The following is a 228,845-nucleotide window of genomic DNA, read 5'->3' as shown; positions in this document are numbered from 1 at the left end:
CGGCAGGCTGCTCGATTCCGCCGGCGACCCGGAGGCCGAACGGGCCGCGCTGGCCGCCCGCCAGCCGATGGGCAGGCTGGTGACCGCGGACGAGGTCGCGAACGCGATCGTGTACCTCGCCAGTCCGCTGTCGGCTTCGACCACCGGGACGGCGCTCGCCGTCGACGGCGGTATGTACGGGCTGCGTCCGCGCGGCCCGGTCCAGCAGTAGGTTTTCCGCTGTCATCAAGGAGGATGCGGTGCGTACGAGGGTGATCAAGGTGGCCGTCGCGGCCACCGCGCTCGGGCTGGCCCTGTCGGCCTGTGGGTCCACGAAGGACAACGCGCCGTCATCGGGTGGCGGTGGGGCGCAGGGCGGCAAGGTCGGCGCGACGATCCCGTTGCTGACCTCGCCGTTCTGGCAGGCCTACAACAACTACGTACCGCAGAAGGCGAAGGAGCAGGGCGTCGACGCGCTGCCGACGGTCAACGCGGACAGCGATTCGGCGAAGCAGATCACCGACATCAACACCCTGCTCAACCAGGGTGTCAAGGGTCTGGTCGTGACGCCGCTCGACTCGGCCGCCGTCGTGGCGGGCCTCAAGGCCGCGGAGAACAAGGGTGTCCCGGTGGTGGCCGTCGACGTCGCACCCGAGAGCGGCAAGGTCGCGATGGTGGTGCGCGCGGACAACAAGGCGTACGGCACCAAGGCCTGCGAGGCGATCGGCGCGAAGGTCACTTCGGGCAAGGTCGTACAGGTCATGGGCGACCTCGCCTCGGTCAACGGCCGCGACCGTTCCGAAGCCTTCCGGCAGTGCATGAAGGCGAAATTCCCCGGCGTCCAGGTGCTGGAGGTCGCCGCCGAGTGGAAGGCGGACAAGGCTTCGTCCGGTTTGGACAGTCTGCTGACCGCGAACCCGGACATCAAGGCCGTGTACATGCAGGCGGGCGGCGTCTACCTGGCGCCGACGCAGCAGGCGCTCAAACGCAAGAACCTCTACTTCCCGGTCGGCGACCCGAAGCATGTCGTGCTGGTCAGCAACGACGGCATCCCGCAGGAACTGGCCGCGATCCGCGCGGGCGAACTCGACGCGACCGTCTCCCAGCCCGCCGACGACTACGCCAAGTTCGGCATGTACTGGGTCAAGAAGGCGATGGCGGGGGAGACCTTCAAGGCCGGGCCGACCGACCACGGCAGCACGATCGTCGAGGTGCGGCCCGGAATCCTCGAAGACCAGCTCCCCGCGCCCGTGGTCACCAAGGACAACGTGGACGACAAGGCCCTCTGGGGGAACAACCTGTGAGCGCGCTGCCCGCCGGGTCCGCCGCCGTGCCGGTGGTCAGCGCACAGGGCGTCGGTAAACGCTACGGCCCGACCGTGGCGCTGTCCGACGTCAGCATCACCGTGCACCCCGGTGAGTCGCACGCTCTCGTCGGCCGCAACGGTGCGGGGAAGTCGACGCTCGTCTCCATCCTCACTGGACTGTCCAAAACGGACACCGGACACGTCGAGTTCGGCGGCGTCCCGGCGCCGCCCTTGTCCAAACAGGACGACTGGAAGCGTGCGGTCGCGTGTGTGTATCAGCACGCGATGGTCGTGCCGCAGCTGACCGTCGCGGAGAACCTGTTCCTCAACCGCCAGTCCGGCAAGGGCTTCGCGATCGGCTGGCAGCGCTTGCGCCGCCAGGCCAGGGAGCTGCTCGACTCGTGGGACGTGCGTGTCGACGTCGACACGCCGGCGGGCGAGCTTTCGGTCGAGGACCGGCAGTTCGTCGAGATCGCCAGGGCGCTTTCCTACGGTGCCCGGTTCATCGTGCTCGACGAGCCGACGGCGCAGCTGGACAGCCAAGCGATCGAGCGGCTTTTCGGCCGGATGCGCCAGATGCAGGCGAACGGGGTGACGTTCCTGTTCATCTCGCATCACCTCCACGAGGTGTACGAGGTTTGCCAGGCTGTCACCGTGCTGCGCGACGCCAAGCACATCCTCACCGCGCCGGTCTCGGAAGTCGGGCGCGCCGAGCTGATCGACGCGATGACCGGTGAGCAGGGCGGGCTTTCCGTCCGCGACGCCGCGACACGTGAGGCCCTGGCTTCGGACGCCGGTGAGGTGCTGGCCGTCGACGGGCTCTCCGGTGACGGCTTCGAAGACGTGACCTTCCGGATCCACCGCGGCGAGGTGATCGGGCTCGCGGGCAGCAACGCCAGCGGCAAGCACCAGGTCGCCGAAACGGTGTACGGACTGCGCTCGGCGACCTCCGGCACGATCCGGGTGGAGGGGAAACCGTTGAAGCCGGGCGACATCCCCGCCGCGATCCGCGCCGGAATCGGCTGTGTGCCGAGAGACCGGCATCACGAGGGCCTGGTGCTCGAACACTCCATCATGGACAACGCCACACTGTCCATTTTGGATCGGATGGGCAAGGGCGGCATCGCGTCACCGCGCGCCCGGTACGTACGGGCGTCGAAGGCGCTGCGGGAATACGACATCGTCGCGGCCGACGCCGACCAGCCGGTGTCCGACCTTTCCGGTGGCAACCAGCAGAAGGTCGTCCTCGCCCGTGCTCTTGCCGGGGATCCGCGCCTGGTCGTGCTGATCAACCCGACGGCGGGGGTGGACGTGAAATCGAAAGAGGCCCTGCTCGCGGTCGTCGACCGGGTGCGGGCCGAGGGCAAGGCGGTGCTGATCGTCAGCGACGAGCTGGACGATCTCCGTGTGAGCGACCGGGTGCTGGTGCTGCGCGCCGGTGCCGTGGTCGCCGAACACCGGGCGGGCTGGTCCGACGGCGAACTGGTGGCTGACATCGAAGGAGTCGAACGCGGGTGACCGAACTGATGACCGACCCGAAAACGGCGTCCTTCGTGGCCCCGCCGAAACGCCGGAAGTTCCGCTGGCTGCGCGAACTGGCCTTGGTGCCGGCGCTCATCGTGGTGCTGATCATCGGAGGACTGATCAGTGACACGTTCCTGACCTTCGGCAGCATCGTCGGGATCCTGTCCGCTTCGGCGGCGCTGTCGATGGTGGTGCTGGGCGAATCGCTGGTCCTGCTCACCGGGAAGTTCGACCTGTCGCTGGAATCCACCATGGGCATGGCGCCCGCGCTGGGCGCGATGCTGGTGATCCCGGTGGCGTCTTCGGGCTTCGGCACCGAATTCCCCGGTTTCGCGGGCATCCTCGCGGTGCTGGTGGCCGGTGCCGCGATCGGCTTCGTGAACGGGTTCCTGATCGTCAAGCTGAAGCTGAACGCCTTCATCGTCACGCTGGCGATGCTGACGGTGCTGCGCGGCACGCAGATCGGCTCCACCCAGGGCAAGACGCTGTTCGACCAGTTGGACGTGTTCACCGCGCTGGCGACGACCACGTTCATCGGGCTGCCGATGTCGGTGTGGCTGGCCGCGGCGCTGTTCACCGCTTTCGGGCTGGGACTGCGCTATCACCGGATCGGCCGGTCGCTGTACGCCATCGGCGGGAACCGGGAGGCCGCGCGGGCCGCGGGTATCCGCGTCGACCGGATCTCGTGGGGTGTCTTCGTGGTGGCCGGTGTGCTGGCCGCGCTCGGCGGGCTCGCGTACACGGGTTACGTCGGCGCGCTCGGCGCGGATCAGGGCGATGGGCTGATCCTGCAGGTCTTCGCCGCTGCGGTGATCGGCGGTGTCTCACTGGACGGTGGGAAGGGCACTCTGGTGGGAGCGCTCACCGGTGTCCTGCTCCTGCAGACGGTCACCAACCTCCTGCAGGTGGCGCAGGTGCCGCCCGAGTGGCTGAAGGCGATCTACGGCGTGATCATCCTGGTCGCGTTGATCATTTCCCGCTACGCGAGCGGGAAAGCGCAAACGTAGTCCGAAAGTCCGTGAAGGCCTCCTTCCCTACCTTGAGGGTAGGGAAGGAGGCCTTCACGGAGCATCCGTGGAGGAGTGCGGTGTCAGGAAAGTTCGGCGGCCGTGGTGGGATCGTCGGCGGTGCCGAGGGCGTTGCGGAGCCATTGCTCCACACCCGCCACGTGCACGGTGGCCCACGAACGCGCCAGTTCGGGTTCGCGGGCGGCGATGGCCTCGTAGATCGCCGAGTGCTGCTCGCGGGTCTTCGCGACAGCGCCCTCTTGCGTGAGCCCGCGCCAGATGCGGGCGCGCGCAGTGGGGCCGGACAGGCTGTCGAGCAGCGAGCACAGCACCGGATTGCCGGAGCCGTCGGCGATCTTGCGGTGGAATTGCAGATCGTTCGCGACCAGCGCCTCCACCGTCGGCGAGTCGGCCAGTTCGTCGAGCAGGCAGCCTAGTTCAGCGATGTCCTCGTCGCTCATGTGCAACGCGGCCATCGCCGTCGCCGCCGGCTCGAGGATCCGGCGGACGGCGAGGAAATCCAGCACGGTGTCGTCGCGGTGGAAGTCCACCACGAACGTCATCGCGTCGAGGAGGAGATTCGGTTCGAGGCTGGTGACGTACGTTCCGTCGCCCTGGCGGACGTCGAGCACGCGGATCAGGCACAACGCCTTCACCGCTTCGCGCAGCGAACTGCGGGACAGGCCGAGCCGCTGGGCCAGTTCGGCCTCCTTCGGCAGCCTGTCGCCCGGAGCAAGCTCGCCGGAGATGATCATGTCCTTGATCTTGTCGATCGCGACATCGGTGACCGGCATGTTCCACCGCCCTCCCCGAAGACCTCGGATGTTTGAGTGTTAGTTGACAGAGTGCCATGTTTCGAGCTGAGGAGGCGCGGTGACCCACGGTGTCGCACTACAAAGAGTGGCACTCCACACCCGGTTGAAGCCGGGCAAGGAGGCCGAATACGAGTCGGTCCACGCCGTCATCCCGCCTGACCTCGACGAAGCGCTGCGTGGCGCGGGTGTGCGTTCGTGGCGGATCTGGCGCGACGGCCTCGACCTGTTCCACGTGGTGGAGGTCGAGGACTACGCGAAGATGCGCGCGGTCCTGCGCGATCATCCGGCCAACATCCCGTGGCAGGCACGGATGTCGGAACTGCTCGACGTCGAAGACGACTACTCGGGCGGCGATTCGGGCCTCGGCCTGGTTTGGGAGCTCCCGTGAAGATCTCCCTGTCCCCACTGGGGCTCGGCTGCGCGCAGCTGGGCAACCTGTACCACGCCATCTCCGACGAGACGGCCGAAGCGACCGTCCGGCAGGCGTGGGACGAAGGCATCCGGTACTTCGACACCGCCCCGCACTACGGTCTCGGCCTGTCGGAACGACGGCTGGGCGAAGCACTTTCGGCGTACCCCCGCGCGGACTTCGTGGTGTCGACCAAGGTCGGCCGGGTACTGGAGCCGAATCCGGCGGGCGCTTCGCGCACCGACTCGCAGGGTTTCGTCGTCCCCGCGGCCTACAAAAGACGCTGGGACTTCAGTCGCGACGGGATCCTCCGGTCGCTTGAGGACAGTCTGACCCGGCTGGGGCTCGACCGCGTGGACGTCGTCTACGTGCACGATCCGGACCACCACTTCGAGGACACCGTCAACGGCGCGTTCCCCGCGCTGCTCGAACTGCGGGAGCAGGGTGTCATCGACGCCATCGGGGCCGGGATGAATCAGGCGCCGATGCTCGCGGAGTTCGTCCGCCGGTTCGATCTCGACGTGATCCTGCTGGCCGGGCGGTACACCCTGCTCGACCAGCCCGCCCTCGACGATCTCCTGCCGCTGTGCGAGGAACGCGGGGTGGACGTCGTGGTCGGGGGCGCGTTCAACGCCGGGATCCTCGCCACCGCGTCGCCGGGCACGATGTACGACTACGCCGAGGCCCCGGCCGAGCTCGTCGAGCGTGCCCAGCGGATCGCCGAGGTCTGCGAGCGCTACGGCGTCGAACTCCCGCAGGCCGCTTTGGGGCTGCCGGCCGCGCATCCGGCGGTGGTGTCCGTCGTCGTCGGCGCGCACGATCCCGGCCAGGTGCGGCTCAACGCCGAACGGTTCCGGCGCCCGGTGCCGCGCGAGTTGTGGACGGAGCTGATCCGTGCGGGACTGTTGCGTGAGGACACCGTGCTGCGACCGGAAGGACAGTCGTGATCGACGCGCACCACCACCTTTGGGATCTCTCGCGGCGGAACTACCCGTGGATGGCGGGAAGCGCGCTGGAACCGATCCGCCGTCCGTACACAGTGGACGATCTTCGGGCGGTGACCAAGGCGGCGGGGGTGAAGGGGACCGTGCTGGTGCAGACGGTCTCGTCGGCGGAGGAGACGCACGAGTTCCTTGACACCGCTCGCGCCGAACCGCTGATCGCGGGTGTGGTCGGCTGGACCGACCTGACCGCTCCCGACGTCGCCGAGCGCGTCGCCGCGTTTTCCGGTCCCCTGGTGGGAATCCGGCATCAGGTGGAGGACGAGCCGGATCCGGCTTGGCTGACGCGCCCGGACGTTTCGCGTGGTCTCGCCGCGCTCGGCGAGGCCGGGCTGGCGTACGACCTGCTGGTGAAGCCGCCCCAGCTCCCCGCGGCCCTCGCCGCGGCGAAAGCGTTGCCCGATCAGGTTTTCGTACTCGACCACGCGGCGAAGCCGCCGATCTCGTCGGGGGACTGGCAGCCCTGGGCGGACGGTGTCGCGGCCTTGGGAGAGCTCGACAACGTGTACTGCAAGCTTTCCGGGCTGGTGACCGAAGCGGACTGGGCGCGGTGGAAGGTCGGACAGCTGGCACGCTGGTCCGAGCACGTGCTGGAGTCCTTCGGCGCCTCACGGCTGATGTTCGGCTCCGACTGGCCGGTCTGCGAACTCGCGGCCGCGTACGAAGTCGTCGTCGACACGGCGTTTTCGCTGACGGGCTCGTTGAGCGACGCGGAACGGCTGGAGTTCTTCGACGGCACCGCTCGGCGTGCCTACGGCCTCTCGTGAGTGACCAGAGGCGGATCTCGCGTGATTGGAGGCGGATCTCGCGTGACTAGACGCCGCACACGCGAGATCCGTCTTCAATCACGCGAGTTCGGCGTCTGATCACGCGAGTTCGGGTATGACAAAGAACCGGCACGAAGCCGTTTCGAGGAAGAAAGTGGGCGGCGCGGGGTCCGGGCGCCTGGAAACCGCCGATCGACGACCTGCGGCAGGGGGAGGAAAGATCAGAATTCGTCCTGTTTGACCATCGTCCGCAGGCGGGCCAGTGCGCGGTGCTGCGTCACGCGCACGTTGCCGGCGGAGATTCCGAGAGCCTCGGCGGTTTCGGCGGCGGAAAGGCCGACGGCGATGCGGAGGGCGAGGATCTCCTGCTGCACTCGCGGAAGGGTGGAGAGCAGGCGGCTGAGCCGGGCACCGAGGTCCAGGTGCAGGGCGTGCGTCTCGGGCTCGTTGTCGCCGATGGGCCGTTCGGGCAGTTCCGGTACCGGCTCCGACCGGTCACGGGAGACCGCGCGGTAGGCGTCGGCGACCTTGTTGGCGGCGATCGCGTGCACGAGATAGAGGAACGAACCGCCGCGATCCTGGTAGCCGGGCAGTGCCTTCAGCACGGCCATGCACACTTCCTGCGCGACGTCGTCCGCCGACAGGTAGGACAGATCGCGGCCGCCCATCCGGGCGCGGCAGTACCGGACCACGACGGGGCCGATCATCCGCAGCAGTGACTGGATCGCGGCGGGATTCCCGTCGCCCGCGTCCTTGACGAGGGGGTCGAGATCCTCCTTCGTCAGCCGTCCGCCCGGTCGAGGCAGGTTCTCCGGAGTCGTGTATCCGGGGACCGCATCGGGGGTGACGGTTCTGGACGCGCTGGAAAGTGCTTGCATGGTCGTCCTCCCCGGCCGACCCTGCGACCGTCGCTGTCGAGGGGCCAACACTCCGTAACGATTTAAGGCGACAGATGCTCCGTAAGATCAGATTCACCTGTCGCCGATGCGACGCAGCGTAATCGTAGGCGTCGATCGGACGGCAGTAAAGATTTCAACTAGAGATAGCCCATTCGACGGAGTCGGCTTAATACAACCGAGACTCTGCGTCGCCGGAAAGGCCTCCGGGATCGCAGGATGTGCGCGGCCCTTAGCGCACCGCGATCAAGGCGACCGCTGTCGCTACGACGAGTGTCGACGTTGTGACGGCAAGGATCGGGTTAAGAGGTTTCGGGGTTTCGGCGCCGCGCAGTGCCCGTTCACGGATCGAGCCGATGACGACCAGGACGATCACCATCGCGCCCGCGACCGCGACCGGGATGACCGCCGTTCCCCAGCCTCGCCGGGCGGCCGTGTGCAAGAGCAGGAGTGTGCAGGCAGTAGCCGCGAGCGCGGTCCGGCGCCAGGCGAGGCCCGTCCGTTCCGCTTGCGCTCCGTGATCGCTCACTCGCTCGTCATGTTCACGAGAAGACCACCAGGGCCGCGGCGGTCAGGGTGATCACGAGGATTCCGGCCGTCAGCAGGACCAGCAGCCCGCTCTTCGGCAGCGGCCGTCCCGCTCGCATCGCGCTCTGGACCTGCCGCCAGCGCGGATACGCGGACGCCGCGAGGACGGCGGCCAGTACGACGCACAATCCCGCGAGGACGGTGCTCAGCGCGCTCGGGTCGGGGACCAGCTGGTGCACGGCGACGCCGCCGGCGAGCAGGCCCAGCGCCGTCCGGAGCCAGGCGAGGAAGGTCCGTTCGTTGGCGAGCGTGAATCGGTAGTCGGGTTCCGAGCCGCCGTCATGCGGTCCGTTGATCTCTGCCACGCGACGAACACTAGGCGCTGCGGCGTGCGAAGACCCACCAGCGAAGAACCGCGAAGCGCGCGATGCCGCCCACGACACTGGCCGCGAGCAGGGCGCCTGTCTGTTCCAGCGCGGTCGGCTCGGTGATCACCGCGTCGAGCGAAGCGAGCACGATCGAGCCGTACGCGGCGTAGAAGGCGAACGTCATCAGGTCCTGGAAGTGCCGTTTGCCCGCGTGACTCTTCCGGGTGGCGAAGGTGACCCGGCGGTGGAACTCGGTGTTCCCGACGGTCGTGACCGCGAGCGCGACGAGATTGGCCACCTGGGGGCCGAGGATCGGCTGCAGGACGAGGAACAGCACCGCTTGCAGGCCGGTGGCGACCACACCGGCGACGACGTACCACGCGGCATGGTGGCCGAGCTCGTGGTGTCGTTCCGGCGCGCGCCGGATGATCCGGTGCCCTGGCGCCCACCTGGTGGTGGTCATACCGACGACGCTACTCCTTGTTTCACAAACTTGTGAAGCTAATGAACCACCTGAGAAACTGTGATCCCCGCGACAGCGCCGCCGTTTGGCCTGCGAAGACGTCGGGTAAGCCATGGAGACCGGGTCGAGTACAGCACGCCCCGGTCAACGTCCGACGAGGAGGGAGCGGCCGATGAGCGACCGCGAGACGGCTGAGCCGGAAACGTTGAGCCCCAGCGAGGCTCTCGACGAGGACGAACTCCGTGTCGATCCACTCGAAGAAGGCGTCGAGCCGCCTGAACACTGGAGTGGGGCCGACCGTTTCGGGACCACGCCCGCGGAGATCCGCGAAGGGGAACCGCACGCCATGCGGCTGGCCGAAGAGGAGCCGGACGTCGGCGAGAAATGATCTTCGCTCAGACGGCAGGCCGTGCCGCGACCCCCTAGCGTGGTTCGTCAAGTGCAAGACCGCGACGAAGGAAGGGCAGAGATGCTGACAGTCACCGAAGCCGCCGCCGAGGCGATCACCGCACTGACCGGGCAGGAGAACGGGCAAGACGGAGGCGGGCTGCGTTTCGCGATGCATTCCCAGCAGGGGGACAGCCCCCAGCTAGCGGTTTCCGTCGCCCCCGAACCCGAAAGCGGCGACAGGGTGCTCGGCGCGGACGGCGGCCCGAAGGTGTTCCTGGAGCCCGAAGCGGCCGCGTTGCTCGACGACAAGGTCCTCGACGTCCAGCAGGACGAGACCGGCGAAGTCGCCTTCGCCGTACTCCCGCAGGCTCAGCCCCAGCCTGGCAGCTGAGCCCGGCGGGTTCAGGCTTTAAGTCCGGGCCCAGGCACGGACCAGCTCGCCGGCCCGCTCGCGCAGGAGCTCCGCCGCGTGCGCACGCGCGTGGTCGAGCGAAGGCGCGTGGTCGATCAGGGCGGCGCTGCCCACGACACCGAGGCCGGCGAGCTGGCTCTCGTCCAGCTGGATCCGTCCGGCCAGCACCATCAGGGGGACCGCGTGCTCTTGCGCGCGGGCCGCGATGCCCGCCGGGGCTTTGCCGTCGAGACTTTGCTCGTCCAGGGAGCCCTCGCCGGTGATGACGAGATCTGCGCGCTCGATGGCGCCGGCGACCCCGGTGAGCCCGGCGATGAGCTGGAAGCCGGATTCGACCGAGGCGCCGAGTCCCGCGATCGCGCCGGCCGCGACACCGCCGCCCGCGCCCGCTCCGGGAAGATCGGAGACGTCGGGGGTTCCCGCGTTCCGCAACGCCTGTGCCCAGCGGGCCAGTGACTCGTCCAGTTGCTCGACCTCGCGCGGACCAGCGCCCTTCTGCGGACCGAAGATCGCGGCCGCGCCCCGCGGTCCGAGCAGCGGGTTCGTCACGTCGGTGGCCACGGCGACCTCGACGGAGCCGAGCCTTTCGCGCACCGGGCCGAGTTCGGCCGAAGCGACGCGGCCCAGGGTGCCGCCGCCGAGTCCGACCGGTGCGCCGAACGCGTCGAACACCCCGGCGCCCAGCGCCGCCAGCATGCCGGCGCCGCCGTCGGTGCTCGCGGTTCCGCCGACGGTCAGCACCAGCCGCCGCGCGCCGTTGTCGAGCGCGTGCGCGAGGAGTTCGCCGACGCCCCAGGTGTGCGCGGTCAGTGCCACTTCCGGACTCGGCTCGACGAATTCGATCCCGCACGCGCGAGCCGACTCGATGTACGCCGTCCCGTCGAGCAGTACGTAGCTCGCCTCGACGGTGCCGTCGAGCGGCCCGCGGACCGGCAGTTCCACGAGACGGCCACCCGCCGCGACGAGGACGTCGAGCGTTCCCTCGCCGCCGTCGGCGACAGGGCAGGAGGAGACCTCGGCTTCGGGTAGCGCGTCGCGAACGCCGTGAGCGATCGCCTCCGCGGCCTCGACCGCTGTCAGGCTTCCCTTGAACTTGTCGGGCGCGATGACGACACGAGTCATGGACGAACCTCCGTCAGGGGGTTTCCGCCGGCGAGCACCGACGCGACGTTCTCGGCCGCGAGCACGGCCATGGCAGTACGGGTCTCGACCGTCGCCGATCCGAGGTGCGGCGTCAAGACGACGTTTTCGCGATCCAGCAGGCGCGGCTCGACCTCGGGTTCGGCTTCGAACACGTCGAGACCCGCTCCGGCGATCTCCCCCGCCTCGAGCGCGTCCGCCAGCGCCGCCTCGTGGACGACGGGCCCCCGGGTGGTGTTGATCAGGTACGCGCCCGGTTTCATCGACTTCAGCGCGTCCGCGTCGATGAGGTGCCGGGTCTCCGGCGTCAGAGGGCAGTGCAGCGAAACGACGTCGGAGCTTCGCAACAGTTCGCCGACGGACACGTACTTCGCGCCCAACGTCTTCTCGACGTCTTCGGCGGCCCGCGATCGTCCCGAGTAGACGATCCGCATGCCGAAAGCGAGTGCCCGCCGCGCGACCGCCTGCCCGATCTGGCCGAGTCCGACGATCCCCAGCGTCTTGTCCTGGAGCCCGGAGCCGAGCAGGAAACCCAGGTGGAACGACCACGGGGTGCGCGAGCGGATCAGCCGTTCGCCCTCGCCGATCCGTCGCGTGACCGCGAGGAGCAACCCGAATGCCAGATCCGCGGTCGCGTCGGTGAGCACGCCGGGGGTGTTGGTGACGGTGACGCCGCGTTCCGCCAGCGCGGGGACATCGAGGTTGTCGTAGCCGACGGCCACGTTCGCCACGACCTTCAGGCCGGGGCCCGCCGCGTCGGCGACCGCGCCGTCGATGCGGTCGTGCAGCATGCCGACGATCGCGGACGCGCCCCCGACGAACTCTCGCAGTTCGTCCGGTGTCAGCGGCCTCTCGGCGCGCGACAGTTTCACCTCCCCGGCTTCGGCGAGCACTTTCAGCGCTTCGTCGGGAATCCACCGGGTCACCGCGATCGTCGAGGTCACCCCCTCAGCCTAGTGTGCGGAGTTTGGTATCCCAAACCTGCGAATCCCCGGTATGAGGGAGGCGCTTCCCCTGCGCGGGGGAGTCGTCACCGCCGGTTGCCCCGGGATGGTTGTGAGCGCGGAAATGTTTCGCGACCAGGGGATTCCAGGGGTGGAAATGAAACGATCACGAGAGCTCGCGGCCATCGGAGCCGCGATGGTCCTCGCCACGACGCTCGTCGCCGCCGGTCCGGCGTCGGGAGCGGAGGAGGGCAAGGGGAAGCCGACCGAACCGAGTCTGGTCGGCAGCGCCAAGATGCTGCGCAAGGACGGCCAGGACGTCCGGTTCACCTTCGACGCGCACGGGCTCTTCCCGGACAGCAGGGGGACGTTCCGGGTGAGCCACTCGGGCGCGGGGTTCTCGGCCTACTTCCAGGGCAGGGTCGACTGCCTGGTGGTCGGCGGCCCGGTCGCCGTGGTCACCGGCATCGTCGAGGACACGAACGTCCCGGGGCTCGAGGACCGCCGTGTCGGGATGTCGGTGTACGACCACGGCAAACGGGACCGGGTCGGCTACAGCTGGGGGCCCGATCCCGACCACGAGTTCGTCGTGCCGCCCTGTATGAGCAGTGCGCCGTTCGAGACGGTCGAGACGGGGGACTTCAAGGCCGTCGAATGGTTCCCTCCCGGCAGCGGGATCAGCTGATCCGGGTGAGCCGGATCAGGGCGCTGGCGTAGTCCTTTTCGGACAGTGCCGGATCGATCCCGTGCGAAAGCAGGATCGCGCCATGGTGGATCTCGCCGGTGTCTTCGTCGTGGTAGCGCGCTTCCGGGTCGAGCCCGGCGAGGCGGGGAGGGACGAGCGGGCGGCCGTATTCCGTCGGCCGTTGCCAGATCAGCACGACCACGCGGTCCTCGAGCAGGTACTGGACCGCGGTCAAGGGGGAGCCGCCCGGTTCGCCCAGCCGGTACTGCGCGCCGTGCTGGACGACCGGGCGGATCTCCTTGTAGAGAGCCACGAGCTCGGCGGCCTCACGGCGCTCCTCGAACGTCCACAGTGGAAGGTCACCGCCGAGGCCGAGGACCCCCGCCATGGCGACGTGGAACCGGAACCGGAGCGGGATCGACCGCCCGGTCAGGGGATTCGGGCTGTCGGTCACCCAGGCGGCCATGGTGCCCGCGGGATAGAGCTGGCCGTAACCGTGCTGGATGCCGATCCGGTCGAAGGCGTCGGTGTTGTCCGACGTCCACACCTCGTCGGTGCGGGCGAGGATGCCGAGGTCCGCGCGTCCGCCACCGCCCGCGCAGGACTCGATCCGCAGCCGGGGGTGGTCCGCCCGCAGCCGGTCCATCACCGAGTACACCGCGCGGACGTGGTCGATCCACGCCCGGGACGCGTCTTCGCCGCGTTCCGGCCAGCCCGCCTCGGTGAACGCGCGGTTCATGTCCCATTTGAGGAAGTCGATCTCGTGGCGGCCCACGAGGTCGTCGAGCCATTTGTGGGCCCAGTCCGCGACTTCCGGCCGCGCGAAGTTGAGCACGAGCTGACCGCGCAACATCGTCCGCTCACGATTGTCCATACGCAGCACCCAGTCCGGATGCGCGCGGTAGAGATCGCTGTCCGGGTTCACCATCTCCGGTTCGACCCAGATCCCGAACCGCATGCCGAGGCGATGGACCTCGTCGATGAGCGGGTCGAGCCCGGCGGGGAAGCGTTCGGGGTTCGGTGTCCAGTCGCCGAGCCCGGCGGTGTCGTCGGAGCGGCCGCCGAACCAGCCGTCGTCCATGACGAACAGCTCCGCGCCCAATTCGGCGGCCGCGACGGCCAGTGCCTTCTGTTTCTCCTCGTCGACGTCCCAGCCGGTGGCCTCCCACGAGTTGTAGACGATCGGCCGCAGCTCCTCGGGATGTGGCAGGACGTGTCCGGAAACGTAAGCGTGCCAACGCCTGCTGGTGCCGCCGAAGCCGTCGGCCGCGTAGAGACCGGCGAACACCGGCGTCTCCAGGATCTCGCCGGGCCGCAGCGTCCTGGTCAGTCCTTCGTGACCGGCGCCGCCGGTCCAGCCGACACGATCGGTATGCGACCGCTCGGCGGTGATCCGCCAGCTGCCGCTCCACGCGAGCGCGGCGCTCCACACCTCGCCGTGTCCCTCGTCCGCGTCACCCGCGTCGAGCATCAGCCAGGGATTGGCCTGGTGACTGGAAACCCCGCGCCTGCTGGTCGACGTCGTCTCGCCGGTAGACAGCGGCTCGCGGCGGACCCCGAACTCCGAACTCCAGGCACCCGAAACGTGCGAAAGCCGGTAACCCGCCCGCCTCGGCACCGTCCAGGACGCGGAATCGTTGCGCAGCAGGGTGATCGGCGCGCCTTCGCCGAGGTGCCGCAGTGTGGTCCAGCGCTCGATGACGTCGGAGTCTTCGTGCACGCGGTAGTGGAGCCCGACTTCGAGCGGATAGTGCCGGTCTCGCAGCCGGATGGTCAGTTCGCCGTTTTCGCTTGTGTGGCCGAGGAACTGCCACTCGACCGCCTGCGTCCCGTCCGCGAACCGCACCTGCAAGGCCGGGACGCCGAACGCCGCCCCGCCTTCGACGGGGAGCTCCGGCCGGTCGTCGCCAGGCTCGTCGAAGCTGCTGTCCGCCGGGTTCCGCCGCGCGCCGATCGATTTCGCCTGCTCGAGGGTGAGCGGGGGACCCCAGTGCACGTGCGTCGGCCGGTCGGCGGCGTCGAGCCGCAGCGCGTACGACGTCTGCGGGGTGCCGAGCAGCCAGAGGCGCCGGTCTTGGTCGAACTCGATCCTCGACATGAGTCCGAGCGTAGAGCTGACCAGCGGAAAAATAAATTCTTGACGAAGTTAATTTATTCGTCGTACCGTACCGGCCATGCCACGCAGTGCACCGGCAAGGGCGCCGATCACCAGTCCCGCGGCGGCGACCGTGTTCACCACGGTCCTGACGCAGGGGCCGGTCAGCCGCGTGGACGTGGCCCGCCGGACGGGTCTGTCCTCGGCCGCGGTCACCAAGGCCGCGCGTCCGTTCATCGAGGCCGGTTACCTGGAGGAATTGGCGTCGGAGGAACGGACGGGGCCGGGGGCGGGCCGTCCGGCGAACCCCCTCGCGATCCGATCGGACCGCGAGTACTTCGTCGGTGTGAAGATCACCGCGGACGATCTGATCGGCGTCGTCACCGATCTCCGGGCCGGTATCCAGACCTCGCGCCACCATCCCTTGCGGGACCACGATGTCGAGCACGTCGTCGCCGCGCTGGCGGATCTGGTGGGCGAGCTGCTGGACGAGGGATACCGGGACCGCGCCTACAGTCTCGGTGTCGCGATCTCCGGGGACGTCGACCGGGAGACCGGACTCGTGCGTTACTCGCCTTTCCTCGGCTGGCGCGATGTCCCGCTGGCCGAACTCCTCGACGAGGCGACAGGCCTGAAGACGACGTTGGAGAACGACGTCAAGGCGCTCGCCGTCGCGGAGCAGTGGTTCGGTGAAGGCGTCGGCGCCTCGTCGTTCGCGCTGGTCACCGTCGGCACCGGGATCGGCAGCGCGCTGGTGGTCAACGGGCGGCTGGTCAGCGGCGCGCACGGGGTGGCGGGAGAGATCGGGCATGTGCCGATCTCCGCCGACGGTCCGGTCTGTCACTGCGGCGGAACCGGTTGCGTGGAGGCGATCGCGTCCACCGAAGCGATACTCGCCGCGGCGAAAGAAGCGGCGGGAGAACCCGGCCTGACCATGGACGACGCCGTCGCCAGGGCTCGCGGGGGAGACGAATCCCTGCGCGAGGTGTTCGCGGGAGCCGGGCACGCGATCGGGCTCGGGCTGGCCGCGCTGGTCAACCTGTTCGGCCCGGAACGCGTGGTCGTCTCCGGTGAAGGCGTCGCCACCTACGACTTGTTCGAAGATCAGATCCGCCGGACCTTCGCCGTGCAGGCGTTCGGCAGCGCGGGCCGGTGCGGTCTGGTGATCCGGCCGCTGCCGTTCGAGGAATGGGCACGGGGCGCTGCCGCCGTCGCCGTACAAGGTCTCTTCGTCCCCGACCGCCTTTAGGAGTTCGACATGCCAGCTCCGCTTTCCCGTCGCACCTTCCTCGTCGGCTCGATGCTCTTCGCCGGTGGAGCGGTCGTTTCCGCTTGTGGCACGGGTGATCCGCTCAACAAGGGCGGGAACTCTTCCGGCGCCAAAGTGACGCTCAACCAGTGGTATCACGCCTACGGTGAGGACGGCACGCAGGAAGCCGTCAAACGGTACGCGCAGGAGTTCACCAAGGCCAACCCCGACATCGCGGTCAACATCACCTGGATCGCGGGCGACTACGAGACCAAGCTGAACTCCGCGCTGCTCACCTCGCAGGCGCCGGATCTGTTCGAACTCGGCGACTTCCGGTACCAGAACGTCAAGAACGGCGTGCTCGCGCCGCTGGACGACATCCTCGCGCCGGTGCGCGGCGAGTTCAGCCAGGCCGCGCTCGACATGGTGACGGTGGACGGAAAACTCTACGGCGTCAAGATGATGGACGACGTCATGATGCTCTTCTACCGCAAGAGCGCGTTGCAGGCCGCGGGGATCGCGCCTCCGCGGACGTTCGCCGAACTGCTCGAAGCGATGAAGAAACTCAATGTCGGCAAGCAAAAGGGCCTTTACCTCGGCACCGACGGTGTCGGCGATTCCGCGTACCTGCTGCTCTGGTCCGCCGGTACCGATCTGTTCGACGCCAGTGGCAAGAAGGTCGCCTTCGACAGCCCGCAGGCGGTCGCCGCGATCGAGGGGCTCAAGCAGCTGCACGATTCCGGCGGGCTGCTCAAGGGCTACACCACCGACTGGTCGGATCCCGGCGCGTTCAAGGACAAGGCCGTCGCGATGCAGTGGTGCGGGCTCTGGGCGATGCCGCAGATCAAGAAGTCGCTGGGCGAAGACTTCGGCGTGGTGCCTTGGCCGAAATTCGGCGACGCAGGCCGTCCCGCCGCCAGGGTCGGCGGCTGGTCGCAGCTGGTCAACGCCAAGGGGGCCCAGGTGGACGCGGCCAAGAAGTACGTGAACTGGCTGTGGATCCAGCAGCGGGAACTCCAGAAGGACTGGTGCGTCAAGTACGGCTTCCACATCCCATCGCGCAAGCCGATCGCCGCGCAGACCACGGAGTTCGCCGAGGGTGCGGCCAAGGACGCCGTCACCATCTCGCAGCAGAACGGGCACACCTTCCCGGCGTTGTGGAACAAGGCGTCGCAGAACCTGCTGCTGCAGTCCGTCGTCAAGATCGCCAACGGTGAGGCCGCCGCGGGCCCCGAGCTCGCGGACGCGGCGAAGAAGGTCCAGGCCGAAGTCGACAAGCAGCTGGCATGACGTCGAAGAAGCGGCGGGACTGGCGGGCGATCGGCGCGTTCGCCGTGCTCACCGGGCCGACCGTACTGGGGCTCGGCCTGTTCAAATACGTGGCGATCGGCTGGAGCTTCCTGCTCAGCTTCAACGACGCTCGCGGCACGCTCGACCTCGGCAAATGGGTCGGGATCGACAACTACACCACGTTGCTCGCCGACGAGGCCTTCCTGTCGTCGCTGGGTTCCATCGGCCTGTTCACCCTGTTCATCGTGCCGGTGACGTTCGCGATGTCGCTGGGGCTGGCGGTCCTGCTCAACGGCATCACCAAGGGGCGCGCGTTCTTCCGGACCGCGTTCCTCATCCCGGCCGCGGTGTCCTATGTGGTCGCCGCGCTGATGTGGCGGATGGCGTTGTTCAACGGGCTCCCGACCGGCGTCGCGAACGCGCTCGGCGGGCTGTTCGGCATGGAACCGGTGGCGTGGCTTTCCGAAACGAGCCCGCCGCTGTACTGGATCGCCGTGGTGACCCTGCGTCTGTGGCTGCAGGTCGGGCTCTACATGATCCTGTTCCTCGCCGGGTTGCAAGCGATCCCGCGTTCGCTGTACGAAGCGGGGGAGCTGGACGGGACCTCGCGTCGGCAGGCCTTCCGGCACATCACGTTGCCGCAGTTGAGGAACACTTCCGTCGCGGTCCTGCTGCTGATCCTCATCGCCGCTTTCCAGGCTTTCGACGAGTTCTACAACCTGTTCAGCTCGGTGCAGACGGGCAACGCCACCGCGCCGGTGCGGCCGCCGCTGGTGTTCCTCTACGACTCCGCGCTCGGCGACCAGAACTACGGGCTCGGCTCGGCGGGGGCCTTCGTGCTGACGCTGATCATCATCGTGGTCACGTTGCTGCAGGGCCGGATCGTGGGCTTCGGGAAGAAGGACTGACATGGCCCTCCTGACCACGCGCCGCCCGCGGAACGTCGGTGGTTACGCGCTGGCCACCGTGCTCGCGGTGATCTTCCTCCTGCCGTTCTACCTGATGGTGCGCAACGCTTTGGTGACGCCGGATCAGGCGTCGTCGGCGGACTGGCACTGGCTGCCGGATCCGGTGAGCTGGGTCAACTTCGGCGACCTGTTCGCCGACGAATCGGTGCCGATGGCGAGCTCGCTGGGGAACTCGTTCCTCATCGCGATCGTCACCGCGCCGATCGCGACTTTGCTCGGTTCGATGGCGGGCTACGCGCTGGCCCGGATCGAGGTGCCCGGTCGGCGGGCGGTGTTCACCTTCATCCTGGTGACACTGATGATCCCGCAGTCGGTGACGTTCGTGCCGACGTTCGTCGTGGTCGGCGCGATGGGCGGGGTGAACACTCAATGGGGCATCATCGCGCCGAACCTGTTCAACGCCTTCGCGGTGATCCTGTTCCGCAACTTCTATCTCCGGTTCCCCGCCGAGATCGAGGAAGCGGGCCGTCTCGACGGGCTCGGCTATCTCGGCGTGTACGTGCGGCTCGTGCTGCCGAACTCCGGCGCGATGCTCGCGTCGCTCGGTTCCCTGCTGTTCATCGAGAGCTGGAACGCCTTCCTGTGGCCGCTGGTCATCGGGCAGGACCCGGCGTCGTGGACCGCGCAGATCGCGCTGTCGACGTTCCTCACCGCGCAAACGGTGAACCTGCCCGCGCTGTTCGCGGGCGCCCTGGTCACCATCGCCCCACTCGTCGCGATGTTCCTGGTCGCGCAGCGCTTCATCGTCCGCGGGATCACCGCCAGCGGGCTCAAGGAGTAGTTCTCTCAACGAGGAGACGACATGCGCTTTCTCCGCCGTCTTTCTTTGGTGTCCGTCCTGGTCGTCGCGCTCGGCGGTTTCCCCGTCGCCGAGGCGAAGACGGATTTCGTGAAACCGTTCATGGGCTGGAGCAGCTGGAGCGTCCAGTCGTCGAGCAGACCGGGCTACGGCACCGGCTGGCTCACCGAGACCCACATCCGCGACGCCGCCGACGCGATGGCGGGCAAACTGAAGTCCGCCGGGTACGAGTACGTCAACATCGACGCGGGCTGGAACGCCACCTCCGCGTGGGTCTTCCACACCGACGCGCAGGGTGTCCCGGATCCCGATCCGTCCCGGTTCCCCAGCGGGATCAAGGCTCTCGCCGATTACGTGCACGGCAAGGGTTTGAAACTGGGCCTGTACTCGGTGACGGGGCTGGAGAAAGAGGTCTACGACAAGAACGCGCCCATCGCGGGGACGTCGTGCCGCGCGCAGGACATCGCCTTCCGGCCGCTGACGCCCGCGAACATGTGGGGCGGCAACTGGAAGATCGACTACCGTAATCCCTGCGCGCAGAAGTACTACGACTCGATCGTCGCGAAGTTCGCTTCGTGGGGCGTGGACTTCATCAAAGTCGACGGCACGACCGCGGACAACGTCGCCGACATCGCGGCCTGGTCGAAGGCCATCGACCGCTCCGGCCGCGCGATGTGGCTGACAGCGAGCGCCTGGCCCGTCCCGCGCTCCATCGGCGAGCAACTCGCCCCGCACGCGAACGGTGTCCGCGTCGACACCGACATCGAGTGCTACTGCGAAACCGTGTCCTCCTGGGACAGCTCGGTGAAGGCCCGCTGGACCGAATTGCCGAACTGGCTGGGCGTCTTCGGCAAGAACTACCGGGCGGACCTGGACTCGATGCCGATCTCGAACAACGTCGGCAACGGGATCCAGGACGGCATCAACGATGTCGAACGGCAAAGCGTGATGACGTTCTGGTCGATGGCGTCGGCGCCGCTGTACGTCGGTGGTGACATCTACTTCCTGGACGACAAGGCCGTCTCGATCCTGACCAATCCCGAGGTGATCTCGGTCGACCGGTCGGGTACGTACCCGACGCGGGTGACCGGTGGGGACCTTCAGGTGTGGAAGAAGAAGCTGCGTGACGGCAGCTGGGCGCTGGCGGTCTACAACCTGGGGTCTTCGGCGGCCGACGTCACGGTGAAGTGGGGCGACGTCGGGTTGTCGGGGAAGAGGAAGGTGCGCGACCTGGTTTCGCGGAGCGATCTCGGGAAGTTCTCCGGTTCGTGGACGGCTTCGGCGGTTCCGGCGCACGGGTCGCGGCTGATCCAGGTGCGGTAGGACTTCGCGCCGGCCGGTGGCGGCTCGCCGGCGCGAGGCGGGGCCTTTCATCGCGGACTTTTCGCGGTGGAAGGCCCCTTGCCGCTGTTCTGGGTGAGGGTGTGTGGAAATAGGGACGTTGAGTGTCCCTATTTCCACACAGCCCCCTCTGTATCGGTCGCGATCGTGACCGGTCCGCTTACGTGCCGGCCCACTGCGGGCTGAAGGGGCCCTTCGCCGCGTCTCACGTGGTGAGGGGCGCTTTGCCCCCGTGTCATGCGGTGAAAGGCCCCTTCGGCCCACCCAAAGAAGGAGTGCCCCGACCGGCCCGGCTGTGCTATGTTCAGATACAGAACAAGTGTGCGCGATACGAACAACCGGGAGTGGGGATGGCGGAGCTGCTGTCGTTGAAGGAGGCCGTGGCGCGGCTGGTGCGCGATGGCGACATCGTCGCGCTCGAGGGCTTCACGCACCTCATTCCCGTCGCCGCCGGCCACGAGATCATCCGCCAGCGCCGCACCGGTCTGACGCTGGTCCGCATGACCCCGGACATCGTTTACGACCAGCTCATCGGCGCGGGCTGCGCGAGCAAGCTGATCTTCTCGTGGGGTGGCAATCCCGGCGTCGGCTCGCTGCACCGTTTCCGTGACGCGGTCCAGCATTCCTGGCCGGTGCCCCTGGAGATAGAGGAACACAGTCACGCGGGCATGGCGAATCGGTACGTCGCCGGCGCCTCGGGTCTGCCGTTCGCCGTGCTGCGCGGCTACACGGGCACCGATCTCCCCGCGCAGACCGACACGATCAAGCCCATCACCTGCCCGTTCACCGGTGAGCGGCTCGCCGCCGTCCCCGCCCTCAACCCGGACGTGACGATCGTGCACGCCCAGCGCGCCGATCGGGCGGGCAACGTCCAGATCTGGGGTATCACCGGCGTGCAGAAGGAGGCGGTGCTGGCGGCGAAACGATCGCTGATCACCGTCGAGGAGGTCGTGGACGAACTGGAGCCCCGTCCGGGTGCGATCGTGCTGCCGTCGTGGGCGGTGACAGCCGTCGCCGAGGTGCCTGGTGGCGCGAAGCCGTCGTACGCGGCGGGGTACTACGAGCGGGACAACGACGCGTACCAGGCATGGGACGCGATCGGCCGGGACAGGGAGAGCTTCACCCGCTGGCTCGACGAGCTGACGGGAGTGAAGGCATGACCGAGTACACCTCCGACGAGATGATGAGCGTCGCCGCCGCTCGCGCGCTCGGTGACTGGATGTCCTGTTTCGTGGGCATCGGCCTGCCCAGCACGGCCGCCAACCTGGCCCGCCGCGGGCACGCGCCGAACCTCACGCTGATCTACGAATCCGGGTGTCTCGGCGCCAAACCGAGCCGTCTCCCGCTGTCCATCGGCGACGGCGAACTCGCCGACACCGCGGACGCGGTGGTCAGTGTCCCCGAGGTCTTCAACTACTGGCTCCAGCCCGGCCGGATCGACGTCGGCTTCCTCGGTGCCGCCCAGCTGGACAAGTTCGGCAACATCAACACCACCGTCATCGGCCCGGACTACGCCAATCCCAAGGTGCGGCTCCCCGGGGCGGGCGGGGCGCCGGAGATCGCCGCTTCCTGTCGCGAGGTGTTCGTGGTGCTCCGGCAGAGCCCCCGCACGTTCGTCGAGAAGGTCGACTTCGTGACGTCGTTCGGTCACGGCACCGGCAAGGGCGACCGCGAGCGGCTCGGCCTCCCCGGCGCCGGGCCGACGCTGGTGGTCACCGACCTCGGCCTGATGCGGCCGGACCCGGAGACCGCCGAGCTCACGCTCACCGAACTGCACCCCGGGATCGAGGTCGATCAGGTCGTCGAGGCGACCGGGTGGAAACTGAAGGTGGCAGGCGACCTGGGAACCACCCCGGCACCGACCGAGGCAGAACTCCGCATCCTCCGAGACCTCAAAAGGGCGAGCGCATGACCGACGTCTTCCTGTTCGACGCCATCCGTACCCCGTTCGGCAAGTACGGCGGCGCCCTGTCCGGGGTCCGGCCGGACGACCTCGCCGCCACCGTGCTGCGGGCGCTGGCCGAGCGCAACGACCTCGACCCGGCCACGGTGGACGAGGTGGTGCTCGGCGACGCCAACGGCGCGGGCGAGGACAACCGCAACGTCGCGCGGATGGCGGCGCTGCTGGCGGGCTGGCCGACGACGGTGCCCGGCGCCACGGTCAACCGGCTGTGCGGCTCCGGTCTCGACGCGGTCATGCAGGCGAGCCGGTCGGTCCAGGTCGGCGACGCTTCGCTCGCCGTCGCGGGCGGGGTCGAGTCGATGAGCCGCTCCCCGCTGGTCATGCAGAAGCCGGAGAAGGCCTTCCCCGCCGGAAACCAGACGCTGTACTCCACCGCGCTGGGCTGGCGCATGGTCAACCCGAAGATGCCCGAGCAGTGGACGGTCTCGCTCGGCGAGTCCACCGAGCAGCTCGCCGAGCGTTACGGCATCGGCCGCGACGAGCAGGACGCGTTCGCCGTCCGCAGTCACGTCAACGCCGCCCGCGCCTGGGACGAGGGGTTCTACGACGATCACGTCGTACCCGTCGAGGGTGTCGAACTCACTCATGACGAGGGCATCCGGCCTGGCTCCAGCACGGAGAAGCTCGCGAAGCTCAAGCCCGTCTTCCGTCCACAAGGGACGGTCACCGCCGCGAACGCGTCGCCGCTGAACGACGGCGCCTCCGCCCTGCTGCTCGGCGACGAGGCCGCCGGGAAGCGGCTCGGCAAAGATCCGCTGGCGCGGATCGCGGGCCGGGGCGCCGCGGGCGTCGATCCCGACGTCTTCGGTATCGGGCCGGTCCGCGCGGCCGAGATCGCCTTGGAGCGGGCCGGGATCGGCTGGGAAGACCTGGCGGCCGTGGAACTGAACGAGGCCTTCGCCGCGCAGTCGCTGGCCTGCCTGCGGGACTGGTCGAAGCTCGACCCGGAGATCGTCAACGTCAACGGCGGCGCGATCGCGATCGGGCATCCGCTGGGCGCCTCCGGCGGCCGGATCCTCGGCACGCTGGCCCATCACCTGCGTCGCACCGGCGGCCGGTGGGGGCTGGCGGCGATCTGCATCGGTGTCGGCCAGGGGCTGGCCGTCGTCCTCGAAGCCCGCTAAAGCTCACTGACCGCGCCTGGAGGAGGCAGCATGTCCGCACCCGCAGAACTGAGGCTCCCGCGCTATCGGCGCGATCCGGAGGGGACGCATCCCCCGCTCGACTACGCCGGGTACCGGTCGACGGCGCTGCGCCATCCCCAAGAGCCGTTGATCGTCCTTCCGCATCTGCTGACCGAGGTCACCGGTCCGGCGCTGGGCCCGGGGCGGATCGGCGAATTCGACAACGACCTCACCCAAGGCCACGAGGGCGAGCCGCAGGGGCAGCGGATCATCGTCACCGGACGGCTGCTCGACGGTGACGGGCGGCCGGTCCGGGATTCACTCGTGGAGATCTGGCAGGCGAACGCGGGCGGCCGGTACCGGCACACCGGGGATCGCTGGCCGTCACCGATCGACCCCCATTTCGACGGCGCGGGCAGGACACTGACCGACAGCGAGGGCCGCTACACCTTCACCACCATCAAACCGGGCGCGTACCCGTGGAAGAACCACGACAACGCCTGGCGGCCGGCGCACATCCACTTCTCCGTCTTCGGCAGCGCGTTCACCCAGCGGCTGGTCACCCAGATGTACTTCCCGGAAGACCCGCTGTTCTCGCAGGACCCGATCTTCAACTCCATTCCGGACGAGAAGGCCCGGCAGCGGATGATCGCGCGGTTCGACCTCGACCGCACCGAAGCCGAATGGGCGCTGGCCTTCCAGTTCGACATCGTCGTGCGCGGTCGCGAGGCGTCGGTCTTCGAGGACGAGGAGGACGAGCACTGATGCCGGAGACGACGCCTTCCCAGACCGTCGGCCCGTACCTGTCCATCGGCCTGCCCTGGCCGGACGGGCCGGAGGTCGTCCCCGCGGACGAACCGGCCGCGATCCGCATCCACGGCCGGGTGCTCGACGGCGCGGGCGACCCCGTTCCGGACGCGATGATCGAGACCTGGCAGGCCGACGCCGACGGCCGGTTCGATCACCCCGACGATCCGCGCGGAGCGGTCGCGAGCGGGTTCCGGGGTTTCGGGCGCTGCCCGACCGATCCGGACGGCAACTACGAGATCCGGACGATCAAGCCCGGCCTGGTGCCCGGTCCGGCGGGCAGCACCCAGGCACCGCATATCGACGTCTCGGTGCTCGCCCGCGGTCTGCTGCACCGCGTCGTCACCCGGATCTACTTCGAGGACGACGACACTTCCCAGGACCCGGTGCTGGCCTCGGTGCCGGAGAGCCGCCGGAGCACGTTGATCGCCACCAAGACGGACGAGGGCTACCGGTTCGACGTCCGGTTGCAGGGCGCGGGGGAAACGGTGTTCTTCGATGTCTGAGTTTTCGATGTCTCAGCCGGTGAAGGTGCACAGCGTCGCGGAAGGGCCCGCGGACGGTCCTGCCGTGGTGTTCAGCGGATCGCTCGGCAGTGACCACCGTATGTGGGAACCGCAGGTGAAACCCTTGGTGGACAAAGGGTTCCGGGTGATCCGGTACGACACCCGCGGGCAGGGCGCGTCCCCGGTGCCGCCCGGGCCGTACACGCTCGAGGATCTCGGCGGTGACCTGCTCGCGCTGCTCGACGAGCACGGCGTCGAACGCGCCCATTTCGTCGGGCTCTCGCTCGGCGGGATGACCGGGATGTGGCTGGGCGTCAACGCGCCGGACCGGATCGAGAGTCTCACGCTGTGCTGCACGTCCGCGAAACTGGGGCCGCCGCGGATGTGGGCGGACAGGGCGAGGACGGTCCGGGAGAACGGCACCGGGTCGGTCGCCGAAGCCGGGGTCGGCCGCTGGGTGACGGCCGGGTACGGCGCCGCGTATCCCGGCAGCGTCGGCTACCTGCGCGAGATGATCGCGAGCGTCCCCGCCGAGGGCTACGCGGCGTCCTGCGAGGCCATCGAACGGATGGACCTGGTCGGCGATCTGCCCAAGATCGCGGCACGGACGCTGGTCATCGCCGGGGCCGAGGATCCGGCCACCCCGGTCGAGCACGCCGAGGTGATCGCGGGCGGCGTTCCGGACGCGCGGCTCGAGGTCGTCGAGGGCGCCGCGCATCTGGGGAGCTTCGAACAGCCGGAGCGGTTCACCGCGCTGATCCTCGAACATCTGGAGGTGGCCCGATGAGCGAAGACCCCTATGAGACCGGCATGCGGGTGCGCCGCGAAGTCCTCGGCGACGCGCACGTCGATCGCGCGGTCGCCCGCACCACCGAGTTCAGCCGCCCGTTCCAGGACTACATCACCCGGGGCGCGTGGGGTTCGGTCTGGTCGCGCGACGGGCTCGACCGCAAGACCCGCAGCTGTGTCACCCTGGCCGCGCTCACCGCGCTGCACGCTCACGACGAGCTCGCCATGCACGTCCGAGCCGCCGTCCACAATGGACTCACCGCCCAGGAGATCTCCGAGGTCCTGCTGCACACCGCCGTCTACGCGGGCGCCCCGGCCGCCAACGCGGCGTTCGCCGTCGCCCAGCGGGTGCTGGCCGAACTCGGTGAGCCTGCGGCTCAGGAAGGGGGTGACGGTTAGGGTTCCGGTATGGACGAAGGCGAGGTGACCGAGCGCGGAGCGCACCATGTCCAGTCGCTGGAACGCGGGCTGGCGGTGATCAAGGCGTTCAACGCGGACGCGGCGGAACTCACGCTGAGCGACGTCGCCCGCTCGACAGGGCTGACCAGGGCGGCAGCCCGCCGGTTCCTGCTCACCCTCGTCGACCTGGGGTACGTGCGCACGGACGGCAAGTACTTCTCGCTCACCGCGCGGGTCCTCGAACTCGGCTACTCGTACCTGTCGAGCCTGTCGCTGCCCGAGGTCGCCCAGCCGCATCTGGAACGGCTGTCCGCCGAGGTGCGCGAGTCGAGTTCGGTCTCGGTGCTCGAAGGCCTGGACATCGTCTACGTCGCGCGCGTGGCCGTTTCGCGGATCATGACCGTCAGCATCAACGTCGGCACCCGCTTCCCGGCCCACGCGACATCGATGGGGCACGTCCTGCTGGCCGGGCTCGAAGGCGAAGACCTGCACGGCTACTTCGACGCGGCCAAACTCGAGAAACTGACCGCGCACACGCTGACCAGGCAGCAGGACCTGATCGCCGAGCTGGAGCGGGTCTACCGGCAGGGTTACGCGATGGTCGACCAGGAACTCGAAGAGGGTCTCCGCTCGATCGCCGCGCCGATCCGGGACAGGCGGGGCAGGGTCGTGGCCGCGGTCAACCTCTCCACCCACGCCAGCCGCACGACACCGGAGTCGGTCGAGCGTGAACTGCTGCCGTCGCTGCTCGCGGCGGCACGGGCCATCGAGACCGATCTGGCCTCGGCGCCGCCGACCAGGGCGAGCCATGGCTGAGGTCGCCGGGCTGCTGCTCGCGGCCGGGGCCGGACGCCGGTTCGGCGGGCCGAAAGCGCTGGCCGTTCTCGACGGGGAGCCGTTCGTCGTCCGGGCGCTGAGGGTGCTCACCGACGCCGGCTGCGCACCTGTCCGGGTGGTACTGGGCGCTTCGGCCGAGGAAGTTCGCGGCCTCCTGCCCGGGCAAGAGGCCGCCGTCGTGGCCGAAGACTGGGAGTCCGGCATGGGCGCGTCCCTGCGCGCGGGTTTGAGGGCCTTGGAACCGACCAGCGCCGAGGCCGCCGTCGTGCACCTCGTGGATCTGCCCGGAGTCGGTGCCGAAGTGGTGCGCCGAGTCGCCGCCGGAGCCGACGAGAACACCGTCGCGCGCGCCGCCTATGAAGGCGTTCCCGGTCATCCCGTCGTACTCGGCCGTCGCTGGTGGCCGGAGATCGTGGCGGGCGCGTCCGGGGACAAGGGCGCGCGCGACTGGCTCAAGGGGCGTCCGGACCTGCGGCTCGTCGAATGCGGCGACCTCGGCACCGGGCACGACGTGGATCGCCGCGAGGATCTTCCAGGCTGATCTCCGGCTCACCGAGGCCTACGATCGGGACGTGACCGTCGAATCGCCCGAGAAACTGGCCGAAGCCCTCGAATCGGTCGGCTACCTCGCCGACGACGGCATCGCCACGGCCGGGTTCCTCGCGTTGCGGCTCGGCCGCCCGCTGTTCTGCGAGGGTGAGCCGGGTACCGGCAAGACCTCACTCGCCTTGGGGCTGGCCGAGGCGCTCGGCATGCCGCTCATCCGGCTCCAGTGCCACGAAGGGATCGACGCGGCGCAGGCACTGTACGAATGGGACTTCCCCCGCCAGTTGCTGCATTTGCGCGCCCTCGAAGCCGCGGGTGACGGCGGCCTCGACGTCGAGGCCGCCGAGCAGTCCCTTTACACCGAACGATTCCTGCTCTCCCGGCCGCTGCTGAAGGCGTTGCAGACCGCGCCGTGTGTCCTGCTGGTCGACGAGATCGACAGGGCCGACGACGAGTTCGAAGCCTTCCTGCTGCAACTCCTCGACGAGAACGCGGTGACGATCCCCGAGTTCGGCGAGGTGCGCGCCGAACATCCGCCGCTCGTGGTGCTCACCTCCAACCGGACGCGGGAGGTGCACGACGCGCTGAAGCGCCGCTGTCTCTATCACTGGCTCGAACACCCGGACCTCGGCCGCGAGATCGAGATCCTGCGCCGCAAGATCCCGGATCTGGGCGAAGGGCTCGCGGCCCAGGTCGCGACGGCGGTGCAGCGGCTCCGGACGATGGAGTTGCTGAAGCCGCCCGGAGTGGCGGAATCCCTGGACTGGGCTCAGGCGCTCCTCGCACTCGGGATGTCCGAATTGGACGCCGCGACGGGCGCGCGGACACTCGGCTCGGTGCTCAAGTACAGCGAGGATCTCGACAGGGTCCGCGCCAAACTGGACAAACTGCTCGCCTGAACAGGGTCAGCGACGCCGCAGCGCCGGGTCGAGCAGCGACGGCGGGGTGTCCATCTTCTCTTCCGGGGCGAGATCGGTGCCCGGCGCGACGATCTCGTCGATCGCGTCGAGGACGTCGGCCGGAAGCACCGTGTCCGCGGCGGCGAGTTGCGACTCCAGGTGCGCCAGGGTGCGCGGCCCGATGATCGCGCTGGTCACGCCCGGATGTGCGACGACGAAACCGAGCGCGAGCTGGATCAGGCTCAGGCCCGCCTGTTCGGCGACCTTGACCAGCCGCTCGACGGCCTCGAGCCGAGCCCGGTTGACGGGCAGGGTCAGGTCGAAGCGTCGCGGGAGGACGGCCGATCGGTTCGTGGCGATCTCGCGGCCTTCGCGGACGGCGCCCGAAAGCCAGCCCGAAGCGAGCGGGCTCCACGCCAGCACGCCGAGCCCGTATTCCTCGGTCACGGGCAGCACGTGTGTTTCGATACCGCGCTGCAGGATCGAATAGCTGGGCTGCTCGGTGACGTACCGGCTCAGGTGGTGTTCGCGGGCGGCCCACTGCGCCTGCACGACGCGGTACGCGGGGAAGGTCGACGAGCCGAAGTAGCGGATCTTCCCCGCGCGCTGCAGATCGGTCAGCGCCGAGAGGGTCTCCTCGTCGCTGGTCTTCGGATCCCAGCGGTGGATCTGGTAGAGGTCGACATGGTCGACGCCGAGGCGGCGCAGGCTGTTGTCCAACTCGGTGACCAGCCAGCGGCGTGAAGCGCCCTGGTGGTTGCGCTCGTCGCCCATCGGCATGGTCGCCTTCGTGGCCAGCACGATGTCTTCACGACGGCCGGCGATGGCCTTGCCGACCATCCTCTCCGACTCGCCGGCGCTGTACATGTCGGCGGTGTCGACGAAGTTGATCCCGCCCTCCAGCGCGGCGTCGACGATGGCGGTGGCCTCGTCCTGATCCGTGCGCCCGATCGCGCCGAAATTCATCGCGCCGAGCGCGAGGGTGCTGACCTGCACACCGGTCCTGCCCAAGGTGCGGTACTGCATGACGGTGTCCTCCATGGCAAGATGAGCAAGCGGAACGTTGCTCCGCTAACGATACGGAGCATTGTTCCGTTTGGCAACCCGAAGGAGTGGTGTGATGAGCGAAGAGGGCACCAAGGCCAAGCGCGCGGACGCCCGGCGCAACGAGAAAACCCTGCTCGACGCGGCCGCCGCCGTCTTCGTCACCTCGGGTGTCGAGGCGCCGGTCCGTGACATCGCGGCGAAAGCGGGCGTCGGGATGGGCACGATCTACCGGCACTTCCCGACCAGGGCCGACCTCATCATCGCCGTCTATCGGCATCAGGTCGACGCCTGCGCCGAAGCCGGGCCGGAACTGCTGGCGTCGAGCGCTTCGCCGTACGAGGCGCTACGGCGCTGGATCGACCTCTTCGTCGACTTCCTGGTCACCAAACACGGCCTCGCCGGCGCTTTCCAGGCGGACAACACCGGTTTCGAGACGTTGCACGCCTACTTCCTCGACCGTCTGCTGCCCGTCTGCGCGCAGTTGCTCGACGCCTCGGCGAAGGCCGGTGAGATCCGCTCCGATCTGCAGGCGATCGAGGTCATGCGCGGCGTCGGGAACCTCTGCATCGGCGCCGACAGCGACCCCCGCTACAACGCGCGCCGGATGGTCGAGGTCTTCATCGCGGGACTGCGGACCTAGCCGTTCAGCATCTTCAGGAAGCCGTTCTCCCACGCGACGGGATCGGCGTCGTAGCCGATGTACTGCGAAGTTCCCCTCGGCGTCACGTAAGTACGGCCCGCCGCGGCGCCGTCCTGCCGCACGTCGACCTTCGCCTTCCGCAGCTTCACCGGGCTCACGGTGTCGAGCACCTCGGACGAGGCGAGCGTGTCCCACCAGAACGCCGTCCCGTCCTGGACGTACGGCGCGAGGTCGGGCTGCGTGACGATCGCGTGCACCAGTTTCGCTTCCGCGGTCCGGCCTTCCCGGCCCAGACGCTCCACATAGGACGGTGTGATCGGGACGTCGTTCGTGGCGTCCAACGGAACGATGTCGACGCGGCGCAGCCCGGCGAAGACCTTGTCCGCCGAAGCGGGGTCCAGCCACATGTTGACCTCTTGGGTGCCGTCGAACTTCCCGGCGTCCGGGCCGAACACGTTGCCGGGGACGTCGAAGGCGCCGCCCATCACCGAGAGCCGCGAAATCCGCTGCGCCACCCCGGGAACGTCCATGGCCTTCGCGACATTCGTGAGCGGGCCGGTCGCGATCACGACGACCGGCTTGGCCGATTCGAGCACCGTCGCGGCGAGCAGTGCCGACGCCCGGATCTTGGACGGCCTGTCCGGCACACCCGCGTCGCCGAGCGCGCCGTTGAGGATGCTTTCGGTCCAGGCGCGGCCATCGGCGGGCATCGGGTTCACGCCGGTTTCGGAACCGTCGGCGACCGGGATGCCGGAGAGACCGCATTTCCCGAGCGCCGTCCGCACGTGGGTCAGCGCACGCCCGGGGATCCCGGCGCCGTTGTTGGTGACGGTGACCGCGCGCAGGTCGATGCGGCGCTGTTCGTGCGCTCGGCACAGGTACGCGAGGGTCGCGATGTCCGCGAAATCGGAGTCGCCGTCGTACACGACCGGGACCGGGGAAGACGCGGGAGCCGCCGAGGCGGCCGGGGCCGCGGCCGCCCCGAGGGCCAGTGCGAGCAGGGCGGCGAGTACGGCACGGGACGAGAACATGGCGTCACCGTAGCGAGAATTCCCGGCGGGACCTAGGTCCTCTTCGGAGCCGATCACGTGGCAACGGCTCGCCGGGCGCGCTACAACTCGATTATGGAACGGACACAGTGCTGTGTGGTGGGGGGCGGTCCGGCGGGGATGGTGCTCGGACTCTTGCTGGCGCGAGCCGGGGTCGAGGTCACCGTTCTCGAAAAGCACAAGGACTTCTTTCGCGATTTCCGTGGTGACACGGTGCATCCGCCGACGTTGATGTTGCTCGACGAACTCGGGCTCGGCGGCCGGTTCGCGGAATTGCCGTCGCGGCGGCTGGAGAAGATGCGGATGGTGATCGGCGGCACGACGATCGTCGCCGCCGATTTCCGCCGGATCCCCGGGCCGTACAAGTACATCGCGATGGTCCCGCAGTGGGATTTCCTGAACCTGCTCGCCGAAGCCGCGGCGGAGGAACCGACGTTCACCCTGCGGATGGGCGCCGAGGTCACCGGTCTGCGCCAGGGCGGCGGGGTGCGCTACCGCGATTCCGACGGCGTGGAACGGGAACTGGCGGCGTCGCTCGTGGTCGGCTGCGACGGCCGGGACTCCTTGGTGCGCGCGGAAGCGGGGCTCGTGCCGAACGAGTACGACGTGCCGATGGACGTGTGGTGGGTCCGCGTGCCCAAGCTCGAAGACACGGGCAAGGAGGCCCAGGTGTTCGGCTGTTTCGCGAACGGCCTCGCCGGTATGACGATGGATCGCGGCGACTACTACCAGACGTCGTACCTGATCCGGAAGGGCCAGGACGAGGCACAGCGAGCCGAGGGCATCGAGAAGTTCCGCGAACGGATCGGCGGCCTGTTCGGCTGGGGAGAGGGCGAACTCGCCGCGATCCGCGACTGGGACGACGTCAAACTGCTGAAGGTGCGGATGTCCAAGCTTCCGCACTGGTACTCCGAGCGGGTGCTCTGCATCGGCGACGCCGCGCACGCGATGTCACCGGCGGGCGGGATGGGCGTCAACATCGCGGTGCAGGACGCCGTGGCGGCCGCGCGGATCCTCGCCGGCCCGCTGCGGCGCGGCTCGCTGACCGCGCGCGACCTGGGCCGTGTACAGCGCCGCCGGAACTTTGTCGTCACGCTCACCCAGAAGATGCAACTGGGTGAGCACAAGATGCTCGTCGAGCCCGCGCTCGACGGGACGCTCACCGAGCGGACCATCCCCCTGCCCCTCCGGATTTCGGACCGGTTTCCGCTGCTCACGGGCCTGAGCGCGTTCATGGGTGGTATCGGTCCTCTCCGTGAGAAGACCCCGGTCTTCGCGCGGCGAGGTTCATAATGGAGAGGTGACCGACCCACTCGCGGGTTTCGTCGGCTTCGCGGAGGCTTTGCGCGAAGCCGGTTTGCCGTGCGACGCGCACCGAGTGCAGGCGTACCTCGAGGCCGTCGGCGAGGTCGATCTGGCCGATCCCGAGCAGCTGTACTGGGCCGGACGGCTGACATTGTGCGCAGACCCCGACGACCTTCCTCGCTACGACGTCGCTTTCGACAGCTGGTTCACCGACGCGGAAACCGGACCACGGCGGCGCGGCAAGGAAGCGGCTCCGAAACGCGCCAGGATCGCCACGCTCGCGCAGTCGCCGAGCCAGGGCGAGTCCGGCGCTGAGCCCGATCAGCTCCGGGTGGCCGCGAGTGCGGACGAGGTCCTGCGCCATCGCGACCTCGCCGAACTGACCGTCGCCGAACGCGCTCACCTGCGGGAACTCCTCGCGAAACTGCGCCCGGCCCTCCCGTCGCGGACCTCGCCGCGCCGCCGCGCCGCCCGGCGGGGAACCCTCGATCCGTCGCGCACGCTCCGGGCGATGCTGGCCGGAGGCGGTGAGCCGGTGCGCCTGGCGTACCGGAAGAGGGGCACCAAACCACGCCGTCTGGTCCTCCTGATTGACGTCTCCGGCTCGATGGGGCCGTACGCGGACGCGCTGCTGCGGTTCGCGCACGTCGTCGCCCGGCGCGCCCACGGCCGGGTCGAGGTGTTCACGCTCGGCACCAGGCTCACCAGGGTGTCCCGTCAGTTGCGGTCACGCGATCCCGAGCACGCGATGCTCACCGCGGCCGCCGCGGTCCCCGATTTCGCGGGCGGGACCAGACTCGGCGAGACCCTGCGGGCCTTCCTCGACCGCTGGGGACAACGCGGTGTGGCCAGGCGTTCCGTGGTCACCGTGTTCTCCGACGGCTGGGAACGGGGCGACCCCGGCCTGCTCGGCGAGCAGCTCGCCAGGCTGCGGCGGCTCGCGCACGCCGTATTCTGGGTGAATCCGCACGCGGGGCGCGCGGGTTACGCTCCCGTGCAGTCCGGCATCGTGGCCGCGCTCCCGTACCTCGATCGGCTGCTCGCCGGACACAGCTTGGCCACTTTGGAACGACTGCTCGTGGAGATCGCCGATGCGTGACGTACTGGACGAACTTCACCGCCGCTGGGCGGCCGGTGAGACCGTGGGGGTCGGCACGGTGGTGGCGACGTTCTCGTCGGCACCACGGAGCCCGGGCGCGGCGATGCTCGTCGCGCCGGACGGCACGGTCACCGGCAGTGTCTCCGGTGGCTGCGTCGAGGGCGCCGTCTACGAACTCGCGCAGCAGGTGGTCGCCGAGCGCGCCCCCGTGCTGCAGCGCTACGGCGTCAGCGACGACGACGCGTTCGCGGTCGGGCTGACCTGCGGCGGGATCATCGACATCTACGTCCAGCACGTCGACCGCGACTCGATGCCGGAACTCGGCGACGTCGTCGAGTCCGTCCACAGTGGACAGCCAGTCGCCGTCGTGACGGTGATCGAACACGAAGCCGAAGGCCTGGTCGGCGAGCATCTGATCGTCTGGCCGGATCGTGTCGCCGGTTCGCTCGGCTCCTCGCGGATGGACGACGCCGTCATCGACGACGCGCGCGGCATGCTCGTGGCGGGCCGCACCGGCACGCTGCACTACGGACCGGACGGACAGCGCCGCGGCGAGGGGATGACGGTCTTCGTCAACTCTTTCGAGCCGCCCGCGCGCCTGCTGGTCTTCGGCGCGATCGACTTCGCGGCCGCGATGGCGAAAATGGGCGCGTATCTCGGCTACCAGGTCACCGTCTGCGACGCGCGGCCCGTGTTCGCGACGAAGAGCCGGTTCCCCGACGCGCACGAGGTCGTCGTCGACTGGCCGCACCGCTACCTCCGCGCCGAAGCCGACGCGGGCCGGATCGACGGCCGGACCGCGATCGCCGTGCTCACCCACGACCCGAAGTTCGACGTGCCGCTGCTGGAGGTCGCGTTGCGTCTCGACGTCGGCTACATCGGCGCGATGGGCTCGCGCAAGACCCACGACGACCGGTTCGCGCGGCTGCGCGAGGCCGGGGTCACCGAGGCGGAACTCGAACGGCTGTCCTCGCCGATCGGCCTCGATCTCGGCGCGCGGACACCCGAAGAGACCGCCGTGTCGATCGCGGCGGAGATCATCGCGCTGCGGTGGAACGGGTCGGGTTCGAGGCTCGCCGAGCTCACCGGCCGGATCCACGGCTGACGCCGGGAACCGGGACAGCCTGACTCGACTTGACGACGTCGAAGGCGGGCAGCGTCTCGAACCGTTTGACGTGCTCGGTGAACAGGTCCCGGGACAGGTACCGGCTCGCCTTGAGATCCGGCGTGAGCAGGACGACGACGTAATCCCACTGCCCGACGATGCTGTAGCAGTGCTGGACGCCGGGTTCGGCCAGCATGCGCTCGCGGAACGCCGTGTGGTGCTCGATGTCGTCGTCGGTCAGCGCGACCAGGATGACCGACGTCATCCCGGCGCCCAGCGCCTCCGGATCGAGCACGGCGACCTGGGCGCGGATCACGCCCTCGGCGCGTAACCGGGTCAACCGTCGCTGGACCGCGCTCGGGGAAAGGCCGACGGCGTCACCCAGATCATGCAGCGGACGCGAGGCGTCGACCTGGACGAGGTCGAGCAGCAGGTGGTCGATCTCGTCGAGAGTCACGCAAGATTTTTGCACGCGGGCGGGAAAATTTACAATCGCGGTGATCGTCTTCCCGCCTAGTTTGAGCTTCATGACCGACATCGACCTGCAGCTGGACCACGTCGCCGAGGCGGCGAAGGTGATCGATCCCGTTTTCCTGAACTCCCCGCAGTACAGCGACGGACAGCTGAACGAGCGGCTCGGCCGTCGCGTGCTGGTGAAGATCGAGACGCTGAATCCGTTGCGCAGCTTCAAAGGCCGCGGCGCGGACTACTTCGCCGCCGGGTTGGCGCCGGGGACGACCATGGTGTGCGGGACCAGCGGCAACTTCGGGCAGGCCGTCGCGTTCGCCGCCGGGAAGCACGGCCTGCGGGCCGAAGTGTTCGTCCCCGCCACCATCGCCCCGGTCAAACTCCGGCGGATGAAGGCGCTGGGCGCTCGCGTGCGCCGGGTCGACGGGGAGGCGAAGGTCGCCGCGGCGACCTTCGCCGCCGAGGCCCCGGATCGCGTCTTCGTGGTCGACGGCCGTGAGCCCGCGATCTCCGAAGGGGCGGGCACGATCGGCCTGGAACTGGCGCGGGAGAGCGGGATCGACACGGTCGTGCTCCCGGTCGGCGACGGCGCGCTGATCGCCGGGGTCGCGCTCTGGCTCAAGGCGCATACGCCGGACGTCCGGATCGTCGGCGTCGGCACCACGTCCGCGCCCGCCATGGCGAAGAGCTGGGAGGCGGGGGAGCCGGTCACCGCGGACCGGGCGAACTGGTTCGCCGGCGGGATCTCGATCCGGACCCCGGAACCGGAATCCGTGCGGCGGCTGCGGTCCCTGGTCGACGACTTCGTCCTGGTCACCGACGACGATCTGCGCGCGGCCATGCGACTGGGCGCGGAGACCCTCGGCGTCGTCCCGGAACCCGCCGGCGCCGCCGGACTGGCCGCGCTGACCGTGCACGGCATCCCCGGCGAGTTGGCCGCCACCGTGGTCACCGGGGCGAACGCCGATCTCTCGGTGCTGGGTATGACGGGCTGAGCTTGCGCCTCGGCTTCGGGTGTCGCGAAAGCCACTTTCGGGACATCAGATGTCCCGAAAGTGGCTTTCGCGACATCGGGGTGGGGGATTCCAGTACCGAGTGGACGGTGCGTTGCCGCCCGGCTTTCCCGAGCGTTTGAAATAGTCCTCACGGAACCGCACTTGCGGAGAAAATCGCTAAGTGGCAACGCCTTTGCGGGTCCGCTCGGGAGTCACCCCCTGGTGGGGGTTGTCCCGGCCGGGCAGAAGTAGCACGCTCGACTGTGAGTCCGATCACGGTCCTCCCGGGGTCGGTCCGTGACAACTTCAATGACCGGCCGCTCCCGAACGACCCCGGACCAGCGCGGGGTTTCTCTTGCTTTTGGAGGCCTGATGCGCATCACCGTCACCGTCGACGGCACCAGCTACACAGACGACGTCGAACCCCGCACCCTGCTCGTGCACCATCTGCGCGAACGGGTCGGGAAGGTGGGCACCGTGGTCGGTTGCGACACCAGCAACTGCGGAGCCTGCACCGTCCATCTCGACGGGCACAGCGTGAAATCCTGTTCGGTCCTCGCGGTCCAGGCCGACGGCTGCGAGGTCACCACGATCGAGGGGCTCGCCCGCGACGGCGAACTGCATCCGGTGCAGAAGGCCTTCCACGAGAATCACGCGCTCCAGTGCGGTTTCTGCACGCCCGGCATGATCATGCAGTCGATCGACCTGCTCGCCGACAATCCCGATCCGGACGAGAAGGCCGTCCGAGAAGGACTCGAAGGCAACCTGTGCCGCTGCACGGGTTACCAGAACATCGTCCGCGCGGTGCGCGACGCCGCCCATCAGATGCGGCCCGGTGCGGGTCCCGAAGCCGAGCGGCTCGCCTCGGACACCGCCTCCCGCGTCGGCGCCGGTGGTGAGTGATGACCTCCACGATCGAACCGGAGGTCGGCAAGTCGCGTCGCCGCAAGGAGGACGAGCGCCTCATCACCGGCAGGACGCGCTGGACCGACAACCTGACCCTGCCCGGCATGCTGCACCTCGCGGTGCTCCGCAGCCCGTTCGCGCACGCCAAGATCGTCTCGATCGACGTCACCGAGGCCAAGTCGGCACCGGGCGTCGTCGCGGTCTACACCGGGAAGGACCTCGACCCCGAGAGTGCCATCGGCATGCCGTGCGCGTGGCCGATCACGCCGGACATGAAGTCCCCAAGGCGGCCCATCCTCGCTTCGGACACGGTGAACTTCGCCGGTGAAGGGGTCGCGGTGGTCGTCGCCAGGACGGCGGCCGAAGCGCAGGACGCGCTCGAAGCGATCGACGTCGACTACGACGAGCTGCCGGTGGTCCTCGGGCTCGAGAACGCGCTCGCCGAGGGCGCGCCGTTGGTGCACGAGGAGCTCGGCACCAACCAGAACGCGGTGTGGGTCTTCGATTCCGCGGGCGCGGGAACGGGATCCGACGTCGAGGACGCGATCGCGAACTCCGAGGTCGTGCTCAAGCGGCGCTTCCGTCAGCAGCGCCTGGTGCCGGCGTTCATGGAGCCGCGGGCGTGCGTCGTCGATCCGACGGGCAGTCAGCTGGTCATGTGGTCGGCCACCCAGGTCCCGCACATCCTCAAGACGATGACCGCGGCCACGCTCGGCCTGCCCGAGCACAAGGTGCGGGTGATCGCGCCGGACGTCGGCGGCGGGTTCGGCGGCAAGATCGCCGTGCTGCCCGAAGAGATGATGTCGACGCTGATCGCGCAACGGCTCGGCAAACCGGTCAAATGGACCGAGTCCCGTTCGGAGACGATGGTCGCCGCGCATCACGGCCGCGACCAGATCCAGGATCTCACCATCACCGCGAACCGCGACGGAACGGTGACCGGCCTCAAGGTCGAACTGCTCGCCGACATGGGCGCGTACCTCGGCCTCGTCGGCCCCGGTGTGCCGATCCTCGGCGCCTTCATGTTCAACGCCATCTACAAGTTCCCGGCGTACCACTTCGCCTGCACCAACGTGTTCACCAACACCACGCTCACCGACGCGTATCGCGGCGCCGGGCGGCCGGAGGCCACGTTCGGGATCGAGCGGATCATGGACGAACTCGCCGTCGAACTGGGCATGGACCCGATGGAGCTCCGCGAGAAGAACTGGATCAAGCACGAGGAGTTCCCGTTCACCACGGTGGCCGGGCTGACCTACGACTCGGGCAACTACGAGGCCGCCACCGCGAAGGCCAAGGAACTCTTCGATTACGACGGTCTCCGCCGGGAACAGAAGGAGCGGCGGGAATCCGGCGACTCCGTCCAGCTCGGCATCGGCATCTCGACGTTCACCGAGATGTGCGGCCTCGCGCCGTCGCGGGTGCTCGGCTCGCTCGACTACGCGGCGGGCGGCTGGGAGCACGCGGAGATCCGGGTGCTGCCCACCGGCAAGATCGAGGTGATCACCGGCGCCTCCGCGCACGGCCAGGGCCATGAGACGGCCTGGAGCCAGATCGTCGCCGACAAACTCGGCGTCCCGTTCGAGGACATCGAGGTCATCCACGGCGACACCCAGTCCTCGCACAAGGGGATGGACACCTACGGCTCGCGGTCGCTGGTGGTCGGCGGGATCGCGGTGGTCAAGGCGGCGGACAAGGTGCTCGCCAAGGCCAAACCGATCGCGGCGCATCTGATGGAATGCGCCGAGGACGACCTCGAATTCGAGGCGGGCAAGTTCTCCGTCAAGGGCACGGATTCCGCGACGTCCATCCAGGACATCGCGTGGGCCGTGTTCTCGGCGCACAATCTGCCGGACGGCGTCGAACCCTCGCTGGATTCGGCGGACACGTTCGATCCGGAGAACTTCTCCTTTCCGCACGGCACGCATCTGTGCGCGGCCGAGGTCGACACCGAGACCGGACGCGTGCGGTTGCGCTCCTACGTCTGCGTCGACGACGTCGGCGTGGCCGTCAATCCGCTGATCGTCGAAGGCCAGGTGCACGGCGGACTCGCGCAGGGCATCGCGCAGGCGCTGTTCGAGGAGGCCGTCCACGACGAAGGAGGGACGCTGACCACCGGGACCTTCGCCGACTACCTGCTCCCGTCGGCGGCGGATCTGCCCAGTTTCACCACCGACCGCACCGAAACACCGTCGACGACGAACCCGTTGGGCGCCAAGGGAGTCGGCGAGGCGGGCACGATCGCCTCGACACCGGCGGTGGTCAACGCCGTGATCGACGCCGTCCGGCACTTCGGGGTGGACGACATCGAAATGCCGTTGACCCCGATGCGGGTCTGGCACGCCATCCAGCACCAGACGGCCGCCGAGGGCGGGCTGGGCTCCGAAGCCGGAGGCGGTCTCGGTTCGATCGACGCAACCGGAGGTGCCCAGTGATCCCGGCTCCGTTCGACTACGTCGCCCCGTCCACAGTGGACGAAGCGGTGAGCGCGCTCGCCGAAGCGGGCGAGGACGCCAAAGTGCTGGCAGGCGGGCAAAGCCTGCTTCCGGTGCTGCGGATGCGGCTCGCCACGCCGACCACGCTGATCGACCTCGGGAAGGTCGGCGAGCTGCGTGGCGTCCGCGAGGAGGGCGACGCGCTGGTCATCGGTTCGATGACGACGCACTACGACGTCCAGCGGGACGCGCTGGTCGCCGAACACGCCGAACTGCTCAAGGCCGCCACCGACACGGTGGCCGATCCGCAGATCCGCCATCGCGGCACGTTCGGCGGCGCCATCGCGCACGCCGATCCCGCCGGTGACCTGCTGGCGCCCGTCCTCGCACTCGGCTGCGAGCTCGTCGTCGCCGGGCCGGACGGGCGGCGGACGGTCGCCGCGGCGGACTTCTTCCAGGACATGTTCACCACCGCGCTCGCCGCGGACGAGATCCTGGTCGAGGTCCGCGTGCCGAAGCACACCGGCTGGCACGCCCACTACGAGAAGTTCAACCGGGTCGCGCAGGCGTGGTCGATGGTCGCGGTCGCGGCCTGCGTCCGCACCGAGGCGGGCACCATCGAGGAGGCACGTGTCGCGCTCACCAACATGGGCTCGACGCCGGTGCGGGCGGCCGGGGTCGAGGCGGCGCTGGTCGGCTGCGCGGCCACCGCCGAGGCGATCCGCGGCGCGGCCGAACACGCGGCCGAAGGCACCGACCCGACGGCGGACGGCAACTCCGACGTCGAATACCGGCGGCATCTCGCCAGGGTGCTGACCGGCCGGGCGGTCCTCGCCGCGGCAGGCTCCTGAGAGAAGGGAGGTCGGCCCGTGCGGCTCGACCACGCATTCACCGTTCCCGCCCCGGTCGACGAGGTCTGGAAGGCCGTCGTCGACCCGGAACGGGTGGCGCCGTGCATGCCGGGCGCCACCGTCACCGAAGTCGACGGGGACGCCTTCAAAGGCACGGTGAAGGTCAAGCTCGGGCCGATCTCCCTGCTCTACAAGGGTGGCGGCCATTTCGTCGAGAAAGACCTCGACGCGAGGAAAGTGGTGATCAAGGCGTCCGGCAAGGACGCCCGAGGGGCGGGCACGGCCTCGGCGACGGTGACGCTCACCCTGACCGAGAAGGACGGCGTCACCCACGGCGCCGTCGCCACGGAACTGGCGGTCACCGGCAAACCGGCGCAGTTCGGACGCGGGATGATCTCCGAAGTCGGCGGCAAGATCCTCGACTCGTTCGCGGACTGCCTGTCCGGCAAGCTCGGTACGGCCGAACCCGAGAAGCCCGAAACCCCGCAGCGCCCGCCGTTGAAAGCGGTGAAACCGGTGGAGGAGGGCGAACCCATCGACCTGATGGAGTACGCGGGCGAGTCCGTGGTCAAACGGGTGGCACCGGTGCTGGTGATCCTCGCCGGGGTCCTCCTGATCGTCGCGATCGTGCGGGCTGTGACGCGGCGGACACCGTGACAGAGAAGGAAATAGCTGCGTCCGCCAGCCGTTGAACCCGGTATGAAGGCGGATCACGAAGTCGACGTGGCGGTGATCGGGGCGGGCCAAGCCGGTCTGTCGGCGGCGTATCACCTGCGCCGCGCGGGATTCGCCAACGAGGCGGGTTTCGTCGTGCTCGACCACGGCAAGCGGCCCGGCGGCGCGTGGCAGTACCGCTGGCCTTCGCTGATCGTGGAGAAGGTCCACGGCATCTACGACCTCCCCGGGATGGGCTTCGGCACCCCGGATCCGAAACTGCCCGCCGCCGACGTGGTTTCCGAGTACTTCGGCCGCTTCGAGCGCACCTACGACCTCCCGGTCCACCGGCCCGTCGACGTCCTGTCGGTCAGCGCCGAGGAAGACCGGCTGGTCGTCGCGAGCGCGGCGGAGACCTGGGCCGCCCGCGCGGTGATCAGCGCGACAGGCACCTGGGACAGGCCGTTCTGGCCGTACTACCCGGGGCAGGAGACCTTCCGCGGCCGCCAGGTGCACACCGCCGACTACACCGGTGCCGGCGAGTTCCGCGGCAAACGGGTCGTCGTGGTCGGCGGTGGCGCGTCGGCCGTCCAGTTGCTGCTGGAGATCGCGCCTTTCGCGCACTCGACGCGCTGGGTGACCCGGCGCCCGCCGGTCTGGCGTGATGAGCCGTTCAGCGAGGACTGGGGCCGTGAGGCCGTCGCGAAGGTCGACAGGCGGGTCCGGGAGGGCCTGCCGCCGAAAAGCGTCGTCAGCGTGACGGATCTGGCCGTGACGCCCGAGGTGCCGGCGGGGCTGGACGCGGGGATCCTCGACCGTCACCCGATGTTCGAGCGGATCACCCCGGACGGCGTGAGGTGGGCGGACGGGACCTTCGAGCCCGCCGACATCATCCTGTGGGCCACCGGTTTCCGCGCCGCCATCGACCATCTCGCGCCGCTGCGCCTGCGCGGATCCGGTGGCGGTATCCGGATGGACGGCACCCGGGTCGTCGCCGAACCGCGTCTGCACCTGGTCGGTTACGGCCCGTCCGCCAGCACCGTCGGCGCGAACAGGGCGGGCCGCTCCGCCGTCACCGAGATCCGGCGCTTGCTCGGACGCTGAGGTCGTCGAGGATCTCGGCCAGCCCCGCGGGCTTGCGGAAGAAGCCGGCGTGACTGCTCTCGAGGTCGCGGACGTCGTAGGGGTTGTCCGGGGTGAGCGCGTCGCCCTCGGCGATGTAGAGGTCCTGGGCGGTCAACGGCATCGAACGATCCTCGAGCAGCCGCACGAACGTGCGCGGGATCCTGCCCCAGGAGTCCTTGTCGGCGCGGTGGTCCCACGAGGGGTCGGCCAGCCAGAACACCTCGTCCGGCTGGCTCGTGACGACGACCTGGAGGAACTCCTCCTCGGTGAGTTCGCCGGAGATGGCGTCCCGCAGCGCGGCGCGCCGCACGCGGTCGGCGCCGCGCCAGTTGACCCGGATGAAGCCCTGGCGCGTCGGATCGCCGACCATGAGCGGCGCCGTCGCGGTGAACAAAGCGGAGGACGACCATTCGGGCAGCGCCGGGTATTCGCCGGGGGCGCGCTCGACCGGGCACTGTGCGGCGATGTAGACGACGTGGTCGATCAATTCCGGGATCGCGTTGGCGGCGGCGGTGACCGGGAGCCCGCCGAAACTGTGCGCGACCAGGACGACCGGACCGTGATGGCGGGCCAGCTGGACCGCGTCGACGACCTGCCCGGTGAAGTCGTCGGCGGTCAGGCCGCTCACCGCCGACGGTTCGGCCGCGAAGGTCTCGAGGTCCTGTTCGTAATAGGCCTGGGTGAAACCCGCGCCCCGGCCCGGGAGATCGAGTGCGAGTGTCCGATGCCCGCGTGACGCCATCTCTCGCTGGGTGACCGTCCAAGCGTGTGCGGAACTTCCCGAACCGTGCACGAAGACGAAAGTGGGAATCATGCTGCCGAGTGTGGCGGATACCGGGGGCCGGCGGGAACCGTCGCCCCAAAGGGTGGAAAAGAATGATCGGCGGGGCGTGCACGGTTCTCGTTATCGGCATGCGAGAAACGGGATTCCCGTTCTTTGGGGCGGTTGTCCCCCGGACCGTATCTCGCGACGACCGGACCACTCCTTTGACCGGTGGAACAAAGAACACGGAATTCGCACTGGGGGATGACCATGACGTCGACCGACAACGTCACACCGCTTCATCGCGTCCGATCCGGTATTTGCCTCCCGGATCTGCTCGGAGACTGGTCCAGGAGGCAGCCGGAGGAGATCGCCGTCGTCGACGGTGACCGGGAAGTGACTTTTCGCGGACTCGAAGAAGCGAGCGGGGAACTCGCCGGGCACCTCGCGAGCCTGGGGATCGGCGCGAATGACCCCGTCGGCCTTTACGTCGAGCCTTCCGCGGACCTGATGATCGGTGTGTGGGGCATTCTCTCGGCCGGCGCCGCTTATCTGCCGTTGTCCCCGGAGTACCCGGAAGACCGGCTGCGGTACATGCTCGAAGACAGCGGCACCGGCGTCGTCGTCACGCAGCCGCATCTCGCCGCGCGGCTCGCCGGGCTGGTCCCCGCCGGGACGACGATCGTTTCCCTGGCCGACGTCCGCGGAGAGACCGGCGAGGCCCCGCGTGGGCCCCGGCCGGACTCGCTCGCCTACGTCATCTACACCTCCGGCAGCACCGGAAAGCCGAAGGGCGTGATGATCGAGCACCACAGTGTCGTTTCCCAGATACGCTGGCTGCAGGCCTGCGGTCACCTGGACACGGGGGTCACGGTGCTGCAGAAGACGCCGATGAGCTTCGACGCCGCGCAGTGGGAGATCCTGGCGCCCGCCGCGGGTGCCCGCGTGGTGATGAGCGCTCCCGGCGGTTTCCGGGATCCCGAAGCCCTGATCGACACGGTGGTCGAGCACGACGTCACCACTCTGCAGTGTGTTCCGACGCTGCTGCAGGCGTTGCTCGACACGGAACGCTTCGCGACCTGCACCACGCTGCGGAAGCTGTTCTCCGGCGGTGAGGCGCTTTCGCGTCAGCTGGCCAAGGAAATCGCCCGCGAGGTGCCCTGGGCGAGGCTGGTGAACCTCTACGGGCCGACCGAGTGCACGATCAACGCGACAGCCCATCTCGTCGACCCGGACACCATCGACGAGAGCGCCGGGATGATCTCGATCGGTGTGCCTGTCGACAACACGCAGTGCTACGTGCTCGACGCCGACCTCGCCCCGGTCGACATCGGGGAGACGGGCGAGCTGTACATCGGCGGTGTCCAGCTGGCCCGCGGCTACCTGAACCGGCCGGAGCAGACGCGCGAGCGGTTCGTGCCGAATCCGTTCGTGCCGACCGAGCGGCTGTACCGCACCGGAGATCTGGCCTACTGGAACCCGGACGGCACCATCCAGTTCGTCGGCCGCGCCGACAACCAGGTCAAGCTGCGCGGCTACCGCGTCGAGCTGGACGAGATCACGGTGGCGATCGAGGAACACACGTGGGTGCGCCGGGCCGCCGCGGTGGTGACCGACGACGCGCGCACCGGCTCGAAGGCGCTCGTCGCCTGTGTGGAGCTGAATCCACGCGAAGCCGCGCTGATGGACCAGGGCAACCACGGCGGGCACCACCAGTCCAAGGCCAGCAAGCTGCAGGTCAAGGCGCAGCTGTCCGATCCGGGTGTGCGCGCCGCCGCCGATCTCGCCGATCGCCCTGTCGTCACGTTGGAGGGCAAGCAGGAGACCGCCCATCAGCGGCGGGAGGTGTTCGCCCGCAAGACCTATCGCTACTACGAGGGCGGCGCCGTCAGCCGCGACGACCTCGCCGCGCTCCTGACGCCGGGCCCGGTCAGCACGTATTCCCGGGAACCCGGCGAGCTCGCGTTCGCCGAACTGGGTGAGCTGCTGCGGTGGTTCGGCCGATTCCGAAGCGACGAACGGCTGTTGCCGAAGTACTCCTACGCCTCGCCGGGCGCGTTGTACGCGACGCAGTTGTACCTGGAGACAAGCGGTCTCGACGGGCTCGATGCCGGGATGTACTACTACCACCCGATCGACCACACGCTGATCCGGATCGCCGCGAGCACGGGAACCGGGCACTCGGTGCACTTCATCGGGCGCACCGGGGCCATCGAACCGGTCTACAAGAACAACATCCGCGAGGTCCTCGAGTTCGAAGCGGGCCACATGGTCGGGGTGTTCGAGGAGATCCTGCCCGGGTACGGCCTCACGATCAGCCCCTCGGCGTTCGAGCCGGCGGTGGCCGTCCGTCTAGGTGCCGCCGCCGAGGACCACTACCTCGGCACGTTCTCCTTGCACGCCAACGACGGTGAGCCTCGGCGTGACGACACGGAGCTGTTCGTGCAAGCCCATCCGGACCGGGTCGAGGGCCTGCCCGCCGGCACTTACCGCTGGCGGGACGGGGACTTCGAGCGGCTTTCCGGCAACCTGATCGAGGCCAAACACGTGATCGCGATCAACCAGCAGGTGTACGACCGCGCGGGCTTCGGCATCACCGCGGTCAGCCGCACCGCCGATGAGTGGCTCGAGTACATCGGTCTCGGCACGAAGCTGCATCACCTGCAGCGCAACGGTTCGGCGTTCGGTTTCATGTCCTCGGGCTACAGCTCGAAGAGCGGCAATCCGTTGCCCGCCGCCCGGCGGATCGACGACATCCTCATCGGGCAGGGGATCGCCCCCGGTCCGTCGTACTTCTTCGTCGGCGGAAAGGTGAGCCCGGAGCAGGCGAGCAGCGAGGGAATGCGCGAAGACGCCGTGCACATGAAGGGGCCCGCGGAGATCATCCGGGACGAGCTCGCGAACACCCTGCCCGATTACATGATCCCCAACCGGGTGCTGGTGCTGGACGAGTTGCCGTTGACCGCCAACGGAAAGGTCGACGGCCGGGCGCTCGCGGAGACCGACGCCGTCCGCTCCGCGAGCGGCGACACGCCGTACGTCGCGCCCTCGACGAGTCACGAACGGTGGCTGGCCGAGGTGTGGGGCAAGGCGCTGAAGTACGACGACGTCTCGGCACGGGACGACTTCTTCGCCGCCGGCGGCAACTCGCTGACCGCGGTTTCCTTGGTGAACCGGATCAATCGCGAGTTCGGGACCCGGTTGCCGCTGCAGGTCGTCTTCGAATGCCCGAAGCTGGCCGATCTGGCCGCCCGCATCGGCGAGGACTCCATCCGGCCGTCATCGCGGCTGGTCCCCTTGGCGACCGGTGGTGGCAGCCCGGTGTTCTGCTGGCCGGGACTCGGCGGGTATCCGATGAACCTGCGGACGCTGGCTTCGGAAAGCGGCCTGGGGCGGTCTTTCTACGGTGTGCAGGCCCACGGCATCAACGCGTCGGAAACGCCGTACTCCACCGTCGAGGAGATGGCGAAGGCCGACGTCGCCGAGATCCGGCAGGTCCAGCCGGAGGGTCCGTACACGCTGTGGGGCTACTCGTTCGGCGCGCGGGTTGCCTTCGAAACGGCGTGGCAGCTGGAGCAACAGGGACAGCGAGTGGACGAACTGCTGCTGATCTGCCCGGGCAACCCCGAAGTCGGCGGCGGGGAACGGGTGGCCGTTTACACGAATCCGGCGTACCTGACGATCCTGCTGTCGGTTTTCATCGGGTCGATCTCCGGGCCGGAACCGCTGGCCTGCCGGGAAACCGTCCGCGACGAAGACGGATTCGTGACCTTCGTGGCAAACCTGCTGCCCGCGCTCGGTGAGCAGCTGATCCGGCGGATCGTCCGCATCGTCGAGGAGACCTACGAGTTCGACTACAGCTTCCGTGAACTCGCGCGGCGGCGGATCATGGCTCCGGTGACCCTCTTCAAGGCCGCCGGTGACGACTACTCGTTCGTCGAGAACAGTTCCGGGTATTCGGCCACACCGCCGGAAGTGGTCACACTCCAAGGCGATCACTACAGCGTCCTCAAGGAAGGCGGGGTCGCTGAACTGGCATCGGCGATCCGTGCCAGGAAGGGGCGCTGACCGGCGAAAGGAGAAAGCTGCCCGTGACTGACTCTCTCGGTCCCCGCCTCAAGGTCGGCGTCGTCGTCCCGTCCACGAACACCTCGGCCCAGCCGGAACTGGACGCGATGCGGCCCGACGGCGTCACCAACCACACCGGCCGGATGGTCATCGACGACGACTCGATGGTCGACGCGCCCGGCTTCGATCGCGTGATGCGCGGTATCCGCACGTCGACCCACCCGGCGATCGAGAGTGTCACCGGCTGCGACCCCGATTGCGTGATCATCGGGGTCTCACCGGAGAGCTACTGGCAGGGGCCGGGGTCGCACGGCCGGGTCCTCGACGCGATGCGGAAGGCCGCGGGCGGGCGGCCGGTGGCGATGAGCCCGGACGCGATCAACGCCGCGCTCTCGGCGTACGACGCCCGCAGGATCGCGGTCATCACGCCGTATCTGCCGGTCGGCGACGACTCGGTGAGCAGCTTCTTCTCCGGCAGCGGCTACGACCTGCTGAGGCTCCAGGGCCTCGGCAGGCCGAGCCCGGCCAAGATCTCCCACGTGTCCGAGACCGAACTCCGGGACGCGGTCAAGGCGATCGACAGCGCCGACGTCGAGGCCATCGTCCAGGTCGGCACCAACGTCGCCATGGCCCGCGTCGCCGCGGCCGCCGAGTTCTGGCTCGGCAAACCCGTCATCGCGAACAACACCGTGCTGTATTGGTACGCCCTGCGCCAAAACGGGATCGCCGACCCCGTGCGCGGCTTCGGCTCCCTGCTGGCGGCGCACTGACCGGTATTTGACTGTTCGTTACAGAACGTGCGATGCTGGCCGGCATGCCCCGTCCGAAGGGATTCGATCCCACCGAGGTGCTCGACGCAGCCGTCGGCACTTTCTGGCGCAAGGGGTACGCGGCCACGTCGGCCCAGGACCTGGTCGAGAGCACCGGCCTCGGCCGGGGAAGCCTCTACAACACGTTCTCGAGCAAGCAGCAGCTGTTCAAGGAGGCTCTGCGCCGTTACGAGGAAACGTCCGCCACGCGCGTCGAGGAGATGCTGGCCGCCCCGGGAACCATCCGGCAGCGGATCAGGCGTGTCCTGACGGACGTGGTCGACGACGAGATGGACTCCTCGGCAGGGCACCGAGGCTGCCTCGCCGTCAACGCCGCCCTGGAACTCGGCGGGATCGACGACGAGATCACCGCCCGCGTCCGTCACAACTTCGAACGGGTGGAGAACGCGTTCCACGTCGAGTTCGCCGCCGCGAGGCAGGAGGGCGAGATCGGCGAGAACAAGGATCCGCGTGCCCTGGCCCAGTTCACCCTCGCGGCGATGTACGGCCTGCGGGTGCTGGGCAAGACCGCGGACCGGCAGGCGCTCACCCAAGTCGTCGAAACCACCATCCAGGCGTTCTGATGTTCCAGGTTTCGTAAACCAGCCCCCGCGCCCGCGCGGATTTCCTTTGTCCTCGTTCTTGAACGAGGATTCCACTACCGAGGGCAAGGAGTGAAGGACAAGTCATGACGGAGACCGTCGCGGTACTCGGCACCGGAATCATCGGTGCCCCGGTGGCCCGCAACCTGAGCAAGGCCGGATTCACGGTCCGGGCCTGGAATCGCACCGCGGCCAAGGCCGAAGCCCTGGCGGGCGACGGTGTCCAGGTCGCGGCGAGCGCCGCGGAGGCGGCCGAGGGTGCGCCGGTCGTGATCACGGTCCTCACCGACGGTCCGGCGGTCCTGGAGGCGATCCGTGCCGCCGCCCCCGCCGCGGGCACGATCTGGGTGCAGCTCAGCACCGTCGGCGACGCTGTCGACGATCTGATCGCCTATGCCGACGAGCAGGGCCTCGTCTTCGTCGACGCGCCGGTGCAGGGCACCCGCCAGCCCGCCGAACAGGGCCAGTTGATCGTGCTGGCGGCCGGCGCGGTCGAGGCGCGCGAGATCGTCCAGCCGCTGTTCGACGCGATCGGCAAGCGCACTCGGTGGGTCGGCGAGGACGGCCGCTCCGGTGCGGCGAGCCGGCTCAAACTGGTACTGAACACCTGGGTGATCGCGCTGACCCACGGTGTCGGCGAGGCGCTGGCGCTGGCCGAAGGCCTGGGTGTCGACCCGCGGCATTTCGTCGACGTCGTCACCGGCGGCCCGATGGACAACGGCTACTTCCAGGGCAAATCCGCCGCGATCCTCAAGAACGACTACACCACCGCGTTCTCGGTCGACAACGCCGAGAAGGACGCCAGGCTGGTACTCGAGGCCGCGGGTCGCGCGGGTGTCCGGATGGACGTCGTCGAGGCCGGGCGGGCCCGCTTCGCCCGCGCGTCCGAGGCCGGGCACGGTGACGAGGACATGGCGGCGGGGTACTTCGCCAGCTTCGACAAATAGGCGGGGGTCGGGCGCGACCGCGTTCAGTCAGTTGGACGCGGTCGTGCCCCGTCTACTTGTTTCAGGAGCAAGGCGAACGTGCCGTGCTCGTGCCGTTCTTCGGAGTCGGTCGCTGATGGGTGTTGCGAAAGCCACGTTCGCAACCTTCAACGTTGCGAACGTGGCTTTCGCAACACCGTCGTCCCGGGCGGCCCGCGTCCGAACACGGGCGGGGGCGTCCTTCGTGGCATCGGACGCGGCGAAGGGAGCCTTCAAGCCTGAGCCGCGTGGGTCGGGTTGGTCGTGAGAGGCGATCCGGGCCGCCGCTGTGAGGGCCACGTCAGCCGTTCCGGGTGTCGCGAAAGCCACTTTCGCGACGTCTGATGTCCTGAAAGTGGCTTTCGCGACACGGCCGCGCCTAGCTCTTCAGATACCGCACCTGCCCCGACTTGCCGTCGTCGAGGCCTTCCCGCCCGGAAAGATGCTCGGGGACGCCGACCTCCCACCAGGCACCGGCCTCGGTCCACGAGTTCGGCTGAGTCCGGACCACGACGACCGCGGGCCGCTTCTCCGCCACCGCGGCTTCCCGAGCCTTCGCGTAAGCCGCCCGCACATCGTCCGAAGAGGACGCGGTGAAGACCGAGCAGCCCAGTGACTCCGCATGTCGCGCGAAGTCGACCCGAGGCGGCGACGCGTGCGCGCTCCGGCAGTCGGCGAGGAAGTTGTTGAACGGCTTGCCGCCTTGGCCCTCTTGCAGCCGGGCGATGACCGCGTAGCCGTCGTTGTCGCAGACCACCGCCACGAACGGATGCCCGGCGAAGGCGGCGGAGAACAGTTCCGAGTTCAGCATCAGATACGAGCCGTCGCCGAGCATCGTGGTGACCAGGCCACCGGTATGCGCCATCGCGGCGCCCCACGCGCCCGCGAGTTCGTAACCCATGCACGAGAACCCGTACTCGACGTCCATGCTGACCGATCCCGACCCGCGCCAGCCGCCGATCAGTTCCCCCGGCATCCCGCCGGACGCGGTCATCACGTAGTCCTGCGGCTCGGAGAGTTCGTTGACCGCGCCGACGACCTGGGCGTACGTCGGCACTTCGCCGGAAACGGCGCGCAGCGAGTCGATGTGCTCGTCCCACCGGCCGCGTTCCGCCGCCGCGCGTTCCGTCCACAAAGGATCTACCCGCCAGCTTTCCAGCTGCGCGGCCAGATCCGCGAGACCCGCGTCGGCGTCGCCCACGACGGCCAGCGCACCGTGCTTGACCGCGTCGAACCGGGCGGCGTTCAGGGTGATCAGCCGGACGTCGGAAGAGAACACCGTCCAGGAAGCCGTGGTGAAGTCCTGCAAACGGGTGCCGACGGCCAGTACGACGTCGGCCTCGGCGGCCAGGACGTTCGCGGAGGCCGAGCCGGTGACACCGAGCGGTCCGGCGTGCAGCGGATGCCCGTGGGGGACCAGCGTGCGTCCGGCCGTGGTCTCGGCGACCGGGATGCCGTGCCGTTCCGCGAAGGCCAGCGCGCGCTCACCGGCGCCGGAGTACCGGACGCCACCTCCGAGCACCAGCAACGGTTTCCGCGCCGCCCGTAGCGCGCCCGCCGCCTCGGTGAGGGTCCGGCGATCGGGACGCGGGCGCGGTGGGCGATGGGTCACCGGCGCGAACAGCTCGTCCGGGAAGTCGTAGGTCTCGACCTGGACGTCCTGGGGCAGCGCCAGTGTCACCGGGCCCGCGTCCGCCGGATCGGTCAGCACCCTGGCGACCTGCGGCAGCGTCGCCAGCAGCTGTTCCGGTCTGGTGATCCGATCGAAGTACCGGCTCACCGCGCGGAAGGCGTCGTTGACCGTGGCCGTCGGATCGCCGAAATGCTCCACCTGCTGCAGCACCGGATCCGGCGCGCGGCTGGTGAAGGTGTCGCCGGGGAGCAGCAGCACCGGCAGCCGGTTGGCGTGCGCGACCCCGGCCGCGGTGACCATGTTCAGCGCGCCCGGCCCGATCGACGACGTCACCACGCCGACCTGGCGCCGGTGTGTCGCTTTGGCGTAGCCGACCGCCGCGAGCGCCATGCCCTGTTCGGTCTGCCCGCGCCACAGGGGAAGCTCGTTGCGGTACTCCTCGAGCGCGGTGCCGAGGCCGAGGACGTTGCCGTGCCCGAAGATCGCGAACACCCCGGGGAACAACGGGACCTCCCGTCCGTCCAGGGTTTCCGACCGCTGCGCGAGCAGCCAGCGCACCAGGGCCTGTGCCGTGGTCAGTTTCATGACACTCGCCCTTCGTGACTCGTGACCGGGCAGCGCGGATCGAGTTCCTGGTCTTCCCACGTCTCGCGGACCCAGCCGTGCGCGGGGTCGTCGCAGAAGGCCATCGACCGCTCTTCGGCCGGACCGGCCAGGACGTTCAGGTAGTACATCGGGTAGCCCGGCGCCGCGACACAGGGACCGTGATAGCCGCGCGGGATCAGGAAGACGTCGCCGTCGCGGACCGCGACGTCCTCGTCCAGCTCGCCGTCCGAGGTGTACGTCCGATGAAGGCCGAACCCTTCGCGCGACGGTGTCACGCCATCGCGTCCGGCGACGCGGAAGTAGTAGATCTCCTCGTTGACGACCTCGCAGTCGGACGCCTCGTCGTGTTTGTGCGGCGGATAGGACGACCAGTTGCCGCCGGGGGTGATCAGCTCGCAAGCGTTCAGCTTGTCCGCGTGGTCCCACACGCCGGGTACCCCGAAGTTGGTGACCTGCCTCGTCGCCTGCCCCGCCCCGCGTACCTCGACGGGCACGTTCTCGGCAGGCCCGTAGCGCGGTTCGAGGCGACGGGTGCAGCGCGCCATCGGCAACGCGACCTCGATACCGCCGGCTGTCGACAACTCGACTTCCGCGTCGCGCGGCACGTAGGCGAAGTCCGTGACCCGGGTGAACACGGAGTCCCGCCCCGCGAGCTCGAAGACCTGCCCGTCGACCCGGACCGTGCACGCCCCCGCCAAGGGCAGCACGAAAGCCTCGTACTCGCCGGTGCGCACGATCCTGGTCTCCCCGGCGGCCAGCGAAAGCACCCGCAGCCCGCTGTAGGTCCAGCCCGCCGAGTCCGGGGTGAGCCGGACCGGATCCCGCTCGTCCGAAAGCGTCCCGAGTGGACGGTGCAGCTTGCTCACAGCAACTCCTCGATCTCGTCGGCGGTGGGCATGGCGTCGGCGCAGGCCAGCCGGGAGGCGACGAGCGCGCCCGCGGCGTTGGCGTACGCGGCGATGCGCACCGGATCCCAGCCGGACAGCAGCCCGTGGATCAGCGCGCCGCCGAACCCGTCCCCGGCGCCGAGCCCGCAGACGACCTCGACCCGCTGGGGAGGAACCGTCCAGCGGCCCTCGGCGGTGGCCACCAGAACACCTTCGGCGCCCTTCTTGATCACCGCCAGTTCGACACCTCTGGCCAGCATCCGCGACGCGGCCTCGTCGGGATCCGCCGTCCCCACGGCGACCTCCGCCTCGGTGCGGTTGCCGACCGCGACCGTGACGTGGTCGAGCATCCAGCCGATCTCTTCCCGCGCGGTTTCGGTGTCCGGCCAGAACATCGGCCGGAAGTCGAGGTCCAGCACGGTATGCGACCGGCGTCCGCGCCGCTCCAGCATCTTGCGCTGGGTGCCTCGTGCGGGCTCGACGGACACGCCGGTCCCGGTGACCCACAGGAGCGGCACCGTCTCCACGACGTCCCAGGGAACGTCGGTTTCGGTGAGCGTCAGATCCGGGGCGATGGGGGAGCGGTAGAACAGCAGCGGAGGATCCGCGGGCGGGTTCAGCGCGCAGAAGACCACCGGTGTCTGCAGCCCCGCCGACGTCCCGACGTGATCGGGTGTCACGCCGAACTCCCGCAGCGCCTGACGGACGTAGTCGCCGAATCCGTCCGGGCCGACCTTCGTCAGTACCGAGGTCGAGCGGCCGAGCCGCGCGGCGGCGACCGCGACGTTGGTCGCGGTGCCGCCGAGCGATTTGGCGAAGGTGCTGACCCCGGCCAGCGGCACGCCGCTCTGCTCGGGGTAGAGGTCCACCCCGACCCTGCCGACGGTCAGTGCTTCGAGAGCGGTCATGAAGGGGACTCCACAGCTCGCAATTCGTGTTCGAGGGCTTCCAGTTCCGCGCCGCCCGCCATCTGCCGGGTCAGTTCGGGAAGGTCGATCTCGGACTTTTCGTAGGTGCCGAGCGGCGCGCCCCGCTTGAGCAGCAGGAAGCGATCGGCCACCGGATACGCGTGATGCGGGTTGTGCGTGATCAGGACGACGCCGAGCCCGCGATCACGGGCCTGCGCGACGTACTTGAGCACGACACCGGCCTGCTTGACGCCCAGCGCGGCCGTCGGCTCGTCGAGGATCAGCACCTTCGCGCCGAAGTGCACCGCCCGCGCGATGGCGACGCACTGCCGCTCACCACCGGACAGCGTGCCGACCGGCTGCTCGACGTCGCGCAGGTCGATGCCCATGTCGGACAACGCCTTCTTGGTCGTCTCGCGGCCCTTCTTCCGGTCCAGCGCCCGGAACGGGCCGAAGCCGACCGTCGGTTCGGAGCCGAGGAAGAAGTTCCGCCACACGCTCATCAGCGGGACGACCGCCAGGTCCTGGTACACCGTCGCGATACCGCGATCGAGCGCCTCACGCGGCGAGGCGAACTTGACCGGCGCGCCCTCGACCAGGAACTCGCCCCTGTCATGCTGGTGCACCCCGGCGAGGATCTTGATCAGGGTGGACTTGCCGGCGCCGTTGTCGCCGAGGACGCAGGTCACCTCGCCCGCGTTGACCACGGTGGACACGTCGCGCAGCGCGATCACGCTGCCGTAGGTCTTGCCGACACCCTGTACGGAGAGCAGCTCTTTGGCTTGGCTGTGACTCATCGCCGGACCCTTTCCGCGCGCCGCCGGAAGGCGTTGTTGACCAGGACCGCGGACAGCAGCATCACGCCGAGGAACAGCATGAACCAGTCGCTGTCCCAGCGGGCGAACACGATGCCCTGCCGTGCCATGCCGAAGATCAGCGCGCCGATCGCGGCGCCGATCGCCGAACCGAAGCCGCCGGTCAGCAGGCAGCCGCCGATCACGGCCGCGATGATGTACTGGAACTCCAGTCCGATGCCCTGGTTCGCCTGGACACTGGCGAACCGCAGGATGTTGATCGAGCCGACCAGCCACGCGGCGAGCGCGGTGGTCATGAACAGCATGATCTTGGTGCGCACCACCGGGACCCCGACCGCGCGGGAACTCTGCGCGTTGCCGCCGACGGCGAAGATCCAGTTGCCGAACCTGGTCCGGACCAGCAGCCAGGCCGCCAGTACCGCGAACCCGATCCACCAGACGATGGAGATCTGGAACGCCGTCCCGCCGACGTCCACTGTGGACGCGAACACGAAACCGGCGGACTCGTAACCGTCGGTCGACCGCATCCCGGAGACCTGGACGGTGCCGGTGACCAACCGCGTGATGCCGAGGTTGAGCCCTTGCAGTGCCAGGAACGTGCCCAGGGTGACGATGAAGCTGGGCAGTCCGGTGCGCATCACCAGCCAGCCGTTGAACGCGCCGACCGCGAGCGCGAAGACCAGCGACGCGAACAGCGCCAGCCAGACGTTCCAGCCCGCCTGCGTCGCCAGTGTCGCGGTGACGAGCGCGGTGGACGCCGTCATCACGCCCGCCGAGAGGTCGAACTCCCCGCCGATCATCAGCAGGGAGACGGCGACCGCCATGATGCCGAGCGTCGAGGCGTCGTCCAGCCAGGTCGCCACGCCGCTGCCGCTGAAGAACTGGTCGGTGACGAGGGTGAAGAACAGGAAGACGACGACCGCGCCGAGCAGCGCGCCGATCTCGGGCCGGACGACCAGCCTGTCGAGCAGGCGCGGTTTCGCGATCCGTTCGTCGAGGGTGGTGGTTGTCATCGCGTGCCCCTTTGCACGTACTTGCCGACGGTGTCCACAGTGGATTTGTCGACCAGATCGGGCCCGGTGAGCACCGGCTTCCCGCCGCCGACGACGTTCGCGTTGTCCCGGTAGAGCTTGAGGAACTGCACGGGCAGGTAGCCCTGCTCGTACTGCTGCTGATCGACCGCGAAGACCACGTCGCCCGCCTTGATCGCGCCGACCACGTCGGTGTTGAGGTCGAACGTGCCGACCTGCGCCTGCGAGCCGACCGCCTTGATCGCGCTCACCGCTCGCGCGGCGACCTGCGAATTCAGGGTCAGGACGGCGTCGAGGGAGGTGTCGGTCTGCACCGCGCCCCGGATCCGGGATTCGGCGTCGGTGGGGTTGCTGATGTCGACCTGCAGGGTCTGCACGTCACCCGCGAAGCCGGTCTTGGCGCCGTCACAGCGCTGGGCCTGCCCGACGTTGCCCGCCTCGTGGACCACGCAGAGCAGCTTCTTCTTGCCGAGTTCCTTGAACTTCTTCCCGGCCTCTTCGCCCGCGATGGTCTCGTTCTGCCCGACGTGGGTGAGCGCGCCGTAGCCCGCGCTCTTGTCCTCACCGGAGTTGATCGTGATGACCGGGATCCCCGCGCGGACCGCGTTCTCGATCGAGGTCTTGAGCGCCTCCGGATTCGCCATGGACACCACCAGCCCGCCGACCCGCTGCGCGACCGCGTTGTCGACCAGCTTGGCCTGGTTGCCGGGATCCCCGTCGGAGTTGTACTCGACCTGGACGCCGAGCTGCTTGCCCGCCTCTTCGGCGCCGTTCTTGACCACGTTCCAGAACGCGTCACCCGCCGTGCCGTGCGAGATGACCGCGACCCGCAGCGGCCCGCTGGGCTCGCTCGTCGCCGGACCCGTGGCCGCCGTGGGTTTCTCCTCGGCTTTCGGCCCGGTGCACGCGGACAGGAGCAAAAGTCCCGCCGCGGCCACCAGAACCGCCTTCAAGCGATGGGACATCGTCGTCTCTCCTCGCTTCTTCCGTTACCTGGCAGCCGGGAGCCGGCTGACGATTCCGTCGAGATGCGCCAGGCTCCTGGTCACATCCCGCTTCGGCAGATCTTCCGGGCTCCCCTCGCTCAGCGCGGTGTCCTGTTCGAGTACGTACCACCCGTCATAGCCCGCCTCGTCGACGAACCTGACCATCGCTTCGATGTCGACGTCCCCGTCACCGAGAGGGACGTACAAACCCTTGCCGACGGCTTCGGCGTAGGGAAGCCTTCCGGCGCGGACGTCTTCGGCGAGTTCGCCGCGGACGTCCTTGAGGTGCAGGTGACCGATCCGCTCGGGGTACCGTTTGGCCAAGGCGACCGGATCGGTACCGCCGATCAGGAGGTGCCCGGTGTCCAGGCACAGCGGGAGCTCGGAATCGGCGAGGAAGCGCTCGACCTCTTCCTCGGTTTCCGCATGCGTCCCGACGTGGGGATGCAGCACGGTGCGAAGCCCGTGGCGCGCGGCGATTTCCCTGATCTCACCAGAGGTTTCGATCAGCGTCGCCCATTCGGTTTCGCTCAGCTTCGGCCGGTCGTCGTAGCCGTCGAGGCCGGTCGCGGCGGCGAGAACGAGCATGTCGCCACCGCACGCGGCGAACAGCTTGGCGGATTCCTCGGCCTCCGCCAGCGCGGCGCCGGGATTCTCGTGCAGTGCCACGGCGAGGAAGCCGCCGACCAGGTCGAGCCCGAACCCGCCGAGCAGCGCGCGCAGCTCCGCAGGGTCTCGCGGCAGGTAACCGGGAGGGCCGAGTTCGGTGGCGCGGACCCCCAGCTCCGCCATTTCGCCCAGCACGGTCCCCGCGTCGAGTACGCGGCCCCAGCCGGGGACTTCGCATACGCCCCAGGAGATCGGGGCGGCGGCGATTCGGATCCGGGATGTCATCGGCGGCCTCCAGAGCGGGGAACGGGGATCGGGTTGGAGCGCTCTATTGATTAGAGCGCTCTAATCTTGTAGCGTCCATCACAGTAAAGTCAAGGGCTGGGAAAGTCTGGGGGTAACCGGGAATGGCGCGACCGACGATGGAGGATGTCGCCGCGAGAGCGGGGGTGTCCCGCGCGCTCGTGTCACTGGTGATGCGGAACGCGCCGAACGTCTCCGACGAACGGCGGACGCGGGTGCTGTGCGCGGCGCACGACCTGGGCTACGAGCCGCACGCGATGGCCAGGTCGCTGGCCAGCCGGACGTCGACCGTCCTCGGCGTGATGGTCTCCGATCTCCGCAACGCCTTCTTCGCCGACGTCGTCGAGGGGCTCGACGCGGCGGCCGAAGCGGCCGGATTCCACTTGATCCTCAACACCGGCGGCCGCAGTCCCGCCCGCGAGCGAGCCGCGTTGAAGAGCCTGTTGTCCTTCCGGCCCGCCGGGGTGATCCTGCTGTCGCCGGTGGTCCCGGCGTCGGCGATCGAGGAAGCGGCCGCGCAAGGCCCCGTCGTCCTGGTGTCGCGCACCTCGCGCGTACCGGGGGTCGACACGGTGAACGACGACGGCGAGGCGGGCGCCGCGCTCGCCGTCGAGCATCTGGTTTCGCTGGGGCACCGGCGGATCGCCCATCTGGACGGTGGGGTCGCCGCCGGTGCGGCCGCCCGGCGCCGGGGTTACCAGCAGGCCATGCGGCGTCATCTGCTGCATCCGCTCATCGTGCGCAGCGAGCACACCGACACCGCCGGGGAGAAGGCCGTGCACGATTTGCTCGGTGACCACCCGCGAGAGAAGTTGCCGACGGCTTTGCTGGCGGGCAACGACTTCAACGCCGTCGGCGCGATCTCCGCGTTGGAAGAGGCCGGCCTGCGGGTGCCCGAAGACGTCTCCGTGGTCGGCTATGACAACACCTCACTGGCCGCGCTGCGTCACCTCTCACTGACCACAGTGGACCAGCCGCGCACGGAAATGGGCCGGCTGGCCGTCGAAGCACTGCTCGAACGGGTCCGGGGCGAACGTACCGAACCGGTCCGGCATCTGCTGCACCCGTCGCTGGTGGTCCGCTCGACCACCGCCGCGCTCTAGAAAGGTTGCGAGAATGAGGTTGGGACTTGCCGGCACCGGCCGGATCGGCACTTCGCACGCCGAAACCTTGAAGAGCTTCGACGAGGTCTCGTCCGTGGTGGTCGCCGACGTCGACGCCGGCCGCGCCCAGGCCGCGGCGGCCGAACTCGGCGTCGAAGCGGTGGCGGACATCCCCTCGCTCTTCGCGTCCTCTTTGGACGGACTGGTGGTCACGGCGGCGACGGACGCCCATCCGGAGCTGATCCTCAAAGCCGTCGACGCGGGGATCCCGGTGTTCTGCGAGAAACCGGTCGCCGCCGACATCCCCGGCACCCTCGCGGTGATCGACAAGATCTCCGGTTCGGACGTGCCGGTGCAGATCGGTTTCCAGCGCCGGTTCGACGCGGGCTACGCGGCCGCCCAAGCCGCCGTGGCTTCGGGCGAACTCGGCTGGCTGCACACCTTGCGCGCCACCACGCTGGACCCTGCGCCGCCGCCCGCGGAGTATGTCGCGCATTCCGGTGGCCTGTTCCGGGACTGCGGAGTGCACGACTTCGACGTCGTGCGGTTCGTCAGCGGCCGTGAGGTCGTCGAGGTCTACGCCGTCGGGGCGAACAAGGGCGAGCGGTTCTTCGTCGACGCCGGTGACGTCGACACCGCGGCCGCGACCCTGACCCTGGACGACGGAACACTGGCCGCGGTCTCGTTGACGCGCTACAACGGCGCGGGCTACGACGTCCGGCTGGAAGTCCTCGGCTCGGCGGGGAACGCCGTGGTGGGCCTGGATGACCGTGCACCGCTGACCTCGGTGGAACCCGGCGTCCAGCCCTTGCCGGGACCGGCCTATCCCGGGTTCATGGAACGCTTCCGGCCCGCGTACATCAGTGAGCTGAAGACGTTCCTCGACGTCGCCGCCCGTCGTGTGCCGAGCCCGTGCGGAGCGGCGGACGCGCTTGAGGCGTTCTACATCGCCGAGGCTTGCGAAGTCTCGCGTCGCGAACGCCGCCCGGTCCGCGTGGACGAGGTACGCGTCTGAGCCACGCGTGACTCGCGTGATCAGACCCGGAACTCACGTGTCCGGGGACGGAACTCACGTGTCTGGAGGCCGCATTCGAATGTGGGGCTGCACCACGACGGCAGGTTGCTGCCAAGACCGGCCGACGCCGACGTCCTCTCGCTACCGTGATCGCGGGTCTCGAGGGGCGGCAAGTGCCGCCGGAAGCGTGAGGAGTGCGGATGCAGCCGTACGGCAAGCCGAGGGCGAACGCCACGGCGGCGGTGATCACCGGCTCCCTGGCGCTGCTCACCGCGGCCATGCTCGTCTGGTTCGCGCTCTACAACGTCGTCTACGCAGGCGGATCCGAAGGGGGCTGGTCCGGCCCGGTGCTGCAGAACGTGGTCGGCGGCATCGTCACCGCGGGGTTGCTGGTGGTCGCGGCGGGATTCACTTTCGCCCGCAGGATCGCCGGCGCGTGGACGCTGTTCGGGCTCTGCGCGTTTTATGTGGTGGCGGTCTTCCTGGCGGCTCCGCTGGTGTGGGGCACGCCCTTCGGCACGCAGGTCCAGTGGATCTTCGGCTTCGACAAGAGCAATGGCGTCGCGACGGCGTTGGCGAGCGTTTTCGGCTTCCTGACGGCGGTCATGGCGGCGATCGCGGGCAGCGTGAGGTCGTACGAGAAGCCGCGCGTCTAGAGCTTGTCGAGAATGAGCTTCGCGCGTTCCTCGACGAGCCGGTAGCCGGAGCGAGCGGCGAGTTCCTGCGCCAGCTCGCCGTGTGTCCGGGCTTCTTCAAGTTTTCCGAGTTCCAGCAGGGTTTCCGCGAGTCCGGTGCGCGCGGCGGCCTCGCACCAGAAGAAACTGGTCGTCCGCGCGATCGACAAGGCGAGCCGGTGGTGTTCGGCGGCCTCCTCTGGCAGGCCGAGCCGTAGGCAGACCTCGCCGAGCCCGACGAGCGTCCAGGCCTCGGTGCCCCGGTCGCCGATCTTGCGGGTGAGTTCGACCGCTGCGAGGGCGTCCGCGCGGTTCTGCTCGCCCGGGTCTCGCCTGCTTTCGAGTACGGCCCGGCCGGACAGGGCCGTGGCCTCGCCGTAGGTGTAGCCGAGTTCGCGGTTGGCCGCGAGCGCGCGGGTGTAGAAGTCGTAGGCGTCGTCGAGCAGGCCGAGGTCGCGGTGCACGTTGCCGAGATCGACCAGCAGGACAGCGACGCTGAACCGGGCGCCGTCCCGCTCGGCGACGGAGAGGGCGCGGGTGAAGTTGGCGAGCGCTTCGTCGAGCTGACCCGTCTGCCAGTACGGGAAACCGAGGTTCGCCAACGCCATCGAGATACCCGGCATGCTCAGCTCTTCGCACAGCCGCAGGGATTCCAGCCCGCAGCGGATCGCCTCCTGCGGGTCGCCGAGGCGCTGGTGCACGGCGCTCAGGTTGTTGAGCACGGCCGCGCGACCGGCGTCCCAGCCCTCGAGGAGGTCTCCGCGCAGGGCGCTGGTGAGGTGTTCGCGCGCCTCGTCGTAGCGGCCGCTGTTGACGCAGGCGAGCGCGATGCTCAGGTGCATCGCCGCTTGCGCTTGTCCGGCGCCGCTGCGGCGGGCGGCCTTGAGCGCCGTCGAGGCCGTGTCGATCCATTCCGCGTGATGGCCGCGCTGGTGGAAGAAGGCGCGGAGCGCGTCGGCGAGATGCCAGGAGAACTCGGGCGGTCCGTTTTCGGCGCTGTGCTCGACAGCGGCGGCGAGGTTCGGCCACTCGGCGTCGAGCCAGGCCAGCGCCTCGTCGGTGTCGGCGAAGGGTTTGTCCTCCGGTTCTTCACGCGGCAGGCGCAGGAAGTGCGGGATGAGGACGCGGCCCGCGGCGTCGGCGGTGGTCAGGTAGCTCTCGAAGAGCCGCCTCTCCGCGGCGTCGCGATCGGGCTTCGTGTCCTCCGACAGCGTGCGGCCCGCCGCGAAACTGCGGAGAAGGTCGTGGAACCGATAGCGCCCCGGGGTGTAGCGCTCGATCAGATGTGCCGCCGCGAGCGCTTTGAGCTGCTGGTTGCCCCGGGTCGCGCCGGTCAAGGCCTGGGCCGCGGAGGCGGTGAACGTCTGGCCGGGGACGAGTGCGAGACGGCGGAACAGCCGCCGGTGCTCCTCGGGAAGGGCCCGGTACGAGACGCCGAACGCCGTGGTCACGGCGCTTTCCTCGGCGCCGTCGACGGTCAGTTCCGCCAGCGGGTCGCCGCCGGCCAGCTCGCGGGCGAGTTCGGCGATCTCGGGTTCGCCGCTCGCCCCGAGGTTGGCCGCCGCGATCCGGAGGGCGAGCGGGAGATGCCCGCACAGCCGGGCCAGTTCCGCGGCCGCGCCCGCCTCGGCGGCGACTGTCTCGCTGCCGAGCACGGCTTCCAGCAGATGCCTCGCGTCTTCGGCGGGCAGGACGGACAACGGGAGCGCGCGGGCGCCGGTGCGGGCGATGAGATCGCCGAGCCGCTGGCGGCTGGTGACCAGGACGGTGCCCGACGGCGGCAGCAGTGGCAGCACCTGGCCGGTGTCCCGCACGTTGTCGAGGACCAGCAGGACCTTGTTGTCGGCGAGGAGGGAACGCAGCAGCGCGGCCCGCGTGTCGGTGTCCGGCGGGATGGCCTTGGGCGCGGTGCCGAGCGCTTGCAAGAGCTGGGTGAGCGCGACAGCCGGGGTCAGCGGTTCGTGGTCGGGGTCGAAACCGCGCAGGTCGAGGTAGAGCTGGCCGTCGGGAAACGCGTCGCGGACGCGGTGCGCCCAGCGGATCGCGAGCGCGGTCTTGCCGACCCCCGCGGTCCCGCTGATCACCCAGATGTCGGTGCCCTCGCCCGCGTGACGGGTCGCCTCGTCGAGCCGCTCCAACTCGGCCGCCCGCCCCGCGAACCCCCGGACGTCGTGCGGCAACTGCGCCGGGCGGACCGGCTCGGGTTTGGTCGTGGCCGCCGCGGGCTCGAGGGCGGGATCGGCGGCGAGGATGGCGGTTTCGAGTTTCCGCAGCTCCGGAGACGGGTCGAGGCCGAGCTCGGCGCCCAGCCTGTCCCTCAACGCGCGGAAAGCCTCGAGGGCGTCGTCGGTGCGGCCTTCGCGGTGCAGCGCGAGCATGAGCTGCCCGACGAACCGCTGCCGCAGGGGATGCGCGGCGACCAGTTCGGTCAGCTCCGCGAGGACCTGGCGGCCGCGGCCGAGCCGCAGCTGCGCTTCGGCGCGATCTTCCAGGGCCGTCCAGCGTGCCTCGTTCATGCCGCCGCGGAGCCGCTGGGCGATCTCACCGCTCACGACGTCGGACAACGCTTCGCCGCGCCACAGCCCGAGAGCCTCGTCGAAGAGTTCGACGGCGGTCTCGTCGTCGGCTTTGCGCGCTTGTGTGGTCAGCTCGGTGAAACGGTGCACGTCGACCTGGCGCGGTTCGACCCTGAGCAGGTAGCGGGTGCCCTCGGAGACGATCTCCGGCCCGCCCGCGCCGCGGAACACCGCCCGCAGCCGGGACACCAGCGCTTGAACGGTGTTCCGGGCACTCGCCGGTGGTTCCTCGGGCCAGAGCAGGTCGATGATCCGGTCTCGCGGTACCGGTTTGCCCGCCTCCAGCAGCAGAACCGCCAGCACGAGGCGTTGTTTGGGCGAGCCGAGATCGACCTGACCTTCACCGGCCCACGCCTCGACGGCGCCGAGGACGCGGAACTCCACCCGGCCACCTCCGCCCACCGTCGTCAGAGCCTGCAAGCGTAGTGCAAGCGCCCTGCATCCGGACGCCGTGATCCTTGCTGGGTGTCCACCGAGGACCCGTCGCCGGAACCGTGCCCAACCAACAAGACGGGCAGGACCCCCCATTCGGTTCCGGTACGACGGTGGACACCTACACCTTGCACAGGCACCGCCTTCTGACGGCGGTGGGGGTTGGGGGTAGTGCCAGCTCGACGTCTTCCCCCGTGTCGTCGAACTGGCACTTCTTCTTGACTGGGGCTGGGGTTTTCTCGTCGCCGTCTTCCGGCGACGTCCTGGGGATGGGTGGGCGGGCCGGTCGCGGCCCGCCCATGCCAGGACTTTCCGTGAGCAGAGGACTACTTGCGACGCGCGGGGCCGGTGGTCAACGCGGGATCGATCAGGCCGAGCCAGGCGTCCTGGTCGTCGGCCAGTGGACGCGGCAACGGGAGCGCGCGGAAGCGGCAGTCGAACGTCATGCCGGTGTCGCCGCCGGTCCCTTCGACACGATGTATCCAGTCATCGGCCGTGCCGATGGGCGCCGCCAGGTGGAAGTAGGTGGTGCGGCGTGGTTGTCCGGTCCCGGGGTGGGGTTTGTCCTCGGCCGTCAACGCCCGGACGATCGTGACGCCGGTCAGCCCCGTTTCCTCCGTGACTTCTCGCAGCACCGCCTCCGAGAGGCTTTCGCCGGCCTCGACTCCTCCGGCTGGGACTTGCCGTCCGGCTTCTGGGGCGCCGACGTGCTCGAAGATCAGGAGCTCAGGCCGCGTTCGCGGGCGGATGATGTAGGCCGCGACGCGGATCCTCGGCGGAGAGGTGATCACGAGGTTCTCCTGTCTTCTCCCGGTTCCTGCTTGACAAGCATGCCCGCCTGCCTGCACCCTTTCACTACTTAATTAGTGAAAGGGTGTTGCCAGTGGTCACCTTCCACCTGGACAAGGGCTCGGGCGTCGCGACGTACGTCCAGCTCGTCCAGCAGGTCAAGAACGCGCTCCGGCTGGGGTTGCTGGAGCCGGGGGACCGGCTGCCGACGGCGAAGGAAGTGGTCGCCGAGCTGGCGATCAACCCCAACACCGTCCTCAAGGCCTACCGCGAGCTGGAGCGGGAAGGGCTCGTCGAGGGGAAGCCGGGTCTCGGCACCTTCGTCCAGAAGACGCTTGGAGGCGCTTCGTTCGCGGAGCACACGCGGTTGCGGAAGAGCCTGGGGGTCTGGGTCCGCGACGCCAGGGAATCAGGGCTGGACCAGGAAGACGTCGAGGCGTTGTTCACCTCGGTGATGGTCGATGGCTTTCGAGGAGAGCGGACCGCATGACCGATAAACCCGTCATCGAAGCGACCGGCCTCGGCAAGCGCTACCGTCGCAAGTGGGCGCTGCGCGACTGCTCCCTTTCCGTCCCGAAAGGACGCGTCGTCGCCCTCGTCGGGCCGAACGGCGCCGGCAAGACGACCTTCCTGCATCTGGCCGTGGGGTTGCTCGACGCGACCCTCGGCTCGGTCTCGATCCAAGGAACCTCCGCGTTCCTCGCCCAGGACAAGCCGCTGTACCCCGGTTTCAGCATCGCCGAGATGCTCAAGTTCGGCAGGCGTCTCAACCCCGGCTGGGACGACGAGTTCGCGCTCAAACGCATCGATTCGCTGCGGCTTCCCTTGAAACACAAGGTCGGCAAGCTGTCCGGCGGTCAGCGCGCGCAGGTCGCGCTCACTCTCGCGCTCGCGAAACGCCCGGACCTCCTGGTGCTCGACGAGCCGCTCGCGAACCTCGACCCGCTGGCCCGCCACGAGGTCATGCGCGGGCTGATGGAGGCGGTCGCCGAAACCGGCATGACCGTCCTGCTCTCCTCGCACGTCGTCTCCGATCTGGAGAACACGTGTGACTGGCTGATCGTCCTCAACGGCGGCCGCGTCCAGGTCAGCGGCGACATCGACGAACTCGTCGCCGGGCACCGGATCCTTTCCGGACCCGCGGAGGAGGCCGACGCGCTGGCCAAACGCGTCGCGGTCGTGGACGAGGCACGGGCGGGCAGACAGGCGACCGTCTTCGCCCGCACCGAACCGGTCCCGCTCGGTCCACAGTGGACCGAAAGGCCGGCGAACCTGGAGGAGCTCGTCCTCGCCTACCTCCGGCGACCCGAATCCGCGAGCCTGCCTCGCCCGACACTGGCTTCGGCGTAAGGGGCGACGATGTTCTGGCTCACCTACCGTCAGCACCGCATGCAACTGCTGGTCACGGCCGGTCTGCTGGTCGTCGTCGGGATCCTGTTGCTGATCAACGGGAACGCCGCGGCGGACAGTCTCGATCCGGCGAAGCTCTTCAAAGACCTGTACACCTACCTTTCCTGGCTCCAGGTCGTGCCGGTGGCGATCGGGGTCTTCTGGGGTGCGCCGCTCGTCGCGGCCGAGTTCGAACGCGGTACCACGAAACTCGCCTGGACCCAGTCGATTTCGCGATTCCGCTGGCTCGGCGTGAAACTGGGGTTCCTCGCCGTTCTCGCCACACTGGGCGGTCTCGCGTTCGGCACGATGATGCAACGCTGGCTGGAGGTCTTCCCGACCGATCGCGGCGACACGGCTTTCACCAGCCGCTTCGACAACCCGGTCCTGTTCGCGATGACCGGCGTCGCGCCCGGCGCGTGGTGGCTCTTCGGTTTCGTGCTCGGCACCGCCGCGGGCGCGATCATCCGCAAGACCCTGCCCGCCATCGCCGTCACCATCGCGGTGACCGTCGGCCTGATGATCGGCGTGACCAACATCCGTGACCTCTACGCCGAGCCGCAGCTTGTCGCGCTGGGCAAGGAACCCGTGGGCCGGGTGCTGGAAATGGTCACGGACGCCGCCGGCGAGGTCACCGCGCTCAAGGTCCTGCCGCAGGACTGGTACTGGCGTTTCCAATGGACGGAAACCGCGATCCTGACGGGCGTCTCGCTCCTGCTCGCCGTCGCCGCGACCTTCGCCATCCGGCGCCGCTCCTAGAAAGGGATATTTCTTGCTCTGGCTCACCTGGCGGCAGCACCGCACCCAGCTGCTCGTCACCTTGGGGTTCCTCGCCGTGCTCGGTGGCGTCCTGTTCCTGTCCGGACAGATCGCCGTCGGCGCCGCGAACGGCGAGACCTCCCTGTACTGCTACGGAGGCGGCGTTCCCTGCCGCGAGTACGACGCGGGGCTGGAGGATCTCTACCAGGAGATCTACCCGCTGATCGTGCTGCTGCCGTTCGTTCCGTTGCTGGCAGGCGTCTTTTGGGGTGCTCCGCTGCTCGCCAGAGAGTACGAGCGCAATACCCATCAGCTCGCGTGGACGCAGTCGGTCGGGCGCGGGCACTGGCTGGCCGTCAAGTTCGGCGTCCTCGCCGGATGCGCGATGCTGGCCGGGCTCGTGTCGGGGCAGATGTTCGGCAGGTGGCTGGAGATGTTCCCCGGCAAGGCCGAGACCTTCGCCGAGACGTCCTACTTCGGCGCGGTCGGGATCGCGCCCGCCGCCTGGTGGCTGTTCGCCTTCACCCTGGGCGCGGCCGCCGGGGTGCTGGTGCGCAAGACCTTGCCCGCCATCGCGATCACGGTCGCGGTGTTCCTCGCGGCTTCGATCGCTTTGCTCCTGATGAGGCCGCATTACGCCGAGCCGGTGCGCACAATCGGTCCCGATGCGGCCGCGAAGGGGGCACTGATCGTCAAGGTGGGCAGGGTCGCGCCGGACGGCCGCGAGCTGAATTCGCTGGACGACGTGCCCGGCTGCCCGCGGGGGCTGGGGAAGAACGCGTGCGCTCAGGCGGCCGGGTATCAGGACTTCACCGTCTACCAGCCCACCAGCCGGTTCTGGCGGTTCCAGTGGACCGAGGCAGGCATCCTGTTCGCCGCGACCGCGGTCCTCGGGGGGATCGCGGTAGGGGGAACGGTCCGCCGCCGTCGCTGAGACGGCGGCGGACCCGGGGTTCAGTCCAGCTGCAGTTCGGGCCGGTACAGGTCGAACCAGTGGTAGAGGTCCAGCGCCCGGTCGATCCCGGCGCGCTGGACCGAGGGCATCGTCGCCGGGTCCACTTCGGACGCCCGGTGCAGCCAGTCTCGGTCCACCAGCGAGAACACCGGGTTGTCCCGCTCGGTCAGGGCCTCCTTGGCCTGCTGCTGCAAGGCCGCCGCGTAACCGGGGTCCTGTGTGGACGGATACGGGCTCTTGACCCGATCGCGAACCGACGCGGGCAGGACGTGCTTCGTGGCGTGACGCAGCAGGCTCTTTTCCCTGCTGTCGAACGTCTTCAGCGACCAAGGTGTGTTGTAGACGTACTCGACGAGGCGGTGGTCGCAGAACGGCACCCGCACCTCGAGTCCGACGGCCATCGACGCCCGGTCCTTGCGGTCCAGCAGCATCCGCACGAACCGGGAGAGGTGGAGGTTGCAGACCGTCCGCATCTTCCGGTCCTGCTCGCTCTCGCCGTCGAGGTGCTCGACCTGGGCGACGGCGGTGCCGTACTGGTCGGCGATGTAGCCGGTCAGGTCCAGCTTCTCTCGGACATCTTCCCGCAGGAGGGCACCTCGTTCGCTGGTGAGCCCCGTCCGGAAGGCGAGCCAGGGGAAGGTCCCCGAGTTCACCGCGGCTTCGTCGTGGAACCAGCGGTAACCGCCGAAGACCTCGTCGGCCGACTCGCCGGACAGTGCCACCGTGGACTCCGCGCGGATCGCCTTGAACAGCAGGTACAGCGACGTGTCCATGTCGCCGAGCCCGGCCGGGATGTCCCTCGCGGTCAGCACCTTGCGGCGGATCTCGGGATCACTGAGCTCGGCCGGGTTCAGCACGACGTCCTTGTGGTCGGAACCGACCAGTTCCGCGACGTCGCGGATGAAGGGCGAGTCCGGGGTGTCCCGCATCTCGTCCGGCTGGAAGTTGTCCTCCTGGCCCTGGAAATCGACCGAGAACGTGCGCAGCCGTTCGCCTTGTTCGGCCAGCCGTGCCGCGGCGAGACCGGTGACGGCGCTGGAGTCGAGCCCGCCGGACAGCAGGACACAGCGGGGCACGTCGGCGATCAGCTGGCGGTGCACGATGTCGGTCATCAGCTCGCGGACCCGCTCGACCGTGGTCTCCTGGTCGTCCGTGTGCTGCTTCGCGTCGAGCTTCCAGTACGTCCGCGTGCGGATCCCCGAGCGGTCGACGGTGACGATCGTGCCCGGCCCGACCTCGTGCATGCCCTTCCACAGCGACCAGCCCGGCGTCTTGGTCATGGACATCAGCTCGCGCAGGCCGTCGGTGTCGACCACCTTGCGCGCCAACGGGTTCGCCAGGATCGCCTTCGGCTCGGAACCGAACAGGACGCCGTCCGGGGTCGGGTAGTAGTAGAACGGCTTGATGCCCATGCGGTCGCGGATCATCACGAGCTTCTCGTCGCGCTCGTCCCAGATCGCGAAGGCGTACATGCCGTTGAGGTGATCGACGACCTCGTCGCCCCACTCAAGATAGCCGTGGAGCACGACCTCGGTGTCGCTGTCGGTCTCGAATTTGTGGCCCCGCTGGGAAAGTTCCGCGCGCAACTCGGTGAAGTTGTACGCCTCACCGCTGTAGACCATGGCCGCCAGTCCGGCTTCGGCCATCGGCTGCCTGCCGCCCGGCAGATCGATGATCGCCAGACGGCGATGCCCCAAGGCCACCTGGCGCCGCACCCAGGTACCCGAGTCGTCAGGCCCGCGGCACGCCATGGTCGCGGTCATCGCGTCGACGACCTCCCGGCGCTGTGTCAGATCCGTGTCGAAGGAGACCCACCCTGCGATTCCGCACATCGCTACCTCCTGGTGATTAGTTAGCACATACAACTATCTGTAACACAGGTGTAACACGCATCGGCGGGCTTGTCTGCCCGAATTGCACGCTCCGTCCCCGCTGCGTCACCGTCTGTGGGGCACGTCACCGGGCATCAAGAAGTCGTAAAGGCACCCGATCGGGGCATCAAGAGGCCGTCAGGCAGAGGTCGGAATGGTCTGTACCCAGCGCACTGTTGCGGAGTCCTGGTCACCGATGGGGTGACCTGTCCTGAGAGGTGCCTAGTGGCCGACTTGCTCTACGCCGTGCTCCTGATCGGCGTATTCGTGGTTCTCGCCCTGACCCTGCGCGGTCTGGAAAAGCTGTGACCGGCACGGGAACCGTGGCCAATGTCGTCGGCGGACTGCTGGCGCTGGGGCTGATCGTCTATTTGTTCATCGCACTGGTCAGGCCGGAGAAATTCTGATGTCAGACACGACGGCCGGCCTCTTGCAGGCCGGCCTCCTCCTCGTCGCGCTCGCGGTGGTCTACCGGCCACTCGGCGATTACATGGCGCGCGTCTTCTCGACGGAGAAGCACACCAAGGCCGAACGCGGCCTGTACCGCCTGTTCCGGGTGAACCCCGGATCGGAACAGCACTGGAAGACCTACGCGTCCGCCGTGATCGGCTTCTCGTTCGTCTCCGTCGTTTTCCTGTACCTGCTTCAACGGCTCCAGGCGATCCTGCCGTGGAGCCTCGGCAAGGAACCGGTGTCACCGGCGGTCGCCTTCAACACCGCCGTCAGCTTCGTGACCAACACGAACTGGCAGTCCTACAGCCCCGAAGCGACCATGGGTCACTTCGTGCAGATGGCCGGACTGACCGTGCAGAACTTCCTGTCCGCCGCCGTGGGCCTTTCGGTCGCCGTCGCTGTCGTCCGCGGTTTCGTCCGCGCGAAGACAGACCGCCTCGGCAACTTCTGGGTGGACCTGACCCGAGGCACGATCCGGATCCTGCTGCCGATCGCGTTCGTGGCCGCGATCGCGCTGATCGCGCTCGGTGTCGTCCAGAGCCTCAAGAGCGGTGTCGACGTCCTCAATCCCGACGGTAGCACCAGCAAGATCGCGCTGGCGCCCGCCGCGAGTCAGGAAGCCATCAAGGAACTCGGCACCAACGGCGGCGGCATCTTCAACGCCAACTCCGCGCATCCGTTCGAGAACCCGAACGCCTGGACCAACCTGATCGAGATCTTCCTGATCCTGGTCATTCCCGTCTCGCTGACCCGGACGTTCGGCAAGTTCGTCGGCAACACCAAACAGGGTTACGTCCTGCTCTCGGTGATGGCCACGCTGTTCACCGCGATGCTCACGGTGACCTGGCTGTCCGAAGCCCACGCGAGCGGTCCCGCGTCCTTGGCCGCCGGGGCGAACCTGGAAGGCAAGGAGCAGCGGTTCGGCATCGGCTTGAGTTCGCTGTTCGCCACCGCGACCACCGGCACGTCGACCGGCGCGGTCAACGGCGCGCACGACAGCTACAGCGGGCTCGGCGGTGGCGGGGTCCTGCTCAACATGCTGCTGGGCGAGATCTCGCCGGGCGGGGTGGGCACCGGTCTCTACGGCATCCTGGTGATGGCCGTGATCGCGATGTTCCTCGCCGGGCTGATGGTCGGCCGGACACCGGAGTACCTGGGCAAGAAGCTCGGCAAACGCGAGGTCACCTGCGCCGCGGTCTCCATGCTGGCGATGCCGACCGTGGTCCTGCTCGGCTCCGGTATCGCGTTGATGCTGGCCGACACCCCGGACGCCATGACGAACTCGGGCGCGCACGGCCTCTCGGAGGTCCTGTACGCCTACGCCTCGACGGGCAACAACAACGGCAGCGCGTTCGGCGGGCTCACCGTGACGAACGACTGGTTCCAGTCCTCGCTGTCGGTGGCCATGCTGCTCGGCAGGTTCATCCCGATCATCGCCGTGCTGTGCCTGGCCGGATCCCTTGCCTCGCAACGGAAGGTCCCGGAGACCGCGGGCACGCTGCCCACCACCGGACCGCTCTTCGGCACGATGCTCGCGGGCACGATCGTGCTCGTCGCGGCCCTCACCTTCATCCCGGCGCTCGCGCTCGGGCCCATAGCAGAGGCACTCGCATGACCGTCACACAAGAACGCACGCCGGAAGAAACGGCACAGCACCACAGTGAGAACACCGGCCGGGTCGGCGCGGGGATCTTCAGTCCCCGGCAACTCCTGACCTCGCTTCCGGAGGCGCTGCGCAAGCTGAACCCCAAGCACCAGCTGGCCAACCCGGTCATGTTCGTGGTGTGGGTCGGCTCGGCGCTGACCACGGTCTTCGCCGTCACAGACCCGAGCGTGTTCACCATCCTCATCACGATCTGGCTGTGGTTCACCGTCCTGTTCGCGAACCTCGCCGAGGCCGTCGCGGAAGGCCGGGGCAAGGCCCAGGCGGAATCCCTGCGGCGCAGCAAGAAGGAGACCATCGCGCGCCGTCTCACCGAGGACGGCGACGAGGAGAACGTGCCGGGCGCGGACCTGCGTGTCGGCGACCTCGTGGTGGTCGAGGCCGGACAGGTCATCCCGGGCGACGGTGACGTCGTCGAGGGCATCGCGACCGTCGACGAATCGGCCATCACCGGCGAGTCGGCCCCGGTCATCCGCGAATCGGGCGGAGACCGATGCGCGGTCACCGGCGGCACCACGGTGCTCTCGGACCGCGTCGTCGTGAAGATCACCACCAAACCCGGCGAGTCCTTTGTGGACCGCATGATCGCTTTGGTGGAGGGCGCTTCCCGGCAGAAGACGCCGAACGAGATCGCGCTGACCATCCTGCTCTCGACGCTCACGATCATCTTCCTGCTCGCCGTCGTGGCGCTGCAGCCGATGGCGGGTTACTCCGGCAGCCAGCAGTCCGTGATCGTGCTGACCGCGTTGCTGGTGTGCCTGATCCCGACCACGATCGGCGCGCTGCTGTCCGCGATCGGTATCGCGGGGATGGACCGGCTGGTGCAGCGCAACGTGCTCGCGACGAGTGGCCGCGCGGTCGAGGCCGCGGGCGACGTCTCGACGCTGCTGCTGGACAAGACCGGCACGATCACCTTCGGCAACCGCAAGGCCACCGAGCTGATCCCGGTCGGATCGTCCACTTCGGACGACATCGCCAAGGCCGCCCGGCTGTCCAGCCTGGCCGACGGCACGCCGGAAGGCCGCAGCATCGTCGAACTCGTCGCGAGGGAGCACGGTCTCGAGGAGACGGCGTCCGGGGACGAGAAGCTCGCGGACTTCGTCGAGTTCACCGCGCAGACCCGGATGAGCGGTATCGACATCGGGGAACGCCAGGTCCGCAAGGGCGCCACCGCCTCGGTGCGGGCGTGGGTCCGCGAACGCGGCGGCGACATGCCGGACGAGACCGAGCGTGTCGTGGACGAGATCAGCCAGCAGGGCGGGACCCCGCTGGTGGTCGCGGAGTACGACGGCGCGAAAGCGTTCGTGCGCGGCGTGATCCGGCTGTCCGATGTGGTGAAACCCGGGATGAAGGAGCGGTTCGTCCAGCTCCGCGCGATGGGCATCAAGACCGTGATGATCACCGGGGACAACCCGCTGACCGCCAAGGCGATCGCCGCGGACGCGGGTGTCGACGACTATCTCGCCGAGGCCAAGCCCGAAGACAAGATGGCGCTGATCAAGAAGGAGCAGGAGGGCGGGAGGCTGGTCGCGATGACCGGCGACGGCACCAACGACGCCCCCGCGCTCGCGCAGTCCGACGTCGGCGTCGCGATGAACACCGGGACCTCCGCCGCCAAGGAGGCGGGGAACATGGTGGACCTCGACTCCGACCCGACGAAGCTGATCGAGATCGTGGAGATCGGCAAGCAGCTGCTGATCACCCGCGGCGCGCTGACCACCTTCAGCGTCGCCAACGACCTCGCGAAGTACTTCGCCATCCTGCCCGCGATGTTCACCGGCATCTTCGCCCAGCTCGGCGCGCTCAACATCATGCAGCTCGCGACGCCGAAGTCGGCGATCCTTTCGGCGGTCATCTTCAACGCCCTGATCATCGTCGGGCTGATCCCGCTCGCCCTGCGCGGCGTCCGGTACAAGCCGTCGTCGGCCTCGGCGCTGCTGCGCCGGAACCTGCTGGTCTACGGCCTCGGCGGCATCGTCAGCCCGTTCCTCGGGATCTGGCTGATCGACCTGCTCGTCCGTCTCATCCCTGGAATCGGGTGACACCATGAACGCACTGTTGAAGCAGACCCTCGCCGGGCTGCGTGTCCTGCTCGTCTTCACGGTCCTGCTGGGAGTCGTCTATCCGTTGGGCGTGTGGGCGGTTTCCCGGATCCCCGGCCTCCAAGGCAACGCCGAAGGCTCGATCATCACCCGAGACGGGCAGGCCGTCGGCTCGTCCCTGATCGGCGTCGACCCGGTCGCGGCCGACCCGGCCAAGGACCCGTGGTTCCACCACCGCCCGTCCGCGGGATCGAAAGACGTCCTCGGCCCCGGTGACCCGTCTTCGTCCGGCGCGTCGAACAAGGGCCCGTACAACGAGGACCTGGTCGCCGCGATCGGCGAGCGCAAGAAGCTCATCGCCGCCCGCGAGGGCGTCCAGGAGTCGCAGGTGCCCGCCGACGCGGTGACGACGTCGGGATCGGGGATGGATCCGGCGATCAGCGTCGCCTACGCCGACCTGCAGATCCCGCGGGTGGCGCGGAACACCGGCCTGTCGGAGGAGAAGGTCCGGCAGCTCGTGGCGGAGAACACGGGCGGCGCCGGGATCGGTGCGCCGGGCGTCACTGTGCTGAAGGTCAACTTGGCCGTGCGCGACGCGGCCGGAGGAGCACACTGACAGACGTGGACGAGAACACGACCAAGCCGCGCCGGGGCGAGCTGAGGATCTACCTCGGCGCCGCCCCGGGCGTCGGCAAGACCTTCGCGATGCTCGGCGAGGCGCGACGCCGCCTCGACCGGGGCACCGACGTGGTCGTGGGCCTGGTCGAGACCCACGGGCGCAAGAAGACCGCGGAGCTCGTCGAGGGGCTCGAGACCGTGCCACGCCGCCGGTCCGAGCACCGGGACCACGAGTTCGAGGAAATGGACCTCGACGCGTTGCTCGCCCGCGCGCCCGAGGTCGCCGTGGTCGACGAACTCGCGCACACCAACGTGCCGGGTTCGCGCAACGAGAAGCGCTGGCAGGACATCGACGAACTGCTCGCCGCCGGGATCGACGTCCTGTCCACGGTCAACGTCCAGCACCTGCAGAGCCTCAACGACGTCGTCGAGCGGATCACCGGCGTCACCCAGCAGGAGACGGTGCCCGACGAGGTCGTGCGGCGGGCCGAGCAGCTGGAGCTCGTCGACATCACGCCCGAGGCGCTGCGGCGGCGCCTCGCGCACGGCAACGTCTACCCGGCCGAGCGGATCGACGCGGCGTTGGGCAACTACTTCCGGCCAGGAAACCTCACCGCGCTGCGGGAGCTCGCACTGCTGTGGGTGGCCGACCAGGTCGACGTCGCCCTCCAGCGCTACCGGGCCGAGCAGAAGATCACCGACACGTGGGAAGCACGCGAACGGGTGGTCGTGTCCGTCACCGGGGGCCCGGAGAGCGAGACGCTGATCCGCCGCGCGAGCCGGATCGCGAACCGGGCGGGCGCCGAACTGCAGGTGCTGCACATCCTGCGCGGCGACGGGCTGGCCGGGATGGGGCCGACGGCGGTCGGCAAGTACCGGAAGCTGACCGAAGAGGTCGGCGCGACCTTCCACACCGTCGTCGGGGACGACGTGCCGACCGCGCTGCTCGACTTCGCGCAGGGGGTGAACGCGACCCAGCTGGTCGTGGGCACTTCGCGGCGTTCGCGGGTCGCGCGGCTGTTCGACGAAGGCATCGGCGCGGCCGTGGTCCAGCGGTCCGGTCCGATCGACGTCCACATGGTCACGCACGCCCAGGCGGGCGGACGGCTGCGAGCCCGGTTCACCCGGAGTCCTCTGACACCGTCGCGGCGGCTTTCGGGCTGGGCGCTCGCGCTGGTGCTGCCTGCCCTGGCGACGTTGCTCGGCGTGCTGCTGCGGGACCAGCTGGACTTCTCCACCGACGTGGTCGACTACGTGCTCGCGACGGTGCTCGTCGCGCTCGTGGGCGGGCTCGGGCCCGCGCTGCTCGCGGCGGTGCTCTCGGCCGGGCTGCTGAACTTCTTCTTCACTCCGCCGCTGTACAACCTGACCGTCCACGAACCGCGCAACGTGATCACCCTGGTCGCGATGGTGCTGGTGGCGGTCCTCGTCGCGGCGGTCGTCGACACGGCCGCCCGGCGGGCCACCCAGGCCGCGCGGGCGCGGACCGAGGCGGCGCTGCTCGCCTCCTACGCGCGCACCGTGCTCACCCACACCAATCCGATCGAGCGGCTGCTGGAGAAGGTCCGAGAGAACTTCGGGATGACTTCGGTGACCCTGCTGGAAAAGCGGGACGGGAAGTGGAAACGGGTGGCGAGCGCCGGCACGGATCCCTGCGCCGACCCGGATCAGGCCGACGCCGACATCGCGGTCACCGCCGACGTCCACCTGACGCTGCGAGGCCGCGCGCTGCCCGCGTCGGACCGGGGAGTGCTGGAAGCCGTCGCCGGGCAGGCTCTGCTGGCCCTGCGGCAGCAACGGACGGCGAAGGCGGCCGTCCGCGCCGAACGCAAGGCCGAGGCGACCGAACTGCGCACGGCGCTGTTGTCGGCCGTGGGACACGACCTCCGCACCCCGCTGACGTCCATCAAGGCGTCCATCGGGAGCCTGCGCGCGACCGACATCTCACTGTCCGAAGAGGACACCGAAGAGCTGCTGGAGGCGATCGAGGAATCGGCCGACCGGCTCGCCGGGCTGATCGACAACCTGCTCGACTCCTCCCGGCTGGCGACCGGCGCGGTCCGCCCGCATCTGCGCCCGGTCGGCTACGACGAGGTCGTCTCGCACGCGTTGTCCAATGTGGACAATTCGGATTCGGTCGTGGTCGCGATCGACGCGCGGCTGCCGTCGGTCTGCGCCGATCCCGGCCTGCTGGAACGGGTCGTGGCGAACGTGATCGACAACGCGCTGCGGCACGGGGTTTCCGGCGAACCGGTCGCGGCGCGCGCCAGCACGCATTCCGAGCACGTCGAACTGCGCATCATCGACCACGGCAAGGGGCTCAAGAAGGGCACCGCGGACTCGGCCTTCGCGCCGTTCCAGCGGCTCGGGGGAGACCGGGACACCGTGCCCGGCGTGGGACTGGGGCTGTCGGTCGCCAAGGGGTTCACCGAGGCGATGGGCGGGCGGATCCGGGCGGAGGACACGCCCGGCGGCGGGCTCACCGTCGTCATCTCGCTGCCCGCATATGTTGGTCAGGATCCCGAGAAGAACCTCCTCGCTTTCGACGACGAGGCTCTCGACAACGAGGAGGGGGAACGGGTGCGATGAGCGCAGAAACCGCGTCGGCGACCGTTCTGGTCGTCGACGACGAACCGCAGATCGTGCGAGCCCTGCGGATCAACCTGTCCGCGCGCGGCTACAAGGTGATCACCGCGCACGACGGCACGGCCGCGCTGAAGGCCGTCGCCGAAACCAAACCCGACGTCGTCGTGCTCGACCTCGGCCTGCCCGATCTCGACGGCACCGAGGTGATCGCCGGGCTCCGCGGCTGGACGACGGTGCCGATCATCGTGCTGTCCGCGCGCGGCGACTCGGCCGACAAGGTGCAGGCCCTCGACGCCGGCGCCGACGACTACGTCACCAAACCCTTCGGCATGGACGAACTCCTGGCGCGGCTCCGCGCGGCGGTGCGGCGTTCGGCGGCGTCCAGTGTGGACGGTGCGGACGCGGTCGTCGACACGGGATCGTTCCGCATCGACCTGGCGGCCAAGAAGGTGCGCCGCGACGGCAAGGAAGTGCACCTCACCAAAACCGAATGGGGAGTGCTGGAACTGCTGGTGCGCAACCGGGGACGGCTGGTGGCGCAGAAGCAGCTGCTGCACGAGGTGTGGGGGCCGACCTACGAGACCGAGTCGCACTACCTGCGGGTGTACCTGGCGCAGCTGCGGCGGAAGCTGGAACCGGAACCCTCGCGGCCGCGGCACCTGCTGACGGAACCGGGGATGGGCTACCGCTTCGAGATGTGAGCGCGATTCCTCGAAGTACGTGAAGGCCTCCTTCCCTACTCTCAAAGTAGGCAAGGAGGCCTTCACGGACCAATGCTTCTACTGGGCCGCGCTCGTGGACGTGTCGGTACCGGAGACACTGGACCGGCTCGAGGTCGACTCGCTCGGGGCGCCGCTCGTGCTGGAACCGCCGCCGGGCGGGCTTTCGCCCGTGGTGGTCGTGGTGGGCGGCGTTGTCGGCGGGGTGGTCGACGTATTCGGAGTCGTCCCCGGCGTCGTCGGCTTCGTCGTCGGCGGCTTGGTGGGGGGCGTCGTCGGCGGCAGCACGGTGTGCGGCGGCGTCCCGCCACCCGGCGGGGGCACCACGGGCGGCGGGACGACGACGCTGGTCGTCTCCTTGCCGTCCGGGCCGACCGACGTCACCGTGGTCGGCGGCGCGGTGGAGCTGGAGGACGCGCCGGGGATCGGCGAACCGCTGACGGTCATCGGGCCGCCGGGGACGGCGTTGCCCGGGACCAGCTGGACACCGGCGGGGGAGGTGTTCTGCCCACCGGGGACACCGGTACCGCCCGCCGTGGCCGAGACACCGGGCCCCGCCAGTTCGGCGATCGCGGCGAAGGCCGTCGCCACCACGAGGCCGCTGACGCCCAGTACGGCGTAGCCGGCGCGGTTGAGCTTGCCGGTGGCGCCGCGCGGGGGTGCCACGGACACGCGTGCGCTCGAATCAGGCCCGTCGGGACGGGGCATGTGCTGGCTCCTCGGATGGGGGACTTCGGGGAGGTGAGACGGCTACCCGGGTGAGGTAGCCCAAAGCGGGGACCCGGCGCGGAGATTATCACCGCCGCTTCACCGTCTGCGAACACCGGCGAACGTTGTGTTCACCCTCCGCGTTCATTCGGATGGTGCACGATAGGGGTCGTGAGTGAGGAAGAAACGCACATCAGGTTGACCGCGTGGGTGCACGGCCGGGTTCAGGGTGTCGGTTTCCGCTGGTGGACCCGCAGCCGGGCGCTCGAGCTGGGGTTGGTCGGCAGCGCGGGAAATCTGGCCGACGGACGTGTCGAGGTGATAGCGGAGGGTGTTCGGGACCACTGTGAGCGGCTTTTGGCGGCTTTGAGATCCGGCGAATCACCCGGAAGTGTGGATCACGTCGTCGAACGCTGGTCGCCCCCGAAAGGCGGGATCCGCGGGTTCGTGGAGCGCTGACGCCCCCGCGTCCCACGATCACCCTGGGCGCACGGGTAGCCTGGCCCGATTGAACGACCGGTTCCCGCAGCCTAGAGGGGTCAGCACGCCGTGCATCTGAAGAGCCTGACGCTCAAGGGCTTCAAGTCCTTCGCCTCGGCGACGACGTTGCGGTTCGAGCCGGGCATCACCTGTGTGGTCGGGCCGAACGGCTCCGGCAAGTCGAACGTCCTCGACGCGCTCCGCTGGGTCATGGGCACCCAGGGCGCGAAGGACCTGCGCGGCGGCAAGATGGAAGACGTCATCTTCGCCGGGACAGCCGGCCGCGCCCCGCTCGGGCGCGCCGAGGTCACCCTCACCATCGACAACGCCGACGGCGCGCTGCCCATCGAGTACGCCGAGGTCTCGATCACCCGCCGGATGTTCCGCGACGGCGCGAGCGAGTACGAGATCAACGGCGACCGCTGCCGCCTGATGGACGTGCAGGAACTGCTGTCGGACTCCGGTATCGGCCGCGAGATGCACGTCATCGTCGGGCAGGGGCAGCTTTCGGCGATCCTCGAATCCAAGCCCGAAGAGCGCCGCGCCTTCATCGAAGAGGCCGCCGGCGTCCTCAAGCACCGCAAGCGCAAGGAACAGACCCTGCGCAAGCTCGCGAACATGCAGGGCAACCTCGACCGGCTCGGCGACCTCACCACCGAGCTCCGCCGCCAGCTCAAACCGCTGGGCAAACAGGCCGAGATCGCCCGCAAGGCGCAGTGGGTGCAGTCCGAACTGCGCGACGCCCGGCTGCGGCTGTTCGCCCACGACCTGGTCACCCAGCGCGAGGGCATCGCCAAGGAAGAGGCCGACGAGCGCGTCGCCCGTCAGCGTCGCGGTGAGGTCGAGCAGGCCCTGGAGATCGTCGCCGCCGAGGAAGCCGAGCTCGAGGCCTCGCTCGCCGAGGACGCGCCGCGCCTGGCCGCGGCCCAGGAGACCTGGTACAAGCTTTCCGCGTTGACGGAGCGGTTGCGCGGCACCGTCCGGCTCGCGCTGGAGCGTCAGCGGCACCTGTCGTCCGACGTGCAGCAGGCGAGCACCGGCCGCGACCCCGACGAGCTGCTCGCCGAGGCCGAGCACGTCGCCGAGCAGGAGCAGGAGCTCAACGAGGCCGTCGCCGAGGCACGCATGGTGCTTTCGGAGACCGTCCAGAAGCGTGAGCAGCTCGAACACCTCGTCCAGGCCGCCGAGCGCGCGCATATGGCCGCCGTCCGCGCCATCGCCGATCGCCGGGAGGGGCTGGCGAAGCTCGCCGGGCAGGTCGAGGCGCTGCGCAGCAAGAACGGCGCGACCTCCGACGAGATCGACAGGCTCACCGTGTCGCTCGAAGAGGCCGCCGAGCGCGCGGAAATCGCCGTCGAGGAGCTCGAAGAGGCCAAGGCCGAGGGCGGCGTCGAAGAATCCGACGACGTCGACCTGCAAGCCCACCACGACCGCACGGTGGAGGCCAACAACGCCGCCAAGGCGCGGGTCGAGGAGCTGGTCAAGGCCGAGCGGACGGCCGAGCGCGAGATCGCTTCGGAGAAGGCACGCGTCGAGGCGCTGTCGATGGGCTTGCGCCGTAAGGACGGCGCCGGCGCGCTGCTCGGCGCGCAGCACGAGCTGCCGGGCCTGCTCGGTTCGGTGGCCGCGCTGCTCACCGTCGAAGCGGGCCACGAGGTCGCGCTGGCCGCGGCGCTCGGCCCGGTCGCCGACGCGGTCGCGGTCAACGGCGGTGCCGACGCGCTCGCCGCGCTGAAGTTCTTGAAGGACAACGACTCCGGCCGCGCGGGCATCCTGCTCGGCGGCCTGGAGTCCGTTGTGGACACCGGTTCCTGGCCGTCGCTGCCCCAGGGCGCGCGCTGGGCGCGCGAAGTGGTCACGGCGCCGCCCGCGCTGCGCTCCGCCGTCGAGCACGCGCTCGACAGGGTGGCCATTGTGGACGGTCTGGAGTCCGCGCGCCGTCTCGTCGAGGTGTATCCCGAGGTCAGCACGGTCACGCCCGAAGGCGACGTCTTCGGTGCCCGCTGGGCTGTCGGCGGTTCCGCCCGCAGTGAGAGCGTCATCGAAGTCCAGGCCGCGGTCGACGAGGCGGGCGACCGGCTGCACGCCGCCGAGCGCGCGCTGGAACGCGCCGCCGCGGAACTCGAAGGCGCCCGCGCCGGACAGCAGGCCCGTCGCGAAGAGGTCGGCAGGGCCAAGGACTCGCTCGGCGACGCGAAGGTCCGCAAGGCCCGCTCGTCCGAGCGGCTGAACCGGCTGCAGCAGGCCGCACGCGGCGCCCAGGCCGAGATGGACAGGCTGAGCACTCAGCGCGCCAAGGTCGAGCAGAGCCGCGAACAGGCGTTGCAGCAGCTCGCCGAGCTCGAAGAGCGGCTCGCCGCCGTCGCCGACCAGGAGATCGACGAGGATCCGGACACCGCCGAGCGCGACCAGGCCGCCGAGGACCTCGGCACGGTCCGCCAGGAGGAGATGGAGTCCCGGCTCGCGCTGCGCACCGCCGAGGAACGCGCGCGGAGCATCCAGGGCAAGGCCGAGTCGCTGCGCCGTGCCGCGCACGCCGAGAGGCAGGCCCGTGAACGTGCCGAAAAGTCCAGGGCCGCGAGGAAACGCGGCGCCGAGATCGCCAACGCGGTGGTCAACGGCGGCGAGATCGCGCTGGAGCGCATCGAGGTCTCCGTGCAGCGCGCCGCCCACGAGCGGGACGAGGCGCAGGCGCAGCGGCAGTCGCGGGAGACCGCGCTGACCCAGGTCCGCAGCAAGGTCCGCGAGCTGACCGGCGAACTGGAGAAGCTCACAGACGCCGTCCACCGCGACGAGGTGCTGCGAGCCGAGCAGCGGCTGCGCCTGGAACAGCTCGAAACCAAGATCGCCGAGGACTTCGGCATCGGGCTCGAGGATCTCGTCTCCGAGTACGGTCCGGACATTCCCGTGCCGCCGAGCGCGGGGGAGATGGCCGAGTACGAGGCCGCCAAGGAACGCGGCGAGGACGTCACTCAGCCGCCGCCCATGCCGTTCGACCGTGACACCCAGGCCCGCCGGGCGAAGCGCGCGGAGAAGGACCTGAGCCTGCTGGGCAAGGTCAACCCGCTGGCGCTGGAGGAGTTCGCGGCGCTGGAAGAGCGGTACAAGTTCCTCTCGACGCAGCTCGAAGACCTCAAGGACACCCGCAAGGACCTCGAAGCCGTCATCAAGCAGGTCGACGAGAAGATCCTCGAGGTCTTCGCGTCGGCGTACGAGGACGTCGCGCGCGAGTTCGAGACAGTGTTCAGCGTGCTGTTCCCGGGCGGCGAGGGGCGCATGGTGCTCACGCAGCCCAACGACCTGCTCTCCACCGGTGTCGACGTCGAAGCGCGCCCGCCGGGCAAGAAGGTCAAGCGGCTCTCGCTGCTCTCCGGCGGTGAGAAGTCGCTCGTCGCCGTCGGCATGTTGGTGGCGATCTTCCGCGCCCGGCCTTCGCCCTTCTACGTCATGGACGAGGTCGAGGCCGCGCTCGACGACACCAACATGCGACGGCTGATCGGGCTGCTGGAGCAGCTGCGGGATTCTTCGCAGCTGATCATCATCACCCACCAGAAGCCGACCATGGAGATCGCCGACGCCCTGTACGGCGTTTCGATGCAGGGCGACGGCATCACCAAGGTGATCTCGCAGCGGCTCCGGACCTCAGAAGAGGACCCGGTCCCCGCCTAGGGTTTACTTGCGGGGTAAGGCAAAGGTGTCATGCTCACTCGTGCTCATCGCGCTGGCCGGTCGGAGTGGTCGTGAGTGGCAAGGCGTCGAAGTCGACGATGAAGGAATTGGGACGTTCAGTGTCCCCAATCCTTCATCGTCGTGGGGCATGCTGGTCACGCCAGCCCGAGCTCGACGATCTCTAGCCTCCATCACCTCCGACGGATCGTAAGACCCGAGGTGAAGGGGACCTTTCGCTCTTCGCCGCGCTCGTTACTACTTCGCGACCCAGAAGGCGTAGTCGGCCGAGTACCGGACGGCCGTCTGCGTACCAGTCGCGCACGTGCCCGCCGGAGCGAGTCCGCCGCGAGTGTCGAGCCGCTGGACGTAGGTGACCTTGCCGAAGATCCCGTCACCGCTGTTCAGGTTCGCCTTCAGCAGCAGTTCCGGCACCGCGTTCGGGCGCGGGCTGGACGCGCCGGGCACGGCCGCGGCCCCGACCGTACTGCCGTCCACAGTGGACGTCCACACCGGACCCTTGCTGTGCAGCGCGATCGTCCGCCCGCGGTGGCTCAGCGTCGCGGCGGGCTGGATCAGCGCCCACGCCCCGTTGGCGCAGCCGTAGATCTGTACGCCTTCGCCCAGGTAGGTGGCGATGCGCTTGTTCCCCTCCGGCACTTTGATCGCGTCCGGCACTCGGGTGCTCGTCGCGGCGTACGCGGTCGTGCCACCGCCGATCAGCAAGGCGCCGACGGCGATGGCCACGGTCGTTCGCTTCATGATTTCGCCTCTCCTCATCCCGCCGTGTGCCGGCGGGTCCCGCCGCCGACACGGGGATGACCAGAGACTTGTTCATGACTGTGACGCGAGTCACATTCGCGTGGGAAACCGTTGTGATCAAACGGATTCCGGTTCTTTGCTCACCTCTTCGGTGAGCGGGTCCGCGCTGCTGTGCCGCAGCGAAAGCAGTCCGCCCACCAGAAGCGTGATCACCACACCGCACAACGTGTACCAGGGCCAGGCCAGCGCCACCGTGTTCCCCGACGCCTTGCCGAAGTCGATCCCGATCAGGCTGCCGTCCGGTTTGTTGAACTTGACGCCGAGGATGATGAACGCCATCACGACCACCGTCGACACGAACGCCACGATCGCGTCCGCCTGCCTCGCCCGCTTGAACAACAGGCCCAAGAGGAACGCGCCGAGCAGTGCGCCGTAGGTGTAGCCGGTGATGCCGAGCGCCTGCACCACGATCGGATCGGCCGAGGTCTTGTTGGAGGAGGCGAAGAAACCCGCGCACAGGATCAGCGCACCCGCCCAGACGATCGTCCAGATCCGGCCGTGCCTCAACCGGTCGGCTTCGGGCAGCTGCCTGCCGATCACCCGTTCGTAGACGTCGGTCACCGTGGACGAGGCCAGCGCGCCGAGCGACGAACTCAGTGCGGCGGCGAGGATCCCGGCGATCACGAAGCCCGAAAGCCCGCTCGGCAGATCGTTCACGATGAAGTTCGCGAACAGCTCGTCCTTGTTGGCCAGCCCGAGGCCTTCCGGCTTCGGCTTGGTCGGGGCCAGGCCGTTGTACAGCGCCCACAGCAGGACACCGATGAACAGGAACAGCGCGAACTGGATGAACACCACGAAACCACTGGCCACCAAGGCCTTCCGCGCGGCGCGCAGATCGTTGGTGGATTGCAGGCGCTGCACGATCAGCTGGTCTGAGCCGTGCGACGCCATCGAGAGCACCGCGCCGCCGATCACCGCGGTGAAGAACGCGAACTGCCCGGTGAGCATGTTCGACGAGAAGTCGAAGATCTGGAACTTGTTCGCGTCGACGGCCTTGCCGAACCAGCCGTCGGGGAGCCTGCTGGAGATCGCCCAGATCACCACGACCGCGCCGAGGATGTACCAGAGCATCTGGATCGCGTCGACCCAGACGACCGCGCGGACGCCGCCGAAGAAGCTGTAGAGCACCATCGCGATACCGAGCCCGATGACGATGGTCCAGTACGAGACGTTCAGGCCGTAGGCCGCCATCACCACCTTGATCGGGATCGCGGTGGCGAACAGCCGGATACCGTCGGCCAGCGTCCGGGTGAGCAGGAACGTCACCGACGCGGTGCCCTGCAGCCCGCTGCCGAACCGCTTGCCGAGGAAGGCGTACGCGGTGACCAGGTTGCCCGCCACATAACGCGGCAACAGCACCATCGACACCACGATGCGGCCTGCGATGTACCCGATCGCCAAGGCCAGATACGTCATCCCGCCGTCGCCGGGGGTGGCGATGTAGGCCACCGTCGGCACGGAGAGCACGGTGAGGGTGGAGGTCTCCGCGGAGACGACCGAGAGGCAGGCCACCCACCAGGAGATCTTGCCTTCGCCGACGAAGTAGTCGGAGCCGGATTTCTGTTTGCCACCGATCCAGACACCCAGCAGGGGCATGCCGACCAGAAAAAGCCCGATGATCGCGAGGTCAAGTGCGCGCATCCGTATCTCCTATCGCTCACCGGTCGTCGCCGCCACCCGTAGCCGGGTCACGGTTGAGGTGTACGGGGCGGGAAGTCGCAGGGGACCCGCACCCGGGGTGATGCTGCCGAGCAGCCGCTCGCCCCGGGCACCGGTCGCCGACGGGAGGTTCCCCGGGACGCCGGACCAGGTGAGCCAGCCGAGCAGAATGGTCAGGTATGCCTCTTTGCCCGCGCGCGGCAACCCGTGGTCGTCGCTGGTCTTCAGCGCGGTATCGGGCAGGTTCCTGGCGAGCGAGGCCATCAGCGCCGGGTTGTCGGCGCCGCCGCCGGACACGAACAGCGTGATGATGGTGTGGCGACGGCATTCCGCGGCGATCGTCACCGCGGTCAGTTCGGTCAGCGTCGCCAAGAGATCTTCCGCGCCGACCGGCGGGAGCCCGTCGAGCGCCGTGTCGAGGTACTCGCCGTGGAACAGTTCCTTGCCGGTGGATTTCGGCGGCGCGGCCGCGTAATACGGATCCAGCAGCAGTTTCGCCAGCAGATCGGGCCGGACGGCGCCGCGGATCGCCAGCGCGCCGTCGATGTCGGCACGCTTGCCGGTGACGCGGTGCGCGGCGATGTCCATCAAGGCGTTGCCGGGGCCGGTGTCGTAGGCGAGGACGTCCCCGCCGGTGTTGCCGGCGGGGACGACGGTGATGTTCGCGATACCGCCGATGTTGAGCGCCGCGACCGGTCCGGAGGTCGCCGTTTCCCGTAGCCACAAGGCGTCCAGGGTGCTGGCGAGCGGTGCGCCGTGCCCGCCCGCGGCGACGTCGCGTACGCGCAGGTCGGCCACCACCGGCAGTCCGGTGCGCTCGGCGATCCACGCCGCGTTCCCCAGTTGCAGCGTGCCGAGCGCGGTGCCGTCCTCGACCCAGTGGAACACCGTCTGGCCGAGTGAGGCGACGACGTCGGCCTTGCCACCGGCGAGTTCTTCGATGCCGCGCGCGGCCGCCTCGCCGAAGGCTTGGCCGACCAGGGTGTCGAGTTTCGTCAGCTGTGCGGCGGTGCAGGGATTCGGCGGGAGGGCGTCGAGCAGGGCTTCACGGAGCGCTTCGGGATAAGGGATCTCCAGTTGGCCGAGCGGGGAAAGCTCCACGGTGTCCCCGTGGGCGCGCAGTTCGGCGGCCGCCACGTCGATCCCGTCGATCGATGTGCCGGAGATGAGCCCGATCACCCGGACCCCAGCGCCGGAGAAAACCGTCATTCGAAGTGGTCTAGCCCTCGTTCCGGAGGCCGCGCAAGCGAGTCGGTTTCTTCTTGTCCGAAATGAGTCCTATCCAGTGGGTGTCTGACAAGATCCGCTTCCTTCCCGTGGGGCGTCTACGTCGGGCCGTACGCGGATGCGAGGATTGGCGCCGTGTCGAGCACCCCCTGGTTCTGGATCGTTGTCGTTGCCGTCGTGGTACTGGTCGCCGTTCTGGTGGCCGGGCTGCTCATCGCGCGCCGCCGCCGGATCAGCCTGGACGAGTCCAAGGCTGCCGAGGCCGTCGAGCGCGAGAAGCCGAAGGGTGGCGGCTACACCGCGACCGGCGGGATCGCGCTCGCTCCCGGTGGTGAGAAGACCGAAGAGGCCGAGGAACCCGAGCATCCGGTCGAGGAACGCCCCGAGACCGACGGCCAGCCCGCCGTCGGGGACGACGCGTCGGTGCCGAGGGATTCCGCGCAGCGGACGGTGCGCGACGTCGAACTCCCCGAACCCGTCGAGGAAGCCGCGCCCGCTCCCGTCGAGGAGATCGCGCCCGCGGCCGGCCGCCTGGAGCGGCTGCGCGGCAGGCTGGGCAAGTCCCGTTCGGTGTTCGGGCAGAGCCTGCTCGGCCTGCTGGGTGCCGGAGACCTGGACGAGGACTCCTGGCAGGACGTCGAAGACACCCTGCTCATGGCGGACCTGGGCGCCGCGACGACCACCGAGATCGTCGAGCGTCTTCGTGACGAACTGAAGCGCCGCGCCGTGCGCACCTCCGAGGAGGCGCGCACGGTACTGCAGGAAGTGCTGACGGCCGCCCTCTCGACCGACGCGGTCCGCGCCGTCCGAGCGTTGCCGCACATCGTCGACGGCGTGAAGCAGCCCGCCGTCGTCCTGGTCGCCGGGGTCAACGGCACCGGCAAGACGACCACCACCGGCAAACTCGCGCGGGTGCTCGTCGCGCAGGGGAGCACCGTCGTACTCGGCGCTGCCGACACCTTCCGCGCCGCCGCCGCGGACCAGCTGCAGACCTGGGCCGAGCGGGTGGGCGCGGAGGTCGTACGCGGCAAGGAAGGCGCGGACCCGGCCGCGGTCGCCTTCGACGCCGTCAAACGCGGCGCCGAAGCGGGCGTGGACGCGGTCCTGATCGACACCGCCGGCCGCCTGCACACCAAGACCGGCCTGATGGACGAGCTGGGCAAGGTCAAGCGAGTCGTCGAGAAGCAGGCGAAGGTCGATGAGGTGCTGCTGGTGCTCGACGCCACCACCGGGCAGAACGGGCTGATGCAGGCCCGCGTGTTCTCGGAGGTCATCGACGTCACCGGCATCGTCCTGACCAAACTGGACGGCACCGCCAAGGGTGGCATCGTCTTCCAGGTGCAGCGCGAACTCGGGGTGCCGGTGAAGCTGGTCGGCCTCGGCGAGGGGCCGGACGATCTGGCGCCGTTCGAGCCGGGCGCTTTCGTGGAGGCCCTGCTCAGCAGCTGACGAGCACATCGGCTGCCTTCTTGTCCCGCATGACCAGGAAGGCGACCACGGCCGCGGCCAGCACGCCCACGGCGCTCACGAGGAACGTCGTCGACATCGCCGAGGTGAACGACTCGCGGGCCGCGGTGATCAGGCCGCCGTCACCGGTGGCGAAGGCGTCGCCGATCGAAAGCCGTGCCTGCGCCGGAGCGGATTCGGGCATCTGCGAGGTGAACAGGCTGGACACGACGCTGCCCAGGATCGCGATGCCGAGCGCGGCGCCCAACTGCTGGATGGTGTCGTTGAGCGCGGAGCCGACACCGGCCTGCTCTTCCGGGACCTCGCCCATCAGCGCCGCGATCGCCGACGGCATCGCCAGTCCGCCGCCGGCGCCCAGCAGGAACAGCGCGATGGCGGGCAGCAGGAAGCCTTCGTTCGTCGACAGCGTCGCGAGCAGGCCGAATCCGGCGGCCATCACGGTCATCCCGGCCGCGGCCAACACGCGGTTGCCGACCTTCTGGCCCAGCGTGGCGCCGAGGGTGTTGCAGAGCAGCGACGCGATGGCCATCGGGATGAACGCGAGGCCCGCCTGGGTCGGGGTGTAGCCGAGGACGTACTGCAGGTACTGGGTCAGGAGCAGCAGCAGACCGCCGTTGCCGATCTGCACCAGCGTAAGCGAAAGGCTCCCGCCGCTGAAGTTGCGCTTGCGGAACAGCTCGAGCGGGACCATCGGCGAAGGCGTGTGCCGCTCCCAGAACACGAACCCGGTCAGGCTCGCCACCGCGATCGCCAGCGGGACGAAGGTGCCGGCCTCGGTGATGCCGTGCTTGGGCAGTTCGATGATCGTCCAGACCAGCGCGACCATCCCGGTCGCGGACAGGATCGCGCCGAGCGGGTCGGGCTTCTGCCACGGGCCCCGGGATTCGGGCATCAGGGTGAGCGCGGCGATCACGGCGATGACGACGATCGGCACGTTGATCAGGAACACCGCGCCCCACCAGAACCAGGCGATAAGCACGCCACCCAGCACCGGGCCGCCGATCAGGCCGAGCATCGCGACCGCGCTCCACGCCGCCATCGCCTTGCGGCGCTCGGCGTCGTCGAAGACGGTGATCAGGATGGACAGGGTGCTCGGCATGATCAGCGCGCCGCCGACCCCCATCACCGCACGGGACACGATCAGTTCGAGCGGGTTCCCGACGAACGCGGCGACGAGCGAGGCCACCCCGAACAGGAGGAGGCCGATGATCATCACCTTCCGGCGGCCGAACCGGTCGCCGAGGCTTCCCGACGTGAGCAGCAGGCCGGCGAACACCAGGATGTAGGAGTCGAGGATCCACTGCGTGTCCTGCGCGCTCGCCCCGAGGTCGTCGGCCAGCGGCGGTACGGCGACCGTCAGCACCATGTTGTCCACGACCAGCACGAGCGTGCTCAGGCACAGCACGATCAGGATCCACCAGCGGCGTGGATCGCGTGTCGGTGTCTCGTTCATCGGGTTCCCCCAGAGGTGGTTGCGTACGTTGTTCGGTTGATGCGCACACTGTACGCAGAACGCGACAGCGTTCGCAAGAGGGCACGTCGTGCGCTAGAGTGGCGGCATGACAACCGAGGAGCAGCCGATCCAGTCGGTGTGGACCCGTCCCCGTCGCAAGCGCGACCAGCCCGCGTTGAGTCAGGCGCAGATCGTCGCCGAGGCCGTCCGGATCCTGGATGTCGAAGGTGTCGACGCGCTGAGCATGCGCAGGCTCGGCACCGCGTTGAACGCGGGCGCCACCTCGCTCTACCGGCATGTGGCCAACCGCGACGAGCTGATCGAGCTGGTCGTCGACGAGGTCTACGGCGAGATCACCGTGCCGGACGGCGACGATCCGGAGCGGTGGCGCGAAGCGGCCATCGTCGGGGCGCAGAGCGTCCGCGCGATGATCCTGCGGCACCCGTGGGTGGCTTCACTGCTCGGCTCGGTCGGCCTGTCGTACCTCGGGCCGAACGTCATGCGGCTCAACGAGCGGCTGCTGGCCGTCTTCGTGACCGCGGGATTCCCCGGTGACGAGGCCGGCCAGGCGATCAGCGCGGTCGTTTCCTACGTCATCGGCATGGGGACGACCGAAGCGGCTTGGCTGACGACGGTCGCGAAGAGCGGCAAAACCGAACGCGAGTGGGCGGAGCAGCTGCGTCCCGCTGTCGAGGAGGCGGCGCGGGAGCATCCGCACCAGCGGGAACGGATCGTCCACGACGAAGGTGGGGCCGACCCGGAGCGGCTCCGCGACGAGAAGTTCCGCTACGGGCTGGACAGGATGCTCGACGGTCTGGAGACCAGGCTCAAACGGTGACCCCGTCACGCGAAAGGGTCGAACCGAGCGAGGTCGCGATCCGCTGGACGACGGGTGCGATCCGCTCGACGGCCTCCATCGTGAGCCGTCCCGACGGTCCGGACACCGAGACGGCCGCCGGCACCGGCGCGCCGGGGACCGCGACGGCCACGCAGCGGACGCCCAGTTCCTGCTCGGCCTCGTCGAGCGCGTAACCCTGCTGGGCGATCTTCGCCAGCTCGCGCAGAAGCGCGTCCTGTTCGGTGAAGGTGTGCTCGGTGTACGAGGGCATGCCGGTCCGCGAGAGCAACGCGAGGACGTCTTCGGACGGCAGGTGCGCGAGCATCGCCTTGCCCACGCCGGTGCCGTGCGGCAGAAGACGCCGTCCGACCTCGGTGAACATCCGCATCGAGTGCTTCGAGGGCACCTGGGCGACGTACACGACCTCGTCCCGCTCCAGTACGGCGAGGTTCGCGGTCTCGCCGACCTCGTCGACCAGTTCGGCGAGCAGTGGCCGTGCCCACGAGCCGAACTGCATGCTGGCGTTCTCACCCAGCCGGATGAGCCGGGCGCCCAGCGCGTACCGGCGGTTGGTGTTCTGCCGGACGTAACCCAGGTCCACCAGCGTCCTGATCAGCCGGTGGATGGTCGGCATCGGCAGCCCGGACAGCGTCGCCAGCTCGGAAAGGCTGGCTTCGCCCCCGGTGTCCGCGAGATGCTCGAGGAGCTCGAAGGCCCGCTGAAGTGACTGGACGCCGCCATCGCGCCCGTTCTTCTCCGCTGCCACCGTGGTACTCCTTACGTCGGCGTTGATGTTCCGCTATGCAGAAACTATAGTCCGTCATGTAAAACCGTAGGGACGTTATTTATCCGAACTCGGGGTGTTACTCATGTCTGAAGCTCAGGTGCTCGGCGATCCGGTCGAGCGCGGGGACGAAATCCTCACGCCGGAGGCGATCGCCTTCCTCGCGGGTCTGCACGAGGCCTTCGCCGCTCGCCGCGATGAGCTGCTGCAGGCCAGGAGCAAGCGCCGCGAGGAGGCCCGGACCACCGGCAAGCTCGACTTCCTTCCCGAGACGAAGGAGGTCCGCGAGGGCGACTGGAAGGTGGCCGAGGCCCCGCCCGCGCTGCGCGACCGTCGTGTCGAGATCACCGGCCCGACCGACCGCAAGATGACCATCAACGCGCTGAACTCCGGCGCGAAGGTCTGGCTCGCCGACCTCGAGGACGCCAACACGCCGCACTGGGCGAACGTCGTCTCCGGCCAGGTCAACCTGTACGACGCCGTCCGCGAGACCATCACGCTGGAAAGCGGCGGCAAGAGCTACGCGCTGAAGGACGACGTCGAGCACGCGACCATCGTCGTCCGCCCGCGCGGCTGGCACCTCGACGAGCGCGGTCTGTCCTTCGGCGGACGCCAGGCCGTCGGCGCGCTGGTCGACTTCGGCCTCTACTTCTTCCACAACGCGAAGGAGCTGCTCAACCGCGGCAAGGGCCCGTACTTCTACCTCCCGAAGATGGAGAGCCACCTCGAAGCCCGGCTCTGGAACGACGTCTTCACCCACTCGGAGAAGACGCTCGGCGTCGAGCACGGCACCGTCCGCGCGACCGTGCTGATCGAGACCATCCCGGCCGCGTTCGAGATGGACGAGATCCTCTACGAACTGCGTGAGCACGCCTCCGGCCTGAACGCGGGCCGCTGGGATTACCTGTTCAGCGTCATCAAGTACTTCCGCGACGCGGGCGAGAAGTTCGTGCTGCCGGACCGCAACTCGGTCACCATGACCGCGCCGTTCATGCGCGCGTACACCGAACTGCTGGTGCGCACCTGCCACAAGCGCGGCGCGTTCGCGATCGGCGGGATGGCCGCGTTCATCCCGAACCGCAAGGACCCCGAAGTCACCGCCGCGGCGCTCGACAAGGTCCGCGCGGACAAGAGCCGTGAGGCCGGCGACGGCTTCGACGGTTCGTGGGTCGCGCACCCGGGCATGGTCGAGATCTGCCGTGAGGAGTTCGACAAGGTCCTCGGCGACAAGCCGAACCAGCTCGACCGGACCCGCGACGAGGTGTCCGTCACCGCCGACCAGCTGCTCGACGCGGCTTCGACGCCGGGTGGCGCCACCGCGGCCGGTCTGCGCGCCGCCGTCGACGTCGGCATCCGCTACATCGCCTCCTGGCTGAGCGGGAACGGCGCGGCGGCGATCCACAACCTGATGGAAGACGCCGCCACCGCGGAGATCTCGCGTTCGCAGGTGTGGCAGTGGGTGCGCAACGGCACTCAGCTCGACACGGGTGACAAGGTGACCGAGGAACTCGTGCGTGGCGTGCTGGCCGAGGTTCGCGGCGAACTCGCCGCCGAGATCAAGCCGGAGCTGCTGGAACCCGCCGTCGAGCTGTTCGAGCAGGTCGCGCTCGCCGACGAGTTCCCGGACTTCCTGACCCTGCCCGCCTACGAACGGATCAAGTAGACAGATGGGGAACGGGCGGCTCACCGAGGACGTCTACACCGCCGCCGACGCGCGCCTGGCCGAAGCCGATGCGCGCGTCGCGGCCAAGTATCCCGGCGAGCCGCCCGGCCGCCAGCCCGTGCACACCGTGTACGTGCCCGCGTCGCAGTTCAAGACGCGGCTCGTGGCGGATTGGGGCAAGCAGGCCCTGCGGGTCTTCGGCGAACACGCCGATCAGCTGGCTCTGGACGCGGACATCGCCGACAGGGTCAGGACCAAACTCCTGACCGAGCCGATCGAGGATCTGCGGATCGACTTCGAGGACGGCTACGGCAACCAGGGTGACGACGAGGAGGACGCCACCGCGCTCGCCGCGGGGCGGACCCTCGCCGTCACAGGCGGGACGCCGTTCGTCGGCATCCGGTTCAAGAGCTTCGAGCAGGCGACCCGGCGCCGCGGCATCCGTACTCTGGATCTCTTCTTGGCGGGATTGCTGGAAAGCGGTCCGCTGCCGGAAGGTTTCGTCGTCACGCTGCCGAAGGTGACCGCCGTCGAGCAGGTCGAAGTGGCGGCGGACGTCCTGGAACGCCTCGAATCCGCGTATGGCCTGCCTGGAAACGCGCTGCGGTTCGAAGTCCAGATCGAGACGGCGCAGTCCATTGTGGACATCGACGGGACGGTGGCGGTACCGCGGATCATCGAGGCCGCGCGTGGCCGTTGCTCGGGCCTGCACTACGGAACCTACGACTACAGCGCCGGTCTCGGGATCAGCGCCGAGTACCAGAGCATGGAACACCCGGCCGCCGATTTCGCCAAGCAGCTCATGCAGGTCTCGGCCGCGGGGACCGGCGTCCGGCTCTCGGACGGCTCGACGAACAAGCTGCCCGTCGGCGACGCGATCCTCCCGGCCTGGCGCGAACATCTCCGGCTGGTGCGCCGTTCCCTGGAGAACGGCTTCTACCAGGGCTGGGATCTGCACCCACACCAGCTGCCGACCCGGTTCGCCGCGACGTACGCGTTCTTCCGCGAGGGTTTCCCGGCGGCGCTGGGGCGGTTGCGGGACTACGCGGACAAGACCGGACGAGGTGTGCTGGACGAGCCGGCGACCGCGCAGGCTTTGGCGGGATTCCTGGTGCGGGGGCTTGATTGCGGCGCCGTGGACTTGGCGGAGCTTTCGTTCTCCAGGTCCGAATTGGACGGATACGCGCGGCGGACCGGGTGAACTGGGCGCCGAGGCCTTCGTCGAGGAGCCTTGAGGGGTTCGCCGGTTCGTGGGCAAGAGCCAACTGAAGGAAACTGCCGAGATGGCGCTTGCGGAGCCGGGTTCGGCGTGGGTCGCGAGTGTCCCCGATCTTCCGTTGCGGGCATGCCGAGGTGCCCGTCGCCGGTGGGGTGGCGGGCTCCTCGGGGTCATGCGTGGGCGCCGGGGTCTTCGTAACGGGTCCAGATACTGCGGCGGGATGAACTCCGGTAACCCGTCGGCTGTCATGCGGACTTGCCAGTCCCCGTGGTGGATCAGTCGGTGGTGGAACCCGCAGTGCTGTACGAGGTTGCGGAGGTCGGTGGGGCCGCCGTCTGCCCAGTGATCAATGTGGTGGGCGTTGAACTTGCCCCGGTCAGACGGACAGGTGGGCGTGTGCTGTCTCGTAGGCTACCGGGGTTTGGTAGCCGCGTGAAGAGTGCAGTCTCGTGTTGTTGTAGAAATTGATGTATCGGAGCAGTATTTGCCGTGCTTCGTTGTTTGTTTTCGGTTGCGGATATGGGTGTAGGGCCTCATTTTGAACGATCCGAACCAGGATTCCATGGCAGCGTTGTCGAGTGCGCTGTGGTTTTGCCCGATGGATGCCATCATCCCGGCTTCTCGTGAGGTCGGTGAACCACAGCATGTTCGGACGTGGGCGATCGAAGATCCGGCGGACCAGATCCTTGACCTCGGGCCGTCTTACTGGCGGTGCCGCGCGAGGCCTGGCCTTACGTTTCCCTCGAACAGCACGAATGTTGTGCTCTCGCATCAACCTCGCGACCCTTCGCCGGCCCACGCGAACGTCGGCCCGGACGAGCTCTTGATGGATGCGCGGTGCACCGTAGGAACCGAGCTTGTCGTGCAGGGCTGTGATGCGCTCGAGCAATGCGCGGTCCTCGACCAGGCGCGGCGAAGGCGGCCCCGCCAGCCGACGTCGCCAGTCGTAGAAACCGGAGCGGGAAACGCCGAGAACCCGGCACATCATGCTGACCGAGCGTGACGGATTGCGGGCCTTCTCCGCGTGAATCCAGCCGTAGATGGCTACTGCTCCTTGCGGCGTGCGAAGAAGGCCAATGCTTTTCCCAGGATCTCCAGCTCTTCCTCTTTCTGCTGCAATTGCCGTTTCAGGGCCACGATTTCTGCTTTGTCGTTCTTGTCGTCACCCTTGGAGCTAACCTCGGACAACAGCTTCCCTCGTGAATTGGCATCCTCGCGTACCCAGTTCGACACAGTCGTCGCCGACAGATCGAACTCCTCGGCAATGTCCTTGAACGTCCGGCCTCCTTGTCGAAACAACTCCACAATCTGTGATTTGAACTCCCGAGAGAACGTGCTGGCCATCCGAACAACCTCCCGTGGTCACCCAGACCACTCTGACGGTGTCCGCCACCCCGGGGCAAGCTCACGTGGCAGTTCCGCGGCCGTCGATGACAGCCTGGGAACGCGCAGCCTCGGTCGCGGATGTTGAGGGCTCGGCGTTGGGCGGGGGTGACGAACTGCCGTCCAGTGGCTCACCCGCCGCGTTCAGCACGATGGGGAGTATGAGGCGGTCGCAGGCGGCCATGGTTCGGACGAAGTCCTGGTCGCGATCGGGTGTGCTTCTGTCGGAGGATCGGTTTTCGCGGCATCTGGGTGGTCTTAGTCTTCCGTTGATCAAGAGCTGGTCGGCTCTTGGGTGGTGTGGGCATGCCGAGGGGCCCGTCGCCGGTGGGGGCGGCGGGCTCCTCGGGTCAGGCGGTGGCGCGGTGGAGGGTGTTGCGCCGGGCTCGTCGTAACGGGTCCAGATACTGGGGCGGAATGAACTCCGGCAACCCATCCGCCGCCATCCGAACCTGCCAGTCCCCGTGATGGATCAGCCGGTGATGGAAACCGCAGAGCAACACCAGGTTCCGAAGATCCGTGGGCCCGCCGTCTGCCCAGTGATCAATATGATGAGCGTGACAGTTCCGCGGCCGCCGATGACAGCCGGGGAAGGCGCAGCCTCCGTCGCGGAGGTTGAGGGCTCGGCGTTGGGCTGGGGTGACGAACCGCTTCAACCGTCCCACATCCAGCGGCTCACCCGACGCACTGAGCACGACCGGCAACATCAGGCAATCGCAGGCGGCCATCCTGGCTTCGCGGGCGGTCATGGTGCCGATGAAGTCCACGCAGGCGGTGCCGAGCCCGGTCTTCAACTCCTCCAGGCCGATCGTGACGTGCACGAGAGTCCGGTAGCCGTTGGTTCCGGGCTGGTCGGGGCAGGCGACCGCTAAGTCCAGGAGTTCGGCCCAGGCGTCGCCTTGGCGTTCGGCTTTGGTGCGTATATCGGCTTGGCCGGATTCGTCCACCGGGCGTGGTGTCGCGTAGGCCTCGAGGGCTGCGGCGGTGCGGGCACCGAGTTCGTCGTCGAGGAGGCCGTTCAGTGTCCAGAACCCGTCCTTGCGCCGTTCCAGCGTGACTTCACGGCAGGGCTGCTTGGGTTCGGGGTCTTTGGGTTCGTTGCCGTCGGGGTTGAGCCAGGCGAGCAGGTTGTCCCCGAGCTTCGACACCTGCCGGGGCCCGGCGTCGCGAGCCAGATCGGCGAGGGTCTTCTCCGCGCACTCTCGATCCTCCACCGACACATCCGACGGGATCCGGGCCAGGATCTCCAGGATCTGCTTGATCCGCTGCTCTCCGATCGCGCCCTCAGCAGCGGCCACGCCGGTAGCGGGCGCGATGGCGGGAACTTCGGTGCCGTCCAACGAACGCGTCGGGTTCAGCGCGATCGCTTGAGTCACGATCGGGCTGGCCTCACCCCGCGACAGTCCGGCCACGTCAGCGAACCATGCCGCCGTACTGCCGTAGCCGTAGAGGTCTTTCGCGCCCCGGGACTCGACCTCCGCCAGATACCGCCCCAACCCGGCGGAGGCGATCCGCATCATCTGCAGGAACTGCAGCACGCCATGAGCAAGCTCCAGCTTGCCAGCACGCCACAGCTCCTGCGGCAACTCGGGAAGAAAGGTCTCGGACACCCCACAACAATACCGCACATCTGTCGAACAGGTGTTCGTAATTTTAAGCAACAACGCAACCGGCGGATTCACCACTGACGGGTGAATCTGCCAAAAAGCCGCTGCTACCCGACGTGACATCGAACGCCGACGCTTGGGCCTGTCACCTCGGGATACGCAATCAGGCGTATCACTCCGCCGATCCCGCATTCTTCCGTTGATTGGCGATGAACCGCGCCTTCTTCTGGCGATTCCCGCAAGTGTTCATGTCACACCATTTCCGGCTTCGACTCTGACTGGTGTCGAAGAAAGCGGCACGACAGGTGGGCGATGCGCACAAGGCCAATTTCCCGTCACGTTCGCCCGAGATGATGCTGATCGCGTCGGCGGCTATCACGCTGAGGGCGTCTTCCACGCGGGAAGTCGAGCTGAGCCTCCATCGTCGATTGCCCTCGGGGGTCAGGACGGCCGCGGCCCGGCCCTGGATGCTGCGGTCGTTGATGACCTGGACGACGGAAGCGGGAAGGGGCTCTTGTGTCGCGGCCGCTGTCGCGGCGGCGTGGATCGACTCCCTCAGTTCTCGGGCGAGGTCGAGTTGGTCGGTGGTGCACGAGTCGACGGCGAGGCCGTTTATCGCCAGCCAGTCGACGAGCCGGTGAGGTGCGGGGATGCGCTCGACGGCCTCGCCCTGACGCTCCGTCAGGGTCGCCGTGAAGCTGGTCGCCAACACGCTACCGAGGCGGAAGTCGGGGAACTCTGCGGGCATGGAACCACCTTAGCCGGTTGCGCTTCGTCGGGAAGACCTGTTAGAACCGTCTTAGCCGGTTCCGCGACATTCAGGAGGTCTCATGCCCCGATCAACCAGCGACGTGCAGGCATTCGAAGCCCGTGCGACTGACGCTGACCTCGAGGATCTGCACGCGCGATTGGCCGCGGCGCGGCTACCGGAGGTCGAGACGGTCTATCGCGCCGCGCCCGACCCTCGCCGGTGGGACCAGGGGGTTCCTCTGGCCGACCTCGTCGATGTCGTGGACTACTGGCGCACCGGGTACGACTGGCGGTCGTTCGAAGCGTGCTTGGACCGGATCGGTCAGTTCCGCACGACCATCGATGGTCTCGGAATCCACTTCCTGCATCGCCGATCCGCGCGCGCGGACGCCACTCCGCTGGTCTTGACGCACGGCTGGCCGGGCAGTGTCGCCGAGTTCGTCGATGTGGTGGACGAGCTGGCGGACCCTGGAGACGCGGACGCGCCGGCGTTCCACGTCGTGGTCCCGTCGTTGCCGGGCTTCGGGTACAGCGACAAGCCGGCCACCACCGGGTGGGGGACCGAAAAGATCGCGGCCGCGTGGGTGGAACTGATGGGAAGGCTCGGTTACGACAGGTTCTTGGCCCACGGCGGCGACTGGGGAGGCAATATCACCACGGTTCTCGGCGGAAGGTTCCCTGCGCACGTCCTCGGCATCCACACGACGTTCGCGCAAGGGCTGCCCGGGTCGACGACGGACGGACTGACGGCGGTCGAGCGAGGCTGGGCCGAGGAAACCCATCATTTTTGGCGCCACCGCGCGGCGTACGCGAAGCAGCAGGCGACCCGGCCGCAGACCATCGGCTACTCGCTCGTCGACTCGCCGGTCGGGCTCCTCGCCTGGATCCTCGACAAGTTCGCCGAGTGGTCGGACACCGGGGACAGCCCGTTCGAGACGATTTCCAGGGACCGCGTCCTCGACGACGTCACCCTGTATTGGCTGACGCGGACAGGCGCGTCCTCCGCCCGCATCTACTACGAAAGCCACAACTCGCTCGACCCCGAACTCAGGGTCGACGTCCCGTCGGCGGTCACGATCTATCCCCGCGACATCGAGAAGTATCCGCGTGCCTGGTCACAGGAGCGGTACCGGCAGATCGTCCGGTGGAGGTCGCCCGAAACCGGGGGACATTTCCCTTCGCTGGAGGTCCCCGAGTATTTCGTCAAAGACCTTCGAGAGGGCCTCGCGGCGGTGCTGGCCGCTAGCCGGTGAGCGTCTTCACGTAACGCCTGCAGGGAACCGAAATCGGCCCATCCGGACCGGACGCCTGATTGTCGAACTCGCCCTCGTCCGCCCAGCCGCGACGCTCGTAGAACCGCCGCGCCCGCGCGTTTCCCGGCGCCACGGCGAGCCAGGCGCGGGAATGCCCGCCCTCGGCCGCCAGACGTTCGGCTTCCGTGAGCAGGGTTCCGGCCACACCGCTTCCACGATGACCCGAAGAAACGTAGACCTGCTCGACCTCGTCGCCGACGACCATCACGAATCCGGCCACCTCGCCGTCGATCAGCGCGACGGTCGTGTCGCCGACACGGTTCCCCGCCCGGTCCCAGAACGAATCGCGAGTGCGGGCCCGGACGAGTTCGTCGGGCACGTTGCCGAGATGGGCGTCCTGCCAACCCTGGTACCAGATTCGCGCGACGGCGTCGGCATCCGCGGGCGTGGCTGGTCGCAGTACGGCAGAGATGGGCATGAGTCGAAGTTTAGGGAACCAGCGCGCCGATCCGCCGCTCCACTTCGTCCGCGCTCGCGTTCCCGGCGACGAGGGTCACGACCTGCTCCCCGTCGTCGGCCAGCAACGTCGGATACCCGGTGACCCCCAACTCCCGCGCCCGCTGGAAATCGGCCGCCGCGGGCACCCCGTCCAGCGCGGCCTCGACGGCGTCCTCGTCCAGACCCGCTCGCCGCGCGACCATCCGATACGTCGAGACTTCGGAAAGGCTCAGTCCATCGAGGTAGAAAGCTTCCTGCAGCAAGGCCGCGAGCCGCACCGCGCGGTCCGGCGCGACTTCGCGCAACGCCGCCATCCCGCGAGCGGCGGCCTCGGAGTCCATGACGAACTCGCCGTCCGCGATGAGCCGCTCGTAGCTCTCCCCGAACGGCGCCCCGGTCTGGCGGGTGATCTCGGCGTTGGCCCCTTGGACGTAGCCGAACTGCCGGATCGGCACCCGGCGCCCGCCGAGGAACAGACCGCCGGAAACCACTTCGACCGGCAGGTCCGGATGCCGGTGCGCGACGTCGGCCATGGTCCTGGCGAAGCCGTAGGACCAGCCGCAATACGCGTCGAAGACATAGATGAGCCTCATGACGGGATCCAACGACGCCTGACCAGTCAGATATTCCTACCGGAGCCTGGGAAGTGCGTCACGGGCGGAATGGCTCAGGGTCCGCAGGTCCAGCGCGAACTGTTCGCGATGGCCGGCGGGCAGCGGGTCGAGGAAGAGCCGCTGGATGTTCTCGACGTGCACCCGCGCGGCGCGGACGGTCGTCTCCTCGCCCTTCTCGGTCAGCCGCACGAGTTGCACGCGCCGGTCTTCGGCGTCGGAGGCGCGCACGACCAGCCCGAGTGTTGTCATCCGGTCGACCAGCCTGGTCGCGCCGCCCGTGGTCAGCACCTGCTCCTGCGCGATCGCGCGCATGCTCATCCCGGCCTCGCCCGCCCTGCCGACGATCAGCAGGACCTCGAACATCAGATGCGAGATCCCGCATTCGGCCTCCAGCGCGCGGCCGAGCAGGTATTCGAGCCGGTTCGCGGCGCCCATCATCCGTCCGAAGGCGACCACACGCGGGTCGTAGGCGGCTTCTTTCGCCGAGGTGATGCCCATTTCAGCTCCCTGCCGACAAGGCCAAATAGACGTCGAGCTGTTCGGTGAACTCGGTCAGATCGGCGCCGAGCAGTTCGCTCGCCCGCCCGATCCGGTACCGCAACGTGTTGACGTGGACGTGCAGCGCCCGCGCGGCCCGCGTCGGCGAGCCGGAGCATTCGAGGAAGACGCGCAGGGTGTGCACCAGATCGGTGCCCTGCTCGGCGTCGTAGCTCAGCAGCGGGCCCAGCACCCGCCGCCGCAGCGCCGCCCGCAGTTCGTCGGGCGCGCCCGCCAGCAGCAGCCGGTGCATGCCGATCTCGCCGCCGGGGACGACCTCGATCGTGCCCGGCCGTTCCGCCGCCGCGGCCAGCGCGTAGCGCGCGACCTCTTTCGCGCCCCGCAGTACCGAAACCGGGGAACGGTCGCTGATCCCGATCAGCACCCGGCGGCAAGGCAGCAGCGACTCCACTGTGGACAGTGAGGCGGTCACCGTGGCTGGCCAGTCCTCCGGCCATTCGCCGTCGTCCTCGGCCACCGCCCAGGTCGTTTCCCCGGCCGGCCCGACGAGAGCGCCGGGCGGCAGCAGTTCGGTCAGGATGCCGCGTGCCGCCTCGGAACCTTCGGTGCGGGCGACGACGACGCGCAGATCACCGCGCAGCCCGGTCGCGGTCAGCGCCGCGTGCGGATCGCTCCCCTCGTCGAGCGCGGTCAGCAACGGTTCGAGCACCCTGTCGGTGACCGCGCGGACCTCGTCCGCCCGCGTGCGCGCTAGTCCGATCAGTCCGGCGAGTTCCTCCGCGATCTCCGCTTGGGCCGAGGTCAGCGCGCCGCCGATCGCCAGCAGCCATGGCAACGCCTGCCTGCCGCCGACCGGCCGGACGGAGACGTCGCCGGACTCCAGGGTGCGCCCGCCCGCGGCGACGAAGCGCCGCACCAGATCGGCCGGGGCGACGGCGGGCACCACCCAGCAGGGGAGGCCGATCTCGGCGCGGGCCCTGTCCAGCAGCGTTTCCACCGACGCGTCCTCGGTCGCGGCTGAAAGCAAACGTTTGCGAGCGCCTTCGCCCGCCGCCGCCAACGCCAGCACGACCCGTTCGGTGACGACCGAGAACGACAGGTCCGTCGGCACTTCCAGCAACGGGATCCCGTGTCGTGTGCAGGCTTCGACGAGGTCTTCGGGGATCCCGTCGGAATCCGCTCCGGAAGCCGCCAGTGCCACGGCCCCGGCCTTCGCCAGCGCGGCGACGAAGGCCTCGGAATCACCCGGCCCGCGCCACCACAGCAACCCGCTCAGGACGAGCTCGCCCGCCGACACGTACCGCCCGGGATCGGGCAGTTCCGTGACGAAGATCCGGGACACCGGACGGTCGAGCAGCGCCGTCCCGGCACGCACACGCAAGCGCAACCCGGGAAGCGCGAGCAGAGTTTTCACGGTCGTCATCAGGTTTGTAGGAAAGCACAAAACGACCGGCGCGTGCAGGGGAGATTTCATGCTTCGGCACCGTTGCCGCCATACGGGCGCAGGGCGTCTACTGAGTCAGCCGTCACAGAACACCGCCGAACCGAGGAGCCCGAGAGTGGATTTCCTGCGCCCCAGCTCGCTGACCGAGGCGCTCGCCGTCAAGGCCGAGCGGCCCGACGCGGTGCCCATCGCGGGTGGCACGGATGTCATGGTGGAGCTCAACTTCGACCACCGCCGTCCCGGCGCGCTGCTCGATCTCAACCGCGTCACCGAACTCGCCGAGTGGACCGAGACCGACGGCGAGATCCGGCTCGGCGCGTCCGTGCCCTACGTCCGGGTGATCGCTGAGCTGGGTGAAGTTCTGCCCGCGTTGGCGATGGCCTCACGCACCGTCGGCTCGCCGCAGATCCGCAACCGCGGCACCGTCGGCGGCAATCTGGGCGCCGCTTCGCCCGCCGGCGACACCCATCCGGTTCTGCTCGTGCTCGGCGCCGAGGTCGAGGCCGCGTCGGTGCGCGGGACGCGGAGGATCCCGGCCGAGGAGTTCTACCTCGGCGTCAAACGCCACGCCCTCGAGCCCGACGAGCTGATCACCGCGGTGTATCTGCCCGCCGCGGTCGGCCCGCAGCAGTTCGCCAAGGTCGGGACGCGCAACGCGATGGTGATCGCGGTCTGCTCGTTCGCGCTGGCCCTGCACCTGGACACCCGCGAGATCCGCGCGGCCGTCGGCTCGGCGGCCCCGACCCCGCGCCGGGCCACCGCCGCCGAAGAATTCCTCTCCGCCGAACTTCCCTGGGCCACCAAGGCGGCGATCGCGGACTCGGTCAAACGCCGGTTCGGCGAGCTGGTCTCGCAGGCGTCGTCGCCGATCGACGACGTCCGCGGCAGCGCCGACTACCGCAAGCACGCGTTGTCCGTCCTGGCGCGGCGGACGCTGACGTGGGCGTGGAACGACTTCCAGAAGGGTGAACGCGAGTGCGCGTGAACGTGACGATCAACGGCGAGTCCCGCCAGGCCGACGACGTCTGGGAGGGTGAGAGCCTGCTCTACGTGCTCCGCGAGAGGCTCGGTCTCCCCGGCTCCAAGAACGCCTGTGAACAGGGCGAATGCGGTTCCTGCACGGTGTATCTCGACGAGGTCCCGGTGTGTTCGTGCCTGGTCGCGGCCGGTCAGGTCGAGGGTCGTGAGGTCCGCACGGTCGAAGGGCTCGCCGACGGCGACAAGCTCGACCGAGTCCAGCAGTCCTTTGTGGACGCGGGCGCCGTCCAATGTGGCTTCTGCACCCCTGGCCTCGTGGTGGCCGCGCACGATCTGCTCAACCGGGTCGAAAACCCGGCCGACGAGGAGATCCGCGAGGCGCTGGCGGGGAACCTGTGCCGGTGCACCGGGTACGAGAAGATCCTCGACGCCGTCCGGCTGGCCGCGACCAGGGGGGAGACCGCGTGAAGACCGTCATCGAGAACGCCGCGATCGCCACTGTCGATCACGCGGGTACGGAGCATGCTTCGGGCCACGTCGTCATCGAGAACGACCGCATCGCGGCTGTCGGCGCGGGGAAGGCACCCGAAGGCGAGTACGACGAACGCGTCGACGGTTCCGGATACCTGGTCACACCCGGGCTGATCAACACCCACCACCACCTCTACCAGTGGGCCACGCGCGGTCTTGCCGCCGACCACACGCTCTTCGAGTGGCTCGTCGCGCTGTACCCGATTTGGGGAAGGCTCGACGCCGAAATCACGCACGCGGCGGCCACGGCAGGCCTCACGCGGCTCGCGACCACCGGGTGCACCACGGTCGCCGACCATCACTACGTCTTCCCGCGCGATGGCGGCGACCAGGTCGAAGCCCTCGCCGCGGCAAGGATCCGCGTCGGTGTGCGGCTGCACGTCGTCCGCGGCTCGATGGACCGCGGCGAGTCGCAGGGCGGACTCCCGCCGGACAACCTCGTCGAGGAGACCGAGGCCGCGCTGCTCGGCACCGAGGCCGCGATCGACCGGTTCCACGACGACTCCGCGGGCGCGCATCTGCAGATCGCGGCCGGGCCGTGCTCGCCGTTCTCGGTGAGCGAGCGGCTGATGACCGGCGCCGCGGAACTCGCGCGGCGCAAGGGAGTCCGTCTCCATACCCACCTCGCCGAGACTGTCGACGAGGAGAAGCAGTGCCTCGCCGAAGTCGGCTGCACCCCGGCCGAGTACGCCGACAAGCTCGGCTGGCTGGCCGACGACGTCTGGCTCGCGCACTCGATCCACCTCGCCCCGGACGCGATCCGGCGGATGGGCGCCACCGGAACCGGCGCGGCGCACTGCCCGACGTCGAACGGGCGGATCGGCGCCGGGATCGCCCCGGTCCGGCAACTGCTCGACGCCGGGGTCGCGGTCGGGCTGGGCGTCGACGGCGCCGCGTCCAACGAATCCGGTGGCCTCGGGGAGGAACTGCACCAGTCGCTGCTGCAGGCGCGGCAGCGTGGTGGGCCGCGTGCGCTGACCACGCGCGAAGCACTGTGGATGGGCACGATGGGCGGCGCGCGCTGCCTGGGCCGGGAGAAGGATCTGGGCTCGATCGAAACCGGCAAGCTCGCCGACCTCGCGGTTTGGGATCTGAACGGCCTGAACTACGCGGGGATCACCGACCCGGTCGCCGCGCTGGTACTCGGCGCCACCCCGCCGATCGCGCGCCTGTTCGTCGGCGGCGCGACCGTGGTGACCGGCGGGACACTGCGCGAGGAATCCGAAGACGAGATCGCCCGTGAACTGGCCGTGGCCAGTGCCCGGCTGAGGGAGACGGTATGACCACCACTGAAGTCTCCAAGCAGACCACCGGCAACGGGGTGGGGACGAGCCCGCGGCGGCCCGACGGCACGGTCAAGGTGCGCGGCGAGTTCGCCTATTCCTCGGATCTGTGGCACGAGGACATGCTGTGGGGCGCCACGCTGCGCAGCCCGCATCCGTACGCGCGGATCACCGATGTCGACATCACCGACGCCCTTGCCGTGCAAGGGGTCTACGCGGTGCTGACCCACGAAGACGTGCCGGGCGTGAACAAGTACGGCCTGGAGCATTCCGATCAGCCGGTGCTCGCTGTCGACGTCGTGCGCTACCAGGGCGAGCCCGTCGCGCTCGTCGCGGCGGATCACCCCGAGACCGCGCGCCGCGCGATGAAGCGGATCAAGGTCTCCTACGAAGTCCTCGAACCGGTGACGGATTCCGAGAAGGCCGCCGCCGGTGAGGGTGCCGAGCTGCATCCCGGCGGGAACGTGGTGCGGTACGCCAAGATCCGCCACGGCGACCAGTCGGTGAAGGCCGACGTCGTGGTGTCCGGCGTCTACGAGGTCGGCATGCAGGACCAGGCCTTCCTCGGGCCCGAGTCGGGTATGGCGATCCCGGACACCGAAGGCGGTGTCGACCTTTACGTCGCCACGCAATGGCTTCACGTCGACCAGCAGCAGATCGTCGCCGCGCTGGGCCTGCCCAAGGACAAGGTGCGGCTGACGCTCGGCGGGGTCGGCGGCGCGTTCGGCGGCCGTGAGGACCTTTCGATCCAGGTCCACGCGTGTTTGCTGGCGCTGCACACCGGCAAGCCGGTCAAGATGGTCTACAACCGCGAGGAATCCTTCTACGGGCACGTGCACCGTCACCCCGCGAAGATGTACTACGAGCACGGCGCGGACAAGGACGGCCGGCTCGTTTACGTGAAGGCGAAGCTGTACCTCGACGGTGGCGCGTACGCCTCGTCCACCGGCGCGGTGGTCGCGAACGCGGCCACGCTCGGCGTCGGACCGTACAATGTGGACAGTGCTTCGGTCGACTGCTGGGGCGTGTACACCAACAACCCGACCTGTGGTGCGATGCGCGGTTTCGGCGCGGTGCAGGCGGGGTTCGCGTACGAGTCCCAAATGGACAAGCTCGCCGAGGCCTGTGGCGTCGATCCGGTCGACATCCGGATCCGCAACGCCATGGAGGAGGGCAGCCTCATGCCGACCGGTCAGGTGGTCGACTCGGCCGCCCCGGTCGCCGAACTGCTGGAACGCCTGCGCGCCAAGCCGTTGCCGGTGAAGCACGAAGACCTGGACCTGCGCCGGATGCCCGGCGGCGTCTCCAACACCACGCACGGTGAAGGCGTCGTCCGCGGAATCGGGTACGCGGTCGGCATCAAGAACATCTGCTTCTCCGAGGGTTTCGACGACTACTCGACGGCCCGCGTGCGGCTGCAACTCGTCGGCGGCGAACCCGCGGCGACAGTGCACACCGCCGCCTGCGAGGTCGGCCAAGGCCTGGTCACGATCATGCAGCAGATCGTCCGGACCGAACTCGGCATCGAGCAGGTGACCATCCTGCCGATGGACACCAACATCGGCAACGGCGGTTCGACGTCGGCGTCGCGGCAGAGCTACGTCACCGGTGGCGCGGTCCAGGCCGCGTGCGTCGCGGTGCGATCCGGGCTGCACAAGCACCTGGCGGGCAAACTCGCGTCGGACGGGAAGCTGACCGTCGTCGGGAACAAGGTCTTCTCGGTGGACGGCAGTGTGCTGGCGGACCTCGCCGACGTCCTCGGCGACGAGGTCTTCGACGAGACCGTCGAATGGCGCCACCGCCCGACGACCCCCATCGATCCCGAGACAGGGCAAGGGAACGCGCACGTCCAGTACGGTTTCGCGGCACACCGCGCGGTCGTGGACGTCGACACCGAACTCGGGCTGATCAAGGTCGTCGCGCTCGATTGCGCGCAGGACGTCGGCAAGGCGCTCAATCCACAAGCGGTGCTCGGCCAGATCCAGGGCGGCTCCGCGCAGGGCCTCGGGCTCGCGGTGATGGAGGAGATCCAGACCGTGGACGGGAAGATCCGCAACCCGTCGTTCACCGACTACCTGATCCCGACCGTGCTGGACATGCCACCGATGGATATCGACGTCCTGGAGCGGCCCGACCCGAACGCGCCGTATGGTCTGCGCGGGGTCGGCGAACCGCCGACGATCTCGGCCACCCCGGCGATCGTCGCGGCCATCCGGGCGGCCACCGGGCTGGCCTTGCCTCGTGTCCCGGTGCGTCCCGAACATCTCACCGGCACCTGATATCCGTACTTTTTCGAGCTAGGAGCACATCCGTGAGTACCCGTCTGTCCATTTCGGAATCCGGCGAGCAGAAATGGCTCGCCGAAGCCGTCCAGCTGGCCACCACGAACGTCGAACGCGGCGGTGGCCCGTTCGGCGCGATGATCGTCCGGGACGGTTCGGTACTGGCCACCGGGACCAACCAGGTGACGCCGACACTCGACCCGACGGCGCACGCCGAGGTGGTCGCGATCCGCGCGGCCTGCCAGGCGATCGGTGACTACAAACTCGACGGCTGCGTCCTCGTGACCTCCTGCGAACCTTGCCCGCTCTGCCTTTCCGCCGCGCTCTGGGCACGCGTCGGCAAGGTCGTCTACGCCGCGGACCGCCACGACGCGGCCGAGGCCGGTTTCGACGACCGTGAGTTCTACGACCTCTTTTCCCGCCCGCGCGAGACCTGGTCACTACCCGTCGGCCAACTGTCCCTTCCGGATTCTTTCGCGCCTTTCCAGGCCTGGCTGTCGAAACCCGACAAGAAGGCTTACTGAGTTTCTTCCCGCCCCACAACGTTGTGGAGTAGGCATGACCCAATTAGGTACAGAGCGTCCCCACCTGCCCTCGTCCGAGCCGAGGCGGCTGTCCGGGCTCGACCGCTGGTTCAAGATCTCCCATCGCGGCAGCACGGTCGGCCGCGAGGTGCGCGGCGGGATCACCACGTTCGTCGCGATGTGCTACATCGTGTTGCTCAACCCGCTCATCCTCGGCGCGTCGGCGGACATCACCGGCGCGCGGCTGAGCACCGAGGCGATCACCACCGCGACGGCGCTGGCGGCGGGCGTCACCACGATCCTGATGGGACTCGTGGGCAACGCGCCGCTGGCGCTCGCGGCGGGCCTCGGCGTCAACGGTGTCGTCGCCTTCCAGATGGCGCCGACCATGACGTGGGCGCAGGCCTTCGGGCTCGTCGTCCTCGAAGGCGTCTGCATCGTGTTCATGGCCGTTTCCGGTGTCCGGGAACGGATCATCAACGCGATCCCGATGCCGCTCAAGGTCGCGATCACCGTCGGCATCGGGCTCTACATCGCGCTGGTCGGCCTGGTCAGCGCCGGTTTCGTCACGCGGACACCCGACTCCGCGCAGTCGACCGTGCCGGTGCGGATGGGGATCGCCGGCCATCTCGAAGGCTGGCCGATCGCGATCTTCTGCCTCGGCCTGCTGCTGATGATCGTGCTCGTGAGCCGCGGCGTACCCGGTGCGGTGCTGATCAGCATCGCCGTCGCGACCGGGCTCGCGGTGCTGGTCAACAGCGTGTTCCGTGTCGAGGGCTGGGGGCTGGTCGAACCCAAGGTGCCCGACCAGGTCGTCGCCCATCCCGACTTCAGCCTGCTGGGGGACATCGACCTCTTCGGCGGCTTCGCGTCGGCGGGCGCGGTGACGGCGGCGGTGTTCCTGTTCACGCTGGTGCTTTCCGGGTTCTTCGACGCGATGGGCACGATCACCTCCGTCTCCGAAGAGGCCGGGCTGGTCAAGGACGGCAAGGTCGAAGGCATGGGCCGGATCCTGCTGGTCGACGGCGCGGGCGCGCTCGCGGGCGGTGTCACCGGATCGGCGCCGAACACGGTCTTCCTGGAGTCGGCGGCGGGCGTCGGTGAAGGCGCGCGGACCGGGCTGGCGAGCATCGTCACCGGCGGACTGTTCACCGCGACCCTGTTCCTGACCCCGCTCGCGGCGGTCGTCCCGGCGCAAGCCGCGGCACCCGCGCTGGTGGTCATCGGCGGGATGATGATGGCCCAGTGCGCGCGGATTCCCTGGCGGGACCTGGACTTCGCGATCCCGGTGTTCCTGACCATCGCGCTGATCCCGTTCACCTATTCGATCACCAACGGCATCGGCGCCGGGCTGGTCGCCTACGTGCTGATCAAGATCTGCAAGGGCAAGATCCGCGAGATCGGCTGGATCCTCGGGGTGCTGGCCGCGGTGTTCGGGGTGTACTTCGGAATCGAAGGGATCATGTCGTGGTTCTGATGTTCCTCAACGGCGGCGGGATGCGCGGCGGCCCGCTGCACGAACAGCTGCAGGGTGCGCCGTTGTGCTGCGTCGCCCGATCCGCGCCGAAGTATCACTACTTCTCGGTGGGGGACCGGTTCCCGGCGATGCACGCGGGCGGTTCCGGCTCCGTGGTCGGAGAGGTCTACGACCTGCCGCTCGTGGTCCTGCGGGAGCATCTCGTCCCCGCGGAGCCACCGGAACTGGAGCTGGGGGTCATCGAACTGGAGGACGGCGCGGCCTGCCTCGCGACCGTCCTGCGTTCGTCCTTTGTGGACTCCGAAGACCTGACGGACATCACGGCCGTCGGCGACTGGCGGGCGTATCTCGCGTCCCGCTAGCTGTCCGTGAAGGCCTCCTTCCCTACCTTGAGAGTAGGGAAGGAGGCCTTCACGGAACGAGTCAGAGCACGAAGACGAGGTCGCTCGCCGCCGCGTGGAACATCTCGGGCGTGCCCGCGTAGAAGGCCCGCCAGGCGCCGGGCTTGCGGTGTTCGGCCGAAGCCGCGTAGGCCCAGGTGGTGCCGTTCCAGGTGGCTTCCACCGTCGCCGCCGTGGTCCAGCGATAGGTGCTGAACGAGAAGTACTGGAGCTCGACCGGGATCGGGTTCGCGGTGTACTGGCCGGGGAAGTCGATCGTGCCGGAGCCGGTCACGGCCTTGGCCGCGCCGCGGCCCGCCGCGAACGACGTGATCTTCGCCGGGTGGAGCACGACGATCTTCGCGGTGTCGGCGCGCGAGTCCGCGATCGCCGGGTCGGCGGAGAAGAAGTCGGCGTGGAAGTTGCCGGTGCGGATCGGGGTGAGGGTCGCGCTGTACGCGCCCGTGGCGTCGGTGACCGGCTTGGCCTGGGCCTCGCCGCAGAAGCCGTTGAAGCAGAAGGAAATGCCCACCTCGGCGCCCGCGATCGGGGTGGCGTCGGGTTTCGTGAGCTTCCCGGAGATCGTGACGGTCTTGCCGGCGTCGATCTTGGTGCTGCTGGTGGTCGTGGTGAGGGTGGACGGCTGGACCTCGACCGCGGACGCGGGCACTGCGCCCGCGGTCAGCAGGGCGGCGGCCGCGATGGTGCCGATCACGAGCTTCCTGATGATCATGTGCTCCCCAAACGGAATTCGGCTCTGGCGAACGCTAGGTCGGCCGGAAGTCGTTGTCCGTTGCGGGGAAACCCCGGTGTTCAGCAACCGGCCGTCGGTGCTTCACGCATCGGGGAGCAACGTGCGTGCCAGCGCGACCGACGACAGCCCCGCGACCTCGAGCGCTTCGGTGTTACGCAGCGATCGGCTCAACACGAACGCCCCTTCGAGGCTGTTCACCAACGCGATCGTGAGCTGCCGCGCGGCCGCGGGTCCGAGGCCGTACTTGCCCAGCTTCTCGGTACCGGTCTCGATCCAGGCGGTGAAGACGTCGGCCGTCGCGATCCGCAGCTTCTCGTTGGTGCTCGCGACCTCGAGCGCGACCGTCGCGATGGGGCACGCGTCGGCGTAGTCGGTCGCTTGCAGCGTCTCGGCGGCGCTCGCGAAGCACGCTTCGATACCGTGGATCAGGTCCGGCTCTTCGGCGAAGAAGATCTCGAACAGCGCGAGGTACATCATCCCGGAGGTACGGATGATCTCCTCGCCGAGCTGCTCCTTGCCACCGGGGAAGAAGTGGTAGAGCGAACCGAACGGCGCTTTCGCGGCCTCGACGATCTGCTTGACCCCGGTGCCGGTGTATCCGTTGCGCCTGAGCAGCTCGGCGCCGGCGTTCACGATGCGTTCCCGCGTTCCTGTCACGCCCACATGATAGAGCGTTCTATCAAGTCGCGTTCTCACCCCTGAAACGTGAAAGATGCTCACTTCTATTGTGGACGGAGGTGGGAACTTGTCAGGATCGGTCGGTAGTCCAACGACGGATCACGAGGTCGCCATGCGCCGTACCGCCCGACTTGTCCTCGCCACGCTTCTGGCGGTGGTCTCCCTGGTGAGTTTGGGGACACCGGCGAGCGCCGCCGAGCCCCCGTCCTTCCGCAAGTACGTCGCGCTCGGCGACTCGTACACCGCGGGTCCGCTGATCCCGTGGCAGCAGGCGAGCTGGTGCTTCCGGTCGAACAACAACTACCCGGCCTGGCTCGCCACCAAGCTCGGGCTCTACTACCAGTCGGGCGCCTTCACCGACGTCAGCTGTTCGTCGGCGGACACCACGAACATGACCACTCCGCAGACGGTGCCTTCGCCGAGCCTCGCGCTCGGGTCGGTGCCCGCGCAGTTCGACGCGCTGACCCTGGACACCGATCTGGTGACCATCGGCATCGGCGGCAACGACTACGGAGTCTTCGGCAGCCTGATCGGCACCTGCCCCGAGCTGCGCGACGAAGACCCGACCGGCTCGCCGTGCAAGGACCACTTCACGATCAACGGCAAGGACACGCTGCTCGCCGCGCTCAAGAACACCGAGAAGAACCTCGAACGCGTGATCAAGGGTGTCCGGGAACGTTCGCCCGCCGCCACCATCGTGCTGGTCGGGTACCCGAGGATCGTGCCGTCGAAGGGTTACTGCCCCAGCGTGGTCCCGTTCGCCGACGGCGACTACGCCTGGGCCGACGAGGTCGAGCGCGCGCTCAACAAGGCCGTCTCCACCGCCGCCCGCAAACAGGGCGCCCGCTACATCGACACCTACGGGCCGAGCCGCGGTCACGACGCCTGTTCCGGTGACGCGGCGTGGGTCAGCGGCAAGGACACCAACCTCTTCCGCGCTGTCGCGTATCACCCGTACGCGGCGGGGATGAAGGCCGAAGCCGACCTGATCTTCAAGGCGCTGGGCGGGACAGCCGCGGCGTCCACGAAGGCGCCGGACGCGCGGAACGCGACCACTTCGGACGAACTCCAGCGCAAAGCCGCCGCGGCGGGCCTTGTGCCGCGGTCCTAACCGTCCCTCAACCCTTGGTTCACCTTCCGGCGCTACCTGCGGTCGATGTTCGCGTGGTGTGCCCGGCCCTAGCGTCGGGAGCCGTTGGGAAACCGAGGAAAAAGGGGGCAGCAGATGAAACGGCTACTGACCGCCGGGGTGATCCCGGTGGTCGTGGGCGGGCTGCTCGCCGGAGCCTTGCCGGCTTCGGCGAGCACGCTGAACACGACGAACATCCCGGGCCGCTACACCGGCCAGACACTGGATTGGCATCCCTGCGCGGCGGAGGAGCTGGTCACGTTGCCGCCGGGCACCGACATCGGCGGACTCGAATGCGCGTCTTATCGCACCCCTCGCGACTGGGACCGCGCGAACGAGCGGCAGGACCTGACCATCGCGGTCAGCAGGATGAAGTCGACCGGACCGTCGACGGCGTCGGTGCTCACCAATCCTGGTGGGCCGGGCGCCCCCGGCCGCTGGTTCCCGGTGACGTTCCGCGGGCAGGACAAGCTGCGCGAACACCAGGACGTCATCGGCATCGACGTCCGCGGGACGGGCAAGAGCACCAACGTCACCTGCCGGGGCACCGCCGACCTCGTCCGGCAGCTGGACCCGCGTGACCGGGATCCGCGCAACCTGAACCAGATCCTGGCCAACGCGGAGCACGTGGCGAAGTCCTGTCAGTCCGCCGGTGGCGAACTCGGGCCGCTGATCACCACCTACCAGACGATCAAGGATTTCGACCTGCTCCGGGTGCTGCTCGGCCGGGAGAAGATCAACTGGGTGGGGTACTCGGGCGGCACCTGGCTGGGGGCGCACTACGCGCAGCAGTTCCCCCAGCGGACCGGGCGGTTCGTGCTGGACTCCTCGACGGAGTTCACCACGACGTGGCAGAACTCGTTCAACCGGCAGCCGGTCAGCTTCGAGCGGCGCTGGCGGCAGGACTTCCTGCCGTGGATGGCGCGCTACGACGCCAAGTACCACTTCGGCACCAGCGGCGAAGAGGTTCGGCAGACCTATGAACGAGTCCGCTACGCCTTGTCCCGCAACCCGATGGACGGGAAGGGACCGATGCAGCTCGAGTCGGTCATGGTCTACCTGCTGTACAAGAAGGCGAGTTTCCCGGCACTGGCCGACCTGATGGTCAAGGTCCGGGACGCGATGGAAAACCCGCAAGCGAAGGCCGGCGCCAAGGCAGCTTTCGACGCCGCGGGTGACTTCTCCGACGCGGGGGACGCCACCTTCTGGAACACCCTCTGCGGCGAAGGGCGCTTCGTCGGCACCCGCGAGTCGCTGATCCGCGATTCCCAGCGGAACCTCGACCGCGGTCTGCTCATGGCGGGCGGTGGCACTTTGAACGCGTCGGTCTGCCTGTTCTGGGACAAGCAACCGCGTCCGCTGCCGAAACTGGACGGCAAGGGAGTGCCGCCGGTGCTGATCGTCCAGTCCGAGCACGATCCGGGCACGGCGATCGAGGGCGCCCGGCGGGCACACGCCGGGTTCGCGAATTCGCGGATGCTGACCGTGACGGGTGAGGGTGACCACGGGCTCTACGCCGACGGTAACCCGGCCGTGGACAAGATCGTGGACGCCTACCTGGTCGACGGGGTCGTTCCCGCCGACCAGAGCGTCCCCGGGATGCCGCTGCCGGTTCCTGCTCCGTAGCGAGGGCCTCGGCTCAGTTCGGTGCTGTCTGCGGGCAGGCGGTGTCGCGAAAGCCACTTTCGCAACGTTGAAGGTTGCGAAAGTGGCTTTCGCAACGTGTTGTGCGGCGGGGTCGCGTGGCTGGTGGGGAAGGTGCAGGCGGGCGGCCTCGCACGCAGTCAGGCAGTCTGGCCGGGTTGTGCGGCGGTGTCGCGAAAGCCACTTTCGGGACATCAGACGTCTCGAAAGTGGCTTTCGCGACACCCGAAGCCGGCACGCGGGCGAGCGAAGTTCCGCGGTTAGAAGGCGGCGAGGGTGTGCCAGGCCAGACCGGCGTCCTCCGCGTCATCGCGGAGGACCACACCCTCGATCAGGCCGTACGGACGGTCGGCGGCGTAGAAGACCTCGTTGTCGTTCTTCAGCCCGAACGGCGACAGATCCACCAGGAAGTGGTGCTTGTTCGGCAGCGAGAGCCGGACTTCGGCGACCTCTTCCCGTTCGTTGAGCACAGCCTCTCCCATCGCGTACAGCGTTTGCTGCAGGGAGAGGCTGTGCTTGTCCGCGAAGGTCTCCAGCAGGATCCGCCGGACTTCGGCGTGGCTCGTGGCCCAGTCGATCCCGTCGCCCTGGTAGCGCCAGCGCGCGGTCACGGCGGTCGCCAGGATCCGGTCGTTCGTCTCGGCCAGCGTCGTGTACTCGTCGCGCGGGAAGCCGTGGAATTCCGAACCGGTCGACTTGAGCACGACGAGATCGTCCAAACCGGACACAACCCAGGCTTGACCGTCCTGAATGGTCACCGCGGTCGTGCGCTTTTCGCTGCCCGCCTGGGAGAACGCGTGGTCGTGCCCGGAGATGCGGTTCCAGCCGTGCTCGTCGATCAGGACCCGGGCGCCGGAGATGTGTTCGAACGAGTCGACGAAATGCCGTCCGAGACGCAGGGCGAAGTCCTCGATCTCGCCGACCGGGGCCTCTTTGGCGAAGGCGTAGACGGTGTTCTTCTGGGTGTCGGTCGCGACGACGTCGGCGTTGTCGCCGGTGAGGTGTGTGGCCGCGAGGTCGCCGCGCAGCGACGTCGAAACGGTGAGGTCCTTGAGGTGGTGGACGGTGCCTTCGCGCCGCACGGTGACGAGCCGGACTTCGGCCTTGCCGTACTGGTTGGGGCCCAGGGTGATGGCCACGGGCGATCAGCTCCCTCGATAGGTGGAATAGGCGAACGGGCTCAGCAGCAACGGCACGTGGTGGTGCTCGGTCCCGTCGGCGATGCGGAAGGTCAGGGTGACTTCGGGGAAGAAGGAGTCCGGGCCGAGGTGGGCGCCGGTGTCGAAGACCAGCCGGTACACCCCGGGGTCCAGGGTTTCCGGGCCGAGGTCGCGGATCCGGCCGTCGGCGTCGGTCCGCCCTTCGGCGACGGGGTCGCCCGCGCCGGTTTCGAGCCGGACTCCGACGCCGGCCGCCGGTCGTCCCGCGGCGGTGTCGAGGATGTGCGTGGTCACCAGGCTCATGACGTCACCGCCTTTTCCAGCCGCAGCGCGGCGATCGCGGCCAGCTCTTGGCCTGCCACTTCGAGTTCCTTCTCCGGATCGTTCGAGAGCCTCGAACGCAGGTTCTCCAGCAGTTCGGCGCCGCTCCGGCCGCTCGCGCAGACCAGGAACACGTGCCCGAACATCGCTTCGTACTCGGCGTTGGCCGCGGCGAACTCGCGCGCCGCGGCACCGTCCACACCGGACTGTTCCGAGCGCGACCAGCCGGCTTCGGTGCTTTCGCCGCCTGTTTTCTCCCCGATCCGGGGATGGGCGGCCATCGCTCGCCGGACCTCGTCGGGGCGCAGTGGGGTGAGCGCCTCGGATGCGGCGAGCAAGGCGGCCAGATCGCCGTAAGGGCGCCTGGCCAGCAGGGTTTCCACCCAGCGTGGGACGTCGAGGCAGGCTGTCAGCACCGGCCGGACGTCCTGTGCGGGTGCCTGGTCGAACTCTCGAATGGTGAGCGGCACGGGAACTGACGGTACGGCGACGCTTCCGTCTCCGTCAACATTTTGTTGAAAAGGGCCTTCAGTCTTGGTCGCGGTTGAGGTAGTTGTAGACCGTGAACCTCGTGACCCCCAGTGCCTCGGCGACGGTCGACACCGATTTGCGGAGGCCGAAAGCGCCGCGTTCCTTGAGCAGCCGCACCGCGCGCTGCTTGGCGGCGCGGTCGAGGGTGTCGAGTTTGCCGCCCAGTTCGCGTTCGACGTCGCCGATGAGCCGGGCGAGCGCGCTGTGCAGTTCGACGGCGGGCTCGCTCGAGCCTTCGCCGATCTGGCGGAGCTGGAGGGTCACGCGGGTCGCGCCGCCGTCGAGTGCCGCCCTGGCGATGGCGGGGAGCGCGTCGAGCAGGGTGTCGGCGTCGCCGCGGACGAGGGTGCCGAGCGGGCCGAATTCGGTGGACAGGCCCGCGTCTTCCGCCATGTCGCGGGCTTTGACGGCATGCTCGGGTGGCGGACCCTCGCCGTGGAACGGTTCGCTGGTGAACTCGGCTTCTAACTGCACCAAGCGAAGGTAGCGCCGCTGACGCTCATTGACGAGCACGGTGGCCAGAGTTAATGTCGGAGTGCGAAACCTCGATTCCACTCAGTGGAAATTGGGAGTATCTATGGACTTGGTGATCAAGGCTGCTCGAGCTGTGACGGCCGCCGGAGAGGTACCCGCGACGGTCGGCGTCGAAGGCGGCCGCATCGTCGCGGTGGAGCCGGCCGGAGCCGTGCTGGACGGCGATCGGGTGCTCGAACTCGGCGGAGACGTCGTCCTGCTGCCGGGTCTCGTGGACACCCACGTGCACGTCAACGATCCGGGCCGCAGTGAGTGGGAGGGTTTCGCCTCGGCGACCCGCGCGGCCGCGGCGGGCGGGGTCACCACGATCGTGGACATGCCGCTGAACAGCCTGCCGCCGACGGTCGACGTCGCGGCGCTGGAGGTGAAGCGCAAGGCCGCCGAGGGCCGCGTGCACGTCGACGTCGGGTTCTGGGGCGGCGCGATCCCGGGCAATCTGGCGGATCTGCGGGGTCTGTACGAGGCCGGGGTGTTCGGCTTCAAATCGTTCCTGCTGCATTCCGGCGTCGACGAGTTCCCGCCGCTCGACGCGCGCGGGCTCGAAGAGGCGATGACCGAACTGCGGACCTTCGACGGCATGATCATCGTGCACGCGGAGGACTCCGACGCGATCGATCACGCGCCCGACCCGCACGGCGAGAAATACGAAGACTTCCTGCACTCGCGCCCGCGCGGCGCGGAGAACGTCGCGATCGCGCAGGTCATCGAGCTCGCCAGGAAGACCGGGGTGCGCGCGCACATCCTGCACCTGTCCTCTTCGGACGCGCTGCCCATGGTGGAGAGCGCGCGGCGCGACGGCGTCCGGCTGACCGCCGAGACCTGCCCGCACTACCTGAGTTTCACCGCGGAGGAGATCGGCGACGGGGCGACGCAGTTCAAATGCTGCCCGCCGATCCGCGAGGCCGGGAACCGCGAACTGCTGTGGCAGGGCCTCGCGGACGGCGTCATCGACTGCGTCGTGACCGACCATTCGCCGTGCACACCGGAGCTGAAACGCTTCGACAGCGGCGATTTCGGGCTCGCCTGGGGCGGGATCGCCGGGCTGCAACTCGGTCTGCCCGCGGTCTGGACGCAGGCGCGCCAGCGCGGATTCGGGCTCGCCGACGTCGTCCGCTGGATGGCCGAACATCCGGCCGCGCAGGCGGGGATGCGCCGCAAGGGCCACCTCGCGCCGGGCTACGACGCCGACTTCAGCGTGTTCGCGCCCGACGAGGCTTTCGTCGTCGACGTCGCGAAATTGAAGCACCGCAACCCGGTCAGCGCCTATCACGGACGCCCGCTCGCCGGCGTCGTGCGGAGCACGTGGTTGCGGGGCGAGGAGATCACCGGTGACGACCCGGCAGGCGTCCTGCTGACCCGGGGAGACTGCTGAGATGGAGGAGACCGTGAACGACCGTCCTGAGTGGACAGCACTGCCCGATCTGGCCTCGCGCAAGTTCGGGGGGACCGTGATGTGGGCGACGGACGAGTTGTTCGCCGAGAAGGAGAACCTGGTCAATCCCTGGACACCCGCGCACCGGGCGGAGACCTTCGGCCCCAAGGGCCAGGTCTACGACGGCTGGGAGACCAGGCGGCACCGCGAGCCCGGCGACGACCAGGCCGTCGTCCGGCTCGGCCTCGGGGGAGCGATCACCGGCGTCGTCGTCGACACCGCGTTCTTCAAGGGGAACTACCCGCCGTTCGTCTCCGTCGAGGCTTGCGCCGTCGAGGGGTATCCCAGCGCGGCCGAACTGTCCGAAATGGACTGGGACGTGCTCGTGAAGCGCGGCGCCGCGGCGGGGCATACGGAGAACTTCTTCGAGATCGGCGGGAGCAAGCGCTACACGCATGTCCGGCTGACCATGCATCCGGACGGCGGCGTCGCCCGGCTGCGGGTGCACGGCACGCCGATCCCGGACCCGGGTCTGCTGGATCCCGGCGCGCTCGACCTCGCGGCACTGGAGAACGGCGCGATCGTCACCGGATGCAGCAACATGTTCTATTCCTCGCCCAACAACCTCTTCTCGCCAGGGCTCGCCGCGCATCAGGCCGAGGGCTGGGAGACGGCGCGGCGCCGGGACGACGGGAACGACTGGGTCACCGTCCGGCTCGCCGGCGCGGGTGTCGTCCGGTTCGCCGAGTTCGACAACAGCAACCTGAAGGGCAACGCGCCCGGCTGGGCGGCGTTGAGCGGGCGAGACGGCGACGGCGAGTGGGTCGAGTTGCTGCCGAAGACGCGGTTGCAGCCGGACACGCGGCACCGGTTCGCGCTCGCTTCGGGACCTGAGGTGACCGAAGTCCGTCTCGACGTCTACCCCGACGGTGGCATGGCGCGTCTACGCCTCTTCGGCGCCCTGACCGATCGAGGTCACGCAGACCTCGCTTCGCGCTTTGAGAGTGCTCAGGGCTGAGCGCCGGGCCGGTTCAGGTACGCGGAGAACAACGAGAGGACGATCCCGACCGAGAAGATCGCGGTGAGCCACCAAGCCCCGCTGATGGACAGGTTCCATACCAGGGCACCCGCCATGAGCAGTGCCATGACGATGTTCCTGAGCTGCAGCGGAGTCGGTTTGGCCATACCGCCACCCTCTCACGCGTCCGGATTTTTTCGAGCGGCGGGCAACCCCGTGGGTGTGACATGCGTAAGCGGTGTGTCAACTTGTCACCCACGACTGGGGAGATCGAAGTGTCAGTCGAAACCCGAAGAATCCCGCGGCGGGGCCTCGCGCTTGTCGCCGCGTGCCTGGCCGGGAGCGCCGTGTTCGCCGCTCCCGCGCAAGCGACGTCGCCCGAAACCGTGGCGCGATCGCAGAACAAGCCTGTCGAGATCCTCTCCGAGCGTACGGAGAACTCGGCCACCTTCGCCAATCCCGACGGCTCCCGCACCACGCAGGTGCACGGCGGCCCGGTCCACGTCCGTCGCGGCGGTGACTGGGTCCCCGTGGACCTGACGCTGGTGAAGGGCGCCGACGGTCTCGTCCGGCCGAAGGCGCATCCGCGTGATCTCGTGCTGGCGGGCGCGAGCGGCAAGAGCGGGGACCTCGCCACCGTCCAGAGCCGGGACGGGAAGGTCGCCCTGCAGTACCCGGGCGCGCTGCCCGAGCCGGTGCTGGCCGGTGAGGTCGCGACCTATCCGGAGGTCCAGCCCGGCGTCGACCTGCAGGTCAAGGCCACGCGGACCGGTTTCGAGCAGTTCTTCGTCGTCAAGCGCCGTCCCGAGGGCGCGCTGAGTTTCGCCCTCCCGCTGCGGGCCACCGGGCTCACACCGCGCACCGACGCGGACGGGAACACGGAACTCGTCACGGCGTCCGGCGCGGTGGTGGGCAGCGTGCCCGCCGCCGAGATGTGGGACTCGCGGATCGACCAGCGCAGCGGCGACCCGGCCGAGAAGGTGAAGGTCGGGAAGGTGATGTCGGCCAAGGAGCGGGGGACCCTCGGGCTGAACGTGACGCCGGACGCGGGGTACTTCGCCGACCCGGCGCGGTCGTATCCGGTCATCGTCGATCCCGGTGTCTCGGTGTGGACGAACTTCGACACCTTCACGCAGTCCAACATCGCCACCACCGACCAGTCGGGTGCCACCGAACTCCGCATCGGCACCTACGACGGCGGAGCGACGAAGGCGCGCTCGTATCTCCACTTCGACGTGTCCCGGTTCCGGGGCGCGGAGATCGAGTCGGCCACTTTGGCCTTGTGGGGCAACCACTCCTACTCGTGCTCGGCGCGCAACTGGGAGATCTGGGACACCGACCAGGTCGGCACCGGCACCCGGTGGGCGAACCAGCCGGCGCCCCTCACCCGCTGGGCGACGACGAACGCGACCCGCGGCTACAGCGCGGCCTGTGCGGCCGATTGGGTCCGGACGCCGATCGGGAATCTGATCGGCGCCTGGGCGGGCGCGGGGGTCACGACCGGTTCGATGGTGCTGAAGGCGGAGGACGAGGCGGATTCGTTCGGCTGGAAGAAGTTCTCGTCCAGTGAGGGTGGCAAGTCGCCGTTCATCGAGGTGACGTACCGGAACCAGCGGCCGAACCCCGCCGCCGGGCACGACATCTCGGACCGCGTCGACTCCGGTGGCGTCACCTACACGAAGTCCCTGACTCCGACGCTGCGCTTCACGCCGACGGACCCCGACGGCGGCAACGTCACCGCCGTCTTCTACGTCTACGAAGGCGAAACGATGATCGGGGACTTCTGGCAGTGGGACGTCCCGTCCGGCACCACGGCGACGTGGACGGCACCTCCGGGACTGCTGCAGGAAGGCCACAGCTATCGGTTCCGGGCCACCACCTTCGACCCGGGCGGGGAGTTCGGCGACGACGCGTGGGTCTCGCTGCAGGCGGTGTCGAGCGGGCTCTACGCCGACGTCGCCGCGTGCGGCTGGAACAACGGGACCAAGGTGCAGCAGTGGCCGTCGAACGGCGCGGACTGCCAGAAGTTCTTCCCGTGGGGCACCGGTGACGGCTACTACCAGTTCCGCGCCAAGCATTCCGGGCAGGTGCTGGACAACACCGGCTGCAGTACGGCCAGCGGCAACCCGGTGACCACCTACGACCGCGTCGCGGGCGCGTGCCAGAAGTGGACGATCGAACCGCAGGGCGTCGGCACCGGGGTGTACCGGTACGCCGTCCAGAACGCGGGCAAACTACTCGACCAGGGCTGCACCGCGGGCCAGGGATCGCCGCTGTTCATCTGGGACCGCGTCCCGGGGCGCGGCTGCCAGAACTGGCGGATGCCGGTGTCCCCGGCGAACGGCGTCACCGTGCAGTGGCTGCCGTTCACGGTGAACACCGCGGCGGCGTAGCGGTCAGGGGGCGGACTGGCGGCGGGAGCTGATCACGCCGGTGTTGAAACCGGCGAGGTGGAGCCCACCGGCGAACCGGGCGTGCTCGATCTTGACGCAGCGGTTCATCACCACGTCCAGTCCGGCCTCCTTGGCCTGGTCGGCGACGGCTTCGTGCCAGAGCCCCAGCTGGAGCCAGAGCGTGCGCGCTCCGCCCTTGACGACCTCCTCGGCGACGCCGGGGAGGTCGTCGTGCTTGCGGAACACGCTGACCAGGTCGACCTCGCCGGGCACGTCGGCCAGCGACGGGTACACCGGTCGCCCGAGGAGTTCGTCCAGCCGCGGGTTCACGAAGTTGACCTGGTACTCGCTGGAGGAGAGCAGGTACGTCGCGACGAAGAAGCTCGGCCTCGCCGGATTGTTCGAGGCTCCGACGATGGTCACCGACCTCGTCCGCGAGAGGAGGCGGCGGCGTTCGACCGCGCCGACGTCGTAGCTCATCCGGCCACCGCCTTGCCGAGTGCCTGATCGAGATCCCACAGGATGTCCTCGACGTCCTCCAGGCCGATCGACAGGCGGATCAAGTCCGCCCCGACGCCGGCCGCGCGCAACCGGTCTTCCGAAAGCTGCTGGTGCGTGGTGGACGCCGGGTGGATGACCAGCGTCCGCGCGTCCCCGACGTTCGCCAGATGCGACAGCAGTTCGACGGAGTTCACGAACGTCTCCCCGGCCGCGCGGCCGCCTTCGACACCGAACGAGAACACGGCGCCCGGCCCGGCGGGCAGGTACTTCTTCGCCCGGTCGTGATGCGGGTGATCCGGCAGGCCCGCGTAGTTCACCCAGGCCACCCGCGGATCCGCGGCGAGGTACTCCGCGACGGCTCGCGCGTTGGCGACGTGGGCGTCCATCCGCTGCGGCAGGGTCTCGACGCCCTGCAACAGCAGGAAGGCCGAGTGCGGGGAGAGGACGGCGCCGATATCGCGCAGCTGCTCGGCGCGGAGCCGGGTGCAGAAGGCGTACTCGCCGAAGTTCTCCCAGTACTTCAGGCCGCCGTAGCTCTCGACGGCCTCGGTCATCCGCGGGAACTTCCCGTTCCCCCAGTCGAACTTCCCGGATTCGACGACCACCCCGCCGAGCGTGGTGCCGTGCCCGCCGAGGAACTTCGTCGCGGAATGCAGAACGATGTCCGCGCCGTGTTCGATCGGACGGCACAGGTACGGCGTCGCGAGGGTGGCGTCTACGACCAGCGGGATGTCGTGCGAGTGCGCGAGCGCGGCCAGCCCGGCGAGGTCGGCGATCCCGCCACCGGGGTTGCCGATGACCTCGGTGAAGATCAGCTTCGTCCGGTCGGTGATCGCGGCGGCGTAGTCCTCGATGCGGTCTCCGCTGACGAAGGTGGTCTCGATGCCGAAGCGCCGCAGCGTCCCGGTGAGTTGCGTGACCGTCCCGCCGTAGAGTCCGCCCGCCGAGACGATGTGGTCGCCCGCCTCGGCGAGTGCGGAGAAGGTCAAGAACTCGGCCGCCTGACCGCTGCTGGTGGCGACACCGCCGATCGCGCCTTCGAGGCTGGCCAAGCGTTCCTCGAAGGCCGCGACCGTCGGATTGCCGATGCGGCTGTAGACGTTGCCGTACTTCTGCAGCGCGAACAGGTTCGCCGCGTCGGCCGCGTCCTCGAAGACGAAGCTCGTGGTCTGGTAGATGGGCACGGCGCGGGCGCCGGTCGCCGAGTCGGGCGTCCCGCCCGCGTGCAGGGCGCGGGTGCGGAAGCCCCAGGTGCGTTCACTCATCGCGCCCGACGCTACCTCGCGTCCCACCCCGTGACCATCGTTCCCAGCACGTGGCTATGTGCGGTCCAGGGTGATCACGGTGCCCGGACGGTGGCCGTTCCGGCGCGGGGTGACCGGACGTTGTTCGGAGCGGGCCACCGCGACCCCGGCAGGCCGGTGCCTGTCGATCGGCAGCACCTCCCGCGAGTTCGTCCTGTCGGCCAGCCGCAGGGACTGTGCCGAGGTCAGCCACTCTTCGGCGGGCTCCGCGATCTCGAGCAGCAACGCCTCGAACTCCGACCTGGTGGTCTCGAGGATGTGCGGCGCAGCGAGCCAGCGCAGCACCTGCCGCCCGGTGACCGCCATCCGCTGCCGCGGTGAGGACACCAGCCGCTGGTCGAAGTAGCGGATCAGCACCTCGTCCACGGTGTCCCAAGCGTTGGAGGCGCCGAACAGGTCCAGCACGTCCTCCGAGCCGAGGATCTTGAACGCCTCCGTCAGCAGCTGCATGACCTCCACTCGCAGTACGTTCAGGTGGCCGTACGAGGTGAACTTGAGGTTGTTCCGCAGGTCCAGCCCACTGCGCCGGACGACCGCGACACTGCCGAAGCTCGGGTCGTACGCGCGTTCCCTGACGACGTCGGAGATGCGCTTGTCCCGCCAGAACAACGCGACCTGGTTGGAGAACTGCGTGAACAGCTGGTGGAAATCGGTGTTCGGCCGCGAGTTCGCCGAGCCGAGGCCCTTGCCGTAGCCGAGCACGCGCCGATACGCGCTCACGCGGTCCCGGCGGGTGTAGCGCAGGACATCCCGCCTGTCGAACCGGTACAGGCCGAACGCGCCGGGGCCGTCCGAAAGCCGGATGGCGCCGCCCTGGAACAGCTCCTGCAGTTTCTGCACCACACGGAACACGCCGATCCGTTCGTGCTGATACAGGTAGTACAGATCGCCGACCGCGATGACCCGTTCCGAGGCGACGGTCTCGTCGTAGGCGTCGATACCCGGCGGCATGGCCGTCGCGCCGAGGTCCGCGGCCGAACCTTCGCCGAGACCGACGAGCTGTGCGATCCCGCCGTCCGCCGGCCCCGGTTTGGCCCGCTGTTCGGCCTCGACGGCGGTGAGCATGTCGTCCAGCTGCTTGAGGACCGCGTCGCCGAGTTTCGGATCGCTGCCCAATTCGTTGGCGAGCTTCCCGGCGACCTGGCCGCGCAGTGCCGCGACCCGGTCGAAGAGTTCCCGGTATTCCTTTTCCGTGCCCATCGTGTTCCTCCCGTACGGGTCCGGCTACTGCCCGGTCCGTTTGCGCGTGGTCCGGGGTTTCGGCGGTTCCTCCGCCTCGGGTGGTGACTGCTCTTCCTGGAAGCCGAGTCCTTCACGGAGCTCGGCGACGGACGGCACCGTCGGTGTCCGCCCGGACGGCTGCGTGAGCTGCGGGGTGGGCGGCGCGGGCAGACCCGGCCCGGACGACGACGGCGAGCCGTTCCGCCCGATCGGTTCGGCGATCCGGACGACCTCCTGCAGATGGTCGTCGAGTTCGTCGATGGCCCGTTGCACACGGGAGCTGAAGAAGCCCGGGGGAAGGGAGGCGCGGAAGTTGCCGGGCACGTCCCCGTTGGGACCGCCGGGGTTCTGCCGGGGAAGGTTCGTCACGATCCGCTGCAGCCGTTTCGCGATCTGGATGAACGACGTGCTGACACCCTCCTTGCCCGCCGATTCGATCAGCTTGCCGCCCTCGAAGGCGGCGAACTCGCGGACCCAGCGCAGCAGCCCGCCGAGCGACATGGTCCCGCCCACCGGATCGGGGACTCGGAGCACTTCGAGGTCCTCCTGCTGGATGAAGACCGACCGCAGCATCGCGACGACCTCGTCGACCTGGGCCGCCGTCGCGGACAACAGCTGCGAGAGCGCGACCACGGCGGGACCGAAGAACGGCTGGCCGCCCGCCGGCTGCGAGTACGGATCGATCTTGTCGCGTGCGTCCTGCCAGCCCCTGAACAACGAGACCACCCAATCCGCCAGTGTGATGAAGGAGGTCTGGATCCGCTCCTCCTCGATCGTGTTGACCTTGCCCGAGACCAGACCGAGCTCGTCCCTCAGCTGGCCGAGGTGCCCTTGCACCGGGTTGCCGCCGTTCCCGAGCAGCAGCAGGAAGAGCTGATCGACCCGCGCCACGCGGATCAGCGGGCTCTCCAGCTCCTGCCGGATCTGTTCGAGGTCGTGCCGGACCAGGGCCCGGTAGCTGTCGGCGTTCTCGGGATCCGTGTCCGTCCTCAGTGGACGGAGCGAGTCGAGCAGTGCCAGCGAGTCCTTGACCGCGCTCCGGGCACGGGCCGCGAGCGAGGCCTGGCCGCCGGTGACGGCGCCGAGGTCGGCTTGGATCGCGTACCCGCGTGGAGTCCACTTGGCCTCGGTGCGCCCCTGGACTTCTTTCAGCTCGAAACTCCCGGTCAGCGCCGCCACGAAGCCCTTGGTGTCGCCCTCGCGCCACTTCCAGCCGAGCGCGTCGCTGATCGTCTGTTCGGCGAGTTTGCCGGGTGCCGCCGCCTGCGGTGGGTACTGCCCGGTCGACAGCGGATACGCGCTGTCGATGTCGTGTGCACGCGGCAACGTCGCGCCGCGGTCGTCGTCGATGGTCATCGGGTCGCCCCACATCCCTTGAATTCGGCCAGTTCCACTGCTTCACGCCAGCACCGCACCATCGCGTCCTCCGCCGCGGACAAGGCGGTGGCGCACTGGTCCGCTCCGGCGCGGAAGCTCTTCGCCCAGCCCCGCCATTCCTGTTCCCGTCCGTGCACCGCGCGCAGCAGTCCGGAAACCGCGTGGTGCGAACGGCACTGCCCATCCACCCGTCGCCGCAGCTTCAGCAGCGACGACGCCGTGGTGTACAACGATTCCGCGCTCACCGGACGCTGTGTGGCGCGTGTGGCCTCCTCGACCTCGCCGGTGCCGTCGAGGACCACTTCGGCGAGATGATCCGCCGCGGCGAGCCCGACGCCGGCGGGCCTGTCCTCGGCGACGCTGATCTCCAACGCCCGCCAGCAAGCGGCCACCAGGTTCACTTCCTTGCCCAGCCGGGAGAATTCGGTGTGGAGCGTCATCTCGCCCTCCTGCCGAGTTCTTCCATGAAGAAACCGAACAGTCTTCTCGGCGGCGCCATCCGTTCTTCGAGAGCGAACCGGACGGCGCCGATCAGGAATCGTTCCGGCACCACACCGGGGGAAACGCCGTCCGCCAGTCTTCCCGCGGCTTCTTCGATCATCGCCTGTTCCTTGGCTTCGAACCGCAGCACCTTCGCCAGGGGACGGTGGCCCAGCGAGGGGAACGAGGTGAAACACATCGCGTCCACCACCGCGGGGATCGCCTTGTCCGCCGTCTTCAGCAGCGCGGGTGGCGCGTTGATCAGCTTCGCCCTCGGGTACAGCCTGTGCCACATCGCCGCATAGGACTCCGCGTGCCGGGTGAACCCCATGCGGCGCAACAACTCCACCGAGATCTTCGCGCGGAGATACGGCACCGGATGCACCGCACGCGGGGTGAACCCCGTCGTTTCGAGTTCGGTCCGCCCGATGACGTCGAACAGCGAACCGACCACCGCCGGCCCGCCCAGCAACAGAGCGGACAGGTCGGCGAACGTCTCCCGGTTCCACCTGACCCAGACACCGGTGATCGCCCGCGGCACGCCGGCTTCGACGAGCCGCGCCCCCACCTGTAGCGGGATCGCCCTGGCCAGTCCCAGGTCGTTCTGCAGGTTGTGGCTCACCTCGTGCAGCACGGCGCCGAGCGTCCACGGATTCACCAGCCGGTGGTACGGGAGCTGGATCAGCGGAAAGGGGTTGAGCCGGTTTCCCAAGCGCCGCAAGGGGATCCCGCGTCGCGAGGTGGCCGGACCGGATCCGGTGCGCAGGTAGCAGAACGGTGGCGGGGTCGGGATCGACCGCCAGCTCCCGATCCCGAGGTAGGCGTACTGGTAGCAGTCGAGCGCCACCCTGTCGCAGGCCACCAGCCACGGGGCGAACGCGCCCTGCCGCTGGTTGAACAGATCGAGGTAGAAGTCCCAGACCCGTTCGGTGGTCCTGACCCAGTGCTGTGCCCTGGACTTCGCCCGCAACAGCCGTGCCAGCTCGGCCTGCCCCGGCCGTGCCACCGCCTCGTCCGCGGCGCGGCGGGCAGCGCGGGTGGCGGAGAACAACGGCTCCCGCAAGGTCGCCATCGTCCGGTTGACCGCCGCCAGATGGGCCCGGCTCGGACCGGTGGCCGGATCGCCGAACTCCGACCAGCGGAACGGCCGCAGCGCGTCCAGATGCCGTTCCACGTTGGTGGCCTGGGACAGGACCCAAGCCGTCAGCTCGTCTCCGGATGGCCTCGCCCGCCGGGATCCGGTGGACGAGGCCGCTTCACCGGATGTCGCGGGCCGCGTCTCAGCGGCGGCGCGCACGGCCGCGCGCCTTGCCGCGGCGGGCGGCACCCGAACCCGCCCGGGACCGCGTCTTGCGCCCTCCTCGGGCGGCGGGACGGCGGCGGCGCTGCTGAGGACGGCCGCGACGGCGCTGCTGGTTCCGCCGGTTCGCGGGCGCGTTCTGCGCGCTGTCCACGGTGTGGCCGACCAGCCTGCGCGTGATGTAGCGGGCGTTGATCGGGCGGCCGTCGGCGTACCGGCGCCCGACGTCGCGCGCGGTGCGCCCGATGATCTTCGGGATGTGCCGGACGGCGCGGCGTGTCGCGGGGTTGCGCCACAGCTTGCGGCCGAGGTTGACCGCGCCGCGGATCAGCTGCGGACCGTGCTTGATGATCTTCGGCGCCGCCCATTTCGCCGCCTGGAAGGCCAGGGGCGCGAGCGCGCCGAGGAAGGCTTCCGCCTCGTCCTCGGTCTCCGCGTTCTCGGCCTGGAAGGCCAGCTGAGCCATCATCTCGGCGTCGGGATAGACCCGCCGTCCCGGATGTGTGAAGTCCTCGTCCTCGGTTTCCAGTTCGAACTCGTCCTCGAGTTCGCGGACGACGGCTTCGAACTCGGACTCGAATTCGTCCTCGTACTCGCCGTAGACCTCGTCCTCCAGCTCGTCTTCGAGCTCCCGGGCCAGCCCGCCGACCTCGTCCTCGAACTCGTCCTCGTCTTCGAATTCGCCTTCCAGTTCGTCTTCGAGTTCGTTTTCGAACTCGGCTTCGAGTTCACGGCTCAGCTCGTCTTCCAGCTCGCCGTCCACTGCCGCATAGCCACGGCTCATAACCGTTCTCCTCTGCTCCGGTGAAAATCCGCGATCGCCGGCGCGGTGCGTCGGTGAGCACTGAACCGACACTGCCCGCGCACCGGGGGATACCGGTAGTCACACGTTCTTGTGTGACATGAACCGACTAGTTCGTACTTGTCACACAAATCGACGATGCGCTTTTCCTGTCGGAGGGGTTTGCTAGAGAGGGAGGGAGACCAAGAGGGGGGAGGCCGGTCTATGTCCATGGGCCCGGCAGTCGGATTTCCTGCGTCGGCGATACATGATCTCGCGCGACAGCGGACGAAGAGCGTTTCAGAAGACGAAGCCGTGCGAAATCTGGCGAGATCACTCGTACGGCTTGTCCTGGAACTGAATGACGGTGCCGCGGTACAGCGGAAACCGTTGCTCGACGTCACCGAGTACGGCGTCAGATGCCTGCTCGTACCGGTGACGCCGGAGCCGCACGACCTGCTCAGCCCGCGCGAGCACGAAGTGGCGCGCATGGTGGGCCGGGGTTACACGAACAAGCAGATCGCGGGCGTGCTGGAAATCAGCTTGAACACGGTTTCCGCGCATATGCGCCGGATCTTCACCAAACTGGGGGTCGGTTCCCGCGCGGCGATGGTGGCCGCGCTGACCGGGGAGAGTCTTGCCGCGGTGTGATCGGTACAGATGGTCGTGAGTGCGGTTGTGCGGTCGTCGGGTTGACGGTGAAGGATTTGGGACGTTCAACGTCCAGATTCCTTCATCGTCGGGAGGGACTCCAGTCTTCGACCTTGATCAAGGTCATGCCGGCCGACGATCGAGCGTGGAGGATTCGGGACGTTCAACGTCCCAAATCCTCCACCGTCGCGCAGACCCATCAGCCCCGGTTGATCAAGCCCTCTCGAAAAGCGTCGCCACTAGCCGAGAGCGGCCCGAAGACGCCGGTCCCGTTCCTCCGGCGTCTGCCGCGGACAGCTGGTGCACTTCGGATTCCCCGCTTCGTAGATCAGGCAGCACGACGCCCGGCGCACCACCGTGTTCCGCCCGACGCGGGAGAACCGCGGCTCCGGCATCCCGAGTCCGATCGCGGCCACGAGCGGCGCCGCCAGCGCGACGGCTCGTTCGGTGTCGCCGGTCCACAGCAGGCGGTTGCCGATCGAATCCGTCGCGATCGCGCCCAGCGCGCGCGGATTCGCCCCCGTGACGTCCGAGATCGTGCCGATCGCGGTGCTCAGTGTCCCGGCGAACGCGGCGCCGAGTTCGGCCAGGCCGCCGGGGAGGACCCGTGACGATCGCGCGCCCGTGAAGCGGCCGTCCGGGACGAGGTCGATGGTGACGGCGTCGAGCGACGGATCCAACGGCTCACCCCGCACGAGCGACTCGACTGACGGCGCGACGAGGACCGAGGAGAGCGAGTACCACCAGATCGTGCCGAGCACTTCGGGCTTGGAACAGCCGTAGAGCTTGGCGGCGCCGCCGATGCGGGCGCTGACCCAGGCGGTGTCGGCGAGCAAGGTCGCGGGTGCTTCCATCAGGGCACCGGCCGGTACAGCGTGACGCTGAACGACGTGGTGACGTCCACCGGCTCGGTGATCGCGTCGAGCCGCTCGCGGCGTCCGCCGCGGTGGAGGTGGTGCGCGCTCGGACCCATCTCGACGACCTGGCGGATCTGCGCGGGCGACAGCGTCACCCGTTCGGTGACCTCGCGGCGGTCCACCCGGTCGAAGCGCTCACCGAGGGTTTCCTCCAGCCGTGCGTCCTTGCCGCCGTCGACGGAGATCACCAGGTCGCCCAGCTCCCGGAGGTGGCCGGGATTCGGCGTCGCGACGGCCAGCAGCCCGTCGGCGGCCAGGACGCGGTGGAACTCCGGTGCGTTGCGGGGTGCGAAGACGTTGAGGATCAGCGACGAGCTCGAGTCCGCGACAGGCCAGGGTTCCCACAGATTCCACACGGCCGCGCTCGCGCGCGTGTGCGCGCGAGCGGCCCGGCGCAGGGCGACGGCGGAGACGTCGAGCGCCAGTCCGTGCGCGGCGGGGACGGCGTCGAGGACGTGCGCGAGGTAGTACCCCGTGCCCGCGCCGGCGTCGATGATCAGCCCGTCCTTCACCTGCTCCGAGGCCACCTTCGCGAGGGCGTCGGCGAGAGGCAGATAGACGCCCGAAGAGAGGAGGTCGACGCGAGCCGTGACCATCGGCGCGGTGTCCGCCGTGCCCGCCGGGATGCGCGCGTGCAGAAGGTTGACGTAACCCTGCTTCGCTACGTCGAACGAGTGGCCCCGTTCACAACGCACCGTGCGCTCGCTCGACCCGACCGGGTCACCGCAGACCGAACACCGCAGCGACCGGACGATCTCCGGTGGCAGTGGGTGATTGCCGGATGCACGCGCGTTCATGGGGCTATTCGACCACGAGGTTTCGCAACCGGACAGAACGCACCAGGTCTCCGGAAACCTGGACGTAACAACGCCGCACCGACAGTTCACGCGGGTGAAACCTGAATCGCCGCCCGAGGAAACACCCCGGTCCAAAGATTCCTGCGCAGTACACCCCAGGCACGGGAGGAAGATTGTGCTGAACGCAGGAGACACGGCATGGGTACTGATCAGCGCCGCGCTGGTCATGCTCATGACACCGGGATTGGCGTTCTTCTACGGCGGCATGGTCCGCGCGAAGAGCGTCTTGAACATGCTGATGATGAACTTCATCGCGCTCGCCGTCGTCGGTGTCCTCTGGACGCTGTACGGCTTCACGATGGCTTTCGGCAACGATATCGGCGGCGGATTGCTCGGTAACTTCGACTTCGCCGGACTCTCGAACATCTCCGGCAAACTCGCCGGGTTCGCGACCGCCGCGACCGACACCGCGCCCGAGGTCGCCTGGCCCGGCGCGGACGGGCTGCCGCTGTTCGCCTTCGTGATGTTCCAGCTGATGTTCGCGATCATCACGCCCGCGCTGATCTCCGGTGCCATCGCCGACCGCGCCAAGTTCTGGGGCTGGACGCTGTTCGTCGCGGTGTGGGTGACCATCGTGTACTTCCCGGTGGCGCACTGGGTGTTCTCGTTCAACGGCTTCATCGGCGCGGACTCGGTCGGCGGCTGGATCGCCAACCAGCTCAAGGCACTCGACTTCGCGGGCGGTACGGCGGTCCACATCAACGCCGGTGCGGCCGGTCTGGCGCTCGCGATCGTGCTCGGCAAGCGCAAGGGCTGGCCGAAGGGCACCGGACGTCCGCACAACGTGCCGTTCGTGCTGCTGGGCGCCGCGTTGCTGTGGTTCGGCTGGTACGGCTTCAACGCCGGTTCGTCGCTGGCCGCCAACGACCTCGCCGCCGTCGCGTTCACCAACACCACCGTCGCCACCGCGGCCGCGATCCTCGGCTGGCTGATCATCGAGCAGATCAAGGTCGGCAAGCCGACCACCCTCGGCGCCGCTTCCGGTGCCGTCGCGGGTCTCGTCGCGATCACCCCGGCCGCCGGATTCGTCAGCCCGCTGGGTGCCATCGCCATCGGCCTCATCGCCGGTGCCCTGTGCGCACTGGCGATCAGCCTCAAGTTCCGCTTCGGTTTCGACGACTCCCTCGACGTCGTCGGCGTCCACCTCGTGGGTGGTCTCGTCGGTACGCTGCTCATCGGCTTCTTCGGCACCACCAGCGTCAACTCGCTCGGCGTCGACGGCCTGTTCTACGGCGGCGGTCTCGGCCAGCTCGGCAAGCAGGCCCTCGCGGCCGCCGTGGTCCTCGGCTACTCGTTCGTGCTCACCTTCGTCATCGGCTGGGTGATCAAGAAGCTCGGCGGGTTCCGCGTCAGCGCGGAGGACGAGGTCAGTGGTATCGATGAGGCCCAGCACGCGGAGAGCGCGTACGACTTCACCGGTTCGGGCGGCGGCCTCGGCCAGCCGACCAGCATCCCGGTCAAGGCGCCCACCGGCAACGCGGCCACGAAACTCGAGGAGAGCAAGGCATGAAGCTGATCACCGCGATCGTCAAGCCGTTCACGCTCGACGACGTCCGCTCCGCGCTGGAACAGCTGGGCGTGCTCGGCATGACGGTCAGCGAGGTGCAGGGCTACGGCAGGCAGAAGGGCCACACGGAGGTCTACCGGGGCGCGGAGTACTCCGTGGACTTCGTGGCGAAGCTGAGGGTGGAGGTCGTCACTGACGACGCCAATGTCGAGAAGGTCCTCGACGCGATCACCACGGCCGCCCACACCGGCAAGATCGGCGACGGGAAGATCTGGGTGACGCCGGTGGAGACGGTGATCCGGGTACGGACCGGTGAACGCGGCTCGGACGCCCTATAGGCGTCACGGATGGCCGACGGGGGTGAACTGGTCAAGGCCACCGAGCGACTGCTCGAGGGCAGGCACGGGAGGCTAGGGGCGGCCGCTTTGCGGGCGGCCCTGGTCGACCTCTACGAATTCTGGTTGGGCAAGGGCGCCGCGGCGGCCGGCGTCGACACCGCTGAACCCGGTGTCGCGCTGGCCGCGGTGGGCGGCCTGGGGCGCGGTGAACTGGTGCCCTTCTCCGACCTCGATCTGCTGTTGCTGCACAACGGCAACTCCCAAGTCGGTGAGATCGCCGACGCGATCTGGTACCCGTTGTGGGACGCCAAGATCGGCCTCGACCACTCGGTCCGCACACCGGGCGAGGCGCTGAAGGTGGCGTCCGAGGACTTGCGGACCGCGATGGGACTGCTCGACATCCGTCCCATCGCCGGAGACGTCGAGATCACCGCGAGGCTGGCCGCGGCTGCCAGGGAAGAGTGGCGGCGCACGGCCAGGAAGCGGATCGGCGAACTGTCGGACGCCGTGCGTCAGCGCTGGGCCCGAAGCGGTGAGATCGCGCAGTCCGCCGAGCCGGATCTCAAACACGGCCGAGGCGGGCTTCGTGACTTCGCCGTCTTGGAGGCACTGGCGGCGGCACAGCTGACGGCGAGGCCCGGCGAGGAACTGCTGGCGGCCAAGAGCCTGCTGCTCGACGTCCGGACGGAACTACGCCGGGAATTGCGCCGCGAGCGCGACATCCTCAGCGCGCCGGAGGCCGAGACGGTCGCGGGCGAACTCGGGTTCGGCGACAGGTTCACCTTGGCGCGCAAGCTTTCCGGTGTCGGGCGGACGATCGCTTACGCTGTCGATGTCGCCCTTCGGTCCACTGTGGAACAGCCCAAGGCGCGCTTCGGTCGCCGGCCGGTGCGGACGCCGCTCGACGAAGGTGTCGTCCTGCACGGCAACGAGGTCGCGCTGGCGCGGGACGCGGTGCCCGCCAAGGATCCGGCGCTGCTGCTGCGGGTCGCCGCGGCGTCGGCCCGGATCCGGAAACCGATCTCGCACGGGACCCTGCGGGCACTCGCCGAAACCGCGCCGGAACTACGCGCGCCTTGGCCCGCCGACGCCCTCAAGGCGTTGGTGGAACTGCTCGGCGCGGGCGAAGGCCTCGTCGACGCCGTCGAAGCGCTCGACCGGACAGGCCTTTGGGCGCGGCTGTTCCCCGAATGGGGGGCGGTGCGGGATCTCCCGCCGAGGTCGCCGGTGCATTCGTGGACCGTCGACAGGCATCTCGTGCGTGCCGCGGTGGAGGCGTCGAAACTGACGACCACCGTTTCACGGCCGGATCTGTTGCTGATCGGCGCGCTCCTGCACGACATCGGCAAAGGCCGGGACGCCGACCATTCCGAACTCGGCGCGAAGATCAGCGCACAGGTGGCGGCCCGGCTCGGGCTGCCGGAGTCCGATGTGGCGCTGGTGTCGGCGATGGTGCGGCATCACCTGCTGCTCCCGCATACCGCGACGCGGCGCGACATCAGCGATCCGGCCACGATCCAGCGGGTGACGAAGACGCTCGAGGAGAACCTGGTCCTTCTGGAGTTGCTGCACGCGCTGACGACGGCCGACTCACTGGCCACCGGACCGGGCGTGTGGACCGATTGGAAGGCCCGCCTGCTCGCCGAACTCGTGTCCGGTTGTGAAGAAGCGTTGCACGGCAAGGGGTTCATCCCGCCGGAGCCGATGGGCGCCGAACAACGGGAACTCGTCGCCGAAGCCGTCGCCTCCGGCCGCGGCGAGGTGCGGATCACCGCCGCGGGCAAGGTGGTGACGGTGGTGCTCGCGGTCCCGGCCCGCGCGGAACTGCTCGCTCCCGCCGCCGGGGTGCTCGCGCTGAACTCCCTGGAGGTCCACGCGGCGGTGCTGCGCGGGCACGACGGGGGACGGGCGGGGGTGTTCACCGCGTCGCCGAAGTTCGGCTCGTTGCCCGACGTCACGTTGCTGCGTGAGCAGTTCGCGCGGGCGGTGGCCGGGACGCTGCCGCTCACCCAGCGGCTCGCGGCGAAGGAACGGGACTACGGCGGCGGTGAGACGCCGTCGGCGGGCGCGAAGGTGATCTGGTTCGACGACGAGACCAGCGGTCAGGACACGGTCGTGGTCGAACTCCGGGCCGCGAACCGGATCGGACTGCTGTACCGGGTCGCGGGCGCGCTGCGGCGGTGCGAGGCCGAGGTGCGCTGGGCGAAGGTGGCCACACTCGGCGGCGCCGTCGTCGATTCGTTCGCCGTCGCGCCGCGGACCGGCCGGGTCGACCAGGTATGGCGGTCGAAGATCGAAGCCGCGTTGCTGGCGGCCGCTTCCTGACGGCTCCCGGGGGCGGGAGCAAAGGTCCCTTGCTCCCCGCCCCGGGGTGTCGCGCGAGTGGCGGAGGGTAGCGGTGGCAGGATGTGCGCGGTCGAGACCCGAAGGATCCGGAGGGTGGTGAGCGCGTGCTGGGTCACGAGCAGAACCCGCCCGGGCCGCAGCGGCTCACGCTGCCCCCGACGGTCGTCGCCTCACACTTCCGGGCCTGCGCGGATGATCTGGCCACGTCCTTGACCGCGTCCGGGACCGCCGCGACCGTGCCCGAACTGCTCAAGGTGGTCCGGCATCTCGTCGCTGGTCAGCAAGCGCTGGCCATCGCGCTCGAAGGCATGGCCGGCCGCGTCGAGGTGGGCGGGGAGGGCGCGCTGGCCACCGCGCCGACGGTCGACGTCGAAGTCGTCGCGGAAGTACTCCGAGCGGCCGCCACCGCTGTCGACTGTTCGGCCGAGGCGCTCGCCGAATCACGTCCGTCATTCGAATGTGTGAGCGAATCAGTCGCCCCTGACACCCGTTTGTAGCTGTCCCGCCGCTTCGGCGCGTGGATACGCTGACCAGGCGGAGGTGGGCCATGCGCGCGGTGTGGAAAGGCACGATCGGATTCGGGACCTACGCCATTCCGGTGAGGGCGTACAGCGCGACCGAGGAGCACAACGTCCCCCTCCACCAGGTGCACGAGCCGGACGGCGGCAGGGTGCGGGTGAAGTGGGTCTGCGAGGTCGACGGCGCCGAGGTGCCCGCGGCCGAGATCGCGAAGGGGCACCCCCTCGCCAACGGTGACGTCGTCCTGCTGACCGGCCAGGACTTCGCGTCGCTGCTCGCGCCGACCACCCAGTCGATGGACGTCGTCGGCTTCACCCCGGCCGAACAGGTCGACTCGATGTACTTCGCGCGCAGCTACTACCTCGAACCGGAGCCCGCGGGCACCAAACCGTACGTGCTGTTGAGCGAGGCGCTGCAGCAGTCCGGGCGGATCGCGATCGTGAAGGTGACGCTGCGGCAGCGCGAAACGCTGGGCGCGCTGCGCGTGCGGGACCAGGTGATCCTGCTCGAGACGATGCTGTGGCCCGACGAGATCCGGCGGCCCGACTTCCCGTTCCTCCACGAGGACGTCGATCTGCGCCGCGGGGAGCTGCGGAACGCGGTTTCGCTGATCGAAGACCTCACGCAGGACTTCGACCCCGGCCGGTACACCGATCGCTACCGCGAGGCGCTCGAAGCGCTCATCCAGGCCAAGCTGGACGGCGACGACGTCCTCCAGCCGACCGCCGCCGAACAGGCGGAAGGCGTGACACGGCTGCTGGCGGCCCTCCAGCGGAGCGCGATCGAAGCGGATCGCGCCCCTGTCGAGAAGGCCAAGGAAGCGGCGGACAAGGCACGCCAGGCGCGGACGCGGGCGAAGCGGGCCTCGTCGGCCACCAAGACCAGTTGAGTAGTACTACCCAGGGGTAGTTGAGGGTCTTCACGCTGCCGTGACCCCACGGTGACCGGGCATGGTTATGCCATCGCGCGGCGAGAGCGCGGACGGGGAATCGCCTGCCACTGGGGGTCCGGCGATACAGGGTCCGCGATTCGCCAAGTGTGCTTACGGTCGGCTCGCGGGGAGGCGAGCCTTCCGTAGGGGCTCCGGTACCGGTCAGCGAGGGGCGGCCGGTCCCGGAGCCCTGTTTTCGCGTCGAGCCCGGAACGCCGAGGCGTTGTCCGAGACCCAGTCCGCGTAGCTCCGCGGTGGGTGCCCGAGCACTTCCGCCACTCCGTCGGTGACGAGGCCGGGCTGTCCGGCGAGCCGCCGATATCTGTTCATCAACGCCCCGACGAAGGCTTCGGGAAAGCCTCGCGCGATCATGTTCTTCGCGGCCACGTCAGCCGGAATCTCTTGGTATCGCAGGGTTCTGCCGAGAACGGTGCCGATCACCTCGACCATTTCCGCGTGGGTGAGCGAACGTTCGCCGGTCACCTCGAGCTTCCGGCCGTTGAACTCGTCGGTCAGCAGGGCGCGGGCCACCACGTCGGCCAGGTCGCGCTCGTGCAGCGGCGCCTCGGCGAAGTTCGAGAACGGACCGAAGACGACATCGCCGGCGCTGATCTGGCCCGCCCAGGTTAGCCGGGTGTTGGCCGCGAAGAAGGATGCCCGCACGCTCACCCAGTCCAGTCCGCTGTCCACGGCGGCCTGCTCGGCCTCCTTGTTCCGGTCGCCCTGGAACCGCGACGGCTGGTGCTCGTCCGGTTCGTCGACGTTGGTGGCGGACAACGCGACCACTCGCCGCACGCCGTGGTCCTTCGCCAGCGCGAGCAGGCCCGCGGGTGCGGCGGCCGCGGCTCGCGAATGCAGGAAGACGCCGGTGACGCCCGTCATGAAAGGCGCGACGGTCTCGGGAATCGACGGATCCCCTTCGACGACCTCGACTCCGGAAGGCCATTCGGCCGAGGTCTTGGCGTCGCGTGTCAGGGCGCGGACGCGGGCACCCGCCTCGACGAGACTGTCGATCAGCGGCCGCCCGACGGTGCCGCTCGCTCCAGTGATCAGGTACATGACCCACTCCTTGATGAGTGCCATACAATATGGAAACCGTATCACTTTGGAGCATGGAAACGAGATGATATGACTTCCGTAACATCTGGCGGCAGGCCCCGGCGCCGGAAGGTCGCGGTGATCAAAGAGGCGTTGCGGGAGCTGAACAACCAGCTCTCGCTCTTCAGCTACCAGGTCAGCGCCAAGGTCGCGCTCAAGCCGGTGGATTTCGACTGTCTCGAACTGCTCAACCTGCACGGCCCGCTGAGCCCGAGCGCGCTGGCGAAGCACGCCGGCCTGCATCCCGCGACGATGACCGGTGTGCTGGACAGGCTGCAGCGCGCGGGGTGGATCACGCGGGACCGTCCGGCGGACGCGGCCGACCGTCGCGCTGTCGTCGTCTCGGCGACCGGCGACCGTGACGGCGAGGTGTACCGGCACCTGGCCGGGATGAATTCGAGGGTGGACGACCTCTGCGCCGGTTACACCGAAGCCGAACTCGACCTGATCACCGACTTCCTCCGGCGCACCACCGAGGCGGGGAAGGGCGCGGCCGGGGACCTCGCCGGGGAATCCGGATAGGCGGGCTCGTCCGCAACCGCGTCAAACGCCGACCTCGGACACCGACTACCCTGGGAAGCCGCCGGTTCGTACCGGCACGCCACAACGACCCAGCTGGAGCGTGCACACCCGTGTTCGACACCCTCTCCGATCGGCTCACGTCCGCCCTGCAGACGCTGTCTCGCAAGGGCAGGCTCTCGGACGCCGACATCGACGCCACCGCGCGCGAGATCCGTATCGCGTTGCTTGAGGCGGATGTCGCGCTCTCCGTGGTCAAGGACTTCATCGCCCGGATCAAGGAACGCGCCAAGGGTGCCGAGGTGCACGGCGCGCTGAACCCGGCGCAGCAGGTCATCAAGATCGTCAACGAGGAACTCGTCACCATCCTCGGCGGCGAGACCAGGCGGCTCACGTTCGCGAAGAACCCGCCGACGGTCATCATGCTCGCGGGTCTGCAGGGTGCCGGTAAGACCACCCTCGCCGGCAAGCTCGCGCTGTGGCTGAAGAAACAGGGCCACGCGCCGCTGCTGGTCGCCTGTGACCTCCAGCGCCCCAACGCGGTCACGCAGCTGCAGGTCGTCGGCGAGCGGGCCGGGGTCACCACGTTCGCGCCCGAGCCCGGCAACGGGGTCGGCGACCCGGTCGACGTCGCCCGCCGCGCCATCGACGAGGCCAAGCGCGCCCAGCACGACATCGTCCTCGTCGACACCGCCGGCCGTCTCGGCGTCGACGAAGAGCTGATGAAGCAGGCCGCGGACATCCGCGACGCCGTTTCGCCGGACGAGACGCTGTTCGTCGTCGACGCCATGATCGGTCAGGACGCGGTCACCACGGCCGAGGCGTTCCGCGACGGCGTCGGCTTCACCGGCGTCGTGCTCACCAAGCTCGACGGTGACGCCCGCGGTGGTGCCGCGCTGTCGGTCCGCCAGGTCACCGGCCAGCCGATCCTGTTCGCGTCCAACGGTGAGAAGCTCGAAGACTTCGATCTCTTCCACCCGGACCGGATGGCCAGCCGGATCCTCGGCATGGGCGACGTGCTCAGCCTCATCGAGCAGGCCGAGCAGCATTTCGACCAGGAGAAGGCCGAGCAGACGGCGGCCAAGCTCGGCAGCGGCCAGCTCACCCTCGAAGACTTCCTCGAGCAGATGCTCGCGGTCCGCAAGATGGGCCCAATCGGCAACCTGCTCGGCATGCTGCCCGGCGCCGGGCAGATGAAGGACCAGCTCGCGCAGGTCGACGACAAGCACCTCGACAAGCTCCAGGCGATCATCCGCGGCATGACCCCCGCCGAGCGCGACGACCCGAAGATGATCAACGCCTCGCGCCGCCTGCGGATCGCGAAGGGCTCCGGCGTCGCCGTCCGCGACGTCAACGAGCTGGTCAACCGGTTCTTCGAGGCGCGCAAGATGATGGCGCAGATGGCGGGCCGCTTCGGCTTCGGTGGCGGAGGCGGCGGCAGCAAGAACCGCAAGGGCAAGAAGGGGAAGAAGGGCAAGGGGCGCGGCCCGACGCAGCCCAAGGTCCGCGGTGGCTTCCCCGGCGGCATGCCGATGCTGCCCCCGGGCGGGATGCCCGGCGGCCCTGGTGGCGGCATGCCCGACCTCTCCCAGCTCGGCGGGATGAACGACGTACCCGGCTTCGACCCCAAGAAGTTCAAGTTCCCGAAGGACAAGTAGCCGTGGAGGCTCTGCACCTGGCGGGTGTCGTCCTGCCGGACGGCGAGCATCGCGAGCTGTGGATCACCGGCGGCCGGATCACCGGCGAGCCGGTCGCCGGTGCGGAAACCGTTGTCCGGGAAGGCTTTCTCGTTCCCGGACTGGTCGACGCGCATTGCCACCCGGGGATCGGGGTCAGCGGCGCGACAACCCTCGAAGAGGCAGCCGGGCAAGCGATCGTCGACCGTGACGCCGGGACGCTGCTGATCCGCGACTGTGGGCTGCCGATCGACGTCCGGCCGCTGCAGGCGCGCGCCGATCTGCCGCGGATCATCCGCGCCGGACGGCATCTCGCCCTGCGCAAGCGCTACATCCCCGGCCTCGGTATCGAGCTCGAAGACCCTTCCGAGTTGCCGAAGGCGGTCGCCGAGCAGGCCCGTGACGGCGACGGCTGGGTCAAGCTCGTCGGCGACTGGATCGACCGTGGTGTCGGCGATCTCGCCCCGCTGTGGCCCGAAGACGTCCTCACCGAAGCCATCGCGGTCGCGCACGCCGAGGGCGCCAAGGTGACGGCGCACGTCTTCGGCCAGGCCGCGCTGCCGGGATTGATCGCCGCCGGCATCGACTGTCTCGAACACGGCACGGAACTCTCGCCGGACCAGCTGGGCGTCCTCGCCGAACGCGGGATCGCGCTCGTGCCGACGCTGATCAACATCGAGAACTTCCCCGGTATCGCCGACAAGGCGGGCAAGTACCCGGTGTACGCCGACCACATGCGGGCGCTGCACGCGGGCGTCGGCGACATGGTCTCGACGGCGATCGAGGCGGGCGTCCAGGTGTACGCCGGAAGCGACGCGGGCGGGATGGTCGAGCACGGCAGGCTCGTCGACGAGATCGAGGCGCTGCACAAGGCGGGCATGTCCGCGGAACAAGCGCTGGCTTCGGCTTCGTGGGCGGCTCGCGAGTGGCTCGGCGTGCCCGGGATCGTCGACGGCGCCTCGGCCGATCTGCTCGTCTACCCGTCCGACCCGCGTGAGGATCTCGCGGTGCTGCGGCATCCGAGCCACATCGTGCTGCGTGGCAAGATCTACGCCTGACCCGACTCCATCCGTGACCGGAGCGGCACTTAGCGTGGAGGCGTGGTGGACGACGGGCAGGCTCGTGAGCGTCTGGTGCTCGGAGCGCACTGGGGGTTCGTAGCGTTCTTCGCGGGCATCGCCGGGTATCACCTCGTCACGCTCGTCATGAGCTTCGTGATGTCAGGTCGCTTCGGCGGTTACGACCCTCTCGAACTCCGTGACGTCGGTCCGCTGCTGATCCTCGCGTTCCTGCCGACCCTCGTACTCGGCCTCGGCCCCGTGATCGGCTCCCGGCACTGGGGACGGGGGCTCCGCGAGGACTTCGGGCTCAAACCCACCTGGCGAGACGTCCGGATCGGGCTCGCCTGCGGAGCGGCCGCGCTCGCCGCCGGCTACCTCCTCAACCTGCTCCTGCTCGCCGTCTACGGAACCGATGGCGACGACAGGACTTTCTCCGACGTCTCGCCGGGTCCGATCACCGAACTGTCCGGCACCACCGAAGGCGACACCGTCTGGCTGGTGCTGGCCGCGGTCATCGTCGTCCTCGCCGCCCCGGTCACCGAAGAACTGCTCTTCCGCGGCACGCTCTGGAACGCGATGGGCTTCCACCGGCTGCCCTCGTGGGTGATCCTGCTGGTCACGGCGCTGGTGTTCGCCCAACTGCACGGTGAGGCCGCGCGCACGATCGCGTTGTTCGGCCAGGGCATCGCCATCGGCCTCGCCCGCTATCTGTCCGGCCGGGTGAGCGCGGCGGTCATCGCGCACGCGGCCAACAACCTCCCACCGGCTGTATTGCTCTTCGCGGCGAGGTGATCGCCGGTCCTGGCGGTTAGAGTCTTTGAGTAACCGAACGATCACCGGAGGATCGGCGTGACCGTATCTCAGCCCAGGGAGCCGATCCCCGAGGCCGCGCCTCCGGACGAGCTCGTTGCCGGAGGTGAGGTGGCCGCGCCCGACACGCCACCGCCGCATCGCTGGGGATTCGGGGCCTTCCTCCTGGTGGAGGCCGTCCTCCTCGCGTCGGCGGCGTTCATCAGCGTCCTGCTCGGCGACGTCCAGCCCGGCCAGCCCTTGCCGATGCGCATGGTGCTGCTGGGCACGATGGTGCCGACGATGGTCGCCGCCGGGGTCGCGCTGCTGATCACCCGGCTCCGCGGCAACGGCCCGTTCGCCGACCTCCGGATCGGCTGGAGCTGGGCCGACGTCAAGGTCGGCCTCAAACTCGGGGTGCTCGGGCTCGGGTTCACCTCGCTCGCCGCCTGGGCCTGGACGCAGGTCGTGGGCAACGAGAACGCGACTTCGGCGATCAGCGCGCTCGTCGAGGACCGCCGGATGTCGGTCTCGGCGGCCGTCGTGATGTTCATCTACCTGTGGCTGGTCGGGCCGATCTGCGAGGAGATCATCTACCGCGGTCTCCTGTGGGGTGCCGTCGAACGGTTGCAGTGGCGCACCGAACGCTGGGGGAGGATCGCGGCGTTCCTGGTCTCCACGGCCGTTTTCGCGGCGAGCCATCTCGAACCGCTGCGCACCACGCTGCTGCTGGTGATCGCGATCCCGATCGGGCTCGCCAGGGTGTTCACCGGACGCTTGCTCGGCAGCGTGGTCGCCCACCAGGTGAACAACTTCCTCCCGGCCGTGACGATCCTGCTCGCCTCGCTCGGGATAGCCGCGTTCTGACGCCTCCCCGGCGTCTGGCAGAATGTACGCTTGCCTGCTTTGGCCGGACCCTCTCACCGCGCCCGAGCTTCGGACCTTCGGGTGTGCGTAGCCGTTCCCCACTCGGCTCTCGTACGCCTTCCACATGCAGCAGAGAGAACTGAGGAGTACCCACACCCGTGGCCGTCAAGATCAAGCTTCAGCGTCTCGGCAAGATCCGTGCGCCGTACTACCGCATCATCGTCGCCGACGCGCGCACCCGCCGTGATGGCAAGGCCATCGAGACGATCGGCAAGTACCACCCGAAGGAAGAGCCGAGCTTCATCGAGGTCGACACCGAGCGGGCCCAGCACTGGCTGTCCGTCGGTGCCCAGCCGACCGAGCCGGTCCAGCGCATCCTCGAGATCACCGGTGACTGGCAGAAGTTCAAGGGCCTGCCGGGCGCCGAGGGCACCCTGAAGGTCGCCGAGCCGAAGCCGTCGAAGCAGGACCTGTTCAACGCCGCGCTCGCCGCCGCCGGTGACTCGGCTTCGGCCGAGGCCACCACGCCGAAGAAGAAGTCCGCCCCGAAGAAGGCCGAAGCCGACAAGGCCGAGGCCGCCGAGGGTGACAAGGCCGAGGCGTGAGCTTCCTCGCTGATTCCCTCGAGCACCTGGTGCGCGGGATCGTCGACAACCCGGACGAGGTCCGGGTCGAGCTGCTGACCACGCGTCGTGGTCGCACGCTCGAGGTGCACGTGCACCCCGACGATCTCGGCAAGGTGATCGGCCGGGGCGGTCGTACCGCGACAGCCCTGCGCACCGTCATGGGCGGCATCGGTGGCCGCGGCGTCCGTGTGGACGTCGTCGACACCGATCGCTGACCAAGGACACAGGAACATTTCGGGATGGACGTCGTAGTCGGCCGTATCGCCAAGGCGCACGGAATCCGCGGGGAACTCGCGGTGGACGTGCGCACGGACTCGCCGGAACAGCGGTTCGCCGTCGGTTCGGCCGTCATGACGAAGCTGCGTGACGGCAGCAGCAGGAATCTCACCATCGCAGCCGCCCGCGAACACAGCGGGCGGCTGCTGGTGCGTTTCGAAGAGGTGCTGACCAGGGACGTCGCGGAGACCCTCCGCGGCGCGCTCCTGATCGCCGACACCTCGACGCTGCCGCCGACCGAAGACCCCGACGAGTTCTACGACCACGAACTCGAGGGACTGCGAGCCGAACTCGCCGACGGCACACTCGTCGGCAAGGTGCTCGAAATCGTGCATTCGCCGGCGGGGGAACTGCTGTCGATCGAGCACGACGGACGCGAGGTGCTGGTGCCGTTCGTGAAGGCGATCGTCCCGGCGGTCGACGTCGCGGGCGGCCGTGTGGTCCTCGACCCGCCGGAAGGCCTGCTGGACGCCTGATGCGCCTCGACGTCGTCACGATCTTCCCCGAGTACCTCGACCCGCTCCGCGCCGCGCTGCTCGGGCGGGCGATCGACCGCGGCCTCATCGAGGTCGGCGTGCACGACCTGCGGGACTGGACGCACGACGTCCACCGCGCGGTCGACGACGCCCCGTACGGCGGCGGGCCCGGCATGGTGATGAAACCGCAGATCTGGGGCCCCGCCCTGGACGACGTCTGCGGCGAGAACACCCGCCTCGTGGTCCCCACCCCCGCCGGGCGGCCGTTCACCCAGGCCATGGCCCACCAGTACGCCGCCGAGGAGCACCTGGTGTTCGCGTGCGGCCGTTACGAGGGCATCGACCAGCGGGTGATCGACGACGCCGCGAAGCGGATGACCGTCGACGAGGTCTCGATCGGCGACTACGTGCTGGTCGGCGGCGAGGCCGCGGTGCTGGTGATGGTCGAGGCCGTCGTCCGGCTGCTCCCGGGCGTGCTCGGGAACGCCCGCTCCGCCGAGGAGGACTCGTTCTCCGACGGGCTGCTCGAAGGCCCCAGCTACACGCGGCCGGAGGTCTGGCGGGACCTGGCCGTGCCGGACGTCCTGCGTTCGGGCAACCACGCGCTGATCGACCGCTGGCGCCGCGACCAGGCGCTGGAACGCACCTCGCGGCGCAGGCCGGAGCTGATCGGCAGGCTGCCGGAAGGTAGTCTCGACAAGCACGATCTCAAGGTCCTCGAGCGGTTGGACGAGGGCACCGGCCAGGCCGGGTCAAGCACCTGAGTCCTGGTCTGCAATACTTGACAGGTTGGCGTGAGTGGACGCGCGGCTTCGCAGCCGGCGCCGTACACCGGAACGCCATCAGCCCCCGGGTAGGTCGCAGTTCCGAAACTGCGCGCCCAAGCTGCACGTAAGCCATACGAAGACGAGGACGGACCACCGATGAACACCCTGGACGCGCTGGACGCGCAGTCACTGCGTTCCGACATCCCGGACTTCCGACCGGGCGACACGCTCAAGGTTCACGTCCGCGTCATCGAGGGCAACCGCGAGCGTAACCAGATCTTCCAGGGCGTCGTGCTGCGTCGCCAGGGCGGCGGCATCCGCGAGACCTTCACGGTCCGCAAGGTGTCGTTCGGCATCGGCGTGGAGCGCACCTTCCCGGTGCACTCGCCGAACATCGCCGAGGTCGAGGTCTTCAAGCGCGGCGACGTCCGCCGGGCGAAGCTGTACTACCTCCGTGAGCTTCGCGGCAAGGCCGCCAAGATCAAGGAACGCCGCGAAAACCGCGAGACGACCTCCGCCAAGTAGGTAGCCGCACGGTTACAGGTAACCTGGCGTCGTGGTCGAACCCGTGTCCCAGAACACCTCCGAAGACGAGCCCGATCGCCCCGATGAGGAGCGCCCTACCAGGGCCTCCCGACGGGGCCGATCCGGCTCCAAGAAATTCGGCAAGGTCAACAAGAAGCGGTCGTTCTGGAAGGAACTGCCGATCCTGATCGTCGTCGCACTCGTGCTGACGATCTTGATCCAGCAGTTCTTGGCCAAGGTCTACATGATCCCCTCGGGATCGATGGAGACCACTCTGCACGGCTGCTCCGGGTGCACGGGTGACCGGATCCTGGTCGACCGGATCACGTACGACTTCACCGATCCCGGCCCTGGCGACGTGGTGGTCTTCAAGGGACCGCCCGCCTGGGTCGGCGAGATCGAGACGCCGGAGTCCAGCAACATCTTCGTCAGCGGCTTCCGCGCGCTGGGTTCCTTGATCGGGTTCGCGCCTCCGGACGAGCGTGACTTCGTCAAGCGGATCATCGCTGTCGGCGGTCAGACGGTGCAGTGTTGCGACAACAACCGCGTCGTCGTGGACGGCAAGGCGCTCGACGAGCCGTATGTCCACTGGGAAGAGGGCTTGCCGCCCACCCAGAAGACGTTCGAGCCGGTCAAGGTGCCCGCCGGATACGTCTGGATGATGGGCGACAACCGCAACAACTCGAGCGACTCCCGGTTCCAGGGCAACGGCGGGGTGAACGGCGCCGTCCCGGTGGACAACATCATCGGCAAGGCGCGCGTCATCGTGCTCCCGCCGGGCCGCTGGGGTGGCGTTTCGGACCACAATCCGCAGGCGAACGCGCAGCCGCTGGCTCTCGGCGCGCCCGCCTGGCAGCAGGGGCTTCCCCTGGGTGTCGGCGTCGCCGCGGCGTGGCCCGTGGTCTTCTTCGGCAGGCGGATGTCATCCGGAGTGCGCAAGGCGGTCGACCGGAGGCGGTAAGGCCTTGAGAGTTCCTGTACCGCTCACACCGGCCGAGCCGCTTCGGCCGCCGCGGGCAGTGGTGCGTGGCGACCTCTTCTGGGGGTTGCAGGGTGCGCTGGACCGGCGGGGCCTCGGGCCCGTCGCCGGTGTCGACGAGGCAGGGCGCGGTGCTTGCGCCGGCCCGCTCGTCGTGGCCGCCTGCGTCTTGCGCTCAGGCGACGCGGCCCGGCTTCCCGAGCTCACCGATTCCAAGGTCCTCACGGCCAAAGCCCGCGATCGGGTCTACGACCGGGTGGTCCAGCGCGCGGTGGACTACGCGGTCATCGTCATCCCGGCGGCCGAGGTCGACCTGTTCGGCATCCACGTCATGAACCTCGAAGGCATGCGGCGTGCCGTTTCGGCGCTGCGGAACACGCCGGGCTACGTCCTGACCGACGGATTCCGCGTCTCCGGGCTGCCGGCCCCGAGTGTGCCGGTGATCAAGGGGGACAAGGCCGTCGCTTGTGTGGCGGCGGCGTCCGTGCTGGCCAAGGTCACGCGGGACAGGATCATGGGCGACCTGCACGACGTCCACCCGCACTACGGCTTCGACGTGCACAAGGGCTACAGCACCAGTGAGCACAGCGCGGCGCTGAACACGCACGGTCCGAGTCCGGTGCATCGCTGGTCGTACGCGAATGTGGCCACCGCGGCCGCCGCGCACCGGGCGAGCCCGCCTCACCCGGTCGTGCTGACCGTCGCCGCACTGGAAAACCCAAGCGTGCCGATACGTGCCCTCGGCCCTTACGTGGGTAACAATGAACGCTCCGCCGCTGGAGTATCAGCAGAATCGCGAGGAGGGGCGCGGATTTCATGAGCGCAGAGGATCTCGAGAAGTACGAGACCGAGATGGAGCTCTCGCTTTACCGCGAGTATCGCGACATAGTCGGCCAGTTCTCGTACGTGGTGGAGACCGAGCGGCGGTTCTATCTGGCCAACGCCGTCGACGTGCAGGTGCGCGACGGTGGCGGTGAGGTGTACTTCGAGGTCCGCATGTCCGACGCGTGGGTTTGGGACATGTACCGGCCCGCCAGGTTCGTCAAGCACGTCCGGGTCATCACGTTCAAGGACGTCAACGTCGAGGAACTCGACAAGCCGGATCTCCGGCTACCGGAGGACGGTCCGTTCTCCGGCTGATCTTCGGAAGTACGTGAAGGCCCCCTTCATTGCGTCTAGCGTGGTGAAGGGGGCCTTCACGTACTTCCGGGGCGTCTAGCACAGGTCGCCGACGATTCCCGGCCCGCGCGGGTCGGCCGTGCCCGAGTTATCCACAACACCCCGGTTATCCACAGGCGGGCAAATCGAGCCTTCTCGTCGCTCGATCACCCTGGCAGCGTTGATCGCACACGAACCGTGATGATCGCTGAGGGGGATCGAGATGATGAACACGGCCGAACAGCCGTCCGCCGGGGCACCGCATATCGAGGTGGGTCGCTGGGGAGAAGAACTCGCGGTCCGGCATCTGGAGAAGGCGGGCTACGTCGTCCTGAGCCGCAACTGGCGTTGTCGCGAGGGCGAGCTGGACCTCGTGGCGACGGACAAGAAGCGCCTCGTCTTCTGCGAGGTGAAGACGAGGACGGGGCTGGGCTTCGGCAGCCCGGCCGAGGCCGTGACCCCGGACAAGGCGGATCGCATCCGCCGTCTCGCGCATCAGTGGCAGCGCACGTTCATGCTCCGCTGGTGCCCGGTCCGCTACGACATCATCGCGATCGTCGCCCGGCCCGGTGCCCAGCCGCAGGTCCGGCATATCAAGGCGGCGTTCTGAATGGCGTTGGCGAAGGCCTGGTCCGTCGCGCTCCTCGGGGTCGACGGCAAGATGATCGAGATCGAGGCCGACATCGGCGGCGGGTCGCCGAAGGTGACGATGGTCGGCCTGCCCGACACCGGGCTGAAAGAGGCTAAGGACAGGGTCCGTTCCGCCGTCCGCAATTCGCGGCAGACGTGGCCGGACGAAAGGGTGATCCTCGGCCTGTCGCCCGCCAACCTGCCGAAGGTGGGGTCCGGTTACGACCTGGGCATCGCGGCGGCGGTCCTGGCGGCGACGGGGTCGGTCCCGGCCACGAAACTGCTGAACACCGTGCTGCTCGGCGAACTCGCCCTCGACGGCCGGGTCCGGGCCGTCCGAGGGGTGCTGCCGGGACTGCTGGCGGCGCGCAACGCCGGGTACCGGCGGGCGGTCGTACCCGCCGAGTCGTTGTTCGAAGCCGCTCTCGTGGACGGTCTTGAGGTCGGTGGGGTAGCCCGGCTGAGCGATTTCGTGGACTGGCTCAAGGGAGAAGGGGAACTCGCCCGGCCAGAGCCGTTCGTCGAGCAGGAACCACCGGAGGTCCCCGACCTCGCCGACGTCGTGGGACAGCCGGAAGCGCGGTGGGCACTGGAGGTGGCCGCGGCGGGCGGACATCACCTGCTGATGACCGGCCCTCCCGGGGTGGGCAAGACGATGCTGGCGAAACGCTTGCCCGGCCTTCTCCCGCGACTGACCGCCGAAGAGTCGTTGCAGGTCACCGCGGTGCATTCGATCGACGGTTCACTTTCACGCTCGGCACCGCTGGTCACCGTTCCGCCGTTCGTCGCCCCGCATCATTCGATCAGCGTGCCCGCCCTGATCGGCGGCGGCAGCGGCCTGGCCGTGCCAGGGGCGATCAGCAGGGCGCATCGGGGCATCCTGTTCCTCGACGAGGTCTGCGAGTTCGGTCCGGAACGGCTGGAGTCGCTGCGCACGGTGCTCGAAGAGGGCGAAGTGCGGATCGCGAGGGTCAAAGGCGCCGTCCGGTATCCGGCACGCTTCCAACTGGTGCTGGCGACCAACCCTTGTCCTTGCGCCCCGACGAAGGACGCTGATTGCACCTGTTCGGCTTCAGCGCGAAGACGGTACTTGGGCCGCTTGTCCGGCCCGTTACTCGATCGGGTGGATCTGCGCGTCCGGCTGCGCCCGCTTTCCGCGCTCGGCGCACATCTGAGCGAGCCGCCGGAATCGTCGGCGACCGTCCGGGAACGAGTGCTGGAAGCTCGTGAACGAGCGGGGAAACGCTGGGCGGAGCATGGCTGGCCGACGAACGCGGAAGTGCCCGGCCCGGCGCTGCGCCGCGAGTTCGCGCTGCCGCCGCAGGTCACGGCGTTGCTGGACAGGGCGCTGGAGCGGGGTTCGATCACCGCGCGCGGCGCGGACCGCTGCCTTCGCATCGCGTGGACGCTCGCCGATCTGAAGGGCGCAGACAAGCCGGAGGCGGACGAGGTCGCGGCGGCCCTGAACTTCCGGGAGAGGTCATCCGGATGAGTGAAATCGAAGCCCAGCGGATCGCGCGGTCGTATCTGCTGCGCGTAGCCGAGCCCCCGGCACCCGCCTTGGCCGATTTCGTCGGCGAACACGGCCCGGTCGTCGCCGCGGAACGGGTACGGCTGATCGATTGCCCGCCGAAGGTGCGCGACGAGACGGCCGCGCGCCGAGCGCACGACTACGCCGAGCGAGATCTGGAGCGGTCGGCCGGCACCGAGACCAGGCTCGTCATCCCGGAAGACGACGAATGGCCGGCATGGCCGTTGCTTTCGCTGGCCGTCGCCCAGAACAGGGGTGTCCCCGGGACAGCGCCTCCGCTGGGTCTGTGGGTGCGTGGCCCGGCGAGGCTCGACGAGGCTGTCGATCAGGCGATCGCGATCGTCGGCGCCCGCGCGGCGACCGAATACGGTGAGCACAACGCCGCCGAAGTGGGCTATCACCTGGCGAGCCGGGGGATCCCGGTGTTCTCCGGCGCGGCCTACGGCATCGACGGCGCGGCGCACCGGGGCGCGCTGAGCGCGGACGGCACGACGGTCGCCGTACTCGGCTGCGGGGTCGACGCCGGCTACCCGGCCCAGCACACGACCTTGTTGCGCACCATCGGGAAAACCGGCGCGGTGGTCAGCGAGTACCCGCCGGGAACCTCGCCCGCGAGGCACCGTTTCCTCGTCCGGAACAGGCTCATCGCGGCGCTCACGGAAGGGACCGTCGTGGTCGAGGCGGGCAGGCGCAGCGGTGCGCGGAACACCGCCGGTACCGCCGGGGCCCTGGGCAAGGTCGTGATGGCGATGCCGGGACCGGTGTCGTCGGGGATGTCCGCCGGCTGTCACGCGCTGATCCGCGAGGGCGAGGCCACGCTGGTGACCTCGGTCGACGAGATCCTCGAGACCGCCGGACGGCTGGGACGGCAGAGCGCGGATCCGTCGAAACCGCGCCGCCGCACCGATCGGCTCGGCCCGGAGGCGCTGCGGGTGCACGACGCGCTGTCCGAGCGGTCGGCGAGACCGGAAGAACGGATCGCCGCCGAGTCCGGTATCCCGGTCGAGCGGATCCGTGTGCTGCTTCCCGGACTGGAGCTCGACGGTTTCGCGGAAAGAGGTGACGCAGGGTGGCGAAGACGGACCGCCAAGACCTGACTGGCCTACACCTGAGACGCCATCCCGGCACGATCCGACCACGGACACCACAACAGGGTGCGGCGATACTTGACCATCCGCCGTACATCGCGCAGCGTGATCGGCATGCCGTCGACCGAAGGTCCCCACGGCACGGGAAAACGCGCCCGCAGACCCGATCTGCGCGCCGCCCGTGCCGCGCTGCCGGAGCCTGTCCGGAAGCTGATCGACGACTACGAGCGGCACCTTTCCCTGGAACGCGGGCTGTCCGTGCATACGGTGCGCGCCTATCTCGGCGACGTGGTGTCGCTGGCCGGTTTCGTGGACGTGAACGGCGGCCGGTTCGAGGATCTCGACATCGGGACGCTGCGCGGCTGGCTCGCCCGGCAACGCGAGGAAGGGGCCAGCCGGACGACGCTGGCCAGGCGAGCGGCGGCCGCCCGCACCTTCACCGCGTGGGCTCATCGAGGCGGGGCGCTCGCGTCCGATCCCGGCGGGCGGCTGGTGGCGCCGCGTGCGCACCGCAAACTCCCCGGGGTCCTCCGGGCGGAGCAGGCGAGCGAGGTCATGCGCTCCTCAGCCGCCGGTGCCGAACAGCGAGACCCGGTGGCCTTGAGGGACAGTGCCATCGTGGAACTGCTCTACGCGACCGGTGTACGGGTCTCGGAACTATGCGGACTGGATACGGGCGACGTCGACTTCTCCCGCCGCGTCGTGCTCGTACTGGGCAAGGGCGGCAAGGAACGCGTCGTGCCGTTCGGCGTTCCCGCCGAAGCGGCCTTGCGGGTGTGGCTGGACGAGGGCAGGGGAAAGCTCGCCGTCGAAAAGAACGGCCAGACGGAAGCCGCGCTCTTCCTGGGAGCGCGCGGAGGCAGGCTCGACCCGCGGGCGGCCCGCCGGGTCGTCCACGACGCCGTCGGCTCGGTCCCGGGCGCGAACGACATGGGGCCGCACGGCCTGAGGCATTCCGCGGCCACCCATCTGCTCGAAGGCGGCGCCGATCTTCGGAGCGTTCAGGAACTGCTTGGTCACGCTACGCTGGCCACAACGCAGCTCTACACTCATGTGACCGTCGATCGGCTGAAGGCGATCCACGACCGCGCACACCCCCGGGCCCGATGATGCCGGGGAGGACTCGGCAGGTGACCCGGCGGCCCGGACCGGCGGCGCACGCGCATCCGCACGAGCACGAGCACGGAGACCACCCTGAGTCGCATGCTGAGAACGGCGGTCCGATGACCGCCGACCCACATGTCACCGAAGCCGCCGGGAAACACCGTCCCGGCGGAGACGGTTCTGCCGTCGCGTCCGAAACGCGGTCGGGCTACGAGGTGGACGCCGGGATCCAGGCGCTGTGGCGGGAGTTCACCGAGTCGCCGGACCAGCTAGTACGCGACAGGCTCGTGCTGCACTACGCCCCGCTCGTCAAATACGTCGCGGGCCGGGTCGGCACCGGCCTGCCGACCCACGTCGACGTCGGCGACCTCATCCAGTCCGGGATCTTCGGCCTCGTCGACGCGATCGAGAAATTCGAGCCCGCCAGGGGCCTGCGGTTCGAGACCTACGCCATGCAGCGCATCCGGGGCGCGATCCTCGACGACCTCCGCTCCCAGGACTGGGTCCCCCGGGCGGTGCGCAGCAAGGCCCGCGAGGCCGAACGCGCGCTGGAACGCCTCGGCGCCCGGCTGAACCGCACGCCCACCGACGCCGAACTGGCGGCCGAACTCGAAATCAGCGTCGACGACCTGCGCGAGTTCTACGGCCAGATGCAGCTGACCAGCGTCATCGCGCTCGAAGACCTGGTCGCCGCCGGCAAGGACAGCGGCTCGCTGGTCGACACCCTGCCCGACGACGGCGCCGTCGACCCGGTGGCCGTCCTGGTCGACCAGGACAACCGTCGCCAGCTGGCGCAGGCGATCGCCCAGCTCACCGAACGCGACCGGATCGTGGTCGGCCTCTACTACTTCGAGAGCCTGACCCTCGCCGAGATCGGCAAGGTCCTCGGCGTCACCGAGTCGCGGGTCAGCCAGCTCCACACCCGCGCCGTCATGCGGTTGCGCGCGAAACTGGTCGAGCAGGCCTGACTCGCAGGCTGGCGCCTCACTGCAGCGGGGTGATGGGGCCCTTCGTCCCGTCTGATGTAGCGAAGGGCGCCTTCGGCCCGGGCTGACTCGGTCAGGTCTGTGTGATCGGTCCGTTCGTGTCGGGTTGTGGAAGTAGGGACGTTGGATGTCTCTATTTCCACACGGCTTCGCCTGCGGTGACCCTTCACGCACTGGTCAGCCTCATCCGGCGGCCGGGATGATGGGGCCCTTCGCCTAGTCCCACGTGGCGAAGGGAGCCTTCGGCCCAGACCGGCAGCTGGCTCAAGCCTGTGTGACTGGTCCGTTCGTGCCGGGCTGTGTGGGAATAGGGACGTTAGATGTCCCTATTTCCACACGGCTTCGCCTGCGATAACCCTCCACCCGCTGGTCAGCCTCATCCAGCGGCCGGATGGTGGGGCCCTTCGCCTAGTCCCACGTGCCGAAGGACGTCTTCGGCCCAGGCCTCCGTCGCCACGCCTAGCTTCCTTCCCAAGGTTTGAGGCGGATCTCCGACGGTTCGCCGATCAACGCCAGCGGATCGACGTACTCCTCACCCCGCCGGACGCCGAAATGCAGGCAAGCCGGTTCCGGGCAGCCCGGATGCCCCGCGGCGAGCGTCCCGAGCACTTGACCTCGGTAGACCTGATCACCCGCGGTGACTGTGAGGGCGAGAGGTTGGTAAGTGGCGCGCAGCCCTCCTTCGTGATCTATCGAAACCACCCCGCGGCCCGCCACCTGCCCGGCGAACATCACCACTCCTTCGGCGGCCGCGAGCACGTTCGTGCCCGGTGCGGCGGCGAGGTCGACGCCGCGGTGACCGGGGCCGTAGGGCGTCGCCGGTGGCTCGAAGTACCTGGTGACGCTCGGTGCCGGGGACAGCGGCCAAGACAGGCGCCCTTGCGGCGAAGGGGCGCCTCTGGCCGTTCCCGGCATCGTCGACGAAGCCAAGAGAGCGAGCGCTGTCGCGAGGACCGCGAGGCGGGGGAGGCGCCGGGGGTGCCCCGGGCGGCGGTGCCTGCCGCCGGTGCGGTCGATCGCGAAGGAATGCCTGGTGACAGGGCGGGAACAGGTCGTCGTCGTCATGTGTTCCAGCTTGGGGGCACGGCGTGGCGAGCGGGACGCGCCGGTGGAATCTGTGGATAACCGAGGCGGTTGTGGACAACCGCTCTCATCAGGGGCTGCCGGTGCGGTAGGTGGTCACGACAGGGAGTAGACTTCTTTGCGCGGTCCGCGTCAGCGGGCTGACTTCGCGTGTACGTGCGCGCCCCCGATGGCCGATCTCCTCACGGAGGGTCAGGACAGACGGGGGCACACGGCCCGGCGGTCTCTGGGATCACTTCACCCCCGGGTCCGGGCCCGAGGCATCTGCACCAGGGCGATCGGCCACCCGGCCGTGAGCGACGAACCGAAAAGCGCGGTCCCGGCGGAGCCGGGCGCGCACGACACAGAAGAGGTTGATTCCGGCAATGGCCGTCGTCACCATGAAGCAGCTGCTCGACAGCGGCGTGCACTTCGGGCACCAGACCCGTCGGTGGAACCCGAAGATGAAGCGCTACATCTTCACCGAGCGCAATGGCATCTACATCATCGACCTTCAGCAGACGCTGACCTACATCGACCGTGCGTTCGAGTTCATCAAGGAAACCGTCGCGCACGGCGGCACCATCATGTTCGTCGGCACCAAGAAGCAGGCCCAGGAAGCCATCGCTTCCGAGGCCGCTCGCGTGGGCATGCCCTACGTGAACCAGCGCTGGCTGGGCGGCATGCTGACCAACTTCCAGACGGTGCACAAGCGTCTCCTCCGCCTGAAGGAGCTCGAGTCGCAGGAGCAGACCGGCGGCTTCGCCGGCCTCACCAAGCGAGAGATCCTCACGCTCACCCGTGAGAAGGACAAGCTCGAGAAGACTCTCGGCGGTATCCGCGACATGGCCAAGGTGCCGAGCATCGTGTGGATCGTCGACACGAAGAAGGAGCACATCGCCGTCGGCGAGGCTCGCAAGCTGAACATCCCGGTCGTCGCGATCCTCGACACCAACTGCGACCCGGACGAGGTCGACTACCCGATTCCGGGTAACGACGACGCGATCCGTTCGGCCGCGCTGCTGACCAAGGTCGTGGCCGAGGCCGCCGCCGCCGGTCTGATGGCCCGTTCCAGCCGCAACGGTTCCGCTTCGGCCGACACCAAGCCCGAAGCGGGCGTCGCCACCGACGAGCCGCTGGCCGAGTGGGAGAAGGAGCTGCTCGCCGGTTCCGAGACCGCCGCCGCGGACGCCAAGGAAGCCGCCGTCGCGACCGGCGCGGCCGCCGAGGCCCCGGCTGAGGCTCCGGCCGAGCAGGCCACCGCCTCCTCCTGATCCACCCAGCCCTCGGGGCCGCCTCCGGGCGGCCCCGAGGGTCACCTCTTCCCAAAAGACTTTCTCGTACCTGAAAAGGACGGACAACGCACGATGGCGAACTACACCGCCGCAGACGTGAAGCGCCTCCGCGAGCTGACCGGCTCCGGCATGATGAACTGCAAGAAGGCGCTGGAGGAGAACGACGGCGACTTCGACAAGGCCGTCGAGTTCCTGCGCATCAAGGGCGCCAAGGACGTCGGCAAGCGCGCCGAGCGCGCCACCGCCGAGGGCCTCGTCGCCGGCCAGGACGGCGTGCTGATCGAGCTCGACTCCGAGACCGACTTCGTCGCGAAGAACGAGGACTTCCAGGCCCTCGCCGCGAAGATCGTCGAGGTCGCCAAGGCCGAGAAGACCAGCGATGTCGAGAAGCTGAAGGCCGCCTCGCTCGACGGCAAGACCGTCGAAGAGACCGTCCAGGAGATGGCCGCCCGCATCGGCGAGAAGCTCGAGCTTCGCCGCGTCGCCGCCTACGAAGGCACCACCGCCACGTACCTGCACCGTCGCGGTGCGGACCTCCCGCCCGCCGTCGGCGTGCTCATCGAGTACACCGGTGAGGGCGAGGCCGCCGCCGAGGCCGCTCGTGGTGCCGCCATGCAGGTCGCCGCGCTCAAGGCCAAGTTCCTCACGCGCGAAGAGGTTCCGGCCGACGTCGTCGAGAACGAGCGTCGCGTCGCCGAGGCCACCGCCCGCGAAGAGGGCAAGCCGGAGCAGGCCATGCCCAAGATCATCGAGGGCAAGGTCAACGCCTACTACAAGGACAACGTCCTGCTCGAGCAGCCGTCGGTCAAGGACAACAAGAAGACCGTCAAGGCCCTGCTCGACGAGGCCGGCGTGACCGTGAGCCGGTTCGCCCGGTTCGAGGTCGGCCAGGCCTGATCCAGGCGCGGAACACAAGAATCACCACTGTGCCCCGTCTCCGTCCATCGGGGACGGGGCACAGTCGGGTTCAGAGCATTAGGGAGGGCGACATGGGTGTCCGGGTCGAAGGCGGATACCGGCGAGTGCTGCTGAAGCTGGGCGGCGAGATGTTCGGCGGCGGTTCCATCGGGGTTGATCCGGATGTGGTGCACTCGGTCGCTCAGCAGATCGCCGACGTCGCGCGGACGGGCGTGCAGATCGCCGTCGTGATCGGCGGCGGCAACTACTTCCGCGGCGCGGAACTGTCGCAGCGCGGCATGGACCGTGACCGCGCGGACTACATGGCGATGCTCGGCACCGTCATGAACTGCTTGGCACTGCAGGACTTCCTGGAGAAGGAGGGCCTGCCCACCCGCGTGCAGACCGCCATCACCATGGGACAGGTCGCCGAGCCGTACATCCCGCGCCGCGCCGAGCGTCACCTGGAGAAGGGCCGCGTCGTCATCTTCGGCGCCGGGGTCGGCATGCCCTACTTCTCGACGGACACCGCCGCCGCGCAGCGCGCGCTCGAGCTCGGCTGCGAGGCCGTCTTGATGGCGAAGGCCGTCGACGGCGTCTACACCGCGGACCCGAAGAGCGACCCGACAGCCGAGATGTTCCACGAGATCAGCCACCGCGAGGTGCTGGAACGGGACCTCAAGGTCGCCGACGCCACCGCGTTCAGCCTGTGCATGGACAACAACATGCCGATCATCGTGTTCAATCTGCTCACCGAGGGGAACATCGCTCGCGCGGTCAGTGGTGAGAGGATCGGCACACTGGTCGACACCCCCGCCGACGGGGTGCCCGCGTAGTCCTGCTCTGTTCTTCGCAACCGGTACGAATACACAACAACGGGAGTTGCCGTGATCGACGAGACCCTCCTCGACGCCGAGGAGAAGATGGAAAAAGCGGTGTCCGTCGCCAAGGAGGACCTGTCGTCGGTGCGCACCGGCCGGGCCCACCCTGGGATGTTCTCGCGCGTTGTCGTCGACTACTACGGCGCGCCGACCCCGCTGAACCAGCTGGCGGGCGTCAACATCCCCGAAGCCCGGATGGCGTTGATCAAGCCTTACGACCAGAGCGCGCTCAACGCCATCGAGAAGGCGATCCGCGAGTCGGACCTCGGCGTCAACCCGAGCAACGACGGCAACGTGATCCGCATCGTCATCCCGCAGCTCACCGAAGAGCGCCGCAAGGAGATGGTGAAGGTCGCCAAGTCCAAGGGTGAGGACGCCCGCGTCTCGATCCGCAGCGTCCGCCGCAAGGCCAAGGAAGAGCTGGACCGGATCAAGAAGGACGGCGAGGCGGGCGAGGACGAGGTCGTCCACGCCGAGAAGGAACTCCAGAACCTCACCGACTCGTACACGCACAAGGTCGACGAGCTGGTGAAACACAAGGAAGCCGAGCTACTCGAGGTCTGATGAGCCAGGTGAGCGAGGAACGCGAGGACCGGGTGGAGAACCCGGAACCGGTTCCGGCGGAGAAGCCGGAACCGGCGCAAAAGGTTTCCCGTGCCGGCCGCAACCTGCCCGCCGCGATCGGGGTCGGGCTGCTGCTGGGGGCGGCGATCGTCACGTCCCTGCTCACCGTGCGCTTTTTGTTCATCGGCATCATCGCGATCGCCATCGCGGTCGGCACGATCGAGCTCGCCGGGGCGCTGAAGCGGGCGGCGGGTATCCAGATCGCGCTGGTCCCGGTGCTCGTCGGCGGCCAGGCGATGATCTGGCTGGCGTGGCCGTACGGTCGCGAGGGCGCGCTGACGGCGTTCGTGCTGACGGTGCTCGTCTGCCTGCTGTGGCGGTTGCCCGGCGGCGCGGAAGGCTATCTGCGCGACATCAGCGCGTCGGTCTTCGCCGCCGCATACATCCCGCTTTTCGGTGCGTTCGCCGCGATGCTCGTCCCGCCCGAGGACGGCGTCGGCCGCGTCCTGGCGTTCATGATCGGCGTCGTCGCCTCGGACACCGGCGGCTACATCGCCGGTGTGCTGGGCGGCAAGCATCCGATGGCGCCCAGCATCAGCCCGAAGAAGACCTGGGAGGGCTTCGCGGGCTCGCTCGTGGCCGGTGTGGTCGCGGGCGCGCTGACACTGAGCCTGCTGCTCGACGGCCACGCCTGGCAGGGCGTGCTGTTCGGCGCGGCGATCGTCTGCACCGCGACGCTGGGCGATCTCGTCGAGTCGCTGATCAAACGCGACCTCGGGGTCAAGGACATGGGGAACATGCTGCCGGGGCACGGCGGGCTGATGGACAGGCTCGATTCGCTGCTTCCGTCGGCCGTCGTCTCCTGGCTGCTGCTCTCGGCGTTCGTCCCCGTCTAGGCGAAACTCGTGTGACAAGCCCGCTGCCCTGGGCCAAGGTCGGAGTATGCGAACTCGACGGATGAGTAAGCGACTTCTGACCTTGGCCCTGAGCATGCTGACGTTCGGCGCCCTGACGACAGCCGTGGCGGAAGCGGGCGGAAACCCGGTCGTCCGCACGGATTCCGGTCCCGTGCGCGGGGTGAGCACGGGCGGATACCGGAGTTTCCAAGGCATTCCGTTCGCCGCGCCACCGGTCGGCGCCCTGCGCTGGGCGCCGCCGGCCAGACCCGAGCCGTGGACCGCCGTGCGGGACGCGAGCAAACCCGGACCTCGATGTTCGCAGGGGGCGGGGATCGGTTCGGCGCCGAGCGACAACGAGGATTGCCTGTATCTCAACGTGGTCAGCCCGGCCGGACCAGCGCACAAGCCGCGTCCGGTGATGGTCTGGGTGCACGGCGGCGGCTTCACCTCCGGCGCGGGCAGTGACTACGACTTCAAGCGGACGGCCCTCGGCGGAGACGTCGTCGTGGTGACCGTGAACTACCGGCTGGGTGTGTTCGGCTTCTTCGGCCACCCCGAACTCGGACGCGACTCCGGTTCCTTCGGCCTGCAAGACCAGCAGGCCGCCCTTCGCTGGGTGCAGCGCAACGCGCGCGCCTTCGGGGGAGACCCCCGGAACGTCACGCTGTTCGGTGAGTCCGCCGGCGCGATGAGCACCTGCGCCCAGCTGGCCTCGCCGTCGGCCGCGGGACTGTTCCACCGCGCGATCCTCCAGAGCGGGCCGTGCACCCTGACCTGGCCCGACGGTGGGTTCTTCCCGGGAGTGCCCGCGGGGTCGCCGTACCTTCCCCGCGCCGAGGCCGAGGCGGTGGGCGCCGACGTCGCGAAGAACCTGGGATGCGCCGACGTCGCCTGCCTTCGCCGTATCCCGGCCAAGGATCTGCTGAGCCAGCCGCCCGGGGCGCCCGCGTTCGGCACCGATCTGCTGCCGGAGCATCCGGTCGCGGCGCTGAAGACGGGGCGGTTCGCGCGCGTCCCGGTGCTGACCGGGGTCACGAGGAACGAGTCGAGGCTGCTCGTCGCGCTGTACCCCGGGCAGCCGTTCACCGAAGAGCACTACCAAGAACTCCTGCGGACAGCGTTCAAGGACAAGGCGCCGCTCGTCGCCGCCGAGTACCCGTCGGCGGAGCACGGCGGCCCGGCGATGGCGTTCGCGGACGCCATGACCGACCGGAGCTGGGGTTGCCCCCAGACGGGGACCGAGCGGTTGCTGCGCGAGCGCACCCGGACCTTCAGCTATGAGTTCGCCGATCAGGACGCTCCGCCGCTCGTTCCGATGCCGCCCGGAATGCGCGCCGGCGCTTCTCATGGATCCGAATTGGCCTATTTGTCTGATATGACCCCGTCCCCGGGGAAATTGACGTCCGCGCAACAGAAGCTCGCGGCACAAATGATTCGGTATTGGACCCGATTCGCGCGGTCCGGAAATCCGAACACCGGCGAACTGCCGAAGTGGCGTCCCACGCCTGAGACGCAGTCGCTGGCGCCGGGCGAGATCGGCCCCGTCGACCTCGCGACCGTGCACAATTGCGGGTTCTGGGCGGGTCTCTGACGCCAGAGCCGGGGTGACACGGTCACCCCGGCTCTCCCGTTTTCAGTCGTCGTAAGGATCGTCGACTTCGGCGCTGCCCCAGCCTTCGACGGCCCGGGAGTGGTCGATCACGGCGAACACCGAACCGTCCGGATCGGCGAGGATCGCCATCCGGCCGTACGGGGTGTCGTAGGGCTGGACGACGACGGCGCCGCCGAGCATCAGGGCCTGCCCCGCCGCGGCGTCCGCGCCGCGAGCCGGGTCGAGTTCGAGGTAGACCATCCAGTGCGGGGGAGTGTCCGGCCGGTACTCCGTGCCCATCACGTACCGGTACAGCACCGGTTCGTGCTCGATGAGCCATTCGGCGTAGTCGAGCGACGTGCCGTCGCCGATCTGGTGGCTGGTGTAGTTGAAGAGGCGGCAGTAGAAGTGATCCGCCGCGGCCCCGTCGTGGGTGTTGAGATCCGCGCCGCTGAAGGTGTTGGGCACCCCCGTCGCGAACTCCCAGGTGGCGGGCGGTTCCCAGAAGACGACGTGCGCGCCGCACGCGTCGACGGCGTGGACGATGTTGCCGCGATGGGGAATCGCCATCGGCCCGAGGGTGACCCGGCCACCGAGACTGTCCACCCACTCCGCGGCCGCGGCCGCCTGCGGCACCGAGATGTGCACGCTCCAGCCGAACGGGCCGTCCGTGCCCGAGCGGTACAGGCCACCGGTCGGGACGCCGTTCAGTGTCGCGATCGAGTATCTGCCGTTCGGCGTCGCCGGATCACGCTGAACGGTGTACTCCCAGTCGAAAAGGCCGCTGTAGAAGGCTTGTGTGGCCGCTTCGTCTCTGCACGCGAGCTCTATCCAGCACGGGATTCCTGAAGGGATGACGGAAGTGTGGGCGGCCGAGCCAAGCGACATGCGGTTCTCCCTTACCGGTGGGAGTAAAGTCTAGTCGCTATCCGCATTGTTTCCGTGAAAGATTTCGACCCGGATGGCCCGGAACCCGGCCCGGTGTCCCGACGTTGGAGCTACCGTGCGCTGGTTTCCCCGAACTGTCTCCTCCTTCCGTCGCGGCGGCGACGAAGTGCTGCCGAGCCCGAATATCTGGTACTACCAAAAGGCCTACGAGGTCGAGAACCGCGCACAGGACGTCGACGACGAGATCTGGCGGGTGCTCGCCGGACAGCGGGACTGGTCCGGGGCGGACGTGCTCGACATCGGCTGTGGAGACGGGTTCCATCTGCCCCGGTTCGCCGCGACGGCGCGGTCGGTGCTCGGGGTCGAACCCCATGAGCCGCTCGTCCGCGACGCGTCGCGACGCGTCGCGGAACTGCCGAACGTCGAAGTGCGGCAGGGTCGTGCGCAGCGGCTTCCCGTGCCGGACGCGGCTTTCGACGTCGTCCACGCGCGGACAGCGTACTTCTTCGGCCCCGGCTGCGAACCCGGCCTTCGCGAGGCGGAACGGGTGCTGCGGCCCGGCGGCACGCTGGTGATCGTGGATCTCGATGTGACGAGTGAGCCTTACGGCCGCTGGATGCGCCTGGATCTGCCGCATTACGACCCGCCCGGGGTCGAGAAGTTCTTCGCCCGTCAGGGATTCGACTGCCGCAAGGTGATGACGCGGTGGGAGTTCGGGGACGCCGCCGCGATGGAAGCGGTGCTGAAGATCGAGTTCAGCGCTCCGGTCGCGGCGAAGGCGATCGCGGAGGTCCGGCGCCTCAACGAGGTTTCGTCAAGCGCCGGTGAAGAGCGGGTGACGCTGCCGGTGGGCTATCGCGTGCATACGCGCACCAAGCCCACCGGCCTCGTCGTGCCAGGTCACTCCGCGTCCTCGGCGGAAGCCTCGGCTCCGGCGGTGTCGTCGTCGGCCTCGCCGAGGATGCCGTAGATCGTCCGGCGTGCCTCGTTGAGCACGTCGACGGCGCGGGACTGCTGTGCCTCGCTGCCGGCGTGCATGACCTGCATGACCGCGGCGGCCAGGGTCGCCCCCGCCTTGCGCAGGTTCACCTCGACCGGGTCGACGTCGTGGGCGATCTGCTCCCACGGCGGGACGGCGTCCTGCTGTTCGGCCGCGGCGCGACCGGACTCGGTGAGTTCGAACAGCTTCTTGCCGCCCTCGTCCTTGCTGATCACCAGGCCTTCGTCGGCCAGCATCTGCAGGGTCGGGTAGACCGAGCCGGGGCTCGGCTTCCAGAAGCCGCCGCTGCGCTCGCCGATCTCGCGGATGATCTCGTAACCGTGCCTCGGCTGCTCGGAAAGCAGCGCGAGGATCGCGGCGCGGACGTCACCGCGCTTGCCGCGCCGTCCACCGGGTCCACCGCGACGGCCGTGCCGATGCCGGTGGCCGGGTCCGCCGGGGCCCCATCCCGGAGGCGGGGGGAATTCGCCGAAGCCGCCGCGAGCCCAGGGCCCGAAGGCGGGTCGGCCGTGTTCTGGAGGAAAAGGTCGTCCTCGCATGATGTGAATCCTCTCTACGTAATGTTCCGACACGTTCACGATATATCGGAAACAGTCGTCTGGCAACTTCCTTCCGCGAATCGGGTCGTCACGTGACCTGGGGAACAGTGGTCCGGGGCGGCCAGGGCGCGCCAAAGGTGGACATGGGAGACTGGTTGGGCTATGACTGCCCTCCCTCTCGTCTTCGACGCGCCCAAGCGCGGCCTCCCGCCGCGCCATCTCGCCGACCTCACCGCCGCCGAGCGGGCCGAGGCCGTCGCCGAGCTGGGTGAGAAGCCGTTCCGCGCGAAGCAGCTGTCGAACCACTACTTCTCGCGGCTCACGGTGAACCCGGAGGAGATGACGGACATCCCGGCGGCCTCGCGGGAGAAGCTCGTCGGCGATCTCATGCCGACGCTGCTCACCGAAATCAAGGCTCTCGCCTGCGACGACGGCACCACCCGCAAGACCCTGTGGCGCGCGCACGACGGGACGCTGCTGGAGAGCGTGCTCATGCGCTACCCGGACCGAGCGACCCTGTGCATCTCGAGCCAGGCAGGCTGCGGCATGGCGTGCCCGTTCTGCGCGACCGGCCAGGGCGGCCTCGACCGGAATCTCTCGACCGCGGAGATCGTCGACCAGGTCCGTTCCGCCGCCGCGGTGATGCGCGACGGCCAGATGACCGGCGGCCCCGGCCGTCTGTCGAACATCGTCTTCATGGGCATGGGTGAGCCGCTGGCGAACTACAAGCGCGTGGTGGCCGCTGTCCGGCGGATCACCGATCCCTCACCCGACGGGCTCGGTATCGGTCAGCGTTCGGTGACGGTGTCGACGGTGGGGCTCGCGCCGGCGATCCGCAAGCTGGCGGACGAGAAGATGCAGGTGCGGCTGGCCGTTTCCCTGCACACGCCGGACGACGAGTTGCGGGACACTCTGGTGCCGGTGAACGAGCGCTGGTCGGTGGACGAGGTCCTGTCCGCCGCCCGGTACTACGCGGACACCTCCGGCCGGCGGGTGTCGATCGAGTACGCGTTGATCCGGGACATCAACGACCAGCCTTGGCGGGCGGAACTGCTCGCGAAGCGGCTGCGTCAGCACCTGGGACAGTTGGTGCACGTCAACGTGATCCCGTTGAACCCGACCCCGGGCAGCAAATGGGACGCGTCGCCGAAGCCGGTGGAGCGGGAGTTCGTCCGGCTGGTGAACGCCGGCGGGGTCGCTTGCACGGTACGCGACACGCGTGGCCAGGAAATCGCGGCGGCCTGCGGGCAGCTCGCCGCCGAGAACTGATTTTTCCTTTCAGTGATGGAGAGTTTGTCGTGATGTATGCCCCCAGCCTGTTGGATCCGGCTGCGGAGGAGCTGAAGCTCGCGGACGTGATCGGCCATGGCGCGACCGGTGTCGCGCGCGAGGCTCGGACGTTGCTCGGCGAGCGGTTCAGCTCGGTGACCTTCATGTACGTCTTGATGCGCGCTTTCGAGGTGGAGTACACGGCGGCGCGGGACGCTTCGCGGTGGCACGAGTTCCACGGCGGGCCGTACGCGTTGTCGGACGCGGACCTGGAGAAGTTGCTGGCCCCGTGGCTTTCGCGATGACCTTCTGCGGTCGTCTGCGACGGGGAGTGCGCCACGCGACGTGGGATCAAGTGCTCGCTTCAAGCGAATATGAGCTGTATCTCGGCCGCTGAGCGCACGGAGTCGGGCAGGTGCGACCAGGCAGCACTACAGTTCACCGGTATTCCGGGTCTCCGGGGGCTGTTCGAGGTTCTGCTGGCGCTTCCGCTGCTCGGATTTGAGCCGATGTACCTCTTCCACGAACTCTTTGAGCGCGATTTCTTCTGTCTTGCAGTACTTGTAGCGTCCGACGCCGACTTCGAAGGCTTCCCATTCGTGTTCGATTGCGTCGGCTGTCTGCTGTAGATAGAAGCTTCGCTCTTTGTACTTGTAGTAGCCCATGAAGCCGCTCGAGATGCCGACAGCCAACGTTACGCCAAGAACAACCCAGCGCACCGGTCCGCCTGAAGATGAGACGCCAGAAGCTGCGGTGGCAGAGATCGAGCCGATGATGAGAACACCCTGGAGGATGTTGTTCACGTGGCGATACCTCTTGCTGTCCCCGCGGAGTCGCTCGATCTCGTTGTAGGCCTCATCTTTGTAGATGAGTCGACGGGTCTTCTGGTCGAACGTTCCATCCGCGACCTGAAGCTTCCGAGCGTCACGCTTCTTCGCGATTTGGAGCTCGATTTCTCCCTCTGACCTTCGGCGTAAGGATGCCTTACCTTCTCGATGTTTTGCTTCGGATTTGACTTCTTTGGGGCCGCCCCCCGGATTGCGTGACAACTGATAGGCGGATATGCAGAACGCGATTGCGATGATAAAACCCGGAATGCCAACGGCGATCAGTGTGCGGCGATCGAACCCGGGTAGCCAAATCAGGGCATACAGCACCAGGAAGAGTGCCGGCCCTAGCGCGTAGGACGCGATCGAGAGCCTTCGTCGGCGTTTGGCAACAACTGCCCAGTGCTCATATTCCCGGATCTTGGCGTTGAGGTTTAACAAACTTGCGTTTGCCGCTAGTGCGGCGTCTTTTTCCTTCTGCGCCTGGATAGTGGCTGTCATGGGAGCGGGTTTACGACTCGTCGACGGCCGTCGTCCGCCAGGCATGCCCGTCCCTGCCATCGATGTCCGATCCTTTCGTTGCGATTCAGTTCGCTGCGCCAGCTGGCGGTGTCAGGACGATGACGGTGCTCGTCAGTTGCTGCATCAAGCCGCGGGTGGCGAGCGTGAACGCACTACAGAAGTCGATGAGACGTGCGGCTGTCTCGTGTTCGGATGCGGCCAGGTCGAGAATGACGACGCGTCCGGCCTGCAGATTGTCCACGACCTGTCGCGTCGACTCCCTATAAACAGACGGGGTGATGCGAACTGCCTGCTGCAGGTGGACGGCGGGGTTCGGGGGTGGGCTTCCGCCGAGATTCGCCAGCCACTCCGAGTCTTCTAGCGCTGCTGTGAGAGGCGTGCTGCCGTCGTGTCCCACCCAAGCGATGTCCGCCCGAAGAGCCGGCCGCTCAGTTCGCTTGCGAGTGTTTTCCCTGATGAGCCGCGTGCAAACCAGCAGCACGATCACTGCCAGGGCTGGCCAAATCAGGATCTGAACGTACTCGAGTACGACTCTTTCTCCCGCCACAAGCCCATTCTATCGGCTTGTACCGGCCATCTGGTGATCTGGATTCGAGTAGTGCCTGCTACGGGCAGGTCGCGCACACAAAGCAGGTGTGGCAAGGGATAGCTGCCAGCCACCTTGCCGTCTGGCGCGACCACGACATCGGGCCGTTGACTGTTGACTTCGATCGTGGAGTCCTCGGGAACGATCAGTCATGAGGGCCGGCGTCGAGTGCGGGAGTTCGCGGTGACCTGGTTGACGCCGAACATTCCGGCGCTGAGCATTCCAGTGCCAGAGCTGGCCGCCAGTCATTCGCCTCTGCTGGGCAAGATCTTGGAAAAGGTTCGCGAAGGGCGCTGCTGCTCAAAAGGCCGGTCACTCCGGCCGGTGCGGGACGGGCCGGTAGACGAGCTCCTGGGTGTGCCCGTCGAGCGTCCGGCTCTCGAGCAGTTCGAGGTCGAAATCCTCGGCGCCCTGGAAGATCGGGGCCGCTCCGGTCCGCCCGGTGATCACCGGGAAGAGCGTCACCTGGACGCGGTCCACCAGACCGGCGGCCAGCAGTGCCCGGTTCATCGCCAGGCTGCCGTGCGAACGCAACGGGACCTCGGACTCCTCCTTGAGCCGGGCGACGACAGCGACGGCGTCGCCGCTCACGATGGTCGCGTCCGGCCAGTCGAGCGGTTCTCGCACCGTGGTCGACACCACCGTCGCCGGCAGGCTCCTCATCCGAGTGACCCACGGGTCCAGCGCTGCGCTTTCCACGATGCCCGAGGACAGCATGTCCACGTTCGCCCGGAACGTGGTGGCGCCGAAGACCATCCGCTGCTTTTCGCTGTACGACGCGAGGCGTCGATCGAGCAGTTCGGGCCCTTGTTTGCCCCAGTAGCCACCCCAGTCGCCGATGTGCGCGCCGAAGCCGTCGAGGCTGGAAAAGACGTCGAAGGTGTAGGTCGCGGTCATGCTGTCTCCTCGGTGAGTGCGGCCAGGTGACGCAGCGAGTTGATGAGGTGGTCGGGGCCGAACGGCGGGAAGTGGAGGTACTCCCGGACGTACGGCGGCACGGCCGACCAGTCGTAGGTCAGCGTGATCTCGGTCCCGGACGGGCCGAGCGGTGTCAGGTCGTAACGCCAGATCCAGCCGCCGAACTCCAACCGGCCGTCGGCCTTCTCCGTCCCTGTCAGCCAGCCGATGGCGTGCGGCGGTTCCAGTACCTCGACCTTGTTGACCACCCGGTAGTCACCGTCCGGGTGCTTGTCGTGGTACATCTCCATCCGGAAGAGCTGCCCTGTCTCGGTCAGTGGTGCCCGGTCCGCGGCTTCCTGGACCCAGCCGGTGCCGTCGATCGCGGCATGGGTCGTCGGATCCGCCAGTACCGCGAACACCCTGGTGACGGGCACGTCGACGGTCAGGGTGGCATTCACGTTCTCGTCCGTCATGGCGGGTGTGCTCCTTGTCCTCTCGGCTTGCCTTTCACCATGACTACGAACGGACCCGGCGCCATCCGACACCGGCCGAGAAAAAGTCTTGGACCCGCCGCGCGCTGGGCCGGATGGACCAGTCACGCGGCGGTCCCGGCCCCCGCCCGCGACACTCGGAGGATGTCGACGGAGGAGGCGCGCCGGATGTCCGGAACGAAGGCGAGACAGGTTCGCCACAGCACCACTGTCCAGGTGCTCGGGCGGATCGGGATGGGTTGCTACGGGCTGGTGTACCTGCTCATCGGGTACCTGGCGGCGCGTATCGCCTTCGGTGGCGGTGGTCAGGAGGCCGACGGCCGTGGCGCGGTCGCCGAGGTCGGCTCGACCCCGGTGGGCGGCGTGCTTTTGTGGGTGCTGGCTGCCGGATTGGTGGCGTACGGGCTGTGGCAGGCGCTGCTGGCCGCGGTCGGATACACCTGGATCGACAAGCAAAAGCACCGTGTCGTCAAGCGGGTGACGTCCGGAGTCCGTTGCGTGGTGGGGATTTCCCTGGGCGTGTACGCGGCCAAGCTCGCCGTGGGCGCGGGAGAGCAGGGCAGCGGTGACCAGAAACAGCAGGAGCTCACCGCACGATTGCTCGGGTTGCCCGCGGGGCCGTTCCTGGTGATCGTGGCGGCCGTCATCGTGTTCGGGGTCGCGGTGGCTTCGGTGGTGAACGGTGTGCGCCGGAACTTCGTGCGGGATCTCGACCTGTCGTCGTTACCGTCCGGAACCCAGCGGTGGGTCGAGCGGCTTGGACGGATCGGCTATGTCGCAAGGGGTCTCGTCTTCGGCGTGGTTGCGGTACTCCTAGGCTACGCGGCCCTGACGCACGACCCGTCCCGCTCCGGCGGGCTCGACGCCGCCCTTCGCACCTTGGCCGCTCAGCCTTTCGGCACGGTGCTGCTCATCGTGGTGGCCGTCGGGGTCGCCTCGTTCGGCGCGTACTGCGTCGGCGCGGCGCGGGCGCAGCGCGGTTGAGTCACCTCAGGATGGCCGGGTCGAACTCGTGCAGCGCGGTTTGGACGGCGAGTTCCAGAATCGGGGTGGGTTCGCCGAGTACCTTGATGGCCTCGGCGTGTTCCTCGGCCGCCCTGCGGAGATTGAGGATGGTCTTCCCGTCTTCGAGCCAGTAGTCCGGCAGCGAAGTCGCGATGCCCGCGATCCGCAACAGCGACAGGCCTATACGAGCCTTGGCCAGTAGCGCTTGGAGGGCGGGTTCTTTGAGACTCATGTCGGAGATGTCTTCTTGAGCCTGGTGGGGTGTGACGTCGCCGCGCCGCGCGGTCGAGAGGCACTGATGTAGCAGCCACAAGCCGTCGAGTTGCTCATCGCCGGCGGGCAGACCGCGCATGGACGCGCGAACGGCGCCCTCGAGGTCGTCGAAGACCAGGTTCCTGATGATCCTGTCCACGCTGAGGGGTTCGTTCGGTGTCCGTCTCTGGAGTTCCACCGCTCCGCGTGCCGCACGGAGAAGGTCGCGGGCCAGTCCGCCGGACCAGGCGTGGCAGAGCATCGCGACGATGGGCGGAAATCCGGTGCAGCGCGAGTTCGTGACGTCGAGTGACTCGTCGAGTGTCAGCCAGTTGGTGTGTACGACGGTGTCGAAGGACGAGTCGAAGGCGTCGCGGCCCGCCAGCCCTCGCTGTTCGAACGAATCCAGCGCGTCCGTGGACACGGTGACCAGGAAGTGCACTTTCTGGATGTGGAACAGGTCTTTGAGTTCGTTGACGATGGCGACGAGATGATCGGGATCGTTGATCTTGTCGAGTTCGTCGATGCAGATGACCATGCGAGTCGCGTTCGTGTGCCTCGCGAAGCACTTCAGCAGATCACGGAGCGCGCTGACCAGCTCGGACCGGGTCATCGCCCGGCTTTTGAGCTTGATGCTGCTTTCCCCGCTCGTTTCGAAGAAGGACCGGACCTTCAAAGTGCTCTTCGTCGTGGTCCCTTGTTCCGTTTCCCATCTCAGCTCTCGCAGCAATTCGCGGGCCTGCCTGATGTCCGGTGGCAAGGTTTCGGCGTCGAGGCGGAGGGCGACCTTCGCCAGCTGGATGATCGCCACGAAGGTGAGCAGGAGTATCGACGTCACATTGGCGATCAGCCCGCCGAAGGAATTGCTCGACAGCCAGGAAACGGACATCCCTTGCGAGGACGGTGTGGTGAAGGCGTCCGGCAAGACTCCGGCCAGTACGCCGACGCCGACCAGGGTGAGCAGTCTTCTCGCGCTGGTCCGCTCCACCGCGCCGCGCAGCCTGCTGCCCACGGGCCGGCTGTGGCCTTGCGAAATCGCGGCGGCGATCTCACCGAGCAGAACCCTGATGAATTCCCCGGCGTCGTAGCGGACGGGTGAGGGAACGATGATCACCGGGCCGTCGATCTCGGGGTCGGCCACGAGCGAGCGCATCACGGTGGACTTACCCGATCCTCGGGTTCCCGCGAGGCCCACGGCGGATGCCTCGTGTTCGAGGATGAATTCCTTGATGTAGGCGGTGGTCCGCGATTGGCGGAAATGCGCCACATCGAGTTCCACCAACCGGGGAGCGTGGGTGGGGAACGCGATGATCCCCCGAGGTCCCAGTTCCGAGTTGATGGCCGCGGACAGGGCTTCTTGGACCGACGACGCCAGCGATCGTTCCAGTACGTCGGCCGCGGTCTTCACGGGCCGGACGATCGCGCGGCGTGTGGCCCGGCCTCTGAGCCATTCCCCCAGGAGCGCGAGTGTGCACATCGCCGTGACAGCCCAGCTCAGGAAGATCAGTGTGTTGGGGTCCCTGGCGATCCAGCTCTCCTTGGAGCCTGCGGCCAAGACCTTGATGAGTGTCGCGTTGGAGGCGATCGAGAAGAACAGGGAGCCGGCGATCAAGCTGATCAGGACGGTGCTCAGCGCGAGCATTCTGATCATCATCCGCCGCGAATGCGTTTTCGACTCGCGTGCCACGCGAGACGCGGCGCGGTGGAGCGCGATGGCGTCCGCTTCCGTAGCCGCCTTGATCTTTTCGGTTCCGTCGGCCAGCAGACGACTCAGGATTTCGTCTTGACAGGACTTGTAGTGCTTGAACTCCTGGCGTTCGAACAACCGGCAGGCGATGGCCTTGATCTCGGCGGCGATGGTGGGGTCGACCATGGACACAGAGTCGGCGTGGTCGCCTGAACGTTACGCGGTCTTCCCGCCTCGGTCCGGTGAAAGAACCGAGGCGGGGAGCGGAAGCTACTCGACGGCCAGTTCGCCCAGTTCCGACCAGCCGTCCTGCTCGATCTTCGCGTTGACGATCCGCGGCGTCTCGGCGAGGTACTGCGGCAGTTCGCGCTGAGCCGTGCGGAAATGTTCCGAACCGACGTGGGCCGCGCCCGCGTCGTCGTCCCGGAAAGCCTCGACGAGAACGTACTCGTTCGGGTCTTCGAGGCTGCGGGACCAGTCGTACCAGAGACAACCGGGTTCGGCGCGCGTCGCCTCGGTGAAGTCGCGCGCGATTTCCGGCCAACGGTCCGCGTGTTCGGGACGGACCCGGAACTTCGCCGTGATGAAGATCATGATCGTCCTGCTTCCTGCTCGAGAGAAGGGGATTGCGGTCCCGACGATACCCGGGCGTTCAGAGCGCGGACGCCGCCCGGTAATCCCTCGGCGAGGTGCCGAGAAGGCGGGTGAACATGGTGGAAAACGCGGCGGGGCTCTCGTAGCCGAGCGAGGCGGCGATCCCGGCGATGGGCCGGTCGTCCGAAAGCAGGGAAAGGGAATGCAGGACACAGGCCCGTTGCCGCCAGCGGGCGAAACTCAGTCCCGTCTCGGCGGTGAAGATCCGGTTCAGCGTCCGCTCGCTCACGTGCAGCCTGGACGCCCAGTCGCCCACCGGATCGTGGATGTCCGGAGCGTCCAAAAAGGACTCGCACAGCGCGCGCAGCCGCTCGTGCTTCGGCAGCGGGAGATCGAGCCGGACCGGGGCGGACCGCCGGATCTCGTGCAGGATCAGGCCGATGACGGCGGCGTCCCGTCCGCGCGGCGGGTACAGCTCCGGCACGCCGACGGCCTCGTTCAGCAGTTCCCGGAGCAGCGCGGAGACCTCGACGACCTGGCAGTGCCGCGGGAACCACGGCACCGCTTTCGGCTCGATGTACAGGCTTCGGGTGCTCACGGTCGTCGTGAAGACCTGGTGACCGGTCTCCGGCGGGACGAGGACCGCGCGCCGGGTCGGGATGGTCCACGTGCCGTCGGCCGTTTCGACGCGCATCGACCCCGTCGCGCTGTAGAGGAACTGCGCCCGCCGATGCCGATGTGGGGGAATCCGGTGCCCCGGCGGGTAATCGGTGCGGATCGCCACCACCGCGCGGTCGAGGTGGTCGACCTCGTCGATGGGGATGTCACGCACCTCATCGAGGCTACCCGCCCTGTCCGACGCGCGAAAGAAAGTGGCGTGCTTTCGAATGCCCGCCGCGTCGGAAGCACCTACCGTCGAAGGAGTGTTGATCGAGATCTCGGTACTCCTCGGGTTCGGTTGCCTGAGCGGCGTCACCACCGTCCTTTTCGGATTCGGCGGTGGATTCATCACCGTTCCCGTCGTTTACGCCTTCGCGCTCGCCGAGCCGGACCACGCCCTCGGGGCGATGCACGTGGCCGTCGCCACCTCGACCGCGGTGATGGTGGTCAACGCCGGGAGCGCGACCCTCGCCCAACTGCGGACCGGACGGCTCCGTCGCGACTATCTGTGGCCGATCATCGCCTTCATCGGGTTGGGCGCCGTGCTCGGTTCCTTCGCCGCCACCGCGGCCGACGAAAGCGTCCTGCGCTGGCTCTTCGTCGCGTACCTCGCGCTGACCATCGCCGACAGCGTGGTCCGGAAAGGGTTCGTGAGCAGGCGGGACGACATGCGGCCCCGTGCGCTCGGCGGGCTCACCGCCACCGCGGGCGGGACCGGGATCGGTGCCGTGGCGAGCTTCCTCGGGGTCGGGGGCAGTGTGCTCACCGTCCCCCTCATGCGGCGCAAGGGCCTCCCGATGGCCGACGCGACCGCGTTGGCGAACCCCTTGAGCCTGCCGGTGGCGGTGATCGGCACCGCCGTCTACGCCTTCGCCGCGACAGGCGCGTCCTCGAGCGCCTCGCATCTCGGCTACATCGATCTGGTGGCCGCGGGTGCGCTGTTGTGCGGGTCGCTGCCGACCATCGCGGTGACGCGCCGGGTGGTCGGCCGGATCCCGGACCGCGCCCACGCGATCGCGTACCTCGTCCTGCTCGGCGCCGCGCTGATCGCGATCGTCGTCCGCTAGTGATCGGATGAGTCTGGCCGAAGTCAAGTCTTGACAAGAGGGATGAGCGGGATGACACGCCGACTTGTCCGGTAAAGATCCGACGAATCCTCTATACCTTTGTCGGATCTTGCGCCAAGATCTCCCGCATGAAACTGAGATCGATCACCAAACGCATGTTCGTTCTCGGGCTGCTGACGGTTCTCGGGACCACCGGGGCGACATCAGTGGCCACCGCCGAACCCCAGACCCCGCGCTCGGACGTCGACGCGACCGGGCTGCCGCGCGGCGGCTGGGACCCCGTCGGCCCGAACAGCATCGGCGGACTGCTGGCCGTTTCGCCCGCCGGACTCGCGATGATGCAGCCCGGACCGCCCGCGTTGTGGCTCTCCGGCGACCGCGGCGCCACGTGGACCGTGCGCCGGGGATTGCCGGACGACACCGTCATCCAGGGATTCTTCGTCGATCCGGTGAATCCCGACCGGATGCTCGCCCTCGGCAACAAACCCGCGGACATGGTCGGCAAGTGGTACGGCATGTTGCTGAGCACCACCGACCGCGGCCAGACCTGGGAGACCCTGCGCCAGTGGTACCCCGATGGCGCGTTCGGCATGGCCACGGATCCGACCGGCACCGTCATCGTGGTGCAGAACCTCGATTCGCTGAGCGTCAGCATCGACGGCGGCGGGCACTGGAACGACGTGCCGCGGACCTGGCCCCGGGAAGGGATCGCCGCCCCGGTCGGCAGGCTCAAGCTCACCATGGTCGGCGACGACGCCTACTTCACGACGGTCTACCCGGAGTACGCGCTGTGGGTCGTCCGCGGGGTCAGCGGCAAAGAGCGGCCTGCCGAGCTCGTCTACCGGGCCAACGGCGAGATCGGGCAGGTCGCGTCCGACGGCAAGCGATTCGTGGTCACGGTCGGCGCCGAGCTGCACGGCTCCAGCGACGGCGGGAAGACCTGGACGGTGCTGCGTCGCGAACCCGGCGGTCAGCCGCTGCGCGAGCCGCACTTCGTCGGCGGGCGCCTGTACGTCGCGACGTATAACGACATAGACGTCAGCTCGGACTTCGGCCGCACCTGGACCCGCAAACCGGCGCCCGCGCCGGGCGAGGGCGTCACCGACATGGTCGAACTCCCGGCCTCGGGAGGCAAGCCCGCCACCACGTTGATCTCCTCGGTGTACCGGGGTGTGTACGCCGACGGCGGCAAGAGCGGTTACCGGCAGGTCGGCGTTCCCGGTGAGACCATCCGCGATCTCGTGACGACCGGGAATCTCCTGCGCGAGAGCGTCGTCGCGGCCGGTGTCCAGGAGATCTACAGCTCCCCGCTGCCGCGCGGCAAGGTCACCCCGGAGACCAGGGCCTGGCTGTCGCGCCCGGAGGACCGGCTGCACGAAGACGCGCGCCTGTCCGTCTCGGCGAGCCGGCCGGACGTCGTCTGGCAGGTCACGCGGAACGGCTTCGCGGCCGATGTCCTGCGAAGCGGGGACGGCGGCCGCAGCTGGGATTTCGTGAAGAAGGCGTTGCCGGGCTCGCCCCAGGCGATCCTGAGCCACCCGGCCGCACCGGGCCGGATCCTGGTCTCCGCCTTCGCCCCCAGCGGTTATGTGCTCTATCGCAGCGACGACGCCGGGAAGACCTGGCAGACGCTCCCCGCCGACCACGGATTCGTCGCGCTCGCCGGGGACCCCTGGAACGCGAACCGGGTCTGGGGCGGGGACTCCCGCGGCCTGTCCGGGTCCGACGACGGCGGCAAGACCTGGACGCAGGTCTCCGACGAACCGGTCAGCTCGATCTCGGTGAGCCGCTGGGGTGGCGGACGTGTCCTCGTCGGTGGCGCGGGCCTGCTGCTCAGCGAGGACAACGGCCGGACCTTCCGTCGGGTCCGTGACGGTGACGACCCCCGTGAGATCAGCCGGATCATGCCGCATCCGTTCGATTTCAGGGTGTGGTTCGCGAGCAGCGCGACCGGGGCAGGCGTGCTGCGAAGCACGGACTTCGGCCGCACCTGGTCGCCGGTGCCCGGCGCGCTGCCCGACGCGCGGGTGCTCTCGATGGCGATCAGCGCGGACGGCCGGTATCTGTTCGCGGGCACCGCGCAGTCCGGCGCGTACCGGCTGACGCTGTACTGAGTCCGAGACGCTTCGTGGCCGGCGAAAGTTCCGGCCACGAAGCGTTTACTCGGTCACCGGGTAACTGTCAGAGTCGAGGTCATGGCCATCGACGTCGCCGCACTCCGGCTCCAGTTCCCGTCCCTCGCCGGCGGAACCGCTTTCTTCGACGGACCAGCGGGTACACAGACACCCCGGCCCGTCGCCGACGCCATCGCCGAGACGCTGACCAGCCCGCTGTCGAACCGGGGAACGGTCAGTCCGTCCGAGCTCAACGCGGAGACCGCCGTCGCGGGGTTCCGCGCCGCGTACGCCGATTTCCTCAACGTGCCCGCCGAAGGCATCGTCCACGGCCGCAGCGCCACCCAGCTGACATACGACTTTTCCCGGCACCTGGCCAAAAACTGGCGTGAGGGCGACGAGATCGTCGTCAGCCGTCTCGACCACGACGCGAACGTCCGGCCCTGGGTCCAGGCCGCCGCGCGGGCGGGGATGACCGTCCGCTGGCTCGACATCGACCCCGAAACCACCGAACTCGACCTCGGCTCCCTCGTCCTCACCGAGCGGACGAAGCTGGTCGCGGTCACGGCGGCCTCGAACGTCCTCGGCACCAAGCCGCCGATCCGCCGGATCGCCGACCTCGCCCACGACGCGGGGGCGCTGCTGTTCGTGGACGGCGTGCACTACGCGGCCCACGATCTGGTGGACGTCCAGGCGATGGGAGCGGACTTCTTCGTCTGCTCGCCGTACAAGTTCCTCGGCCCGCACTGCGGGGTGCTCGGCGCGTCGCCCGCCCTGCTGGAAACCGTCGAACCGGACAAGCTCATGCCGTCGTCCGACGCCGTGCCCGAACGCTTCGAATTCGGCACCCTGCCTTACGAGATCCTCGCGGGCGCGAAGGCCGCGGTGGACTTCCTCGCCGCTCTCGACCCGGGATCGGGCCAATCTCGGCGAGAACGGCTGACGAACTCGCTGAACTCCTTGCACGATCAAGAAATCACGCTGCGCACCAGGCTGGAAAAGGGGCTGGGCGACGCTGTCACCGTCCACTGCAAGGCGGCCGAACGGACCCCGACCATCTTGATGGGCCTCGGCGGCCGCGAGCGCGAGGCGCAACGGCATCTCGCCGAAAAGAAGGTCGTCGCCCCGGCGGGATCGTTCTACGCCTACGAAGTCTTCGCGGCCTTGAAACTGGAGGATCCGGCACTCCGGGTCGGGCTCGCGCCGTACACCAGCACCGAGGACGTCGACAGGTTGCTGGAGGGGCTCGCGCCGTTCGGGTGAGGGGACCACAGTGGACAGTCGGGCGTAACCCGAACAGGTTGGATTTCCGGGCCGCCGCCGGGAGTCGTACTACCGTTCGCTCATGATCGACAACGGGAGGTACGCGATGCGTTTCCGGTCGGTGGCCGCTTCTGTCCTTCTCGGCTGCGCGCTGTGCGTGGCGCCGGCGGCACTGGGCGCCGGCGCCCAGTCGCTCGCGATCCAGCCGTGCCCCGAGGTCAACGATCCGCCCGACTACACGATCTCGAACGGCGCCAAGGCGTGGATGAAGACGAACCTGCGCAGCGACTACCTGCGCGGGCCGGGGACGATCACCTACAACAAGACCACGACCTCGTCGGTCAACGCCTCCATCACCGGCACGACCAGCGCGGAAGCCGGCGTCATCTTCGCCAAGGCGAGCGTCTCGCTGGCGGTGAGCGTCGGCGCGAGCTACTCGAAGGCCGATTCGTGGTCGTACGCCGCGACGGTGCCCGCGGGCAAGACCCTGCGGTTGCAGCAGTACAAGGAAGGCCGCTCGTTCACCGTGCAGAAGTACCGGATCGTCCCGCCGTGCAAGGTGAAGTACCTCTGGACGAAGAAGGCCGTCGCGCCGGTGAAGAGCCCTAGTTACCTTTGGCAGCTCATCGGCTGACCTGGTTCGACGGTATCGCCGGTTCTTGTCGGTGCTCCGGGTTAAGGTCTGCCGCAAGCAGCCTGACCAGGAGGTACATCCCGTCATGACCACTCTCGACAACCGGCCGAACACCGCGCTCTTGGTCGTCGACGTCCAGAACGGCGTCGTCGACGACGGCTACGACCGCGACACGGTGATCGCCACCATCGGCGGCCTCGTCGGCAGGGCGCGGAAGGAAGGCGTCCCGGTCGTCTGGGTACAGCATTCCGACGAAGAGCTCGTGCGAGGCAGCGAGGAATGGCGCATCGTCGGCGAACTGGGCCGGGAGGACGCCGAGCCGCTCGTCGAGAAGTCCTATGGGGATTCGTTCGAGGACACCGACCTGGAGAAGGTGCTGGCCGAGCGGGGCGTCGGGCGGCTCGTGGTCGTCGGGGCGGAGACCGACGCCTGCATCCGCTCGACACTGCACGGCGCCCTCGTCCGCGGGTACGACGCGACGCTGGTCGGCGACGCGCATACGACCGTGGACAAGACGGCGTGGGGAGCGCCGGAGCCGGAACAGGTCATCGCGCATACGAACCTGTACTGGCGGTATCAGGCCGCGCCGGGCCGGAAGGGAGGGACGGTGATGGCCAAAGAGGTCGAGTTCAGCGGCTGAGCCGCCTCACGGCCTGCCCGACCAGCGAGCGATCAGCAGTCCGGCGTCGCCGGTGAAAGTGTTGCCGCAGTGGGACTTCGCCGCCTGGAGCACGCGCCGGGTGGTTTCGGGCGGTACGGACCCGGCGTTGTCGTCCAGGCAGTCGGCGAACGCGAACCGCTCGCCGTCGGTGGCACGCGCGCCCGAGAGGCCTTCGGTGTGCAGGACCAGCAGATCCCGTGGCCGCAGCCGCGCGGTCGCGATCCGGCCGGGCCGCCCGGCGCCGAACGGCGGGCGACCTCCACTGTCCAATGTGGTCAGTTCGCGGTCGCCGAGCACGAGTGGTGGTACCCGTCCGGCCGTGAGATAGCGGAGCCCGCCGTCGGCGAGGCCCACCTCGGCCACCGTGCCGCGGACCGTGGCGTCGTCACCGAACTGCGCCGACAGCGCTTTGTCGACAGCGGCTTCCTGGCCGCGTAGATCCAGGTCTTCGCGGCGTGCGGACCGGTAGGCCGCGAGCGCCGCCGAAACCACCAGGCCCGCGGACGCGGCGTCCCGTCCGGCGTCGAAGATCGCCAGCCACGCTGTCGTTTCGGAAAGCGCGTAGTCGAAGGTGACGCCGCGGACGTCGTAGGTGGGCTCGACGCCACCCGCCACCACGACGTCGCGCGTCGCCGCGGTCAACGGGGGCAGGTTCTGCCAGAGCAGCTCCGCGGTGGGGCCGCGCCGTCGTTGCCGCCGCAGCATGTCGAGGCCGTCGCCGTACCTCATGGCGGCGGCGAGGAGATGGCCGGAGAGCGACGCGAGCCACTGGCACTGGGTTCGCAGGGAGGGGTCGTGGAGGTCGGTGTCGGCACCGGCCTCGACTTCGAGCACGCCCATGCGCTCGTCGCCGTCCAGCAGCGTGGCCCACAACCGGGGTCCTCCCGGCTCCTCGGCCAGCATGGTGTCGGCGTGCCGGTACGCCTGACCGGCGGTACTGGCCTCGATGGCCAGTGGCGCCCTGCCGGGCACCGACTCGCCGGGGAGCGGGATCAGCTGCCGCTGGTCGTAGTCGGCGAGGTAGACGGCGATCTCGAGGTCCAGCGCCCGGCCTGCGGCGGCGATGATCTCGGGAAGCCGTTCCGGTGAGGCCCGGTGGGCGCCGTCGAGAAGTCCGACCAGAGCGGCCAAAGGCCCCCGAGGGCGAGGGTCCTCGCCGGTCTCGCGGCTGTACGGAGCGCGGCGCGCGCCCGGAACCTCGCCGAGCCGTTCGTTGACGGCGTGGGCCACCATGTCCCGCTGGATTCTCGGCAGGGGCAGCAGCCCTTCCAGGAAAGCCTCCAGCTCGGTTTCGGTGACGTCACCGCCCAGAGCGAAATACCGCAGCCACAGCTGTTCGACGGTGAGTCCGGTCCGCGCGAAGCATGCCGCGACGCTACGGCGCTGCTCCTCTGCCTGGAGCGAAGCCACGTTGATCACCCCCGGGGTCTCGGCACCACTGCGGACGGGTACCAACCGTCACCCGATGCGAAACATGAGCAAGTGGGCACGTCGAGTTACGCCAGGTGGCCGAGCGGTTCATCGCCGGTGTGGCCGGAGGGGGCGCTCCGGGACGGGTCGAACGTGGGTCGCGGTAGGCGTGGTGATCGCATTCGGCTAAAGTCGGCTTCCGAAAGCGGTTCTGAGCGTTGAGAAGTTAGCGCCGATCCGCCGGTAACCGGGTTGGTTGCGGCGGTTGATGGTGCGCGCTCGGCGCCGGTTCCCGCCGGTGACTCCCCGTGGTGCATCACGCCGATGTGCAGAAGTGGGAGAGGCGGGCCTTGGCCGATGAAATCGACTGGCAGCAGGACAAGAACCGATTCGTCGAGGATGTCGGCGACGGCGAACTGCCGGTGACCTCCGAGAACGGCGCTCGGCTCCTAGCCGGGCCATTGGTTAAGCAATTCGTAGCCCTGACCAGGGCTTTACTGGATTCAGGCTCGGTCGCGGCGGTACTCGAACGAGTGGTCTTCGCGACTCGCGACCTGGTACCGGGCGCGGATCTGGTGAGTGTCACCCTGCTCGATCCCGACGGCGGGTTCCACACGCCGGTGCGGACCGACGAGATCGCCGGCGAGCTGGATCAGCTGCAGTACCAATACGGCGAGGGTGCCTGCGTCGAGGCGGCGCGGGTTTCGGGTCCGGCGGCGGCCTTCAGCGACAACCTCGCCGAAGACGCGCGCTGGCCCCGGTTCGGGCCCGCCGCCGCGGCGCTCGGTTTCCACTCGCTGGTCTCGACGGCTTTGCTCCCGGAGGCGTCGGTTTCGCAGCTTTCGGGCGCGCTGAACGTCTATTCGCGACGCCCGCACGGTATCGCCAAGGCCGACCGTGACGTGCTGTTGCTACTGGCGACGCACGCGTCGCTGGCGCTGGCGACCACTCACGCGGTCACGCGCGGTCAGCTTCAGGAGGAACAACTCCAGCAGGCGCTGGACAGCAGGGACGCGATCGGGCAGGCCAAGGGCATCCTGATGGCGCGCCGGGGGATCGACGCGGCGGAGGCGTTCGAGGTCCTGCGGAACACGTCGCAGAACATGAACATCAAACTCCGGGAACTGGCGGAGATGCTGTCCACGCGGCATACGGAGCTACAGCTGCCCGACTGAGCGGGCAGGCGGCACTACGATCGCGATCATGGGTTTCGGTGATCTGGAGCTGTCGCGATCGTTCGAGTGGCGTGGCCGTTCGGTGGCGTGGGAACGCCTCGGCGAAGGCGCCCCGGTGGTGCTGTGCCACGGGACACCGTGGTCGGCGCAGCTGTGGGCGCCTTTCGCACGAGCGCTCAGCGAAGAGTTCGCCGTCCATGTCTGGGACATGCCGGGTTACGGTCGCTCGTCGAAGGAACCCGGGCACGCCGTCGACCTCGGGACGCAGGGTGAGCTTTTCGCCGATCTGCTCGAGCACTGGGGTCTGACGGCCCCGCACGTGATCGCGCACGACTACGGTGGCGCCGTCTCGCTGCGCGCGAAGCTGCTGCACGGCGCCGAATACGCTTCACTCGCCTTGGTGGACGTCGTCGCGCTGCGGCCGTGGGGTTCGGAATTCTTCCGGCTCGTCGCCGAGAACGCCGAGGTCTTCCAGGCGCAGCCCCCGACGGTGCACCGAGGCGCGCTGGAGTCTTATATCGGGACGGCCTCCCATCGTGGTCTCACCGGCGCGCAACTGGCCACGCTGACCGGGCCTTGGCTGGACGAAGAAGGACAACGCGCCTTCTATCGGCAGATCGCCGAGGCGGACGTCCGCTACACCGACGAAATCCAGGATCGCTATCCCGAACTCGCGTTGCCGGTGAAGGTGATCTGGGGCGCGGACGACACCTGGATCCCGGTGGACAGGGCGCACCAGCTCGCGAACGCGATTCCCGGCGCCCTCCTGGACGTCATTCCGGACGCCGGACATCTGATCCAGTACGACGCACCCGTCGAACTGGCCTTTTCCCTCCATCGCTGGCTCACCGCGGAAGTGGGCCGGTGGGGACCCGCCGAGAGCGGACGCTGAAAACGCCGGGGCAAGATCAACATCGTATTATCGAAATATTAGAAGGCGTCTACGTGATATCCGGAGACGTAGGCGTTCGCGAGCAGTCCGCCGTGACATTCCGCCGTCGATGGTCCGAAACCCGTCGGAACCCAATGTCCGACGGTGTACCAAAAGGACGATCCCGACGCGCAGTGGGCGACCACTCGATAGGTTTCCGAGTGCCTCGGCAGGGAGAAGCAGGTCATGGAGATGCCCTCGCCGAAGAGGATTCCATAGCGGTTGCTGTCGCAGCCGTAGGGCGGGAAGGGGCTTTCGGTCGCCGCGGAGGCCGGTGAAGCGGCCAGGATTCCGGCCGCCGAAAAGGCGGCCATGACTAAAGCGGCGATTTTCTTCTTCATTGCTTTCTCCCGGGGATCGTTCCCAATGGAAAGCTCAGATTAGCCGCACGGAAGAATTGTCGTGAATTCATCGGGCAGGTGAAACGAGAACGCGTGCGGTGAACCGCGCTGCTCCGAAAGAGCGTCCCCCGACCCTCTTCTGAGTTCTCCGGCTCCCCTTTTGGCCTAGCGTCGCCGGTACTGCGCCGGGGACGAGATCGTGGCCCGGTCCTCATAGGACCCAGGCCTGCCGCGGTCGACGTGGAACGTCGTCAGGGTGCTCACCGGGGAACGCGGGTCGCGCCGGTCGCCGATCACCCGCATGTGCGTGCTCCACCGGCGCGGGGTGACCTCGTAGACGTCGTAGCCGTACCGGTCGCCCTCGAAGTACTTGAGGTGCGGGTTCGCCGCGCCCATCTTCGGCCCGTTCGTGGCGTTCCATTCGGGGGAGTAGGCGCCCGAGGAGACCGAATGCGCGGTGAACTCCGTGCCGATCACCGGGGAGGCCGGATCCGCGAAGTCCGGGCGGATGTCGTCGACGAACGCGGAATGCCAGTCGCCGGTGATCACCACGAGGTCTTCGAGGCCGCTCTGGGCCACATGGGTCAGCACTTCCTTGCGTTCGGCGAGGAAGCCGTCCCACTGGTCCGTGAACATGTAGCCGCCACCGCCCGGTTTCGCCAGCTGGCTCAGCATGATCGAGTTCACCCAGCAGTGCCACGCCTCGCCGGCGCCGGTCACCTGATCCTTGAGCCACGCCTTCTGGTCGGCGCCGAGGATCGTGCCGTCGGGCAGGTTCTGCGCCGACCGGTACTGCCGGAGGTCCAAAATGGACAGGTCGAGCAGGTCGCCCCAGCGGCGCTGCCGGTGGATCCTCGGCGTCGAGGGGTGGTCGGGCCGCACCGGCATGTGCTCGTACCAGGCCTGATAGGCGGCCGAGCGCCGCGCCTGCAGCGCCGGGGTGGTGCCGCTGTAGTCGTTGACGACCTCGTGGTCGTCCCAGGTGATGAACCAGGGGTGGGCCGCGTGGGCGTCGCGCAGCGAGGGGTCCGATTTGTAGAGCGCGTGCCGCCGCCGGTACGACGGCAGCGTCAGCACCTCGGGGCCTTCGTGGTCGCGCAGCGGGTTCCCGCCGACCTGGCCGTGCTCGTAGACGTAGTCGCCGAGGTGGACGACGAAATCGAGCTCCTCCCGCGCGATCCCGGCGTGCGCAGCGTAGAACCCGTCGTGGAACGCCTGGCAGTTCGCCGAGGCGAACCGCACCCGCCGGACCGGCCCGACGGGCGCGGTGCGGGTGCGGCCGACCCGGCTGACCTTGCCGAGCGCGTGGAAGCGGTAGTAGTACTGCGAGCCCGGCTCGAGCCCGGACACCGGGACGTGCACGCTGTGCCCGAGCGCGGCGGTGGCCGCGGCCGTCCCGCGTGCCACGCGACGACGGAAGCCGCGGTCGGCGGCGACCTCCCAGCCGACCTCGACGGTGTCTTCCAGCGGCTGTTCGAACTCCATGGGCTTCGGCGCGAGCCTGGTCCAGAGCGCGACGCCGTACGGGACGGGGTCGCCGGACGCCACGCCGAGCGTGAACGGCGCCTCGTCCCAGGTCGCGCCCAGCGCCGCCGCGGCCTCCTCCGCCTGCGCGACGGTCATCCGCGAGCTCAACGGCCAGGCCAGCCCCAGCGCGCCCGCGGTGGCGGCGCCTCGCAACAGGTCCCGGCGGTTGACGGACATCGATGGTCTCCTCGGCTCGGCGGATCGCTCTCCGATACCGAACACTCCCAAGATGGCCGGGGGTGAACGCGAGGGAGAACATTCAGACGGTGATGACGACCTTGCCCCGCGCGTGCCCCTCGCTCGTGTAGCGGATGGCTTCGGGCACGTCGGCCAGCGAGTACGCACGGTCGATGACCGGTGTCAGTTTCTCCGCCTCGATGAGCGCGCGCAGCGTCTGGAGATCGTCTTGGTTCTCCGTGGAGAACAGGCCGCGGAGCTTCTGTTTCACGAACGGCCCGAGGATCAGCGCCCGCAGGTTGCGGCCCACCGGGCCGATCCACCGCCCGTCGTTCTCGCCGCCGACGATGACCAGGGTCCCGCGCGGGGTGAGGGCTTTCCGCAAGGAGGTCAGCGACCGGTTGCCCGCGGTGTCGAGGATGAGGTCGTAGCCGCCGCCGAAGGCTTCGCGCGTGTAGTCGAACACCGTGTCCGCACCGAGCGACCGGACGAGGTCCACTTTGCCCGGTCCGCATACGCCGTCGACCTCGGCGCCGAACGCCTTGGCGATCTGCACCGCGAACGTGCCCACGCCGCCGCCCGCGCCGATGATCAGGACCTTCTGCCGAGGTGCGACCCGGCCCCGGTCCCGGAGCGCCTGGAGCGCGGTGAACGCGGAGATGGGGACGGCCGCCGCTTCTTCGAAACCGAGCCGTTCGGGTTTCCGCGCGAGTTTGTCCACTGTGGTCAGTGCGTACTCGGCGAAAGAACCCTTGCAGGTGCCGAAAACCTCGTCGCCGCGCTGGAACCGGGTGACACCGTCGCCGACCGCGTGCACGACACCGGAGAAGTCGAGGCCGCGGACGCGGGCCTTCGGTCTCCGCACCCCGAAGCCCATCAAGCGCACCAGATACGGCGTGCCCTCCATGAGGTGCCGGACACCGGGATCGACGGCCGCGGCGCGGACGCGGACGACGACCTCGTCCGGCCCCGCTTCGGGTTCCGGCAGATCGGTCAGCTCCAGGACATCGGTCGTGCCGTACTCGTGCTGGACGATCGCCTTCATGGCGGCCTCTTTTCTAGTCTGGGTAATGGAAAACGTCGTCGAGCCCGACGCCGAACACCCGGGCGATCTGGAAGGCCATCTCGAGGGACGGCGAATAGCGGCCCTGTTCGATCGCGATGACCGTCTGGCGTGTGACGCCGATCCGGTTCGCGAGTTCCGCCTGGGTCATCTCGTTCTGGGCGAACCGCAGGGCGCGGATGGTGTTCGTGACCTTGGTCGGTTTCACCATGTCTGGAATCCCCAGCGGTACGCGGCGATCTTCGCGATCGAACCGAGCAGGGAGGACAGGACGAAGGCGAGGTACACCGTGTTGGCGATCCAGAAGTGGTCGAGCTCCGCCATCGCCATGACGAGTGCGGCGACACCGCCGATCACGACGAACGACTGTCCGATGTGCTCACCGAACCGGCCGATTTCGCGGTCTCGCTGGTCTTTGCGGCCCTCGTCACGCGGTGAGGCGATCGATGCCGCGATGTGCAGCACGATCGAAGCCACGATGGCCGCCCCGATCGTCCACAGCAACGGTGCCACGTAAGGAGCTTCGACGAGCGGGCCGGATCTCGCCCCGCCGAGGACGACGATCAGGTAGGCCGCGTAGGCGCAAACCGTGACCACGACCATGATCCACGCGCGTTTCTCTTCCAGTGCCACGACGTCCAAGGTAAAGACTTCTAGACACCGTGTCAAAGATTCTTTACTCCAGATCGGTCAAGTACGGGCGAGGTCATGCGGGAGAAGGTCGAACGTGGCGAGGTGTCGTCCACCCAGGCATGCGAAAGTACCGGCTGGGTCGTGAGTGGCAAGACGCGTTAGAGCGGACCCGTATTCACCTACCTACGCTTGACCTGCGCAAAAGGACGACGGGGTCACTCAGTCTCATCGTGCTGGCCGGTCGGAGTGGTCGTGAGTGGTGAGGCGTCGAAGTCGACGATGAAGGATTTGGGACGTTCAGTGTCCCAAATCCTTCATCGTCGTGGGCATGCTGGTCACGCCGGCCCGAGCTCCGCGAGCTCGCCGAGGCGCGGTCCGTTTCCAGTGGGTAGGTGAATACCGGTCCGCGAGAACGCGACCTACCACTCACAGCCACCTGGACCCACTCGGTACCGCCACCCTTGTCGCGCACGTACTGGGGAGGGGTGAAGGTCGAGTTCCCTCGGCTGAGCCGCGTGAAGGGGGCCTTCACGCGCGGCCGGTGCGACTGCTGGGGCGAGCGTGGCGATCCGCAAGTCCGTGAAGGACCCCTTCGCCGCGCTAGACGCAATGAAGGAGGCCATGACGTACTTCAAGGCAGGCATGGCTGAGGGCGGGGTTTCGACACAGAGGGACGGGACCGTGCCACTACGCCTTGATGGTGAGGGTTTCGTTCAGCGTCGCTCGATGGGTCGGCTTCGCCTCTTCGTAGCGACGGCGGCCCTCGTCGGTCACGACGACGAAGATCCCGCGGCGGTCCGACTCGCACAGCGCGCGCTGCACGAGCCCCTCACGCTCGAGGCGGGCGACGAGTCGCGAAGTAGCGCTCTGGCTCAGGTGGACGACCTCGGTCAGATCGGCCGCGCGGCATTTGCCGACGCCGCAGTTGACCAGGCGTTCGAGGGCTTCGAATTCGGTGACGCCGAGGCCGTGGCGCTCCTGCAGCCGGCACTCGAGCCGTCCGAAGACCGCCGCGTGCCGTGCGGACAGGGCGTGCCACTCCTGCAGCAGGTCTTGTTCGGCGACGTCGCTCACGCGGCCCAAGATAGCATGCACATGAATTTTATGCAAAGTCATTAAATGCACTTGCATTAGATGCGTGTGCATGTACTGTACGGATCATGAGTTCTTCCGTGCAGCTGTCCACCAGCTCTACAAGGTGGGACGCGCGCCTCTGGGGTGTCCTGCTCACTGTGTCCATCGTCGTGGGCCTCGACGCGCTCGACGTGTCGATGGTCGCCGTCGCCCTCCCGTCCATCCAGGCCGAACTCGGCCTCTCCACCGGTGCCCTGCAGTGGGTCATCAGCGCCTATGTGCTCGGCTACGGAGGACTGCTGCTCCTCGGCGGGCGCACCGCCGACCTGCTCGGCAGGCGCCGGGTCTTCCTCGTCGCCGTCGCGGTCTTCGCGGTCGCTTCCCTGCTCGGCGGCCTCGTCGACGACGGCGCGCTGCTGATCGCCACCCGCTTCATCAAGGGGCTCGCTGCCGCGTTCACCGCACCGGCCGCGTTGTCCATCATCACCACGACCTTCCACGAAGGCCCCGCCCGCAACCGGGCGATCAGCATCTTCGCCGTCTTCGGCGCCAGCGGGTACTCCGCGGGCCTCGTGTTCTCCGGTCTGCTCACCGAGGTGGGCTGGCGCTGGACGTTCCTGCTGCCGGTGCCGATCGCGCTCGCCGCGCTGGCCGCCGCGGTCAAGCTGATCCCGTCCTACCGCCCGCAGGAGGGCGGCGGCTACGACTTCCCGGGCGCGATCACCGGTGCCGCCGGTTCGCTCCTGCTGGTCTTCGCCGTGGTCGAGGCGCCGGAGATCGGCTGGGCCTCCCCTCGGACGCTGATCACGTTCGCCCTCGCGCTCGCGCTGCTCGTCACCTTCGTGCTCATCGAGAAGCGCAGCAAGCACCCGCTGCTCCGCCTCGGCATCCTGCGCTCGGGTCCGCTGGCCCGCGCCAACCTCGGCGGTGCGACGTTCTTCGGCGCCTACATCGGGTTCCAGTTCGTGGTCATGCTGTACCTGCAGACCGTGCTGGGCTGGTCCGCGCTGCAGACCGCGCTCGGTTTCCTGCCCGCCGCGCTGATCGTGGCCTTCGGTTCGCCCAGGATCGAGCCGCTGATCGACCGGCTGGGCACGCCGCGCACGATCCTCGCCGGGGTCGTCGCCCACGTCATCGGGTACGCGCTGTTCCTGCGGATCGACGAGAGTTCCAGCTACGCCGGTTCGGTGCTGCCGAGCATGATCCTGCTGGGCATCGGCTTCATGCTGGCGTTCTCCTCGCTCAACATCCAGGCGACCAACGGGATCTCCGACGACGAGCAGGGTCTCGCCGGCGGTCTGCTGAACACGTCGATCCAGGTCGGCGGTGCGATCGGCCTCGCCGTGGTGACCGCGGTCCTGACCGGCAACGCGGGTGGCGCCACCGGCCCGGCCGCGCTGCTGAACGGCTTGGCGCCCGCGCTGACCGTCGTCACCGGCATCGCCGTGGTCAGCGTCCTGGTGGCGCTGTCCGGAGTCGTCGGCCTGCGCAAGGCCGAAGCCCGCTCCGCCGTCGCCGAACCGGAGTTCGCCGCGGCCGAATGATCAGGGGGTGAAGGCCCCTTCCCGCGCTCGGGGGCGGGAAGGGGCCTTTCGGCTACCAGCGGATCGGGAGGGACTTCAGCCCGTTCTGGAAGTTCGACCGCAACCGCACCGGCTCACCGGCGAGCTCGACCTCGCCGAGCAGGTCCAGGACCGCCTCGAACATCGCGCGCAGCTGCACCCTGGCGAGCTGGGCGCCGAGGCAGAAATGCGGACCGTGCCCGAAGGTCAGGTGATCGTTGGGCGTGCGGCCGATGTCGAAGCGGTCCGGATCCTCGAAGACGGACTCGTCGCGATTCGCCGACGAGAACCAGACGACGACCTTGTCGCCCGCGCGGATGTCCATATCGGACAGTGTGACGTCTTCGGTCGCCGTCCGGCGGAAGTGCATGACCGGTGTCCACCAGCGGAGCATCTCTTCCACCGCGCCGGACAGCAGCGAACGGTCGGCCAGCAGCCGCCGGTACTGATCCGGATGCGCCAGCAGCGCCAGCATCCCGCCGGGGATGCCGTTGCGGAGGGTTTCGTTGCCCGCCACGGAAAACAGCCAGAAGAGATTCTCGAACTCGGCGATCGAGACCCGTCCTCCGTCTTCCACGTGACCCATCAGATTGCTCATCACGTCTTCGCCGGGACTCCGGCGTTTGTACTCGCCGAGCGCGGTGGCGTACGCGTAGAGATCCGGCATTCCGGCGCGGGTGCGCGGATCGGGCATCGCCCCGTCCGGCCCGGGAACCGGCCGCACGGCCAGCGCCGCCCGCGCGAGATCGGTGACCTCGTCCGCCTCGACGGTCGCGCTCACCGCGTAGTCGGCGTCCTGGTAGCCGATCACGCGATTGCTCCAGTCGTACATCAGCCGCCGGTCCTGCTCGGGGATCCCGAAGACTTCGGCGAGCGTCAGGAGCGGGAGATCGGCGGCGACGGCGGCGAAATCGCAGTGACCGTCCGCCAGGACCCCGGTGATCAGGTCCCTCGCCCAGCCGTGGATCCGCTCTGTCAGCCTGCCGATCGCCCGCGGCGTGAACGCCTTGGTGAGCAGGCCCCGCAGCCGGGCGTGCTCGGGCGGATCCATATTGAGCATCATCCGCCGGACGTACCCGAGGTCCTGTTCGGTCGCCGGATCCCGGATCTGCGTCCCGCCCAGCCGCGACGAGAACAGCTTCGGGTTCTTCAGCACGTGCTTGACGTCCGAATGCCGCAGTACGGCCCAGAAATCGTCCACCCGCACGACCGGCGACTCCCGGCGCAGCGCCGCGAGAGGTTCGTACGGCACGCCCCGGGTATAGGTGTCCGGATCGGTGATCACGGCTCCGAAGACTAGCCCGGGAACGGGGGACTGCGGAAAGATCCGTCCGGTGGAAACGCTGAAGATGCGCACCGCCGGAACCGACGGCCCCGCCGTACTGCTGCTGCACGGCCTCGGCGCGACGGGCGCGGTCTGGGACGGCCTGATGCTGCAGCCCGGTTACCGCTGGCTGGCACCCGATCTGCCCGGGCACGGGGCGTCGCCGCGGTTGGCGCACTACTCCTTCGGCAGCCTCGCCGGGGCTGTCGCCGACGCGCTCCCGGAACGCGGTCCGCTGCTGGTGATCGGCCATTCCCTGGGCGGGGTGGTCGGGCTCGCCCTGGCCAGCGGGTGGTTCGGGCTCCCGGTCGACGGGCTGCTCGCTGTCGGCGTCAAGGTCGATTGGAGCGAGTCCGACCTCGCCAAAGCCGCCGACATGGCGGCGAAACCGCCCAGGGTGTTCCTGGAGCGCGAAGACGCCGAACGAGCGTTCCTCAAGATCGCCGGTCTGACCGGGCTGGCCGAAGCGGACCCGGACGGCGTCGTCGAAACCGAAGGGGGCTGGCGGCTGTCCCTGGACCCCCGCGCGTTCGCCGTCGGCGCGCCCGACATGTCCGGCCTGCTCGGCGCGGCGCGCTGCCCCGTCGCTCTCGCCGCCGGGGAACACGATCCCATGAGCCGTCCCGAGCAGCTTCGCGCGCTCAGCCCGGCTTCCGCCGAACTTCCCGGACTGGGCCACAACGCCCACGTCGAAGATCCGGCCGTACTCCTGGCTTTCCTCGCGCAATTCGTCCTCTGAAGGCGGTAGTTCACCGTCGAACCACCGCATTCAGAGGACTAAACGCGGGTGATCTTGCCCAGGACGGCGATGCCCTCGGCGATGTCGCTCGCCGGGCTGGCGCCGTAGCCGAGGACGAGACCGGGATTCATCGGCCGCTGGCAGTGCCACGACAGCGGCTGCACCTTCACGCCCTGCTCCAGCGCGGCGGCGGCGAAGTCGAGGTCGGAGAACCCGGCGTCGAAGGTGATCGTCAGATGCAGACCGGCGGCCGCGCCGTGCACCACGGCGTCCGGGAGATGGGCCCGGAGCGCGTCGATCATCGCGTCCCGCCGGCGGCGGTGCCGTTTGCGCACGAAGCGCAGTTGCCGCTCCATCTCGCCGGACTCCATGAGATGCGCGAGCACCAGCTGGGGGAGGACGGCGTTGCCGAGGTCGGCGAACCGTTTGGCCGCGACCACCTCGTCGCGGTACCGCGGCGGCACCAGCATCCATCCCACCCGGAGCGCGGGCGCGAGCCACTTCGACACGCTGCCCGCGTAGCAGACCTGTTCGGCGAGCATCGAGCGCAGCGCGGGGACCGGCGGACGATCGTAGCGGTGCTCGGCGTCGTAGTCGTCTTCGATGATCAGCCCACCGTTCGCCGCCCAGCGCATGAGTTCGCGACGGCGTTCCCCGCCGAGTACGACACCGGTCGGGAACTGGTGCGCGGGCGTGAGCAGGACGGCGGGCGCGCCGCTGCGGACGAGCTCGTCGACGTCGATCCCGTCCTCGTCGACGCGGATCGGCGGCGTCGCGAGCCGTCGGTCGTGCAGATGCTGCCGCGCGCCCAGTGAACTCGGGTCCTCGACGGCTATCTCGGAGATCCCGTTGTCGCACAGCACCTGGGCCAGCAGTCCGAGCCCTTGCGCGACGCCAGCGACGATCAGGACGTCGTCGGCGTCGGCGGTGATGCCGCGGGTGCGGGCGATCCAGTGCGCGATGGCCAGCCGCAGCGCGGGCGCGCCACGAGGGTCGCCGTAGCCGAAGGCCGCCGCCGAGAGATCGTTGAGCACGGTGCGTTCGGCGCGCAGCCAAGCCGTCCTCGGGAAGGCCGTCAGATCCGGTACGCCCGGGGACAGGTCGATCTTCGCCGGTGTCGACCGCAGTGAGTCGAAGACGCCGATTCCTGGGGAGGGTTGGAAGATCGTGCCCGCCGACGGCGGTCCGGATGCCGTCTGCTCCTTCGTCCTGGCGGGCGCCGCGACCACCACCGTGCCCGCGCGGCCGCGTCCGGCGACGTGGCCGTCCTCGACCAGCCGCTGGTAGGCCTCCGTGACCACGCCGCGGGAAACCCTCAGGTCCGCGGCCAGCGCCCTGGTCGCGGGAAGCCTGCTGCCGACCGGCAGGCGGCCTTCGGAGATGGCGTGCCGCAACCGCGACGCCAGCCAGTCCGACCGGCGCCCCGGTGGTGCGTCCCCGATGTCCAGCTGCAGGAAGTCCGAGCCCTCGGCAGTCACCTGGTCATTGTGTCATTCGGGCTCGTAGGCGAGGTTCGGGCGCAGCCACTGCTCCATAGTGGACAGTTCGAGACCTCGCCGGACGGCGTAGTCCTCGACCTGGTCCTTGCCCAGCCGTCCGACGGTGAAGTACCGCGAATCCGGATGGGCGAAGATCAGGCCGCTGACGCTCGCCGCCGGTGTCATCGCGAAGGACTCCGTCAGCGCCATTCCGAGCCTGTCGGAGTCGAGCAGGTCGAACAGCTCCTGCTTCTCGCTGTGATCCGGGCTCGCCGGGTAGCCGAGCGCGGGGCGGATGCCGCGGAACCGCTCGGCGTGCAGGTCCTCCAGCTTCGGATCGGCGTCCGGCTCGAACCAGTCCCGCCGGGCCTTGAGGTGGATGTACTCGGCGAACGCTTCGGCGAGCCTGTCCGCGAGCGCCTTCACCATGATGGCGCGGTAGTCGTCCTGCTTCGCCTCGAACTCGGCCGCGAAGTCCTCGGCGCCGAGGATGGTGACCGCGAACCCGCCGAGGTGGTCGCCCGCGCCCGCCGGCGCGATGTAGTCGGACAGGCAGCGGTTCGGCCGCTCCAGCGGTTTCTTGGTCTGCTGGCGCAGCATCGGGAACTTGAGTCCCGACTCCAGGATGATGTCGTCGCCCTCGGAATGCGCGGGCCAGAACGCGTACGCGCCCTTGGCCTGGAAGCGTTCCTCGGCGACGATCTGGTCCATCAGGGTGTTCGCGTCGTCGAAAAGCTCCCGCGCCACGGGGTTGTCCAGGATCGCCGGGTACTTGCCCTTCAGCTCCCAGGCCAGGAACAGGAACGTCCAGTCGATCATCTCGCGCAGTTCGGTGAGCGACGGCGAGACGTACCGGACGCCGGTGAACGCGGGTGTCGGGACCTCGTCGAAGGAAACCTTCTCCGGGTTGGCCCTGGCCTGCTCGACCGTCAGGAGCGGCGTCCGCTGCTTGTTCGCGTGCTGCACGCGCAGCTGTTCCTGATCCTCGCGGTTCTGCTTGTCGAGGAGCTCGGCGCGATCCGCGTCGAGCAGGTCACCGACGACGCCGACGACACGGGAGGCGTCGAGGACGTGCACCGTCGTGTTCTCGTACGCGGGCGCGATGCGGACCGCGGTGTGCTGGCGTGACGTGGTCGCGCCGCCGATCAGCAGCGGCAGTTTCAGCCCGCGCCGCTCCATTTCGGCGGCGACGTTGACCATCTCGTCCAGCGACGGCGTGATCAGGCCGGAAAGCCCGATGGCGTCGGCGCCCTCGGAGACGGCGGTGTCCAGGATGACCGAAGCCGGGACCATCACGCCGAGGTCGATCACCTCGTAGTTGTTGCAGCCGAGGACGACGCCGACGATGTTCTTGCCGATGTCGTGCACGTCGCCCTTGACCGTCGCGAGGACGACCTTTCCGTTGCCCTGGCGGGTTTCGACGCGGCCTTCGAGGCGAGCCTTCTCCTTCTCGGCCTCCATGTACGGCTCGAGGTAGGCCACCGACCGCTTCATCACGCGCGCGCTCTTGACCACCTGCGGCAGGAACATCTTGCCGGACCCGAACAGGTCGCCGACGATCTTCATGCCGTCCATCAGCGGGCCTTCGATGACCTCGAGCGGCCTCGGCAGCTTCTGGCGCGCTTCCTCGGTGTCTTCTTCGATGTAGTCGACGATGCCGTGCACCAGCGCGTGGCTGAGCCGTGCCTCGACCGTGTTCTCCCGCCAGGAGAGGTCGACCGTGCGCTGGGTTCCCTTGCCACTGACCGTTTCCGCGAACGTGACCAGCCTGTCGGTGGCGTCTTCGCGACGGTCGAAGAGGACGTCCTCGACCAGTTCCAGCAGATCCTTGGGGATGTCCTCGTAGACCGCGAGCTGCCCGGCGTTGACGATGCCCATGTCCAGCCCCGCGCGCACCGCGTAGAGCAGGAAGGCCGAGTGCATCGCCTCGCGCACGACGTTGTTGCCGCGGAAGGAGAACGAGAGGTTCGAGATACCGCCGCTGATGCGGACGCCGGGACAGCGTTCCTTGATCCGCGGCAGCGCGTCGATGAACGCCTTGGCGTACCCGTTGTGCTCGGAGATACCGGTCGCGACCGCGAGCACGTTCGGGTCGAAGATGATGTCCTCGGCGGTGAAACCGGCCTCCCGCGTCAGCAGATCGTACGCCCGCCCGCAGATCTCGACCTTCCGGTCGGCGGTGTCGGCCTGGCCCGTCTCGTCGAAGGCCATGACGACCACGCCCGCGCCGTAGTCACGGATGCGCCGGGCCTGCTGGAGGAACTGCTCCTCGCCTTCCTTGAGGCTGATGGAGTTGACGACTCCCTTGCCCTGCACGCATTTCAGCCCGGCTTCGAGAACCGTCCAGCGTGAACTGTCGATCATGATCGGCAGCCGGGCGACCTCGGGTTCGGTGGCGATGAGGTTGAGGAAGGTGGTCATCGCTTTTTCGCTGTCGAGCAGGTCGGCGTCCATGTTGACGTCCAGCAGGTTCGCCCCGCCGCGGACCTGCTCCAGCGCGACGTCGACGGCGGCCTGGTGGTCGTCGGCCTCGATCAGCTTGCGGAATTTGGCGGATCCGGTGACGTTGGTCCGCTCACCGATCATGACGAATCCGGTGTCCTTGCCGATTTCGAACGGCTCGAGCCCGCTGAACCGGGTGCTGGCCTTCGGATCGGGGACGGTCCGCGGCGCCATCCCCCGGACGGCGTCGGCGATCTCCTTGATGTGCGCGGGAGTCGTGCCGCAACAGCCGCCGACGACGTTGACCATCCCGGCCGTGGCGAAGTCGCCGAGCAGCCCGCCGGTCTCCTCGGGTGTCTGGTCGTACCCGCCGAAAGCGTTCGGCAGGCCGGCGTTGGGGTGACAGGCCGTGTACGTGCCCGCGAGGCGCGACAGTTCGGCGATGTGCGGGCGCATTTCCTCGGCGCCCAGCGAACAGTTGACGCCGACCAGCAACGGCTCCGCGTGCTCGATGGAACTCCAGAACGCCTCGACCGTCTGTCCGGACAGCGTCCGGCCGCTCAGGTCGACGATCGTGACCGAGATCCACAGCGGCAGATGCGGCGCGACGTCGCGGGCGGCGGCGATCGCGGCCTTGCAGTTGAGGGTGTCGAAGATCGTCTCGATCAGCAGCAGGTCTACGCCGCCCTCGGCGAGCGCCTTGATCTGATCCGCGTACGAGGCGTAGACCTCGTCGAAACTCACCGCGCGGAACGCCGGGTCCTCGACCTTGGGCGACAGCGACAACGTGACGTTCAGCGGCCCGACCGACCCGGCGACCAGTTTCCCGCCCGCCGCGTCCGCCGCCTCGCGCGCGATCTGGGCGCCGCGGAGGTTCATCTCGTACGCGAGGTTCTCGAGCCCGTAATCCGCCTGGCCGATGGTGGTGGCGGTGAACGTGTTCGTCGTGGTGATGTCCGCGCCGGCGTCGAGATACTGGCGGTGGATGTCGAGGACGACGTCCGGTCTGGTGATGTTCAGCAGGTCGGGGTCGCCGGTGATGTCACGGGGGTGATCCTGGAACCGCTCGGTGCGGTAATCCTCAGGTTTGAGGCCGGCGTTCTGGAGCATCGACCCCCACGCGCCGTCGAGCACGACGATGCGCTCGTCCAGCAGCTTTCGCAGGGCGGTCGTTTCCATCCAGCGCTCCTCCCATGTCGTGGGAGGCGCCCTTGCGGTGAAGTCCAGGGCCGAGCGTGGCGGACCCAGTGGTCCGTTGCAGCGCCTCTCGACCTTGGCGACCAGAGTACCGGATCCGCTGCCTGGATCGTTACCCGAAGTGGCCCCCAGGCACGGTGGAGCGGACTCTGCCACGAGTCCCCTGCTCAGGCGCTTGCCGGACGTGACGGTGACCACTTCGACGGGACTGAAGACGTCCACCAGCTGGGACGATGTTCGTCCGATGTAGGCCGGACGGCCCAACTGTTGAAGATTCAGTAACAGCCGCCGGGGTGCGCCGATGTGATCATCGGACGGCTCACGGGAGGGTGAGCCCGGTCGACGTCGTGTGTCCACGTTTCATCCAGGGTCTTCGCAGCTCCACCGCGTTTTGGCGGCGGAGCTGATCAGTGCTGCCCGAAGTGCCTTCACCATCACGAAAAAGGATTCCCATGCGCCAGAAACGGTCTGTTCGAAGACCAGCGATTCTTTGCTCCGCGTTCACCATCGCGCTCAGCGGTGTGGCGGCGACGACGGGCACGCAGATCGCGGCCGCCGAGACGATCACCTGCCGGGCGAACGCGGGTGTCTTCTACACGAAGCCGGACACGATCCTGCAGATGGATCGGCACAACGAGCCCGAGACAGGCGCCAACTCGTGGGTGGGCAACACGACGATCGGCAACACCTGGAACGGCAAGACCCTGGCTGGCCCCGACGGCCGCATGTACCTGATCGCCGACAACGGCAACGTCACACGGCAACGCCGGCTGGCGACAGGCTGGGAGAACGGGGGAGCCGGCCAGGTCATCGCCACCGGCTGGAACGGCGTGACGCTGCCCTCCCAGCGCAACCGGATCACCGTCGACGCGAACGGCGACTTCTTCTGGTCACACGACGGCATCCTCGCGTGGCAGCGTTACGACGAGGCGACCAAGGTCTGGACCGACCGGCTGATCGACACCGGCTGGACCTCGGCGAGGTACGACCTGATCGTCGGCGCGGGCGCCGGGGTCTTCTACGCGCGGACGCCCGCCGGAGCCCTTCACCGGTTCCAGTACGACGCGGCGAGCCAGCGCTGGATCGAATACGCCACCGTCGTCGGCTCGGGCGGCTGGCAGAACTTCGCCCAGATCGCGTCGGCGGGCGGGGACGTCCTCTACACCCTCGACAAGAACAACGGGCAGATCAAGTGGTACCGCTATCTCGGCGGCGGCACCTGGGCGCCGGGGCCCACCGTCATCGGAACGATCGGGGCGGACTGGCAGCTTTCCGTCACGACGGACGACTGCAAACTGGTCGACACCGGGCAGCCCACCCGGCCGTCCGTGCCCGCTCGCCCCAATGCCGCCACCAACGTCATCGAAGGCGCGGCAGGCCGGTTCCAGTACTTCTACACGGACGACTTCGGCCGCCTGATCCACGGTCGTCAGCGCACCGACGACGTCGGCATCGTCGAGTTCACGACGGTCCTCGGTTACCAGCAGTACGTCGGTACGCCCAGCGCGGTCCGCGCCGCGGACGACACGCTCCGGGTCGCCGCTTTGGGCAAGGACAGTGAGACCCGGACGAGCACACAGGCGCCCAACACCACCGCTTGGACTCCGATCGCCGGCGCCGGGGGATGGATGCCGGGGCCCGCCGTGTCGGCCCAGCGCAACGGTGTCCTGTCGCTGTTCGCGACGGACGCCGCCGGCAAGCTCTGGGTCCGCGATCAGGATCCGGGGTCGAAGCAGCTGCTCCCGTGGCGCGTCCTCCAGTCTTCGGGCTTGAGCTCCGACATCACCGCCGTCGCCCATACCGAGGGCATCGACCTCCTCGTCCGCACCACCTCGGGCGCCTACACCAAATCGTCTTACGTGAACGGTGTGCTCGGGCCATGGATCGCCGTTCCCGGGACCGGCTGGACGAATCCCGCGGCGGCGGTGGCCAATCCGGACTACAACCTCCAGGCCTTCGCCGTCCAGCCCGACGGAAACGTCGTCACCCAGCGGGAGACGGCCGACGGCTTCACCGGCACCTGGAAGGTGCTTTCCGGAGTGGTGGCCAACGGGACACCCGCGGTGGCCATGGATTCCGGCGGCATCGTCCATGTCGCGGTGCGGGCCAACGACGGTTTCGTCTATCAGACCGAGCAGCAGGCCCCGGCCAGCGGCGCGTACCGGGCCTGGGTACGGCTCACCGATTCGCGGACCGGCGCGTCGTACCAAACGGCCACGGACCCGTCCATGGTGACTCGCGGGGCGGGTGGGGTCATCGTCACCTTCCGTGATCTGGACGGCATTTCGTACATCTACGAGTCCACGACCGCGGCCGCCTCGGCACGGTCGGCCGAGACGCCTCGATCCGTCTTCACCGGCGGGCCGGCGCCGAAGCCGAACATCTGACCGACCCATCGGTGTGATCGTGCGAATCCGCTGCGGCGGATTCGCACGATCACACCCGGACGAGTCTTCGACCCAGCCGGACTTCGTTTCCCGACTTAGGTGGTTCCCCATGTTCTCTCGTCGTGGTTCGAGCGCGCGCAAAAAATCCGTGCCGTCGCGATCTTTGCTGGTCGTGATGGTCCTCGCGCTGCTGGCCGGGGTGATCGGCCCGGCCGCGCGTAACGAGACACCGGGCTGGGCCGACGGAGCGGAACGGCTGGCGCGGGCGATGGCGTTGTCGCCCAAGCAGAAGACTGGTTCCGCCGCCGGCCACGACGACGACCAGGGTGTGCCGAACGCGGCGGGACCCAAGTCCTTGCAATCGAAGTTCCCCGAAGTCGGCGGGGGCACCGAAACGGTACGTGGCAACCAGGTCCGGGTCGAGAAAGGCCCGAGCGACGTCAAGGGCTTCGACAAGGCGACCAGCCGCGAACTTCCCGAGAAGCGCACGGCCAGGGAACGCACGTACGCGAACACCGACGGCACTCAAACCACCGAGTTCAGCCGCGACGACGTCAACTACCAGGCCCCCGACGGCAAGTTCCAGCCGATCGACACCACGATCGTGCCGAACGCCGGTAAACCGGGCTGGCGGAACGCCGGTGACAACGTCGGACTCGAGTTCGCGCCGTCGGCCGCGAAGGATCCCGTCGTCAACGTGATCGTCGATCCCCGGCACCAGTTCGGCTACTCGGTCGACGGCGTCGCCGACACGGCGGGCGCGGTCTCGGGAAGCACCATCACGTATCCGTCCGTGCGGGCCGAATCCGATCTTCGCCTCGACGTCTTTCCGGGCGGAGTGAAGGAGACCCTGGTCCTCAAGTCGCCGAACGCCCCGCACAGCTGGATCTTCCCGCTGAAGCTGACCGGTCTCAAACCCGCCATCGTCGACGGCCGGGTGTCGTTGTCCGACGAGAGCGGCCGAGAGGTCGCGCAGATCCCGCCCGGCGTGATGAACGACGCCAAACAGGATCCGTCGAGCGGTGACTTCGCGACTTCGCACGGTGTCACGTACCGGCTCATCGAGCACAAGGGCCGTCCCGCGCTGCAGGTGGATCTCGACTCGGCCTGGCTCCGCGACCCCGCCCGGCAATATCCGGTCGAAGTCGACCCCAGCGTGGACACCGGCAAGGCCAACAACAGCATGGTCGTCCAGAACGGGAGTCGCGGCGACGGCGGGTCCGAACTGAAGGCGGGTACGACCGGAAGCATCAAGGCCGCCAGCTACCTCGCTTTCGACGGTGTTCAGGACCGCCTCCGCAATCACAAGATCTTCGGTGCCTACCTCAGCCTCGCCAACTCCTGGGCGTGGTCCTGCCAGCCGCGTCCGTTGTCGGTGCACCCGGTCGTCGCGCCGTGGGGCAGCGGCGGCGGATTCCCCGGCCCCGCCTACGGCCCGGCTCTGGCCGACTCGTCCTTCGCGCACGGATACGTCGGGCGCGGGCAGTCCCGATCGAGTTGCCCGGCGGCCTACGAGCTGATCAACCTCGGTGTCCCGGGACGTGACCTCGTGCAGCGCTGGGCCACCGGCGCGCAGGCGAACTACGGCCTGAGCATTCGCGCCTCCGAGACAGATCCCTTCGGCTGGAAGAAATTCGCCGGGCACCGCACGGTGAACCCGCCGGTTCTGTATGTGACGCACTCGATCTACGACGCCGAGTACCGCGTGGACTCCGGCGTGATCGATCCGCCGGTCACCAAGATCCAAGACGGCAAGATCAAGATCACGGTGACCAACCGGGGCGCCGAGACCTGGACAGGGCCGACGTACGCCCTGGGCTACCGGGCCTTCAAGACGAACGGGCAGCCGGTGGCGTCCGTCGAGGCCGCCACCTTGACCTCGGACGTGCCTCGTGGGGCGTCGGTGACGCTCGAAGCGAAGATCAAGGCGATCGAGCCAGGGGACTACATCCTCGACTTCAGCATGCTGAGACGCGGTGGTGCCTGGTTCACCGACGAACAGATCCCACCGATCAGGTTGTTGATGAAGGTCATCGACGTGCCGCCGGTGGTCAAGGCCCAGTATCCGCCGAACGGCTATTCCGCGCCGACCCTGACACCACAGTTGTGGGTCGACGCCGTCGACGTGGACGCGCCGCCGAACACCAACGGCCTGAAGTACCGGTTCGAAATCTGTGAGAGCTACCGCCAGAACCCGGACGGTTCTCTCACCGGGGTTTCGTGCACGGACTCCGGATACGTCGACAAGCGCACGTGGACGGTTCCGAAGAACGCCTTGCGCTGGAGCAAGGACTATCAATGGCGTGCCTTCGCCTTCGACGGGAACTCCGAGAGCCAGAAGCTGCCGCCCAGCCACCTGCTGACCGCGGTGCCCCAGCCCGAGATCACGTCGCATCTGGCCAACGCGCCCTACAGCGGCGGCCCGTCGGACTTCGACCCGCAGACCGGTAACTACTACTCGAGCGCCGTGGACGCGACCGTCCGGGTCACCGGGCCCGAGCTCAGCGTCGCCCGTACCTACAACAGCCTCGACCCGCGGCGCGACCTGATGTTCGGCGCGGGCTGGACCACCCGCTACGACATGCGCGTCGTCCCGGACGACGACGGCTCCGGCAACGTCGTCGTCACCTATTCCGACGGACAGCAGATCCGGTTCGGGCGGAACGCCGACGGCACGTTCGCGGCGCCCGAGGGGCGCCAGATGGACTTCCACGCCGAGGTCGAAGCCGCGGGCGGCGGGTGGATGCTGGTCGACAGGTCCGCGACCGTCTACCGGTTCCGGACCGACGGCAGGTTGATCACGGTCCACGACCAGAACGGCCGCTACATCGAGCTCGACTACGGAACGGTCGATCACCTCAAGCGCGTGATCAGCAGGACGAGTGACCGGATCCTCTACTTCAAGTGGACCGGGAACCATGTCACGTCGGTGAGCACCGACCCGATCGACGGCAAGCAGCTCACCTGGAACTACACCTACGACGGCGACAAGCTGAGCAAGGTCTGCGATCCGTACGGCGGATGCACCGGGTACGAACAGACCGCCGGCTCGCACTACCGCAGCTCGGTCATCGATTCCCGGCCCGCGTCGTACTGGCGGCTCGGAGAGACCGCCGGCACCGACGCGAACAGCCAGGTGCAGACCAACCTCGGCAAGGACAAGGGAACCTTCAAGGACGTCGGGCTGGGCCAGCCCGGTCCCTTGGCGAACGCGGGCGACACCGCGGCGTCCTTCAACGGGACTTCCTCGGTGATCACCCTGCCGGACGGCACGGTGAAGAAGAACCGCGATCTCGCCGTCGAGCTCTGGTTCAAGACCACCCAGGGCGGCCCTCTCTTCGGGTACCAGAAGGCCAAGATCAACGAGACGCCACAAGGCGCCGTTCCCGTGCTCTACGTGGGAACGGACGGCAAGCTGCGCGGTCAGTTCTGGAACGGTGCCGCCGGCCCCATCACCTCTTCGGCGTCGGTGAACGACGATCAGTGGCACCACGTCGTGCTTTCCGGCTCCCTCGCCACCCAGACGCTCTACCTGGACGGGCAAAAGGTCGGTACGGCCGCGGGCGAGATCCAGCACGACGACATCACCTTCAACCAGATCGGTGCCGCCTACACGGTGCCGCCGTCGTCCTGGCCCGGATGGGGCACCGAGCCCCGGCGATTCTTCTCCGGCCTGATCGACGAGGTCGCTTTCTACGAGTACCCGCTCGGGCAGACCGCCGCCCTCTCACATTTCCAGGCGAAGGCGGGGGCGGACTACCTCTCGAAGATCACGCTGCCGAGCGGACGGGTCGCCGCGAAGCTCTCCTATGACATCACCGCGGACCGTCTCAGCGAGTTCACGGACCGGAACGGCGGGAACTGGAAGATCGTCTCGCCCGTCGTCGCCGGGACGGCGACGAACCTCGTGCGGACGACGCAGGTGACCGATCCCGGGAACCGGCTCCATTTCTACGACTACGACCCGGCGCGCGGTCGCATCCTGCGGTCCATCGCGCCACTCGGCCAGGGAATCCGTGCCGAGGACAGGTTGGACAACGTGGGCAGGCCGACACCGGAACCCACACCCGGCTGTCCACCGACGGGCGGCTTCTGTGGTGGCCCGGTGAACGGGGGCAGCACGTGGGTCGGCGGGCCGGTCGTGGGACTGGGCGTACGGACCTACGACTACGACGACAAGGGGTTCCAGACGACCATCAGCGACGAGCTGGGTGACCAGGTCGTCCTGACCAATGACGCGCGAGGGAATGTCACCTCCCGCAAGAGCTGCCGAGTCGCTCCCGGCGACTGCCAGACGAGCTACTACAGCTACTACTTCAACCCGAACGACGTCACGGACGCGCGAAACGACAAGATCCTGTCTTCTCGCGACGCCCGTTCGACGGATGCGAACGACACCAGGTTCGCCACGACGTCCACCTACACCGACGGGTGGAACCGAGGTCTGCTCGCGACCCAGACGACACCCGATGGCGCCGTCGTCCGGCACGTGTACACCGATGGGACGGAAGCGGCCGTCGGCGGCGGGAACGTCCCGAGTGGACTGATCGAGAAGACGACCGACCCTCGCGGCGGCGAGATCACCTACTCCTATTACAAGAACGGTGATCTCGCCGAACTGGTCAACGCCGCCGGCCTGACCACGAAGTACACCTACGACATGCTCGGGCGGAAGAAGTCCGAGACCCAGGTCAGCGACGCCAACCCGAACGGGGTCACGACCACCTTCACCTACGACCTGCTGTCCAGGCAGGCGACGGCCACGAGCCCGGGTTCGAGCGACCCCGTCACCGGTGTCACCCATACCGCGCAGCGGAAGAACGACTACGACGCGGACGGGAACGTGACCCGCGACGAGGTCCTCGACCTGACGGGTGGCGATCCGAACCGCGTCACCACTACGGCGTACGACGACTTCGGCAGGCCGAGGGAGGTCACGGATGCCGAGGGCGGCAAACGATTCTTCGGGTACGACGGCTTCGGCAACCGCACCTGGATGGTCGACCCGATCGGGAACAAATACGAGTACGCGTACACCGCCCGGAACGCGATCGCGGAGATCCGGCTGCGCGGCTGGCACGGCGGGACGATCGAGGCGGGGACGGGCGAAGGGGACGGCGACGGCGATGGTTCCCTCGGGGCCTCGCTGACCCTCAAGTCGTTCGCCTACGACTTCGCGGGACGGTTGATCCGCGAGACGGACGCGGTGGGGCGCACCACCCGCTACCAGTACTACACCGATGACAAACTGCGGAAGAAGATCGCTGTCGACGTGTCGGATCCGGACAACCTTTCGGGCCCCAAGACGAACGTCACGCTCAGCGAACTCGTCTACGACGCCGCCGGGAACGTCGTCCAGGAGACTCGCCAGGGCGGTGGGGTGACGGCCTACGAATACGACCCCACGGGCCGCCGGACGTCGCAGACCCTCGATCCGGACGGGCTGGCCAACCGGAGCGAGTTCCAGTACTCGCTCGCCGGTGACCTGACCGCGGTGACGCACACCGGTCGCAGCTCGAACAGTTCGCGTATCGACGCGGGAAGGGTGGAGAGCTCCGAGTACGGCTATGACACCGCCGGCCGGAAGATCAGCGAGTCCGTCCTCAATGGAGGGTCTCAGAAGTTCACCACCACCCGGACGTTCGATCAACGGGGGCTCGTCACCTCGGTCACCGATCCGCGCGGGAACGTCAGCGGCGCGGACCCGGCCGCGTTCACCACGAACCTCGGGTACAACAGCGCCGGGCTCGCGACGACGGTGACCGGCCCCGCGGTGGACGTCGAAAGCGGCGGCGGCGCCGTGACGCGGACACGTCCCCAGACACAGACCGGGTTCAACACTTTCGGTGAGCCGACGGCGAAGCGGGATGCCAACGGTCACGTCAGCACGACGACGTACGACCGTCTCGGCCGGGCTATCGACTCGTCTTCGCCGGAATACCGCAAACCCGGGGAAGCGACGGCCGCCAAGGCGGTGTCCAGGACGCAGTACGACGCCGACGGCAAGGTCATCGCCTCCACCGACCCGAAGGGCGCCGTCACCCGGTTCCGGTACGACCAGCTCGGCAGGCTGCTGGAGCGGGTCGATCCGCGGGCGGACGCGGGTGATCAGGACGGAGGCGTCTGGAAGTACTCGTACACCAACGCCGGTGATCAGCTGTCCGTCACGGATCCGAACGGTTCGCGGCAGGAGACGACCTACGACGACCTCGGACGTCCGATCACCGCCACCCAGCTGGAGCGGTACCCGGAGCCCGCGGCGTACACGACGAAGCTGCGCTATGACGCGGCCGGAAACCTGAAGTCGACGACCTCGCCGTCCGGCGAGAGCACCCGGTTCGGCTATGACGCGCTCGGCCAGCGCGTCAACGCCACCGACCCGGCGAACGTCGTGACGCAGTTCGGGTACGACCTCGCGGGGAACCGCGTCCGCACCAGCGATGGAGCCGGGAACACGCGGTACACGAGTATCGACGGGGCGGGCCGCTCGACCGGCAGCTTCGATCTCGACCCGAGCGAACGCATCCTGCGGAAGTCTTCGACGAGCTACGACCCGGCGGGCAACCGCCTGTCGTCGACGGATCCCTACGGTCACACGGTCAAGTTCGCCTACGACGCGCAGGGAAGGATGACCAGGCAGGAGGAGCAGGTCTCGGCGACCGACTCCATCGTCTTCGGCTTCGGCTACGACGCGGCGGGTCAGCGGACCCGGGTCACCGACGGGCGGGCCAACGCGACGATCCAGACCTACAACTCGCTGGGGCTGCCCGAATCCACCATCGAACCCGCGACCGCGGCCCATCCCGAGCCGAAGGACCGGACGTGGACCACCGGATACGACCTCAAGGGCCAGGCCACGAACTTGCTGGCACCTGGTGGAGTCACGCGGGTCCGTGAGTTCGACGCACTCGGCCGGTTGACCGGTGAGACCGGCGGCGGTGCTTCGGAGCCGACGACGGAACGGAAGCGGAGCTTCGACCTCACGAGCCGGCTGACCAGTGTCGATTCGCCCGGCGGGGCCAAGGTCTTCACCTACAACGACAGGGGAGGACTGCTCACCAGCACCGGCCCGACGACCGGCGTGTCGACCTACGAGTACGACCACTCGGGACGTCTGGCCAAACGTGTCGACGCGGCTGGGACGTCGACCTTCACCTACGACAAGGGAAGGCTCGCGACCCAGTCCGACGGGGTGACAGGCGTGCGCCAGTCCATCGGCTACGACACGGGTGGCCGCGTCGGGACGGTCGACTACGGAGCAGGCCGGGTCAGGACCCTCGGCTACGACGATTTCGGTCGCATGTCCTCGGACACGCTGAAGGGCGCCGACAACGCGACGCTGGCCGGAGTGACCTACGGCTACGACCTCGACGATCGCCTCACCACGAAGAACACCTCGGGCCCCGAGGGATCGCGTAGCAACGTCTACGGCTACGACTTCGCCGGCCGGATGACGTCGTGGACGGCCAGCGGTGAGAAGACCGAGTACTCGTGGGACAAGTCCGGCAACCGGACCAAATCCGGCGACAAGACGGCCACGTTCGACGAACGGAACAGGCAGCTGACCGACGGGTCCACCACATTCGCGTGGAGCCCCCGAGGCACTCTCGAGTCCCGGACCGACGCGGGTAATTCCGTGCAGTCGGGTTTCGACGCCTTCGACCGGGCGGTCAAGGAAGGCGCCAGCACCTACGGATACGACGGCCTCGACCGGATGTCGGTCCGCAACGGACAGACGTTCGGCTACGACGGAACCAGCCTGGACCTGATCACCGACGGCGCGGCCAAGTTCGCCCGCGGCGCCGGTGGACAGTTGCTCGGCCAGCGTTCGGCGGCCGGGGTGTCGCAGCTCGCGGTGACCGACCAGCACGGAGACGTCGTCGCGGGCCTCGACCCGGCCGGTGGCCTGAGCGGATCGACCACGTTCGACCCGTTCGGGAAGAAGGTCGGCTCGACCGGTTCGACGTCGACGCTCGGGTACCAGTCCGACTACACGGACCCCGACAGCGGGAACGTGGACATGGGTGCTCGGTGGTACTCGCCGGGGACGGGGACGTTCAACGCGCGGGACGACATCGCGCTGCCGAGTAATCCGTCGGTCGTCAGCAACCGGTACACCTATGGCAACGCGGGTCCGATGAACGGAATCGACCCGGACGGGCATTTCCTCCGGTGGGACTGCCTGGTCTCCATTGGCTTCTGTGAAGTGATTGCGCCGAAAATCCGCCAGTGGTTCGGTCCTCCTGCCCCTCCGGCCCAGCTGGGCCTGCGAAGCGGTGGGATCCGCGTAAACCCGGGCTATCTGGACGACGTGTCGGGCGGCAACTGGGGGCAGCCAGACGGACCTGGCGAGCCGTCTGGCTATGGTCCCGGCACCGGAACAGGTAAAAGGGGAGCAGGGGTAGGCAACGGAAAGTATGTCGGCACTCCGGGTAGAGGCACACCTGGTCCGGTGATCGACTACAGGGCCTCTGCGCAGAACGCTGCGAAGAACAACCCGCTGCCGGTACCGAAAGCTGTGGCGCAGCCTGCTTATGGCGGTGGCGGTGCCATCGCGCCGGTGTCGCCGAGTCCGCATCTCCCGGCGATCGCTGTCGGCGGAAGCGCGGCCGCGGACAACAACCTCAACAAGATTACGAACGCCGTGACCGGGGACGGTCCGATCGTCCGGAACGTCAATCAGTTGCCGCCGTCAGAACTGGGTGGAGCAGGCAAGTCGAACAACAGTGGCGGCTTCCCGTCCATCTCCGATGTACTCGACGTGATCCTCCCGCCCGGGAGCCTGGTCGGGATGCTCTGGCAGTTGGGCAAGGCGGACAGCCCTTCGGAGGCTGCGCACGGCGTTCTCGATCTTCTTGGCTACGTACCGGGTCTTGGAGAAGCTGCGGATCTGTTCAATGCCTGGTTGTATGCCGGCGAAGGCGACAAGCTGAATGCTGGGATTTCGCTGGGTGCGGCCATTCCCTTCCTAGGATGGGGAGCTGCCGCTTGGAAGTCGGGTAAGCAAGCCGTCAAGAGCGCAGAGAACGTCGCTGAGCGGGCGGCTCATGACTTCCCGGTCAATCCGCCCTGTGTCGGCAAGAACAGCTTCGTCGGAGGCACCCGTGTCCTCATGGCAGGTGGCCTGACCAAGCCGATCGAAGAGGTGGAGCTCGGAGATGAGGTCGTTGCGACTGATCCCGAGACTGGTCGTACCGAGTCTCGCCCGGTCGTCGCGACGATCATTGGCGAAGGTCAGAAGGACCTCGTAAGAGTCACTGTCGGTGATGGTGCGAAGACCGACCGTTCGGGCGACGTTACTGCAACCGATGAGCATTCGTTCTGGTCTAATGGTCGCAACGAGTGGATCAGTGCAACTCGCTTGGAGGCAAGTGACACACTTCTGACTGAATCCGGGGTGTCGATTCCAATTGTTGCCATCGACAAATGGTCTACGACGCAACGGCGCGTCTACAATCTTACTGTCGAGGGCGTACATACTTACTATGTTCTCGCTGGATTGACTCCGGTACTGGTTCACAACTGCGCGGCAGGGCAGGTGCCGTACTTTGGCGCGTATCCATCTGAATTTATGGACCAAGCCAAAAAATATGGAAAGGGGGGAGTTCGTGAGCTTTCGGATGGACGAGTTCGATTCTATAGTGAAATATCCGAGGCGAGAACTGCGGGAGAGATGCTGGGTAGGCGCATGGTTCGCGAGTGGAACCCGGAGAGTGGTGCAACGCGGATTTGGCATGAAACATTAGATCACGCTGGGAATGTGCGAATTGTACGCCCTGACGTAAAAGTTACGGGCGATCAAAAGATTCATTACATTTTTGATGAATTCGGTAATTATGTAGGAACAAGGTAGTCGCGTGCATAGTGTTTTTGACGAGGTTAGATCGATGCTGTTGGCGTTGGTCAAGTCTGAGGTTTCACGAGAACTTGCTGCCGATTGGGCGATGGTGCGGATTCGAGAAGGTGCTCCCGAGTATGCGGATGACACGCTCGTCTGGACTGCTCTTGATCGCTTGGGGGGTGCTGACCTCAAGACTGCTACTGGTTCCTATCTTCACGGTCAAGCGGATTTCGATTCGTGGCTGAGGGAAATGGGCTCCTGATTTTCGTTTGGCCGGGTGGCGACCTGGCGATTCGGCTGATGTCAGGTCGCCGTCGTCGAAATTGAGCGACTTGATGTGCAATGAGTCTTTTGGTTGAGCGCCCTGTTGTGCTCGCAGGATTTGGGTTTTGACCGGAACTGGACTCGGCGCAGTCGGTCCTTCGTGTAGTGATGGGGTCGTGAGGTGCGGACTGGGGTGCGAGTGCTGGGTAACTTTTACGTGTCTTACTCCACCCGCTTGCCCGGTCCGGTGGCGTGGCGAAGGCGCAATTAGGCCTCAGGCTTACTCGGCAAGGCCTCGCGGCACGCGTAACGGGCGCATGGGTCATCTGCAGATCGGAGCTACTTGGCGGTATCGATCGAGGCTGTGGAATTCTCCCGGCCCGTGCCCTTTAGAAGCCGACGGTCGCCTTCTGGATCTTCACCGGCTTCGCGGGCAGCCCGTCCTGCGGGCCGTTCGGATCCGTCGGGATGATCCCGTTCGCCACGATCCGGTCCAGCACGGCCATACCCCGCACGACCTTGCCCATCACCGAGTAGTTCTTCGGGATGTTCGCGAACGAGTGCACGATGAAGAACTCGCTGCCGTTCGTGCCAGGGCCCTGGTTGCCCATGGCGATGGTGCCGCGTTCGTAGGTCTCGGTGCCGTCGACCTCGTCCGGGAACTTGTAGCCCGGGCCGCCCTTCTCGGCTTCGTAGATGTCGCCGCACTGCAGGACGCCGAGGCGCGCGGAGTTCGTCAGGCGCCAGCACTGGCTGTGGTTGTAGAAGCGCTGGAGGGCCAGGCTCGCCAGGTTGTGCGCGGCGCACGGAGCGGCGCCGGCGCGGTTCAGGCGCACGGTGACGGGGCCGTAGTTGAAGCGGAACGTGACGTCGATGGTGCCGCGGGTCAGCGCGAAGGGGAGCGGCCGGAACACCGGGCGGGCCGCGGGGTTCTCCGGCGTCGGCGTGAACTCGCAGCGCACGATCGGCAAGGACGCCGAAGACGCGGGCGCGGCCGTGGCCACCCCGGGCAGCAGGACGGCGGCGAGAGCGGAGACGACGGCGGTGACACCCCAGCGCAGCTTCATGAGGGGGAACCTAACCCAAAAGGGTGGTCGTCGGGTAGCGCTTCACGCCGGGCTCAGTACATGAAGGGGGCCTTCATGTACGTCCGCCGGGTGAGGGGTGGCGGTGAGGCCTCGGTCCGGGTGGTCGCGAGTGGCGTTTCGCGTTAGAACACGAATCGCCACTCACGATCACCCGCACCGAACGGTCACCGCACATGCTGAGCTCACTCACCGCCGCGTACCTCGCCCTCACCCTCGTCGTGATCCCGTCCACCGAGATCCAGCCTGACCAGGTCGAACACATCGCCCTTCCCTGCGCCCAAGCGGGCGCCTCGACCGACGACGGCGATGCCGCCCAAACGCTCAACCAGCAACTCGCCACCAAGATGCGCGGCTACATGAACCCGTACAACACGTCGTGCGCCAGAGCGGTCGTCGAAACGGTCCAGAGATCGGGTCTCAACGAACGCGCGGCGGCGATCGCGATCGCCACGGTGATCGTCGAGTCGAGTATCGCCAACCTCGACGGCGGCCTCGGTGACTCGGTCGGGCTCTTCCAGCAGCGTGCGAGCTGGGGGAGCTTCGAGCAGCGGACCGACCCGGTCTGGGCGACCGGCCGGTTCCTCGCCGTGATGCGGCAGTTCTATCCCCACGACTCGTGGAACGGCGTCGCCATCGGAGAGGTCGCCGCGGTGGTCCAGCGGCCGGCGGCGAAGTACCGGCATCGCTACGGGGTCGAGGCCGACGACGCGGTCAAGATCGTCAACGAGTTGTGGACCCAGAACGGCGAATGGCCCCTGTCCTCGACGGAGAACAGGGGCCGGTAAGCCGTGAAGGAGCTACTTGCGCCAGGCCGTGCGCTGCTTGCGGATGTCCATCACGAGACCGAACACCAGCGTCAGCGACAGGCCGATCAGCCACAGGTTCTCGGTCCAGCCGTGGTGGTTGCCGTACAGCATCACCAGCAGGATGATCGCGCTCAGCCAGCCCGCGATCCGCGTCGCCTTCGGGAAGGAACCGTGCCAGCCCCACTCGGCCGACGGCTCGTCGCGGGGGTCAACGGTGTCGACGCCCACCCGGCCGCGCTTTTCGACCGCCTTGCTCGCCACGATCAACTCCTCAAAACCCGATGGTTCGCTTGCCCGCGAATGATCCCACACCTGGCTGCACGCGCCCGACGGGCCCCGCGCGACAATGAGTCACGATGACTACCTCGCGAAGTGTGCTCGTGCTCGGTTCGACCGGTTCGGTCGGCGCCCAGGCCCTCGACGTCGCGGCCCGCAACCCGGAGCTGTTCCGGGTCGCCGGGATCGCCGCGGGCGGCTCCGACCCCGCCGCGCTGGCCGCCCAGGCCCTCGCGCACGAGGTCGACGCCGTCGCCGTCAGCAGGCCGACGGCCGTGGAAGACCTGCAGCTCGCGCTCTACGCCGAGGCGCAGAAGCGCGGCTACTCCAGCGGCGACTTCAAACTCCCGCGCATCTTCGCCGGGGCCGACGCGGTCGTCGAGATGATCGACGCGACCCCGGTCGACGTGGTCCTCAACGCGCTTCCCGGTTCTCAAGGCCTCCCGCCGACCCTGCGCGCGCTCGCCACCGGCGCCACGCTCGCGCTGGCCAACAAGGAGTCGCTGATCGCGGGCGGGCCGCTCGTGCTGGCCGCGGCCAAGCCCGGCCAGCTGGTCCCGGTCGATTCCGAGCACTCCGCGATCGCCCAGGCCCTGCGCGCCGGGCGCGAGTCCGAGGTCGCCAGGCTGGTGCTCACCGCCTCGGGCGGCCCGTTCCGCGGCCGCAAGCGCGAGGAGCTGGCCGACGTCACCGTCGAGCAGGCGATGGCGCATCCGACCTGGTCGATGGGCCCGCTCATCACGATCAACTCGTCCACCCTGGTCAACAAGGGGCTGGAGCTGATCGAGGCGAAGCTCCTGTTCGACATCGAGACCGACCGCATCGACGTGGTCGTGCACCCGCAGTCGATCATTCACTCGATGGTGACCTTCGTGGACGGCTCGACGATCGCCCAGGCCAGTCCGCCCGACATGCGGCTGCCGATCGCGCTGGCCCTGCACTGGCCGGACCGCGTCCCCGATGCCGCGGCCGCTTGCGTCTGGGACATGCCCGCGAGCTGGACTTTCGAGCCGCTGGACAACGCGGCGTTCCCCGCCGTCGAGCTGGCGAGGCACGCCGGGACCGTCGGCGGGTGCGTCCCGGCGGTCTACAACGCGGCGAACGAGGAATTGGTGGCCGCTTTCCTGGCACAGAACACCGGCTTCACCTCGATTGTGGACACTATTGCCCAGGTGGTGGAAGCCGCCGACGAATGGCGTCGCGAACCTCGCGACGTGGATGACGTACTAGCTGCCGAGCGCTGGGCTCGCGCGCGTGCCGGTGCGCTGATCGGTAAGGGGAAGTAGCGCGTGTGGTTCATTCTCGGGATCGTGCTGTTCGCGCTGGGTATCTGCCTGTCGGTCGCGCTGCACGAAGCCGGTCACATGTGGGCGGCGAAGGCCTTCGGCATGAAGGTCCGGCGCTACTTCATCGGCTTCGGGCCGACGATCTTCTCCTTCCGCCGCGGTGAGACCGAGTACGGCCTCAAGTGGATCCCGCTCGGCGGGTTCTGCGACATCGCGGGCATGACCGCGCTCGACGAGGTCACCCCGGAAGAGTCGAAGCGCGCGATGTGGCGCTTCAAGACCTGGAAGCGCACCGTCGTCATGTCGGCGGGCTCGGCGATGCACTTCATCCTCGGGTTCATCATCCTGTACCTGATGGCCGTCACCATGGGCCTGCCGAATCCGGCCGCCCAGGCCGCGCCCACCGAGGCCGTGATCAGCGCCACGTCGTGTGCCCGCGCGGCCACCACCATGGAGCAGCTGAACGACACGACCTGCCCGCCCGGCGCCCCGACCCCCGCGAAGACAGCCGGACTCCAGGCCGGCGACAAGGTCCTCTCCGTCGCGGGCAAGCCGGTGAAGACCTGGCGCGACATGCTGGCCGCCGTCCAGGTCGCCAGCGGTCCGACCCCGTTCGTGGTCGAGCGGAACGGACAGCAGGTGAACCTGACCGTCGACGTGCCCCGCGTGCAGCGGCTCGTCGCCGACGGCTCCAACAACACCACGGTCAAGGACGTCGGCATGATCGGCGCCTCGCCGATCCAGAACACCGCGCCCGCGCTGCTGACCTACGGCCCCGTCGACGCGATCGGCGGGACGCTCAGCTTCACCGGCACGATGTTCTCCGAGACCGCCAAGCGGCTGATCGAGTTCCCGTCCCGGGTCCCGGCGGTGGTTTCGTCCATCTTCGGCGGCGAGCGCGACCCGAACACCCCGGTCAGCGTGGTCGGCGCCAGCCGGATCGGTGGCGAAGCGGCCGAGCGCGGCCTGTGGGAGATCTTCGTGCTCCTGCTGGCGAGCCTGAACTTCTTCATCGGCGTGTTCAACCTGCTGCCGCTGCTCCCGCTCGACGGCGGGCACATCGCGGTCGTCTGGTACGAGCGGGTCCGGGACTGGTTCCGGAAACTGCGCGGGAAGGCGGCGGGCGGACCGGTCGACTACACGAAGCTCTCCGCGGTCACGATGGTGCTCGTCTTGATCGGCGGGGCGGTGACCCTGCTCACCGTCACCGCCGACATCGTGAACCCGGTCAAGCTGTTCCAGTGACGGACGACGCCGGTTCGGGAGCGCGCTGTCAGCACCGTTGGGCTGCCCAGGTAATGCTGCTCACCGTGACGGCTGACGTCGTGTATGTCCGCCGATCGGGGTAGGTACGCTTGACGGTGTGACTGTCGCTCTAGGTATGCCAGCGCTTCCTCCTCCCGTCCTCTCCGAGCGTCGCAAGACCCGACAGCTGCAGGTCGGGCCGGTCGGCGTCGGGAGCGAGCACCCGATTTCGGTGCAGTCGATGACCACCACCCTCACCTCCGACGTCAACGCGACCCTGCAGCAGATCGCCGAACTGACCGCTGCGGGCTGTGACATCGTGCGGGTCGCGTGCCCGTCCGCGGACGACGCCGAGGCGCTGTCGGCGATCGCCAGGAAGTCGCAGATCCCGGTCATCGCGGACATCCACTTCCAGCCGAAGTACGTCTTCGCCGCGATCGAAGCGGGCTGCGCGGCGGTCCGGGTGAACCCGGGCAACATCCGCAAGTTCGACGACCAGGTCAAGGAGATCGCGCGGGCCGCGAAGGACCACGGCACCCCGATCCGGATCGGGGTCAACGCGGGTTCGCTCGACAAGCGGATCATGGACAAGTACGGCAAGGCGACCCCGGAGGCGCTGGCCGAGTCGGCGCTGTGGGAGGCGTCGCTGTTCGCCGAGCACGACTTCTACGACGTCAAGATCTCCGTGAAGCACAACGACCCGGTGGTCATGGTGCGCGCGTACGAGATCCTCGCCGAGCAATGCGACTACCCGCTGCACCTCGGTGTCACCGAGGCCGGCCCGGCGTTCCAGGGCACCATCAAGTCGGCCGTGGCCTTCGGCGCGCTGCTGCGCCAGGGCATCGGCGACACCATCCGCGTTTCGCTCTCCGCGCCGCCGGTGGAAGAGGTCAAGGTCGGGATCCAGATCCTGCAGTCGCTGAACCTCAAGGAGCGCAAGCTCGAGATCGTCTCCTGCCCCTCGTGCGGCCGCGCGCAGGTCGACGTCTACACGCTCGCCGAGCAGGTCACCGCCGGGCTCGAGGGCATGGAGATCCCGCTGCGCGTCGCGGTCATGGGCTGTGTCGTCAACGGCCCCGGCGAGGCGCGCGAGGCCGACCTCGGCGTCGCTTCGGGCAACGGCAAGGGCCAGATCTTCGTCAAGGGCGAGGTCATCAAGACCGTCCCCGAGCACGCGATCGTCGAGACGCTGATCGAAGAGGCGATGCGGATCGCCGAGGAGTCGGGCCAGACGATCGGCGAGGGAGAGCCCATCGTCACCGTCGGCTGACTGGTCGAGACAAGTGCGCGGAAAGGCCCCTTCACCGGTGAAGGGGCCTTTCCGCGCACTTGATGGCCTCGACCTGCTGAGGTTCTCTCAGCGTGTCGTGAAGCTTGCGTTCCGTTTACGCCGCTCATCTGGCACCCTGGAGTGGTGTTGCGGCTTGCAGGTGCACGGCTGCTCGATGATCGGGACTATCCGGCGGTCCGTGCCGCGCTCGCCGCAGACCCGGTCGGCAGCTGCATGGTCAGTGCCAGGGTGGAGACCGCGGGTCTCGACCCCTGGCGGCTCGGTGGCGAGCTCTGGGCCGCCGATTCCCGTCCCGTTCGCGCGGGCAGGCTCCAGGGGCTGTGCTTCTCCGGGCCGAATCTGATCCCGTTGCGCGGCAACGCCTCCGCTTTGCGCTCCTTCGCCGATCGCGCCTTGCGCCGCCAGCGGAGCTGTTCGTCACTGGTCGGCCCGGCCGAACAGGTGCTGGGACTGTGGGACGAACTCGAGCCCGAGTGGGGCCCCGCCCGCGAAGTACGGCACGACCAGCCTCTGATGGCGCTCGACGGGGTCCCGTCCGTGGCCGCCGATCCGCTGGTCCGCGCGGTGCGCCCGGAGGAACTCGACAGGTACCTCCCGGCCGCGATAGCGATGTTCATCGAGGAAGTCGGCGTCGACCCCCGCAACGGCGACGGCGGCGCCGGTTATCGCGCCCGAGTCGCGGAACTGATCGCCGGTGGCCGCGCCTTCGCGCGGTTCGAGGACGGCGAGGTCGTCTTCAAGGCCGAGATCGGCGCGATGTCCTCCACCGTCGGCCAGATCCAGGGGGTCTGGGTGCATCCGGAACGCCGGAGCGGCGGCATCGGCACCGCGGGGACGGCGTCCGTGGTGACCAGGCTCGTCCGGGGGATGGGCCGCACCGCGAGCCTGTACGTCAACGCCTACAACAGCCCGGCGCTCGCCGCCTATCGCAAGATCGGCTTCCAACAGGTCGGGCAGTACGCGACGGTTCTCTTCTAGCGCGGCGTTGCGTCCCGTCGGAACCCATCGGTACTGGCAGGATCCGGTGCATGCCAGCAGGTCGTCGTTTCGCCGTCGTCGTGCTCGCGGGGGTGGTGGGCCTCTCGGCCGCCGGTTGCGGACTCTTCGCCGATTCCGGTCCCGAAGACGCGATCACGGGTTTCCTCAACGGACTCGCCTCCGGTGAGGTCGCCGCCGCGGCGTTCTTCACCGATTCGCCGGACGCCGCGCGCGCGTCGCTGGAGATGACGCGGAAGGCGCTTTCCCCCGAGTCGATCAAGGTCGCCGCCGACGAGGTCAAGCACGCGTCCGGGGCGGACAACGGGACGGCGACCTATCAGCTCACCTGGAACCTCCCGCGCGGTCGTGTCTGGACGTACAAGGCCGACGCGCAGGTCCATTCCACTCAGGACGGGTGGAAGGTGCGCTGGCTGCCGACGGTGCTCCATCCGAAGCTGGCCGCGCAGCAGAGCATCGCGCTGAAGTCCGAGCCGCCGGACCTCGCGCCGGTGCTGGACCGTGACGGCATGCCGTTGCTGCGCCCGCAGAACGTGGTCAGTGTGGTGCTCGACCCGGCGAAGGCGGGGGACCTGGTGGCGGTCTCCGACAAACTCGGCGCGGCGCTCAACCGGTTCGAAGCGTCGGTGACCGGGCAGTCGATCCGTGACGGGGTCAAGGCGCTCAAGCCGGGAACCGGCTATCCGGTGGTGAGCCTGCGGGCGAACAGCTACCAAGAGGTGAAACCCGAGATCTACGACCTGCCCGGCGTGCGGTTCAGCCAGCAGGACAGGCTGCTGCCCGACGACAAGAACTTCGGCAAGCAGGTGCTGCCCGCCGTCCGCTCACTCGTCGAGGACCAGGTGGAGGGCTCGGCGGGCTGGCGCGTCGTCACCCTGGACACCGGCGGTGGCGAGATCATCGATCTGCACACCGAACAGCCCAAACCGGCCCCCGCCGTCGTCAGCACCCTCAGTGTGAAGGCGCAGGGTTCGGCGGAACGGGCGCTCGCCCCTGTCCCGACGGCCTCCGCGCTGGTCGCGATCCAGCCGTCGACCGGTGAACTCCTCGCCGTGGCCCAGAACGTCCCCGCCGACGCGCAGGGCGCGATCGCGCTCACCGGCCGGTTCCCGCCGGGTTCCACGATGAAGATCGCGACAGCCGTCGCCGCGCTGTCCGCGGGCTCGGTGCGAGCGGACAGTCCCGTCGACTGTCCCGGCACGGCCACCTTCGAGAACCGCACGGTGCCGAACGAGGGCAAGTTCGCCCTCGGCACCGTTCCGCTGTCCAAGGCTTTCGCGAAGTCCTGCAACACGACGTTCGCGAAGCTCTCGACCGATTTGCCGCCAGCCGCGCTGACCGACGCCGCACGAGACCTCGGCGTCGGCGCCGACTTCGTGATCCCGGGTCTGACCACGATCACCGGTTCGGTGCCGCCGGCGAACACCGTCGCGCAGAAGGCGGAGAACGGCTTCGGACAGGGCACCGTGGTGACGAGCCCGTTCGGGCTGGCTGTCGCCGCCGCGACGGTCCAGGCCGGGAAGATCCCGGTGCCGACGCTGGTGCGGGGGATGGCCGCGACGTCGTCCGGGCTCGGGAAGCCGATCCGGCCGGAGGTGCTCGACGCCCTCCGCGGGATGATGCGCGAGGTCGTCACCGACGGCACGGCGACACTGCTCGCACCCCTGCCCGACGTGCGGGGCAAAACCGGGACGGCCCAGTTCGGCGACGGGACGCATTCGCACGGCTGGTTCGTCGGGTACACCGGTGACCTGGCCTTCGCGCTGCTGACCACCGACGCGGGGACGTCCAAACCCGCTGTCGAGGCCGCCCAGCGCTTCCTGGCGGGCCTCGGTTAGCCGTCAGGTCGTAGGCTGGTCACATGTCCGTTCGTTCCCCCTTGAAGCCCGGCGTCCAGACGCCGAGGCGAGTCGTCCCCGCCAGCATCGCCCGTCCCGAGTACGTCGACCGGCCGGCGCCGAAACGCGACACGGGCAACGGGGTCCGCACGCCCGAGGTGATCGAGGCGATGCGTGTCGCGAGCCGGATCGCGGCGCAGGCGCTCGAAGAGGGCGGCAAGGCCGTCAAACCCGGTGCGACCACCGACGACATCGACAAGGTGATCCACGAGTTCCTCCTGGACAACCACGCGTACCCGTCGACGCTCGGCTACCGGGCCTTCCCGAAGTCGTGCTGCACCTCGCTCAACGAGGTGATCTGCCACGGGATCCCGGATTCGACGGTGATCGAGGACGGCGACATCTGCAACATCGACGTCACCGCGTTCATCGGCGGCGTCCACGGCGACACCAACGCGACGTTCCTGGCGGGTGACGTCTCCGAGGAGGCGCGGCTGCTGGTCGAGCGCACGCGTGAGGCGACAGCGCGCGCCATCAAGGCCGTCCGCCCCGGCAGGCAGCTCAACGTGATCGGCCGCGTCATCGAGGCTTACGCGAAGCGGTTCGACTACGGCGTCGTGCGCGACTTCACCGGCCACGGCGTCGGCCCGGCGTTCCACACCGCGCCGACCGTGCTGCACTACGAGGAGCCGTCGGTCGACACGGTCATCGAGCAGGGCATGACCTTCACGATCGAGCCGATGATCACCCTCGGCACCATCGACTACGACATCTGGGCCGACGACTGGACCGTCACCACCAAGGACAAGAAGTGGACGGCCCAGTTCGAGCACACCCTCGTGGTGACCGAAAACGGCGCCGAGATCTTGACCCTCCCGTAAGAGGGCTGAAGGGGCCCTTCACCGCATGCGATGCGGTGAAGGGCCCCTTCGTCACGTCTGATGCGGGGAAAGTCCCCTTCAGCTCTCGTCCTGCTCCACCCTGGCCAGGAGTTCGTCGAGGAAACCGCACGCCTCGCTGGCGGCCAGGTCCGCGTCGCCGTCGGCGATGGCCTCGGCGAGTCCCTCGTGGCCGATCTCCGGCAGGTACTCGCCTCCCGGCGTCACGTTCGACGTCGCGGCCACGCTGGCCGTGATCACCTCGGTGAGTCCGCGGTACATCTCGGTCAGCAGGGTGTTATGTCCACTTTGGACAACGGCGAAGTGGAATTCCGCGTCCGTACGGGCGAAGTCCTCCCAACGGCGCTCCCGCAGCTCTTCGTTGCGGCGTGCGAGCAGCGAGCGCAGTTCGGTCACTTCGTCCGCGGTCCGCGATTTCGCCGCGAGCCGGGCGCCCTCGACCTCGAGGATGCGCCGCACCTGCAGCACCTCGCGCAGTTCCGAACCGCATAACCGCCGGATGGCGCCCGAGACCTCGCTCGTCGCCCGCACGTAGGTGCCGTCGCCTTGCCGGACTTCGAGCAGTCCTGTGTGAGCCAGCGCGCGAACAGCCTCGCGAACGGTGTTTCGCCCGACCCCGAGCTGGCCTGCCAGCTCCGGTTCGGTCGGAATCCGCTGCCCGATGGGCCATTCTCCCTGCGTGACGGCGTCACGCAGCTGCTCGATGACCTGATCGACCAGGCCGGCACGGCGCGTGGTGGCCAATGGCACAGCGTTGTCCCTTCATCCAATCATCCTATGTATGTGATACTAGCCGACGTGCGTGTCGACTCCCGAGAACCCGTTTCCCCGTTCGATGACCGTCTTGAACTCGAAGGCGCGATCGAAACGGAATGGCGGCCGGGAGTGATCACGGGCGGTCTCCTGCTCGGCGTCGCGGTGATCCTGGTCGCCCTCAACCTGCGTCCGGCGATCACCAGTGTCGGCCCGATCCTCGGCGAGATGCGCGACGACCTCGGCGCCACGGCGACCTGGGCGGGCGTGCTCACCACGCTTCCCGGCCTCTGTTTCGCCGCCGCCGGCCTCGCCGCCCCCGCGCTCGCCCGCCGGTTCGGTGTCGGCGCGGCCATCGCGTCCGCGCTGTCGATCCTGGCCGTCGGCCTGGTGCTGCGGGTGATCGACGGACCGTACGTCGTGCTCGGGGGAACCCTCGTCGCCACGGCCGGAATCGCCTTGGCGAACGTCTTGATCCCGGTCGTCATCAAGGACTCCTTCCCGGCGCGTGTTGGCATGATGACCGGCGTGTACACCGCCGCTCTGCAGGGCGGAGGCGCCCTGGGGTCCGCGCTCACCCCTCCCTTGGAGAACGCGTTCGGCGGCTGGCGCCAAGGTCTGGGCGCCTGGTCGGTACTGGCGGTGCTCGCACTCCTCGTCTGGATTCTCGCAGCCCGCGGTACGGGGCGTGCGCCCGTTGCCGAGGCAGGCAAGCAGGGTAGCGGGCGATCGCTCCTGCGTAGTCCCCTTGCGTGGATGGTCACCCTTTTCTTCGGCACTCAGGCCTTTTTGGCCTACGTCGTGATGGGCTGGCTGCCGGAAGTGATGATCGATTCGGGGGTGAGCAAGGGTGACTCGGGTCTGCTGCTCGGGCTGATCTCGCTCATCGCCGTCCCGATCAGTCTCGTGGTCGCGCCGATGGCCGCGCGGCACCGCAGCCAGAGCCCGTGGATCGTCGGGCTGGGCGTCTTCGGCTTCGCCGGCATGGTCGGCATGATGGTCGCCCCGGCCGCCTCGCCACTGCTCTGGTGCGTCCTCATCGGGCTCGGGATGAGCGTCTTCTCGCTCGCGCTGACGGTGATCGCGCTGCGGGCGCGCACCGGCGCGGACACCGCGCGCCTGTCGGGGATGGCGCAGGGCATCGGCTACCTGATGGCGGCCGTCGGGCCGTTCCTCTTCGGACTGCTCCACGATCTCACGAGCGGTTGGACCGTGCCTTGGATCATGATGCTCGTGGTCTTCGTCGCGCAGATGACCTTCGGTGCCTTCGCCGGTCGCCGCCGCTTCGTCTGAACGCGTTCAAAAAACTTCTTGACCCCATACCGGGCGGAGCCATAGCCTGACTGAGTTGAACCTGTTCAAAAACTCGGTTCTGGGGGTCGGCGTGGTGGAGGAACTGGCGTACGGGACGGCTCTGGCGCTCTTCGCCGCGGTGTGTGTCGCGCTGCCGCCCGAGCGGGCGGCCCGGGCGGCCTCGCCGTTCGAGTTCTACCGCGCCGTGGACCGGGTGTGCGTGCAGGTGCTGAGGGACGGCGACGCGGAAGACCGGTTCTGGCCGGATTCGCAGGGGGACGTCGCGGTCGAGCGGCGCAAGTGGGAACACTTCGTCGCGAAGAAGGTGGACGGCGCCAAGGAGGTCTTCAAGGGGGCGACGGGGGTCCGCACGATGCACGCGGCCGCGGCATCGGCGCGTGAGGACTTCCTGGCGACCGTCCGCCACTACGTCGAGGCGACCGAGCGGTTCCAGAGGGACGGGGCCCGCTCGGCCGCCTTGTTCAGCACGTCGAAGACAGCGAGAGCCGCCTTACGGGATCTCTCGTGGGAACAGGGCGCTCGCGTCTGCGTGATCGTGATCTGAGGTTCAGTCCAGCGGCAGGTTCAGCAGCGCGTTCTCGACCAGTTCCGGCATCGCCGGGTGGATCCAGTACTGCCCGCGCGCCATGCTCTTCGCGTCGAGACCGAAGCTCATCGCCTGGATCAGCGGCTGGATCACCGAAGACGCCTGCGGGCCGATGATGTGCGCGCCCAGCAACTGCCCGGTGGCCGGGTCGGCGAGCAGCTTCGCGAAGCCGGTGGTGTCCTCCATCGCCCAGCCGTAGGCGATGCCGGCGTAGTCCTGGTGCGAAGTCACGTACGAAACCCCGCGCTCGCGCGCCTCACGTTCGGTCAGCCCGACCGAAGCGACCTGCGGCGAGGTGAACACCGCGTGCGGGACGAACCGGTGGTCGGCTTCGATCCGCTCGTCCGGGTGCAGCAGGTTGTGCTGCACGACGCGCTGCTCGTGGTTCGCGACGTGCTTCAACTCGAAGACCGATGAGATGTCGCCGAGCGCGTAGATCCCGTCGACCACGGTCTGCTGGTACTCGTCGACCACGACGTGCCCGCGTTCGCCCGTGGTCACGCCGGTGGCGGCGACGTCGAGCAGATCCGAGTTCGGCGTGCGCCCGGTGGCGACCAGCAGCACTTCGGCCTCGACGGTCTCGGCGCCCTGCGGGCCTTCGAGGTCCAGGGCGACCCCCGACGAGGTCTTGCGCGCGCGGACGGTCTTCCGGTCGAGCCGGACGTCGAACCGCTGCGAGGCCAGTTCGGTGAACCGGGCGCTGACGTCGTCGTCCTCGGAACGCAGCAGCGCGCCGGACCGGTTGACCACGGTCACGTCCACCCCGAACGAGGCGAAGACGTGCGCGAACTCGGCCGCGATGTATCCGCCGCCCAGGATCACGATGCTCGACGGCAGGTCGTCGAGCCGCATGACGGTGTCCGAGGTGAAGTAGCCGGTCTCGGCGAGGCCGGGGACGTCCGGGATCACCGGGCGCCCGCCCGCGGCGAGCACGAACCGGTCGGCGGTGATCGTCTCGGCCGGACGGCCGTCGGGGTAGCTGACCCGCAGTTCCTTGGTCCCGGTGAAGCGGCCTTCGCCCGCGTACACGGTGACGTTCTTGTTGTCCTCGTGCGCGACGCGGTACTCGAGCCCGCCGGCGGCGATCGGGTCGATGCGGCCGAAGATCCGGTCGCGGACGTCGCGCCAGCGGACCCCGGTCAGCTCCTCGTCCACGCCGAACTTCGACGACGACGCGGGGGTGGCCGCGACGTTGGCGGCGTGCACGAACATCTTCGTCGGGATGCAGCCCACGTTCAGGCAGGTACCGCCGAACGTGCCCTTCTCCACGATCGCCGTGTTCCAGTCCGCGAAACGCGGGTCGAGGATCGAGTTACCCGATCCGGTACCGACGATCACCAGGTCGTAGTGGGGCACGCTGTAGTCCTTTGCGGCGGGAGCGGGGGTGGTACCGACTCTAGCCAACTCGCCGCGGAGGGCAGTTGTTCCCGGTCAACGTCCGTTCGCGCTGAAATGCATCCGGTCCACCGGCGTCGTCCACGTCCCACCCCAGGTCCAGCCGATCGCGGTGAAGGCCGCCACGGTCGGATCCCCGGCGGTGATCATCCCCGGCCGCCGGTTCGCCCGGTCGACGTACGCCGACGCGAGTTCGGGCAGGACGAGGTCGCCCTTGGTGTACGGGTTGCAGAACGGGTTGACGTCGATCGCGAGCCCGTAGGCGTGCGCGGACCAGTTCGCCTGGCCCCGGGCCGGACGGCAGACGAACGCGTTGGTGTTGTTCCCGTCACCCGTCGGGGGAGCGGTGAGTTCGGCGGGAGCGGTCACGCGCATTTCCTCGATCGGGAACTTCGCGGCGAACAACCGCCCGAACACGGTGACGACGGCGTTCGCCACCGAGGCGTTCACGAGCATTTCGCCGGTGTGCGCGCGGCCGTCGAAACCCCAGAACGACAACGTGAGATAGCGCAGTTCGGCCGCTTTGACCGGACAACCGGCTTGCCAGGTGCTGCGCGCGAAAACCTCGGCGGGAACCGGGTTCACCGTGCCCGCGAACCGGTTCCCGGCGGGCGGGGGCAGCAGATCCGCCGTCGGCAGCGAACGGTCGGCGAGTACGGGAGGAGTCGGGAGGATCTGCCCGAAACCGTCACGGCGCAAGGGAAGCGGCTTCGCGCCGACCTGCCAGACCGGTGCGGGAGGCGGGGTCGAAGTGCTCGGTATCGGTGCCGGTGAAGAGGTTCTCGTGGAACTCGGGGCGGCGGCCGTTGTGGACGGCGCCGGTGTCGTTTCAGTCGGCGCGGGACTGGAACACGACAGCAGGAGAAAGGCCGTAGCCGCCAGAATCGTCGCCGTCGTCCGCACTGGTCCAGCGTGACAGATGCGTTCGGTGAGCACAGGTCCACCCGTTTCAGTGACACCGCATCGGGCTTTCTCCGATTAGGGTATTCGCGATCGCTCGTGTACGCGCTGGAGTCGAATGACTTCCCAGGGTTTGACCGTACGTACGCCCCGGTGAAGGGACAGAACATGCCCAAGAAGTCACGTCGCACCCTCATGCTCGCCGTCGGAGCGGTACTCACGACGGCCGTGATGGTGCCGATAGCGGTCAACAGCGCGTCGGCGGACGACAGCGCCGTGAGCGGGCCGGACAAGGCCGCCGAACCGAGGATCGTGGGCGGCGGCAAGGCTTCGGTTTCGGACTATCCGTACGCGGTCTACCTGGCCGATCGCAGCGGCAACCAGTATTGCGGAGCGGTGATCGTCAGCTCCACGACGGTCGCGACGGCGGCGCACTGCGCGGTCGCGGTCAAGAAGAGCGACGTCCGGGTGGTCGCGGGGCGGGAGGACAAACGCTCGCGGGACGGCGTGGAACTGCGCGTTTCGAAGGTCTGGGTCAGCCCTGACTACAAAGGCGATCCCGGCAAGGGCGACGACATCGCCGTCATGACGGTCAGCGGGCAACTGCCGTACCGGCCCGCGAAGGTCGCCGACAACGGCAACGCCGACCTGTACAACGAGGGGACGAAGGCGACGGTGCTCGGCTGGGGCCGGGTCGCCGACGGCGGCGCGCGGTCGGATTACCTGCGCAGCGCGGTCGTCCCGGTGGTCAGCGACAAGACCTGCCGCACCGCGTACTCGGGCTACGACCCGAGTGACATGGTGTGCGCCGGCTATCCCGAGGGCGGCACCGACGCCTGCCAGGGCGATTCGGGTGGTCCGCTGGTCGTGGGCGACACGCTGATCGGGATCGTTTCGTTCGGCGAAGGCTGCGCGAAGGCGGGCAAGCCCGGCGTCTACACCCGCGTCTCCCACTACGCGAACGAGATCTCGCAGCAAAACAGCCGGGGCCTGATCGGCTGATCGATGCCTTCTTCACGCCCGATGTGCTAACAAGTGGGCGTGAGCACCGACACCCCGATCACCGAGACCTCGTCGTTCCCGCTGTCCGTCGCCGGTGACGAGATCACCGCCGCACAGCTGCACGGCATCCTCCGCCTGCGCGTCGACGTGTTCGTCGTCGAGCAGAACGTCGCCTATCACGAGATCGACGGGCGGGATCTCCTGCCCGGCACACGGCATCTCTGGATCGGTGGCTCCGTCGCCGTCGACTCGTACCTGCGGGTGTTGCAGGACGCCGGCGGCACCTTCCGCATCGGCAGGGTGTGCACGGCCGTCCGCTCACGTGGCAAGGGCCTGGCGGGACGGCTGATGGAGACCGCGCTCGCGGGCATCGGGGACGCGCCGTGCGTGCTCGACGCGCAGACGTACGCGACGAAGTTCTATGCCAAGTACGGCTTCGTGGCCGAAGGCGAAGAGTTCATGGAAGACGGGATCCCGCACATCACGATGTGGCGCCGGGAGGCGCCGCAGCCGTGATGACGCCGACCGCGCGGTCCACATCGGCCTCGGTGAGGTCGGCCCGCGCGGTCAGGCGCAGGCGGGAGATGCCGTCCGGCACGGACGGCGGGCGGAAGCAGCCGACACGCACGCCCTGATCCGCGCACTCGGCGGCCCATGTGACGGCGGCTTCGGGCGACGGCGCCTGCACCGAGATCACCGCGGCGTCCGGGAGACTGACCCGGAACCCCGCCGCTTTCAGCTGTCCCGCAAGGTTTCCGGCCGCTTCGGTCACCTTGGTGGCCAGCTCCGGCTCGGCCTTCAGCGCGTTGAGAGCGGCCAGTGCGGCTGCGGCGCTGGCGGGCGCGAGAGCGGTGTCGAAGATGAAGCTGCGTGCGGTGTCCACGAGATGCTTGATGACGCGACGCGGCCCGAGTACCGCTCCGCCTTGCGCCCCAAGGGATTTCGACAGCGTGATCGTGGTGACGACGTCCGGCGCGCTGGAGAGTCCCGCGGCGTGGACGGCTCCGCGGCCGCCTTCGCCGAGAACGCCGAAGCCGTGGGCGTCGTCGACGAGCAGCGAAGCGCCGTGCTCCCGGCAGACGGCAGCGAGTTGCTCCAGTGGGGCGATGTCGCCGTCCACGGAGAACACGGAGTCGGTGACGACGAGCGCGCGCGGTTTGCGGCGGGTCGCGAGCGCGTGCTTGAAAGCGCCCGGATCGCTGTGCGCGACGGCGGCGATGTCCGATCGGGACAGGCGGCAGCCTTCGATCAGCGAGGCGTGGATGTACTTGTCCGTGACGATCGCGGAATCCGCGCCGGAGAGGGCTGTCACGGCGCCGAGGTTCGCGGTGAAGCCGGACGAGAAGACCAGCGCGGCCTGCGTGCCGCAGAATCGGGCGAGTTCCTGCTCGAGTTCGGCGTGGACGTCGGTCGTGCCGGAGACGAGGCGGGAGCCGGTCGCCCCGGCGCCCCAGCGCAACGCGGCCGCGGCGGCCGCACCGGCGACGCGCTTGTCCCTGGCGAGCCCGAGGTAGTCGTTGCCCGCGAGGTCCAGCTCGGGTTCCTGTGCCTGCCGGATGCGCAGCTTGCGCACCAGCCCGGCCTCGGCCCGCTTCTCCGCCTCCACGTCGAGCCAGTCGAAGACCTGGTCGGGCGGGAGGTTCTGGGGAGCGGCAGAAGTCACGCCCCGCAGTCTCCCATCCGCCGTTCGCAAACCCGTCAGACGGGTGCCAGAACACGTGACTCGCGTGAATGAAGACGGGACTCGCGTGATCGGAGACGTAACTCGAGAGTTCCGCCCTCAATCACGCGAGTCCCGGTCAGGAACACGCGATATACGACTTAGCTGTCGTAGCTGCGACGCGGGCGGCTGCCCGGACGCTGCGGGCGGCCGCTGCCGCCACCGGACTCGCCACGACGCGGGCGGCCGCGGAAGCCGCCGGGACGGCCGCCTTCGCGGTGACCGTGACCTTCGCGCGAACCCTGGTAGCCACCGCGGTCGCCGCCACCGTAGCCGCGGCCACCGCCACGACGCGGGGACTCACGACGACGCTCGATGACCGGCTCGCCGCTGGGCTGCTGCGCACCGGTGATGCGAGCGAGCTCGGCGTCGCCGGGGCGGACCGTGGTCTGCTCGGCGCGCACGCCGGCGCGGTCGGTCATCCGGCGCACCATGCGGCGCTGGTCGTGGGTGACCAGCGTGACCACGACACCGGACGCCCCGGCGCGCGCGGTGCGGCCGGCGCGGTGCAGGTAGTCCTTGTGGTCGGCGGCCGGGTCGACGTGCAGCACCAGCGAGATGTCGTCGACGTGGATACCGCGCGCGGCGACGTCCGTGGCGACGAGGACCGGGGCGTAGCCCTCCTTGAAGTCCGAGAGGACCCGGTTGCGCTGGCCCTGGGTCTTGCCGCCGTGCAGGGCGGCCGCGTGGACTCCCTTCTCGCGCAGGCGCTCGGTGAGGCGGTCCACGTGGTGCTTGGTGCGGACGAACATGATCGTGCGGCCCTCGCGGGCGCCGATCTCGGTGATGATGTCCTGCTTGTCCTGGTGCGACACCTGGAGCACGTGGTGGTCCATGGTGGTGACGCTGGCCGTCGACGGGGCCACCGAATGGGTGACCGGGTTCGTCAGGTACGCCCGGACCAGCCGGTCGACGTCACCGTCGAGGGTCGCCGAGAACAGCAGGCGCTGGCCGTCACGCGGGGTCAGGTCGAGGATCTCGCGAACCTGCGGCATGAAGCCCATGTCGGCCATCTGGTCGGCCTCGTCGAGCGCGACGAAGTTGATGTCGGACAGCGAAGCGGTGCCCTGGCGGACGTGGTCCGACAGCCGGCCGGGGGTGGCGATCAGCAGGTCGACGCCGCGGGAAAGCGCGTCGGCCTGGCGGGTGAAGGCCATGCCGCCGACGGCGGTGCGGCACCACAGGCCGAGGGACTTGGCCAGCGGGGTCAGCGAGTCGGCGACCTGCATGGCCAGCTCGCGGGTCGGGACGAGGATCAGCGCGCGGGGGTGCTTCGGACGGGCGCGGCCGCCGTTGAGCCTGGTCAGCATCGCCAGGCCGAAGGCAAGGGTCTTGCCGGAACCGGTCTGCGCGCGGCCGAGCACGTCGCGGCCGGCGAGCGCGTCGGGGATGGTCGCCGACTGGATCGGGAAGGGGGTGGTGATTCCGCCGTCGGCGAGTGCCCGCAGCAGCGGCTCGGGAAGGCCGAGCTCCGCCCAGGTCGTCGCCTTGACCGTCTCGACGGCGTCGTCGTGCAGCATCGCGTCACCCGCGGGGCGGGTGCGCGGCTTGCGGTGCTGACGCGCCGACGGTGAGGTGTGGCCGGAGTTGAACGTGACTGTCACAAATGCCTCTCGGACGTGGCACGTCGCAAGGAGGCCCGGGCTGCCCGCACGCAGGCAGGGCAAGATGGTGTGCACAGATGGGCGTTCACAGGGACGAACCCGGCACACCGCGTCTGCGTGACACCGCGCGCCAATTGATTGATACGGATACCGCGAGCCATTCGGTTGGCTTTGGAGGCGACGGACACCACTCATCCACGCCGCCGGTTGCGGTCTAGTACTACTGTACCGGACCGTTATCCGGCCTCCCAATCGGAGGGACCGATTGTGGGCAGGGTCTCCACGACGGGGCCCGGAAGCACCATTGTGGACGGTCGGGGACCGAAGGGGGCTTTCCGCATCGGATACGGGAAAGCCCCCTCCCGCACCCGTCAGCGCAACCCGGCGATCTCCCGCAGTTCACCGATCAGCTCGGTGACCGCCGTCAATCGCTCCGGGAGTCCCCGTGAGTGGAACCAGGTGGCGATGTTCCGCACGTCCCGCGCGAGGAACTCGAGCCCGCCGGGGTTGGCCACGATGTCGACCACCTGCGGCAGATCGATCACCATGATCTGCCCGCGGTGGACGAGCAGGTTGTACGCCGAGAGGTCGCCGTGCGCGAGGCCCTGCGACGCCAGCAGCTCCAGCATCGCCGAGGTCTGGAACCACAGCTCCCGCAACTGCCCGGGCTCCGGCCGGACCTGCGCCAGCCGCGGCGCGGCGGTCTCGCCGTCGCCGAGGAATTCCAGCAGCAGTTCGGTGCCGTCGCGCTGCACCGGGTACGGCACCGGGGCGCCGACCGCCCACAGCCTGCTCAACGCGCTGAACTCGGCCACCGCCCACTGCTCGGCGATGAGGTTGCGGCCGAAGCTGCTGCGCGTCTCCATCGCCCGCATCTCCCGCGAGCGCCGCATCCGCCTGCCTTCGAGGTAGCCGGCGTCACGGTGGAACAAGCGGTGCTCGCCACTGCGATACCGCTTGGCCGCCAGCACCGTGCCCTCGGTACCGGGCAGGTTGCGCCGGACGAGGTGGACGTCGGCCTCCTTGCCGGTTTTGAGGATGCCCAGTTCGGTGTCCACCGCCGCCAGTTCGGTGATCACCCAGTCGGGCCGCGGCTGCGGCCCGTGTTCCGCTTCTCCCCAGGTGCTCCAGCGGTCGGCGCCGTCGGGGATGGCTGTTTCGGTGTACGCGTCTTCGCGCAGCCGGGCGAGCCGGATGCGTTCGGCTTCGGTGAGCCGTCCGCCGCGGGAGGGTTCGGGCTCGTCGTCGAAACGAGCGCGACGGGTGCGGCGTGGACGTTGTTCGTAGGACTCTTCGAGATCGTGCTTGCGCACTGGTGGGTTCTCCTAGTCAGGGGTGCCCCACCGGGCGAGCGTCGTGACTCCGCGCTCAGCCGCGAGGGGCGAGTGGATGGGGGCGGCAAACGCCCCGGACAGTCATCTGCACGACGCACCTCCCTGTCGCATCCACCGGCGCCCTGCCGGATCGCGCACGATCATCTCGGACGCCGCCGGGCGCCCGCAACCGAATTAATTCCGGGTGTCGCAACACCTCCCGGACGACGCCGTTCCTGACCAGGGCCGAACAGCCACCGGCGCTCCTGGCCCGCTTGAAGTCCGTGAAGGACTCCTTCACTACCTTCAGGGTAGGCAAGGAGGCCTTCACGGACCGAACCCTTGATCGACTCGCGACGGCCTCGCTCACCAACACGACACAGTGCTTAAGCCGACCGCAGCCCCGCCAGCTCGCTCCGCGACCGCACCTTCAGCTTGCGCAGAACGCTCGCGACGTGCTGCTCCACCGTGCGCCGGGACAGGAACAGCACCTCGGCGATCTCCCGGTTGGTATGCCCGGCGGCCAGCAGGCGGGCGACGTCGCGTTCGCGCGGGGACAGTTCGTCGCCGTAGCCCCGGCGCCCGCGCCGCGAGGGGGCGACGGCGCCGGTGGACCGGAACGCGTGGCGGCAGCGCGCGGCGTCGCGGGTGGCGCCGAGGTGGTCGAAAGCTTCGGCGAGCGCGGCGAACGTCTCGGCGACGTCCTCGTTCATGGCCAGGCGGCACCGCGTGGCCCGTTCGGCGATCAGCGCCGCGTGATACGGCGCCGGGAGGGCGTCGAATCGCGTCCGAGCCTGCTCGAAGGCCTTGATCGCCTCCGCGTGGTCGCCTCGCGCCGCCGCGACGAGCCCGCGGTTCGCGGCCAGCGCGGCACGGGTCGACGGCGCGTCGAGATCGCCGATCTCACGTTCGAACTCGTCGGTCAGCGCTTGCGCCGCGGCTTCCCGGCCGGTGGCGCAGTACGCGTCGACGGCGGCTATCACCAGATCGGCGCTCCAGGCCCAGACGCCCTTGGCGCGCAAGAGTTCCAGTCCTTTTTCCGCCTGGGTGACGGCGGCCTCCCCGAGGTCCTGCGCGAGCAGCATGCCCGCCATCCCGGCGTGCGCGGCGATCGCGACCGGCGTGAACGCGTTCTCCGGCTGATCCGCCGCGGTTCCGGCGAACCGGGCCGCGGCTTCGTCCCATTCGCCGCGGGCGGCGGCGAGCAGGCCCAGCACCAGGCACAGTTCGCTGGTCACCGGCAGCAGGTCGCGGTACTCGTCGATCAGCGCGTCGGCCCGTTCGGCGAGACCGTCCCAGTTCCCGGTGAGCCAGTCGGTGTGGACCGCCGTCGCGCTGGCCGTGCTGACGACGTACGGCGCCCCGCAGTCGGCGGCCAGCTGCATTCCGCTGCGCAGCAGGCTCCTGGCACGCCGGTGGTGACCGGTCCAGGCGCAGGCGTCGGCGCTGTTGCAGTGCAGCCGCGCGAGATGCCGTTGCTCGTCGGACGAGCCGACGCTGGTGGGCGCCCGGTCCAGCATGTCCCAGCCCCGCGCGTCCCCGATGTGCAGCCGCGACGCCGTGTTGTTGGCCAGCAGGATGATCTTCAGCCGCGGGTCGGTCGCCTGGTCGATGAGCTCGTCCACCCGGTCCATCCACCGCCGGTGCTCTCGCAGCGGGGTCGCGCCGACCCATGGCTGCGCGAGGACGCCCATCCCGCGTCCGGCGAGGTCGGGCCGGTCGGCGAGGTCGTTGACGGCGATCTCGATCTCGGTCCTCGCCGCTTCCAGCCCGTTCGCCTGGCGCACCAGCAGGAGCCCGAGACCCAGCCGGACTTCGCCGCTCAGCCGTCCGGACAGCCTGCCGTCGGTGAGCAGCCGCTCCAGCGCCGGGACGACCTCGGTCTGGGCGAGCCCGTTGCACGCCACCGAGCTGAACTTGACCGCCAGTCTGTCCACATCGGACGGTTGCAGGCCCGGTTCGTCGAGCAGGGTGCGGAGCAGATCCGTCGCGGTGGCGAGATCGCCGACAGTCGACGCCTGATCGGCCGCCGCTTCGCCGTACTTCAGGGCTCCGGCCCTGTCACCCGCCTTGCGGCAGTGCTCGGCGAGCCGCACGAGGGACTGCGGGAGCCTGTCGCGCAGCAGCCGCGCGGCCCGCCGGTGCAGTTCCTGGCGATCGGGGCCGGGGATGGCGCGGTAGACGGCCTGCCGGGCGAGCGCGTGCCGGAAGCCGTATTCGCCCTCGCCGGTCTCCACCAGGACGTTGCGTTCGAGCGCGAGGACCAGCGCGCGGTGGGCGCGCTCGGGCGTGAGCGCGGCCGCGGCGGTCAGCAGGTCCGAAGTGGACGGTGTGCCGAGGACGGCGGCGGCCTCGGTGATCCGCCGGGCGGCCGACGGCAGCGCGGTGAGGCGTTCGACCATCGCCTCACGCACCAGCGCCGGGACTTCGACGGCGTCGAGCAGGCGCCGCGCGGTCGCGCCGTCGGCGTGCACCGCGCCCTCGACGCCCCCGATCGCGTGCACGATCTCCTCGACCACGAACGGGATCCCCGCGGTCCGCTCGTGCAGTCGCGCGGCGAACTCGGCCGAGACGTTCGCCTCGCCGAGCAGGGCCGAAACCATCGCTTGGACGCCGTCGCGGTCAAGGGGCCGGAGCGTGACGAGCACGTGCGTGGTGCCGGGTGCCGGCCGGAAGGCGCTGCCGAGCGGGATACCGCCGGGCGTCTCCTCGCGCCGGTAAGTGAGCAGGAGCGTCAGCCCCGCGGGCGGATCGGTCATCAGGAACCGCAGGAGGCGGCGGGAACCGTCGTCCGCCCAGTGGAGGTCCTCGATGAGGAGGACGTGCGGGCCCAGCGAGCCGAGCAGTTCCCGGACGGCGCGGAAGAGCCGGTGCCGTTCGGCCCTCGGATCACCGAGCCGGGCGGGCGGCTCGGGTAGGTACGCCGCGAGTTCCGGCAGGTAGGGCCCGAGTACGCCGGTCACGGGGTTGAGCTCGCGCGCCGGGCGGACGTCCTTCAGCGCGTCGAAGACCACGCCGTACGGGAACGGCTCGCGCAGCGGCTGGCAGCTCCCGGTGAGGACCGGCCGTCCGGCCAGTTCGGGGCAGGCCAGCAATTCGGTGGCGAGCCGGGTCTTGCCCACCCCCGCTTCGCCTTCGAGCACGATCACCGACGGCGAACGCATCGCGCCGTCGAGGATCTCGCTCAGTTCCGCATCACGGCCGACGAGCACGGGCGAACTCGTCCTGCGTCGGCAGCCACCGATCACCATGCCGGGTCACCCCCGCTTCACGAACAACACCGTTCGAGTGAACGCAGCTTAAGCGCGTGTTCGGCGATCACGGAACCCGCTCGGACGGTCACACAACTTTCGTAGGGACGGTGATTTTCCCTATTAGATACGTAGTCCTACGGACCGTTGCCTCGCTTGTTCGTGCAGGTCCCGCCACCCGAAAGTGAGTGAAGCGTGACTGCTCGTCACGGCGTCGGCCCGGAATTCCGCCGACGCGAACCACCTGTTCGAGTGAACGGAGCTCAGGAAATGCGTGGAGAACTTCGACGTCACCGGATCGCGGGTGCGGTGCTCACCGGGGCCTGTGTAGCGGCCTCGCTGGCCTTCGCCGGATCGGCGACGGCCGCCGAGGGGCAGATCCGCGGCGCCGGTGTGGAGGGAGCCGTCACGGATGGGTACATCGTCTCGCTGAAGAGCGGCGACGCCGGCCTCGCGGCCAAGTACGGCGGCCAGGTGAAGGCCACCTACACCGCCGCGCTGAACGGCTTCTCGGCGAAAATGACCGAGGCGCAGGCCAAACGGCTCGCCGCCGACCCAGCCGTCGACTTCGTCCAGCAGGACGCCGTCGCCCACATGACCGGTACCCAGAACAACCCGACCTGGGGCCTCGACCGGATCGACCAGAAGAACCTGCCGCTGGACAAGAAGTACACCTACCCGAACGACGGTGCCGGCGCGACGGTCTACGTCCTCGACACCGGTGTCGACTACCGCCAGTCGGAATTCGGCGGCCGCGCGAGCAGCGGTTACGACTTCATCGACAACGACAGCGACGCCAAGGACTGC

211 protein-coding genes and 2 pseudogenes (2 of these 213 cut by a window edge) are annotated in these 228,845 nt (G+C 68.6%); 129 read left to right on the top strand and 84 right to left on the bottom strand.

The window, feature by feature from the left end:
* The 4 genes in view from HDA45_RS09980 to HDA45_RS09965 are tightly spaced (at most 28 nt apart) and all read left to right on the top strand, a layout consistent with a single transcriptional unit that may run on beyond the window.
* On the top strand, positions 1 to 211 hold the final stretch of the coding sequence (locus HDA45_RS09980; protein WP_184893976.1) for an SDR family oxidoreductase. It extends 548 nt beyond the left edge of the window; only the last 211 of its 759 coding nucleotides appear in the window; its start codon lies beyond the left edge, outside the window; the stop codon is at positions 209 to 211.
* A gap of 28 nt (positions 212 to 239) precedes the next feature.
* Positions 240 to 1,283, top strand: a complete 1,044-nt coding sequence (locus HDA45_RS09975; RefSeq protein WP_343072041.1) for a sugar ABC transporter substrate-binding protein — start codon at positions 240 to 242, stop codon at positions 1,281 to 1,283.
* On the top strand, positions 1,280 to 2,803 hold the full coding sequence (locus tag HDA45_RS09970; protein WP_184893974.1) for an ATP-binding cassette domain-containing protein: 1,524 nt from the start codon (positions 1,280 to 1,282) through the stop codon (positions 2,801 to 2,803). The genes HDA45_RS09975 and HDA45_RS09970 overlap by 4 nt, the downstream gene beginning before the upstream one ends.
* Positions 2,800 to 3,816: an ABC transporter permease subunit gene (locus HDA45_RS09965; protein WP_184893972.1), complete on the top strand. Its 1,017-nt coding sequence runs from the start codon at positions 2,800 to 2,802 to the stop codon at positions 3,814 to 3,816. The genes HDA45_RS09970 and HDA45_RS09965 overlap by 4 nt, the downstream gene beginning before the upstream one ends.
* A gap of 83 nt (positions 3,817 to 3,899) precedes the next feature.
* Here HDA45_RS09965 and HDA45_RS09960 read toward each other — a convergent pair whose 3' ends face one another.
* Complete coding sequence (locus tag HDA45_RS09960; protein WP_184893970.1) at positions 3,900 to 4,610, bottom strand: FadR/GntR family transcriptional regulator; 711 nt, start codon at positions 4,608 to 4,610, stop codon at positions 3,900 to 3,902.
* Between the two features lie 106 nt (positions 4,611 to 4,716).
* Between HDA45_RS09960 and HDA45_RS09955 the strand changes: the two genes are divergently transcribed.
* The 3 genes from HDA45_RS09955 to HDA45_RS09945 are packed head-to-tail and all read left to right on the top strand — an operon-like array spanning position 4,717 to position 6,808.
* Positions 4,717 to 5,019 carry an L-rhamnose mutarotase gene (locus HDA45_RS09955; RefSeq protein ID WP_007031375.1) on the top strand — a complete coding sequence of 101 codons (303 nt, stop codon included), beginning with the start codon at positions 4,717 to 4,719 and terminating at the stop codon, positions 5,017 to 5,019.
* Positions 5,016 to 5,987 (top strand): aldo/keto reductase, encoded by a 972-nt coding sequence (locus tag HDA45_RS09950; RefSeq protein WP_184893968.1) that lies wholly within the window; start codon positions 5,016 to 5,018, stop codon positions 5,985 to 5,987. The genes HDA45_RS09955 and HDA45_RS09950 overlap by 4 nt, the downstream gene beginning before the upstream one ends.
* The gene (locus HDA45_RS09945; protein ID WP_184893967.1) at positions 5,984 to 6,808 is read left to right on the top strand and encodes an amidohydrolase family protein; all 825 of its coding nucleotides are present in this window, start codon (positions 5,984 to 5,986) and stop codon (positions 6,806 to 6,808) included. Before HDA45_RS09950 ends, HDA45_RS09945 begins: the two co-directional genes overlap by 4 nt.
* 221 nt (positions 6,809 to 7,029) lie before the next feature.
* Here HDA45_RS09945 and shbA read toward each other — a convergent pair whose 3' ends face one another.
* The 4 genes from shbA to HDA45_RS09925 all read right to left on the bottom strand — a co-directional run bounded on the left by shbA (position 7,030) and on the right by HDA45_RS09925 (position 9,063).
* Positions 7,030 to 7,686, bottom strand: coding sequence for an RNA polymerase sigma factor ShbA (gene shbA, locus HDA45_RS09940; RefSeq protein ID WP_184893966.1), 657 nt, complete (start codon positions 7,684 to 7,686; stop codon positions 7,030 to 7,032).
* Between the two features lie 250 nt (positions 7,687 to 7,936).
* A complete protein-coding gene (locus HDA45_RS09935) occupies positions 7,937 to 8,233 on the bottom strand; it encodes a DUF202 domain-containing protein (protein ID WP_184893965.1) in 297 nt (98 codons plus the stop codon).
* Between the two features lie 13 nt (positions 8,234 to 8,246).
* Positions 8,247 to 8,597, bottom strand: a complete 351-nt coding sequence (locus tag HDA45_RS09930; RefSeq protein WP_184893964.1) for a DUF202 domain-containing protein — start codon at positions 8,595 to 8,597, stop codon at positions 8,247 to 8,249.
* A gap of 10 nt (positions 8,598 to 8,607) precedes the next feature.
* Positions 8,608 to 9,063: a GtrA family protein gene (locus HDA45_RS09925; protein WP_184893963.1), complete on the bottom strand. Its 456-nt coding sequence runs from the start codon at positions 9,061 to 9,063 to the stop codon at positions 8,608 to 8,610.
* 172 nt (positions 9,064 to 9,235) lie between these two features.
* Here HDA45_RS09925 and HDA45_RS09920 point away from each other — a divergent pair, with 172 nt between their 5' ends.
* A complete protein-coding gene (locus HDA45_RS09920; protein WP_184893962.1) occupies positions 9,236 to 9,451 on the top strand; it encodes a hypothetical protein in 216 nt (71 codons plus the stop codon).
* An 81-nt stretch (positions 9,452 to 9,532) separates the two neighbouring features.
* Positions 9,533 to 9,844 (top strand): iron-sulfur cluster biosynthesis protein, encoded by a 312-nt coding sequence (locus tag HDA45_RS09915; protein WP_184893960.1) that lies wholly within the window; start codon positions 9,533 to 9,535, stop codon positions 9,842 to 9,844.
* Between the two features lie 18 nt (positions 9,845 to 9,862).
* On the opposite strand, the gene HDA45_RS09910 is transcribed toward HDA45_RS09915, so the two are convergent.
* Both HDA45_RS09910 and HDA45_RS09905 read right to left on the bottom strand, forming a co-directional pair.
* Entirely contained in the window at positions 9,863 to 10,987 is a 1,125-nt protein-coding gene (locus HDA45_RS09910) for a glycerate kinase (RefSeq protein WP_184893958.1), read from the bottom strand.
* Complete coding sequence (locus HDA45_RS09905) at positions 10,984 to 11,949, bottom strand: NAD(P)-dependent oxidoreductase (RefSeq protein WP_184893956.1); 966 nt, start codon at positions 11,947 to 11,949, stop codon at positions 10,984 to 10,986. The genes HDA45_RS09910 and HDA45_RS09905 overlap by 4 nt, the downstream gene beginning before the upstream one ends.
* A 157-nt stretch (positions 11,950 to 12,106) precedes the next feature.
* On the opposite strand from HDA45_RS09905, the gene HDA45_RS09900 reads away from it, so the two are divergent.
* Complete coding sequence (locus HDA45_RS09900) at positions 12,107 to 12,634, top strand: hypothetical protein (RefSeq protein WP_184893954.1); 528 nt, start codon at positions 12,107 to 12,109, stop codon at positions 12,632 to 12,634.
* Here the strand turns inward: HDA45_RS09900 and HDA45_RS09895 are convergent.
* On the bottom strand, positions 12,627 to 14,732 hold the full coding sequence (locus tag HDA45_RS09895; protein ID WP_184893952.1) for an alpha-galactosidase: 2,106 nt from the start codon (positions 14,730 to 14,732) through the stop codon (positions 12,627 to 12,629). The genes HDA45_RS09900 and HDA45_RS09895 overlap by 8 nt on opposite strands.
* Before the next feature lie 76 nt (positions 14,733 to 14,808).
* Between HDA45_RS09895 and HDA45_RS09890 the strand changes: the two genes are divergently transcribed.
* The 15 genes from HDA45_RS09890 to HDA45_RS09820 all read left to right on the top strand — a co-directional run bounded on the left by HDA45_RS09890 (position 14,809) and on the right by HDA45_RS09820 (position 28,246).
* Positions 14,809 to 15,978, top strand: a complete 1,170-nt coding sequence (locus HDA45_RS09890; protein ID WP_221471063.1) for an ROK family transcriptional regulator — start codon at positions 14,809 to 14,811, stop codon at positions 15,976 to 15,978.
* Positions 15,979 to 15,987: 9 nt separating this feature from the next.
* Entirely contained in the window at positions 15,988 to 17,268 is a 1,281-nt protein-coding gene (locus tag HDA45_RS09885; RefSeq protein WP_184893950.1) for an ABC transporter substrate-binding protein, read from the top strand.
* Positions 17,265 to 18,176: a carbohydrate ABC transporter permease gene (locus HDA45_RS09880; protein ID WP_184893948.1), complete on the top strand. Its 912-nt coding sequence runs from the start codon at positions 17,265 to 17,267 to the stop codon at positions 18,174 to 18,176. Before HDA45_RS09885 ends, HDA45_RS09880 begins: the two co-directional genes overlap by 4 nt.
* 1 nt (position 18,177) lies before the next feature.
* The gene (locus HDA45_RS09875) at positions 18,178 to 19,017 is read left to right on the top strand and encodes a carbohydrate ABC transporter permease (RefSeq protein WP_184893946.1); all 840 of its coding nucleotides are present in this window, start codon (positions 18,178 to 18,180) and stop codon (positions 19,015 to 19,017) included.
* A 21-nt stretch (positions 19,018 to 19,038) separates the two neighbouring features.
* Positions 19,039 to 20,358, top strand: coding sequence for a glycoside hydrolase family 27 protein (locus tag HDA45_RS09870; protein WP_246480662.1), 1,320 nt, complete (start codon positions 19,039 to 19,041; stop codon positions 20,356 to 20,358).
* A 368-nt stretch (positions 20,359 to 20,726) separates the two neighbouring features.
* On the top strand, positions 20,727 to 21,536 hold the full coding sequence (locus tag HDA45_RS09865) for a CoA transferase subunit A (RefSeq protein WP_184893944.1): 810 nt from the start codon (positions 20,727 to 20,729) through the stop codon (positions 21,534 to 21,536).
* Positions 21,533 to 22,288, top strand: a complete 756-nt coding sequence (locus HDA45_RS09860) for a CoA-transferase subunit beta (protein WP_184893942.1) — start codon at positions 21,533 to 21,535, stop codon at positions 22,286 to 22,288. Before HDA45_RS09865 ends, HDA45_RS09860 begins: the two co-directional genes overlap by 4 nt.
* Positions 22,285 to 23,463 (top strand): thiolase family protein, encoded by a 1,179-nt coding sequence (locus tag HDA45_RS09855; protein ID WP_184893940.1) that lies wholly within the window; start codon positions 22,285 to 22,287, stop codon positions 23,461 to 23,463. Before HDA45_RS09860 ends, HDA45_RS09855 begins: the two co-directional genes overlap by 4 nt.
* A 30-nt stretch (positions 23,464 to 23,493) precedes the next feature.
* Positions 23,494 to 24,228: a protocatechuate 3,4-dioxygenase subunit beta gene (pcaH, locus tag HDA45_RS09850; protein ID WP_184893938.1), complete on the top strand. Its 735-nt coding sequence runs from the start codon at positions 23,494 to 23,496 to the stop codon at positions 24,226 to 24,228.
* Positions 24,228 to 24,776, top strand: coding sequence for a protocatechuate 3,4-dioxygenase subunit alpha (gene pcaG, locus HDA45_RS09845; protein ID WP_184893936.1), 549 nt, complete (start codon positions 24,228 to 24,230; stop codon positions 24,774 to 24,776). The genes pcaH and pcaG overlap by 1 nt, the downstream gene beginning before the upstream one ends.
* A 7-nt stretch (positions 24,777 to 24,783) precedes the next feature.
* Positions 24,784 to 25,563: a 3-oxoadipate enol-lactonase gene (gene pcaD, locus HDA45_RS09840; protein ID WP_184905470.1), complete on the top strand. Its 780-nt coding sequence runs from the start codon at positions 24,784 to 24,786 to the stop codon at positions 25,561 to 25,563.
* A complete protein-coding gene (gene pcaC, locus HDA45_RS09835) occupies positions 25,560 to 25,964 on the top strand; it encodes a 4-carboxymuconolactone decarboxylase (RefSeq protein WP_184893934.1) in 405 nt (134 codons plus the stop codon). Before pcaD ends, pcaC begins: the two co-directional genes overlap by 4 nt.
* A gap of 9 nt (positions 25,965 to 25,973) precedes the next feature.
* A complete protein-coding gene (locus tag HDA45_RS09830) occupies positions 25,974 to 26,780 on the top strand; it encodes an IclR family transcriptional regulator domain-containing protein (RefSeq protein ID WP_184893932.1) in 807 nt (268 codons plus the stop codon).
* Positions 26,773 to 27,342 carry a nucleotidyltransferase family protein gene (locus HDA45_RS09825; RefSeq protein WP_184893930.1) on the top strand — a complete coding sequence of 190 codons (570 nt, stop codon included), beginning with the start codon at positions 26,773 to 26,775 and terminating at the stop codon, positions 27,340 to 27,342. The genes HDA45_RS09830 and HDA45_RS09825 overlap by 8 nt, the downstream gene beginning before the upstream one ends.
* Positions 27,343 to 27,373: 31 nt before the next feature.
* Positions 27,374 to 28,246, top strand: a complete 873-nt coding sequence (locus tag HDA45_RS09820) for an AAA family ATPase (protein WP_184893928.1) — start codon at positions 27,374 to 27,376, stop codon at positions 28,244 to 28,246.
* Between the two features lie 6 nt (positions 28,247 to 28,252).
* Here HDA45_RS09820 and HDA45_RS09815 read toward each other — a convergent pair whose 3' ends face one another.
* Positions 28,253 to 29,272 carry an aldo/keto reductase gene (locus HDA45_RS09815; RefSeq protein WP_184905469.1) on the bottom strand — a complete coding sequence of 340 codons (1,020 nt, stop codon included), beginning with the start codon at positions 29,270 to 29,272 and terminating at the stop codon, positions 28,253 to 28,255.
* 94 nt (positions 29,273 to 29,366) lie between these two features.
* Between HDA45_RS09815 and HDA45_RS09810 the strand changes: the two genes are divergently transcribed.
* Positions 29,367 to 29,933 carry a TetR/AcrR family transcriptional regulator gene (locus HDA45_RS09810; protein WP_184893926.1) on the top strand — a complete coding sequence of 189 codons (567 nt, stop codon included), beginning with the start codon at positions 29,367 to 29,369 and terminating at the stop codon, positions 29,931 to 29,933.
* Here HDA45_RS09810 and HDA45_RS09805 read toward each other — a convergent pair.
* Positions 29,930 to 30,964, bottom strand: a complete 1,035-nt coding sequence (locus HDA45_RS09805; protein ID WP_184893924.1) for a nucleoside hydrolase — start codon at positions 30,962 to 30,964, stop codon at positions 29,930 to 29,932. The two genes, HDA45_RS09810 and HDA45_RS09805, sit on opposite strands and share 4 nt — an antisense overlap.
* 93 nt (positions 30,965 to 31,057) lie before the next feature.
* Between HDA45_RS09805 and HDA45_RS09800 the strand changes: the two genes are divergently transcribed.
* Genes HDA45_RS09800 through HDA45_RS09790 form a run of 3 tightly spaced genes read left to right on the top strand, consistent with a single transcriptional unit; the run spans position 31,058 to position 34,491 of the window.
* A complete protein-coding gene (locus tag HDA45_RS09800) occupies positions 31,058 to 32,275 on the top strand; it encodes an FAD-dependent oxidoreductase (protein WP_184893923.1) in 1,218 nt (405 codons plus the stop codon).
* A 7-nt stretch (positions 32,276 to 32,282) separates the two neighbouring features.
* Entirely contained in the window at positions 32,283 to 33,386 is a 1,104-nt protein-coding gene (locus tag HDA45_RS09795) for a VWA domain-containing protein (RefSeq protein ID WP_184893921.1), read from the top strand.
* Positions 33,379 to 34,491: an XdhC family protein gene (locus HDA45_RS09790; protein WP_184893919.1), complete on the top strand. Its 1,113-nt coding sequence runs from the start codon at positions 33,379 to 33,381 to the stop codon at positions 34,489 to 34,491. The genes HDA45_RS09795 and HDA45_RS09790 overlap by 8 nt, the downstream gene beginning before the upstream one ends.
* Here the strand turns inward: HDA45_RS09790 and HDA45_RS09785 are convergent.
* The gene (locus HDA45_RS09785; protein WP_184893917.1) at positions 34,469 to 34,948 is read right to left on the bottom strand and encodes an AsnC family transcriptional regulator; all 480 of its coding nucleotides are present in this window, start codon (positions 34,946 to 34,948) and stop codon (positions 34,469 to 34,471) included. The genes HDA45_RS09790 and HDA45_RS09785 overlap by 23 nt on opposite strands.
* 70 nt (positions 34,949 to 35,018) lie before the next feature.
* Between HDA45_RS09785 and HDA45_RS09780 the strand changes: the two genes are divergently transcribed.
* The 6 genes from HDA45_RS09780 to HDA45_RS09755 all read left to right on the top strand — a co-directional run bounded on the left by HDA45_RS09780 (position 35,019) and on the right by HDA45_RS09755 (position 41,904).
* Positions 35,019 to 35,954, top strand: coding sequence for a threonine ammonia-lyase (locus HDA45_RS09780; RefSeq protein ID WP_184893915.1), 936 nt, complete (start codon positions 35,019 to 35,021; stop codon positions 35,952 to 35,954).
* 372 nt (positions 35,955 to 36,326) lie between these two features.
* Positions 36,327 to 36,857 (top strand): (2Fe-2S)-binding protein, encoded by a 531-nt coding sequence (locus tag HDA45_RS09775; RefSeq protein WP_037303592.1) that lies wholly within the window; start codon positions 36,327 to 36,329, stop codon positions 36,855 to 36,857.
* Positions 36,857 to 39,295 carry a xanthine dehydrogenase family protein molybdopterin-binding subunit gene (locus HDA45_RS09770; RefSeq protein ID WP_184893913.1) on the top strand — a complete coding sequence of 813 codons (2,439 nt, stop codon included), beginning with the start codon at positions 36,857 to 36,859 and terminating at the stop codon, positions 39,293 to 39,295. Before HDA45_RS09775 ends, HDA45_RS09770 begins: the two co-directional genes overlap by 1 nt.
* Complete coding sequence (locus tag HDA45_RS09765) at positions 39,292 to 40,146, top strand: FAD binding domain-containing protein (protein WP_184893911.1); 855 nt, start codon at positions 39,292 to 39,294, stop codon at positions 40,144 to 40,146. The genes HDA45_RS09770 and HDA45_RS09765 overlap by 4 nt, the downstream gene beginning before the upstream one ends.
* Before the next feature lie 18 nt (positions 40,147 to 40,164).
* On the top strand, positions 40,165 to 40,803 hold the full coding sequence (locus tag HDA45_RS09760) for an SRPBCC domain-containing protein (RefSeq protein WP_184893909.1): 639 nt from the start codon (positions 40,165 to 40,167) through the stop codon (positions 40,801 to 40,803).
* 42 nt (positions 40,804 to 40,845) lie between these two features.
* Entirely contained in the window at positions 40,846 to 41,904 is a 1,059-nt protein-coding gene (locus HDA45_RS09755) for an NAD(P)-binding domain-containing protein (RefSeq protein WP_184893908.1), read from the top strand.
* Here HDA45_RS09755 and HDA45_RS09750 read toward each other — a convergent pair.
* The gene (locus HDA45_RS09750; protein ID WP_184893906.1) at positions 41,873 to 42,739 is read right to left on the bottom strand and encodes an alpha/beta hydrolase; all 867 of its coding nucleotides are present in this window, start codon (positions 42,737 to 42,739) and stop codon (positions 41,873 to 41,875) included. The two genes, HDA45_RS09755 and HDA45_RS09750, sit on opposite strands and share 32 nt — an antisense overlap.
* Before the next feature lie 219 nt (positions 42,740 to 42,958).
* On the opposite strand from HDA45_RS09750, the gene HDA45_RS09745 reads away from it, so the two are divergent.
* The 4 genes from HDA45_RS09745 to HDA45_RS09730 all read left to right on the top strand — a co-directional run bounded on the left by HDA45_RS09745 (position 42,959) and on the right by HDA45_RS09730 (position 49,114).
* On the top strand, positions 42,959 to 46,756 hold the full coding sequence (locus tag HDA45_RS09745) for a non-ribosomal peptide synthetase family protein (protein WP_184893904.1): 3,798 nt from the start codon (positions 42,959 to 42,961) through the stop codon (positions 46,754 to 46,756).
* Between the two features lie 23 nt (positions 46,757 to 46,779).
* Positions 46,780 to 47,526 carry an aspartate racemase/maleate isomerase family protein gene (locus HDA45_RS09740; protein WP_184893902.1) on the top strand — a complete coding sequence of 249 codons (747 nt, stop codon included), beginning with the start codon at positions 46,780 to 46,782 and terminating at the stop codon, positions 47,524 to 47,526.
* Positions 47,527 to 47,570: 44 nt separating this feature from the next.
* Positions 47,571 to 48,149, top strand: coding sequence for a TetR/AcrR family transcriptional regulator (locus tag HDA45_RS09735; RefSeq protein WP_246480660.1), 579 nt, complete (start codon positions 47,571 to 47,573; stop codon positions 48,147 to 48,149).
* A gap of 104 nt (positions 48,150 to 48,253) precedes the next feature.
* Complete coding sequence (locus tag HDA45_RS09730) at positions 48,254 to 49,114, top strand: NAD(P)-dependent oxidoreductase (protein WP_184893898.1); 861 nt, start codon at positions 48,254 to 48,256, stop codon at positions 49,112 to 49,114.
* Between the two features lie 397 nt (positions 49,115 to 49,511).
* On the opposite strand, the gene iolD is transcribed toward HDA45_RS09730, so the two are convergent.
* Genes iolD through HDA45_RS09695 form a run of 7 tightly spaced genes read right to left on the bottom strand, consistent with a single transcriptional unit; the run spans position 49,512 to position 56,892 of the window.
* Positions 49,512 to 51,350 carry a 3D-(3,5/4)-trihydroxycyclohexane-1,2-dione acylhydrolase (decyclizing) gene (gene iolD / locus HDA45_RS09725; protein ID WP_184893896.1) on the bottom strand — a complete coding sequence of 613 codons (1,839 nt, stop codon included), beginning with the start codon at positions 51,348 to 51,350 and terminating at the stop codon, positions 49,512 to 49,514.
* Positions 51,347 to 52,237 (bottom strand): 5-deoxy-glucuronate isomerase, encoded by an 891-nt coding sequence (iolB, locus tag HDA45_RS09720; protein ID WP_184893894.1) that lies wholly within the window; start codon positions 52,235 to 52,237, stop codon positions 51,347 to 51,349. The genes iolD and iolB overlap by 4 nt, the downstream gene beginning before the upstream one ends.
* Entirely contained in the window at positions 52,234 to 53,166 is a 933-nt protein-coding gene (gene iolC, locus HDA45_RS09715; RefSeq protein ID WP_184893892.1) for a 5-dehydro-2-deoxygluconokinase, read from the bottom strand. The genes iolB and iolC overlap by 4 nt, the downstream gene beginning before the upstream one ends.
* A complete protein-coding gene (locus HDA45_RS09710) occupies positions 53,163 to 53,963 on the bottom strand; it encodes an ATP-binding cassette domain-containing protein (protein ID WP_184893890.1) in 801 nt (266 codons plus the stop codon). The genes iolC and HDA45_RS09710 overlap by 4 nt, the downstream gene beginning before the upstream one ends.
* Positions 53,960 to 54,994: an ABC transporter permease gene (locus tag HDA45_RS09705; RefSeq protein WP_184893888.1), complete on the bottom strand. Its 1,035-nt coding sequence runs from the start codon at positions 54,992 to 54,994 to the stop codon at positions 53,960 to 53,962. The genes HDA45_RS09710 and HDA45_RS09705 overlap by 4 nt, the downstream gene beginning before the upstream one ends.
* Complete coding sequence (locus tag HDA45_RS09700; protein ID WP_184893886.1) at positions 54,991 to 55,977, bottom strand: substrate-binding domain-containing protein; 987 nt, start codon at positions 55,975 to 55,977, stop codon at positions 54,991 to 54,993. Before HDA45_RS09700 ends, HDA45_RS09705 begins: the two co-directional genes overlap by 4 nt.
* A gap of 24 nt (positions 55,978 to 56,001) precedes the next feature.
* Entirely contained in the window at positions 56,002 to 56,892 is an 891-nt protein-coding gene (locus HDA45_RS09695; protein WP_184893884.1) for a sugar phosphate isomerase/epimerase family protein, read from the bottom strand.
* A gap of 122 nt (positions 56,893 to 57,014) precedes the next feature.
* Between HDA45_RS09695 and HDA45_RS09690 the strand changes: the two genes are divergently transcribed.
* From HDA45_RS09690 to HDA45_RS09680, 3 genes are all read left to right on the top strand, one after another.
* Positions 57,015 to 58,013: a LacI family DNA-binding transcriptional regulator gene (locus tag HDA45_RS09690; RefSeq protein ID WP_184893882.1), complete on the top strand. Its 999-nt coding sequence runs from the start codon at positions 57,015 to 57,017 to the stop codon at positions 58,011 to 58,013.
* A gap of 13 nt (positions 58,014 to 58,026) precedes the next feature.
* Positions 58,027 to 59,028: a Gfo/Idh/MocA family protein gene (locus tag HDA45_RS09685; protein WP_184893880.1), complete on the top strand. Its 1,002-nt coding sequence runs from the start codon at positions 58,027 to 58,029 to the stop codon at positions 59,026 to 59,028.
* Between the two features lie 200 nt (positions 59,029 to 59,228).
* Entirely contained in the window at positions 59,229 to 59,684 is a 456-nt protein-coding gene (locus HDA45_RS09680; RefSeq protein ID WP_184893878.1) for a hypothetical protein, read from the top strand.
* Here HDA45_RS09680 and HDA45_RS09675 read toward each other — a convergent pair.
* Positions 59,681 to 62,662 carry a BTAD domain-containing putative transcriptional regulator gene (locus tag HDA45_RS09675; protein ID WP_184893876.1) on the bottom strand — a complete coding sequence of 994 codons (2,982 nt, stop codon included), beginning with the start codon at positions 62,660 to 62,662 and terminating at the stop codon, positions 59,681 to 59,683. The two genes, HDA45_RS09680 and HDA45_RS09675, sit on opposite strands and share 4 nt — an antisense overlap.
* 374 nt (positions 62,663 to 63,036) lie before the next feature.
* Positions 63,037 to 63,501 (bottom strand): NUDIX hydrolase, encoded by a 465-nt coding sequence (locus HDA45_RS09670; RefSeq protein WP_343072040.1) that lies wholly within the window; start codon positions 63,499 to 63,501, stop codon positions 63,037 to 63,039.
* A gap of 92 nt (positions 63,502 to 63,593) precedes the next feature.
* Here HDA45_RS09670 and HDA45_RS09665 point away from each other — a divergent pair, with 92 nt between their 5' ends.
* Genes HDA45_RS09665 through HDA45_RS09650 form a run of 4 tightly spaced genes read left to right on the top strand, consistent with a single transcriptional unit; the run spans position 63,594 to position 66,581 of the window.
* Positions 63,594 to 63,989: a GntR family transcriptional regulator gene (locus HDA45_RS09665; protein ID WP_184893873.1), complete on the top strand. Its 396-nt coding sequence runs from the start codon at positions 63,594 to 63,596 to the stop codon at positions 63,987 to 63,989.
* Positions 63,986 to 64,849: an ABC transporter ATP-binding protein gene (locus HDA45_RS09660; RefSeq protein WP_184893871.1), complete on the top strand. Its 864-nt coding sequence runs from the start codon at positions 63,986 to 63,988 to the stop codon at positions 64,847 to 64,849. The genes HDA45_RS09665 and HDA45_RS09660 overlap by 4 nt, the downstream gene beginning before the upstream one ends.
* A 9-nt stretch (positions 64,850 to 64,858) precedes the next feature.
* Positions 64,859 to 65,647 carry an ABC transporter permease gene (locus HDA45_RS09655; RefSeq protein ID WP_184893869.1) on the top strand — a complete coding sequence of 263 codons (789 nt, stop codon included), beginning with the start codon at positions 64,859 to 64,861 and terminating at the stop codon, positions 65,645 to 65,647.
* A 13-nt stretch (positions 65,648 to 65,660) separates the two neighbouring features.
* Positions 65,661 to 66,581 (top strand): ABC transporter permease, encoded by a 921-nt coding sequence (locus tag HDA45_RS09650; RefSeq protein WP_184893866.1) that lies wholly within the window; start codon positions 65,661 to 65,663, stop codon positions 66,579 to 66,581.
* 20 nt (positions 66,582 to 66,601) lie between these two features.
* Here the strand turns inward: HDA45_RS09650 and asnB are convergent, their stop codons facing one another.
* Positions 66,602 to 68,434, bottom strand: a complete 1,833-nt coding sequence (gene asnB / locus HDA45_RS09645; RefSeq protein WP_184893864.1) for an asparagine synthase (glutamine-hydrolyzing) — start codon at positions 68,432 to 68,434, stop codon at positions 66,602 to 66,604.
* Between the two features lie 344 nt (positions 68,435 to 68,778).
* On the opposite strand from asnB, the gene kdpF reads away from it, so the two are divergent.
* Genes kdpF through HDA45_RS09615 form a run of 6 tightly spaced genes read left to right on the top strand, consistent with a single transcriptional unit; the run spans position 68,779 to position 76,536 of the window.
* Complete coding sequence (gene kdpF, locus HDA45_RS42335) at positions 68,779 to 68,880, top strand: K(+)-transporting ATPase subunit F (protein WP_020630647.1); 102 nt, start codon at positions 68,779 to 68,781, stop codon at positions 68,878 to 68,880.
* Positions 68,880 to 70,541: a potassium-transporting ATPase subunit KdpA gene (kdpA, locus tag HDA45_RS09635; protein ID WP_184893862.1), complete on the top strand. Its 1,662-nt coding sequence runs from the start codon at positions 68,880 to 68,882 to the stop codon at positions 70,539 to 70,541. Before kdpF ends, kdpA begins: the two co-directional genes overlap by 1 nt.
* Positions 70,538 to 72,631 carry a potassium-transporting ATPase subunit KdpB gene (gene kdpB, locus HDA45_RS09630; RefSeq protein WP_184893860.1) on the top strand — a complete coding sequence of 698 codons (2,094 nt, stop codon included), beginning with the start codon at positions 70,538 to 70,540 and terminating at the stop codon, positions 72,629 to 72,631. Before kdpA ends, kdpB begins: the two co-directional genes overlap by 4 nt.
* A 4-nt stretch (positions 72,632 to 72,635) precedes the next feature.
* Positions 72,636 to 73,247, top strand: coding sequence for a potassium-transporting ATPase subunit C (locus tag HDA45_RS09625; protein ID WP_184893857.1), 612 nt, complete (start codon positions 72,636 to 72,638; stop codon positions 73,245 to 73,247).
* 5 nt (positions 73,248 to 73,252) lie between these two features.
* On the top strand, positions 73,253 to 75,838 hold the full coding sequence (locus tag HDA45_RS09620) for a DUF4118 domain-containing protein (RefSeq protein ID WP_184893855.1): 2,586 nt from the start codon (positions 73,253 to 73,255) through the stop codon (positions 75,836 to 75,838).
* Positions 75,835 to 76,536 (top strand): response regulator, encoded by a 702-nt coding sequence (locus HDA45_RS09615; protein ID WP_184893853.1) that lies wholly within the window; start codon positions 75,835 to 75,837, stop codon positions 76,534 to 76,536. Before HDA45_RS09620 ends, HDA45_RS09615 begins: the two co-directional genes overlap by 4 nt.
* A gap of 78 nt (positions 76,537 to 76,614) precedes the next feature.
* Here HDA45_RS09615 and HDA45_RS09610 read toward each other — a convergent pair whose 3' ends face one another.
* Complete coding sequence (locus HDA45_RS09610) at positions 76,615 to 77,262, bottom strand: hypothetical protein (RefSeq protein WP_184893851.1); 648 nt, start codon at positions 77,260 to 77,262, stop codon at positions 76,615 to 76,617.
* A 171-nt stretch (positions 77,263 to 77,433) separates the two neighbouring features.
* On the opposite strand from HDA45_RS09610, the gene HDA45_RS09605 reads away from it, so the two are divergent.
* On the top strand, positions 77,434 to 77,721 hold the full coding sequence (locus HDA45_RS09605; RefSeq protein ID WP_184893849.1) for an acylphosphatase: 288 nt from the start codon (positions 77,434 to 77,436) through the stop codon (positions 77,719 to 77,721).
* Positions 77,722 to 77,811: 90 nt separating this feature from the next.
* The gene (smc, locus tag HDA45_RS09600; RefSeq protein WP_184893847.1) at positions 77,812 to 81,411 is read left to right on the top strand and encodes a chromosome segregation protein SMC; all 3,600 of its coding nucleotides are present in this window, start codon (positions 77,812 to 77,814) and stop codon (positions 81,409 to 81,411) included.
* A gap of 255 nt (positions 81,412 to 81,666) precedes the next feature.
* On the opposite strand, the gene HDA45_RS09595 is transcribed toward smc, so the two are convergent.
* The 3 genes from HDA45_RS09595 to HDA45_RS09585 all read right to left on the bottom strand — a co-directional run bounded on the left by HDA45_RS09595 (position 81,667) and on the right by HDA45_RS09585 (position 85,098).
* On the bottom strand, positions 81,667 to 82,170 hold the full coding sequence (locus tag HDA45_RS09595; protein ID WP_184893844.1) for a DUF3455 domain-containing protein: 504 nt from the start codon (positions 82,168 to 82,170) through the stop codon (positions 81,667 to 81,669).
* Between the two features lie 117 nt (positions 82,171 to 82,287).
* Positions 82,288 to 83,871: a sodium:solute symporter gene (locus tag HDA45_RS09590; protein WP_184893842.1), complete on the bottom strand. Its 1,584-nt coding sequence runs from the start codon at positions 83,869 to 83,871 to the stop codon at positions 82,288 to 82,290.
* A 9-nt stretch (positions 83,872 to 83,880) separates the two neighbouring features.
* On the bottom strand, positions 83,881 to 85,098 hold the full coding sequence (locus tag HDA45_RS09585) for an anhydro-N-acetylmuramic acid kinase (RefSeq protein WP_184893840.1): 1,218 nt from the start codon (positions 85,096 to 85,098) through the stop codon (positions 83,881 to 83,883).
* Positions 85,099 to 85,251: 153 nt separating this feature from the next.
* On the opposite strand from HDA45_RS09585, the gene ftsY reads away from it, so the two are divergent.
* Positions 85,252 to 86,565: a signal recognition particle-docking protein FtsY gene (ftsY, locus tag HDA45_RS09580; protein ID WP_184893839.1), complete on the top strand. Its 1,314-nt coding sequence runs from the start codon at positions 85,252 to 85,254 to the stop codon at positions 86,563 to 86,565.
* Here the strand turns inward: ftsY and HDA45_RS09575 are convergent.
* Positions 86,555 to 88,036 carry an MFS transporter gene (locus HDA45_RS09575; protein WP_184893837.1) on the bottom strand — a complete coding sequence of 494 codons (1,482 nt, stop codon included), beginning with the start codon at positions 88,034 to 88,036 and terminating at the stop codon, positions 86,555 to 86,557. The genes ftsY and HDA45_RS09575 overlap by 11 nt on opposite strands.
* 106 nt (positions 88,037 to 88,142) lie before the next feature.
* On the opposite strand from HDA45_RS09575, the gene HDA45_RS09570 reads away from it, so the two are divergent.
* Positions 88,143 to 88,874: a TetR/AcrR family transcriptional regulator C-terminal domain-containing protein gene (locus tag HDA45_RS09570; protein ID WP_184893835.1), complete on the top strand. Its 732-nt coding sequence runs from the start codon at positions 88,143 to 88,145 to the stop codon at positions 88,872 to 88,874.
* Here HDA45_RS09570 and HDA45_RS09565 read toward each other — a convergent pair.
* Positions 88,864 to 89,640, bottom strand: a complete 777-nt coding sequence (locus HDA45_RS09565; protein ID WP_184893833.1) for an IclR family transcriptional regulator domain-containing protein — start codon at positions 89,638 to 89,640, stop codon at positions 88,864 to 88,866. The genes HDA45_RS09570 and HDA45_RS09565 overlap by 11 nt on opposite strands.
* A gap of 103 nt (positions 89,641 to 89,743) precedes the next feature.
* Between HDA45_RS09565 and aceB the strand changes: the two genes are divergently transcribed.
* Both aceB and HDA45_RS09555 read left to right on the top strand, forming a co-directional pair.
* The gene (gene aceB, locus HDA45_RS09560; protein WP_184893832.1) at positions 89,744 to 91,321 is read left to right on the top strand and encodes a malate synthase A; all 1,578 of its coding nucleotides are present in this window, start codon (positions 89,744 to 89,746) and stop codon (positions 91,319 to 91,321) included.
* Positions 91,322 to 91,325: 4 nt separating this feature from the next.
* Positions 91,326 to 92,522 carry a DUF6986 family protein gene (locus tag HDA45_RS09555; RefSeq protein ID WP_184893824.1) on the top strand — a complete coding sequence of 399 codons (1,197 nt, stop codon included), beginning with the start codon at positions 91,326 to 91,328 and terminating at the stop codon, positions 92,520 to 92,522.
* Positions 92,523 to 92,720: 198 nt separating this feature from the next.
* Here the strand turns inward: HDA45_RS09555 and HDA45_RS42330 are convergent.
* The 6 genes and pseudogenes from HDA45_RS42330 to HDA45_RS09535 form a co-directional block, all read right to left on the bottom strand.
* Positions 92,721 to 92,903 (bottom strand): annotated as a pseudogene (locus tag HDA45_RS42330) (HNH endonuclease signature motif containing protein); the annotation flags it as partial.
* A gap of 13 nt (positions 92,904 to 92,916) precedes the next feature.
* Complete coding sequence (locus tag HDA45_RS43220) at positions 92,917 to 93,525, bottom strand: IS3 family transposase (protein WP_378316458.1); 609 nt, start codon at positions 93,523 to 93,525, stop codon at positions 92,917 to 92,919.
* A gap of 59 nt (positions 93,526 to 93,584) precedes the next feature.
* Positions 93,585 to 93,884, bottom strand: coding sequence for a transposase (locus HDA45_RS09545; RefSeq protein ID WP_184893820.1), 300 nt, complete (start codon positions 93,882 to 93,884; stop codon positions 93,585 to 93,587).
* Between the two features lie 65 nt (positions 93,885 to 93,949).
* Positions 93,950 to 94,122, bottom strand: a pseudogene (locus HDA45_RS42325) (HNH endonuclease); the annotation flags it as partial.
* 151 nt (positions 94,123 to 94,273) lie between these two features.
* Positions 94,274 to 95,533, bottom strand: a complete 1,260-nt coding sequence (locus tag HDA45_RS09540) for a DUF222 domain-containing protein (RefSeq protein WP_184893818.1) — start codon at positions 95,531 to 95,533, stop codon at positions 94,274 to 94,276.
* Positions 95,534 to 95,702: 169 nt separating this feature from the next.
* A complete protein-coding gene (locus HDA45_RS09535) occupies positions 95,703 to 96,278 on the bottom strand; it encodes a CGNR zinc finger domain-containing protein (RefSeq protein ID WP_184893816.1) in 576 nt (191 codons plus the stop codon).
* Between the two features lie 82 nt (positions 96,279 to 96,360).
* Between HDA45_RS09535 and HDA45_RS09530 the strand changes: the two genes are divergently transcribed.
* The gene (locus HDA45_RS09530; RefSeq protein ID WP_184893815.1) at positions 96,361 to 97,533 is read left to right on the top strand and encodes an epoxide hydrolase family protein; all 1,173 of its coding nucleotides are present in this window, start codon (positions 96,361 to 96,363) and stop codon (positions 97,531 to 97,533) included.
* Here HDA45_RS09530 and HDA45_RS09525 read toward each other — a convergent pair.
* Genes HDA45_RS09525 through HDA45_RS09510 form a run of 4 tightly spaced genes read right to left on the bottom strand, consistent with a single transcriptional unit; the run spans position 97,523 to position 100,566 of the window.
* Positions 97,523 to 98,011: a GNAT family N-acetyltransferase gene (locus HDA45_RS09525; RefSeq protein ID WP_184893813.1), complete on the bottom strand. Its 489-nt coding sequence runs from the start codon at positions 98,009 to 98,011 to the stop codon at positions 97,523 to 97,525. The genes HDA45_RS09530 and HDA45_RS09525 overlap by 11 nt on opposite strands.
* Before the next feature lie 10 nt (positions 98,012 to 98,021).
* Positions 98,022 to 98,624, bottom strand: a complete 603-nt coding sequence (locus HDA45_RS09520; RefSeq protein WP_184893810.1) for a DsbA family protein — start codon at positions 98,622 to 98,624, stop codon at positions 98,022 to 98,024.
* Between the two features lie 36 nt (positions 98,625 to 98,660).
* On the bottom strand, positions 98,661 to 99,143 hold the full coding sequence (locus HDA45_RS09515) for a MarR family winged helix-turn-helix transcriptional regulator (RefSeq protein ID WP_184893808.1): 483 nt from the start codon (positions 99,141 to 99,143) through the stop codon (positions 98,661 to 98,663).
* Position 99,144: 1 nt separating this feature from the next.
* A complete protein-coding gene (locus tag HDA45_RS09510) occupies positions 99,145 to 100,566 on the bottom strand; it encodes a PucR family transcriptional regulator (protein ID WP_184893807.1) in 1,422 nt (473 codons plus the stop codon).
* 136 nt (positions 100,567 to 100,702) lie between these two features.
* Here HDA45_RS09510 and HDA45_RS09505 point away from each other — a divergent pair, with 136 nt between their 5' ends.
* Genes HDA45_RS09505 through HDA45_RS09475 form a run of 7 tightly spaced genes read left to right on the top strand, consistent with a single transcriptional unit; the run spans position 100,703 to position 108,024 of the window.
* Entirely contained in the window at positions 100,703 to 101,572 is an 870-nt protein-coding gene (locus HDA45_RS09505) for an FAD binding domain-containing protein (RefSeq protein ID WP_184893805.1), read from the top strand.
* Positions 101,563 to 102,033 (top strand): (2Fe-2S)-binding protein, encoded by a 471-nt coding sequence (locus HDA45_RS09500; protein ID WP_020630622.1) that lies wholly within the window; start codon positions 101,563 to 101,565, stop codon positions 102,031 to 102,033. The genes HDA45_RS09505 and HDA45_RS09500 overlap by 10 nt, the downstream gene beginning before the upstream one ends.
* The gene (locus HDA45_RS09495; protein ID WP_184893803.1) at positions 102,030 to 103,379 is read left to right on the top strand and encodes an 8-oxoguanine deaminase; all 1,350 of its coding nucleotides are present in this window, start codon (positions 102,030 to 102,032) and stop codon (positions 103,377 to 103,379) included. The genes HDA45_RS09500 and HDA45_RS09495 overlap by 4 nt, the downstream gene beginning before the upstream one ends.
* The gene (gene pucD / locus HDA45_RS09490) at positions 103,376 to 105,658 is read left to right on the top strand and encodes a xanthine dehydrogenase subunit D (protein WP_184893801.1); all 2,283 of its coding nucleotides are present in this window, start codon (positions 103,376 to 103,378) and stop codon (positions 105,656 to 105,658) included. Before HDA45_RS09495 ends, pucD begins: the two co-directional genes overlap by 4 nt.
* A gap of 32 nt (positions 105,659 to 105,690) precedes the next feature.
* Positions 105,691 to 106,185: a deaminase gene (locus HDA45_RS09485; RefSeq protein WP_184893799.1), complete on the top strand. Its 495-nt coding sequence runs from the start codon at positions 105,691 to 105,693 to the stop codon at positions 106,183 to 106,185.
* A 34-nt stretch (positions 106,186 to 106,219) separates the two neighbouring features.
* Complete coding sequence (locus HDA45_RS09480; RefSeq protein ID WP_184893798.1) at positions 106,220 to 107,662, top strand: NCS2 family permease; 1,443 nt, start codon at positions 106,220 to 106,222, stop codon at positions 107,660 to 107,662.
* Complete coding sequence (locus HDA45_RS09475; protein WP_184893796.1) at positions 107,653 to 108,024, top strand: allophanate hydrolase-related protein; 372 nt, start codon at positions 107,653 to 107,655, stop codon at positions 108,022 to 108,024. Before HDA45_RS09480 ends, HDA45_RS09475 begins: the two co-directional genes overlap by 10 nt.
* Positions 108,025 to 108,085: 61 nt before the next feature.
* Here the strand turns inward: HDA45_RS09475 and HDA45_RS09470 are convergent, their stop codons facing one another.
* Together HDA45_RS09470 and HDA45_RS09465 are read right to left on the bottom strand one after the other, a co-directional pair.
* Positions 108,086 to 108,775: a hypothetical protein gene (locus HDA45_RS09470; RefSeq protein WP_184893794.1), complete on the bottom strand. Its 690-nt coding sequence runs from the start codon at positions 108,773 to 108,775 to the stop codon at positions 108,086 to 108,088.
* A 102-nt stretch (positions 108,776 to 108,877) separates the two neighbouring features.
* The gene (locus HDA45_RS09465) at positions 108,878 to 109,453 is read right to left on the bottom strand and encodes a TetR/AcrR family transcriptional regulator (RefSeq protein WP_452039137.1); all 576 of its coding nucleotides are present in this window, start codon (positions 109,451 to 109,453) and stop codon (positions 108,878 to 108,880) included.
* A gap of 133 nt (positions 109,454 to 109,586) precedes the next feature.
* Here HDA45_RS09465 and HDA45_RS09460 point away from each other — a divergent pair, with 133 nt between their 5' ends.
* Together HDA45_RS09460 and HDA45_RS09455 are read left to right on the top strand one after the other, a co-directional pair.
* Positions 109,587 to 110,585, top strand: coding sequence for an SGNH/GDSL hydrolase family protein (locus tag HDA45_RS09460; protein ID WP_184893792.1), 999 nt, complete (start codon positions 109,587 to 109,589; stop codon positions 110,583 to 110,585).
* Between the two features lie 114 nt (positions 110,586 to 110,699).
* Complete coding sequence (locus tag HDA45_RS09455; protein ID WP_184893790.1) at positions 110,700 to 112,229, top strand: alpha/beta hydrolase; 1,530 nt, start codon at positions 110,700 to 110,702, stop codon at positions 112,227 to 112,229.
* A gap of 278 nt (positions 112,230 to 112,507) precedes the next feature.
* Here the strand turns inward: HDA45_RS09455 and pucL are convergent, their stop codons facing one another.
* The 4 genes from pucL to HDA45_RS09435 are packed head-to-tail and all read right to left on the bottom strand — an operon-like array spanning position 112,508 to position 114,733.
* A complete protein-coding gene (gene pucL, locus HDA45_RS09450) occupies positions 112,508 to 113,386 on the bottom strand; it encodes a factor-independent urate hydroxylase (RefSeq protein ID WP_184893788.1) in 879 nt (292 codons plus the stop codon).
* A 6-nt stretch (positions 113,387 to 113,392) separates the two neighbouring features.
* Positions 113,393 to 113,710 carry a hydroxyisourate hydrolase gene (gene uraH, locus HDA45_RS09445; RefSeq protein WP_184893786.1) on the bottom strand — a complete coding sequence of 106 codons (318 nt, stop codon included), beginning with the start codon at positions 113,708 to 113,710 and terminating at the stop codon, positions 113,393 to 113,395.
* Positions 113,707 to 114,198 carry a 2-oxo-4-hydroxy-4-carboxy-5-ureidoimidazoline decarboxylase gene (uraD, locus tag HDA45_RS09440; RefSeq protein ID WP_184893784.1) on the bottom strand — a complete coding sequence of 164 codons (492 nt, stop codon included), beginning with the start codon at positions 114,196 to 114,198 and terminating at the stop codon, positions 113,707 to 113,709. Before uraD ends, uraH begins: the two co-directional genes overlap by 4 nt.
* 58 nt (positions 114,199 to 114,256) lie before the next feature.
* A complete protein-coding gene (locus HDA45_RS09435) occupies positions 114,257 to 114,733 on the bottom strand; it encodes a helix-turn-helix domain-containing protein (protein ID WP_184893782.1) in 477 nt (158 codons plus the stop codon).
* 103 nt (positions 114,734 to 114,836) lie between these two features.
* On the opposite strand from HDA45_RS09435, the gene allB reads away from it, so the two are divergent.
* Complete coding sequence (gene allB, locus HDA45_RS09430) at positions 114,837 to 116,165, top strand: allantoinase AllB (protein ID WP_184893780.1); 1,329 nt, start codon at positions 114,837 to 114,839, stop codon at positions 116,163 to 116,165.
* A 1-nt stretch (position 116,166) separates the two neighbouring features.
* Positions 116,167 to 117,183 (top strand): allantoicase, encoded by a 1,017-nt coding sequence (gene alc, locus HDA45_RS09425; RefSeq protein ID WP_184893778.1) that lies wholly within the window; start codon positions 116,167 to 116,169, stop codon positions 117,181 to 117,183.
* Here the strand turns inward: alc and HDA45_RS09420 are convergent.
* Complete coding sequence (locus HDA45_RS09420) at positions 117,174 to 117,350, bottom strand: hypothetical protein (protein WP_184893777.1); 177 nt, start codon at positions 117,348 to 117,350, stop codon at positions 117,174 to 117,176. The genes alc and HDA45_RS09420 overlap by 10 nt on opposite strands.
* A 108-nt stretch (positions 117,351 to 117,458) precedes the next feature.
* On the opposite strand from HDA45_RS09420, the gene HDA45_RS09415 reads away from it, so the two are divergent.
* Positions 117,459 to 119,576 carry a DNRLRE domain-containing protein gene (locus tag HDA45_RS09415; protein WP_184893775.1) on the top strand — a complete coding sequence of 706 codons (2,118 nt, stop codon included), beginning with the start codon at positions 117,459 to 117,461 and terminating at the stop codon, positions 119,574 to 119,576.
* Positions 119,577 to 119,579: 3 nt separating this feature from the next.
* Here the strand turns inward: HDA45_RS09415 and HDA45_RS09410 are convergent, their stop codons facing one another.
* The 7 genes from HDA45_RS09410 to HDA45_RS09380 are packed head-to-tail and all read right to left on the bottom strand — an operon-like array spanning position 119,580 to position 126,543.
* On the bottom strand, positions 119,580 to 120,056 hold the full coding sequence (locus HDA45_RS09410) for a CoA-binding protein (RefSeq protein ID WP_184893773.1): 477 nt from the start codon (positions 120,054 to 120,056) through the stop codon (positions 119,580 to 119,582).
* Complete coding sequence (locus tag HDA45_RS09405) at positions 120,053 to 121,342, bottom strand: O-acetylhomoserine aminocarboxypropyltransferase/cysteine synthase family protein (RefSeq protein ID WP_184893771.1); 1,290 nt, start codon at positions 121,340 to 121,342, stop codon at positions 120,053 to 120,055. The genes HDA45_RS09410 and HDA45_RS09405 overlap by 4 nt, the downstream gene beginning before the upstream one ends.
* Positions 121,343 to 121,396: 54 nt before the next feature.
* On the bottom strand, positions 121,397 to 122,581 hold the full coding sequence (locus HDA45_RS09400) for a hypothetical protein (RefSeq protein WP_184893769.1): 1,185 nt from the start codon (positions 122,579 to 122,581) through the stop codon (positions 121,397 to 121,399).
* Positions 122,582 to 122,605: 24 nt separating this feature from the next.
* Positions 122,606 to 123,958, bottom strand: a complete 1,353-nt coding sequence (locus tag HDA45_RS09395) for a hypothetical protein (RefSeq protein WP_184893767.1) — start codon at positions 123,956 to 123,958, stop codon at positions 122,606 to 122,608.
* Positions 123,955 to 124,419, bottom strand: coding sequence for a hypothetical protein (locus HDA45_RS09390; RefSeq protein ID WP_184893765.1), 465 nt, complete (start codon positions 124,417 to 124,419; stop codon positions 123,955 to 123,957). The genes HDA45_RS09395 and HDA45_RS09390 overlap by 4 nt, the downstream gene beginning before the upstream one ends.
* Positions 124,416 to 125,756, bottom strand: a complete 1,341-nt coding sequence (locus tag HDA45_RS09385; RefSeq protein WP_184893763.1) for a hypothetical protein — start codon at positions 125,754 to 125,756, stop codon at positions 124,416 to 124,418. Before HDA45_RS09385 ends, HDA45_RS09390 begins: the two co-directional genes overlap by 4 nt.
* Entirely contained in the window at positions 125,740 to 126,543 is an 804-nt protein-coding gene (locus HDA45_RS09380) for a hypothetical protein (protein ID WP_184893761.1), read from the bottom strand. Before HDA45_RS09380 ends, HDA45_RS09385 begins: the two co-directional genes overlap by 17 nt.
* Positions 126,544 to 126,855: 312 nt before the next feature.
* Between HDA45_RS09380 and HDA45_RS09375 the strand changes: the two genes are divergently transcribed.
* Entirely contained in the window at positions 126,856 to 127,191 is a 336-nt protein-coding gene (locus tag HDA45_RS09375) for a helix-turn-helix domain-containing protein (RefSeq protein WP_343072038.1), read from the top strand.
* A gap of 239 nt (positions 127,192 to 127,430) precedes the next feature.
* On the opposite strand, the gene HDA45_RS09370 is transcribed toward HDA45_RS09375, so the two are convergent.
* Positions 127,431 to 128,045: a (2Fe-2S)-binding protein gene (locus tag HDA45_RS09370; RefSeq protein WP_184893758.1), complete on the bottom strand. Its 615-nt coding sequence runs from the start codon at positions 128,043 to 128,045 to the stop codon at positions 127,431 to 127,433.
* Entirely contained in the window at positions 128,045 to 128,905 is an 861-nt protein-coding gene (locus tag HDA45_RS09365; protein ID WP_184893756.1) for a putative RNA methyltransferase, read from the bottom strand. Before HDA45_RS09365 ends, HDA45_RS09370 begins: the two co-directional genes overlap by 1 nt.
* A gap of 175 nt (positions 128,906 to 129,080) precedes the next feature.
* Here HDA45_RS09365 and HDA45_RS09360 point away from each other — a divergent pair, with 175 nt between their 5' ends.
* The 5 genes from HDA45_RS09360 to ku all read left to right on the top strand — a co-directional run bounded on the left by HDA45_RS09360 (position 129,081) and on the right by ku (position 134,564).
* Positions 129,081 to 130,475: an ammonium transporter gene (locus HDA45_RS09360; RefSeq protein ID WP_184893754.1), complete on the top strand. Its 1,395-nt coding sequence runs from the start codon at positions 129,081 to 129,083 to the stop codon at positions 130,473 to 130,475.
* The gene (locus HDA45_RS09355) at positions 130,472 to 130,810 is read left to right on the top strand and encodes a P-II family nitrogen regulator (protein WP_005154745.1); all 339 of its coding nucleotides are present in this window, start codon (positions 130,472 to 130,474) and stop codon (positions 130,808 to 130,810) included. The genes HDA45_RS09360 and HDA45_RS09355 overlap by 4 nt, the downstream gene beginning before the upstream one ends.
* 9 nt (positions 130,811 to 130,819) lie before the next feature.
* The gene (locus HDA45_RS09350) at positions 130,820 to 133,135 is read left to right on the top strand and encodes a [protein-PII] uridylyltransferase (protein ID WP_184893752.1); all 2,316 of its coding nucleotides are present in this window, start codon (positions 130,820 to 130,822) and stop codon (positions 133,133 to 133,135) included.
* Between the two features lie 125 nt (positions 133,136 to 133,260).
* On the top strand, positions 133,261 to 133,653 hold the full coding sequence (locus HDA45_RS09345; RefSeq protein ID WP_184905463.1) for a hypothetical protein: 393 nt from the start codon (positions 133,261 to 133,263) through the stop codon (positions 133,651 to 133,653).
* 50 nt (positions 133,654 to 133,703) lie between these two features.
* Positions 133,704 to 134,564, top strand: coding sequence for a non-homologous end joining protein Ku (gene ku, locus HDA45_RS09340; protein WP_184893750.1), 861 nt, complete (start codon positions 133,704 to 133,706; stop codon positions 134,562 to 134,564).
* Positions 134,565 to 134,768: 204 nt separating this feature from the next.
* On the opposite strand, the gene HDA45_RS09335 is transcribed toward ku, so the two are convergent.
* Positions 134,769 to 135,665, bottom strand: a complete 897-nt coding sequence (locus HDA45_RS09335; RefSeq protein ID WP_246480658.1) for an NAD(P)H-binding protein — start codon at positions 135,663 to 135,665, stop codon at positions 134,769 to 134,771.
* Between the two features lie 69 nt (positions 135,666 to 135,734).
* Here HDA45_RS09335 and HDA45_RS09330 point away from each other — a divergent pair, with 69 nt between their 5' ends.
* From HDA45_RS09330 to HDA45_RS09245, 18 genes are all read left to right on the top strand, one after another.
* Entirely contained in the window at positions 135,735 to 136,226 is a 492-nt protein-coding gene (locus tag HDA45_RS09330; RefSeq protein WP_184893747.1) for a MarR family winged helix-turn-helix transcriptional regulator, read from the top strand.
* 110 nt (positions 136,227 to 136,336) lie between these two features.
* On the top strand, positions 136,337 to 137,881 hold the full coding sequence (ffh, locus tag HDA45_RS09325; protein WP_184893745.1) for a signal recognition particle protein: 1,545 nt from the start codon (positions 136,337 to 136,339) through the stop codon (positions 137,879 to 137,881).
* A 2-nt stretch (positions 137,882 to 137,883) separates the two neighbouring features.
* The gene (locus HDA45_RS09320) at positions 137,884 to 138,957 is read left to right on the top strand and encodes an amidohydrolase family protein (RefSeq protein WP_184893743.1); all 1,074 of its coding nucleotides are present in this window, start codon (positions 137,884 to 137,886) and stop codon (positions 138,955 to 138,957) included.
* Positions 138,958 to 139,002: 45 nt separating this feature from the next.
* On the top strand, positions 139,003 to 139,752 hold the full coding sequence (locus HDA45_RS09315; protein ID WP_184905461.1) for a CPBP family glutamic-type intramembrane protease: 750 nt from the start codon (positions 139,003 to 139,005) through the stop codon (positions 139,750 to 139,752).
* A 57-nt stretch (positions 139,753 to 139,809) separates the two neighbouring features.
* Positions 139,810 to 140,616: a CPBP family glutamic-type intramembrane protease gene (locus HDA45_RS09310; protein ID WP_184893741.1), complete on the top strand. Its 807-nt coding sequence runs from the start codon at positions 139,810 to 139,812 to the stop codon at positions 140,614 to 140,616.
* 158 nt (positions 140,617 to 140,774) lie between these two features.
* The gene (gene rpsP, locus HDA45_RS09305; RefSeq protein ID WP_005154724.1) at positions 140,775 to 141,221 is read left to right on the top strand and encodes a 30S ribosomal protein S16; all 447 of its coding nucleotides are present in this window, start codon (positions 140,775 to 140,777) and stop codon (positions 141,219 to 141,221) included.
* On the top strand, positions 141,218 to 141,457 hold the full coding sequence (locus HDA45_RS09300; RefSeq protein WP_003103110.1) for an RNA-binding protein: 240 nt from the start codon (positions 141,218 to 141,220) through the stop codon (positions 141,455 to 141,457). The genes rpsP and HDA45_RS09300 overlap by 4 nt, the downstream gene beginning before the upstream one ends.
* 24 nt (positions 141,458 to 141,481) lie before the next feature.
* Positions 141,482 to 141,994 carry a ribosome maturation factor RimM gene (rimM, locus tag HDA45_RS09295; protein ID WP_184893739.1) on the top strand — a complete coding sequence of 171 codons (513 nt, stop codon included), beginning with the start codon at positions 141,482 to 141,484 and terminating at the stop codon, positions 141,992 to 141,994.
* On the top strand, positions 141,994 to 142,758 hold the full coding sequence (gene trmD, locus HDA45_RS09290; RefSeq protein WP_184893737.1) for a tRNA (guanosine(37)-N1)-methyltransferase TrmD: 765 nt from the start codon (positions 141,994 to 141,996) through the stop codon (positions 142,756 to 142,758). Before rimM ends, trmD begins: the two co-directional genes overlap by 1 nt.
* Before the next feature lie 159 nt (positions 142,759 to 142,917).
* Positions 142,918 to 143,286, top strand: a complete 369-nt coding sequence (rplS, locus tag HDA45_RS09285) for a 50S ribosomal protein L19 (protein ID WP_005154717.1) — start codon at positions 142,918 to 142,920, stop codon at positions 143,284 to 143,286.
* Between the two features lie 31 nt (positions 143,287 to 143,317).
* Positions 143,318 to 144,247: a signal peptidase I gene (lepB, locus tag HDA45_RS09280; protein WP_184893735.1), complete on the top strand. Its 930-nt coding sequence runs from the start codon at positions 143,318 to 143,320 to the stop codon at positions 144,245 to 144,247.
* Positions 144,248 to 144,305: 58 nt separating this feature from the next.
* The gene (locus tag HDA45_RS09275; protein WP_184905459.1) at positions 144,306 to 145,085 is read left to right on the top strand and encodes a ribonuclease HII; all 780 of its coding nucleotides are present in this window, start codon (positions 144,306 to 144,308) and stop codon (positions 145,083 to 145,085) included.
* Positions 145,082 to 145,405, top strand: coding sequence for a DUF2469 domain-containing protein (locus HDA45_RS09270; protein ID WP_003096226.1), 324 nt, complete (start codon positions 145,082 to 145,084; stop codon positions 145,403 to 145,405). Before HDA45_RS09275 ends, HDA45_RS09270 begins: the two co-directional genes overlap by 4 nt.
* Before the next feature lie 241 nt (positions 145,406 to 145,646).
* On the top strand, positions 145,647 to 146,033 hold the full coding sequence (locus HDA45_RS09265) for a YraN family protein (protein WP_184893733.1): 387 nt from the start codon (positions 145,647 to 145,649) through the stop codon (positions 146,031 to 146,033).
* On the top strand, positions 146,034 to 147,545 hold the full coding sequence (locus tag HDA45_RS09260) for a YifB family Mg chelatase-like AAA ATPase (RefSeq protein WP_184893731.1): 1,512 nt from the start codon (positions 146,034 to 146,036) through the stop codon (positions 147,543 to 147,545).
* Complete coding sequence (gene dprA / locus HDA45_RS09255) at positions 147,542 to 148,681, top strand: DNA-processing protein DprA (protein ID WP_184893729.1); 1,140 nt, start codon at positions 147,542 to 147,544, stop codon at positions 148,679 to 148,681. Before HDA45_RS09260 ends, dprA begins: the two co-directional genes overlap by 4 nt.
* 105 nt (positions 148,682 to 148,786) lie before the next feature.
* Entirely contained in the window at positions 148,787 to 149,782 is a 996-nt protein-coding gene (locus HDA45_RS09250; protein ID WP_184893727.1) for a tyrosine recombinase XerC, read from the top strand.
* Between the two features lie 20 nt (positions 149,783 to 149,802).
* Positions 149,803 to 150,744: a FliA/WhiG family RNA polymerase sigma factor gene (locus HDA45_RS09245; RefSeq protein WP_184893725.1), complete on the top strand. Its 942-nt coding sequence runs from the start codon at positions 149,803 to 149,805 to the stop codon at positions 150,742 to 150,744.
* A 477-nt stretch (positions 150,745 to 151,221) separates the two neighbouring features.
* On the opposite strand, the gene HDA45_RS09240 is transcribed toward HDA45_RS09245, so the two are convergent.
* Positions 151,222 to 151,827 carry a murein hydrolase activator EnvC family protein gene (locus tag HDA45_RS09240; RefSeq protein WP_184893723.1) on the bottom strand — a complete coding sequence of 202 codons (606 nt, stop codon included), beginning with the start codon at positions 151,825 to 151,827 and terminating at the stop codon, positions 151,222 to 151,224.
* A 383-nt stretch (positions 151,828 to 152,210) separates the two neighbouring features.
* Between HDA45_RS09240 and rpsB the strand changes: the two genes are divergently transcribed.
* The 6 genes from rpsB to HDA45_RS09210 all read left to right on the top strand — a co-directional run bounded on the left by rpsB (position 152,211) and on the right by HDA45_RS09210 (position 157,951).
* Positions 152,211 to 153,098: a 30S ribosomal protein S2 gene (gene rpsB, locus HDA45_RS09235; RefSeq protein ID WP_184893721.1), complete on the top strand. Its 888-nt coding sequence runs from the start codon at positions 152,211 to 152,213 to the stop codon at positions 153,096 to 153,098.
* Positions 153,099 to 153,191: 93 nt separating this feature from the next.
* A complete protein-coding gene (gene tsf / locus HDA45_RS09230; protein ID WP_184893719.1) occupies positions 153,192 to 154,016 on the top strand; it encodes a translation elongation factor Ts in 825 nt (274 codons plus the stop codon).
* A gap of 92 nt (positions 154,017 to 154,108) precedes the next feature.
* On the top strand, positions 154,109 to 154,852 hold the full coding sequence (gene pyrH / locus HDA45_RS09225) for a UMP kinase (RefSeq protein ID WP_005154669.1): 744 nt from the start codon (positions 154,109 to 154,111) through the stop codon (positions 154,850 to 154,852).
* Between the two features lie 51 nt (positions 154,853 to 154,903).
* Positions 154,904 to 155,461, top strand: coding sequence for a ribosome recycling factor (gene frr / locus HDA45_RS09220; protein WP_184893717.1), 558 nt, complete (start codon positions 154,904 to 154,906; stop codon positions 155,459 to 155,461).
* The gene (locus HDA45_RS09215; protein ID WP_184893715.1) at positions 155,461 to 156,357 is read left to right on the top strand and encodes a phosphatidate cytidylyltransferase; all 897 of its coding nucleotides are present in this window, start codon (positions 155,461 to 155,463) and stop codon (positions 156,355 to 156,357) included. The genes frr and HDA45_RS09215 overlap by 1 nt, the downstream gene beginning before the upstream one ends.
* A 61-nt stretch (positions 156,358 to 156,418) precedes the next feature.
* Positions 156,419 to 157,951, top strand: a complete 1,533-nt coding sequence (locus HDA45_RS09210) for a carboxylesterase/lipase family protein (RefSeq protein WP_246480657.1) — start codon at positions 156,419 to 156,421, stop codon at positions 157,949 to 157,951.
* Positions 157,952 to 157,993: 42 nt separating this feature from the next.
* Here HDA45_RS09210 and HDA45_RS09205 read toward each other — a convergent pair whose 3' ends face one another.
* On the bottom strand, positions 157,994 to 158,839 hold the full coding sequence (locus HDA45_RS09205) for a VOC family protein (RefSeq protein WP_184893713.1): 846 nt from the start codon (positions 158,837 to 158,839) through the stop codon (positions 157,994 to 157,996).
* 115 nt (positions 158,840 to 158,954) lie between these two features.
* Between HDA45_RS09205 and HDA45_RS09200 the strand changes: the two genes are divergently transcribed.
* Positions 158,955 to 159,809: a methyltransferase domain-containing protein gene (locus HDA45_RS09200; RefSeq protein WP_184893710.1), complete on the top strand. Its 855-nt coding sequence runs from the start codon at positions 158,955 to 158,957 to the stop codon at positions 159,807 to 159,809.
* On the opposite strand, the gene HDA45_RS09195 is transcribed toward HDA45_RS09200, so the two are convergent.
* Positions 159,740 to 160,378 (bottom strand): PadR family transcriptional regulator, encoded by a 639-nt coding sequence (locus HDA45_RS09195; RefSeq protein WP_184893708.1) that lies wholly within the window; start codon positions 160,376 to 160,378, stop codon positions 159,740 to 159,742. The genes HDA45_RS09200 and HDA45_RS09195 overlap by 70 nt on opposite strands.
* 162 nt (positions 160,379 to 160,540) lie before the next feature.
* Here HDA45_RS09195 and rlmN point away from each other — a divergent pair, with 162 nt between their 5' ends.
* Both rlmN and HDA45_RS09185 read left to right on the top strand, forming a co-directional pair.
* Complete coding sequence (rlmN, locus tag HDA45_RS09190) at positions 160,541 to 161,647, top strand: dual-specificity RNA methyltransferase RlmN (protein WP_184893706.1); 1,107 nt, start codon at positions 160,541 to 160,543, stop codon at positions 161,645 to 161,647.
* A gap of 32 nt (positions 161,648 to 161,679) precedes the next feature.
* Entirely contained in the window at positions 161,680 to 161,952 is a 273-nt protein-coding gene (locus HDA45_RS09185) for a hypothetical protein (protein ID WP_184893704.1), read from the top strand.
* Between the two features lie 126 nt (positions 161,953 to 162,078).
* On the opposite strand, the gene HDA45_RS09180 is transcribed toward HDA45_RS09185, so the two are convergent.
* The 4 genes from HDA45_RS09180 to HDA45_RS09165 form a co-directional block, all read right to left on the bottom strand.
* Positions 162,079 to 162,975 (bottom strand): DUF4231 domain-containing protein, encoded by an 897-nt coding sequence (locus HDA45_RS09180; RefSeq protein WP_184893702.1) that lies wholly within the window; start codon positions 162,973 to 162,975, stop codon positions 162,079 to 162,081.
* Positions 162,976 to 163,060: 85 nt separating this feature from the next.
* Positions 163,061 to 163,393 carry a cell division protein SepF gene (locus tag HDA45_RS09175; RefSeq protein ID WP_343072287.1) on the bottom strand — a complete coding sequence of 111 codons (333 nt, stop codon included), beginning with the start codon at positions 163,391 to 163,393 and terminating at the stop codon, positions 163,061 to 163,063.
* Positions 163,394 to 163,894: 501 nt separating this feature from the next.
* A complete protein-coding gene (locus HDA45_RS09170; RefSeq protein ID WP_184893698.1) occupies positions 163,895 to 164,479 on the bottom strand; it encodes a dihydrofolate reductase family protein in 585 nt (194 codons plus the stop codon).
* Positions 164,476 to 164,955, bottom strand: coding sequence for an SRPBCC family protein (locus HDA45_RS09165; RefSeq protein ID WP_184893696.1), 480 nt, complete (start codon positions 164,953 to 164,955; stop codon positions 164,476 to 164,478). The genes HDA45_RS09170 and HDA45_RS09165 overlap by 4 nt, the downstream gene beginning before the upstream one ends.
* A 186-nt stretch (positions 164,956 to 165,141) precedes the next feature.
* Here HDA45_RS09165 and HDA45_RS09160 point away from each other — a divergent pair, with 186 nt between their 5' ends.
* On the top strand, positions 165,142 to 165,957 hold the full coding sequence (locus HDA45_RS09160) for a DUF1206 domain-containing protein (RefSeq protein ID WP_184893694.1): 816 nt from the start codon (positions 165,142 to 165,144) through the stop codon (positions 165,955 to 165,957).
* A gap of 1 nt (position 165,958) precedes the next feature.
* Here HDA45_RS09160 and HDA45_RS09155 read toward each other — a convergent pair whose 3' ends face one another.
* The 3 genes from HDA45_RS09155 to HDA45_RS09145 all read right to left on the bottom strand — a co-directional run bounded on the left by HDA45_RS09155 (position 165,959) and on the right by HDA45_RS09145 (position 169,343).
* Entirely contained in the window at positions 165,959 to 168,103 is a 2,145-nt protein-coding gene (locus tag HDA45_RS09155; protein WP_184893692.1) for a P-loop NTPase fold protein, read from the bottom strand.
* Between the two features lie 84 nt (positions 168,104 to 168,187).
* Entirely contained in the window at positions 168,188 to 168,511 is a 324-nt protein-coding gene (locus tag HDA45_RS09150; protein ID WP_184893690.1) for a putative quinol monooxygenase, read from the bottom strand.
* Between the two features lie 58 nt (positions 168,512 to 168,569).
* Entirely contained in the window at positions 168,570 to 169,343 is a 774-nt protein-coding gene (locus tag HDA45_RS09145; RefSeq protein WP_184893689.1) for a helix-turn-helix domain-containing protein, read from the bottom strand.
* Between the two features lie 91 nt (positions 169,344 to 169,434).
* Here HDA45_RS09145 and HDA45_RS09140 point away from each other — a divergent pair, with 91 nt between their 5' ends.
* From HDA45_RS09140 to HDA45_RS09120, 5 genes are all read left to right on the top strand, one after another.
* Entirely contained in the window at positions 169,435 to 170,238 is an 804-nt protein-coding gene (locus HDA45_RS09140) for a TSUP family transporter (RefSeq protein WP_184893687.1), read from the top strand.
* Positions 170,239 to 170,366: 128 nt separating this feature from the next.
* Positions 170,367 to 172,352 carry a beta propeller repeat protein gene (locus tag HDA45_RS09135; protein ID WP_184893685.1) on the top strand — a complete coding sequence of 662 codons (1,986 nt, stop codon included), beginning with the start codon at positions 170,367 to 170,369 and terminating at the stop codon, positions 172,350 to 172,352.
* 81 nt (positions 172,353 to 172,433) lie between these two features.
* Complete coding sequence (locus HDA45_RS09130) at positions 172,434 to 173,615, top strand: cysteine desulfurase-like protein (RefSeq protein WP_184893683.1); 1,182 nt, start codon at positions 172,434 to 172,436, stop codon at positions 173,613 to 173,615.
* A gap of 82 nt (positions 173,616 to 173,697) precedes the next feature.
* Positions 173,698 to 174,249 (top strand): hypothetical protein, encoded by a 552-nt coding sequence (locus HDA45_RS09125; RefSeq protein WP_184893681.1) that lies wholly within the window; start codon positions 173,698 to 173,700, stop codon positions 174,247 to 174,249.
* An 85-nt stretch (positions 174,250 to 174,334) separates the two neighbouring features.
* On the top strand, positions 174,335 to 174,889 hold the full coding sequence (locus HDA45_RS09120; RefSeq protein WP_184893679.1) for a cysteine hydrolase family protein: 555 nt from the start codon (positions 174,335 to 174,337) through the stop codon (positions 174,887 to 174,889).
* Positions 174,890 to 174,895: 6 nt separating this feature from the next.
* Here HDA45_RS09120 and HDA45_RS09115 read toward each other — a convergent pair whose 3' ends face one another.
* On the bottom strand, positions 174,896 to 176,329 hold the full coding sequence (locus HDA45_RS09115; RefSeq protein ID WP_184893677.1) for a PP2C family protein-serine/threonine phosphatase: 1,434 nt from the start codon (positions 176,327 to 176,329) through the stop codon (positions 174,896 to 174,898).
* A gap of 341 nt (positions 176,330 to 176,670) precedes the next feature.
* On the opposite strand from HDA45_RS09115, the gene HDA45_RS09110 reads away from it, so the two are divergent.
* Positions 176,671 to 177,495 carry a GAF and ANTAR domain-containing protein gene (locus HDA45_RS09110; protein ID WP_246480656.1) on the top strand — a complete coding sequence of 275 codons (825 nt, stop codon included), beginning with the start codon at positions 176,671 to 176,673 and terminating at the stop codon, positions 177,493 to 177,495.
* 28 nt (positions 177,496 to 177,523) lie between these two features.
* Positions 177,524 to 178,387: an alpha/beta fold hydrolase gene (locus HDA45_RS09105; RefSeq protein ID WP_184893673.1), complete on the top strand. Its 864-nt coding sequence runs from the start codon at positions 177,524 to 177,526 to the stop codon at positions 178,385 to 178,387.
* 38 nt (positions 178,388 to 178,425) lie between these two features.
* Here HDA45_RS09105 and HDA45_RS09100 read toward each other — a convergent pair whose 3' ends face one another.
* The 6 genes from HDA45_RS09100 to HDA45_RS09075 form a co-directional block, all read right to left on the bottom strand.
* Complete coding sequence (locus HDA45_RS09100; RefSeq protein ID WP_184893670.1) at positions 178,426 to 178,767, bottom strand: hypothetical protein; 342 nt, start codon at positions 178,765 to 178,767, stop codon at positions 178,426 to 178,428.
* A gap of 165 nt (positions 178,768 to 178,932) precedes the next feature.
* On the bottom strand, positions 178,933 to 180,471 hold the full coding sequence (locus tag HDA45_RS09095; RefSeq protein WP_184893668.1) for an alkaline phosphatase D family protein: 1,539 nt from the start codon (positions 180,469 to 180,471) through the stop codon (positions 178,933 to 178,935).
* Positions 180,472 to 180,553: 82 nt separating this feature from the next.
* Positions 180,554 to 181,516 (bottom strand): NAD(P)-dependent alcohol dehydrogenase, encoded by a 963-nt coding sequence (locus HDA45_RS09090; RefSeq protein ID WP_184893666.1) that lies wholly within the window; start codon positions 181,514 to 181,516, stop codon positions 180,554 to 180,556.
* Between the two features lie 13 nt (positions 181,517 to 181,529).
* Positions 181,530 to 181,745, bottom strand: a complete 216-nt coding sequence (locus HDA45_RS09085; protein WP_184893664.1) for a helix-turn-helix transcriptional regulator — start codon at positions 181,743 to 181,745, stop codon at positions 181,530 to 181,532.
* Positions 181,739 to 182,167, bottom strand: coding sequence for a hypothetical protein (locus HDA45_RS09080; protein WP_184893662.1), 429 nt, complete (start codon positions 182,165 to 182,167; stop codon positions 181,739 to 181,741). Before HDA45_RS09080 ends, HDA45_RS09085 begins: the two co-directional genes overlap by 7 nt.
* Before the next feature lie 687 nt (positions 182,168 to 182,854).
* Positions 182,855 to 183,241, bottom strand: a complete 387-nt coding sequence (locus tag HDA45_RS09075) for a MarR family transcriptional regulator (protein WP_184893660.1) — start codon at positions 183,239 to 183,241, stop codon at positions 182,855 to 182,857.
* A gap of 86 nt (positions 183,242 to 183,327) precedes the next feature.
* On the opposite strand from HDA45_RS09075, the gene HDA45_RS09070 reads away from it, so the two are divergent.
* A complete protein-coding gene (locus tag HDA45_RS09070) occupies positions 183,328 to 184,785 on the top strand; it encodes an MFS transporter (protein ID WP_184893658.1) in 1,458 nt (485 codons plus the stop codon).
* A 52-nt stretch (positions 184,786 to 184,837) separates the two neighbouring features.
* Here HDA45_RS09070 and HDA45_RS09065 read toward each other — a convergent pair whose 3' ends face one another.
* Positions 184,838 to 186,088 carry a cytochrome P450 gene (locus HDA45_RS09065; RefSeq protein ID WP_184893656.1) on the bottom strand — a complete coding sequence of 417 codons (1,251 nt, stop codon included), beginning with the start codon at positions 186,086 to 186,088 and terminating at the stop codon, positions 184,838 to 184,840.
* Positions 186,089 to 186,137: 49 nt separating this feature from the next.
* Here HDA45_RS09065 and HDA45_RS09060 point away from each other — a divergent pair, with 49 nt between their 5' ends.
* Positions 186,138 to 186,866: an alpha/beta fold hydrolase gene (locus tag HDA45_RS09060; protein WP_184893654.1), complete on the top strand. Its 729-nt coding sequence runs from the start codon at positions 186,138 to 186,140 to the stop codon at positions 186,864 to 186,866.
* Positions 186,867 to 186,904: 38 nt separating this feature from the next.
* Here the strand turns inward: HDA45_RS09060 and pdxR are convergent, their stop codons facing one another.
* Positions 186,905 to 188,344: a MocR-like pyridoxine biosynthesis transcription factor PdxR gene (pdxR, locus tag HDA45_RS09055; protein ID WP_184893653.1), complete on the bottom strand. Its 1,440-nt coding sequence runs from the start codon at positions 188,342 to 188,344 to the stop codon at positions 186,905 to 186,907.
* A 12-nt stretch (positions 188,345 to 188,356) separates the two neighbouring features.
* A complete protein-coding gene (gene metH / locus HDA45_RS09050; RefSeq protein WP_184893651.1) occupies positions 188,357 to 191,965 on the bottom strand; it encodes a methionine synthase in 3,609 nt (1,202 codons plus the stop codon).
* Between the two features lie 470 nt (positions 191,966 to 192,435).
* On the opposite strand from metH, the gene HDA45_RS09045 reads away from it, so the two are divergent.
* From HDA45_RS09045 to HDA45_RS09035, 3 genes are all read left to right on the top strand, one after another.
* Positions 192,436 to 194,370: a tachylectin-related carbohydrate-binding protein gene (locus HDA45_RS09045; protein WP_184893649.1), complete on the top strand. Its 1,935-nt coding sequence runs from the start codon at positions 192,436 to 192,438 to the stop codon at positions 194,368 to 194,370.
* Between the two features lie 109 nt (positions 194,371 to 194,479).
* Entirely contained in the window at positions 194,480 to 204,223 is a 9,744-nt protein-coding gene (locus HDA45_RS09040) for a polymorphic toxin-type HINT domain-containing protein (RefSeq protein WP_184893646.1), read from the top strand.
* A 34-nt stretch (positions 204,224 to 204,257) separates the two neighbouring features.
* A complete protein-coding gene (locus HDA45_RS09035) occupies positions 204,258 to 204,473 on the top strand; it encodes a hypothetical protein (protein WP_184893644.1) in 216 nt (71 codons plus the stop codon).
* Between the two features lie 391 nt (positions 204,474 to 204,864).
* Here the strand turns inward: HDA45_RS09035 and HDA45_RS09030 are convergent, their stop codons facing one another.
* Positions 204,865 to 205,542, bottom strand: a complete 678-nt coding sequence (locus HDA45_RS09030) for a peptidylprolyl isomerase (RefSeq protein WP_184893642.1) — start codon at positions 205,540 to 205,542, stop codon at positions 204,865 to 204,867.
* A 194-nt stretch (positions 205,543 to 205,736) separates the two neighbouring features.
* On the opposite strand from HDA45_RS09030, the gene HDA45_RS09025 reads away from it, so the two are divergent.
* Positions 205,737 to 206,348 (top strand): hypothetical protein, encoded by a 612-nt coding sequence (locus HDA45_RS09025; protein WP_184893640.1) that lies wholly within the window; start codon positions 205,737 to 205,739, stop codon positions 206,346 to 206,348.
* Positions 206,349 to 206,360: 12 nt separating this feature from the next.
* Here the strand turns inward: HDA45_RS09025 and HDA45_RS09020 are convergent, their stop codons facing one another.
* The gene (locus HDA45_RS09020; protein WP_184893638.1) at positions 206,361 to 206,630 is read right to left on the bottom strand and encodes a DUF2631 domain-containing protein; all 270 of its coding nucleotides are present in this window, start codon (positions 206,628 to 206,630) and stop codon (positions 206,361 to 206,363) included.
* Between the two features lie 95 nt (positions 206,631 to 206,725).
* Here HDA45_RS09020 and dxr point away from each other — a divergent pair, with 95 nt between their 5' ends.
* From dxr to map, 6 genes are all read left to right on the top strand, one after another.
* On the top strand, positions 206,726 to 207,931 hold the full coding sequence (gene dxr, locus HDA45_RS09015; protein WP_184893636.1) for a 1-deoxy-D-xylulose-5-phosphate reductoisomerase: 1,206 nt from the start codon (positions 206,726 to 206,728) through the stop codon (positions 207,929 to 207,931).
* Between the two features lie 3 nt (positions 207,932 to 207,934).
* Positions 207,935 to 209,176: a site-2 protease family protein gene (locus tag HDA45_RS09010; protein ID WP_184893634.1), complete on the top strand. Its 1,242-nt coding sequence runs from the start codon at positions 207,935 to 207,937 to the stop codon at positions 209,174 to 209,176.
* Positions 209,177 to 209,294: 118 nt separating this feature from the next.
* The gene (gene ispG / locus HDA45_RS09005) at positions 209,295 to 210,446 is read left to right on the top strand and encodes a flavodoxin-dependent (E)-4-hydroxy-3-methylbut-2-enyl-diphosphate synthase (RefSeq protein WP_184893632.1); all 1,152 of its coding nucleotides are present in this window, start codon (positions 209,295 to 209,297) and stop codon (positions 210,444 to 210,446) included.
* 144 nt (positions 210,447 to 210,590) lie between these two features.
* Positions 210,591 to 211,445: a GNAT family N-acetyltransferase gene (locus tag HDA45_RS09000; RefSeq protein ID WP_184893629.1), complete on the top strand. Its 855-nt coding sequence runs from the start codon at positions 210,591 to 210,593 to the stop codon at positions 211,443 to 211,445.
* A 50-nt stretch (positions 211,446 to 211,495) separates the two neighbouring features.
* A complete protein-coding gene (locus tag HDA45_RS08995; RefSeq protein ID WP_184893627.1) occupies positions 211,496 to 213,301 on the top strand; it encodes a penicillin-binding transpeptidase domain-containing protein in 1,806 nt (601 codons plus the stop codon).
* A 23-nt stretch (positions 213,302 to 213,324) separates the two neighbouring features.
* On the top strand, positions 213,325 to 214,182 hold the full coding sequence (map, locus tag HDA45_RS08990) for a type I methionyl aminopeptidase (RefSeq protein ID WP_184893625.1): 858 nt from the start codon (positions 213,325 to 213,327) through the stop codon (positions 214,180 to 214,182).
* Positions 214,183 to 214,260: 78 nt separating this feature from the next.
* On the opposite strand, the gene HDA45_RS08985 is transcribed toward map, so the two are convergent.
* Positions 214,261 to 214,950 carry an FCD domain-containing protein gene (locus HDA45_RS08985; protein WP_184893623.1) on the bottom strand — a complete coding sequence of 230 codons (690 nt, stop codon included), beginning with the start codon at positions 214,948 to 214,950 and terminating at the stop codon, positions 214,261 to 214,263.
* A gap of 48 nt (positions 214,951 to 214,998) precedes the next feature.
* On the opposite strand from HDA45_RS08985, the gene HDA45_RS08980 reads away from it, so the two are divergent.
* Positions 214,999 to 216,246, top strand: a complete 1,248-nt coding sequence (locus HDA45_RS08980) for an MFS transporter (RefSeq protein ID WP_184893621.1) — start codon at positions 214,999 to 215,001, stop codon at positions 216,244 to 216,246.
* A gap of 55 nt (positions 216,247 to 216,301) precedes the next feature.
* On the top strand, positions 216,302 to 216,811 hold the full coding sequence (locus HDA45_RS08975; RefSeq protein ID WP_246480653.1) for a hypothetical protein: 510 nt from the start codon (positions 216,302 to 216,304) through the stop codon (positions 216,809 to 216,811).
* 3 nt (positions 216,812 to 216,814) lie between these two features.
* Here the strand turns inward: HDA45_RS08975 and HDA45_RS08970 are convergent, their stop codons facing one another.
* Together HDA45_RS08970 and HDA45_RS08965 are read right to left on the bottom strand one after the other, a co-directional pair.
* Positions 216,815 to 218,209 (bottom strand): mycothione reductase, encoded by a 1,395-nt coding sequence (locus HDA45_RS08970; RefSeq protein WP_184893619.1) that lies wholly within the window; start codon positions 218,207 to 218,209, stop codon positions 216,815 to 216,817.
* A 75-nt stretch (positions 218,210 to 218,284) separates the two neighbouring features.
* A complete protein-coding gene (locus HDA45_RS08965; protein WP_378316455.1) occupies positions 218,285 to 219,133 on the bottom strand; it encodes a M15 family metallopeptidase in 849 nt (282 codons plus the stop codon).
* A 183-nt stretch (positions 219,134 to 219,316) separates the two neighbouring features.
* Between HDA45_RS08965 and HDA45_RS08960 the strand changes: the two genes are divergently transcribed.
* Together HDA45_RS08960 and HDA45_RS08955 are read left to right on the top strand one after the other, a co-directional pair.
* Positions 219,317 to 220,150 (top strand): S1 family peptidase, encoded by an 834-nt coding sequence (locus HDA45_RS08960; protein WP_184893615.1) that lies wholly within the window; start codon positions 219,317 to 219,319, stop codon positions 220,148 to 220,150.
* A gap of 33 nt (positions 220,151 to 220,183) precedes the next feature.
* Positions 220,184 to 220,666: a GNAT family N-acetyltransferase gene (locus HDA45_RS08955; RefSeq protein ID WP_184893613.1), complete on the top strand. Its 483-nt coding sequence runs from the start codon at positions 220,184 to 220,186 to the stop codon at positions 220,664 to 220,666.
* Here the strand turns inward: HDA45_RS08955 and HDA45_RS08950 are convergent.
* The 4 genes from HDA45_RS08950 to HDA45_RS08935 all read right to left on the bottom strand — a co-directional run bounded on the left by HDA45_RS08950 (position 220,632) and on the right by HDA45_RS08935 (position 227,999).
* On the bottom strand, positions 220,632 to 221,813 hold the full coding sequence (locus HDA45_RS08950; protein WP_184893611.1) for an aminotransferase class I/II-fold pyridoxal phosphate-dependent enzyme: 1,182 nt from the start codon (positions 221,811 to 221,813) through the stop codon (positions 220,632 to 220,634). The genes HDA45_RS08955 and HDA45_RS08950 overlap by 35 nt on opposite strands.
* A 158-nt stretch (positions 221,814 to 221,971) precedes the next feature.
* Positions 221,972 to 223,474 carry a DEAD/DEAH box helicase gene (locus HDA45_RS08945; protein ID WP_184893609.1) on the bottom strand — a complete coding sequence of 501 codons (1,503 nt, stop codon included), beginning with the start codon at positions 223,472 to 223,474 and terminating at the stop codon, positions 221,972 to 221,974.
* Between the two features lie 371 nt (positions 223,475 to 223,845).
* Positions 223,846 to 224,787 carry an RIO1 family regulatory kinase/ATPase domain-containing protein gene (locus HDA45_RS08940; RefSeq protein WP_184893607.1) on the bottom strand — a complete coding sequence of 314 codons (942 nt, stop codon included), beginning with the start codon at positions 224,785 to 224,787 and terminating at the stop codon, positions 223,846 to 223,848.
* A 386-nt stretch (positions 224,788 to 225,173) separates the two neighbouring features.
* Complete coding sequence (locus HDA45_RS08935; RefSeq protein ID WP_184905452.1) at positions 225,174 to 227,999, bottom strand: AAA family ATPase; 2,826 nt, start codon at positions 227,997 to 227,999, stop codon at positions 225,174 to 225,176.
* A 309-nt stretch (positions 228,000 to 228,308) separates the two neighbouring features.
* Between HDA45_RS08935 and HDA45_RS08930 the strand changes: the two genes are divergently transcribed.
* A protein-coding gene (locus HDA45_RS08930) for a S8 family peptidase (protein WP_184893605.1) crosses the window boundary here: on the top strand, positions 228,309 to 228,845 show its 5' portion. Its footprint extends 627 nt past the window's final position; the window shows 537 of its 1,164 coding nt (coding positions 1–537); it begins with the start codon at positions 228,309 to 228,311; its stop codon lies off the right edge, out of view.

It is taken from the genome of Amycolatopsis umgeniensis (assembly GCF_014205155.1).
In the GTDB taxonomy this organism is placed as follows: domain Bacteria; phylum Actinomycetota; class Actinomycetes; order Mycobacteriales; family Pseudonocardiaceae; genus Amycolatopsis; species Amycolatopsis umgeniensis.
This window is presented reverse-complemented; position numbering and strand designations above follow the sequence as displayed.

Bases quoted from the DNA above. Each gene is read 5' to 3' on its own strand.
- HDA45_RS09800 (WP_184893923.1), top strand. From the start codon at position 31,058: ATGGAACGGACACAGTGCTGTGTGGTGGGGGGCGGTCCGGCGGGGATG.
- HDA45_RS09745 (WP_184893904.1), top strand. From the start codon at position 42,959: ATGACGTCGACCGACAACGTCACACCGCTTCATCGCGTCCGATCCGGT.
- HDA45_RS09180 (WP_184893702.1), bottom strand. From the start codon at position 162,975: ATGACAGCCACTATCCAGGCGCAGAAGGAAAAAGACGCCGCACTAGCG.
- pucD (WP_184893801.1), top strand. From the start codon at position 103,376: ATGACCACCACTGAAGTCTCCAAGCAGACCACCGGCAACGGGGTGGGG.
- HDA45_RS09535 (WP_184893816.1), bottom strand. From the start codon at position 96,278: ATGCCCGCAGAGTTCCCCGACTTCCGCCTCGGTAGCGTGTTGGCGACC.
- allB (WP_184893780.1), top strand. From the start codon at position 114,837: ATGGACTTGGTGATCAAGGCTGCTCGAGCTGTGACGGCCGCCGGAGAG.
- metH (WP_184893651.1), bottom strand. From the start codon at position 191,965: ATGGAAACGACCGCCCTGCGAAAGCTGCTGGACGAGCGCATCGTCGTG.
- HDA45_RS09900 (WP_184893954.1), top strand. From the start codon at position 12,107: ATGAAACGATCACGAGAGCTCGCGGCCATCGGAGCCGCGATGGTCCTC.
- HDA45_RS09070 (WP_184893658.1), top strand. From the start codon at position 183,328: ATGAGTTCTTCCGTGCAGCTGTCCACCAGCTCTACAAGGTGGGACGCG.
- kdpA (WP_184893862.1), top strand. From the start codon at position 68,880: ATGTCAGACACGACGGCCGGCCTCTTGCAGGCCGGCCTCCTCCTCGTC.
- HDA45_RS09875 (WP_184893946.1), top strand. From the start codon at position 18,178: ATGGCCCTCCTGACCACGCGCCGCCCGCGGAACGTCGGTGGTTACGCG.
- HDA45_RS09150 (WP_184893690.1), bottom strand. From the start codon at position 168,511: ATGATCTTCATCACGGCGAAGTTCCGGGTCCGTCCCGAACACGCGGAC.
- HDA45_RS09130 (WP_184893683.1), top strand. From the start codon at position 172,434: ATGGCCATCGACGTCGCCGCACTCCGGCTCCAGTTCCCGTCCCTCGCC.
- rimM (WP_184893739.1), top strand. From the start codon at position 141,482: ATGGACGTCGTAGTCGGCCGTATCGCCAAGGCGCACGGAATCCGCGGG.
- HDA45_RS09810 (WP_184893926.1), top strand. From the start codon at position 29,367: ATGAGCGAAGAGGGCACCAAGGCCAAGCGCGCGGACGCCCGGCGCAAC.
- HDA45_RS09480 (WP_184893798.1), top strand. From the start codon at position 106,220: ATGACCCAATTAGGTACAGAGCGTCCCCACCTGCCCTCGTCCGAGCCG.
- HDA45_RS09815 (WP_184905469.1), bottom strand. From the start codon at position 29,272: ATGCAGTACCGCACCTTGGGCAGGACCGGTGTGCAGGTCAGCACCCTC.
- HDA45_RS09455 (WP_184893790.1), top strand. From the start codon at position 110,700: ATGAAACGGCTACTGACCGCCGGGGTGATCCCGGTGGTCGTGGGCGGG.
- HDA45_RS09470 (WP_184893794.1), bottom strand. From the start codon at position 108,775: ATGATCATCAGGAAGCTCGTGATCGGCACCATCGCGGCCGCCGCCCTG.
- HDA45_RS09165 (WP_184893696.1), bottom strand. From the start codon at position 164,955: ATGACGGACGAGAACGTGAATGCCACCCTGACCGTCGACGTGCCCGTC.
- HDA45_RS09870 (WP_246480662.1), top strand. From the start codon at position 19,039: ATGCGCTTTCTCCGCCGTCTTTCTTTGGTGTCCGTCCTGGTCGTCGCG.
- HDA45_RS09680 (WP_184893878.1), top strand. From the start codon at position 59,229: ATGCAGCCGTACGGCAAGCCGAGGGCGAACGCCACGGCGGCGGTGATC.
- HDA45_RS09910 (WP_184893958.1), bottom strand. From the start codon at position 10,987: ATGACTCGTGTCGTCATCGCGCCCGACAAGTTCAAGGGAAGCCTGACA.
- HDA45_RS09085 (WP_184893664.1), bottom strand. From the start codon at position 181,745: ATGGTGAAACCGACCAAGGTCACGAACACCATCCGCGCCCTGCGGTTC.
- HDA45_RS09420 (WP_184893777.1), bottom strand. From the start codon at position 117,350: ATGGCCAAACCGACTCCGCTGCAGCTCAGGAACATCGTCATGGCACTG.
- asnB (WP_184893864.1), bottom strand. From the start codon at position 68,434: ATGTGCGGAATCGCAGGGTGGGTCTCCTTCGACACGGATCTGACACAG.
- HDA45_RS09685 (WP_184893880.1), top strand. From the start codon at position 58,027: ATGAGGTTGGGACTTGCCGGCACCGGCCGGATCGGCACTTCGCACGCC.
- HDA45_RS09510 (WP_184893807.1), bottom strand. From the start codon at position 100,566: ATGACGACCGTGAAAACTCTGCTCGCGCTTCCCGGGTTGCGCTTGCGT.
- pcaC (WP_184893934.1), top strand. From the start codon at position 25,560: ATGAGCGAAGACCCCTATGAGACCGGCATGCGGGTGCGCCGCGAAGTC.
- HDA45_RS09135 (WP_184893685.1), top strand. From the start codon at position 170,367: ATGAAACTGAGATCGATCACCAAACGCATGTTCGTTCTCGGGCTGCTG.
- HDA45_RS09105 (WP_184893673.1), top strand. From the start codon at position 177,524: ATGGGTTTCGGTGATCTGGAGCTGTCGCGATCGTTCGAGTGGCGTGGC.
- HDA45_RS09195 (WP_184893708.1), bottom strand. From the start codon at position 160,378: ATGCGAGGACGACCTTTTCCTCCAGAACACGGCCGACCCGCCTTCGGG.
- HDA45_RS09780 (WP_184893915.1), top strand. From the start codon at position 35,019: ATGACCGACATCGACCTGCAGCTGGACCACGTCGCCGAGGCGGCGAAG.
- pcaD (WP_184905470.1), top strand. From the start codon at position 24,784: ATGTCTCAGCCGGTGAAGGTGCACAGCGTCGCGGAAGGGCCCGCGGAC.
- HDA45_RS09515 (WP_184893808.1), bottom strand. From the start codon at position 99,143: ATGGGCATCACCTCGGCGAAAGAAGCCGCCTACGACCCGCGTGTGGTC.
- uraH (WP_184893786.1), bottom strand. From the start codon at position 113,710: ATGAGCCTGGTGACCACGCACATCCTCGACACCGCCGCGGGACGACCG.
- HDA45_RS09585 (WP_184893840.1), bottom strand. From the start codon at position 85,098: ATGACGGTTTTCTCCGGCGCTGGGGTCCGGGTGATCGGGCTCATCTCC.
- HDA45_RS09575 (WP_184893837.1), bottom strand. From the start codon at position 88,036: ATGAACGAGACACCGACACGCGATCCACGCCGCTGGTGGATCCTGATC.
- HDA45_RS09750 (WP_184893906.1), bottom strand. From the start codon at position 42,739: ATGATTCCCACTTTCGTCTTCGTGCACGGTTCGGGAAGTTCCGCACAC.
- dxr (WP_184893636.1), top strand. From the start codon at position 206,726: ATGACTACCTCGCGAAGTGTGCTCGTGCTCGGTTCGACCGGTTCGGTC.
- kdpB (WP_184893860.1), top strand. From the start codon at position 70,538: ATGACCGTCACACAAGAACGCACGCCGGAAGAAACGGCACAGCACCAC.
- HDA45_RS09090 (WP_184893666.1), bottom strand. From the start codon at position 181,516: ATGAAGGCGATCGTCCAGCACGAGTACGGCACGACCGATGTCCTGGAG.
- alc (WP_184893778.1), top strand. From the start codon at position 116,167: ATGGAGGAGACCGTGAACGACCGTCCTGAGTGGACAGCACTGCCCGAT.
- HDA45_RS09775 (WP_037303592.1), top strand. From the start codon at position 36,327: ATGCGCATCACCGTCACCGTCGACGGCACCAGCTACACAGACGACGTC.
- HDA45_RS09920 (WP_184893962.1), top strand. From the start codon at position 9,236: ATGAGCGACCGCGAGACGGCTGAGCCGGAAACGTTGAGCCCCAGCGAG.
- iolD (WP_184893896.1), bottom strand. From the start codon at position 51,350: ATGAAACTGACCACGGCACAGGCCCTGGTGCGCTGGCTGCTCGCGCAG.
- HDA45_RS09240 (WP_184893723.1), bottom strand. From the start codon at position 151,827: ATGACGACGACGACCTGTTCCCGCCCTGTCACCAGGCATTCCTTCGCG.
- HDA45_RS09335 (WP_246480658.1), bottom strand. From the start codon at position 135,665: ATGTACCTGATCACTGGAGCGAGCGGCACCGTCGGGCGGCCGCTGATC.
- HDA45_RS09615 (WP_184893853.1), top strand. From the start codon at position 75,835: ATGAGCGCAGAAACCGCGTCGGCGACCGTTCTGGTCGTCGACGACGAA.
- HDA45_RS09045 (WP_184893649.1), top strand. From the start codon at position 192,436: ATGCGCCAGAAACGGTCTGTTCGAAGACCAGCGATTCTTTGCTCCGCG.
- HDA45_RS09355 (WP_005154745.1), top strand. From the start codon at position 130,472: ATGAAGCTGATCACCGCGATCGTCAAGCCGTTCACGCTCGACGACGTC.
- HDA45_RS09365 (WP_184893756.1), bottom strand. From the start codon at position 128,905: ATGAACGCGCGTGCATCCGGCAATCACCCACTGCCACCGGAGATCGTC.
- pyrH (WP_005154669.1), top strand. From the start codon at position 154,109: ATGGGTGTCCGGGTCGAAGGCGGATACCGGCGAGTGCTGCTGAAGCTG.
- HDA45_RS09520 (WP_184893810.1), bottom strand. From the start codon at position 98,624: ATGAGGCTCATCTATGTCTTCGACGCGTATTGCGGCTGGTCCTACGGC.
- HDA45_RS09895 (WP_184893952.1), bottom strand. From the start codon at position 14,732: ATGTCGAGGATCGAGTTCGACCAAGACCGGCGCCTCTGGCTGCTCGGC.
- HDA45_RS09925 (WP_184893963.1), bottom strand. From the start codon at position 9,063: ATGACCACCACCAGGTGGGCGCCAGGGCACCGGATCATCCGGCGCGCG.
- HDA45_RS09100 (WP_184893670.1), bottom strand. From the start codon at position 178,767: ATGAAGAAGAAAATCGCCGCTTTAGTCATGGCCGCCTTTTCGGCGGCC.
- HDA45_RS09120 (WP_184893679.1), top strand. From the start codon at position 174,335: ATGACCACTCTCGACAACCGGCCGAACACCGCGCTCTTGGTCGTCGAC.
- HDA45_RS09250 (WP_184893727.1), top strand. From the start codon at position 148,787: ATGCCGTCGACCGAAGGTCCCCACGGCACGGGAAAACGCGCCCGCAGA.
- HDA45_RS08995 (WP_184893627.1), top strand. From the start codon at position 211,496: ATGCCAGCAGGTCGTCGTTTCGCCGTCGTCGTGCTCGCGGGGGTGGTG.
- HDA45_RS09755 (WP_184893908.1), top strand. From the start codon at position 40,846: ATGAAGGCGGATCACGAAGTCGACGTGGCGGTGATCGGGGCGGGCCAA.
- HDA45_RS09405 (WP_184893771.1), bottom strand. From the start codon at position 121,342: ATGAGTGAACGCACCTGGGGCTTCCGCACCCGCGCCCTGCACGCGGGC.
- shbA (WP_184893966.1), bottom strand. From the start codon at position 7,686: ATGCAAGCACTTTCCAGCGCGTCCAGAACCGTCACCCCCGATGCGGTC.
- aceB (WP_184893832.1), top strand. From the start codon at position 89,744: ATGTCTGAAGCTCAGGTGCTCGGCGATCCGGTCGAGCGCGGGGACGAA.
- HDA45_RS09595 (WP_184893844.1), bottom strand. From the start codon at position 82,170: ATGAAGCGAACGACCGTGGCCATCGCCGTCGGCGCCTTGCTGATCGGC.
- HDA45_RS09690 (WP_184893882.1), top strand. From the start codon at position 57,015: ATGGCGCGACCGACGATGGAGGATGTCGCCGCGAGAGCGGGGGTGTCC.
- HDA45_RS09590 (WP_184893842.1), bottom strand. From the start codon at position 83,871: ATGCGCGCACTTGACCTCGCGATCATCGGGCTTTTTCTGGTCGGCATG.
- HDA45_RS09170 (WP_184893698.1), bottom strand. From the start codon at position 164,479: ATGACCGCGACCTACACCTTCGACGTCTTTTCCAGCCTCGACGGCTTC.
- dprA (WP_184893729.1), top strand. From the start codon at position 147,542: ATGAGTGAAATCGAAGCCCAGCGGATCGCGCGGTCGTATCTGCTGCGC.
- HDA45_RS09545 (WP_184893820.1), bottom strand. From the start codon at position 93,884: ATGGCCAGCACGTTCTCTCGGGAGTTCAAATCACAGATTGTGGAGTTG.
- HDA45_RS09530 (WP_184893815.1), top strand. From the start codon at position 96,361: ATGCCCCGATCAACCAGCGACGTGCAGGCATTCGAAGCCCGTGCGACT.
- HDA45_RS09805 (WP_184893924.1), bottom strand. From the start codon at position 30,964: ATGTTCTCGTCCCGTGCCGTACTCGCCGCCCTGCTCGCACTGGCCCTC.
- HDA45_RS09410 (WP_184893773.1), bottom strand. From the start codon at position 120,056: ATGAGCTACGACGTCGGCGCGGTCGAACGCCGCCGCCTCCTCTCGCGG.
- HDA45_RS09860 (WP_184893942.1), top strand. From the start codon at position 21,533: ATGACCGAGTACACCTCCGACGAGATGATGAGCGTCGCCGCCGCTCGC.
- HDA45_RS09265 (WP_184893733.1), top strand. From the start codon at position 145,647: ATGATGAACACGGCCGAACAGCCGTCCGCCGGGGCACCGCATATCGAG.
- HDA45_RS09735 (WP_246480660.1), top strand. From the start codon at position 47,571: ATGCCCCGTCCGAAGGGATTCGATCCCACCGAGGTGCTCGACGCAGCC.
- iolC (WP_184893892.1), bottom strand. From the start codon at position 53,166: ATGACCGCTCTCGAAGCACTGACCGTCGGCAGGGTCGGGGTGGACCTC.
- tsf (WP_184893719.1), top strand. From the start codon at position 153,192: ATGGCGAACTACACCGCCGCAGACGTGAAGCGCCTCCGCGAGCTGACC.
- HDA45_RS09155 (WP_184893692.1), bottom strand. From the start codon at position 168,103: ATGGTCGACCCCACCATCGCCGCCGAGATCAAGGCCATCGCCTGCCGG.
- HDA45_RS09770 (WP_184893913.1), top strand. From the start codon at position 36,857: ATGACCTCCACGATCGAACCGGAGGTCGGCAAGTCGCGTCGCCGCAAG.
- rpsB (WP_184893721.1), top strand. From the start codon at position 152,211: ATGGCCGTCGTCACCATGAAGCAGCTGCTCGACAGCGGCGTGCACTTC.
- HDA45_RS09025 (WP_184893640.1), top strand. From the start codon at position 205,737: ATGCTGAGCTCACTCACCGCCGCGTACCTCGCCCTCACCCTCGTCGTG.
- HDA45_RS09370 (WP_184893758.1), bottom strand. From the start codon at position 128,045: ATGGAAGCACCCGCGACCTTGCTCGCCGACACCGCCTGGGTCAGCGCC.
- HDA45_RS09270 (WP_003096226.1), top strand. From the start codon at position 145,082: ATGAGCGCAGAGGATCTCGAGAAGTACGAGACCGAGATGGAGCTCTCG.
- HDA45_RS09885 (WP_184893950.1), top strand. From the start codon at position 15,988: ATGCCAGCTCCGCTTTCCCGTCGCACCTTCCTCGTCGGCTCGATGCTC.
- HDA45_RS09730 (WP_184893898.1), top strand. From the start codon at position 48,254: ATGACGGAGACCGTCGCGGTACTCGGCACCGGAATCATCGGTGCCCCG.
- HDA45_RS09185 (WP_184893704.1), top strand. From the start codon at position 161,680: ATGTATGCCCCCAGCCTGTTGGATCCGGCTGCGGAGGAGCTGAAGCTC.
- HDA45_RS09350 (WP_184893752.1), top strand. From the start codon at position 130,820: ATGGCCGACGGGGGTGAACTGGTCAAGGCCACCGAGCGACTGCTCGAG.
- HDA45_RS09865 (WP_184893944.1), top strand. From the start codon at position 20,727: ATGGCGGAGCTGCTGTCGTTGAAGGAGGCCGTGGCGCGGCTGGTGCGC.
- HDA45_RS09700 (WP_184893886.1), bottom strand. From the start codon at position 55,977: ATGTCCCATCGCTTGAAGGCGGTTCTGGTGGCCGCGGCGGGACTTTTG.
- HDA45_RS09215 (WP_184893715.1), top strand. From the start codon at position 155,461: ATGAGCCAGGTGAGCGAGGAACGCGAGGACCGGGTGGAGAACCCGGAA.
- HDA45_RS09570 (WP_184893835.1), top strand. From the start codon at position 88,143: ATGACAACCGAGGAGCAGCCGATCCAGTCGGTGTGGACCCGTCCCCGT.
- HDA45_RS09395 (WP_184893767.1), bottom strand. From the start codon at position 123,958: ATGACCATCGACGACGACCGCGGCGCGACGTTGCCGCGTGCACACGAC.
- HDA45_RS09210 (WP_246480657.1), top strand. From the start codon at position 156,419: ATGAGTAAGCGACTTCTGACCTTGGCCCTGAGCATGCTGACGTTCGGC.
- HDA45_RS09380 (WP_184893761.1), bottom strand. From the start codon at position 126,543: ATGAGCCGTGGCTATGCGGCAGTGGACGGCGAGCTGGAAGACGAGCTG.
- HDA45_RS09160 (WP_184893694.1), top strand. From the start codon at position 165,142: ATGTCCGGAACGAAGGCGAGACAGGTTCGCCACAGCACCACTGTCCAG.
- pcaH (WP_184893938.1), top strand. From the start codon at position 23,494: ATGTCCGCACCCGCAGAACTGAGGCTCCCGCGCTATCGGCGCGATCCG.
- HDA45_RS09660 (WP_184893871.1), top strand. From the start codon at position 63,986: ATGACCGATAAACCCGTCATCGAAGCGACCGGCCTCGGCAAGCGCTAC.
- HDA45_RS09040 (WP_184893646.1), top strand. From the start codon at position 194,480: ATGTTCTCTCGTCGTGGTTCGAGCGCGCGCAAAAAATCCGTGCCGTCG.
- HDA45_RS09260 (WP_184893731.1), top strand. From the start codon at position 146,034: ATGGCGTTGGCGAAGGCCTGGTCCGTCGCGCTCCTCGGGGTCGACGGC.
- HDA45_RS09205 (WP_184893713.1), bottom strand. From the start codon at position 158,839: ATGTCGCTTGGCTCGGCCGCCCACACTTCCGTCATCCCTTCAGGAATC.
- HDA45_RS09880 (WP_184893948.1), top strand. From the start codon at position 17,265: ATGACGTCGAAGAAGCGGCGGGACTGGCGGGCGATCGGCGCGTTCGCC.
- HDA45_RS09035 (WP_184893644.1), top strand. From the start codon at position 204,258: ATGCTGTTGGCGTTGGTCAAGTCTGAGGTTTCACGAGAACTTGCTGCC.
- HDA45_RS09030 (WP_184893642.1), bottom strand. From the start codon at position 205,542: ATGAAGCTGCGCTGGGGTGTCACCGCCGTCGTCTCCGCTCTCGCCGCC.
- HDA45_RS09710 (WP_184893890.1), bottom strand. From the start codon at position 53,963: ATGAGTCACAGCCAAGCCAAAGAGCTGCTCTCCGTACAGGGTGTCGGC.
- pcaG (WP_184893936.1), top strand. From the start codon at position 24,228: ATGCCGGAGACGACGCCTTCCCAGACCGTCGGCCCGTACCTGTCCATC.
- HDA45_RS43220 (WP_378316458.1), bottom strand. From the start codon at position 93,525: ATGTGCCGGGTTCTCGGCGTTTCCCGCTCCGGTTTCTACGACTGGCGA.
- HDA45_RS09125 (WP_184893681.1), top strand. From the start codon at position 173,698: ATGATCGACAACGGGAGGTACGCGATGCGTTTCCGGTCGGTGGCCGCT.
- HDA45_RS09655 (WP_184893869.1), top strand. From the start codon at position 64,859: ATGTTCTGGCTCACCTACCGTCAGCACCGCATGCAACTGCTGGTCACG.
- HDA45_RS09790 (WP_184893919.1), top strand. From the start codon at position 33,379: ATGCGTGACGTACTGGACGAACTTCACCGCCGCTGGGCGGCCGGTGAG.
- HDA45_RS09610 (WP_184893851.1), bottom strand. From the start codon at position 77,262: ATGCCCCGTCCCGACGGGCCTGATTCGAGCGCACGCGTGTCCGTGGCA.
- HDA45_RS09960 (WP_184893970.1), bottom strand. From the start codon at position 4,610: ATGCCGGTCACCGATGTCGCGATCGACAAGATCAAGGACATGATCATC.
- HDA45_RS09390 (WP_184893765.1), bottom strand. From the start codon at position 124,419: ATGACGCTCCACACCGAATTCTCCCGGCTGGGCAAGGAAGTGAACCTG.
- HDA45_RS09400 (WP_184893769.1), bottom strand. From the start codon at position 122,581: ATGGGCACGGAAAAGGAATACCGGGAACTCTTCGACCGGGTCGCGGCA.
- rplS (WP_005154717.1), top strand. From the start codon at position 142,918: ATGAACACCCTGGACGCGCTGGACGCGCAGTCACTGCGTTCCGACATC.
- HDA45_RS09855 (WP_184893940.1), top strand. From the start codon at position 22,285: ATGACCGACGTCTTCCTGTTCGACGCCATCCGTACCCCGTTCGGCAAG.
- HDA45_RS09695 (WP_184893884.1), bottom strand. From the start codon at position 56,892: ATGACATCCCGGATCCGAATCGCCGCCGCCCCGATCTCCTGGGGCGTA.
- HDA45_RS09830 (WP_184893932.1), top strand. From the start codon at position 25,974: ATGGACGAAGGCGAGGTGACCGAGCGCGGAGCGCACCATGTCCAGTCG.
- map (WP_184893625.1), top strand. From the start codon at position 213,325: ATGTCCGTTCGTTCCCCCTTGAAGCCCGGCGTCCAGACGCCGAGGCGA.
- HDA45_RS09825 (WP_184893930.1), top strand. From the start codon at position 26,773: ATGGCTGAGGTCGCCGGGCTGCTGCTCGCGGCCGGGGCCGGACGCCGG.
- HDA45_RS09625 (WP_184893857.1), top strand. From the start codon at position 72,636: ATGAACGCACTGTTGAAGCAGACCCTCGCCGGGCTGCGTGTCCTGCTC.
- ku (WP_184893750.1), top strand. From the start codon at position 133,704: ATGCGCGCGGTGTGGAAAGGCACGATCGGATTCGGGACCTACGCCATT.
- trmD (WP_184893737.1), top strand. From the start codon at position 141,994: ATGCGCCTCGACGTCGTCACGATCTTCCCCGAGTACCTCGACCCGCTC.
- HDA45_RS09525 (WP_184893813.1), bottom strand. From the start codon at position 98,011: ATGCCCATCTCTGCCGTACTGCGACCAGCCACGCCCGCGGATGCCGAC.
- HDA45_RS09330 (WP_184893747.1), top strand. From the start codon at position 135,735: ATGACTTCCGTAACATCTGGCGGCAGGCCCCGGCGCCGGAAGGTCGCG.
- HDA45_RS09460 (WP_184893792.1), top strand. From the start codon at position 109,587: ATGCGCCGTACCGCCCGACTTGTCCTCGCCACGCTTCTGGCGGTGGTC.
- HDA45_RS09890 (WP_221471063.1), top strand. From the start codon at position 14,809: ATGCCACGCAGTGCACCGGCAAGGGCGCCGATCACCAGTCCCGCGGCG.
- HDA45_RS09095 (WP_184893668.1), bottom strand. From the start codon at position 180,471: ATGTCCGTCAACCGCCGGGACCTGTTGCGAGGCGCCGCCACCGCGGGC.
- HDA45_RS09705 (WP_184893888.1), bottom strand. From the start codon at position 54,994: ATGACAACCACCACCCTCGACGAACGGATCGCGAAACCGCGCCTGCTC.
- HDA45_RS08960 (WP_184893615.1), top strand. From the start codon at position 219,317: ATGCCCAAGAAGTCACGTCGCACCCTCATGCTCGCCGTCGGAGCGGTA.
- rlmN (WP_184893706.1), top strand. From the start codon at position 160,541: ATGACTGCCCTCCCTCTCGTCTTCGACGCGCCCAAGCGCGGCCTCCCG.
- HDA45_RS09915 (WP_184893960.1), top strand. From the start codon at position 9,533: ATGCTGACAGTCACCGAAGCCGCCGCCGAGGCGATCACCGCACTGACC.
- HDA45_RS09555 (WP_184893824.1), top strand. From the start codon at position 91,326: ATGGGGAACGGGCGGCTCACCGAGGACGTCTACACCGCCGCCGACGCG.